130 protein-coding genes and 3 pseudogenes (1 of these 133 cut by a window edge) are annotated in these 163,027 nt (G+C 66.3%); 60 read left to right on the forward strand and 73 right to left on the reverse strand.

Annotated elements, in window-relative coordinates; all coding sequences use genetic code 11:
* Positions 1 to 143, reverse strand: partial view of a thioredoxin family protein gene (locus RQP53_RS20255; protein ID WP_315652507.1) — the beginning only. 1,450 nt of this gene lie to the left of the window's left edge; only the first 143 of its 1,593 coding nucleotides appear in the window; its start codon is at positions 141 to 143; its stop codon lies off the left edge, out of view.
* A gap of 170 nt (positions 144 to 313) precedes the next feature.
* On the opposite strand from RQP53_RS20255, the gene RQP53_RS20260 reads away from it, so the two are divergent.
* On the forward strand, positions 314 to 1,009 hold the full coding sequence (locus RQP53_RS20260) for a DNA alkylation repair protein (protein ID WP_315652508.1): 696 nt from the start codon (positions 314 to 316) through the stop codon (positions 1,007 to 1,009).
* On the opposite strand, the gene RQP53_RS20265 is transcribed toward RQP53_RS20260, so the two are convergent.
* Complete coding sequence (locus RQP53_RS20265; protein ID WP_315652509.1) at positions 1,006 to 1,923, reverse strand: DMT family transporter; 918 nt, start codon at positions 1,921 to 1,923, stop codon at positions 1,006 to 1,008. The genes RQP53_RS20260 and RQP53_RS20265 overlap by 4 nt on opposite strands.
* A gap of 101 nt (positions 1,924 to 2,024) precedes the next feature.
* Positions 2,025 to 3,326, reverse strand: coding sequence for a DUF4397 domain-containing protein (locus RQP53_RS20270; RefSeq protein ID WP_315652510.1), 1,302 nt, complete (start codon positions 3,324 to 3,326; stop codon positions 2,025 to 2,027).
* A gap of 226 nt (positions 3,327 to 3,552) precedes the next feature.
* On the opposite strand from RQP53_RS20270, the gene RQP53_RS20275 reads away from it, so the two are divergent.
* The 3 genes from RQP53_RS20275 to RQP53_RS20285 all read left to right on the forward strand — a co-directional run bounded on the left by RQP53_RS20275 (position 3,553) and on the right by RQP53_RS20285 (position 8,800).
* Entirely contained in the window at positions 3,553 to 5,604 is a 2,052-nt protein-coding gene (locus RQP53_RS20275; protein WP_315652511.1) for an NADPH-dependent 2,4-dienoyl-CoA reductase, read from the forward strand.
* Between the two features lie 151 nt (positions 5,605 to 5,755).
* On the forward strand, positions 5,756 to 8,053 hold the full coding sequence (locus RQP53_RS20280) for an EAL domain-containing protein (RefSeq protein WP_315652512.1): 2,298 nt from the start codon (positions 5,756 to 5,758) through the stop codon (positions 8,051 to 8,053).
* An 87-nt stretch (positions 8,054 to 8,140) separates the two neighbouring features.
* Entirely contained in the window at positions 8,141 to 8,800 is a 660-nt protein-coding gene (locus RQP53_RS20285; protein ID WP_315652513.1) for a phosphatase PAP2 family protein, read from the forward strand.
* Here RQP53_RS20285 and RQP53_RS20290 read toward each other — a convergent pair.
* Positions 8,772 to 8,948 (reverse strand): hypothetical protein, encoded by a 177-nt coding sequence (locus tag RQP53_RS20290; RefSeq protein WP_315652514.1) that lies wholly within the window; start codon positions 8,946 to 8,948, stop codon positions 8,772 to 8,774. The genes RQP53_RS20285 and RQP53_RS20290 overlap by 29 nt on opposite strands.
* A gap of 143 nt (positions 8,949 to 9,091) precedes the next feature.
* On the reverse strand, positions 9,092 to 9,565 hold the full coding sequence (locus tag RQP53_RS20295) for an Lrp/AsnC ligand binding domain-containing protein (protein WP_315652515.1): 474 nt from the start codon (positions 9,563 to 9,565) through the stop codon (positions 9,092 to 9,094).
* Between the two features lie 103 nt (positions 9,566 to 9,668).
* Here RQP53_RS20295 and RQP53_RS20300 point away from each other — a divergent pair.
* Together RQP53_RS20300 and RQP53_RS20305 are read left to right on the forward strand one after the other, a co-directional pair.
* Positions 9,669 to 12,599, forward strand: a pseudogene (locus RQP53_RS20300) (L-glutamate gamma-semialdehyde dehydrogenase); the annotation flags it as partial.
* 147 nt (positions 12,600 to 12,746) lie between these two features.
* A pseudogene (locus RQP53_RS20305) lies at positions 12,747 to 13,271 on the forward strand (aldehyde dehydrogenase family protein); the annotation flags it as partial.
* An 86-nt stretch (positions 13,272 to 13,357) separates the two neighbouring features.
* Here RQP53_RS20305 and RQP53_RS20310 read toward each other — a convergent pair.
* From RQP53_RS20310 to RQP53_RS20320, 3 genes are all read right to left on the reverse strand, one after another.
* Positions 13,358 to 14,041 (reverse strand): nitroreductase family protein, encoded by a 684-nt coding sequence (locus RQP53_RS20310; RefSeq protein WP_315652516.1) that lies wholly within the window; start codon positions 14,039 to 14,041, stop codon positions 13,358 to 13,360.
* A 146-nt stretch (positions 14,042 to 14,187) separates the two neighbouring features.
* Positions 14,188 to 14,760, reverse strand: a complete 573-nt coding sequence (locus RQP53_RS20315) for a YbhB/YbcL family Raf kinase inhibitor-like protein (RefSeq protein ID WP_315652517.1) — start codon at positions 14,758 to 14,760, stop codon at positions 14,188 to 14,190.
* Positions 14,761 to 14,855: 95 nt separating this feature from the next.
* Positions 14,856 to 15,635, reverse strand: a complete 780-nt coding sequence (locus RQP53_RS20320; protein ID WP_315652518.1) for a helix-turn-helix transcriptional regulator — start codon at positions 15,633 to 15,635, stop codon at positions 14,856 to 14,858.
* Positions 15,636 to 15,742: 107 nt separating this feature from the next.
* Between RQP53_RS20320 and proC the strand changes: the two genes are divergently transcribed.
* The 3 genes from proC to RQP53_RS20335 all read left to right on the forward strand — a co-directional run bounded on the left by proC (position 15,743) and on the right by RQP53_RS20335 (position 18,222).
* A complete protein-coding gene (gene proC / locus RQP53_RS20325; protein WP_315652519.1) occupies positions 15,743 to 16,570 on the forward strand; it encodes a pyrroline-5-carboxylate reductase in 828 nt (275 codons plus the stop codon).
* A 171-nt stretch (positions 16,571 to 16,741) separates the two neighbouring features.
* Entirely contained in the window at positions 16,742 to 17,572 is an 831-nt protein-coding gene (locus tag RQP53_RS20330; RefSeq protein WP_315652520.1) for an alpha/beta hydrolase, read from the forward strand.
* A 113-nt stretch (positions 17,573 to 17,685) separates the two neighbouring features.
* The gene (locus RQP53_RS20335) at positions 17,686 to 18,222 is read left to right on the forward strand and encodes a chorismate--pyruvate lyase family protein (RefSeq protein WP_315652521.1); all 537 of its coding nucleotides are present in this window, start codon (positions 17,686 to 17,688) and stop codon (positions 18,220 to 18,222) included.
* Between the two features lie 10 nt (positions 18,223 to 18,232).
* Here RQP53_RS20335 and RQP53_RS20340 read toward each other — a convergent pair whose 3' ends face one another.
* The 3 genes from RQP53_RS20340 to ubiA all read right to left on the reverse strand — a co-directional run bounded on the left by RQP53_RS20340 (position 18,233) and on the right by ubiA (position 20,963).
* On the reverse strand, positions 18,233 to 19,072 hold the full coding sequence (locus tag RQP53_RS20340) for a substrate-binding periplasmic protein (protein ID WP_315652522.1): 840 nt from the start codon (positions 19,070 to 19,072) through the stop codon (positions 18,233 to 18,235).
* Between the two features lie 54 nt (positions 19,073 to 19,126).
* Complete coding sequence (locus RQP53_RS20345) at positions 19,127 to 19,915, reverse strand: substrate-binding periplasmic protein (RefSeq protein WP_315652523.1); 789 nt, start codon at positions 19,913 to 19,915, stop codon at positions 19,127 to 19,129.
* A gap of 139 nt (positions 19,916 to 20,054) precedes the next feature.
* A complete protein-coding gene (ubiA, locus tag RQP53_RS20350; protein WP_315652636.1) occupies positions 20,055 to 20,963 on the reverse strand; it encodes a 4-hydroxybenzoate octaprenyltransferase in 909 nt (302 codons plus the stop codon).
* Positions 20,964 to 21,158: 195 nt separating this feature from the next.
* On the opposite strand from ubiA, the gene RQP53_RS20355 reads away from it, so the two are divergent.
* A complete protein-coding gene (locus RQP53_RS20355) occupies positions 21,159 to 21,770 on the forward strand; it encodes a LysE family translocator (RefSeq protein ID WP_315652524.1) in 612 nt (203 codons plus the stop codon).
* A gap of 111 nt (positions 21,771 to 21,881) precedes the next feature.
* Positions 21,882 to 22,604 carry a YebC/PmpR family DNA-binding transcriptional regulator gene (locus RQP53_RS20360; protein ID WP_315652525.1) on the forward strand — a complete coding sequence of 241 codons (723 nt, stop codon included), beginning with the start codon at positions 21,882 to 21,884 and terminating at the stop codon, positions 22,602 to 22,604.
* Between the two features lie 13 nt (positions 22,605 to 22,617).
* Here the strand turns inward: RQP53_RS20360 and RQP53_RS20365 are convergent, their stop codons facing one another.
* Positions 22,618 to 23,544 carry a helix-turn-helix domain-containing protein gene (locus RQP53_RS20365; RefSeq protein WP_315652526.1) on the reverse strand — a complete coding sequence of 309 codons (927 nt, stop codon included), beginning with the start codon at positions 23,542 to 23,544 and terminating at the stop codon, positions 22,618 to 22,620.
* Between the two features lie 112 nt (positions 23,545 to 23,656).
* Between RQP53_RS20365 and RQP53_RS20370 the strand changes: the two genes are divergently transcribed.
* Positions 23,657 to 24,580, forward strand: coding sequence for a DMT family transporter (locus tag RQP53_RS20370; RefSeq protein ID WP_315652527.1), 924 nt, complete (start codon positions 23,657 to 23,659; stop codon positions 24,578 to 24,580).
* Here RQP53_RS20370 and mnmH read toward each other — a convergent pair.
* Complete coding sequence (gene mnmH, locus RQP53_RS20375) at positions 24,508 to 25,560, reverse strand: tRNA 2-selenouridine(34) synthase MnmH (protein ID WP_315652528.1); 1,053 nt, start codon at positions 25,558 to 25,560, stop codon at positions 24,508 to 24,510. The two genes, RQP53_RS20370 and mnmH, sit on opposite strands and share 73 nt — an antisense overlap.
* 65 nt (positions 25,561 to 25,625) lie before the next feature.
* Here mnmH and selD point away from each other — a divergent pair, with 65 nt between their 5' ends.
* Positions 25,626 to 26,675: a selenide, water dikinase SelD gene (gene selD, locus RQP53_RS20380; RefSeq protein ID WP_315652529.1), complete on the forward strand. Its 1,050-nt coding sequence runs from the start codon at positions 25,626 to 25,628 to the stop codon at positions 26,673 to 26,675.
* A gap of 10 nt (positions 26,676 to 26,685) precedes the next feature.
* Here selD and RQP53_RS20385 read toward each other — a convergent pair whose 3' ends face one another.
* The 3 genes from RQP53_RS20385 to RQP53_RS20395 form a co-directional block, all read right to left on the reverse strand.
* Positions 26,686 to 28,392 carry a hypothetical protein gene (locus RQP53_RS20385; RefSeq protein ID WP_315652530.1) on the reverse strand — a complete coding sequence of 569 codons (1,707 nt, stop codon included), beginning with the start codon at positions 28,390 to 28,392 and terminating at the stop codon, positions 26,686 to 26,688.
* Positions 28,393 to 28,490: 98 nt separating this feature from the next.
* Positions 28,491 to 29,342 carry a caspase family protein gene (locus RQP53_RS20390; RefSeq protein ID WP_315652531.1) on the reverse strand — a complete coding sequence of 284 codons (852 nt, stop codon included), beginning with the start codon at positions 29,340 to 29,342 and terminating at the stop codon, positions 28,491 to 28,493.
* Between the two features lie 79 nt (positions 29,343 to 29,421).
* Positions 29,422 to 32,220 (reverse strand): CHAT domain-containing protein, encoded by a 2,799-nt coding sequence (locus RQP53_RS20395; RefSeq protein WP_315652532.1) that lies wholly within the window; start codon positions 32,218 to 32,220, stop codon positions 29,422 to 29,424.
* 177 nt (positions 32,221 to 32,397) lie between these two features.
* Here RQP53_RS20395 and RQP53_RS20400 point away from each other — a divergent pair, with 177 nt between their 5' ends.
* From RQP53_RS20400 to RQP53_RS20410, 3 genes are all read left to right on the forward strand, one after another.
* Positions 32,398 to 32,961, forward strand: a complete 564-nt coding sequence (locus RQP53_RS20400; RefSeq protein WP_315652533.1) for an RNA polymerase sigma factor — start codon at positions 32,398 to 32,400, stop codon at positions 32,959 to 32,961.
* The gene (locus RQP53_RS20405) at positions 32,951 to 33,577 is read left to right on the forward strand and encodes a hypothetical protein (RefSeq protein ID WP_315652534.1); all 627 of its coding nucleotides are present in this window, start codon (positions 32,951 to 32,953) and stop codon (positions 33,575 to 33,577) included. Before RQP53_RS20400 ends, RQP53_RS20405 begins: the two co-directional genes overlap by 11 nt.
* Before the next feature lie 180 nt (positions 33,578 to 33,757).
* Entirely contained in the window at positions 33,758 to 34,768 is a 1,011-nt protein-coding gene (locus RQP53_RS20410) for an OmpA family protein (protein WP_315652535.1), read from the forward strand.
* Between the two features lie 142 nt (positions 34,769 to 34,910).
* On the opposite strand, the gene RQP53_RS20415 is transcribed toward RQP53_RS20410, so the two are convergent.
* A complete protein-coding gene (locus RQP53_RS20415; RefSeq protein WP_315652637.1) occupies positions 34,911 to 35,843 on the reverse strand; it encodes a LysR substrate-binding domain-containing protein in 933 nt (310 codons plus the stop codon).
* Between the two features lie 498 nt (positions 35,844 to 36,341).
* Here RQP53_RS20415 and RQP53_RS20420 point away from each other — a divergent pair, with 498 nt between their 5' ends.
* The 9 genes from RQP53_RS20420 to RQP53_RS20460 all read left to right on the forward strand — a co-directional run bounded on the left by RQP53_RS20420 (position 36,342) and on the right by RQP53_RS20460 (position 46,471).
* On the forward strand, positions 36,342 to 37,739 hold the full coding sequence (locus RQP53_RS20420; protein ID WP_315652536.1) for a KamA family radical SAM protein: 1,398 nt from the start codon (positions 36,342 to 36,344) through the stop codon (positions 37,737 to 37,739).
* Positions 37,740 to 37,756: 17 nt separating this feature from the next.
* Positions 37,757 to 38,578: an N-acyl homoserine lactonase family protein gene (locus RQP53_RS20425; protein ID WP_315652537.1), complete on the forward strand. Its 822-nt coding sequence runs from the start codon at positions 37,757 to 37,759 to the stop codon at positions 38,576 to 38,578.
* Between the two features lie 19 nt (positions 38,579 to 38,597).
* Complete coding sequence (locus RQP53_RS20430; RefSeq protein ID WP_315652538.1) at positions 38,598 to 40,514, forward strand: FAD/NAD(P)-binding protein; 1,917 nt, start codon at positions 38,598 to 38,600, stop codon at positions 40,512 to 40,514.
* On the forward strand, positions 40,511 to 41,758 hold the full coding sequence (locus RQP53_RS20435) for a YbfB/YjiJ family MFS transporter (protein WP_315652539.1): 1,248 nt from the start codon (positions 40,511 to 40,513) through the stop codon (positions 41,756 to 41,758). The genes RQP53_RS20430 and RQP53_RS20435 overlap by 4 nt, the downstream gene beginning before the upstream one ends.
* A 270-nt stretch (positions 41,759 to 42,028) precedes the next feature.
* The gene (locus RQP53_RS20440) at positions 42,029 to 42,433 is read left to right on the forward strand and encodes a GFA family protein (protein WP_315652540.1); all 405 of its coding nucleotides are present in this window, start codon (positions 42,029 to 42,031) and stop codon (positions 42,431 to 42,433) included.
* A gap of 270 nt (positions 42,434 to 42,703) precedes the next feature.
* Complete coding sequence (locus RQP53_RS20445; protein ID WP_315652541.1) at positions 42,704 to 43,117, forward strand: cupin domain-containing protein; 414 nt, start codon at positions 42,704 to 42,706, stop codon at positions 43,115 to 43,117.
* A 152-nt stretch (positions 43,118 to 43,269) separates the two neighbouring features.
* On the forward strand, positions 43,270 to 43,929 hold the full coding sequence (locus tag RQP53_RS20450; protein ID WP_315652542.1) for a response regulator: 660 nt from the start codon (positions 43,270 to 43,272) through the stop codon (positions 43,927 to 43,929).
* Positions 43,926 to 45,302: a PAS domain-containing sensor histidine kinase gene (locus RQP53_RS20455; RefSeq protein ID WP_315652543.1), complete on the forward strand. Its 1,377-nt coding sequence runs from the start codon at positions 43,926 to 43,928 to the stop codon at positions 45,300 to 45,302. Before RQP53_RS20450 ends, RQP53_RS20455 begins: the two co-directional genes overlap by 4 nt.
* Positions 45,303 to 45,499: 197 nt before the next feature.
* Complete coding sequence (locus RQP53_RS20460; protein ID WP_315652544.1) at positions 45,500 to 46,471, forward strand: MBL fold metallo-hydrolase; 972 nt, start codon at positions 45,500 to 45,502, stop codon at positions 46,469 to 46,471.
* A gap of 51 nt (positions 46,472 to 46,522) precedes the next feature.
* Here RQP53_RS20460 and RQP53_RS20465 read toward each other — a convergent pair whose 3' ends face one another.
* On the reverse strand, positions 46,523 to 50,755 hold the full coding sequence (locus tag RQP53_RS20465) for a hypothetical protein (RefSeq protein ID WP_315652545.1): 4,233 nt from the start codon (positions 50,753 to 50,755) through the stop codon (positions 46,523 to 46,525).
* 207 nt (positions 50,756 to 50,962) lie between these two features.
* Between RQP53_RS20465 and RQP53_RS20470 the strand changes: the two genes are divergently transcribed.
* The gene (locus tag RQP53_RS20470) at positions 50,963 to 51,505 is read left to right on the forward strand and encodes a porin family protein (protein WP_315652546.1); all 543 of its coding nucleotides are present in this window, start codon (positions 50,963 to 50,965) and stop codon (positions 51,503 to 51,505) included.
* A gap of 181 nt (positions 51,506 to 51,686) precedes the next feature.
* Here RQP53_RS20470 and RQP53_RS20475 read toward each other — a convergent pair whose 3' ends face one another.
* The gene (locus RQP53_RS20475; RefSeq protein WP_315652547.1) at positions 51,687 to 53,327 is read right to left on the reverse strand and encodes a peptide chain release factor 3; all 1,641 of its coding nucleotides are present in this window, start codon (positions 53,325 to 53,327) and stop codon (positions 51,687 to 51,689) included.
* Between the two features lie 202 nt (positions 53,328 to 53,529).
* Here RQP53_RS20475 and RQP53_RS20480 point away from each other — a divergent pair, with 202 nt between their 5' ends.
* The 4 genes from RQP53_RS20480 to RQP53_RS20495 all read left to right on the forward strand — a co-directional run bounded on the left by RQP53_RS20480 (position 53,530) and on the right by RQP53_RS20495 (position 58,344).
* Positions 53,530 to 53,982: a hypothetical protein gene (locus RQP53_RS20480; protein WP_315652548.1), complete on the forward strand. Its 453-nt coding sequence runs from the start codon at positions 53,530 to 53,532 to the stop codon at positions 53,980 to 53,982.
* A 205-nt stretch (positions 53,983 to 54,187) separates the two neighbouring features.
* A complete protein-coding gene (locus RQP53_RS20485; RefSeq protein WP_315652549.1) occupies positions 54,188 to 54,748 on the forward strand; it encodes a PEP-CTERM sorting domain-containing protein in 561 nt (186 codons plus the stop codon).
* Positions 54,749 to 54,825: 77 nt separating this feature from the next.
* A complete protein-coding gene (locus RQP53_RS20490; RefSeq protein ID WP_315652550.1) occupies positions 54,826 to 57,645 on the forward strand; it encodes a M4 family metallopeptidase in 2,820 nt (939 codons plus the stop codon).
* 207 nt (positions 57,646 to 57,852) lie between these two features.
* A complete protein-coding gene (locus RQP53_RS20495; protein WP_315652551.1) occupies positions 57,853 to 58,344 on the forward strand; it encodes a DUF1203 domain-containing protein in 492 nt (163 codons plus the stop codon).
* Between the two features lie 30 nt (positions 58,345 to 58,374).
* Here the strand turns inward: RQP53_RS20495 and RQP53_RS20500 are convergent, their stop codons facing one another.
* From RQP53_RS20500 to RQP53_RS20510, 3 genes are all read right to left on the reverse strand, one after another.
* Positions 58,375 to 58,794, reverse strand: coding sequence for a hypothetical protein (locus RQP53_RS20500; RefSeq protein WP_315652552.1), 420 nt, complete (start codon positions 58,792 to 58,794; stop codon positions 58,375 to 58,377).
* A 9-nt stretch (positions 58,795 to 58,803) separates the two neighbouring features.
* Positions 58,804 to 59,925 carry a hypothetical protein gene (locus RQP53_RS20505; protein ID WP_315652553.1) on the reverse strand — a complete coding sequence of 374 codons (1,122 nt, stop codon included), beginning with the start codon at positions 59,923 to 59,925 and terminating at the stop codon, positions 58,804 to 58,806.
* 150 nt (positions 59,926 to 60,075) lie between these two features.
* On the reverse strand, positions 60,076 to 60,714 hold the full coding sequence (locus tag RQP53_RS20510; RefSeq protein ID WP_315652554.1) for a DJ-1/PfpI family protein: 639 nt from the start codon (positions 60,712 to 60,714) through the stop codon (positions 60,076 to 60,078).
* 56 nt (positions 60,715 to 60,770) lie between these two features.
* Between RQP53_RS20510 and RQP53_RS20515 the strand changes: the two genes are divergently transcribed.
* Positions 60,771 to 62,591, forward strand: coding sequence for an OPT/YSL family transporter (locus RQP53_RS20515; protein WP_315652555.1), 1,821 nt, complete (start codon positions 60,771 to 60,773; stop codon positions 62,589 to 62,591).
* A 425-nt stretch (positions 62,592 to 63,016) separates the two neighbouring features.
* Here RQP53_RS20515 and RQP53_RS20520 read toward each other — a convergent pair whose 3' ends face one another.
* The 4 genes from RQP53_RS20520 to RQP53_RS20535 all read right to left on the reverse strand — a co-directional run bounded on the left by RQP53_RS20520 (position 63,017) and on the right by RQP53_RS20535 (position 67,067).
* Positions 63,017 to 63,514 carry a Dps family protein gene (locus tag RQP53_RS20520; RefSeq protein WP_315652556.1) on the reverse strand — a complete coding sequence of 166 codons (498 nt, stop codon included), beginning with the start codon at positions 63,512 to 63,514 and terminating at the stop codon, positions 63,017 to 63,019.
* 159 nt (positions 63,515 to 63,673) lie between these two features.
* Positions 63,674 to 65,167 carry a catalase gene (locus RQP53_RS20525; protein WP_434064132.1) on the reverse strand — a complete coding sequence of 498 codons (1,494 nt, stop codon included), beginning with the start codon at positions 65,165 to 65,167 and terminating at the stop codon, positions 63,674 to 63,676.
* 136 nt (positions 65,168 to 65,303) lie between these two features.
* Entirely contained in the window at positions 65,304 to 65,594 is a 291-nt protein-coding gene (locus RQP53_RS20530) for a hypothetical protein (protein ID WP_315652557.1), read from the reverse strand.
* 177 nt (positions 65,595 to 65,771) lie between these two features.
* Complete coding sequence (locus RQP53_RS20535; RefSeq protein WP_315652558.1) at positions 65,772 to 67,067, reverse strand: NF038122 family metalloprotease; 1,296 nt, start codon at positions 67,065 to 67,067, stop codon at positions 65,772 to 65,774.
* A gap of 261 nt (positions 67,068 to 67,328) precedes the next feature.
* Between RQP53_RS20535 and RQP53_RS20540 the strand changes: the two genes are divergently transcribed.
* Entirely contained in the window at positions 67,329 to 68,078 is a 750-nt protein-coding gene (locus RQP53_RS20540) for a PepSY domain-containing protein (protein WP_315652559.1), read from the forward strand.
* Between the two features lie 21 nt (positions 68,079 to 68,099).
* Here the strand turns inward: RQP53_RS20540 and RQP53_RS20545 are convergent, their stop codons facing one another.
* Together RQP53_RS20545 and RQP53_RS20550 are read right to left on the reverse strand one after the other, a co-directional pair.
* Complete coding sequence (locus RQP53_RS20545) at positions 68,100 to 68,972, reverse strand: methylated-DNA--[protein]-cysteine S-methyltransferase (protein WP_315652560.1); 873 nt, start codon at positions 68,970 to 68,972, stop codon at positions 68,100 to 68,102.
* A 67-nt stretch (positions 68,973 to 69,039) separates the two neighbouring features.
* Positions 69,040 to 69,969, reverse strand: a complete 930-nt coding sequence (locus tag RQP53_RS20550; protein ID WP_315652561.1) for a hydrogen peroxide-inducible genes activator — start codon at positions 69,967 to 69,969, stop codon at positions 69,040 to 69,042.
* A 153-nt stretch (positions 69,970 to 70,122) separates the two neighbouring features.
* On the opposite strand from RQP53_RS20550, the gene panB reads away from it, so the two are divergent.
* Both panB and panC read left to right on the forward strand, forming a co-directional pair.
* Positions 70,123 to 70,911, forward strand: a complete 789-nt coding sequence (gene panB, locus RQP53_RS20555) for a 3-methyl-2-oxobutanoate hydroxymethyltransferase (protein ID WP_434064133.1) — start codon at positions 70,123 to 70,125, stop codon at positions 70,909 to 70,911.
* Positions 70,912 to 71,039: 128 nt separating this feature from the next.
* Complete coding sequence (panC, locus tag RQP53_RS20560; RefSeq protein ID WP_315652563.1) at positions 71,040 to 71,873, forward strand: pantoate--beta-alanine ligase; 834 nt, start codon at positions 71,040 to 71,042, stop codon at positions 71,871 to 71,873.
* A 13-nt stretch (positions 71,874 to 71,886) separates the two neighbouring features.
* Here the strand turns inward: panC and RQP53_RS20565 are convergent, their stop codons facing one another.
* Entirely contained in the window at positions 71,887 to 72,306 is a 420-nt protein-coding gene (locus RQP53_RS20565) for an FKBP-type peptidyl-prolyl cis-trans isomerase (RefSeq protein ID WP_315652564.1), read from the reverse strand.
* Between the two features lie 219 nt (positions 72,307 to 72,525).
* Here RQP53_RS20565 and RQP53_RS20570 point away from each other — a divergent pair, with 219 nt between their 5' ends.
* Together RQP53_RS20570 and RQP53_RS20575 are read left to right on the forward strand one after the other, a co-directional pair.
* Positions 72,526 to 73,215 (forward strand): peptidylprolyl isomerase, encoded by a 690-nt coding sequence (locus RQP53_RS20570; protein ID WP_315652565.1) that lies wholly within the window; start codon positions 72,526 to 72,528, stop codon positions 73,213 to 73,215.
* Between the two features lie 250 nt (positions 73,216 to 73,465).
* A complete protein-coding gene (locus RQP53_RS20575) occupies positions 73,466 to 75,454 on the forward strand; it encodes a sulfatase-like hydrolase/transferase (RefSeq protein WP_315652566.1) in 1,989 nt (662 codons plus the stop codon).
* 21 nt (positions 75,455 to 75,475) lie between these two features.
* Here RQP53_RS20575 and RQP53_RS20580 read toward each other — a convergent pair whose 3' ends face one another.
* On the reverse strand, positions 75,476 to 77,077 hold the full coding sequence (locus RQP53_RS20580; RefSeq protein ID WP_315652567.1) for a hypothetical protein: 1,602 nt from the start codon (positions 77,075 to 77,077) through the stop codon (positions 75,476 to 75,478).
* 151 nt (positions 77,078 to 77,228) lie between these two features.
* Between RQP53_RS20580 and RQP53_RS20585 the strand changes: the two genes are divergently transcribed.
* A complete protein-coding gene (locus RQP53_RS20585) occupies positions 77,229 to 78,461 on the forward strand; it encodes a cytochrome-c peroxidase (RefSeq protein WP_315652568.1) in 1,233 nt (410 codons plus the stop codon).
* Between the two features lie 124 nt (positions 78,462 to 78,585).
* Positions 78,586 to 80,925 carry a YCF48-related protein gene (locus RQP53_RS20590; RefSeq protein ID WP_315652569.1) on the forward strand — a complete coding sequence of 780 codons (2,340 nt, stop codon included), beginning with the start codon at positions 78,586 to 78,588 and terminating at the stop codon, positions 80,923 to 80,925.
* A 9-nt stretch (positions 80,926 to 80,934) separates the two neighbouring features.
* Here RQP53_RS20590 and recG read toward each other — a convergent pair whose 3' ends face one another.
* Positions 80,935 to 83,043 (reverse strand): ATP-dependent DNA helicase RecG, encoded by a 2,109-nt coding sequence (gene recG, locus RQP53_RS20595; protein ID WP_315652570.1) that lies wholly within the window; start codon positions 83,041 to 83,043, stop codon positions 80,935 to 80,937.
* 118 nt (positions 83,044 to 83,161) lie between these two features.
* Between recG and RQP53_RS20600 the strand changes: the two genes are divergently transcribed.
* Positions 83,162 to 83,680, forward strand: coding sequence for a DUF2799 domain-containing protein (locus RQP53_RS20600; RefSeq protein ID WP_315652571.1), 519 nt, complete (start codon positions 83,162 to 83,164; stop codon positions 83,678 to 83,680).
* Positions 83,681 to 83,698: 18 nt separating this feature from the next.
* On the opposite strand, the gene RQP53_RS20605 is transcribed toward RQP53_RS20600, so the two are convergent.
* Positions 83,699 to 84,469 (reverse strand): substrate-binding periplasmic protein, encoded by a 771-nt coding sequence (locus RQP53_RS20605; RefSeq protein WP_315652572.1) that lies wholly within the window; start codon positions 84,467 to 84,469, stop codon positions 83,699 to 83,701.
* A 97-nt stretch (positions 84,470 to 84,566) separates the two neighbouring features.
* On the opposite strand from RQP53_RS20605, the gene RQP53_RS20610 reads away from it, so the two are divergent.
* Positions 84,567 to 85,238 carry an oxygenase MpaB family protein gene (locus RQP53_RS20610; protein WP_315652573.1) on the forward strand — a complete coding sequence of 224 codons (672 nt, stop codon included), beginning with the start codon at positions 84,567 to 84,569 and terminating at the stop codon, positions 85,236 to 85,238.
* Here RQP53_RS20610 and RQP53_RS20615 read toward each other — a convergent pair.
* The 4 genes from RQP53_RS20615 to RQP53_RS20630 form a co-directional block, all read right to left on the reverse strand.
* The gene (locus RQP53_RS20615; protein WP_315652574.1) at positions 85,235 to 86,365 is read right to left on the reverse strand and encodes an alpha/beta hydrolase family protein; all 1,131 of its coding nucleotides are present in this window, start codon (positions 86,363 to 86,365) and stop codon (positions 85,235 to 85,237) included. The genes RQP53_RS20610 and RQP53_RS20615 overlap by 4 nt on opposite strands.
* Positions 86,362 to 87,291, reverse strand: coding sequence for an AraC family transcriptional regulator (locus tag RQP53_RS20620; protein ID WP_315652575.1), 930 nt, complete (start codon positions 87,289 to 87,291; stop codon positions 86,362 to 86,364). Before RQP53_RS20620 ends, RQP53_RS20615 begins: the two co-directional genes overlap by 4 nt.
* 64 nt (positions 87,292 to 87,355) lie before the next feature.
* Entirely contained in the window at positions 87,356 to 87,736 is a 381-nt protein-coding gene (locus tag RQP53_RS20625; protein ID WP_315652576.1) for a hypothetical protein, read from the reverse strand.
* Positions 87,737 to 87,802: 66 nt separating this feature from the next.
* Positions 87,803 to 88,204, reverse strand: a complete 402-nt coding sequence (locus tag RQP53_RS20630) for a TraR/DksA family transcriptional regulator (protein WP_315652577.1) — start codon at positions 88,202 to 88,204, stop codon at positions 87,803 to 87,805.
* A gap of 336 nt (positions 88,205 to 88,540) precedes the next feature.
* Between RQP53_RS20630 and RQP53_RS20635 the strand changes: the two genes are divergently transcribed.
* From RQP53_RS20635 to RQP53_RS20650, 4 genes are all read left to right on the forward strand, one after another.
* Entirely contained in the window at positions 88,541 to 90,781 is a 2,241-nt protein-coding gene (locus RQP53_RS20635; RefSeq protein ID WP_315652578.1) for a hypothetical protein, read from the forward strand.
* A gap of 335 nt (positions 90,782 to 91,116) precedes the next feature.
* Complete coding sequence (locus tag RQP53_RS20640) at positions 91,117 to 93,156, forward strand: M13 family metallopeptidase (RefSeq protein WP_315652579.1); 2,040 nt, start codon at positions 91,117 to 91,119, stop codon at positions 93,154 to 93,156.
* Positions 93,157 to 93,249: 93 nt separating this feature from the next.
* A complete protein-coding gene (gene queA, locus RQP53_RS20645) occupies positions 93,250 to 94,311 on the forward strand; it encodes a tRNA preQ1(34) S-adenosylmethionine ribosyltransferase-isomerase QueA (protein WP_315652580.1) in 1,062 nt (353 codons plus the stop codon).
* Between the two features lie 96 nt (positions 94,312 to 94,407).
* Positions 94,408 to 94,866: a GyrI-like domain-containing protein gene (locus tag RQP53_RS20650; RefSeq protein ID WP_315652581.1), complete on the forward strand. Its 459-nt coding sequence runs from the start codon at positions 94,408 to 94,410 to the stop codon at positions 94,864 to 94,866.
* A gap of 18 nt (positions 94,867 to 94,884) precedes the next feature.
* Here RQP53_RS20650 and RQP53_RS20655 read toward each other — a convergent pair whose 3' ends face one another.
* Both RQP53_RS20655 and RQP53_RS20660 read right to left on the reverse strand, forming a co-directional pair.
* Positions 94,885 to 96,153: an alpha/beta fold hydrolase gene (locus RQP53_RS20655; protein ID WP_315652582.1), complete on the reverse strand. Its 1,269-nt coding sequence runs from the start codon at positions 96,151 to 96,153 to the stop codon at positions 94,885 to 94,887.
* A 490-nt stretch (positions 96,154 to 96,643) separates the two neighbouring features.
* Positions 96,644 to 97,942, reverse strand: coding sequence for a hypothetical protein (locus RQP53_RS20660; protein WP_315652583.1), 1,299 nt, complete (start codon positions 97,940 to 97,942; stop codon positions 96,644 to 96,646).
* A gap of 150 nt (positions 97,943 to 98,092) precedes the next feature.
* Here RQP53_RS20660 and RQP53_RS20665 point away from each other — a divergent pair, with 150 nt between their 5' ends.
* Entirely contained in the window at positions 98,093 to 98,773 is a 681-nt protein-coding gene (locus RQP53_RS20665) for a response regulator transcription factor (RefSeq protein WP_315652584.1), read from the forward strand.
* Here RQP53_RS20665 and RQP53_RS20670 read toward each other — a convergent pair.
* The 3 genes from RQP53_RS20670 to RQP53_RS20680 are packed head-to-tail and all read right to left on the reverse strand — an operon-like array spanning position 98,730 to position 102,532.
* The gene (locus tag RQP53_RS20670; protein WP_315652585.1) at positions 98,730 to 101,021 is read right to left on the reverse strand and encodes an ATP-binding response regulator; all 2,292 of its coding nucleotides are present in this window, start codon (positions 101,019 to 101,021) and stop codon (positions 98,730 to 98,732) included. The genes RQP53_RS20665 and RQP53_RS20670 overlap by 44 nt on opposite strands.
* 39 nt (positions 101,022 to 101,060) lie before the next feature.
* Complete coding sequence (locus RQP53_RS20675) at positions 101,061 to 101,657, reverse strand: IMPACT family protein (RefSeq protein ID WP_315652586.1); 597 nt, start codon at positions 101,655 to 101,657, stop codon at positions 101,061 to 101,063.
* A 38-nt stretch (positions 101,658 to 101,695) separates the two neighbouring features.
* Positions 101,696 to 102,532, reverse strand: a complete 837-nt coding sequence (locus RQP53_RS20680) for a substrate-binding periplasmic protein (RefSeq protein ID WP_315652587.1) — start codon at positions 102,530 to 102,532, stop codon at positions 101,696 to 101,698.
* 93 nt (positions 102,533 to 102,625) lie between these two features.
* Between RQP53_RS20680 and tgt the strand changes: the two genes are divergently transcribed.
* Positions 102,626 to 103,753 (forward strand): tRNA guanosine(34) transglycosylase Tgt, encoded by a 1,128-nt coding sequence (gene tgt / locus RQP53_RS20685; RefSeq protein WP_315652588.1) that lies wholly within the window; start codon positions 102,626 to 102,628, stop codon positions 103,751 to 103,753.
* A gap of 53 nt (positions 103,754 to 103,806) precedes the next feature.
* Positions 103,807 to 104,331 carry a hypothetical protein gene (locus RQP53_RS20690; RefSeq protein ID WP_315652589.1) on the forward strand — a complete coding sequence of 175 codons (525 nt, stop codon included), beginning with the start codon at positions 103,807 to 103,809 and terminating at the stop codon, positions 104,329 to 104,331.
* Positions 104,332 to 104,340: 9 nt separating this feature from the next.
* Here RQP53_RS20690 and RQP53_RS20695 read toward each other — a convergent pair whose 3' ends face one another.
* From RQP53_RS20695 to RQP53_RS20710, 4 genes are read right to left on the reverse strand one after another with little or no spacing between them, the layout of a single operon-like run.
* Positions 104,341 to 107,442 (reverse strand): CHASE domain-containing protein, encoded by a 3,102-nt coding sequence (locus RQP53_RS20695; RefSeq protein ID WP_315652590.1) that lies wholly within the window; start codon positions 107,440 to 107,442, stop codon positions 104,341 to 104,343.
* 1 nt (position 107,443) lies between these two features.
* Positions 107,444 to 109,717, reverse strand: coding sequence for a PAS domain-containing sensor histidine kinase (locus RQP53_RS20700; protein WP_315652591.1), 2,274 nt, complete (start codon positions 109,715 to 109,717; stop codon positions 107,444 to 107,446).
* 18 nt (positions 109,718 to 109,735) lie between these two features.
* The gene (locus RQP53_RS20705) at positions 109,736 to 110,599 is read right to left on the reverse strand and encodes a phosphate/phosphite/phosphonate ABC transporter substrate-binding protein (protein ID WP_315652592.1); all 864 of its coding nucleotides are present in this window, start codon (positions 110,597 to 110,599) and stop codon (positions 109,736 to 109,738) included.
* 53 nt (positions 110,600 to 110,652) lie between these two features.
* Positions 110,653 to 112,185: a methyl-accepting chemotaxis protein gene (locus RQP53_RS20710; RefSeq protein ID WP_315652593.1), complete on the reverse strand. Its 1,533-nt coding sequence runs from the start codon at positions 112,183 to 112,185 to the stop codon at positions 110,653 to 110,655.
* A gap of 211 nt (positions 112,186 to 112,396) precedes the next feature.
* Between RQP53_RS20710 and RQP53_RS20715 the strand changes: the two genes are divergently transcribed.
* Complete coding sequence (locus tag RQP53_RS20715; protein WP_315652594.1) at positions 112,397 to 112,762, forward strand: response regulator transcription factor; 366 nt, start codon at positions 112,397 to 112,399, stop codon at positions 112,760 to 112,762.
* Between the two features lie 47 nt (positions 112,763 to 112,809).
* On the opposite strand, the gene RQP53_RS20720 is transcribed toward RQP53_RS20715, so the two are convergent.
* The 15 genes from RQP53_RS20720 to RQP53_RS20790 form a co-directional block, all read right to left on the reverse strand.
* Positions 112,810 to 113,919, reverse strand: coding sequence for a protein-glutamate methylesterase/protein-glutamine glutaminase (locus RQP53_RS20720; RefSeq protein WP_315652595.1), 1,110 nt, complete (start codon positions 113,917 to 113,919; stop codon positions 112,810 to 112,812).
* A gap of 11 nt (positions 113,920 to 113,930) precedes the next feature.
* Entirely contained in the window at positions 113,931 to 114,467 is a 537-nt protein-coding gene (locus RQP53_RS20725; RefSeq protein ID WP_315652596.1) for a chemotaxis protein CheD, read from the reverse strand.
* On the reverse strand, positions 114,460 to 115,260 hold the full coding sequence (locus RQP53_RS20730; protein ID WP_315652597.1) for a CheR family methyltransferase: 801 nt from the start codon (positions 115,258 to 115,260) through the stop codon (positions 114,460 to 114,462). The genes RQP53_RS20725 and RQP53_RS20730 overlap by 8 nt, the downstream gene beginning before the upstream one ends.
* Positions 115,261 to 115,280: 20 nt before the next feature.
* Complete coding sequence (locus RQP53_RS20735) at positions 115,281 to 115,784, reverse strand: chemotaxis protein CheW (protein ID WP_315652598.1); 504 nt, start codon at positions 115,782 to 115,784, stop codon at positions 115,281 to 115,283.
* 12 nt (positions 115,785 to 115,796) lie between these two features.
* On the reverse strand, positions 115,797 to 118,481 hold the full coding sequence (locus tag RQP53_RS20740) for a methyl-accepting chemotaxis protein (protein WP_315652599.1): 2,685 nt from the start codon (positions 118,479 to 118,481) through the stop codon (positions 115,797 to 115,799).
* A gap of 31 nt (positions 118,482 to 118,512) precedes the next feature.
* Entirely contained in the window at positions 118,513 to 120,981 is a 2,469-nt protein-coding gene (locus RQP53_RS20745) for a methyl-accepting chemotaxis protein (protein WP_315652600.1), read from the reverse strand.
* Between the two features lie 37 nt (positions 120,982 to 121,018).
* Positions 121,019 to 123,865: a methyl-accepting chemotaxis protein gene (locus tag RQP53_RS20750; RefSeq protein WP_315652601.1), complete on the reverse strand. Its 2,847-nt coding sequence runs from the start codon at positions 123,863 to 123,865 to the stop codon at positions 121,019 to 121,021.
* A 48-nt stretch (positions 123,866 to 123,913) separates the two neighbouring features.
* Positions 123,914 to 126,106 carry a chemotaxis protein CheA gene (locus RQP53_RS20755; protein ID WP_315652602.1) on the reverse strand — a complete coding sequence of 731 codons (2,193 nt, stop codon included), beginning with the start codon at positions 126,104 to 126,106 and terminating at the stop codon, positions 123,914 to 123,916.
* Positions 126,107 to 126,116: 10 nt separating this feature from the next.
* Complete coding sequence (locus RQP53_RS20760; RefSeq protein WP_315652603.1) at positions 126,117 to 126,428, reverse strand: STAS domain-containing protein; 312 nt, start codon at positions 126,426 to 126,428, stop codon at positions 126,117 to 126,119.
* Positions 126,429 to 126,440: 12 nt separating this feature from the next.
* Positions 126,441 to 126,806: a response regulator gene (locus RQP53_RS20765; protein WP_315652604.1), complete on the reverse strand. Its 366-nt coding sequence runs from the start codon at positions 126,804 to 126,806 to the stop codon at positions 126,441 to 126,443.
* A gap of 34 nt (positions 126,807 to 126,840) precedes the next feature.
* A complete protein-coding gene (locus RQP53_RS20770; RefSeq protein ID WP_315652605.1) occupies positions 126,841 to 127,509 on the reverse strand; it encodes a hypothetical protein in 669 nt (222 codons plus the stop codon).
* A 219-nt stretch (positions 127,510 to 127,728) separates the two neighbouring features.
* Positions 127,729 to 129,627: an MFS transporter gene (locus tag RQP53_RS20775; RefSeq protein ID WP_315652606.1), complete on the reverse strand. Its 1,899-nt coding sequence runs from the start codon at positions 129,625 to 129,627 to the stop codon at positions 127,729 to 127,731.
* Positions 129,628 to 129,636: 9 nt separating this feature from the next.
* The gene (locus tag RQP53_RS20780; protein WP_315652607.1) at positions 129,637 to 130,422 is read right to left on the reverse strand and encodes a DUF2145 domain-containing protein; all 786 of its coding nucleotides are present in this window, start codon (positions 130,420 to 130,422) and stop codon (positions 129,637 to 129,639) included.
* Positions 130,419 to 130,838, reverse strand: coding sequence for a hypothetical protein (locus tag RQP53_RS20785; RefSeq protein WP_315652639.1), 420 nt, complete (start codon positions 130,836 to 130,838; stop codon positions 130,419 to 130,421). The genes RQP53_RS20780 and RQP53_RS20785 overlap by 4 nt, the downstream gene beginning before the upstream one ends.
* Before the next feature lie 97 nt (positions 130,839 to 130,935).
* Positions 130,936 to 132,183, reverse strand: coding sequence for an amidohydrolase family protein (locus tag RQP53_RS20790; RefSeq protein ID WP_315652608.1), 1,248 nt, complete (start codon positions 132,181 to 132,183; stop codon positions 130,936 to 130,938).
* A 104-nt stretch (positions 132,184 to 132,287) separates the two neighbouring features.
* On the opposite strand from RQP53_RS20790, the gene RQP53_RS20795 reads away from it, so the two are divergent.
* The gene (locus tag RQP53_RS20795; RefSeq protein ID WP_315652609.1) at positions 132,288 to 133,034 is read left to right on the forward strand and encodes a helix-turn-helix domain-containing protein; all 747 of its coding nucleotides are present in this window, start codon (positions 132,288 to 132,290) and stop codon (positions 133,032 to 133,034) included.
* A gap of 17 nt (positions 133,035 to 133,051) precedes the next feature.
* On the opposite strand, the gene RQP53_RS20800 is transcribed toward RQP53_RS20795, so the two are convergent.
* The 5 genes from RQP53_RS20800 to RQP53_RS20820 all read right to left on the reverse strand — a co-directional run bounded on the left by RQP53_RS20800 (position 133,052) and on the right by RQP53_RS20820 (position 136,894).
* Positions 133,052 to 133,732, reverse strand: a complete 681-nt coding sequence (locus RQP53_RS20800) for a CAAX prenyl protease-related protein (RefSeq protein WP_315652610.1) — start codon at positions 133,730 to 133,732, stop codon at positions 133,052 to 133,054.
* A gap of 75 nt (positions 133,733 to 133,807) precedes the next feature.
* A complete protein-coding gene (locus RQP53_RS20805) occupies positions 133,808 to 134,389 on the reverse strand; it encodes an NAD(P)H-dependent oxidoreductase (RefSeq protein WP_315652611.1) in 582 nt (193 codons plus the stop codon).
* Positions 134,390 to 134,443: 54 nt separating this feature from the next.
* Positions 134,444 to 134,824: a MerR family transcriptional regulator gene (locus RQP53_RS20810; protein WP_315652612.1), complete on the reverse strand. Its 381-nt coding sequence runs from the start codon at positions 134,822 to 134,824 to the stop codon at positions 134,444 to 134,446.
* On the reverse strand, positions 134,821 to 135,990 hold the full coding sequence (locus tag RQP53_RS20815; protein WP_315652613.1) for a CaiB/BaiF CoA transferase family protein: 1,170 nt from the start codon (positions 135,988 to 135,990) through the stop codon (positions 134,821 to 134,823). Before RQP53_RS20815 ends, RQP53_RS20810 begins: the two co-directional genes overlap by 4 nt.
* Positions 135,991 to 135,997: 7 nt before the next feature.
* Positions 135,998 to 136,894, reverse strand: a complete 897-nt coding sequence (locus tag RQP53_RS20820) for a LysR family transcriptional regulator (RefSeq protein ID WP_315652614.1) — start codon at positions 136,892 to 136,894, stop codon at positions 135,998 to 136,000.
* A 121-nt stretch (positions 136,895 to 137,015) separates the two neighbouring features.
* Here RQP53_RS20820 and RQP53_RS20825 point away from each other — a divergent pair, with 121 nt between their 5' ends.
* Positions 137,016 to 137,651: an NAD(P)-dependent oxidoreductase gene (locus tag RQP53_RS20825; protein WP_315652615.1), complete on the forward strand. Its 636-nt coding sequence runs from the start codon at positions 137,016 to 137,018 to the stop codon at positions 137,649 to 137,651.
* 147 nt (positions 137,652 to 137,798) lie between these two features.
* On the opposite strand, the gene RQP53_RS20830 is transcribed toward RQP53_RS20825, so the two are convergent.
* The gene (locus RQP53_RS20830) at positions 137,799 to 138,653 is read right to left on the reverse strand and encodes a 23S rRNA (adenine(2030)-N(6))-methyltransferase RlmJ (protein WP_315652616.1); all 855 of its coding nucleotides are present in this window, start codon (positions 138,651 to 138,653) and stop codon (positions 137,799 to 137,801) included.
* Between the two features lie 39 nt (positions 138,654 to 138,692).
* Positions 138,693 to 139,886 carry a right-handed parallel beta-helix repeat-containing protein gene (locus RQP53_RS20835; RefSeq protein ID WP_315652617.1) on the reverse strand — a complete coding sequence of 398 codons (1,194 nt, stop codon included), beginning with the start codon at positions 139,884 to 139,886 and terminating at the stop codon, positions 138,693 to 138,695.
* Positions 139,887 to 140,123: 237 nt separating this feature from the next.
* Here RQP53_RS20835 and RQP53_RS20840 point away from each other — a divergent pair, with 237 nt between their 5' ends.
* Entirely contained in the window at positions 140,124 to 141,200 is a 1,077-nt protein-coding gene (locus tag RQP53_RS20840) for an alkene reductase (RefSeq protein ID WP_315652618.1), read from the forward strand.
* A 46-nt stretch (positions 141,201 to 141,246) separates the two neighbouring features.
* Positions 141,247 to 142,581, forward strand: coding sequence for an aminopeptidase P N-terminal domain-containing protein (locus tag RQP53_RS20845; RefSeq protein ID WP_315652619.1), 1,335 nt, complete (start codon positions 141,247 to 141,249; stop codon positions 142,579 to 142,581).
* Here the strand turns inward: RQP53_RS20845 and RQP53_RS20850 are convergent.
* Entirely contained in the window at positions 142,578 to 143,150 is a 573-nt protein-coding gene (locus tag RQP53_RS20850) for an MOSC domain-containing protein (RefSeq protein ID WP_315652620.1), read from the reverse strand. The genes RQP53_RS20845 and RQP53_RS20850 overlap by 4 nt on opposite strands.
* A 4-nt stretch (positions 143,151 to 143,154) precedes the next feature.
* A complete protein-coding gene (locus tag RQP53_RS20855; RefSeq protein WP_315652621.1) occupies positions 143,155 to 144,375 on the reverse strand; it encodes an MCP four helix bundle domain-containing protein in 1,221 nt (406 codons plus the stop codon).
* Positions 144,376 to 144,577: 202 nt separating this feature from the next.
* Here RQP53_RS20855 and RQP53_RS20860 point away from each other — a divergent pair, with 202 nt between their 5' ends.
* The gene (locus tag RQP53_RS20860; RefSeq protein ID WP_315652622.1) at positions 144,578 to 145,216 is read left to right on the forward strand and encodes an NAD(P)H-dependent oxidoreductase; all 639 of its coding nucleotides are present in this window, start codon (positions 144,578 to 144,580) and stop codon (positions 145,214 to 145,216) included.
* Here the strand turns inward: RQP53_RS20860 and RQP53_RS20865 are convergent.
* Positions 145,200 to 145,949, reverse strand: a complete 750-nt coding sequence (locus RQP53_RS20865; RefSeq protein WP_315652623.1) for a copper homeostasis protein CutC — start codon at positions 145,947 to 145,949, stop codon at positions 145,200 to 145,202. The two genes, RQP53_RS20860 and RQP53_RS20865, sit on opposite strands and share 17 nt — an antisense overlap.
* A complete protein-coding gene (locus RQP53_RS20870; protein ID WP_315652624.1) occupies positions 145,946 to 146,935 on the reverse strand; it encodes an ROK family protein in 990 nt (329 codons plus the stop codon). Before RQP53_RS20870 ends, RQP53_RS20865 begins: the two co-directional genes overlap by 4 nt.
* A 535-nt stretch (positions 146,936 to 147,470) precedes the next feature.
* Between RQP53_RS20870 and RQP53_RS20875 the strand changes: the two genes are divergently transcribed.
* The 6 genes from RQP53_RS20875 (at position 147,471) to RQP53_RS20900 (ending at position 158,732) form a co-directional block, all read left to right on the forward strand.
* Complete coding sequence (locus RQP53_RS20875; protein WP_315652625.1) at positions 147,471 to 150,593, forward strand: TonB-dependent receptor; 3,123 nt, start codon at positions 147,471 to 147,473, stop codon at positions 150,591 to 150,593.
* 127 nt (positions 150,594 to 150,720) lie between these two features.
* On the forward strand, positions 150,721 to 152,253 hold the full coding sequence (locus tag RQP53_RS20880) for a tryptophan halogenase family protein (protein ID WP_315652626.1): 1,533 nt from the start codon (positions 150,721 to 150,723) through the stop codon (positions 152,251 to 152,253).
* A 50-nt stretch (positions 152,254 to 152,303) separates the two neighbouring features.
* Positions 152,304 to 154,883 (forward strand): beta-mannosidase, encoded by a 2,580-nt coding sequence (locus tag RQP53_RS20885; protein ID WP_315652627.1) that lies wholly within the window; start codon positions 152,304 to 152,306, stop codon positions 154,881 to 154,883.
* A gap of 62 nt (positions 154,884 to 154,945) precedes the next feature.
* A complete protein-coding gene (locus tag RQP53_RS20890) occupies positions 154,946 to 156,709 on the forward strand; it encodes a PNGase F N-terminal domain-containing protein (protein WP_315652628.1) in 1,764 nt (587 codons plus the stop codon).
* Positions 156,710 to 156,923: 214 nt separating this feature from the next.
* Positions 156,924 to 157,967, forward strand: a complete 1,044-nt coding sequence (locus tag RQP53_RS20895; RefSeq protein WP_315652629.1) for a hypothetical protein — start codon at positions 156,924 to 156,926, stop codon at positions 157,965 to 157,967.
* A 3-nt stretch (positions 157,968 to 157,970) separates the two neighbouring features.
* Positions 157,971 to 158,732 (forward strand): D-alanyl-D-alanine carboxypeptidase family protein, encoded by a 762-nt coding sequence (locus RQP53_RS20900; protein WP_315652630.1) that lies wholly within the window; start codon positions 157,971 to 157,973, stop codon positions 158,730 to 158,732.
* Positions 158,733 to 159,244: 512 nt separating this feature from the next.
* Here the strand turns inward: RQP53_RS20900 and RQP53_RS20905 are convergent.
* A complete protein-coding gene (locus RQP53_RS20905; RefSeq protein WP_315652631.1) occupies positions 159,245 to 159,559 on the reverse strand; it encodes a hypothetical protein in 315 nt (104 codons plus the stop codon).
* A gap of 325 nt (positions 159,560 to 159,884) precedes the next feature.
* On the opposite strand from RQP53_RS20905, the gene RQP53_RS20910 reads away from it, so the two are divergent.
* Entirely contained in the window at positions 159,885 to 162,647 is a 2,763-nt protein-coding gene (locus tag RQP53_RS20910; RefSeq protein WP_315652632.1) for a hypothetical protein, read from the forward strand.
* Between the two features lie 30 nt (positions 162,648 to 162,677).
* On the opposite strand, the pseudogene RQP53_RS20915 reads toward RQP53_RS20910, so the two are convergent.
* Positions 162,678 to 162,905 (reverse strand): annotated as a pseudogene (locus RQP53_RS20915) (integrase core domain-containing protein); the annotation flags it as partial.
* Positions 162,906 to 163,027 lie beyond the last annotated feature (122 nt).

The following is a 163,027-nucleotide window of genomic DNA, read 5'->3' on the forward strand; positions in this document are numbered from 1 at the left end:
CCGGCCGCTTCCTGCCAGCTGACGCTGGCCACCGGCGCGGTGGCATGGGCTTGCTGCAGCGGTGCCAGCAGGGCCAGCGAAATCAGGCTGGCGCTGGCCAGCGAAGACAGGCGCAGACCGCGCAGGGTGGAGCTAGGCGTCATGATGGTGTGGCGCCGGACACCCTTGTGAGGCCGTGGCGCGGTGCAGTTGCGAAAACGTGCATTTTGCGCCCAAGCGCCGGCGCCGGCCTATGCGGGACTTGCCCCAGCATATGCAGTTCGCGCAGAAGCGGCGCATCGCCCCTGTCGAAGGTCATAGACTGCGCGGCAGCATGAAGCGCTCCCTTTACCCCGAGCTATCCAGCCGTCTGCACATGGCACAGGCGGCGCTGCAAGCCCATGCCCGGCCCGAGCAGCTGGCGGCAATGCGTGGCTTTGCGATGAGCGGCGACAACCGCCTTGGCGTCGCGGTGCCGGTCTTGCGCCAGCTCGGCAGGCAATTCGGGCCCGACCACGAACTGGCCCTGGCGCTGTGGGACAGCGACGTGCCCGATGCCCGCATCCTGGCCAGCCTGCTGGCCGAGCCGGCGCGCCTCAGCCGGGCCGAGATGGATCACTGGGTGGCCGGCATGCAGGCCTGGGATGTCTGCGATCAGGCCTGCTTGAACGCCTTCCGACGTAGCCCGCTGGCCTGGGAGCTGGTGCCGGCCTGGGCCGCGCAGCAGCCGGAATTTGTGCGCCGCGCCGGCTTTGCCTTGCTGGCGGTGCTGGCCGTGCACGACAAGCAGCGCGGCGATGCCGACTTTCTGGACCGCCTGCCGCTGATTGCCGCGGCCGCTGACGATGAGCGCAATTTCGTCAAGAAGGCGGTCAACTGGGCCTTGCGTCAGATCGGCAAACGCAATGCGGTCTTGCGCGAGGCGGCCATCGACACGGCCGGCGCTCTGTGTGAGCGGCCCGAGGCCAGCTCACGCTGGATAGGACGCGATGCGCTTCGAGAGCTGCGTGGCAAGGCCCGGCAGGGTTAAGGCTTGATCGGATGGTGCGCACTGAACTGCGCCCAGGCCACGCCCGCCAGCGTCAGCGCCGCGCCGCCGAGCTTGATGGCGGTAAACGATTCACCACCGGCCAGCCAGGCGGCTGCCCCGGCGATCGGCGGCATCAGATAGATCAGCGGTGCGGTACGGGCCACGCCGCGATGCGCATTGACCCAGCCCCAAGCGAGCCAGCTTAGAAAGCCGATGCCGACGATGGCCCACAGCGCCCCCAGCCAGAGCAGCGGGCTGACGGCGGTCCAATCGACCGCCCAGGCCGCTGGGGCGGTGAACAGCAGCACCGGCACACTGGCCATCAGGCTGGCATAGCCCATCACCAGCGCCGCGCCATGGCGCTCGATCAGCGGCTTGGCGGCCACCGTGTAGTAAGAGAACAGCGCGGCGGCCAGCAGCAGCACCAGATCGCCACCGCTGGCGCGCCAGTCGGCGGCCAGCAGCTTGTCCGACATGAAGAGCAGGGCACCGCCTGCGGCCAGCGCGATGCCGCCCAGCTGGCTGCGGCCCAGCCGCTCCAGCCCATAGGCGCGCAGGATCAGCAGCGTGAACACCGGCCCGCAAGCCAGCAGCACCGAGCTGGAAAACGGCGTGGACCAGTGCACGCCGTAGCTGGACAGGGCCAGGTGCAGACCTTGGCCCAAGAGGCCCAGCCGAGCCAAGGCCCAGAGTTCGCTGCGCGGCAGCCGGGGCCAGCGCCAGCCATGACGGTGAACCAACATCGCCGCCACCAGCACAGGCATCAGCGCAAAGCGCAGAAACAGAAAGCCAGCCGGCTGCATGGCCTTCAACAAGGCCTTCTGCAGCGGGAAGTTCAGGCCCCAGGCCAGCACGATCAGCAGCCCCAGCTGCAGGGCCTGCTTTGATCGATGCTGGGCAGTTGTTGTGGACATGGCTTGCATCTTGTTGGCGTTGTCGGGCGCTAGGGACGAAAAAAAGCCCCGCAGTGCGGGGCTTTCGTCTTGATTCGGTGACGCGTCAAGCGCCAGGCCGATCAGCGTTCCTTCTTCAGCTGGACGACCGGCTTTTCGGCGCTGCCCATCGCGTACAGCACATAGACGCCACCTTGCGGAATGTTGGTCAGGCTGGCGGTCCAGATCGGCACGGCCGACAGCGGCGAGCTCAGCGAGAAGTTCGACGCCGTGGTGGTGCTGACCAGATTGGCCAGGCCCGATTGCGTGCCGGGGTCGACGTTGTCCAGCACCGAGCTGAAATCAGCGGTCAGGCTGATGCCGGCATTCAGGTTGGCCATGGCGTTGATCACGCGCACGGTCGAAGTGCCGGCGATCGTTGGCAGGCGGTTGTTGTCAGTCAGCAGGCTGACCTTGGGCGCATTGGCTTCGCCCCAAACCAGCACGCTGTAGTCGCCGCCCTTGGCCAGCGTCGGCGTCGTGACCGGCAGGTCGATGCCATTGACGGTCAGCTTGACGGTGGCGCCGGTCGGGTCGACGGCGGTCTTGTAGCCGCCGATGATGGGCGTGGCGATGGCGTTCAGCAGGTCGTACTTGACGCCGCCGGCCGTCACATTACCGACCACGGTGGCACTGGCCGGCAGAGCGGCGATCACGCGCACGCGGGCACTACCGTTGTCGTACTTGGCAACAGCACCTTGCTGCTTGGCCAGCATGGCATTGACCAGATTGCCGCCGGGCGTGGCGGTCACGATCAGCGACTGCACGGTGGCCGAGTCCAGCGTGATGGACGGGATGTCCAGGCGCAGATCAGCCTTGTTGCCGTAGCCGGTCAGGCGCACGCGGTAGGTGCCGGAATTGATCGTGTTGTAGCCGCTGCTGCTGCCACCGGCCAGGCCGGAAGTCAGCGGCGTGGCGTTGTCCAGCGAGTCATTGGCGCTGGTCAGATAGACGTCCAGCGCGCCGGCATCGGCGGCCAGATTCAAGACCAGCAGCTTGCTCTTGCCGCTGTCCGGGTTGGCTTCGGTTTCTTGCAGCAACTGGGTGCGCACGGCGCCTTGCCAGCCATAGGCAATGACGGCGTAGTTGCTGTCACCGGCCAGTGTCGGCGTGCTGGAGGTCAGCGTCGTGCCGGCGCCGGTGGCCAGCACTTGTGTGGCGGTGGCGCTGGTGCTGATGGACGCGTAGCTGCCGACCGAGCCATAGGCCACCGCGCTGTTGACGGACTTGCTGTCAACCGTCATGTCCAGCGAGGCATAGCCGACGCTGGCATTGAGCAGGCGCACATTGGTGTTCGCACTGCTGCTGCCGCCGCCGCTACCGCAGGCGCTCAGCAAGGCGCCGCTCGCAATGGCGAGCACCGTCGCCCAAGTCGTGAATCTCATCAAAACCTCTCCAGTTTCATTACGCAGTGACCTTGCACTTCGGCCGAGAGTGGATCAGATAGAAGTTGCGCTGACTCGTCTCGACGTTGCTGCATTGTAAATAGATGTTACCGCTCGCTCGGTTTATAGGCGGACACCTCCAAACGCAGTATCGGGCAAGGCGGCTGCGATTCGCGGCGCTAGCATCAAGCCCGCCTCGAAAAACCATCAACAAGAGAGACATCCGATGGCCTACCCTCATCTGCTGGCGCCGCTGGACCTGGGCTTCACGACGCTGAAAAACCGCGTGCTGATGGGCAGCATGCACACCGGCTTGGAAGACTCGCGCAAGCACTTCGAACGGATGGCGGCCTACTTCGCCGAGCGTGCGAAGGGCGACGTCGGCCTGATCGTCACCGGCGGTTTCGCACCGAATATCGAGGGCTGGGCCAAGCCCTTTGCCGGCACGCTGGCCACCAGCGGCGCGGCCAGGCGGCACCAGACCATCACCGGCGCGGTGCATGCCGAGGGCGGCAAGATCGCGCTGCAGATCCTGCACACCGGCCGCTATGGCTACCACCCGCTGTGCGTGGCGCCGTCGAAGATCCAGTCGCCGATCTCGCCGTTCACGCCGCGCGAGCTGTCGGCCCGCGGCATTGAGCGGCAGATCCGCGCCTTTGTGCGCTGCGCCAAACTGGCTCGCGAGGCCGGCTATGACGGCGTCGAGGTGATGGGCTCGGAAGGCTATTTCATCAACCAGTTCCTGGTCAGCCACACCAATCAGCGCAGCGACGCCTGGGGCGGCAGCTACGAGAACCGGATGCGCCTGCCGCTGGAGATCCTCACGCGGATGCGCGAGGCCGTCGGGCCCGACTTCATCATCATCTACCGGCTCTCGATGCTGGACCTGATCCCCAATGGCAGCAGCTGGGACGAGGTGCTGCAGTTGGCCCGCGGCGTCGTCAAGGCCGGCGCCACGCTGATCAATACCGGCATCGGCTGGCATGAGGCGCGCATCCCGACCATTGCCACCTCGGTGCCACGTGCCGGATTTGCCTGGGTGACGCAGAAGCTGCGCGCGCAACTGCGTGCCGAGGGCATCACCACGCCGCTGATCACCAGCAACCGGATCAACACGCCCGAGGTGGGCGAGCAGGTGCTGGCCGATGGCAGCGCCGACATGATCAGCATGGCCCGGCCCTTCCTGGCCGATGCCGACTTCGTCAAGAAGGCCGCCCAAGGCCGGGCCGACGAGATCAACACCTGCATCGCCTGCAACCAGGCCTGCCTGGATCACACCTTTGCGCAAAAGATCTCCAGCTGCCTGGTCAACCCGCGGGCGGCGCACGAGACCGAGCTGCGCATCGTGCCGATCAAGGCCGCGGCCAAGCGTGTTGCCGTCGTCGGCGCCGGCCCGGCTGGTTTGGCTGCGGCAACGACGCTGGCCGAGCGCGGCCATCGCGTCGAGCTCTTCGATGCGGCGGCCGAGATTGGCGGCCAGTTCAATCTGGCCAAGCGCATTCCCGGCAAGGAAGAGTTCCAGGAGACGCTGCGCTACTTCGGCCGCCGCATCGACACCACCGGCGTGCAGCTGCGGCTGAACCAGCGCGTTGGCGTCGATCAGCTCAAGGGCTTCGATGAGGTTCTGCTGGCCACCGGCGTGACGCCGCGCAATCCACGCATCAAGGGCCAGGACGAGGGCGAGGCCCGGGGTCAGGTCTTGAGCTATATCGAGGTGCTGCGCCGTACCAAGCCGGTGGGCCAGCGCGTCGCCATCGTTGGCGCCGGCGGCATTGGCTTCGACATCGCCGAATTCCTGCTGGAGGATGGCCATTCGCTGACGCTGGACCCGGCGGCCTGGCGGCGCCACTGGGGCGTTGGCGATCCCGAGGCGGTGCTGGGCGGCCTGCTGGCCCCGGCCCCGGAGGCGCCGAACCGACAGATCACGCTCTTGCAGCGCAAGGCCGGCAAGCTCGGCGCCGGCCTGGGCAAGACGACCGGCTGGATCCACCGCGCGGCGCTGAAGATGAAGCAGGTCGAGATGCTGGGCGGCGTCAATTACGAGGCGATCACACCGGAGGGTCTCTGGGTGAGCTATGGCGAGAAGCATGCCGACACCCAGCTGATTGCCGCCGACACCATCGTGCTGTGCGCCGGTCAGGAGCCGCTGCGCGAATTGCAGGCACCGCTGCAGGCTGCCGGCGTCAGCGTCCATTTGATCGGCGGGGCCCTGGAAGCGGGCGAATTGGACGCAAAACGTGCAATCTTGCAGGGAACCCGGCTCGCCGCGTCCCTGTAAACCCTAGTCAGTATCAAGCCGGGTCGCGACACTCCCGATAGGTCGAGAACGAGGGAACGCCCGCAGCCGTTCGAGGCGCTCGACAGATCAATGACATGGCAGCCGTGCCTACCAGGCGGGTGCTTGCCGTGACGCACAAGGTTGGGGATCCATGAGCTTGATGCTGCATCGACTGGGCCGGTCCGGAGGGACGCTGAGCCTGGCACTGTACGGACTGTTCTTGCTATCGCGGCCCGCCGTGGCCGCCACGCCGCCAGATCTCGCCAGCCGCTGGAATGCCGATCCGGCGCTGATGGGCCTGGCTTTGCTGTGCGTGGTGGGCGGCATTGCCATGGGCCTGGTGCTGAGCCTGGCCTACAGCCAGCGCATGCGCCTGCGCCGCCGCCGCGAGGAGCTGCAGCGCTTGCGCCGCGATCGCGCCAAGCTGCGTGCGCTGCTCAACGCCATCCCCGACCCGATGTTCTTCAAGGATGCGCAGGGCGCCTATGAAGGCTGCAACCCGGCGTTTGAAATCTGTGTCGGCCGGTCCGAGACCCAGCTGCTGGGCCACAAGGATGAAGAGCTGGGCCAGCCGCTGGAATGGACCCGCGCCAGCAGCGATGCGCGCCGGCTCAGCTGGGTGCAGGGCAGCGATGGCCAGCGCCAATGCCTGGACGTGGTGCAGACCGAGGTCTTCGATGAGGACTGCTACCTGGGCCGCGTGGCCATTGCCCGCGATGTGACGCAGCTGCAGCAGGCCACCGAGCAGGCCCGCCGCGCCGCCACTGTGTTCGAGCATTGCGGCGAGGGCATTTTGGTCACCGATGCCGGCTTGCTGATCCAGGACGTCAACCCGGCGCTGTGCGCCATCACCGGCTTCGCCCGCGAGGAGCTGCTGGGTCAGACCGCGCGGCTGTTCCGCGATGGCGAGCAGGACCCCGAGCAGCTCAAGCAGCTGTGGGCGGCGCTGGACCGCGAAGGCAAATGGAGCGGCGAGCTGTCCTGCCGCAACAAGGCCGGCGACGCCGTGCCGCTGTGGGCCACCGTCGTCAAGGTCGAGGCCGAACAGGCGCAGGGCGGCCTGCACTACCTCAGCGTGCTGACCGATATCTCGCGCATCAAGGCCACCGAGGCCGAGCTCTTGCACCAGTCGCTGCACGACAAGCTGACCGGCCTGCCCAATCTGGCCCTGCTGCGCGATCGCATCGCCCACCAGATCGGCCTGGCCCAGCGCGACCAGACCTGCGTGGCCGTGCTCTATATCGATCTGGACGGCTTCCGCGACGTCAACGACATTGCCGGCCATGCGGCGGGCGATGAAGTGCTGCGCACCGCCTCGCAGCGCTTCAACAATGTGGTGCGGGCCAGCGATTCGGTCGCGCGCGTCGGCGCTGACGAGTTCGTCGTCGTGCTCTCGGGCCTGGTCGACGAAGAGACGGCGATGCGCCTGGGCGATCGGCTGATCCAGGCGATGGACGAGCCGGTGCTGGTCGGCCAGCAGCGCTTCAATGTGGGTGCCAGCATCGGCCTGGCGCTGTTCCCGGCCGATGGTGTCGATGTTGACGAGCTGCTGCGCAATGCCGAGGCGGCGATGTGTCGCGCCAAGGTCAGCGCCCGCAATACCGTGCAGGCCTACCGGCCGGAGCTGACGCTGGCCGTGCAGCAGCGCTTCGAGCTGACCCATGCGCTGCGCCATGCCAACGAGGCGGCCCAGTTCCGTTTGGAATACCAGCCCCAGGTGCGGCTGTCCGATGGCGCACTGGTTGGCGCTGAGGCCCTGCTGCGCTGGCGCCACCCAACCCGCGGGCCGATCTCGCCGGCCGAGTTCATCCCGCTGGCCGAAGACACCGGCCTGATCATCCCGATCGGCCGCTGGGTGCTGGAGCAGGCCTGCGCCCAGGCGGCGCGTTGGCAGGGCCAGCCGGGCAAGCCGCAGCAGATCGCCGTCAATGTCTCGGCGCGCCAGATGCGCCAGCCGGACTTCATCGAGACGGTCGACTACATCTTGGCGCTGACCGGCTGCCCGCCGCGCGCGCTGGAGCTGGAGGTGACCGAAAGCCTGCTGCTGGAAGACGCCGAACAGGCCATCAACCTGCTCAGCCAGCTGGCCCAGCGCGGCGTGCGGGTGGCGATCGACGATTTCGGCACCGGCTATTCCTCGCTGTCCTATCTGAAGCGGATGCCGGTGCAGACGCTGAAGATCGACCGCAGCTTTGTCCAGGAACTGGGCAGCGATGCCAACGTCGCCGCCATCGCCCGCACGGTGATCGTGCTGGCGCGCAGCCTCAACCTGGACGTGCTGGCCGAAGGCGTGGAAACCGCCGAGCAGGCCGCCTGGCTGAAGCGCGAGGGCTGCGACTGGGCCCAGGGCTGGCTCTATGGCCGGCCGATGCCGGCCGAGGACTTTGTGCTGCCAGCGCTTGAACTGCCGGCGCGTAAGGCGCAAATCAAGCACCTGCAGCTGGCCTGAGGCGCCGGCGTGCGTGGCACCGGCCAGATACAAAAAGCACACACAGGCTTCACGGTGGCCCCGGACGCGTGAACTAAGCTGCGCGCCATGTTTGAAACCCTGCATTCCCCGTCCGCCCTGTTCTGGCCTTTGCTGACCCGCCTCGGTGAGGCGCAAATCCTGCTGCCGCTGAGCCTGGTGGCGGCGCTATGGCTGGGCCTGCGTGCCGGTCAGGCGGCGCTGGCGCGGCGCTGGATGTTGGCGCTGGCGGCGGCCGTGGCGCTGACCACGCTGTCCAAGCTCGCCTTCATGGGCTGGGGACTGGGCATTGCCGCGCTGGACTTCACCGGCTTCTCCGGCCATTCGATGTTTGCTGCAGCCACACTGCCGATGCTGGCCTCTGTGGCTTCGCTGGGCCGGCGCGGCCATGGTCAGGCGGCCTGGCTGGGCCTTGGGCTGGCGGCGCTGGTGGCTGTTTCGCGTGTTCAGGTGAGTGCACACTCGCCGTCTGAAGCGCTGGCTGGCTTTGCTTTGGGCGCCTTGGCCAGCTTATATGCCTTGCGATTGGCTGGTCCTTCCAGCCTGCGCGTGCCGCTCTGGTTGCCGCTGGGCGTGCTGGCGATGCTGATCAGCCTGCCTTTTGCCGCGCCGCGGTCACGGACCCACGACTGGGTGACTGCACTGAGCCTGCAGCTCTCCGGCCGCAGCCAGGCGTTCACCCGGGCCGATCTGCACCGGCTCAATGCAGCGCCGGTACAACCGGTCTGAACGAGTCGAAGCTCAGCTGCAGCGGCCAGGGCAGTTCGGCGACCAGCAAGCCTTGGCGCAAATCCAGGCTGGACTGGAACCAGCTGCTGTCGGCGATGGCATCCAAGGGCTGCGGGGCAGGCTCGGTGTGGCAGGCGGCTTCTGACATGAACGGCACTCCTGATGAAGAATCCGATGCCAGCAGTTTTGGCGCTGTGCCGCCAGGTCGCCATCACCTGCAAAGTGGAATCACTGGGGGCCGGGCCGACCCTCTCCCCCCGCGCATCCCCCTTCGCGGCGCCGGGCTCCCCCTCAAATGGGGAGCGCCGTGGTGTTCTTCACCTCTTCCATCACCGCATAGGTGCGGGTCTCGCGCACGCCGGGCAGGGTCCAGATCACGCTGCCAATGAATTCACGGTAGGCGCTCATATCGGAGACGCGGGTCTTCAGCAGGTAGTCAAAGCCACCGGCGACCAGATGGCACTCCAGGATCTCGGGCCGGGCCTGGACGGCGGCCTTGAAGTTGTCCATCACGTCCTGCACGGTGCGGTCGAGCAGGATCTCGATGAAGACCAGCATGGCCGCACCCAGCTTGGCCGGGTTCAGTCGGGCCTCGTAGCCGAGGATGTAGCCCTCGCGGGTCAGCCGCTTGACGCGTTCCAGCACCGCGGTGGCCGAGAGATGCACCGCCTCGGCCAGTTTCAGATTGGAAATGCGCCCATCCTGCTGCAGCACGCGCAGAATGCGCTGGTCGATCTTGTCCAGTCCGGTGTCTTCATCGCTCATGGTGAATCTTTCGCTACTGCTTGGCCGATGATCTGAATTTAATTCATCGGGCAAGCGAATAAAGTGCCGGGCTTCACTACTGTGTCTCTTTTTGGGGATGCCCATGACCGCCTTTGCCCTGAGCCCTGAATACGCCCGCCTGCCGGACCCCTATCGCGACGAACTGCCGGTGGTGCAGGCCCTGGCGGCCGAACTCAGTGCGGGCCTGGACTGGCCGGCCGTGATCGACACGGCCACACCCTGGGTCGAGCAGGTGCGCAACAACCCGGCGCCGTTCTGGGCGATGGAGTCGCTGCTGCGCGAGTACCCGATCAGCAGCGCCGAGGGCCTGGCCCTGATGCGCCTGGCCGAAGCCCTGCTGCGTGTGCCCGATGCGCCGACCGCCATCGCGCTGACCGCCGACCAGCTCGGCCGCGCCTCCTTTGACGGCGCCTCCGAAGGCCCGCACAAGATGTTCGCCAGCCTGTCGGCCACGGCGATCTCGCTGTCCAAGAAATTCCTGCCCGATGCCGAAGGCAGCGGCGGCCTGCTGACCCGCCTGGGCGCACAGACGGTGGTCGGCGCCACGGTGCGCGCGATCCAGCTGCTCGGCCGCCAGTTCGTGCTGGGCCGCAATATCCGCGAGGCCATGCAGGAGGCCGACAGCGCCCGCAAGGCGCAGCCGCAGCTGAGCTTCTCCTACGACATGCTGGGCGAGGGCGCCCGCACCGAGCACGATGCGCGCCGCTACCACGCCGCCTACGTCGGTGCGATCGAGGCCATCGCCGGCGGCGCCAAGGCCAGCTCGCCGCAGACGGCTGATGGCATCTCGATCAAGCTGTCCGCGCTGTTTACCCGTTATGAGGTGCTGCAGCGCGAGCGCGTGTTTGCCGAGCTGCTGCCGCGCGTCTGGGTGCTGATCGAGAAGGCCGCGCAGGCCAATATCAATCTGACCATCGATGCCGAGGAAGTCGACCGTCTGGAGATCTCGCTGGACCTGCTCGATGCGCTGGCACAGCGCATCGCCACGCATTTCCCGCAGTGGACCGGCTTTGGCCTGGCCGTGCAGGCCTATCAGACCCGCGCGCTGCAGGTGGTGCACGAGGTGGCCGCCATCGCCCGCAAGCATGGCCTGAAGTTCATGGTGCGCCTGGTCAAGGGCGCGTACTGGGACGGCGAAATCAAGCGCGCCCAGGAAAACGGCCTGGCCGCCTACCCGGTGTTCACGCACAAGCAGCACACCGATGTCTCCTACCTGGCCTGCGCCCGGGCGCTGATCTCGCACGCCGATGTGATCTACCCGCAGTTCGCCAGCCACAACGCCGGCACCATTGCCGCCATCGTCCAGATGGCGCGCAAGGCCGGTGCCAAGTTCGAGATGCAGCGCCTGCATGGCATGGGCGAGGGCGTCTATCGCGAGGTGCTGAAGGACGGCAGCATTCCCTGCCGCGTCTATGCACCGGTCGGTGAACACCGCGACCTGCTCGCCTATCTGGTGCGCCGCCTGCTCGAGAACGGCGCCAATTCCTCGTTTGTGCACCAGCTGGCCGATGTCAACGTGGCGCCGACCGAGCTGCTGGCCTCGCCGCTGGCGCAGATCCAGTCTCATGTCGCGTTGCCGCTGCCGCTGGCACTGTTCCAGGATGAGCAGGGCCGCGGCCGGGCCAACTCGGCCGGTGTTGATCTGACCGTGCTGGCGCAGCGTCAACCGCTGTTGCAGGCGCTGCAGCAGCATGAGCCGCAGCCGGTGGCCGAGGCCACGGCAGACGAGATCGATGCCGCCATGGCCCGCCTGCAGGCTGGCTTTGCAGGCTGGAACGCCACAGCAGTGAGCGAGCGCGCCGCCGTGCTGCGCCGCGCCGGCGATCTGCTGCAGGCCCGCCTGCCCGAGTTCTGCGCGCTGCTGGTCAAGGAAGCCTACAAGACCCAGGCCGACTGCGTGGCCGAAGTCCGCGAAGCCATCGATTTCCTGCGTTATTACGCCGACCAGGCCGAGAGCGAGGCCCCGCGTATGCAGGGCCGTGGCGTGTTCGTCTGCATCTCGCCGTGGAACTTCCCGCTGGCCATCTTTGCCGGCCAGGTCGTCGCCGCGCTGGTGACCGGCAACACCGTCGCCGCCAAGCCGGCCGAGCAGACGCCTTTTGTGGCGCTGAAGATGGTTGAGCTGCTGCACGAAGCCGGCGTGCCGGCCGATGCGCTGGTGCTGCTGCACGGCGCTGGCGAAACCGTCGGTGCCCGGCTGGTGGCCGCGGCGCAGACGGCGGGTGTCTGCTTCACCGGCTCGACCGTGGTGGCGCAAATCATCAACCGCACGCTGGCTGCCAAGGACGGCAGCGAGATCGTGCCGCTGATCGCCGAAACCGGCGGCATCAATGCGATGGTGGTCGATTCGACGGCGCTGCCCGAGCAGGTCGTCGACGCCGTGGTGCAAAGCGCCTTCCGTTCGGCCGGCCAGCGCTGCTCGGCGCTGCGCCTGCTGTGCGTGCACGAAGGCATTGCCGAGGGCGTGATCGAGATGATCAAGGGCGCGGTGCAGGAGCTGTGGGTTGGCCGTCCGGCCGATCTGGCCACCGATGTCGGCCCGGTGATCGACGACGAGGCTTATCAAGGCATCGCCGCCAATGTCGAGCGTCTGAAGCGCGAGGCCACGCTGATCGCCGAAGGCCCGGTGCACGATGCCGTGCCGCGTCTGATCCGCCCGATCGCCTTCGAGATCAAGAGCGTTGCCGATCTGAAGCAGGAAATCTTCGGCCCGGTGCTGCATGTGCTGCGCTGGAGCGGCGAGGTCGATGCGGTGATCGAGCAGATCAATGGCCTGGGTTATGGCCTGACGCTGGGCATCCAGACCCGCATCGACAGCCGCGCGCTGCGTCTGGCCGAGCAGGCCCGCATCGGCAATGTCTACGTCAACCGCAACATCATCGGCGCCGTCGTCGGCGTGCAGCCCTTTGGCGGTGAAGGCCTGTCGGGCACCGGCCCCAAGGCGGGTGGCCCGAACTATCTGTGGCGCTTCTGCGCCGAGCCGCAACGCGGTGCCGTGCATGCGGCCGCCGCTGCCGTCGAAGTCAGCGCTTCGGCCCAGCGCCCCGATCTGGCCGCCGCCGTGGCCGCCCAGCACGCCTGGAACGACCAGGCCCTGGCCGACCGCGTGGCCTTGCTGCGCCGGGTGGCCGAGAGCCTGGACAACGGTGCCGTCGCCTCGTTGCGCGCTCATGCCCAGCAGGCCGAGCATGGCCTGCAAACCCAGGCGCTGCCCGGCCCCACCGGTGAGAGCAATGAGCTACGCCTGCATGGCCGCGGCGTGATCGCCGTGCTGGCCCAGGGCGCCACACCGGCCGAGATCCATGCCGCCATCGCCGCCGCCGTGGTGGCCGGAAATGCCGTCGTGCTGCTGGGCGCCGACAACAGCGAGCGCCTGCGCGAAGTCTGGCTGCGCGCCGGCCTGCCGGCCGCGCTCTTGAGCCTGCAGCCCGGCGACAACGGCACCCAGAACGCGCTGCTGGCCGATGCGCGGCTGGCCGGCGTCTGCCTGGCCGGCGCCGCCAACAGCAGCGGCCGTGCCGTGCTGCGTCAGCTGGTGGCCCGCCCCGGCGCCATCCTGCCGCTGATCAGTGCTGCCGAGGTCGCCAATCCGCGTCAGCAGTACCGCTTTGCTGCCGAGCAGACGCTGACCATCAACACCGCGGCCGCTGGTGGCAATGCGGCTTTGCTGGCCGGCCTGCACTGATCTCATCACCACGCGTCTCCTGCGTGTGAACTTGGGCCCGGCACTGCCGGGCCTTCTTTTTGCTCATCCGCGTTGCGCTGCAGGCGCTACAACCAGCTGCTGATCACCTCCAGCGGCTTCTTGATGCCACCGTGCACCGGCACCTGGCAGCCGGGCTTGGGGTAGCCGACGACCAGCAGGATGACCGGCTTTTCGTTGTCCGGGCGGCCGCAGAGCTTGTTCAGAAAGCCCATCGGGCTGGGCGTGTGGGTCAGCGTGGCGAGGCCGGCGTCGTGCAGGGCGCTGATCAGGAAGCCGGTGGCGATGCCGACGGACTCGGGCACGTAGTAATGGCTGAAGCGCTCGCCCTGGGCGTCGATGCCGTACTTCTGCGCAAAGATGCAGATCAGCAGCGGCGCTTCCTCGAGGAAGGGCTTGCTGGCGTCGGTGCCCAGCGGGGCCAGCGCGCGCAGCCATTCCTCGGGCGCGCGGCCGCTGTAGAAGGCGCGTTCCTCTTCCTCGGCCTCGGCGCGGATGCGCGACTTGATCGCCGGGTCGCTGATGACGGCGAAATGCCAGGGCTGCTGGTTGGCGCCCGAGGGCGCCGTGCCGGCGGCGAGCAGGCAGTGCTCGATCACCTCGCGGGGCACCGGACGGCTGTCGTAGTCGCGCACGGTGCGGCGGCGGCGCAGTTGTTCGTAATGGGCCAGCGCGCGGTCGCGCATCTGGTCCTGCGGCATTTCCTGGTAGCCGTTCAGCGGCTCCATGGCCGGTTGCTGTGTGGTGCTCATGAGCTCCTCCGTAAGTGATGGCCCTCCGCCAGCCTGCCGGCTCTCTAACCTGTTTGTGACAGGCCGGGCGGCGATGGCGGGCGCAAGGATAGCGCTACCGCGGCACTTCGGCCATTGGCAGCAACACGGGGAGCGGGGCCGCAGCCTTAGCGCCCGGCCGGGCGGCCGTAGTGGGCGCTGAAGCTGGCGCTGCCCAGGCTGTTGGCGCGGATCATGTAGCCGGCCAGCGCGGCGGTGGCGTCAGCCGGGACCTCCAGCCGGGCCAGCTTCAGCGCATGGATGGTGAAGATGTAACGGTGTGGCTTGTCGCCCTGCGGCGGGCAGGTGCCGCCCCAGCCGGCGAAGCCGTAGTCGATGCGCACCTGGCGGGCGCCCTGGGGCAGCCGGGCATCGCCGATGGCACCAGCGCCGGCGGGCAGGGCCTGGGTCTCGGCCGGCAGGTTGATCACCGACCAGTGCCACCAGCCGGAGCCGGTCGGCGCATCGGGGTCGTAGACGGTGATCGCATAGCTTTGCGTGCCGGCCGGGGCGTCGCGCCATTGCAGCGCCGGCGAGCGGTTTTCGCCCGTGCAGCCGAAGCCGTTGAACTCGAAGCGGGCCGGCATGCTGCTGTCGGCAGCAATCTCGGGGCTGCTCAGCTGAAAGCCGGCTGCCTGGCTCAGCGGGCTGATCGCCAGCAGCAGGGCAGGGAGAAGGGCGAAATGGTGAAGGCGTGTCATCGTGCTCAGGGCTATGCAGTGAAACAAGGCCTGCATCTTGGCCGCTGAGGCGTTCGCGCATCAGCCCGGATGTGTCAATCGCTGTGCGCGAGCGGTCAGCTGGGCTCAGGCCGCAGCGTCGACGGCGCAAAGCCGAAATGGGCGCGAAAAGCGGCCGAGAATCGGCTGTGCGAGTCGTAGCCGCAGCGCGCGGCGATCTCGGAGACGCGCAGCTGCCCGGCCTGCAGCAGGGCCAGGCCGGCCTCCAGCCGCAGCTCGCGCACGCAGCGGCTGACGCTGCTGCCTTCCTCGGCCAGGCGGCGTTGCAGCGTGCTGGCGCTGCAGTGGAAGGCGGCGGCAATGGTTTGCACGTCCCAAGGGGCGTGCGGACGCTGGCTGACGAGGCGATGGATGCGGTCCTGCCAGCGCAGCGGCGTGTGGCTGGAGAACACCAGGCCACGCTCGGCCAACAGCAGCAGGACCTCCTGCACGCGGTGCTCGCGCAGGGCCGCCGAAGCCCGCTCGTCCTGCAGCGCGCTCATCGCATGGTTGAAGCTGGCCGCGAAGGCGGCATCGGCGCTGCTGCACGCGCTGCGCTGCACGGGTGCCAGCGCGGCAAACTGGCCGAAGCGTTGATGAAAGCGTTCAATGAGCTCCTGCGGGCAACTGATCATCCGGGCCTCATAGACACCGCCGGCGAGTGCCTCGTTGAACATGTCCCACTGCGTCCCGCGGGGCAGCAAGAAGACTGCGCCACTGTCGAATCGCTGTTCGCCCTGCGGCGTGAGCAGACGCTTGTGGCCGGACAGCACCCAGCCGATCAGGTCATCGCGGACCTGGGCGGTGCGGACGCGGTGCGAGACGCGGGTGTAGACGAACTGGGCGGCGGCGTTCATCGGGGCATGGCGGACACAGGGCAGGCCATTGTCGGCGCTGGCAGACGTTTCGTGCCGGCGAGCCCGGCCTACACTGGCGCCGAACACCAAGCAGCAACTGGCAGCCCATGACTCAGTCCTCCTACCCCCTCATCGCGTTTATCGGCGGCGGCAATATGGCCAGCGCCATCATCGGTGGCCTGCTGCGTGCCGGCCGGCCGGCCGAGTCGCTGCTCGTTGTCGAGCCCTATGCGCCGCAGCGCGACAGGCTGGCGGTCGAGTTTGCGCAGCTGCCCGTGCTGGCGGCGGCGGACGCATCATTGGCGCGGGCGGCGCTGGTCGTCTGGGCGGTGAAGCCGCAGCTCTTTGCCGAAGCGGCGGCAGCCTGCGCCAGCCATGTCGATCAGGCCTTGCAGCTCTCGGTGATGGCCGGTGTGCGGGTCGGCGCGATCGCTCGCGCCAGCGGCGCCGAGCGTGTCGTGCGCAGCATGCCCAATACGCCGGCGCTGATCGGCCAGGGCATCGCCGGGCTGTATGCCAACACGGCGGTCAGTGCCGACGATCGCGTCCTGGTCGAGCAGGTGCTGGCGCCCACCGGCCGCACGCTGTGGGTGGAACAGGAAAGCGATCTGGACGCGGTGACGGCGCTGTCCGGCTCCGGGCCGGCCTACTTTTTCTATGTGGTCGAGGCGATGAGCGCGGCCGGGCAGCAGATGGGCCTGAGCGAGGCGCAAAGCCGTGAACTGGCGCTGGCCACCTGTGCCGGCGCAGCCGCGCTGGCGCTGCAATCCGGCGAATCGCCGACGCTGCTGCGCGAGCGCGTCACCTCCAAGGGCGGCACCACCCATGCAGCGATCAGCAGCCTGCAGGCCGATGGCGTCGGCGCGGCGGTGCAGCGCGCCGTACTGGCGGCCCAGCAGCGCGCCCGCGAGCTGGGCGACGAGTTCGGCAGCTGACATGGAGCCCCTCGTCCAAGGTTCACCTTGGCCGGTCCCCCGAGGGGACGGCGATGCTTGCCGGCGCGACCGGCAAGCACATCGCCAGAGCGTGCCGGCTTGGGAGCGGCCCTGCGCTCGGCCCGCAGAGTCTTTGACGCGCTTGCAGCGCCTGGGGAGCGTGGGGAAGAGATGAAGTCGTTGAGGTATTGCCAGCTGGGCCTGGCGCTGTTGTTGCTGCTGGCTGGCGGCGCTCATGCGGCCGGCTGTGGTGAGCGCGTGCTGATGGCCAGTCATGGCGGCACGCAGATGGCTTATGCGCTGGCGGCGCCCGAGGCGGGCCCTGCGCGGGCCGTCGTCGTGCTGCTGCCGGGCGGTGGCGGTCACGCCAAGCTGGGCGCCGACGGCTGCGCGCGGGCGCTGACGGGCAATGTGCTGGTGCGCATTCAGCCGCAGCTGCGTGCGCAGGGGCTGGTGACGGTGCTGGTCGATGCGCCGAGCGACTATCAGGGCGAGGACGGTCTGGCCGGCTTTCGCGAGGCCAGTGCCCACGCCGAGGACATCGGCCTCTTGATCCGGCAGCTGCGTGAGCGCCTGCCGGGTCTGCCCGTCTGGTTGCTTGGTACCAGCCGCGGCACCATCTCGGCTGCCAACGCGGCGGCGCGGCTCAGCGGCCCGGCGGCGGCCGATGGGCTGATTCTCAGCTCGGTGCTCAGCCAGGGGCAGGCACAGGCGCGCAAGGCCTGGGTGGCGCAGAGCGTGTTCGATCTGCCGCTGGAGGCGATACGCCAGCCGGTGCTGCTGCTCGGCCACCGCAGCGATGGCTGTCAGCGCTCGCCGCCGGCCCTGCTGCCCAAGGTGGCGGCCCGGCTGAGCGCGGCCGCGCGGCTGCAGCAGCAGCTGATCGAAGGCGGCCCGCTGGGCGAGGGCAGCGAGGCCTGCGAAGGCCGCTCGCCGCACGGCTATATCGGCCAGGAAGACGAGCTGATCGCGGCGATGCGCGATTTCATGGCCTTGCCCTGATTGCCCAGCCGCGCTGCATACACTGGCGGCCTGGCCAGAAAAAATCCAATGAATGACGAGACGATGGCTGCCGGCAAGGCAAGGTTGATGTGGGCATAGCAACACGAAGCAGCTTGCGCGACTGGCTGCGCGCGCCCGGCAGCCTGAGCCGGCGGCTGGCGCGGCTGGGCCAGCGCTTCGAGGTCCAGGTCTTGCGGCAAGAGGTGACCCCGCTGCGCGCGCAGGAGCGCCGTGCGCTGGGCATGCCGCGGCGCGGCTGCACGGTGGTGCGCGAGGTGCTGTTGCGCGTCGATGGCCAGCCGCTGGTCTGGGCCCGTTCGGCCCTGCATCAATCGGCGCTGGCCGGGCCCTGGAAGGCCTTGAAGGGGCTGGGCTCGCGGCCGCTGGCCCATCTGCTCTACGACGATCCGCGCATCAGCCGCAGCGTGCTGCAGCCGCGCCGCCTGGCTCGCCATGGCCACACACGGCGGCAGATGCAGCGCCAGTGGCTCGTAGCCACCGGCGTGCCGGCCTCGGCGCAGATGCTGTGGTCGCGCAACTCGGTGTTCAGCCGTGGCGGCGCCCAGTTGCGTGTGATGGAGCTATTCGTGCCGGAACTGGCGCGCTACCCGGTTGGGGTGGTGAAGAAGCAGCGGCGGCTGGCGCGCTGAATACCGGTGCTCAGCGAGTCGCGGCCGGCAGGTGGCGAGCCAGCAGCTTTTGCAGTTCGCCGCTGTGCTGCATCTGCCGCAGCTCGTCGTTGACCAGCGCCTGCAGCGCCGTGCCGGCCGGCTGCTGCGCGGTGAACAGCATGTAAAACGGTTCCGGCGTGGCGCCGGGCAAGGGCGCCCAGGCCAGATCGGGGTCGTCCTGCAGCTGCAGCACGCCGGTCTTGGCCAGGCCCAACATGGGCTCCAGCCCTTCGACGAGCAGATCGACCCGGCCCAGTCGCAACATGCCGAACAGCGCTGGATAGCTGCCGGTGCGCTGCATCCGTTCGCGCAGCTCGGCCGGCACGCGCGGGTAGGCATAGCCGCGTATGCCGCCCAGCACATAGCGGCCCAGCTCGGCGCTGCTGCTCAGCTGCAGGCCTTGCGGGAAGCGGCTCTTCAGGTAGAAGTAGTGCGCCAGCGTCGTGTAGTAGGGCTCGGAGAGCAGGTAGTCGCGGCGGCGCTCGGCGTTGACGGTGGCGCTCATCAGCATCTGGAAGCGTTGGCCCTCGCGCACCTCCTGCAAGCAGCGCTTCCAGGGCAGCAGCTCGATCGTGTGGCGGATCTGATGGCGCTGAAAGATGGTTTGCAGCAACTCCACCGAAAAGCCCTGCAGGCGCTTGCCGGGCTGGCCGCCGATGCGCTCGTAGTAGCTGAAGGGCGGCCATTCGTTGGCGTCGTCGCAAACCCGCACGTCCTCGGGCAGCGGTGGCGCGGCGCAGGCGGGCGGCAGGTTCAGCAGCAGGCCAGTGAACAAGCCGGCTGCAGCGAGACGCCGCCCCATCACGCTGCCGAGGGATCGAATACGCATTGCCGCCACGATATCGCCGCTGCGGCATGGCGTCCACCGCGACGCGAGGCCGTCTCAGGGCGCCAGATAACGGGCCAGCCGCCGGTCCAGCTCACCGCTGGCCTGCATCTGCTGCAGCTCGGTGTTGAACAGCGCCTGCAGTGCCGCGCCGGTGGGGCGCTGGCGGGTGAACATCAGGTGGTAGACCGAGGGCGCCACGCCGGGCAGCGGCGCATAGGCAATCGCCGGCTCGCCGGGCAGCTCGATGGCGCCGGTGCGGGCCAGCCCCTGCATGGCTTCGAAGTCTTCGACCAGCAGGTCCACCCGGCCCAGCTGCAGCATGCGGAACAAGGAGCTGTAGTTGCCGGTGCGCAGCATCTGCTCGCGAGCCGTGGCCGGCAAGGCCGGATAGGCGTAGCCGCGCACGCCGCCCATGGTGTAGCCCTGCAGCTCGCTGCTGCTCTTGAGCTTGAGCCCCTTGGGATAGCGCCGCTTCAGATAGAAGTAGTAGCTGTGCGTCTGGTGATAGGGCAGCGAGAGCAGGTACTCGGCCTCGCGCTCGGGGGTGGCGGCTGCGTTCAGCAGCATCTGGTACTGCCTGCCCTCGCTGACTTCGCGCAGGCAGCGCTTCCAGGGCAGCAGGTCGATCTGGACGCTGATGCCGTGCTTGGCGAAGATGGACTTGACCAGATCGACCGAGAAGCCGCGCAGCTCCTGGCGGCCGGCCTCGCGTTGCAGATAGCTGTAGGGCGGCCACTCGTTGGCGTCGTCACAGACGCGTATGGTCTGGCCCGCCAGCGGCGCCGCGGCAGATGCTGGCTGGGCCATCAGCAGGGCCAGAGCGGTGATCAGCAGTGTCTTCATCCAGCTCGTTGGCTGCGTGCCTGGCGCTAGTGCCGGCCCCCAACAGGCCGACAGGAAGACACGATGCTACTTGCTGAAGCTGGCAGTTGATTGACAGGCCTTGCGCCTGCGTTCGCCAGCCCGAGCTGCCGCAAGCGCATCAGCGCAGCGACAGATCGGCCACGGTGCCGATAAACACGGCGAAGCCCAGCCAATGGTTCTCGCGGAAGGCGCGGAAGCAGCCGTCGCGGCTGCGGTCCTTGATCAGCTGGTAATGCCAGAGCACCTGCAGCGCGGCCGCGCCAATGCCGGCCAGGTACAGGCGACCCAGGCCCAGGCGCAGGCCCAGGGCCGTCCAGCCGGCCAGATAGAGGGCGTAGAAGGCCATCACGGCGCGTACATCCCAGCGGCCCAGCGTCAACGCCGAGGTCTTGATGCCGATCCTGATGTCGTCATCGCGGTCGACCATCGCGTACTCGGTGTCGTAGGCCAGCACCCAGAACAGATTGGCCAGCAGCAGCGCCCAGGCGCTCTTGGGCACGGCGGCGCCGATGGCGGCCAGGCTCCACTCGCTGCCGCCCAGCGCGGCCGAGAAGGCCATCGGGATGCCGAAGCTGAAGGCCACGCCCAGAACAGCCTGCGGCATATTGACCACGCGCTTGGCATAGGGGTAGAGGCAGGCCACGGCCAGCGCGGCGAATGACAGCAGGATGGTTGGCGCGTTGCACGTGAGCACCAGGCCGAAGGCGGCGAGGGCAAGACCTGCCCCCAGCAACAGCGCCTCCTTCACCGACACCGCACCGCTGGTGACCGGGCGCTGCGCGGTGCGCTTGACGTGCTTGTCGAAGTCGCGGTCGGCCACGTCGTTGACGCAGCAGCCGGCCGAGCGCATCAGAAAGGTGCCCAGCGTGAACACCAGCAGCAGGTGCCAGCCCGGCCAGCCATCGGCCGCGATCCACAGCGCCGACAGCGTGGGCCACAGCAGCAGCCAGGTGCCAGCCGGGCGGTCCCAGCGGATCAGGTTGAGGTAGAGCTGGAGGCGGCTGGGCTGAGGCGCGACGGCATTCATGCCGGCATTGTCGCCGGGCTGCAGCCGGCCGGCGGGCATGACGTAAACGTCATCACTGTGTCGAAAACCGGCGCCGCCTGTGTTGCTCGTTTAGCGGTACAGATAGGTGAACTGTGCTGCCATCTGTATTGGTGCTGTATTGGTATTTGGCCTCACACTGGGCCCTCGTCTGGAACCTGCACAAGGAGTTGCCCCATGGATGCCTCGACCCTCTTCGCCGTGATCGCCTTTGCGACGGTCACCTCCATCACGCCGGGGCCGAACAATATGATGCTGCTGGCCTCGGGCGTCAATCACGGTTTCAGGGCCAGCTGGCCGCATATGCTGGGCATCAGCATCGGCTTTGCCGTCTTGCTGCTGGCCACGGCGCTGGGCCTGGGCGCGCTGATGCAGCAATGGCCGACGCTGAGCCTGCTGCTCAAGACCGGCGGCGGCGCCTATCTGGTCTGGATGGCGTGGCGGCTCTGGCAGGCCGAAGCGCCGCGGGGTACCGAGACCGCCGCCGCGGGGCATACACGGCCGCGGATGGGCTTCTGGGCCGCGGCCGCGTTCCAGTGGGTCAATCCCAAGGCCTGGATGATGGCGCTGGCCGCGGTGGCCGGCTTTTTGGTGCCGGGCGCGCCCTGGTGGTCTGGACTGCTGCTGGCCCTGGTCTGCGGCCTGGTCAACCTGCCCTGCATCGCGCTGTGGGCCTATGCCGGCGCGCGGCTGGCCCGCCAGCTGGCCGATCCGGCGCGGCGGCGTGTCTTCAATGCGGTGATGGCCGTGCTGCTGCTGGCCAGCCTGTGGCCGATGCTGCGTGCCTGAATCGCCGGGCTTGCGCCGCATCACCGGCTTGGGCGCCGAACAGGTGTATAAGCCCGCACCGGCGCGAGTAATCAGGCTCAGGAGCTGCCGGCAGCAACAAGGAAGACAACGATGGGCGCACAGTGGAAGGCCAAGCACAAGGACATCGCGGCCAATGCCAAGGGACGGATGTTCACCAAGCTGTCCAAGGAAATCATGCAGGCCGCGCGCAACGGCGCCGACCCCGACATGAACGCCCGGCTGCGCATGGTGGTCGAACAGGCCAAGAAGGCCTCGATGCCGCGTGAGACGCTGGAACGCGCGATCAAGAAGGGCGCCGGCCTGCTCGGCGAGGCGGTCAACTTCGAACGCGTCACCTACGAGGGCTTTGCGCCGCACCGGGTGGCGGTGATCGTCGAGTGCCTGACCGACAACGTCAACCGCACCGCGCCGGAGATGCGCGTGCTGTTCCGCAAGGGCCAGCTGGGCGTCAGCGGCTCGGTCAGCTGGGATTTCGACCATGTCGGCATCATCGAGGCCAGCCCGCTGCAGGCTGATGCCGACGCCGAACTGGCCGCCATCGAGGCCGGCGCGCAGGATTTCGAGCTGACCGAGGCGGACGAAGACAGCGGCGCGAGTGCCGGGGCGCAGTTCTACACCGATGCGGCCGACCTCGATCTGGTCTGCCGCGCGCTGCCGGCCCAGGGCTTCAATGTCGTCTCGGCCAAGCTCGGCTACCGGCCCAAGAACCCGGTCACGCTGGGCGCGGCCGAGCTGGAAGAGGTGGAAGCCTTCCTGGCCGCCATCGACGCCAATGACGATGTGCAAGAGGTCTATGTGGCCTTGAGCGCTTGAACGGCGCCTGAGCTTAGCGCTGCGCCGCGGCGCGCAGCTGGCCCGGCGTCAGCGCAAAGGCGCGGCGCACCTGCCGGTTCAGATGGCTGGCGCTGGCATAGCCGCAGCGCCGTGCCACCTCGCCCAGCGGCGGGCCATCGGCCTGCAGCAGCAGCTCGCGGGCGCGCTGCAGGCGCAGCTGGCTGATCCAGCCCTGCACGCTGCAGCCCATCGATACGCGGAACATCCGCGCGAAATGGAATTCCGACAGATGGGCCCGCGCGGCCAGCGTGGCCAGGCTGAGCGCCTCGGTCGGCGCGTCCAGATGGGCATCGATATAGGCCAGCAGCTCGCGCCGCACGGCGCTGCCCAGGCCGCCCTTGGGCCGCAGCGCCGCGCTGCGCTGTGCCGGGGTGGCGGCTTGCAAGAGCAGGCGGTCCAACGCCTGATGGCTGATGGCCTGAGCCTGCATGCGCTGCAGCGGGTCCTGCCAGTCCAGCGCCGCGATCTGCTGGGCCCAGCCGGCCAGGGCTTCGTCCTGCGCAAAGATGCGCGTCTGCAGGCTGAAGCTGCGCGGCTCGGCGTCGAGCAGGCGCACCACGCGATCGGCCCAGGCGCTGCCGCTCCAGTACAGATGGACAAAGCGCTGCGGCGCGCCGATGTCCCAATGCGATTCATGCTCGGCCGGCAGCAGGCAGTGGCAGCCCGGTGAGCCATGGCTGCCTTGCAGGCCGCGCGCCTGGGTCTGCCAGCCGCCTTCGAGATAGACCGACAGCGTGTGATGGCCGGGCTGCAGATAGCTGGTGTGGTCGTGCGCGTTGTGCCATTGCACCAGCTCCAGGCCGTCGCCCAGGCTGCTGCGCCGCTCGGCGCGGGCGCGCGAACGGGCCAGCACCTGGTCGACCCGTTGCGGGGTCGCGGCGGCGGCAGTGGGGGCGTGGGCGGGCCGGCGTGCGGACATGGCGCCATGGTAGCGAGGCCGGGCCGTCTGGCGCGCGGCCCTGAGCCTGGCCTGTGCAGCAAAGCGCAGGATCGTGCAATGAATGGGCGCCGGCAGCGGCGATGCTGGCGCCATGAATGCTTTGCTCTATGTGTTGGTGGTGCTGATCTGGGGCACGACCTGGATCGCGCTGAAGTGGCAGCTCGGGGTGGTGGCCATCCCGCTGTCGATCGCCTATCGCTTTGGCCTGGCGGCGCTGATCCTCTTCGCCTGGCTGGCCTGGCAGCGGCGCTTGACGCCGCCGCGTGGCCGCGCCGCGCTGTGGGTGCTGGGCCAGGGCCTGTGCCTGTTCTGCTGCAACTTCGTCTGCTTTTTGCAGGCCAGCCAGACCCTGGCCAGCGGCCTGGTGGCGGTGGTGTTCTCCAGTGCCACGCTGTGGAACGCGCTGCTGGCCCGGGCGATTCATGGCCGGCGCCTGGCCCCACGGGTGCTGGCTGGCGGGGCCTTGGGCCTGACGGGCCTGCTGGCGCTGTTCTGGCCCGAGATCGGCCGCGCCGGTGCGGGCAGCCTGCAGGGCCTGGCCTGGGCGCTGGGCGGCACGCTGTGCTTCTCCTGCGGCAATCTGCTGTCGGCCGCGCTGCAGCGCCAGGGCCTGGCACCGGCGCAGACCAATGCCTGGGGCATGTTGGTCGGCACCAGCGTGCTGCTCGGCTACTGCCTGCTGGCCGGCGTGCCTCTCGCCTACGAGCCCGGCTGGCGCTACAGCGCCGCGCTGCTCTACCTGGCCGTGCCCGGCTCGGTGATCGGCTTCACCGCCTATCTGACCCTGGTCGGCCGACTGGGCCCCGAGCGCGCCGCCTATGCCACGGTGCTGTTCCCGGTGGTGGCGCTGAACGTCTCGGCCTGGGCCGAGGGCTACCAGTGGAGCGCCCCGGCGCTGCTGGGCCTAGGGCTGGTGATGGCCGGCAATGTGCTGGTGTTCGCTCAGCCGCGCGCAAGCAAGGCCGCGGCCAGCGCGCTGATGCCGGCCTCGTCCAGCGCCTCGGCGCGCAGCTGAGCGCGCGTGGCCCACTGGCGCAGGCGGCCGCCCTGGGAGCGGGCGTAGTGCGGGTCGTAGTGCAGCCGGGTCAGCTCGGCGAACAGGGGAGCGAGCTGGCGGCTGCGCGCCCAGTCCTGCCAGCGATTGACGACTTCATGCCCGTGGACGACGCGCAGCCTGTCAAGAATGGCGGCCAGCGCGGCCGCGTCATCACCGAGGTAGGCGTAGTCGCGCAGCAGGAAGGCTAGCCGTGCCGCCTCGCTGGCGACGATCTCGATGCAGGGGGCTTGATGCATGCGCTCCAGCAGCGGGTCGGGCAGGGTGATGCGGCCGATCTTGCGGCTCTCGGCTTCGATGAAGACCGGCTGGCTGAGGTTCAGCCGCATCAGCTGCTCGGCCAGCTGAGTCTCGAAGGCCTTTTGCGAGGGCTGGGCCTGGCCCGGCCAGGCGCCCAGCATCGAGCCCTTGTGGCGGGCCAGTGCTTCCAGGTCGAGCACCTGCGCGCCCTGCGCGGCGAGCGCCTGCAGCACGCGGGTCTTGGCGCTGCCGGTGGCGCCGCACAGCAGGCGCAGCTGAAGCCGCGGCGCCAGCGTGGCGATCTGCTCGATCACATGGCCGCGGTAGCGCTTGTAGCCGCCAGCCAGCTGCTGCGCATCCCAGCCGACCAGGCGCAGCCAGGCCACCATGGACCCGCTGCGCAGGCCGCCGCGCCAGCAGTACACCAGCGGCTTCCAGCCCGGCGGCTTGTCGTGAAAGACCTGCTGCAGATGACGCGCCAGATTGGCCGCCACCATGGCGCCGCCGACGCGCCGCGCCTCGAAAGCGCCTTGCTGCTTGTACAAGGTGCCGACGATGACGCGCTCCTCGTCACTGAGCACCGGGCAGTTGATCGCGCCGGGCAGATGATCGAGCGCGAACTCGGCCGGCGAGCGTGCATCGATCACGGTGTCGAACAGGGGCAGGTCGGCGATCTGGACCGGGCCGCGGGGAGGGCTCATGCGGCCCGATTCTGGCACGCTGTCGACGGTGACAATGCGGGCATTCCTCACCACACGGCAGCATGATGGACCCCATTGCCCTGACCCAGTTTTCCCACGGCGGCGGCTGCGGCTGCAAGATTGCACCGGGCCTGCTTGGCGAGATCCTCGCGCGGGCGCCGCAGGGCCTGCTGCCGCCCGAGCTGATGGTCGGCCTGGAGACCAGCGACGATGCCGCGGTCTACCGCTTGAACGACAGCCAGGCCCTGGTGGCGACGACCGATTTCTTCACGCCCATCGTCGACGACGCGCGCGATTTCGGCCGCATCGCCGCGACCAATGCGCTCAGCGATATCTATGCGATGGGCGGCACGCCCATCATGGCGCTGGCCCTGGTCGGCATGCCCATCGCCAAGCTGTCGCCCGAGGTGATTGGCCAGGTGCTGGCCGGCGGCGCCGAGGTCTGCCGCGAGGCCGGCATTCCGATAGCGGGCGGCCATTCGATCGATCTGCTCGAGCCCATCTACGGCCTGGTGGCGCTGGGCCTGGTGCACCCCGATCGGGTGCGCCGCAATGCCGACGGCCGTGCCGGCGATGTGCTGATCCTCGGTAAGCCGCTGGGTGTGGGCGTGCTGTCGGCCGGTTTGAAGAAAGGCCGGCTCGATGCGGCCGGCTATGCCGAGATGATCCGCCACACCACGCAGCTGAACCGCGTCGGCAGCGCGCTGGCCGGGCTGGATGGCGTCCATGCGATGACCGATGTGACCGGCTTCGGCCTGGCCGGCCATCTGCTGGAGATCTGCCGTGGCTCGGGCCTGGACGCGACGCTGCGTCTGGCTGACCTGCCCTTGATTCCGGCCGCGGTGGCGCTGGCCCGCGAGGGCATCGTCACCGGCGCCTCGGCGCGCAACTGGGCGGCCTATGGTGCGGCCGTCGATTGGCCCGCCGCGGCCGAGGACTGGCAGCGCGCGCTGCTCAGCGATCCACAGACCAGCGGCGGCCTGCTGGTCAGCTGCGCGCCCGAGGCGGCTGATGCCGTGCTGCAGGCCTTTGCCGCGGCGGGCTTCGCGTCAGCGCGGGTGATCGGCCGGCTGCAGGCGCCCAGCGCTGCTGCTGTGCGCCTGCGCTGCGGCTGAGCGGGCGGTCTCAGGGCCGTTCCACCTGCATGCCTAGTTCGACCTTGCCGGCGCTGTTGCTGCCCCAGATGCTGAGCAGGCCCGGCAGCGACAAACCGTAGGTATCGGCATAGGCCTGGGTGGCGGCAAAGTGATAGAAGCCCGGCAGCGGCTTGTTGATCGTGAACACCGCGCCGGCCTGTGTCGTGACCTGGGCCGTGGCGCTGTCGACTGTGATGAACTTGACCGTCGCGTCACTGAGCGCAGTGGCGCGGAAGGCGTCGTCGCCCTGCGTCGTGAGGCCTTGCAGGTGCCAGACTTGCAGGTCGCTGCCCGCGCTGGGCAGACTGAGTGTCTGCGTGCGGGCCAGCAGCGTGAAGCCGTCGCCATTGGGCTTGCCCCAGGCGATCAGCTGGGTGCCGTCACTGGCGCGGAAGGCGTGGCCGATACGACCGCCGGGCAGGCTCAGCTGCCCATTGGCATCGACGCTGAATTGCCCGGTTGTGCGACGGCTCGGGTCGCTGCAGTCGGCCGCCGCGCCCTGCACGGCGCAAGCTTGCAGAACGGCGCTGCCGTCTGCAGCCACGCTGACGCTGCCGATGCCGATGCGTGGCAAGGCGCTGCTGCCCTGTCTGTCCCACTCGACCAGATTCCATTGGCCGACCAGCGCGGCCATGGTGACGCGCTGCTTCGGCCAGATCAGGCTGGTGGCGCTGTCGCCATCGGCGTCGGCCGTCGTGCGCGCCAGACCAAGGTTCTCCTTGCCGAAGGCGATCTCGGCCTGCTGATGCCCCTGGCTGTCCAGTACCTCGAAGCGGCAGGCGGATGTGCTCGCTTGCAGCGTCATGGTGCCGAGCTTGTCGATGGCGGTCTTGGCAACGAAGTCCAAGTTCAATTCGATCGCATCGCCGCGCCGGCTGATCATCATGTAGCTGCCGCTGCGCAGCGTCGGGCAGTTGGCCACGGGTGGCGTGCCGAGCAGCTGGCTGACGGTCTGGCTGGCGGCGGCTGGATCGCTGGTCAGCAAGCGGTTGTTCAAGGCGGCCAGGCTGACCTTGGCGCTGCCGAGGCTGGCCATCAGCGTGTCCAGCTTCTGATCGGTACTGTCGCCGGGCGCGCTGCTGGAACTGCTGGCCTTGAAGGGCGTGGTGAGCGGGTCAATGCCGCTCAGATCGACGACTGGCTTGAGGGCGCTTTGGAGGGCACTCTTGGCGTCACTCAGGCGTGTGCCTGTCAGCAAGGCTGCCAAGGCCGCAGGCGTGTGATTGCTGAAGCCGGCCTGTGGCGTGCTGGCAGCACCGATCAATCGGCCCAGCAGGAGTTCGCTCAGCGGCGTGAGATTGGCGACCGCAGTGCCAGCGCCGCTGCCATCGGCCAGCGAGTGCAGTACCAGCTTGGCGTCGCTGCTGCTGACACGCAGCAAGCAGGGCAGCGTCGCGCCAGCGATCTTCAGCTCATAGCTTCCGTCAGTGCCGGTGCTGCCATTGGCGCTGCCGGTGGCGCATTTGGCCTCGACCTTGGCACCGCCAATGGCCAGTCCGGTTGCTGCCGTACCGTTCAGCTGAACACCGGCAAACGGTGTGGGGGTCGGAGTCGGCGTTGGAGTTGGAGTCGGCGTTGGCGTTGGCGTTGGCGTTGGAGCCGGGGTGGGGCTTGGGCTATCACCACCGCCACAGCCGGCGAGCAAGGCAGCGCTGAGGATGAGGCTGACGGGAATGGTTTTCTGGGCAAGGCGCATGGCGCAGATCTCCTTTGAGGACACAGGTATCGGCGCCAAAAGAGCGCCTGGCATCTGTGTTTGGAGTCGGTGGCGCCGGCTTTATCAGTGCTGAATCATCAGTGTTTACCCGTGTTGGCCAGCGCTCCAGAGAGCATGGGCAGCGGCTGGCTGCGCTGCTCCTGTTCATAACGCTGTCGTACAGCAGCCAGCAGGGCCTCGGGGTCCTTCATGCCAAGCTCAGGCAGCAGACTGGCCACATGCCAGGTGAACACACCGTGCATGCGAGCCTGGGCCAGATTGGCGCCCCTGGGCATCCATTCCTCCCGAACGCGCTCGTGGCTTCGCCCGGCAAACAACAGCACGCGGCCGTCCTGGCGGCCCCGGCTCTGCCTTGGCGCTGTCTTGGCGGAAGCGCCGGAGAGCTTCAGGCCCAGCTCGTGCGGGTGAATGGCGCGCTCATAGCCTGTGCTCGTGCTGCGTGTCATGCCCGCAGCGTGGCAGGTGTCGAACAGCGCCCAGACCACGGCGCCGCGGTCGACCAGGGCGTCGATCCAGGCGCCGATCTCATCGTCGACGATGGCATGAGCAATGCTGGCCTGGCTCCCGTGGCCATCCCAAGCGGCGACGTCGGCGGGCAGCAGCACTTCATCGAGGCCGTCCGGCTCGACGGGCAGTCGACCGGCCGGCTGCGGTTGCTGGCTGCCATGACCGGCAAAGTAGAACAGCAGACGGTCGCCGGGCGTGGTGTGCGCCAGCATGGCTTGCATGGCCGCCAGGATCTGCGCTCTGCTTGGCGCATCGACCAGCGTTTGAATGTGGGCCTCGGCAAAGCCCTGCTGCAACAGGGCGCTGCGCATCAAGGTGACATCATTGGAAGGACCGCGCAGCCATAGCCGTTGCGGCAGTTGCGGATAGCGATCCACACCGATCAGCAAGGCCTTGTCGGCCGCCTGGCTGGGTGCGGCCATGATCAGCACGACAAGGGTGAGCAGGTGCCACGAGAGCTGCAGCTTTGACAAGCACAGCAGGCGCCATATCTGATTCATTTCATTGGTACCAACTGTACGCAGCCCAAAAGTGCGGGTGCACGCCGGAATCATGGCGGTGCAATTGCAGCCAGGCCCGTTGCGCCTGCGCCAATAGCTCCGGGTCGAACAGGGCCTTGTCGATGGCCGCGGGCGGCAGTGTCGCGTAAAACTGGCTGATCCATTCGGCAGCGGCGCTATCGCTGACACGCCATTGGGTGGCCAGCACCTGACGGACACCGGCGTCCTGCAGTGTGGCGGCCAGGCCGTTCAGCCCCTGCCCCTGCTCGCGCGATGCGTCGTCGTTCAAGGCTGTATCGCAGGCGGACAGCACCGCCAATTCAACGCCCGTCCAGTGCAGCAGGCTCAGCTCAGAGAGACTGAGGGTGCTGCCGTCGCCGAGCAGCAGCGCGGATCGCTGTGGCCCAGCGGGATCAAGCGTGAAGTGACTGGCCAGGTGCACCAGGCGTGGTTCTTGCCGCAGCGCGCGGGTCAAGCTTTGCTGATTGAACGCTGCATCCTGCAACACAGTGGCGCCGGTGTGGGCCCGTAGCGCCGCCAGTTCCTTGGCGACACCAGGAAGTGACGCGTGCCTGCCGTGCGCCTGAGTGGTGCCGACGCCCAGCGCCGCGCCGCGCCCAGCGGGCGTGCTTCGGCTGGCAGCGCTGGCCTGGGAGCTGGCTCCGCGCTGGGCCAGCACATAGTCCTCGACGAGAAAGCGCTCGCCATCATGCAGCGCCGCCCAAGGCAGGTATCGCAACAGGTCGTCGCTTTGGATGCTCAGGCGCTCGACACCCACGGCTGCGTTCGCGAATTGCTTGCGCAAGGGCTCCAAGAGCTGTTGATGCAGCTGCTGCAACAAGGGGAGGGCGGCTGGATCGGCGCGTTCAAGGTTCTGGCGCAGCTGCATGATCTGGCGAGCCAGCTGCGCGCGGGTGGCGTGCAGCGCGAGGTGCGTTGGCGGCTGACCCGGAAGCTGCATCAACACCTCGACCGATTGAGGACGCACGAAATAGCGCAAGACGGCTTCGTCGGCTCGGAGCTGAGCGGGTAGCTGTTCTGACGCGGTCTCCGAGGATGCCAGCAGATCTTGGGACAGCAACACACGGCTGCGTTGCGCCGCTTGGCTGAGCGCAGCGGCGGCGTAAGGCGCTTGGACCGCCGCCAGATCGGGCAATGGAAGTTGCGCAGCGATTTGCTGCTCCATCGGTTCGGCTGCGGCCAGCAGATCGGCGCCGATCTCGTCGAGACGGCGGTTCCATTCCTGCTCGTTCGGACGCATGGTCGGCAGCCAGGCGCTGGGCCCTTGAACTTGGCGCCGACGACGCGAAAAGCTGCCAATCTCCTCGTCCTGCAGATAGTCCAGCGCCTGCTCGGCCTCTTTCAAGCGACCCTGGTCCAACAAGCTGACGACATAGGCGCGCAGATAAGGCTCGAAGCGCGCCAGACTGGCCCGTTGCAGTTCGGCGGGCCGCTGTCCCTGCCTGGATCGTTGCTGGGCCTGGATGCCGCGCTTGTAGAGCGCCACGGCCAGTGCGCCATCCTTGGCTGGCAGGCGGTGAGCGGTGTCGAACAACACCAGCGCCTCCTGCGCCGGGGCGCGTCCGGTGGCGGCAAGTGCCAGGGCACGCGACGTCGCCTCCATCGCTTGCTCGGGATGCAGCCGCGATTCGATCTGGTACCAAAGGGCGCGCTCGCCCTGCAAGGGGCCGGTCAGCAGCCTGAGATGGTCCTGCAGGGCGTGAAGTGCCCAGCTGACCGTGCCCTTGTCCTGCAGGCGCTCGGCCCCCAGCAGCAGCTCTTCCAGCGCAAAGTTCAGTTCGAAGTAGCTGGGGCCCATGGGTTCAAGCACGAGCCGAAGCCGCTGCAGTGCCGTGGCGTCGCCGCGATGCAGCAGTGCGATCTCGCGTGCGGCCAGTGCGGGCACGGCCTCGCGGCGCAAGGGATCCGAGCTTGGTGCGTCCGACCAGGTCTCAGCATCAGCCAAATCGGCGTGACGCAGGACGGCATCGAGGTCGCCCCGTGCCAGGGCCAGCAGGCTCAGATTGGTCGCGGCACGGGCGACACGTACCGGGCTTTGGCCTTGGCTTTGCCAGAACGCCAATACGGCTTGTTGCGCGGCATAGGCCTCGTCGATCTGCCCCAGCTCCTTCAGAGCCATGCTGCGCTCGCTGGCCAGCCAGGCGATGACCACCTCGTCGGCGCGCAGGCTGCTTTTCGCCAGCTGGTAGGCCGCGTCTATCAGCAGCCAGGCCTCCTGGGCACGACCGAGTCGGCGCAGTGCGACGCTGCGTCCACGCTGAAGCAACAGCATCGGTGAGGCGTCTGGTGGCAGGCTCAGCGCGAGGCGTTGCTCAAGTCGGTCAAACAGCGCTGGCGAGGGTTGGCCATAACAGCGCTCGACAAAGCTGCTCAGCAGCTTGAGCGCCCGATCGCGATGGACGACATCGCGCGGTGTGCTGCTGCTGGCCTGTGCCAACTGGGCATTCAAGTAGGCACCGGCCAGTGCTTCTGCCAGGGCTGGCTCGCCGATAGACATGGCGGAATGCCAGGCATCCGCGTACAGGATGGCCAATTGCTCGGGAACGGCCTGGAGCCGTGGCAACCAGCGCCTGAAGCTGCTCTCGACGTCCGCAGGGCCTGGTGCTGCGCCCGCCAGCGTTGCCCTGATCTCGCAAGCGCGCAAACTGCTGAGCACCAGTTCGGCCCGATCATCGGGCAGCAGTCGCAGCGCGACGGGCAGCAGCGGGGTCAGCATGTCTTGGCAAAGCTGGCCGTCGCTGTTGTGCGCGTGCCGGTAGGCCGTCATCAGCAGGCGCATCTCAGGGGAATCGCTTGCGGACAGACAGCTGCCGGGCGCTACAGTCGCCATCGCGCCGATCAGGGCGGACAAGAACAGGCCAGGGCCGACCGTGCGCAAACCCTTGATTCGCAGTGTTCGAGGCCGAAGGCTGGGCATGGGTGGCATCGATTGGATCTGGGAAGGAGTCAAGGGGCGATGGGAGATTCTGAAGCGGCGGACGGGTCGATCGATGCGGGCCAGACGACGCCAATGGCGAGCGAGTCGGATCTTGCCGCGCTGTACCCGGAGTGGTATCCGCGTTTGTACCGGTACTTTCGGGCCAATGGTTGTCTTCAGTCGGTTGCCCACGAACTGGTGCAGGACAGCTTTGCAGCGGCCTTGCGCGGGCTGGCTGGCTACCGCGGCGACGCGCTGCTGTCGACCTGGCTATGGGCGATCGGCAAGCGCGTGCTGCTGGCACACTGGCGGCACCAGCAACTGCCTGAGGTCAGCGACGAAGCTGCTCAAAGCAGGGCCGAGCTGATAAGTTTCGAAGCGTCGCATCTCAGTGTGCAAGACGACTGCGTTCGCCGTGGCTTTGCGCGATTTGCACAGCAGCATCCTGAGCAAGCCGAAGCGCTGTATCTGGCCTATGTGGAAGGCTGGTCGCATGCCGACCTGGGTCAGAAGCTGGGCCGTAGCGAGCATGCCGCGACGGTTTACCTGGCGGACTGCCGTGCCAAGTTGCAACCCTTTCTGCGAGACTGCAATGACTGCTGAAGACAAGCGCCGTGATGAGGCCGAACTGGACAGGCAGGATGCCGAGGTTCGGGCGTTTCTGGGCGGTCTGCGCGGCGCTGAGCGGCCTTCGGAGCTGCGGCCAGAGCAGGCCGGTGCCTACGACGAAGGCCAGCGCCTGCACCGGGCCTTCGGTGAAATGCCGGCGGACGGCCTGCGGCCGGATTGGTCAGATGTGCGGCGTCGTGCGGGCCTGGCGGCTGTATCACCCGAGCCGCCAGCGAGACATGGCGACGCTGCGAATGGCCCGTTCTGGCGCTGGTTGGCGGCAGCTGCCGTCGTGGCCGGCGTCGGCTTGGTCGTGTGGCCACAGTGGGGGCCGCTGTCCTCAGGCGAGGCCGAGCCGGGCTGGCGTGGCGGTGCGAGAGGCCAGGCCCAGTGGCTGGCTCCAAACCCAGATCGTGATGCGGCAGAGCTCGAGGCTCAGCTGCGTGGCTGGGGTGCGGAGGTGTTGGTCGAGCGTAGCCCCGAGGGCTGGCGCCTGCAATTGCGCTGCAGCGGGACTTGTCAGCGCAGCCAGGTCGACGCGCGGCTCGCCGAGCTGGAAACGGCGCTCGACGGCGATGGGCGCCTGACTCTGTTGCTGCGACAGCGCTAAGGAAAGTCAGCATAAGTCGGCGGACCACGCCGACCTATGCTGGCACCCTGCAGGCGCCTTGCAAGACCCTCGGTCGCACACACCCGGTTGCATCTGTACGCATTGTCATCGTCCCGGAAGTTGTCTGGCGCCGGTATAAGCGCCCCTGCCCGATGAGTGGCAGCAAGGGAAATAACAGCGATGAAGGTGTGGCGTGCAATGGTGGATGTGAAGCGCTGGGTGGCCGTGGCGGCCATGATGATGCTGGGTGCGACTCTGCCGGCCCAGGCGGCCGAGCCGCTGGCGGACAAGGCCGGTGGCAGTGACCATCCGCTGATCAGCCGCTACCAGGGCTCCATCCTGTTCAACTACGGCAGCAATCACTTCGAACAGGTGCGCGTGCCGCTAGGCCCCAAGCAGAGCGAGACGGTCGAGGGGCGCACCTTCAACTACTTCTATCTGGCGCCCAAGGACAGTTCGCCGCTGGAGGTGCTGCGCAACTACAAGCAGGCGCTGGAGCAGAGCCGCTTCAAGATTCTGCTGGCCTGCGAGGACGCGCCGCAGTGCCGCAAGGCCAACTATCACGAGCATGCCCGCTTCTGGACCGACAAGACCAGCACCTTTGTCGGCGGTTACAGCCCGAGCAGCCGGATCGACGACAACGGCAACTACCCGCCGCGTGTGCTGGTGGCCCGGCTGGCCCGCCCCGAGGGCGATGTGACGGTGGTGCTGACGGTGATTGCGCCGTCCAGCAGCGAGGAGCGGCGGGGCACGGGCGGCCCCTACTTCCTGCAGGTGATCGAGAGCCAGGCGATGGCCGGCGGGCAGGTGCAGGTCAAGGCCGATGCCTTGGCCAAGGGCTTGGCCGCCGAGGGGCGCATCGCACTCTACGGCATCCTGTTCGATAGCGCCCGGGCGGAGCTGAAAGAGGGCTCCAAGCCACAGCTCGACGAGATGGCGGCGCTGCTGGCCAAGCAGCCGGCGCTGAAGGTGTTCATCGTCGGCCATACCGACAACCAGGGTGGTCTGGAGGGCAATCTGGCGCTGTCACAGCGCCGCGCGGAAGCGGTGACGGCCGCGCTGGTGAAGGACTACAAGATCGATGCCAAGCGCCTGAGCGCGCGCGGCCTGGCCAATCTGGCGCCCGTGGCCAGCAATGCGGCCGAGGCGGGGCGGGCGCTGAACCGGCGGGTGGAGCTGGTCGAGCAGTGAGAGGTGTCTGAGACTTTGGCGGCGGGCCCGGTTGACTGCATTGGCTGTTTGTAGGCCTGCCATCTGGTCTCGTCGCGCGCGCAAATGCAAGCAACGGGTTCGTCTCTGGCCGATCGCAGCTGGCGGTGAGTGAGAACGCGCCTCAGCACGGGTGTGCTGCAGCCGAACGCTGACCTTCGCGCGCCTCGGCCTCGATCCAGTTGGCCACGAGACGCACATGCTCGCGTGGATGCTCGTCGGCTCTTACCAGCCAGTAGGCATGGTCAGACGGCTCGCTCCGCAGCGACGGGCCCACCTGTTCCAGCAGCCCGGTATCGAGCTGCTCTTGCAGCAGCTCCAGGCGCCCCAAGGCAATGCCTTGGCCACCGACTGCTGCCTGGATGACCTGGTCGTACTGGTTGAAATGCTGCACGCTCTTGGGCCGGGCCGCCTCCCAACCATTCGAAGCCAGCCAATGTGACCAGCGCAGCCAGGGGTAGGTGGAGTCGTCGTATTCCAGCAGCGAGTAGCCGGCAAGCCTCTCGACGCCGCTCAGACTGCGTACGCCCAGCGAGGGATGGGCAATGGGCGCGATCCTGTGGCCGAACAGATGGGTGCTGCCGGGAGCCACCGCAACGCGTGAGGTGTAGCGGATCGCCAGGTCGATACCCTCCTGCCGCAGGTCAAGCACGCGGTTGTGGGCCGAGACGCGCAGGTCAATCCCCGGGCGCAATTGCTGGAACTTCTTCAGCCGCGGCAGCAGCCACAGGCCGGTCACGCCGATGCTGGCGGTCAGCCGCACCGGCCGCGCCGCGCTGGCGGTATCAAGCTCGGCCAGCACGTCTTGAAGCTGTTGGATCGCCGTATTGGCAACGCCAAACAGTTGCTCGCCGGCCGGCGTCAGTGAGATCGAGCGATAACCCCGGACCAGCAGCTTGGCGCCAAGTCGATCCTCCAGCGCGAGGACTTGCCGGCTCACTGCAGATTGGGTGAGGTGCAGGTCCTGCGCCGCCTGCGTGATGCTCATGCGGCGGCCTACCGCGACAAAGCCGCGGAGCAAATCCAGGAAGGACAGCTGGGCAAGTGGGATCGACACGAGGTGATGGCCTGCTGCAGATGGAATGAAGGTTTTTAGCACAAGGCGCCATGCCGTCAGGCCAAGTCGACGCCTGACATTCGCCGCGCTCATGCATGCATTCGAATTGCTCGCTTGACCCGCCCGCAGGGCGAACGGTCGAATCAGTCCATGCGAGCCTATCCGCCTGTATTCACGCGCGCGCTGCAGAGTTGCCCGAGCTCTGGCAGGCCAGTTCGATCGTCCATGCGTGTGACAGCAGTATGTCCGTTAGCACAGAAGATTCCCTTATGTGTTCAGGCGCAGACTGATTCTGTGTTTGCGACGATGCGGCGCCAGCGCGCCACTTCAATAATTGGCATACACAAGGCGGCGTCCTCACCAGCAAGGACGTTAGATGATTCGGGACTCGCAACTCCAGAACCACGCGCCAACTTCGATGAGGGTGAAGTTCCAAAGACGGCCGCAAGCCGGGTTCGTTCCTGCAAATTGCCAATTCGGCATACGAGGGGGAGTTCTGTGAGTACCGACAGCGCGATCAAATTCAAGCCCTATACGCACCACACGATCAAGGCTGCGCCGCAATGGGGAAAGATTCCGCAAGACCTGCAGGAGACGGTCTCTGTTGTGTCAAGGGTCTTGCCCTTTCGGGTCAATCCTTATGTGATGGATGAGCTGATCAATTGGGACAACATCCCTGACGATCCGATCTATCGCCTGACATTTCCTCACCGTGAAATGCTTCACGCCGCCGAGTACGAGGCCCTGCGTGAGCTCGTGCTGGTTCAGCAAGACGAATCCAAGATTGAGACGATGGTGCGCGACATCCGGATGCGGATGAATCCGCACCCGGCCGGGCAGATGACGCATAACGTGCCCTATCTTGACGGCCGTCCCTTGAGTGGCCTGCAGCACAAGTACAGGGAGACCGTGCTGTTCTTCCCCAAGGCTGGACAGTCCTGCCATGCCTACTGCACCTTTTGCTTCCGCTGGCCACAGTTTGTCGGCATGGATGAGCTCAAGTTTGATGCGCAGGATGCGTCCGATCTCGTCGAGTACCTGAAGCGCCATCCGGACGTCACCGATGTGCTCATCACTGGCGGCGACCCCTTGGTCATGAACACGCGCGCCCTGGCCGGCTATATCGAGCCCCTGCTGGCACCGGAGTTGGCCCATGTGCAGAACATTCGCATCGGTACCAAGTCCGTCGCCTACTGGCCGCAGCGCTTTGTGAGCGACAAGGATGCGGACGATCTGCTGCGCTTGTTCGAACGTGTCATCGACTCCGGTCGGAACCTCGCATTGATGGGGCACTACAACCATCCTGCGGAGTTGCGCACGGCGATCGCCCAGAAGGCCGTGAGGCGCATCGTCGGGACGGGGGCAACGCTGCGCATGCAGGCGCCGGTCATTCGCCACATCAGCGAGGATCCCAAGGGCTGGGCGGAATTGTGGACAACAGGTGTCAAGCTGGGCGCCATTCCGTATTACATGTTCGTTGAACGCGACACCGGCCCCAGTCACTACTTCGAACTGCCGCTGGCCAGGGCCTACGAGATCTTCCAGGCGGCATATCAGCAGGTCTCCGGTCTCGCGCGCACCGTGCGCGGCCCATCGATGAGCGCCCATCCGGGCAAGGTGGTCGTGGACGGGATCGTGACGCTGGGCGGTGAGAAGGTCTTCGCGCTGCAGTTCCTTCAGGCGCGCAATGCCGATTGGGTCCGCAGGCCCTTCTACGCGAAGTTCGACAGCCAGGCGACCTGGTTCGATCAGTTGGTGCCCGCCTTCGGCCAGGAGAAGTTCTTTTTCCAGGAGAAGAGCAGCTGGTCCGAGCGTTCCTCCCTGGAGCGCCACCTGCCGCTGCTTGCCCTCAAGCGCAGTCTGGAGCCCCAGGCAACGCCCGCCGACATCTGCTGAGTCGAGAAGGAAGGTTCGTGAATCCAACGCCTTTTGAAGTCTATGCCCTGCGTTATGCGACGCACGAAGGCCGCCGTGGGCGGGAGAACTTCATCTTCCCCGACTTCCACGACGATGAGCAAATGCCCTTGGATTTCTTCGTCTGGGTCATCCGGAGCGAGCAACGCACCATCGTTGTCGACACCGGCTTTGACAGCGATACCGCGAGAAAAAGGCAGCGCACCTTTCTGCACGATCCCGTCGAGCTGCTGGCGCGTTTGGGCATCGCGGCGGCTGCGGTCACGGACCTGGTCGTCACGCATATGCACTATGACCATTGCGGCAATCTGCTGGCCTTCCCGAACGCCCGCATCCACATCCAGGATGAGGAAATGGCTTACTGCACCGGCCGCTGCATGGGTCACGCCACCTTGCGACAACCCTTTGAGGCCAAGGATGTGATGAATGCCATTCGTTGTCTGTTCGAAGGCCGGCTGGTGTTTCACAAAGGCAGCGCCACGCTTGCGGACGGCATTGGCTTGCACCACGTCGGTGGTCACACCAAAGGGCTGCAGGTGGTCAGCGTGCCAACCGCGCGCGGGCGCATCGTCCTGGCCAGCGACGCGGCGCATTACTGGACCAATCTGCGCGAGCGAAGGCCCTTCCCCATCGTCGTCGACCTCGAAGGCATGCTGGAAGCCTACGGGACCATAGAGACGCTCGCGGACGGGCCGTACCACATCATCCCTGGTCACGATCCCCGGGTTCTGTCGGTCTTCCCGCACCTGCCGAACCAGCCCGATATCGCCATCCTTCATGCCGAGCCGATCGGGCACGCGGCAGCCTTCACGCCCCTTTGACGCTTCGCACCACAGCACCATGAAAACTGCACGCATCACCATCGTCGGCATGGGGCCACGCGGCCTGAGCCTCTTGGAGCAATTGGTGGAGCAACTGCACGCCGCGCCACTTGCCTGGGAGCTGAAGATCGACATTGTCGAGCCCGGCGACTGCGGACCGGGCTCACATCCAGTTCAGCAGCCCGATCACCTGCTCACCAACACGGTCGCGTCCCAGGTCGGCATCTTCGGTGAGGACAGCAAGATCATGGGCAAGCAAGGCTTGTCGCTCACTCAGTGGGCGCGGTATCAGGGCTACCGCCGCTTTGGCACCCGCTTTCTGCAGGTCCAAGGCGAAGGCGGTGCGGAGATCAGCGACCAGGACCACCTGCCACGCAATATGCTCGGCGAGTACCTGAGATGGGCCTTCGAACGCGTGGCCGCGCAGCTGCCGGCCACGGTGAGCGTCGAGCACCACCGTCGCCGCGTCGTCGACCTTGTCCCGCTGCCTGAGCGCGGCTTTCAGGTTGTCTTGGACTGCGGCTTTGAGTACCGGGCCGACTACGTTTTCCTGGCCACTGGCCACGGCATGCGACGGCCCACGGACAGCGACCTGGCCTACGAGGCTTTCGCGGCAGCGGCGGCGCGGCGCAATCCCAAGGCCCTCTTCCTGGCCAGCCCCTACCCAAGCTCACGCCTGGACGCAATCTCGGACGCGGCCACCGTGGCCGTACAGGGCCTGGGCCTAACGGCTTATGACGTGATCTCAACGCTCACCGTAGGGCGCGGTGGACAGTTCACGGCGCAAGCAGGCGGGCTGCGCTATACGCCTTCGGGACGGGAGCCGAGGATCAGACTCTTCTCGCGCCAGTGTTTGCCCTTTGCGGCTCGTGGTGTCAATCAGAAAGGCATTGCCGGCCGTCACCAGGCAAGGTTTCTGACGGTCGATGCGATCAGACTGCTGCAGGCGCAGGCCGTGGCGCGCACAGGGTCGCAGCAGCTCGACTTCGGCAGCGAGGTGCTGCCGCTGCTTGAGCGTGAGATGGCCTATGCCTATCGCGCCGCCAGCGCTGGATTGGCTCCGAATGCCGAGACCTTCGAGCCGACCGCCGCGGAGCAGGAGGCCATTCGTCAATTGCTGTATCCGCTGAAGGGGCGGACCTTCCCTTCCTTTGACAGTTTCCGCCGCTTCTTCCGCCTGCTCGTCGAGCGCGATTTCGAGGAAGCGGAAAAGGGCAACCTGAGCAGCCCGGTGAAGGCCGCGACCGACGTGCTGCGTGACTGCCGCGAAGGTTTGCGCGCGGCGGTCGAGTTCGCCGGGCTGACGCCATCGTCCAATCCGAGCTACTCCGAGGACTTCGTCGCCACCAGCAATCGAATTTCCTTCGGTCCGCCCAGGCGACGCAATGCGGAGCTGCTGGCATTGATGGACGCCGGGCTGTTGGACATCGCGGGAGGCCCGGGCAACTGCGTCGAGATGGACGAAGTGAAGGGCGAGTTTTGCATCAGCAACCAGTTCATCGAGGAGCGCGTTCGGCATTACGCCGATGTGTTGGTGATCGCGCGGCTGGACCCCTACTCGCCGTCAACCGACGCTTCTTCGCTGTCGCGGCAGATGCTCAGCCGCGGGCTGGTGCGCCCGTTTGCCAACGGCAGCTATCAGCCGGGCGGGCTGGACATCACGCCAGACTTGAGGGTTGTCGCTGCCGACGGCAGCGTCCATGACAACCTATGGGCACTGGGCTTCCCCGTGGAAGGTGCGCACTTCTATACGCATGCGCTACCGCGTCCCTTGATGAACTCGCGCTTCACCCAAGACGCCAAGCGCTGCATCGCCGACTTGCTCCAGATGCTGCAAAGACAGCCGACCGTCCGGCGTGATACGGGCCCTGCGCCGGTGGTGGCGGGCGAAGACAGGCTGCCCGCGGAACTTGCTTGCCTGGAGAAAATCGCATGAGTTCGAGCTCCCGCGTCTCCGCCGATGCAAGGCCTGCCGAGGCAGGCTATCCGCGCCACCCGGTGCTCACGGCGCTGGCGCTGTCGCTGGCGGCGGCCATTGCGCTGGGGCTTTCGCGCTTTTCCTATGGCCTGCTGCTGCCCTCGATGCGCGAGGATCTTGGCTGGTCCTATCTGCTGGCCGGCAGCATGAACACCTGCAACGCCGTGGGCTACCTGCTGGGCGCGCTGTCCACACCAGCGCTGATGCGCCGCTTTGGCGTCTGGCCGGTGCTCATCGCCGGGGCCCTGCTGGCTGGCGTGTTCATGCTGGTGTCCGGGCTGGTCACCGACTCGACGGCGCTGTTTGTGCAGCGTCTCTGCGCCGGTGTGGCCAGCGCCTTCGTCTTCATCGCGGGCGGCGTGTTATCGGCCAAGCTGGGTTCCATGCAGCGCGAGCGGGCCGGGCTGCTGATTGGCCTGTACTACGGTGGCACGGGCATCGGCATCGCGCTGTCGGCCTTGCTGGTGCCGGCCACGCTGTTGGCAGCGCACGAGCACCAGGCTGCCCATGCCTGGCAGTGGCCGTGGCTGGCGCTGGGCTTGGCGTGTCTGCTCTCGGCCGCCATCATGGCCGCGCCAGCCAGGGGGATAGGCGCCGCAGCCGTGCCTCAGCAGACCAGCCGTCAGCGTTTCTCCGTAAGGGACTTTCGCTTTGGGCTTGGCGGCTACTTCATGTTCGGCATGGGCTATATCGGTTACATGACCTTTGTCGTCGCCCTGCTCAAGCAGCAAGGCATGCGGGGCGAGTTGGTGAACTTCTTCTACCTGTTGCTCGGTCTGGCTGTGGTGGCGTCCTCGCGGATTTGGGCGCGTATGCTGGATCGCTTCAAGGGCGGTGAATCGCTGGCCATTCTCAACGGACTGTTGTGCGTCGCCGCGATCTTGCCGGCGCTGACCAAACTGGTGCCCGTGGTTTTTCTCTCCGGCATCGTTTTCGGCGGCGTCTTCCTGTCCGTCGTCGCGTCGACGACCGCCTTGGTACGGCACAACCTGCCCCAGGAGGCGTGGACCGCCGGTATCGCCGCCTTCACGACGGTGTTTGCCTTGGGCCAAATCGTCGGCCCGGCGATGGTCGGCTGGATCGCCGACAGCGCTGGGGGCCTGGAGCGCGGGCTGGTCGCGTCCGCCGTCTCGCTGCTGGTCGGCGCCTTGCTGGCGTCCCGTCAGCGCCCGCTTGCCGCTGTTGGCCCTCTCGTTGGCTGATGCGCTGCGACCCCGTCCGCCATGCAGATGGCCATCATCGAGGCCCTCGTCGCTCTGGCGGCGAGGCGATGCGCCAACGCAGGGCGAGTGTCGTGGTCAACGCTGCCGAGAGAGGCTCGACAGGCCTCGATCCTTGTTGCGCGCCTTGCTCTGGTGGCCAAGCCGGGGCACCACGCCAGTTGGGCCGCGCATTGTGCATACCGCTTGCGCAGACGGCAGTCGTGCGCGCAGACCTTGGCCCTTGATCCACCCAACGCAGGGAGAACATCCATGTCCCACCGAAAAGGCGCTTGCTTGTGCGGAGCCGTGAGCTACACACTCAGCGGCGAACCCCGCGCCATCGCGCTATGCCATTGCTCGCATTGCAAGAAGCAAAGCGGTAGTGCCTTCTCATTCAATCTCGTCGTGAGGGAGTCTGACTACCAACAGTCGGGGGACACCACGGTCTATCTGGACACGGGCGACAGCGGCGAACCCGTGCACCGGCATTTCTGCGCCAAGTGCGGCTCACCGCTGTTCGCCAGAATTGCCGCAGCGCCCGGCAAGGTCATCCTCAAGGCCGGCACGCTGGACTCGCTGGAAGGCCTGCGCCCGTTGGCCGAGATTTACACCGCTCAGGCCGTGCCCTGGCTTGACGCGGTCGAAGGCGCGCAACGATTCCCACAGAACCAGTGAGCCTGGCTTGGGAGGCGCCCACGGCAGCAGGCGATCTGCCCCCTGTGGCGCGCCATCTGCTGTCGTGTCACGCAGATGCATGAACATCAAAGTGCGCCGGCCGCGCCAGTGCTGCGCTGCGAATGATCGCCATCTCAACGGTTACCGCGGCGCTCCACACCGCGCTCCGATGCGGCATTCACCACGCTCACGGTGTTCAAGCATTTGCAGGATTTCCCACTAGCAGTATCTGTATCAAGTACCCATCAACCTAGCAACGGAGATGAAGACATGCAAGACGTCAAGATGATCGAGGAAACAGCAGCTTCTTTGGCAGCCATTGTTGGCTCGTCCTATGTCCAGGGTGGCATCAAACGCACGGTGCTACAGAAGACCAACTTTCCCGAGGGATACACCGTCAACTTCAACATCATCGAAGTGCCCAACGGCACCAGCGCCTCGCCCCACGTCCATCCCGGGCTCGAAGTCACCTATGTGCTGGAGGGGGAGTTCGACCTGGTGACCAAAGGCAAGCCCGATCAACGTTTCACGCCAGGCATGTCCTATATGGTGGCCGATCAGGACGTGCACTTCGCCCGTGTGCTCGGCGATAAGCCGATCAAGCTGCTGTGCGTGTTCATCCAGGAGGCGAGCAAGCCCGTGGCGGTGGTCATGGGGCAAGCCGAGCAGCGCACTGCCGTCTGAGGCATTGCAGGGCAACACTGGCCCCGCCCGGCCTGATCCGTCACTGCAGCGGCGCTGCGGGTCATGGCTTGGGTCGCCTCTGCTCTCGCAATGGTGCGTTGCGGGGGCGGCCCTGGCCGCGGCGGCTCCCCCTGTCCCCACTCCCTGACTTCATGAGCCATACCGTCGCCGCACCCATCAAGATCCCGGCGGACAAGGTGATCCGCCTTTTGCTGATCGATGACCATCCCGCCGTGCGCGACGGCGTGCGCATGAAGCTTGAGGCCGACCATCGATTTCGGGTGGTGGCCGAAGCCGCCAACACCGAGGATGCGCTGGAGTTGGCGGCGCAAACGGCCGTCGATGTGGTGTTGACCGATATCAGCATGCGTGGCGCCAGCGGCATCGAGCTGATCCGGCAGCTGCGTTGCGAGCAGCCACAGCTTCGCTATGTGGTCTTCACCATGCATGACAGTGACGATTGCATTCACGCCGCCACGCAGGCTGGCGCCAACGCCTATGTGCTCAAAGGCGCGCCGTCCCGCGAGATCCTGGCTGCCGTCGAGGCGGTCTCGGCTGGCGGGAGTTACTTCTCGGCCGAGATTGGCTTGCGCCTGCTGCGTTCCGCCAAGGGCTCCAAATTGACGCCCCGCGAGCAGCAAGTTCTGGCGCTGATCGCGCTGGGCAAGAGCAGCAAGGCGATTGCACGAGAACTCCGCGTTGATGCCCGCACCATCGACACCCACCGCTCCAGCATCAAGCGAAAGTTTGAGCTCGACTCCTCGGCGGCGCTTGTGCGCTTCGCGGTGGAAGGCCATTGGAAGTCAGCATGATCGAAGTCAGCATGGAGGGCCTGGACCAGCAGGCCATCTTCGACATGATCCCCGCCGCCGTCTGCGTGCTCACGGTGGACGGTGGGGCAAATACCGTCAACGAGGCATTCAGCCGGATGCTGGGCCGCCCACGCCTTGATCTGCTACGTCAGGGCTGGGTGAACCCGTTTGATCAGGCCTCACGCGACACCCTGCTGGAAGCGCTGACGCGGCCCCAGGATTTCAGCTGCACACTCCAGGTGAGGCCCGAGGGCGGGGCACGCGCGGCAGATCTGCGCTATGAGCTGAAGGGACGTTGGTCGCTGATCCTGCGCATGCACGTCTGTGTACTGAGCCACAAGGTTAGAAGCGTGCCGCCACGGCCGCTCAAGGAGGCTGAACGCTTTCGCCTTGTCGCCAACACGATTCCCGCGCTGATTGCCTATTACAGTGTCGACGGCTACTGCTGCTTCGCCAATCGACAGTACGCGCGCACCTATGGCAAGAGTGAAGCGTCGGTTGTTGGACTTCACTACGTCGAGATCATTGGTGAGCAGGCCGCCAACGAGATTCGCCCCATCCTTGACGAAGGCGTCAGGTACAACCGGGCGATGTCCTATGCCCGGCAGCGCATAGAGCCCGACGGCGGCAAGCGATGGATCGAGGTGAACGTGCTGCCCCAGTTGGGCTCCGACGGCAAGGCCTGCGGCTCATTTGTTGTCGTCACCGAGATCAGCAAACACCGCCTGGCTCCCGAGCGCGAGCGCGCTCGCATTGCGCGCGAACTGCATGATGGCATCGCCCAATGGTTGGTCTCGCTGCAATTTGTCGTGGAGTCGGCTGTCGTGCAGGTCGAGACTGGCAGCAACGAGGCGCTTCAGACCCTGGAAGCGGCGCAGAATCAGCTGCGCAATGTGCTGCGCGAGGTGCGGCGCATCTCGCATGATCTGCTGCCGTCCGCGCTGGACAGTTCGGGGCTGGCAGCGGCCTTGGACCAGCTTGCACGAGAGTTCCAACGGCGCAGCCAACTGCAGCTTGATCTGCGAATTGACGATCTGCCGCGCCTGTCAAGGGAGGTGTCCACCGCCGTGTACCGCGTTGGCCAGGAAGCGCTGGGCAATATCGAGCGGCACGCTCGCGCAAGCCGCGTATCCATCGTGCTTCGGCATGGTCGACAGGGCCTCACACTGCGGGTCAGCGACGATGGCTGCGGTTTCGACGCAGCGCGTGCCTTGCGTGGCGGCCAGGTCGGGCTGGGCCTGGCCAGCATGCGCGAACGCATTGAATCGCTCGCCGGACGGTTTCACGTCGACTCTGTCAGGGGGCGTACCACGGTGATCGCCATATTGCCCGCCTTTTCGCTGCAAGACAGCGATGGCGAGACAGGACACTGAAGAAAGGTTGCATCAGTTGGCCTGCGGCGCGGCAATGGCCAGCCCACACCGGCCTCGCAATACCGGCAGGGCCTGGCTGGTCCTTGCCCTGCGGGTTGAGAGAAGCGGGCCCACGCCAATTCATGCAGACCATTCTTTGCGACAAGCGCCTGTTGCTATGCTGCTCGCTCCCTGCCTTTTCATCACGAGGTTTGCCCATGTCACGATTTCTTGCTCCGCTGGCGCTGAGTGCTGCGCTGGCCATTGCCGGCCTGCTTGCAACGCCTGTCCAGGCGGCCGCTCCCCAGGTCAAGACCCAGGCACCCGGCTACTACCGGCTGATGCTGGGCGATTTCGAAGTCACCGCGCTGAACGACGGCACCGTGGCCCTGCCGATGGACAAGCTGCTGACCGGCGCCAAGCCCGGCCAGGTGATGAAGGCGCTCGAGCATGCGCATCTGAGCACGCCGGTGGAAACCTCGGTCAACGGCTATCTGATCAATACGGGCGAGAAGCTGGTGCTGATCGACACCGGCGCGGCCAATCTCTTCGGCCCGACGCTGGGCCGCCTGCAGGCCAATCTGAAGGCCGCCGGCTACCAGCCCGAGCAGCTTGACGAGATCTACATCACCCATCTGCATGGCGACCACATGGGCGGCCTGCTGGCCGAGGGCAAGCTGGCCTTCCCGAACGCCACGGTGCGCATCGATCAGCGCGAGGCCGATTTCTGGCTCAGCAGCGCGCAGATGGAGAAGGCCCCCGAGGCCGACCGTGGCGCTTTCAAGGGCGCGATGATGTCGCTGAAGCCCTACCAGGAGGCCGGCCGCTTCAAACCCTTTGAAGGCAAGGAAACAGGCGTCGACCTGGTCGCCGGCATCCGTGCACTGCCCAGCTATGGCCACACGCCCGGCCATACCGTCTATGTGGTCGAGAGCAAGGGCCAGAAGCTGGTCGTCTGGGGCGATCTGATGCACGTCGCCGCGGTGCAGTTCCCCGACCCGTCGGTGACCATCGCCTTCGACAACGATTCCAGCAAGGCCCGCCCGCAACGCGAAAAGGCCTATGCGGACGCGGCCAAAGACGGTTATTACGTGGCCGTGGCCCACATCAGCTTTCCCGGCATCGGCAAGCTGCGACCCGATGGCAAGGGCTACACCTGGTTTCCCGCCAACTACAGCAGCAAGCCCTAAGCAGCCCAGCTCGGGCACCGGATCGGCGGCCGGTGCCCAGATGACGCCCCCTCAGTCTGTCGGCTTTCCCGAGCGCTTGGCCGGTATCGCCAGCTTCTCCGGCCACAGCCCGCCGCTGCTGAAGCAGGCCCAGGCCCAGCGCAGCCAGTTCAGCACCGAGGCGGCCAGCCACAGGGCCCACAGCAGCATGGCGATGCGGTAGGCCAGCAGCGGCACGCTGATCACCCAGGCCTGCGCCGTCTGGCTGCCAAAGCGATCGGCATACCAGCGCAGCAGATGGCTGGAGGACTCGTTGCCGCGGATCATCAGGTCGGGGTAGCCGAGCAGACCGGTGCGCAGCACGTCCAGCAGCACCGTCGTCGCGGCGAGGGTCAGCAGCAAGAGGCCCAGCTGTGCGGCCATCCATGCCCAGCGACTCATCTGTCCGGCCCAGCGCTGGCGCTGCTGCAGCAGCACAAACCAGGCCAGCAGCACAGCCAGGCCGCCAAGGCTGACCGGCGCCAGCCCCAGGCCGAGCAGCAGCCAGCCCGGCGCGCGCAGCGGCAAGCTGTGCAGGCCTGCACCCGTGCCCCAGCGCCCGAGGGCCCAGCTGGCCAGCAGCAGCGCGGCGATCACGCCCCAGATCAGCACCGCCGGCCCCATCAGCGGGCCGCCCAGGGCCAGCACCAGCCGGTCCTCGGGCAGCTGGATCTGCAGCGTGTCGTTAACGCCGGCACTGCCCAGCTGCAGCGGCGAATTGCGGAACAGCAGGCCCATGCCCTGCGGCTCGCGCCAGCGCAGCGTCAGCAGATGCTCGCCCGGCGTCAGCGGCACATTGAGCACGCGGTCCTGCGCCTGCAGCGGCAAGGTGTTGCCGTCCACGCTGATGGCGAGCAGCTCGGCGCCTTCGGGCAGGGTGATCTTCTGCTGACCGCCGAGGCTGGTGCGCAGACGGGCTTGCAGCTCGTAGTCGCTGGCACGAAGACCTGGCTTGACGGTGGTCTGCGCGCTGTCCAGCGTCAGCGTCTGGCCGTCGACACCGGCCGGCTTGACGATGTTCAACTCGACGCTCTCGCCCGGCCAGGGCTGCCAGGCCGGCGCCCACTGCCCAGCCTCGCCATGCTGGATGGGCGGGATGCCGGCCAGGCTCAGATGCCATTGCGGGGCAGCGTTCAAGACCCAGCGTTCGATCTGCTGCGGCGCGCTGGAGCTCTTCAGGCGCAGCTGCGGGGCGATGGCCAGGCTGCTCTGCACCTGCCGCTCTTCTTCGCCGCCCAATTGCAGCACGGCCTCGCCGTTCTCGACGCGCACGCTGGCGTCGTTGATGGCCTCGCCGGCCAGCAGCGCATAGCGCACTTGCAGCGGCGCACGGCTGGGGGCCAGGCGACGGATGCGGGTCTCGACACTCCATTGCAGGCCCAGCTGCAGCCGGCGCTCGATCTGCACCAGCGGCGGCAGGCTGTCGCGCAGGCTGGCGCCGTCGCCCTTGCTGCTGGCGCTGATGTCCTGCTCGCGCAGCAGGCTGATCGCGCTGGCGTACTGGCCGCGCGCGTCGGCGCCAGCCAGGCTCCAGCCCTGCAGCTGGCTCTTGAGCTCGCGCAGCGGCAGCGGCAGGCTGATGTCGACGCTGCTGGCGTTGCCGGCATCGGCCTCAAGCAGCAGCTGGCTGACGCCGCGTGGCGCCAGCAGCCACAGCTGGCCCTGGGCGTCGCGCCGGGTTGTGGCGGTCTTGCCATCGAGCAGGATCTGGCTCGGTTGCCAGTGATTGCCCTGGCCCGGCAGCGGCACGGCAACCTCGGCCAGCGCATGCAATTCCAGGCGCAGCTGCAGCTTGCTGCCGGTGGCGCTGAGCAAGCCACGGGCCAGCTCGGCACACTGCGGCAGGCAGGGCGGCGGCGGGTCAAGGCGGGCGCGCAACTCGTCGAGCAATTCCTTGGAAGGAGGCGGCAAGCTGCTGCTTGAGCTCGCAGCGGGGTCAGGTTTTGCCTGTGCCGCCGGCGCGGCCTCGGCCGAGGGCGGTGTCAGCAGCAGGCCGCCCAGGCTGAGCGCCAACAGCAGCGCTGCGGTGCTTTCAAATCGGGCCGGGCGGGTCTGCGGCCAGAGGCTGTGGCCCTCACCATCGGCGCCATGCTGGCCTCGTTTCACGCCGGCCAACCGCGCCAGCGCGGCCAGCAGCAGGCCCAGGCTGAGCAGGCGCCAAATCACCGTGGCCCAGGGCGGCAGCAGCCAGAGGCTGAGCGCCTGGTCTTGCCGCACCGGGCCCTGCCAGTTCAGGCTGTAGCTGTGCCAGTTCCAGCGGGGCAGGCCGGGGCCGGTCTGGACGCGGGCGCTGGGGTCGATTTGTTCCGGTCGGCTGGGCGGCGCATCGCCTGGTGGGCGAGGCTTAGAGACCGCCATCACGCTCGCCTTCACTTCACGGACGTTGCTGAGCACGGGCAGGGGCGCATGAGGCGGGGGCGCCGCAGCCTGATCGGGCGCCGCCTCCACTTGCACGTCAGGTGGAAGGGTGACGGCCGGTGCGGCCGCCGGCACCGCCTCTCTTTGGAAGCGAGAGGCAGGCGTTTCCAAGACCGGATACAGGCACAGCCTGAGCTGCGTCACCGCGTGCGGCAGCAGCAGCAGGGCCAGTGCGAAGGCGGCCAGCGCATGGCCACGCGCGGCGATGCGCGAGGCCTTGCTGGCCACGGGCAGCACCTGCTTCAGTCCCAGCAGGGCCAGCAGCAGCAACCAGATTGGCAGTCCGGGTGCGGTGGCCTGGTGCCAGCTCAGGCCCAAGGCGGCGGCCAACAGGAGGCCGCTGCGCCAGCCCAGCAGCCGTGCCGCGGCCAGGCTGGCCAGCAGCAGAAAGAACATGTCCCACAGCGTCCATTGCGCGACCCAGGAGCCGCTGACGCTGTCGACACCCCCGGCATGCAGCAGCTGCCAGCCGGGCGGTAGCGCCAGCGCCACGGTCAGCGCGCTGAAGTCGCTCTGCCAGCCGGCGGCGCTGAAGTCACGCGTGCCGCCCTCGATGCGACTATCGGCGTGCAGCGTGGCGCTCAGGTCACGCAGCTCGACCCCGGCCGGGCCATCGCCGCGCTGGCGGGTGATGGTCTGTTCCTGGCCATTGACGCTGGCGCTGCCCAGCTGCAAGGGCGCGGCCGCTTCCAGACGGGTCGAGCGTGACAGCTTGCCCTGGATCTCGTCATGCACGGTGTAGCCGCCGCCGTCAAAGTCCAGCCAGAGCTGGCGCCGCAGCTTCAACTCATCCGGCTCGGGCTGGGCATTGCCGCGCCGGCTTTGCAGCAGCCGGATCTGATCGCCGGGGCGCATTCGGTAGGCCGGGTATTGGCGCCAGTCATTGGGCATCTCGACCTGCTTGGGGTCGACGCTGGCCGGGCCGTCGACGCGGATCAGTCGCAGCTCGTTGTGCGCGGCTACGGCCCAGACCTCTTCGGCGCTGGCACCTTCGGCCTTGGGCAGGGTCAGGTCTTGCGCGGGCTGCATCAGCCGGCCGCTGACGGTGATCTGCCAGCGCCCCGGACGGGCCTGGATGATCAGCCGGCCGTCGTCCTGCAGGCGCACCGGCAGCAGGCTGTCGATCTGCTCGGCGGTCCAACCGGGCAGCAGGGCCAGTGGCAGCGTGATTTCGCGGGCCTTGCCGGCCACGCTCAGCTCGTAGTGGCTGTGCAGCCGCAGCGGGATCTGGTCATCGAGCAGGCGCACCGTGTTCAGCGTCAGCCCGTCGCTTTGCTGAGCGGCTTGCTGCGTCTGGCGCAGCCAGACGCGACCTTCGGCATTGGCGCTGCGATTGAGCGTGACGCCGTCGACCTGCAACTGCAGCGCGGCAAGGTTGCTGGGCAGCAGCAGATCTTGCGGCATCTGGCGCCAGGGAATCTGCCCTTCGATCAGATGGCGGCCTGGCGGCAGCAGCGTCGCCGGCCGGCCACCCTGATTGACCACCGCCAGCGCCCGGCTGCCGCTCTTCACCTCCTGTGGCCAGGCCGTGGCTTCGCCGGGCAGCGGCACCAACAGGGCCTTGCCGAAGACCTCGACTTCATAACGGAAGCTGGCGCCGCTGGCGCCGGCCTGCAGCGCCAGGCGCGCGGGCCAGAGGCACTCGCGCTCCGCATTGCCATCGTGGCGGCGTGGGCAGGTCTCCTCTTCGTGGCCCTGCTGCGCCCAGGGCAGCCAGTCCTGCAGCATCCGGGGCAGCTCAGCCGGGCTTAGCGGTGCGGCATGCAGCTCAACCGACGGACTGAATAGGCCGCTCAGGACAATCGTCAGCAGGGCGGCGCGCAGCGCGCCTTGGAAAACAGGCTTCATCCCTCGTCTCCGCAGGACTGTGTGGTGCGGCGACTGTGCCATAGCGCTTGAGCAGCCGCCTCGGGGGATTCCTGCCCGGAATCTGCCAATTCGTCGCGCCATGCCTCAATTCGTCCCAAGCCTTGGCACTGTTGCCCCGAGAACGTCGATAGTCCGACCGGAGGAATCGATTTGATCCGTTATTTCAATCTAGGAGGAGGATATCCAATGACAGCAATTCGCAAGCTGGCGGTCGCGGCTGCCTGCGCTATGAGCCTGGTCAGCGTTGCGCACGCGCAGGACGCCCAAGCCAAACCTGGCCCCTACGTCGGCCTCAGCCTGGGAAGGGCCAATGGCAGCCATGAAGCCTACGAAGCCGGCAGCGACCCCTCGTTGGGCCTGTTCGCCGGCTATCGGTTCAATGAGCAGTTGTCGCTGGAAGTGTTCGGCCGCGCCCTGAGCTTCCGGCTGTTTCCGAACTGGCTGAACACTCACGACAGCGGCACCCATCCGGACCGCCATATCGGTCTTGCCGTGGTCGGCGACTTGCCCCTCGGCGGCGCCTGGCGCGCCTATGGTCGCGCAGGCCTGGGCCGCACGCGGATGGAGGGCAACAACTCTTTGGCCAAGGCCGGCTCGGTGACTGAAACCACGTTGGGCGCCGGTCTTGCTTACGAATTCAGCAGCGGTTTCGGACTCAGATTCGGCCTAGAGCGCTACAACAAGAGCCGCGTCAATGTGCTGGGTCTAGGCGGCGAAGTACGCTTCTGACGCGGCTCAGACCGGCCCGGGCAGGCGAGACTTGCCCTGTCGTTCGCAAGGCGTCGCTTGATGCGCAGGCATCAGGCTCGGTCCTTGCTCAGTCCGGCCAAGTCACGCAAGACGTGTCATGGCGTTCGCGGGGCGTCGCAAAGCGTCAAAGGGGGCCGCAGGGCCTTTGCTCGGTCCCCACTTACCCATCCAGTCGCTGCTGGAAGACGAGGCCGGCGTGTTCGCGCAGGGCGTGGAACTTGATCTTGGGCCAGTTGCTCTCGATCGCGCGCAGCTCGGGGGCGTACTCGACCAGCACCGTTGGGGCATCGACGGCGTCATAGGCCATGCGGTGGTCGTTGGCGTCGATGAAGCGCTTGAGTTCCTGCGGGTCTTCGCAGGTGACCCAGCGGGCGACCTGGAAGCGGCTGGGCATGATGCGCGCCTTGACGCCGTACTCATGCTCCAGCCGGTGCGCAACGACTTCGAATTGCAGTTGGCCGACGGCACCGAGCAGCAACACGCTGCCCGCGATCGGGCGGAAGACCTGGATTGCGCCTTCCTCGCCCAGCTGCTGCAGGCCGGCCTTGAGCTGCTTGGTCTTCAGCGGATCGGCCACTTCGACCGAGCGGAACATTTCCGGCGCGAAGAAGGGCAGGCCGGTGAACTGCAGCGCCTCGCCTTCGGTGATGGTGTCGCCGAGCTGCAGCACGCCGTGGTTGGGGATGCCGATGATGTCGCCGGCAAAGGCCTCGTCCAGCAGCTCGCGGCGCTGTGACAGGAAGCTCACCACGGTGTTAGGGCGCAACTCCTTGCCCGAGCGCACCACCTTCAAGCGCATGCCGCGCTCGAAATGGCCCGAGGCCACGCGCAGAAAGGCGATGCGGTCGCGGTGGGCCGGGTCCATATTGGCCTGGATCTTGAAGACGACGCCGCTGAACTTGGGCTCTTCGGGCTTGACGACGCGCTGCATCGCCGGCCGCTCGTCCGGTGCCGGCGCCAGCTCGACCAGTGCGTCCAGCACCTCCTGCACGCCGAAGTTGTTGACCGCTGAACCGAAGAACATCGGCGTCTGGCGGCCGGCCAGAAAGTCTTCCAGATTGAACTCCGGCGCGGCCTCGCGCACCAGCTCGATCTCGCCCTGGGCGTTGTCGTATTGCATGCCGAAACGCTCGGCATAGGCCGGGTTGTCCAGGCCATCGAGCACTTCCTCAGTGCCGGCGACTCGGTCCTCGCCGGGCGCGAACACACGCATACGCTGCTGGCGCAGGTCCATCACGCCATGGAACTGCTTGCCCATGCCGACCGGCCAGGTGAAGGGCACGACGGTCATGCCCAGCTCGCGCTCGATCTCGTCCATCAGCGCCAGCGGTTCCTGCACCTCGCGGTCCATCTTGTTGACGAAGGTGAGAATGGGCGTGTTGCGGGCGCGGCAGACCTGCAGCAGGCGGCGGGTCTGCGGCTCCACACCGTTGGCCGCGTCGATCACCATCAGCGCGGCGTCCACGGCGGTCAGCACGCGGTAGGTGTCTTCGGAGAAGTCCTGGTGGCCCGGGGTGTCGAGCAGATTGATCACGCAGTCGCGGTATTCCATCTGCATCACCGAGGAGGCCACCGAGATGCCGCGCTGCTTCTCGATCTCCATCCAGTCCGAGGTCGCATGGCGCGATGCCTTGCGCGCCTTCACCGAACCGGCAATCTGGATCGCGCCGGAGAACAGCAGCAGCTTTTCGGTCAGCGTGGTCTTGCCGGCGTCAGGGTGGGAAATGATGGCGAAGGTACGGCGGCGGCGCACTTCGCTTTCAATGCGCTGGACGACGGGAGAGGGCTGGTCGGCGGACATGGTGTCTTTTTGCTGGCGCGGCCAGGCCAGATGGCAGCGGCTTGCGGCGGCGTTCGAGTCGGGGAAGGGCGGATTATCGCAGCGGGTCGGTGCCCAAGTGCGCTTGGCGGCCCGGCGGCTCTGAATGGCGCGCACAGAGGAGTGCCGTGTGAGAGCGCGGGTTCCGTGTTCGCTTAGCATGCTGGCCACTGTGGAGACCTCGATGATGAAGATCGGCGGCGTGGCAACCCTTGCGTTCTGGTGCTTAGCGGCGTGCAGCTCGGCCGCGCCGGAGGCGCCTTTGGCAGTCGCCGTTGGCACGGCGTTCACGTTGCCCGTCGGCGGCACGGCGCAGGTCGGCCAGACGGGTGTGCGTGTGGGCGTTGAGGCCGTCAGCGCCGATTCCCGCTGCCCCAAAGGGGCCCAATGCGTCTGGGCCGGCCAGGCGTCGGTGCGCGTCTGGTTGCAGCAGGGCCGCGGCGACCGACAGACGCTGGACTTGCATCTGCCCGCCATGGCGGGGCCGCCCGTTCAGGCCTTCGGGCATCAGGTCCAACTGTTGCAGCTCGATCCCCTGCCGGTCAGTGGCAAGCCGATTGCCCGGGCGGATTACCGCGCCACCTTGCTACTCTTGCTCACGCCTCCGGATACGCCGGCTGCTATATCAGAACGTTAGGAGGCCACTGCGGCGGCGCTTTGCGGGGGTACTGCTGGTTTCCCCTTGCTGGTTTCCCCTTCCCGTGGATGAGGGGGGACAAATCGCGAGCGATGAGGATCAGAATTCGGCGGTCAAAAGTCACACTTTGGCCCATTCAAACCGCAGAACGAGGCTCCGTATGCACGCTATCCGCCACCTGGTGTCCGCCGTCGCATTGCTCGCGATGTCCGTGTCATCCTTCGCATCGCCAACGATTTACGTCGCGCGATCCGACTTCCTGACCCATCTGGCGCCGTCCAGCTATACCGAGAGTTTCGACGGGCTGGGCAATGGCCCATCTGGCGCTCAGACCTTCGGCACCGGTCCGTTCGCGTTCACTGCTTTTGCGCCCAGCGATTTGTATCTGGCCGGCGGCTTCCTGGGCACCAGCCAGATCAACGAGGCCTTGACGGTCACCTTCGGCGCTGGCGTCAAGGCCTTTGGCGCGGACTTCTTTACCACCGATCTCAACGACGCCTTTCAGTCCGTGCTGGTCACGCTGAGCTTGAGCGACGGCTCGACGACCAGCTTCACGCCGACCTCGTTGGCGGACAGCTTCCGTGGCTTTGTCTCCACCGTCGACATCTCCTCCTTCACCATCAGCGGCCCGGGCAGCTCGCTGTATGCCTCGCTGGACAACCTGACCGTGGGTACCGCGGGCAACACCGTGCCTGAGCCTGGCAGCCTGGCCTTGGTTGGTCTGGCAGCGGCCGGTTTGTTCGCTACACGCCGCCGCGCTGCCTGAACGGTGCGGCTGGCCGGGGCCCCGGTCGTTCTTTCAAGATCAGCAACAGCGGCGTTCGCGCCCCTATGGGAGTTTCCATGACTCGTACCCATCTGAAGTTGTCCACCCTGGCCATCGCCATGGGTCTGTCTCTGGCCGCACAGGCCCAGTCCGGCGCGGCCTTGGCAGGTCAAAGCGACGCGCTGACCCGCCTGAGCGTCGCGACGGGCCGCGCACCGCAGGTGAGCTACCACGGTGCGACTGGCGCCGCTCGATTCGTTCGTATTGACGCTGGCAGTGGCCGGCAGCTGGGTGCTGCGCTTGGCTCGCGTGCGGGCAACGATGACGAGAAGCTGCGCGGCGCAGCGCAGTTCTTCAACAGCTATGGCGCGCTGTTCGGCATCAGCAATGCCGCTGCCGAACTCAGCGCCGGCCTGCTCGCCCGAGACAAGCAGGGTGGCGCACACATCACTCACAAGCAGCTGTACCGCGGGGTGCCGGTGTTTGGCGCCGAGCTCAAGTCGCACTTTGACAGCGCGGGCAAGCTGACTGCCGTCAACGGCACCTTTGTCCCCGGCATCGAGCTGGACACCCAGCCGAGCCGCAGCGCCGCAGAAGCCGCGGCAGCAGCGAAGAAGTTTGTTACCGCCGGCATGTCCAGCGCCGCGGCAGCCAGGGTCGGCACGAAGCCGGCTGCATTGTTGATCTATCGCGAAGGGCTGGCGCAAGGCGTGCCAGGTAGCAATCGCCTGGTCTGGCAGGTCGAGGTCGGCAATGGCGTCGATGTGCGCGAATTCATCTTTGTCGATGCCAATACCGGCAAGGTTGTTGATCGCATTGCCGGCATTCACGAGGGCAAGAATCGCCGCGCCTTCGATGGCGCCAACGTCAATCAACCTGGCCCGAACTACCCCGGTACGCCGTTCTGGGTCGAAGGTCAGCCCTTCCCAACGGGCACGACCGAAGCCGACAACATGATCGCCGCTTCGGCTGAAATCTACGATCTGTTCAAGACTGCTTTCGGTCGCGACTCCTTCGATGGCAAGGGCGCCACGATGGATTCGATCTTCAACCGTGGCAATGGGTGCCCGAACGCGTCCTGGAACGGGGTCTATATCTCCTTCTGCCCGGGCACGACGACCGACGACGTGACCGCCCATGAATGGGGTCACGCTTACACCGAATACACCCATGGCCTGATTTACCAGTGGCAACCGGGCGCCCTGAACGAGGCCTATTCCGACATCTGGGGAGAGACGGTCGACCGCATCAACGGCCGCGGTGGCGACACGCCTGATGCCGCACGCTCGGTCGGCGCCTGCACGGTGTCCACCAACTCGACCCAGGTCAATATCCTGGCCCCGGCAGCCATTGCCGGCACCAAGACCGCCGGCACGGCCGCCTTCGGGCCGCAGACCTTCTCGCTCAGCAACGTCGGCGTTGTGGTCGTGGACGACGGCTCGACGGCGGGGGGCAGCACGCTGACCGATGGTTGCACGACACCGTTTGTGAATGCAGGCGCGGTTGCCGGCAAGATCGCCTTCGTTGATCGAGGCGTCTGCAGCTTTGCCATCAAGGTGAAGAACGCCCAACTCAACGGCGCGGTGGGTGTCATCGTCGGCAATAACACGGCAGGGGTGATCAATATGGGCGGGGCAGATCCGACCATCACGGTTCCCGCGCTGTCGATCACTCAGGCCGATGGCACGGCGCTGAAGGCGCAGAGCGGCGTGGTGGCTTCGCTGCAGCGCGGCCCGGGGTCGGACAACTCGGTGCGCTGGCTGGTTGGCGAAGACTCCTCGGCCTTCGGCGGCGCCATCCGCGATATGTACAACCCGACCTGCTACGGCCATCCGGGCAAGGTGACCGACACCCAGTACGCTTGCGGCCCGATCAGCTCGGACAACGGCGGCGTACACAGCAACTCGGGCGTGGCCAATCATGGCTATGCCTTGCTGGTCGATGGTGGCAATTACAACGGCCAGTCCATCACGGGTATTGGTCTGACCAAGGCGGCGCACATCTACTTCCGCGCACAGACGGTCTACCAGGGGCCAGCCAGCGGCTTCCCTGAGCATGCTGATGCGATCGAGCAGTCTTGCGCTGATCTGACCGGCGTCAACCTGGCCCATCTGAAGACCGGCCTGCCCTCGGGCGAGGTGATCTCCAGCTTCGACTGCCAGCAGGTGGCCAAGGTGACTGCAGCGGTTGAACTGCGCACGCCGCCGAGCCAGTGCGGCTTCCAGACGCTGCTGCAGCAGACGCCACCCCCGCTGTGCCCGGTAGGCAATCCAAGCGTCATTGCGGCGGACAACTTTGACGGCGGCAAGCGTGGCGGTCTGAAGTGGACGCTGAGCAATGCCGGTGTGGCGAGTTCCTTCACGCCGCGCAACTTTGGTGTGGTGACGAAGCTGCCCAGCGGTCGCGCTGGCTATGCCATCTACGCCGCCGACATCAATGCAGGTGCCTGCGGCGGCCCGGGCAGTGAGGCCGGTTTGCAGCGCCTGGAAAGCCCGGAAATCACCATCCCGGCAGGCGCCTCGACGCTGCGGGCGACCTTTGATCACTGGGTCTCGACCGAGGCTGGCTGGGACGGCGGCAACCTGAAGATCAGTGTCAATGGGGGGGCCTGGCAGCTGATCAACGCCGGGGATTTCATTTACAACCCCTACAACGCCACGCTGAACACGGCAGCACAGGGCAGCGACAACCCGCTGGCCGGCCAAGCGGCCTTCTCTGGCAGTGACGGAGGCCGGGTCAGTGGTTCCTGGGGCCGCTCCATCATCAATCTGGCCCCGTATGCCGTGCCAGGCGACAAGGTCAAGATCCGCTTCGAGGCAGGCAACGACTGCGCTGGCGGCGCCTTGGGCTGGTATGTGGACGACTTCTCGGTCTACAGCTGCGCGGCACAGAACTGAGCAGCGCAGAGTCCTTGACTCCTTAGCAATAAAGGGCGCCCTGCGGGGCGCCCTTTGTGTTTGGCGTGTCGGTCAGCCGCAGGGCGTCTTCGCAGACCTTGCTTCGCGGCACCACAGCCGAACGCCCTAACAGCGCAAGAATCGGGTGGCGGCTGGTGGGGCCGCATAACTAGCATGCGCGCACTTGCCACAACTGAGAAACGCGCCATGCCAAGCCTAGCGGCCTTCATCCCCTATCGCACTGCACCGATTCGTTCAAGCTTTGTCCAGCGAGCTCGTCTTGAGGGCGTGGACGATCAGAACCAGCCGGTCGAACGCCACATCGCCCAGGGCGGCGAGCCCTGCCGTGATGCCTTGCGCCGGGCATTGCCCGGCGAGGCCTTGATCCTGGCCAGCTACTGCCCCTTCGAGCGGGCCGGGCCTTACCGCGAATATGGGCCGGTGTTTCTGCTCGCCGATCCCAGCGCCGCGCCGCAGGCCGCCGAGGCGCTGCCGATGGCAGGCGAGCAGCCCTATCTCGGCCGCAGTTTTGCGCTGCGTGCCTATAGCGCCGAAGAGCGCATTGTCTACGGGCAGGTCGTCAGCGTTGAACACGCCGAGGCGCGGCTGCAGGCGCTGTTGGCGCGACCCGAGGTGGCTTTTGTGCTGGCCCGCTTCGCCGGCTATGGCTGCTATGCCTGCCGGATCGAGCGGGCCTGAGGTCAAGCTGAGGGTGGGCGCTACGCCGGGCTATTTGGTGTCGATGACCTTGACGGTCGCGTCCACCTTGCTGCTGTCCAGGATGCCCACGCCATTGGGCGTGCTGGCCACCCATTTCTTCAGCTCATCTTCGTTGTCGAACTGCTTGGGTGCCTGGGCTCGGCCGGTGAAGATCAGCTGGGTCCAGATGGCCTTGTACTGCTTCTCGTTCTTGCCGACGTAGCCGACGACGAAGTCCTCGCGCAGCTTGCCTTCCTTGGGCAGGCCGACCTGCACCGCGCCGCCGCCGGGCAGGGTGCTGGTCTGGCCGAGGAACAGGGCCTTGACCTCATCGACGCTGGCCTTGCTGTTCATATGCGGGTTGACAACGACCACGGGTTCGGCCTGCACCGCTACGGCCAGCAGGGTGGAGAAGGCGCTCAGGTACAGACGCTTGCTCAGGGTGTTCATAAGGCCTCCTCAGAACAGATAGTCGAGCGAGATGGCCAGGGCCTTGGAGTCACCGACGAAGGTGAAGGCCGAGCGGTCCTTGAATATGTCGTACTGCAGCTTGAGTGCCATATCGGAGCGGAAGTCCCAGCGCAGCGTGGCCGACCAGGTGTTGTGCTTCTCGTTCTGGGTCGGGTCGTCCTTGTAGTCTTCGGTGAAGCGCGAGTAGGTCAGCATGGGTAGCCAGTCGCCGAAACGGCGACCGACGCCGAGGAAGTAGACGTTGTAGATGTCCTTGGGCGAATCGGGCCGCTCAAAGCGGTTGATCTCGCTGCGCAGCACCCAGTCGTCCTTGTCGACATTGAAGGTGATGCCATAGAACTGCTGCTTCACATCGGCCTTGTTGACGGTGCGGGTGGCGCCGCTGCCCAGCCAGCGATCAACCTTGTTGCGCATCGCCACCAGGCGCAGCGAGCCCCAGTCGGTGCCGAATTCGACATAGGCGCCCATGATGCCCTTCCAGGTCTCCTCGGTCTTGTCGCCGTAATAGACCAGGCCCAGCATGCGGTTGTCCTTGTCGGTCTCGGTGCCGACCCAGGCGTTCGCCGACACCGAGACGCTGCCCAGCGTGCCGCGGTATTGCAGGTTCGCGCCGTTGTAGGCCACGATCTGCCAGCCGTAGAGATCGCCGGGCGGGCGTATCCAGGGGTAGGCATAGCCGACCTGGAAGAAATCGGAGTAGCCGAACAGCGGCAGGCGCTTGCGGCCAGCCTGCAGCGTCAGCGTGTCGCTGAGATTCCAGGTCGCATAGGCCCAGTCGACCGTCGGCTTCATGTCATTGGCCGCGTGGCCAGTGACCTGGCCGGTGAGTGAGAATTTGTCGCTCAGGCGGTAGGTCGCCTGCACGCCAGCGCGGCTGTCCGGCTTCAGGCTCCAGGACTTTTCGTAGATGCCAACATCGGGGTAGTTGGCGATGTAGCAGGGGCAGTGGAAGCTGTAGTAGTCGGCCGTCACACCGGACAGCGCCTTGCCGACGCCCAGGGTGGCAAAACCTGACACCGCCAATTCGTCGCCGGCCTGCGCGGCCCCTGCCGCGAGTAGCGAAACACCAAAAGCCAGGGCCTGGAGGCCCGTCGAAACTGCTGGACGCATGGCGTACTCCTGGTACTTGGTGAAAACCATGATGCCATTCCGGCAAATCCGAAGGAAGCCTGCATGGCCCCGCCGGCGTACCGATCGCGCCACAAGGCTTGCAATCGTCGCGCATTCGTGCCAAAGCGCACGCCGGCAGCGACGCTGGCGTCAACCCAGGTCGCCGCAGAAAGGCAGCACGCGATCCAGCAGCCTCTGCACATAGGCGGCCTTCTCCCCGACCGGCGCGGCATAGCTCAAGGCCTCGCGAGTCGCCGTTTCGCCGGCCTTCTTCAGCATCACCCAGCAAGCCAGGTACTGGGCCGACAGGCAACCGCCAGCGGTGGCCAAGGAGCCGCGCGCATGGAAGGGCTCGTCCAGCACCCGGGCGCCGGCCTCGACGACCCAGGCCTTGCTCGTCGTGTCGGTGCAGGCGGGCATGTCGCCCAGCAGCCCGAGTCGCGCCATCAGCAGCGTGCCCGAGCATTGCGCACCAATCAGCTGTCTCAGCGGATCGAGCTGAAGCCGGTCCAGCATGGCCGAGTTTTCGGCAATGGCGCGTGTGTAGATGCCGGAACCGAACAACACCACCTCGGCCTCATTGGCCCATTCCAAGGGGTGCTGCAGCTGCACGCTGACGCCGTTCATCGAGCTGATGGATTGTCCCGGCCCGCACAATGCCGCGCTCACACCGTGAGCCTTCAAACGGTTCAGCAGACCGAGAGCGATGAAGCTGTCGAGTTCATTGAAGCCATCAAAGCTGACGATGGCGACTCGCTGGGCAAGGATTCTCGGGGTGATCTCACTCATGGTGCCTCCTGACCGTGGGGGCTACAGTGCGCGCCATACCATCAATGCAGTCCAACATGACAAATCCATCCTTCGCCGCCGCAGCGGCTCCTGTCGACACCCGACGCTGGGCCTGGTTGCCGCCTGTCGGCAGTTGGGGCTATTACAGCTTGCTGGGAGCCATCGGCATGCTGATTCTCGGCCCCTTGGGCGGCATCACGGCAGCCTTCATGAACTTCTCGATCGGCTTCTTTGTCGGCGGCCAGGTGCTGGCTGGCATTCTCGGCTCGGTCGTCACCTATGGCTATGGCGCCGAGGGCAAGCACGGCGCCAACTACATCCAGACCACGGCGGCCTCGGTGGCCGGCATGATGGCGATGAGCACCTTGATCCAGGCCATGACCTGGATGGGCATGCCCGAGGTGCCAAGCTGGCAGCTGGTGATCTATATGCTGTGCATCAGCATGATGGCGGCCGGCATCGGCATGCTGTACACGCCCATTTTGGTGGAGCGCATGCAGCTGACTTTTCCCTCCGGTCTGGCTGTGGCTAACATTTTGCGTGCGCTGACGGACCCGGTGCTGCTGCGCCAGTCGGTCTCGCGCCTCTTTGGCGGCATAGGCGCTGGCGCGATTGCCGGTATTGCCGCTGCCAAGGTGGCGCTGCTGGGGGCGATCGAGCTATCGTCCTCAACCTTTGGTGCCGGCCTGATCGTCGGTGCACGCGTTGGCATTCCGGCCCTTGTTGGCGGTGGCGTTTTCACGCTGCTGATGCCCTACTTCATCAGCATCGGCTGGCTGAAGGAAGGTGAGCCGTTCCGAAAGATCGCCTTTCTGATTGCGCTGGGCATGATTCTCGGCGCAGCCATCGTCGATCTGACACTGATCTTCTGGCGTGCAGTGAAGCGGCTGCAAACGGTGGCCGAGGGCGAACAGGTTGTCGTGCCCGAAGAACAGCGCACCGGTCCTCGCGCCAGCACGCCGCGCCTGCTGGCCTGGGTGGGGCTGTGGACGGTGGCCACCATCGCCTGTGGCGTGCAGTTCTTCCATGAGCCGCTGCACTTCATGATCATTGCGGTGGCGCTGGTCTATCTGTTTGCCATCGTCAACGGCATTTCGTTGGGTTTGACGGATCAGAATCCGATCTCCTCGGCTTTTGTCGTCACCGTACTGGTGCTGGCCAGTGTCGGCCTGAAGGACCCGGTGCTGGGCCTGATGGCGGCGATGGTGGTCTTCGTGTCCAGCAGCGTCGCCGGCGATATGCAGCAGGACCGCTCGACCGGCTGGCGCCTGGGCTCGAACCGGGCCTTGCAGTTCCGTTTCCAGGTGGCAGGGCTCTTGCTCGGCTCCATCCTGGCCGTGGTGATCGCCAAGCTCTTCATGTCGGCCTATCCGGTGCTGAACCTGGACCAGACCGCCATGAGCGCCGATCAAGCCCCGGCGCAATGGACCTCGGCAATGACTTACAAATTTGTCGGCGCGCTGCGCAGCCTGACCGAGCCCAAACCCTATCAGACCGATGCCATACTGATCGGTATCGCCATCGGCCTGGTGAGCGAACTACTGCGCAAGCTGCTGAAAAGCAATCTGGCCTATCTGCGCTGGGCTGCCAACAGCAAGCTCGGTTTTGCGACCGACTTCATGGTCGATGCCGTTGTGCTGCCTAGTCCCTACGCCTCCTCGTTCGGCGGCTTTGTCAATCTTGGCACCTCGGCCTGGTTTGCTGCAGGCGGCGTGATTTCCAGCGCGATCAATACCTTGGCGTCCAAGCCCGAGGCAGGTGAGGATGAGCTGCCTTCCGATATGAGCTCGACCTCGCTGGTCGGCGGCGGCCTGATTGCCGGCGATGCGCTGGCGGCTCTGGGCCTGGGCATCGTGGGTTTGCTGGCGGTGATCTGATTGCAGGATTCAGCGCCGCAATACAAAGCAAAGGGCCGCCCGAGGGGCGGCCCTTTTTCATTCAAGGCGCCGTGCTTCAACAGCTGGCTGCTATCGCAGCGCGGGGCTGCGCCCAACTTGGATACTCAGTCCTCCAACAGACTCCTGAGCATCCAGGCCGTCTCTTGGCTGCGCCGACAGCCGGCTGCTGCTATCGCAGCGCGGGGCTGCGCCCCACTTGGATACTCAGTCCTCCAACAGACTCCTGAGCATCCAGGCCGTCTCTTGGCTGCGCCGACAGCCGGCTGCTGCTATCGCAGCGCGGGGCTGCGCCCCACTTGGATACTCAGTCCTCCAACAGACTCCTGAGCATCCAAGCCGTCTCTTGGCTGCGCCGACAGCCGGCTGCTGCTATCGCAGCGCGGGGCTCCGCCCCACTTGGATACTCAGTCCTCCAACAGACTCCTGAGCATCCAAGCCGTCTGTTCATGCACCGTCAGGCGTTGGGTGAGGAGGTCGGCGCTGGGTTCGTCGGAGGCCTTGTCGACCAGCGGGAACAGACGGCGCGCGGTGCGAGCCACGCCTTCATGGCCTTCGACCAGGATGCGCACCATCTCCAAGGCCTTGGGCGGTGTGGCTGGTGCGTCCTTCAGGCTGCTGAGTTTGGCGAACTGCGCGTAGGAGCCCGGTGCCACATGGCCGAGCGAGCGGATCCGCTCGGCAATCGGGTCGACCGCGTTCCACAGCTCGGTGTACTGGGCCATGAACATCGTGTGCAGGGTGTTGAACATCGGCCCGGTGACGTTCCAGTGGAAGTTGTGCGTCGTCAGGTAGAGCGTGTAGGTGTCGGCCAGCAGGGTAGACAGGCCGGCCGCGATGGCGGCCCGGTCCTTGTCGCTGATGCCGATATTGATGCCGCTGGCGGCGTTGGGCTTCTTGGCCATGGTGCTACTCCCGGAAGTGGTTCGGTTCATTGACGATAGTGGGGTCAGATATTGCCATGGCGCAGCCATAGCGCCAGGTCGGAGGCCAGCAAGCCTGCGCCCAGCGTGGCGATCGACAGGCCCAGCCACTGACGGGTTTTGAGCTGCATCACGATCTCCTCAGGCCTTGAACTCAATACCTGCCGTGCGCAGCGCCTGTCGGACGAGCTCGCCATAGCTTGTGTCGGCACGATCGAAATGGCCCAGCTGGCGGTCGATGATGAAGGCCGGCACGCCTGCCATCGACGCGGCGATAGTGGCGGCCAGGCGCTGCTGCTGGGCCGCGCCGAGCAGGCGGAACAGGGCGCCGGCCTGGCTGTAGTCGTCATTGCCCTCGCGGTGGTTCCAGCGCGCAGCGTCGCCGTTCAGGCGCAGCGGCGGCTCGGCCACACTCGCATCCTGGCGGGCGCCGCCAAAGCTGTTCGGTTCGTACCAGGCCTCGGCGCTGCCGGTGGGCGTGCTGAAGAACTTCATGCCGCCATCCTTGTGATGGTGGTGCACCGGGCACTTGGGCGCGTTCACCGGCAGGGCTTCGTAGTGGGTGCCGATGCGATAGCGGTGGGCATCGGCATAGGCGAACAAGCGGGCCTGCAAAACGCGATCCGGGCTGAAGCCGATGCCGGGCACGGTATTGCTGGGCGAGAACGCGGCCTGCTCGATCTGCTCGAAGTAGTTCTCGGCATTGCGATTGAGTTCCAGCACGCCGACCTCGATCAGCGGGTAGTCGGCATGGGGCCAGACCTTGGTCAGGTCGAAGGGGTTGTAGGCCGTCTTCTCGGCGTCGAGCTCGGGCATGATCTGCACATACATCGTCCACTTCGGGAACTCGCCGCGCTGCAGCGCGCCATACAGGTCTTCCTGGTAGCTTTCGCGACTCTTGCCGATGACGGCCTCGCTCTGGGCATTGCTGAACGTGCGCTGGCCCTGCTGGGTCTTGAAATGGAACTTGACCCAGAAGCGTTCGCCGTCGTGGTTCCAGAAGCTGAAGGTGTGGCTGCCATAGCCGTTCATGAAGCGCGGGCTGGCCGGAATGCCACGGTCGCTCATCAGGATGGTGATCTGGTGCAGGCTTTCAGGCGACAGGCTCCAGAAGTCCCAGGCCGCCATGGGCGAGCGCAGATTCGTGGCCGGATGGCGCTTCTGGGTGCGGATGAAGTCGGGGAACTTCAATGGGTCGCGGATGAAGAAGACCGGCGTGTTGTTGCCGACCAGGTCCCAGTTGCCTTCCTCGGTGTAGAACTTCAAGGCAAAGCCGCGCACATCGCGCTCGGCGTCGGCAGCGCCTTGCTCACCGGCCACGGTGGAGAAACGGGCCAGCAGCGGCGTTTGCTTGCCGATGGCGCCAAAAAGCTTGGCCCGGGTGTAGCGCGAGATGTCGTGGGTGACTGTCAGCGTCCCGAAGGCGCCCCAGCCCTTGGCGTGAACGACCCGCTCCGGGATGCGCTCGCGGTTCTGGTGCGCGAGCTTCTCGAGCAACTGATAGTCCTGCAGCAGCAGCGGGCCGCGTGGTCCGGCGCTGAGGGAATTCTGGTTGTCGGCAACGGGCGCGCCAGCGCTGGTGGTCATCACCGGGCAGACGGGTGCGGCTGGAGCTGCAGGGCGGGGTTCGTTCATCGCGTTCTCCTCGACGGGCTGGAATGCGATGAACTTTAGATTTTCTCTATCAATTATGAAAATCAAATAGCTAAATCATGTTGATAGACAGAAGCTTTCCCGCTGCCCGTGTCGGGTGCGACAACGAAGCGCGGCTTCAGTGCCAGTGCTCGGCGTCCGGCGGACTCGCTGCCTCTTCAGCTTCTGCATCCAGCGCCAGATCTTCGGCGCTGGCCACCCAGTGGTGCGGAGTTTGCAGCGCCTGACGTGCGGCGGCAGCTCGGCTGGCGAGCTGCGGATCGGCCTCGATCAGTCGCCGCGCCTCACGGATGCTGGTGGCGAACTGTGGCTGCAGTCGCGCCAGGCTGCTCAGCTGCGGGCCGTGGCGCTCGGGGTAGACCTGCCACCAGCTGACGATGCTGGCCGGGTTGTTGAGATCCAGAATCATGGCGCTGCTCCAGAGGGAAGGACTGGAGCGAAGAATACTGTACGAACATACAGTATTCAAGCGGGTCAGCGTTGGACGTAAAAAAACCGCCCAAGGGCGGTTTCTTCATCAGCGCGTGACGCCGGCGATGGTGAGCGGCCGGCGTCACCAGAGCCGCGTGGAGCGGCCCCGGGGCCATCAGGCCTGACGGCTGCGGCGACGGATCAGACCGCCGACCAGGCCGAAGCCCAGCAGCATCTGCGCCCAGGTGGCGGGCTCGGGCACGGTGACCACGGCCAGACCGTCAAGCTGGTAGATGTCCTTGGTGGTCATCGAGTACTTGGTGTTTTGCAGCGCGTCAACGTTGACGTTCCAGCCCATCGCGTCGAAGGCGGCCAGATCGTTCTGCGTCACGCGGCCGACGCCGCAGGGCGTACCGGTCGGGTCCATCACGCCGACATCACGGCCGGGCAGGTAGCAGCCGGGGTTGCGCACATCGGGGTAGAGCTTGGTGTCGGCCCAGTGCGAAGCCTGCTGCTGGTCACGGCCGTTGAAGGAGCCGGTCGAGAAATCGGCGATCTTCTGGTCGGGATTGTCGAAGTTGAACGGGGTCAGGCCGTCGATCGAGAAGAAAGCGTCCTTGTTGGCACCCCATTGCAGCTGCAGGTGGCCGTCCGGCGTGGCCGGGCTCAGGCCATAGCGGAACAGATCCAGCACGGAGCCGATGGCGAAGTCGTCCAGACGGGTGCTGCCAAAGGCACCCGATTCCAGCAGTTCGGCACCGGGACCCTTGCCACGGCCGAAGTAGTCAAAGGTGTCGGCGCCGCTGACGAAGCCCAGCGAATGGCCCAGTTCGTGAATGGCCACGGCGGTGAAATCGTAGGTGCCGTTGTCGATGCCGTTGGTCGGGTTGTAGTCGAAGGCGAACTTGGAACTGAAGGTGATGCTGGCGTCGTAGCCGGTGCCGAATGCCGGTGCCAGACCCAGTGCCTTTTGCACCGAGCTGTTGACGTTCAGCACCTTGTTGATCACGTCGGTACCCGAGGTGTTGCGGCTGCCGACAGTGGTGTCGATGCCGAACTGACGAGCGGGATCGACATAGCCGTTGACGCGCATCTGCACGCCGCCGTCGGCGTTCAGGCTGCGCAGGCCGCCGATGGCGATGAGGTCGAGCGCGCTCTTGTTGGTGTTGGCGTTCAACGCGCCGTAGACGTCTTTCACCAGCATTTCGCCGGAGGTGCTGCCGGCCTGGGCCAGCACGCTGGTGCCCAGATCGGCAAAACCGATCTGGATGTCGATGGTGACATTGTTGGTCAGCGTCTTGCCCCAGAAGTTCGCGGCCTTCTGGAAGGCGAACAGCGCTTCGGCGCCGTTCGGGGCCTTGGCAAAGCTGTTGGTCGGGTCGTGCAGCACGATGGTGGCGGCGCTGGCGGGCAGTGCGCAGGCCAGTGCTGAGGCGGCGGCCAGCAGCTTGAGGGTGGCGTATTTCTTCATCAGGTCTTCCAGACAGTTAAGTTGTGGCGACCCATCCCCAGCCCAGGCTTGGGACACCGTCGCGATGGCTTCGCGCCCCCCTCCAAGGGACCGGCTTTTTCATCGTGCCGATCGCCCACAGGTGACCCGAAGTGACAGCATAGTTACAAAACATCAACAAATCGCAAGCACACCCTTTGCCTTGGGGGGAGGGAAAACACCAGGGGTACGGGCCTGCACAATGCCGGCTGCGGCCTATGCTGCTGCAGGGAGTTGCTTAAGATGCGCTGGAGCCCATATCTGTTCCGTTGGCACCGTTGGTTGGGCTATCTGGTCGCCCTGCAAGTCGTGGCCTGGATCGTCGGCGGCATGGTGTTCGCCTGGCTGCCGTTTCAGGCCTGGGTCAAGGGCGAAGCGGTGCTGAAGCCTGCGCAGCTCATATTGCCGGCGAACTGGTCGCAAGAGCTGGCCGCTTGGCCGGTGGCGGGGCCGGTCTGCGACGCCGCTGGCGACAGCACCGATGCGGCGCAGATACGCGGCATGCAACTGCTGCCAACCGCTCAAGGCCCCGCAGCAAAGCTTGTCTTTCTCAAAGGTGAGTGCTGGCTGACTTTGACTGGCCGCGCATTGCCCGCGCCGGAGTCAGCCGCCATCGCTGCCTATGCCGCCCAACTCTATGCTGGCCGCGCACGGGCGCAGGCGCCTGAGCGGCTCACCGAGGTCCCACGCCGCCTGGGCCTGGTGCGCGAGCTGGGCGACCGACGCGCGGTCTGGCGGGTGCGCTTTGACGATGCGCTGTCCACCCGCATGTACTTCGACGCTCGCAGCGGTGCCTTCCTCGCGGTGCGCAGCGAGGCCTGGGTGCTGTACGACTTCTTCTGGCGCCTGCATGTGATGGACTACACCGACGGTGAGGACTTCAACAATCCCTTGATGCGTGCCGCCTCGCTGGCCGCCTTGTTGCTGGTGCTCAGTGGCTCGGCGCTGAGCCTGCTGGCCATTCGCCGAGCCTGGCGGCGGAGCCGGCGCTAACTTTCGCAGCGATCCCGCACATCACCCGGCACGCGCCAGTTCCAGGCCGAGCAGCGCCCGCTTGGTCGGCGGGCCCCAGCGGTATTCGCCGAAGTCGGCATTGGCGCGTATCACCCGGTGGCAGGGCACCAGATAGGCGATCGGGTTGGCGGCCACGCAGCTGGCCACGGCCCGCACCGCCTGCGGCGCCCCGGCCAGCCGGGCCAGCTGGGTGTAGGACAAGACCTGACCCTCCGGAATGCGCAGCAGCGCCTCCCAGACCTTCAGCCGCAGCGGCGTGCCGCTCATCACCAGGGCAATCGGTTGCTCCGGCTTGAGACCGCTGAGCCGGCGCTGCACCTCGGCGGCGACGCCAGCCAGGGCCTCGTCGTCGCGCTGCCACTGGGCCTGCGGCAGGCCGGCGTCGGCCTGCAGCTGCTCGGGCGTCTGGCCCTGCGCAAACGCCATGCGCAGCACGCCGCGGGCGCTGGCAGCGAGCCAGACCGGGCCGAGCACGGTGTCGAACTGAGTCCAGCCCAGCCGCAGGCCCTGGCCCGCCTGTTTGAACTCGCCCGGCGTCAGCCCGGTCAGGCTGATGAAGAGATCGTGCAGCCGTGACGGGCCTGAGAGCCCGGCAGCCAAGGCCGCCGACAGCACCGACTCGGCCTGCACCAGGCTCCGCTTCGCCCGTTCGAGCGCCAAGGCCTGGCTGAATTCCTTGGGCGTGACGCCGGCCAGGCTGACAAAGCTGCGCTGGAAATGGAAAGGGCTCTGGCCGGCCGCCTCCGCCAGCTTCTGCAAGGCCAGCGGTTCGGACGCCGCCGCCAGCTGCTCGATGGCAGCCCGGATGCGCTGATAGCGGGCACCTTCACTGGCGTTTGGCAAGCAGGGCAGGGGAGCGGGCGTGTTCATCATGCGGCCGATTCTGCGGCGTGAGGGCGGCAGCGGCGACCCGGTTCTTGCGCTGCGCCGTCAGCTCGCTTCAAGACAAGCGCTTGACCCCCGGCAGCTGGCAGGCATAGATCGCGTTGCGCAAGGCAGCGATCGCCTCGTAGCGGGTGAAGCTGCGCCGCCAGGCCAGCACGACGCGCCGGGTGGGTACCGGATCGTCAAAGGGCACAAAGCGCAGGTGCGGATTCTGGCGTTCGGCGTCCGGCGGCACGCTCAGCGAGGGCACGACGGTGACGCCCATGCCCGAGGCCACCATATGTTTGATCGTCTCCAGCGAGCTGCCTTCAAAGCTCTTGCGTATGCCCTCGGCATCGCTGGAGAAACGGGCGAACTCGGGACAGACCTCCAGCACATGGTCGCGGAAGCAGTGGCCGGTGCCGAGCAGCAGCATGGTCTCGTCCTTCAGCTCCTGGGTGCTGACGCTGGCGCGCTGGGCAAAGGGATGGACGGCCGGCACGGCCACGACAAAGGGCTCGTCGTACAGCTCGGCCACCGCCAGCCCGGCATCCGGGAAGGGCTCGGCCATGATGGCGCAATCGAGTTCGCCGGTGCGCAGCATCTCCAGCAGCTTGACGGTGAAGTTCTCCTGCAGCATCAGCGGCATCTGTGGGTACTGCTCGATGGTGTGCTTGACCAGTTCGGGCAGCAGATAGGGGCCGATGGTGTAGATGATGCCCAGGCGCAGCGCGCCGGCCAGCGGGTCCTTGCCGCGCTTGGCGATCTCCTTGATGGCGCTGGCCTGCTCGATCACCGATTGCGCCTGCCGAACGATCTCCTCGCCCAGCGGCGTGACGCTGACCTCGCTGCCGCCGCGCTCGAAGATCTTCACATCGAGCTCTTCCTCCAGCTTCTTGATCGCCACCGACAGCGTCGGCTGCGACACGAAACAGGCTTCGGCGGCGCGACCGAAGTGGCGCTCCCGGGCCACCGCAACGATGTAGCGCAATTCGGTCAAGGTCATGCGGTGGGTCTCCTGAGAGGATAGGGGCAGCCGGCACCACGGTTGGAGTCAGCAGCCTACATTGTCAGCCCCTCGGTGCAAACCCGGGGCACCCCGCTACACTGCGCCCCATTGCCGTCTACCTCGAGCCCGATGAACACCGAGCGCAAACCGATGAGCCTCCAGCGCCTGCTGGACATGCACGCCAATGGCGATCGCATCGCCATGCTGACCTGCTACGACGCCGCCTTCGCCAGCCTGCTCGACGAGGCCGGTGTCGACGTGCTGCTGGTCGGCGACTCGCTGGGCAATGTGCTGCAGGGCCAGAGCAGCACCGTGCCGGTGACGCTGGACGAGATGGTCTATCACACCCGCTGCGTCGCCCGCGGCCGCAAGAGCGCCTGGGTGATCGGCGATCTGCCCTTTGACAGCTACCAGGCCTCCACGGCGGAAGCCTGGAAGAGCGCGGCCGCGCTGGTCAAGGCCGGCGCGCACATGGTCAAGCTCGAAGGCGGCGGCTGGACCGCGCCAGTGGTGCGCTTTCTCGTAGAGCGCGGCATTCCGGTCTGCGCCCATCTGGGCTTTACGCCGCAGACGGTCACCGCGTTGGGTGGCTACAAGGTGCAGGGGCGCGACGAGGCTTCGGCCGCGTTGCTGAAGCAGCAGGCGCAGGAACTGGCCGAGGCCGGCGCACAGATGCTGGTGCTGGAAATGGTGCCAGCGGCGCTGGCTGCCGAGCTGACGCAAAGCCTGAGGATTCCCGTCATCGGCATTGGCGCCGGCGTCGGCTGCTCGGGCCAGGTGCTGGTGCTGCACGATATGTTGGACGTGACCCCGGGCCGCCGCCCGCGCTTCGTCAAGAACTTCATGCAGGGCGCATCGTCGGTGCAAGATGCGGTGCGCCGCTATGTGGCGGAAGTGAAGGCTCAGACCTTCCCGCAGGACGATTTGCACGGGTATTGACCCACCCCCTACACGCTGCGCGTGCCCCCTCAAGGGGGCGAGCTTGGCGGACCGGCAAAGCCGGATCCGCAAGCTCCGCTGGATGGCGCTTTAGCTTGGCGGCGTCAGGATTGCCACGGAGACGGTAATTGAAAGTCATTCACACGATTGCAGAACTGCGGGCGGCAATGGCCGGGCAGCTGCTGCGCGGCTTCGTGCCCACCATGGGCAATCTACACGAGGGCCATCTGTCGCTGGTGCGGCTGGCGCGTGAGGCGGTGGGTGCGCAGGGGCTGGTGGTCGCCAGCATCTTCGTCAACCGGCTGCAGTTCGCGCCGCACGAGGACTTTGACCGTTATCCGCGCACGCTGGCGCGCGACTGCGAGCTCTTGCAGGGCGCTGGCTGCGACATCGTCTTTGCGCCCGACGAGCGCGAGCTCTATCCCGAGCAGCAGGGCTACAAGGTGCAGCCGCCCACCGAGCTGGCCGACATCCTCGAAGGCCACTTCCGGCCCGGTTTCTTCACCGGCGTGTGCACTGTCGTTGCCAAGCTGTTCAACATCGTCCAGCCCAGCGTCGCGGTCTTTGGCAAGAAGGACTACCAGCAGCTGATGGTGCTGCGTCGCATGGTCGCGCAGATGGCGCTGCCGATTACCCTGCTGGCTGGCGAGACCACGCGCAGCGCGCAGGGGCTGGCGCTGTCCTCGCGCAACGGCTATCTCAGCGATGCCGAACGCGAGCAGGCCTTGCTGCTCTCGGCCACGCTGCGCCGGCTGATTGCGCGCTGGCAGGCCGGCGAACGCGATCTCGCCGCAATGGAAGCCGAGGCCATGCAGACGCTGCGCGATGCCGGCTGGCAGCCCGACTATCTGGTGCTGCGCCGCCAGCACGATCTCGGCCCGGCCGTCGATGGCGAACCATTGGTGGCGCTGGGTGCCGCGAAACTGGGCAACACCCGGCTGATCGACAACCTGGAGGCCTGAGGCCTCCAGAGCGTCAATTGACGGCCGTCAGTTCGACGTCGAAGACCAGCGCGGCATTGGCCGGAATCGGGCCACGTGCGCTGCTGCCATAGGCCATGCTGGCGGGAATCACCAGGGTGCGCTTGCCGCCCACCTTCATGCCGACGATGCCCTGATCCCAACCCTGGATCACCACGCCGGTGCCGAGCTTGAAGGTGTAGGTGCTGCTTTCGAACTGGGTACCGCGCAGATCAGCCGTCTTGACGTCGTACAGCCAGCCTGTGTATTTGACGCTGACGTTAGCGCCGGCTGCAGCGACTGCACCCGTGCCAATCGCGGTGTCGGTGACTTTCAACGCCGTGACCGCGGACGAGCCCGAGGTGTCGGAGGGGGTCGGCGTTCCGGACGAACCACCGCCGCCGCCGCAGGCGCTCAAGGCGGCAAGGCTTGCCATTGTCAGTGCCAGAGTGGCGCGGCGGGTGATCGATGTCTTCATGAAATCCTCAGGAATCCTTGGGTCGTGTGATGAGCGGCAGGCCTGGCCAACCGCGGCGCGCGAAGTGTAGGCCAAGGCCATCCAGAGCGTTGTCAAGTGCCGGTAAATCTTGCGGCGCGTCAGCCGACGGCACCTGTCGCGCGTTGAGCTTCCACCAATCAAGGTGGAGGATCTGCGATGTCGAACAAGCTGCTGCGGCGAATAGTGCTGCTGTGCACGGTGCTCGCCCTGAGCGCCTGCGGTGGTGGTGGCCACTATGGCGATCACGACCATGGTGGTGGTACGCCGCTGCCGGTGCCCAATCCCAATCCCTGGCCGAATACCAACAGCTGCAGCAACGAGGGCCTGGCGAAATCTGCCTTGAGCCCCTACCCGACGGTCTGCATGCTGACCAGCAGTGGCGAGATGGTATTCGAGCTCTACCCCAGCTATGCGCCGCAGACGGTCAGCAACTTCCTGCGTTATGTGGCCGATGGCTTCTACAACCGCACGCTGGTCCATCATGTCGACCGCGACTTCGTCTTCCAGGGCGGCGGTTACAGCAGTGGCATGTTCGAGAAGCGGCTGAGCTATGCGCCGATTGCGTCGGAGTCCAACAACGGCCTGTCCAATCTGCGTGGCACGCTGGCCATGGCCTGGTATGGCGATGCCGACCATGCTGCCGCGCAGTTCTTCGTCAATGTGCTGAACAACACCAGCCTCGACTACCAGAGCCGCAGCAAGCCCGGCTACACGGTGTTTGGCCGGGTCATCTCGGGCCTGGCGACGATGGACGCGATCAATGCGGTGCCGATCTATTTCTATAGCAGCACCGACATCGAGCCCCGCCAGGAGGTGCTGATCTACTGGGTGCAGCGGCTGAAGTAAGGCCGGCAGCGTGAGGGGTGGGCCGCCGTGACAAATCACCGCACCGGCCTATTGAACGGGTGAAGGGCCGCCGCGGCGTGAGGAATTGCCGCGGCCAACCAAGGGAAAACCCCTAAAGTGCGCGCCGGTGCTGTAGAGCGGAGACTGAAGTCGTCTGCTCGGGCGCCAGCGGGAGCCACGCTCCTGGCAGTCGCCTTGGATGTCACTTCGGCAGGCTGCAGTTTCCAGCCCAGCCACCGGAGTGAACGCAGTGCAGTATCGCGTCGGCGCCGACAAGCGCGCCCTCATCCTCATCATTCTTGCCCTTTCCCTTGTGCTGTCCGGCGCCGAACTGGCGCTGATCGAACTCAAGTACGGGATCTTCCAGGGCGGCTTCCTGCAAGCCCGACCGCTGAGCCAGCCGGGGCAGCGCATCGCCTATCTGCTCTTCGTGCTGGGTCTGAACACTGCCGTTCTGATCGCCTTGGCCGGCCTCTGGCAAGGGCTGGCGCGGCGCCTGGGCGTGCGGCGGCGATTGGGCCTGTTTGATTTCAGCCTGGCCATGCTGAGCCTGGGGCTGGGTGGCCTGGCGCTGCGCTTTCAGCTGCACGCCTACTTTGGCGATCTGCTCAGCTTCGCCGTGGCCCGCAATCTGGGCGGCGGCAGCCTGGTTCAGGCCTTGCACTACATCGCCGAGGAAGGGCTGATGGCACTGGCCGGCCTTGCGCTCTTGCTGGGCCTGGCCTATCTGCTGCGCCGCCGCGTCGCGCGTGGTGCCGAGCAGCTGTGGTCGCCGGCGCTGCCGATGGGGCGCTTCGCGCTGGCGGGCGGTGTGGTGGCCGTGGTGCTGGTGGCGGCTGTCAATCGCAGCGAAGACCTGGCCGTGCATGCCAAGCGCGTCAACACCCATCTCGTGCTCGACGCCGCGCTGAACACGCTGACCGACTTTGATGGCGACGGCTACGGCATGTTTGCCATGGTGCGTGATCCGGCGCCATTTGACACCACGGTCTATCCGGGGGCGCTGGACATCCCCGATGATGGCAAGGATCAGGATGGCCTGGCTGGCGATTTCCATCGGGAGCCGGCTCCCGAGCTGCGCGTTGTCGACCGTGGCGGCCGTCATCCCCATCTGGTGCTTGTCGTGCTGGAGAGCACCCGAGCCGATGCCCTGCAGGCCCGTGCCAGCACCGGCATTGATGCGATGCCGCAGTTGCAAATGCTGGCGGCAGAAGGCACGCACTCCGAGCACTATTACAGCCACACCGGCTTCACGACCAGCTCATTGCGCGCGATGTTCACCGCCAGCGTTGCCGATCACGGCGAGCCGATGCTGAGTGCGCAGCTGAAGGTCGCGGGCTATCGCCTGAACGTCATCTCGGGCCAGGACGAGAGCTTCGGCGATATGGATCGCAACACCGGCTTGTTGCGCCACGCCAGCCACTATTCCGACGCCGGCCGCCATGCCGACCGGCGCGTCTTCGCCAATGCATCGGCCGGCAGCCTGACGCTGTCCAACGATGACGTTGCCACTCAGTTCGAGCAGCTGGTCGGCGATGCCGACTTCAGCCGGCCGCAGTTCGTCTACCTGAACTTCCAGTCGCCGCACTTCCCCTATCACTACAAGGGCTTGCCGCAGCGTCTGACGACCGATCTGCTGGCCCGCAAGGACATCAAGCCCGAGCATCGCAAGGGCCTGCGTGACACCTATCTGAACGCCTGTTCAGACGCCGATGCCCAGGTCGGTCGTGTCGTGCGGGCGCTGAAGGCGGCCGGGCAGTGGAGCAATACCCTGCTGGTCGTCGTGGGCGATCACGGCGAGGCGCTGTTCGACAGCGGCTATCTGGGCCACGGTTTCCAGATCAGCGAGGAGCAGATGCGCACGGTGTTTGTCAGCAACCGGCGCCTGCAGCTGCCCGATCTGTTCGGGCATGCCGATCTGGCGCGCCTGCTGTTGTCCAACAGCGGCTTCCAGGTCAGCGGTGCTCGTGAGGAGGCCGGCGTGTTCCATTACGTCGGCCTGCTGGATCGGCCCGATCAGATCGGCCTGCATCTGCCCGACGGCCGGCTGCTGACACTGGAGCCCACGCTGCGCGTGGTGCGTCTCAAGCCGGCGGCCGAGGGCCCGGTGCGGGTGATGAGCCTGAATGAGGCGATGCAGCAGGAACCCAGCGCCGTGCAGGCCTTGATAACGCGCTGGGAGAGCGTGCGCTGGCAGAGCCATCTGAACCGGATGGCTCAGAAGACTCAACCTGCCTGAGTCAGGACGGCGGCTGGCGCTTCAGCGGCCAATCGCGTGCAGTTGCGCGCCGTTGATGGCATACACCATGCCGTCGGGTCCGGCCAGCGTCGGCGTATAGGCCTGGCCGAGACCGCCATTGAGCTTGACGCTCTCGCTGAAGCGATTGGTCTTGAAATCCCAGCGGTAGATCGAGCCGTCCTCGTTGTTGACCAGCGCGGACTGCCCGGGCACGTCGATCACGGCACTGTTGACACACCATTCGCGTACGCCACCCGGGGTTTCCGGATCGGCGGTCGGGCCCACGACGCTGAGCACCTCGCGCATCACGGAGACCTGCGGCGCAATCGGGTCGGCCTGGGCAGCCTGCGGGTCAAGCAGGGCCATCTTGTTCTGGCCGTCACCGCTACCGATGCCGTAGTAGTTGTTGTACTTGACCAGCAGCAGATAGCTCGATGCGCCGGCATAGCCGGGCACGGCGCTGGCGGGCACGATGGACGGCGTGTCGTCCCAACCGAATGAGCCTGGCGTCTTGGCTGTCTGCAGCGCGGCATCGAAATGCAAGAGCCAGCCGCGGCCGTTGTGGGAGCCGCGGTCACCATCGAGTACGCCGTAGAACACATCGCCATCGGGGCCGACAGATGGCGAGGCGGTTGAACTGTCGCTGATCCGTGCCGGCTGTCCGCTGAGCGGGTTGATCAGCCGCTGCTTGGCCTTCAGTGCCAGGGTGTTGGCATCCAGCGCCAGCAGATAGCCAGTCTGGGCGATGCCCGTGACGGCTTCGCTATTGACGCTGACGTACAGCGTCTGGCCGTCGTTCGACAAGGCTGGCGCTGCGTTCATGCTGGCCTGGTACATGCCGGCGTCAGCGCTCAAGTCGGCGGCCGAGGCCCAGCGTGCCGTGCCATCGGCGGCAATGCGCGCAATGCCACCCTTCAGACCGCCTGGAGCATCGGCAAGCGCCTGAAAGCCGAAAAAGACAGTGCCCTTTGCGTCCACCGTCAGCGGTGTATTGATGAGCACCGTGGCCTCGTAGGCCGCCGGGTTGGCCGCGTAGGCGGCGTCGCCGTAGAAGGCCAGACGGCGGCTGCTGCCGGCGGCCTGGTCGACCTGATCGCGGATGATCACCCGGCCACCCAGCGCCGGAATGTAGACACGCTGCTGTGGATCCAGTGCGATATTGAAAGCCGGGGTCCAGCTGCTGACCGGCAGCCTGTAATCAGTCGCCTGCGTCCACATCACGCTGCCGTCGCTGGCCTTGCGTGCCTCGACCTGAAAGTCGCCGGCACTGCTGGTCTTCACCGGCACCAGCACGGTGTTGGCAGTACTGATCGCAGGCGTGCCGTAGTGAATCAGCAGCGTGCCGCCGGCGCGATAGGGAGGGACCTTGTCGACGGGCGTGCTCCAGACGATGCGCTTCAGCGCCTGGGTCGATCGAAGGCTTTGCGCGCTGTGTTGCGCGTTGCCACCGTAGCAGGCCCAGGCGACGGCAGGGCTGGGCGCGGGGGTAGGCGTTGGGGATGGCGTTGGCGATGGCGATGGCGATGGCGATGGCGACGGCGATGGACTGCCACCGCCACCACAGGCCTGCAACAGACTGCCCAATCCGCCTGCCAGCACCAGACGTCTCCGATTGCCTTGCATCGCCGTTCTCCTCATCCGCTGTTGTTGAAGGCGCCGTCGTGATGGCGGCTTGTCGGCGGCATTGGAATGCCGGCGACGATGGGCGCTCCTCGGGAATTTCCCTGCCATCGATGCGGCGCGCCGTCGGGGCCTTCGCTCGCACAATGTCGCCATGCCAAGCCCCAGCGCCGCTCCTGCCGCCCGCCTCCGCCGGTTTGCCCGCCTTGGCGGCATGGCGCTGCCCTGCCTGCTGGCCTTGCAGGCTTGCGGCGGCGGCGAGGCATCGCCGGCCACCGCCGCTCCGGCGATGGCATCACCCTCAGCCAAGGCCAGACTGGGTGAGCGCATCTTCAACGACCGCAATCTCAGTGGCTCCGGCCGCATGTCTTGCGCCAGCTGCCACGACCCCGCCTTCAGCCACGGTCCGCCGAATCGTCTGGCGGTACAGATTGGCGGCGAGTTCGAGACCGAGTTCGGCCTGCGGGCCGCGCCTGCGCTGCGCTATCTCGACCGCCTGCCCGCCTTCAGCACTGGCGATGGCGAACCCGGCTCGCTGCGTGGCGGCCTGATGGCCGATGGCCGGGCCGACAGCCTGGCACAGCAGGCCCGGCTGCCCTTCTTCAACCGACGCGAGATGGACAACGGCAGCCCGGCCGTGCTGGCTGCCAAGCTGCGCCGCGCGGCCTATGCGGCGGAGTTCGTCCAGGCCTTTGGCGAGGCCGCCAGTGACGAGGCCAAGGTCGACCAGGCCGCCGAGGCCCTGCAGGCCTTTCAGCGCGAAGACAGCCGCTTCCACCCCTACGACAGCAAGTTCGACCAGGCGCGCGCCGGCCGGCTGCAGCTGTCGGCGGCCGAGCAACGCGGCCTCAAGGTCTTCAGCGACCCGGCCGGCGGCAACTGCGCCAGCTGCCACCCGGCGAGTACGGCCGACGGCAGCGCGCCGGTGTTCACAACCTTCGGCTATTTCGCGCTCGGCGTGCCGCGCAACCGCACACTGGCCAGCACGCAGGATGCGAGCCAGTTTGACTTGGGCGTCTGTGGCCCGCAGCGCCAGGATCTGAGTGCGGCGCGCTACTGCGGCCTGTTCCGCATGCCCAGCCTGCGCAATGTGGCGACGCGGCCGGTGTTCTTTCATAACGGCCAGATGAGCAGCCTGGCTCAGGTACTGAGCTTCTACAACAGCCGTGATCTGGACCCGGCGCGCTGGTATGCGCTGGCCGAGGGTCAGGCCTTGCCCTATGACGATCTGCCGCCGGCGCTGCGCGGCAATGTCACGCGGCAGGCGCCGTTCAATTCATTGAAGGCGCCGATGAGCGAGGCCGATCTGCGCGATCTGCAATGCTTTCTGCAGACGCTCAGCGATGGCCATGTTGCCGGCGCGGCGCCGGCACCCGGCTGTGACTGAAGTTTTGACCAGGGCGAGTCTGCTGTTTGTCTGCGTAAAGACTGGTCGGACAAGCGCTTTGTCGCCAGCGGTAACATGAAAAGCAATCGGCAAATTAGCCGCATGAGGGTAGGGAGGGAGTGAAATGAGGAATTCGGTGATTTCCACCGGGATGTTGGCCGCGCTGTTGTCAACGGCACTGCTGTTGGCATCTTGTGGCGGCGGCAATGATCAAGCGGTGACGGCGATACCGGCGAGTGTGTCGATCGCTGCACCCAGATCAGTCGAATCAGCCACCGCTGTGCAATTCGGTAGCTCGGCAGGTGCGCTGGCGGGCCTCAAATACCAGTGGGATTTTGGCGACGGCAGCAGTAGCAACGAGGCGGCGCCCAGCCACAGCTATACCCGCGGTGGGGATTTCGAGGTGCTGCTCAAGGTCAGCAACGCGGCCGGAGAGAGTCGTGAAACCCGCACCAAGCTGACCATCACCAATCTTGCGAATGTGCGCGGGCTGGAGTGCAGCGGCCCCGAAAACACCGGTTGGTGCTGGCAGAGCCCGCGGCCCACCGGCAACGCCATCGCGACTGTCTACTTTGTGGATGCCAGCACCGGTTGGCGCGGGGGCGAGGCTGGCGATGTGTTTAGCACTGTCGATGGCGGGGTCACCTGGCAACGCCAGCGATCAACGGCGATGGGAAGCATCTTCCGCTTTAAGTTCTTGGACCGCCAAACTGGCTGGGCCTTGAGCAGCCTCGGTGAGGTGTTGAGAACGGGCGACGGAGGCAAGTCATGGGCCGTGTCGGCCTTGCCCGTCGCGCCTGTCGGCCAGGATGCTTCTGACATCGAGGCAACGAACGCCAAAGCCATCTACGCCAAGCTGGACAGCAAGGTGTTTGCGAGCAGCGATGGCGGCGTGACCTGGCGAAGCATTGCGGGACAAGCCGACGTCTCTCCTGCCGGCAGGGTTTGGACTCTGCAAGGTAACAGCCTGCAAGTCACTGACGATGGTGGTCTGACATTCACCAGCGTGCTGGAATTCGCAGGCCAGACGTATGGAGACACTTTGCTGCGTGTGGGCGAAACGCGTGCAGTAGTGGTCCGCAGGGGCAAGTGGGCCGACAGTGATCCGGGCACTTACACGACGATCGATGGTGGCAAGAGTTGGCAAAAGATGGTGGATGGCTATTTCACCCCCTATGGCCTTCAGCCGGCCTGGGTTTCAGCCGATGGCCGGGTATTCGTTGCCTACGCTGCAAGGCAACCCGAAGCGGAGAGCAACTGGTACCGCAGTGAGGATGCCGGCCAGCACTGGACGTATATGGGGAGCGGAACCGATGTCGGCAGGTATTCCGCCACGCCAGCGGGAACGCTGCTGCACCATAACGCCAGAAGTGGCGTCTATGAACTCAGCCAGGATGGCTGGACATGGCAGGCTGTACGCGCATGCACTGACGGCGTGATGCGCTATGCGGAAAAGACGGGCTTGCTCGTATGTCAGCGGTCGATGGATCTGCGTACGCAGTTCTATTTGAGCAAAGACATGGGCAAGAACTGGCAGCTGATCGTGGATGTCGACCGGTCCAACCATCAGGACATCGACGGGCAAAATTGGCCTCGTTCTCTGCTGGACTTCAGCGATGCCAAACACGGCTTTCTGATTGACGCAAGTGGCAACGGCCGCAGCACCGCTGATGGTGGGGCGACCTGGCAACTCAAGGCAGCGGGGCTCGGTAGGGGCAGTTGGCTCCGGCTCGTCGGGAATCGAACCGCCTGGATGATCAATGCCCAAGGGAAGTTGGTCAAATCCATAGATGGCGGTGAGACTTGGATTGAGAACGACGGCGCGACTTACATCGGCGAGAAGAACAGCCCCAAAGTCAGTTACGTCGCCCTTGGCTTCGAGAATGAGGCGCTGGGTTGGTATCGGCGCATCAACCCCAATGGCGACTACATGTTCACGCAGTATGGGGTTACGCGTGACGGCGGCTTGAGCTGGGAGCGAGTCTCCTTCCCCTTGCCCTACTACGTTGCCTCGATGCGCCTCGGCTCAAAAGCCTGGCTGGCATTGAGCGATGGGGCCCAAGAGCTGCTGGTGTCCACGGACAACGGCAAGACCTGGGTCGTCAACCGTAACCCGGAGGAGATCAGGGCCCCTGTCTTCTCAGACGATGCGACGATTTGGGCGGTCTCCAGCGCCGGAAGCCGGCTTCTCAAGTCAGAGGACTTTGGCGCTCACTGGAGCGAGGTCAGCTTGCCCGCGACTTCCAGAATTCTGACTGACGTCAAGTTCGCGAATGCGAAGGTGGGCTGGGTCGTTGGTGATTCTGGCTTGATCTTGAAGACGCAGGACGGCGGCAAGACCTGGCAGCAGCAGGCCAGTGGTACCAAGTTGATGCTTACCAGCATCTGCGTCGTCGACACCCAGACGGCCTGGGTCATGGGGCGAGAAGGCGTTGTGCTGGCCACAGGAACCGGCGGCGACTGAGGACTCCTGTCAGGCCTTCAGAAACTCCGCCTTGCTGCCCAGCCAGCGGCTGATCTGGCGCTGTGCGGCATCGGCGTGTTCATCGAGCAGCCGCGGCGCCAGCGCGCGGGCGGCCTGTAGCAGCGGTGCGTCTTCCTGCAGATCGGCAAAGCGCAGCAGCTCGGCGCCGCTCTGGCGCGAGCCCATGAATTCGCCAGGGCCGCGGATGTCGAGGTCGCGGCGGGCGATTTCGAAGCCGTCGTTGGTCTCGGCCATGGCCTTGAGGCGCGACTTGCCGGTGTCGGACAGCGGGCCGGTGTAGAGCAGCACGCAGACGCTGGCCACCGCACCGCGGCCGACGCGACCGCGCAGCTGGTGCAGCTGCGAGAGGCCAAAGCGCTCGGCATGCTCGATCACCATCAGGCTGGCATTGGGCACGTCAACGCCGACCTCGATCACCGTCGTGGCCACCAGCACGCCCATGCGGCCGCCGGCGAACTCGGCCATCACCGCGGCTTTCTCGGCTGTCGGCATGCGGCCGTGCAGCAAGCCCACCGGCTGGCCGGGCAGCGCGGCGCTGAGTTCGGCATGGGTCTCGGTGGCGTTCTTCAGGTCCAGCGCCTCGCTCTCCTCGATCAGCGGGCAGACCCAGTAGACCTGGCGGCCGCGCTCGACCTCGTCGGCGATCTTGGCGATCACCTCGTCGCGCTTGCCATCGGCAAACACCTTGGTGACGATGGGCGTGCGGCCGGGCGGCAGCTCGTCGATGGTGCTGACGTCGAGATCGGCAAAGTAGGTCATCGCCAGCGTGCGCGGAATCGGCGTGGCGCTCATCATCAGCATGTGCGGCTCCAAGGCAGGCGGCTGTCCGCCATGGGGGCGCGCGGCCCCGGCGTCGCCGTGGCCTTGCAGCTTCATCCGCAGCGCCAGGCGCTGGGCCACGCCGAAGCGGTGCTGCTCGTCGATGATGGCCAGGCCCAGGCGCTTGAACTGCACCTTGTCCTCGATCACCGCGTGGGTGCCGACGATCAGCTGCGCCTCGCCCGAGGCGGCGGCGTCCAGCATCTTCTGCCGCGCCTTGCCCTTGATGCTGCCGGTCAGCCAGGCGACCTGAATGCCCAGCGGGTCCAGCCAGGCGACCAGCTTCTTGAAATGCTGCTCGGCCAGGATTTCGGTCGGCGCCATCAGCGCGCATTGCCAACCCGCCGCCATGCTGACCGCCGCGGCCATGGCCGCCACCACCGTCTTGCCCGAGCCGACATCGCCCTGCAGCAGCCGGTGCATGGGCTGCGGCCGTGCCAGGTCCTGGGCGATTTCTTCGCAGACCCGCTGCTGTGCCGCCGTCAGTGCAAAGGGCAGGGCGCCGAGCAGCTGTTCATGCAGGCCGCCGGCTTGAGCACGCAGCGCCGGCGCGCGCAGCAGCGCGCGCTCGCGTTGGGCCTGCTTCTGGCTCAGCTGCTGAGCCAGCAACTCCTCGAACTTGAGCCGCTGCCAGGCCGGGTGGCTGTGGTCTTCCAGCGTGGCCAGCGACACCCTCGGTGGCGGGTGGTGCAGAAAATTCAGCGCCTCGCGCAGCGACGGCAGCGTCTTGGGCACGGCGAAGGCGGGCAGCACCTCGTCCAGCGGCGCGCGCTGCAGCGCCGAGGCGATGGCCTTGCGCAGATAGGCCTGCGGCAGCCCGGCGCTGGCCGGGTAGACCGGCGTCAGCGCGCTGGCCAGTGGGGTGTCGTCGTTGACGGCCTTAAAGCTCGGGTGAACCATCTCGCGGCCGAAGAAGCCGCCACGCAGCTCGCCGCGCACGCGCAGGCGCTGGCCAACGGCCATGGTCTTCTGATGCGAAGGGTAGAAGTGCAGAAAGCGCAGCAACAGCTCGGCGCCGCTGTCGTCGCGCAGGCGCACCAGCAGCTGGCGCCGGCCGCGCAGCTCGATCCGCGACTCGGTCACCTCGCCCTCGCACTGCACGGTGTCGCCCTCGCGCGCCTGGGCAATTGGCGTCAGCTGGGTTTCGTCCTCATAGCGCAGCGGCAGGTGCAGGGCCAGATCGATATCGCGCTTCAGGCCCAGCTTTTCCATCGCCTTCTGGGGCGCGGACTTGGCGGCGGCTTTGGGGGGGGCTGTGCTGGGATCGGCCTTGGGCATGGCCGGCATTGTGCCCAAGCTCGTCGCCAAGGTCGGCACAATGCGAGCATCGGGCCTTGCAGGGCATGGCCCGCCCTGCGGGTGGGGACGGAAAGGGATGGATATGCGAATGACAGGGATGGCAGTCTGCGCCGTGCTGCTGGCTTTGAGCGGCTGTGCCAGCATGAGCGAGGACCAATGCCGGCGCGCCGACTGGCAGCAGCAGGGCACGCGCGACGGCCGCGATGGCTATGGGCGTGACCGTGTGGGCGACCACGCCGAGGCCTGCGCCAAGGTCGGCGTCGTGCCCGACGAGCCGCGCTGGCTGACGGGCTGGAGCGATGGCGTGCGGCAGTACTGCCGCCCGGCACGTGGCTGGGAGCTGGGCCTGCGTGGCGAGTATTACCGCGGTGTCTGCGCCGATCAGCCGGGCGGCGATGAGTTCGAGCGCTACTACGAGGCGGCCAAGCGCGTGTACACGCTCGGCCAGCAGCTCGATCGCAATTACAGCGAGATGCAGCGGCTGGAACGCAGTCTGGCCGATGCCAAGACCGACGAGGAACGCAAGCAGCTGCGCGCCCAGCTGCGCGAGCTGGACATCGAGCAGCAGCGCCTGCGTGCGCGCCAGCGCGTCGAACTGACGAACGCACCGCGATGAACGGGCGAGTCGCCTGCCTCAGCTGATGTAGCGTTGGCGCAGCCGCTCGTAGCGGCCGTCGCGCTTGATCGCATCGAGCGCCTGCTGCAGGCGCTTGACCAGTGCCGAGTCCGCATCGGCGCGCAGGCCGTACCAGTAGGCGCTGCTGACGTCAAAGTCCAGCACCGGCTGCAGCGTGCTGGCCGGCAGTTGCAGCTGACGCAGGTTCCAGGCCGCGGCCCAGTCCAGCATCAGCAGATAGTCCATGCGACCGGCCAGCAGCTTGCGCAGATTGTTGGCGTCGTCGATGCCCAGCTCGATGTTCACCCCGGGCTTGAAGCCCTCGGCCAGCAGCCGCTGCACGGCGGCCGAGCCACGCCGCACACCGAGCTTCGCCTGCTTCAGTTCGGCCAGGCTGCCGAGCTTGAGATCGCGGCGGCTGGCCAGCTTGTAGATCAGGATGCGCCGCGGGCTGATCGGCCCCACCCATTGGTACTGCGCCTCGCGTTCCGGCGTGCGGGTCAGCGAGAACAGCAGGCCGCGCGGGTTGGCCTCGGCCAGCTGCAGCGCGCGTGCCCAGGGCAGCACCTCAAGCGTCAGCGGCAGGCCGGCCTGAATCGCCATCAGGCGCAGCAGCTCAACGCTGAAGCCCTGCGCGCCGTCCTTGTCGTGATAGTTCAGCGGCGGCAGATCTTCGGTGTAGCCGACCAGCGCCTGCTCGCTCGCCCAGGCGGGACGGGCGGGCGCAGCCGTGGCGGCCAGCGCAAGGAGCAGGGAACGGCGCCGGGAGTCCGGCAGGGCAGGCAACATGGCGGGCAGTCTAGGCCCGAATCATGACGCCCGCATGGGGCAGCGGCGCCATACCGTCAAGAACGCACGGCGGCGAGGCTGCGTATCATCGCCGGCCATGCCGCCCGCGCCACGCTCCGCCATCGAAGCCCTGTACTACGGCCGCCGCCGCCGGTTGATGTTTCGCGCCGGCACCTATCTGGCGCTGCTGCGCAGCATGGCGGTGGGCGATCTGGTCCAGCACTTCTACCGCCACAGCGCGCTGGTGGCGCACACCCAGGCGCGCCTGGCCCGCACCCGCAACACCTTGCGCCAGCTGATCTGCCATGGCTTTGACAGCGACGAGGGCAGGCAGGCCTTGGCGCGGCTGCGTGCCGCCCATGCGGGGGTTGACGCCAGCGCCGACGATTACCGCTACGTGCTGGCGCTGTTCATGCTGGAGCCGCTGCGCTGGAACGAGGCACGGGGCGGCGCGCCCTTGGACGAGGCCGAAGCCACGCTGCTGCTGGACTTCTGGGCCCGCGTGGGCGAGGCCATGGGCCTGCCCGACTGCCGCCTCGATCTGGCCGCCTGGCGGGCCTTTCAGCGCCGCTACGAGCAGCAGCGCTGGTGCTACACGCCCGAGGGCGAGCAGCTGGCTCGCGCCTGCCTGCGCGAGGTGGTGACGCTGTCGCTGCCCTGGGGCACGCGTGGCCTGTTTCGCGCGCTGATGCTGCGGGGCCTGGACCCGGCACTGCGCGAGCTGCTGCGCTTGCCGGCTGCGCCTTGGTGGGCGCGGCTGATCGGCTAGGGCAGCGCGCGGGCGAAGAAGTCGAGCGCCTGGGTCAGCACCTCGCGATGGACGTCGGCGCGGGGCCGCTGAGGCGTATCGCTGCACAGCGCTGGCAGCCTCGCCGCCGCGGCCTTGCTGCAGCGGCTCAGAAAACTGTAATGGCCGGCACCGTCAAGCACGCTGATGCGGGCCTGCGCCAGTCGGCGGCTGGCCGGCAGGGCGGTGAACGCGGCCGGCGCCTGATCGTCGGCGCTGCCGGCAATCAGCAGCACAGGCTGTTTGATCGCCTGCAAACTCGCCCAGTCATACAGCGGGCCCAGCACCGGCGCGAGCACCAGGGCCGCGCGCAGCCGGGCGTCTGCCAAGGGCTGCGCGGCCTGCGTGGCAAAGCTGGCCAGCCGGGGCTGCTCGCGCAGCAGCACTTGCACGTCCTGCTGGTTGTAGCGCCCCGCAATCTCGGGCGGCAGCGCGCATTGTGGGTCGCGCTGCGCGGCCGCAGCCTTGGCGCAGTGGTCGAGGCGCTGCTGCACGGCGGCTTCGTCCAGGCGCAGGCCCAGCCCGGCCAGCGCGGTATAGCCGCCCAGCGAAAAGCCGATCACGCCCATGCGCTGGGTGTCGATGCGTGGGCCCCACTGCGGATCGGCCAGCAGCCGGTCCAGCACGGCACTGAGATCGCGCGGGCGCTCCCACCAGGCCAGGAAGCCGGGCAGCTGATAGGTGGCTTCGGCGCCGGTGTTGCCATGGTGGTTCAGTGCGGCCACCAGATAGCCCTGCCGGGCCAGACCCTCGGCCAGCCAGGCCATGGCGACGGCGCTGCCGCCGGTGCCATGCGAGAGCAGCAGCAGCGGCAGGCGGCCAGCTCGTGGGGCCGCGTCGCGCTGGACCGGCGCCAGTTCAAAAGGCAGCTCGGGCCAGGCGCTGGCGGGCGCCGCTGCGTCGGTCGGGTACCACAGCAGCGTCAGCAGCGGTCGCGCTCCATCGCTGTCCCAGGCCGCTCGTTTGTCGTCCTGCCACTGCTGTTCGCTGAGGCCGAGCGATGCCGGCGCCGTGTTCCGCGCGGCAGCGGGCACAGCGCCCGGTGCCGCAGTGCTCGTGCCACCCAGTGCCAGCAGCGCGATCAGCACGACCAGATGCAGCCGCCTCATAGCGCCGCCACCGGCACGCAGATGTCACAGCCGAAAGCGCCGCTGGTATCGCTGCTGCCGCTGCTGGACTCGGCCGGGTAGTACTCGAAGCAGGGCCTGGCATCGAGCTGCCAGCCACTCAGCGGCATCCAGTCGCGCAGCAGCGCGGTCCAGGCGGCACCGATCTGCGAGGCCGTGCCGTGGAAGGGCAAGCAGGCATACCGACCACCCGGCAGTTCGCTGAGCAACAAGTCGCTTGGCCCCGCAAAGCCCGGTGGCAGGGCGACGCAGGCGTCATAGCGGCAACGCTCAGGGTCGCTGATCTGCGGGTCGTCGTGGCTGAGGCCGAACTGTGGCTGCTGCTGCAGGCCCAGGCGGCGCAGCCAGGGCTGCACCTGTTGCAGCCAGAAACGCTGCAGCGGCGGGCCATAGGGGCCCTCGTAACGCAGATAGGCAATCGGCGTCGGTGGGCGTGTGATCAGCTGGACGGGCATGGCATCAAACTCCGCAAAGGAGTGGCCATTGTTCGCGGCGCTCGCGTGCCGCGCCTGATCGCCGTTGCGATTCACCTGATCAGGATTGCTGTTCTGACGGCCGCCCTGGCGCCGCCACTGGCTGGGGCTGCAGCCCAGATGCCGGCGAAAGGCGCGACTGAAGGCCTCGCCCGAGCCGAAGCCCACGGCCAGTGCCGCCTCCAGCACCGCGAGCCGGGGCTGGGCGGCGAGGCGCACAGCGGCCAGCTCGATGCGGCGGCGCTGTACATAGTCGCCCAGCGTCTCGCCGGTCCAGGCGGCAAACAGCCGGTGAAAGTGAAACGGCGACAAGCAGGCCAGCCCGGCCAGCGGTACCAGGTTCAGCGGCTCGGCCAGGTGCTCGTCAATATGGCGCAGCACCGCATGCAGGCGATGCTGGTGGCTGCTGTGGCGGCGTGGCTGAACGGCGGGCATGGTGCCCGCATTCTGGCTGAGCAGCGCGGTGGTGTTGGAAGTCGGCCGCGCTGCACTGCAGGGCTCAGGTCGGTGTCGGCACGCCGGCCATGCGGTCGTGCTTCAGGAAGTACTGGCGGGCCAGCGCAATCAGCTGCTTCTCGGTCGGATGGTCGACAGTTTCATAACCGACCACCTGCTTGACCTGATGCGGGCGATGCTTTTCCAGGTAGTGGCGGAAGTCCGCCTGGGCGGTGCTGGAGCCGGTGATCAGCACCTCGGTGATGCCATCCAGCGCCGCGCAGACCTCGGCGAAGAACTCATGCTCGCTGCGCACCGCGCTGCCGTGCTGCTTGGTGTGATGGCTGTGCGCCTTGATCTTCTCGGCAACCACATGGTCGGCATCGAACTGCAGCACCTGGGCTTTTTGATGATCAAGCTGGACGACGGCGTGGAACAGACTCATGGAATTCCTCCGGTTTGAGTGATGTGGGTGAGAGGGTGATGCGAACGGCAGCGCAGGGCCAGCGGTTCACAAGGTGGCGTGGCTGGCCAGGCCCTGGCGCTGCTCGGTGGCTGACTGGCAGGCCAGGCAGCGCAGCACCTGCGGGCTGGCCGCCAAACGGGCATAGGCGATGGCTTCGCCGCAGTCGCAGCACAGGCCATAGCCATCGGCATTCAGCCGCGCCAGCGCCTCATTGACCTCGCCGAGCGCCTGCAGCAGATGGTCGCTGCGGGCCAGATCAAGTTCGCGGTCGGCGTTGTGGGCGCGCTCGCCATCGCCATCTTGCTGCAGCTGCTCATGTGCGTGGGCCACGCGGCCCTCGCCGCCGAGCTGGGCATCCAGCTGCGTCTGCAGCGCGGCTTGCTGCTGCTCCAGTGTGGCTTGCAGCGCAGCACGTTGCGCCGGGCTGATCGGGGGGTGGGTGCTCATGGCGATCTCCTTGGGTCCATGCTCACACTGACGAGTGTCGCTTGCCTTGAGATGTGTCAATCAATGCTGCTGTGGCGCTCCGCAAGATCATGAATGCAGAAACTTGGCTGCGCCTTGAGCTCAGGGGCGGCGCTGCGCACTTGCCGCTTCACGCTCAGCTGGCGGAGCTCGCCTGGGAAACGTGGAGACTGTTTGGCCTGACCGTATGCCTGCCTAACGCCGCCTCTGATCGGCTACCATCTCCGCCGTGCAAAGCGCAATAGCGCGGCATTCACAACAGTGAGCATCGAAACCATCAGCAATGGCATGCGGTGACTCCAAAAGAGGGAGACGGAAATGATCAAACGACATTGGGTACCGGGCATCGCCTTCGTCATCCTGCTTTCAGGATGCGGAGGCGGAAGCGGAGGGGGCGGCACAGGCCAACCCGACCTCGTGCAGCCACCGCCCGAGGCAACATTCCGGTTCGGCGCCGGATACGGCATCGAGCAAAGCCAGCGGCTGGCCAATATCGTTGTCAGCCAGACGGGGCATCTCATCAATTACGGGCAATTCGCTGTTGACCTGGCTCATCGGTTTGCTCGTGCGGGTGGCTCGCTGTCGGTGACAGCACGCTGTGCCTTCACCGGCACCATTGCCTTGCAACTGGATGATCGCGACAGCAACGGCTACGCATCGCCAGGAGACGTCATCTCTGCGACCCTTGACCAGTGCGGCGTGCCGATCCTGGAGCGCAAGGTCAGCGGCAAAGTCAGGCTCGAAGTTCTCTCTGCAGACAAGTCCGTTGACCAGGCTGTGAAGGCGCGGCTGACAGTTGCAGACGAGCTTCAGGTGAGCTGGATGGAGGACATGCCCATCGGGGCATTCGACCTGACAGCTACGCTGAAAGGGTCCCTGACGGCAGAGTGGTCAGAAACGGCTGTGGGCTCGCAACTGCGCGTGCTGTCCAGCGAAACGGACAACTGGAGAACGACCGCCGTGCGCGATGCACGCCCGGTGACTGAGGTGCTCAGCAAGATCGACGTGATCAAGCGCGTTCGCTATGACCTCGCCTCATTTGAGACTACGGCGGTCTTCCTGCTGGACACGGGCGCTCTTGGAGGCGTGATCAAGGTGAGCACGCCACACGCCTTCACGGGCAATCTGAATGCCCCGGCGAAACAGTTCGGCATGCAAGCCGGGCTGGCGGATTACCTCTTGGATATTGAGCCGGCGCCCGACTTCTCTGTTGTCTACGCCCGGGCCAAACTGACGAAGCGCACAACTCAAAGCGTGGTAGACACCAGTTTAGTCGCAGTGGAGGAGTTAGCCCTCGTCAGTGACGTCCGCACTGGCCTTTGGAGCCCCCTATTCGGCACCGACGGCGAGAGTGTCAGGGTTCTGCTGCCATGGCAGAGCGTGCTGATTGAAAGCAATGTGGACCGCGCCTCTGCCCAGAGGGGGGGGGGCGCAGGACAGTTCGAATACACGAAAGCAGACGCACTTTTTCAGCGACCTGTTGCAGCCCGCCCAGATCTCTCGCAGGCAGGGGCCAGCTTCCCTCTGCAGTTCGGCCGCGCTGTGGCCGACAACAGCCCCAGCCTGCAATTCCGCTTTGTCGACACCTCGGGGTCGTTGTCACGGCGTCTGCCGAGTTGGAACGTCGCCGCGACTGCCGAACGGCAGGGGGCGGCCTATGCTATCCGCCCCTTGGAAACGTTGCGCCAGGGCCGCGATTACCAGCTCGAGGCTTCCGTTGATGGCATGACGTGGGGGCAGCCTATCCAAGTCAAAGATGCAAAAGGCAACGCGGTTTGGACCAGCGGCACAGGCTTCTTGGCTCAATTCCATACGCCTTCCCTCATGAAGGTGGACGTCAGCATGAGCCCTGCCTTGATCGTGGATGGCCAAAAACCGAGTCGCCTCCAGACCAGTGTCGAAGTCAAGAGCGGCACGACGGTTGCGACCCACCGATGGGAGCAACTCAGCGGGCCGACTGTGCTAATCAATGACGTCAACATCGCGGAACCGCTGGTCTCATATCCGGACGCAGCGTCGCAGGTAGTCAAGCCCGTGGTGTTGCAGCACACGGTGACAGACACTCAAGGGCATCAGGAGAAGACCCGACTGAATCTTCTGGTGGGCGCGGTTAGTGGCCAGGGGGCGCTCTTTGTCTGGGATCAGGGCTACGACGGAGCCTCCCGGGCGGGAGACGCGGTGCTGGGGATCGGCTCGGTCTTGGTGGATGCCGATGGATCTGTGGTGAGCCGAATCGGCGACGCGGACCCGTTGCTCCAATCCCCCGTCTTTAGCGTCGCTGCGCCGTCCGGGACCATGCTGCAGCTAGGCACCTACGACAACGCTGTTCGCTCGCTGAAGCCGGGGCCGCAAGCGAGCCTGTGGACGAGCCTCTTCTGTTACGGGGACGACGAAGCGTCGACGAACGCATTTACTGTGCTTGACATCGGCCGTGACAGCGACGGCCGGGTGACACGATTGGCGATCGACTTTACGCAGCGCTGCGTAGGCGGGCACCGGGACTTCCTTCGTGGCAGCTACCGGTTCAACAGCACGATCCCTGTGACCTCATCGCCGTGATGGCGGTCCTGGCGTTCAATGGCCGCAAGCTTCGGGCTTTGAATTCGCATACCGATGCGAAAGCGCTTGTGCCGGGCAGCGAGGGCGACCGAGGCAGTTGATCAAGGTGCGGCCAGAGCCGCTGCCCTCCGTTGCTGTTGAATGGCGGCTTACGCATTCAGCTAAGCCGGCCTACGCAGCCGTCGCGGTTTCAGGGTTTCTCCGCCCCTCTTTCGCAGGCTCGCCGTGCCTTCGGGCACGTCCGCTGGAGGCGGCTTCTCGCTTAGGCTTCGCCACCTGATCGGCGGCGCTACCGCCCGCCGGCCCCACACCTTCAATGTCCAGGATCGAAGATGATGAACCCGACCCGTAAATCCCTGCGTCTGCTGCCTTTGGTCGCCGTGCTGCTGAGCGCCGGGCTCGGCCATGCGGCCGGCGCGCCCGAAACGATCAAGTCCGGCCTTGATCTGCCGAATTTCGACCGCAGCGTCCGCGTGCAGGATGATTTGTTCCGCGCCGCCAACGGTGGTTGGCTGAAAAACACCGAGATCCCGGCCGACAAGTCCTACTACGGCAGCTTCATCAAGCTGCGCGACCTGTCTGACCAGCGCGTGCGCGCCATCGTCGAGGAACTGACCGCCAAGCCGCAGGCCAAGGGCAGCGTGCAGGACAAGATTGCCGCCTTCTACGGCGCCTATGTCGACACCGCGGCCATCGAGAAGGTCGGCCTGGCGCCGCTGCAGCCGCTGCTGGCCAGCATTGATGCGATCCAGTCGGGCAAGGAACTGGCCGGCTGGCTGGGCCGCATGCAGGGCGTGGTCAACGGCCCGGTGGCGCTCGGCGTCGATCCTGACTTCAAGGAGCCGCTGGTCAACCGCACCGCCACCTGGCAGGGCGGTCTGGGCATGGCCGACCGCGACTACTACCTGAAGGACGACGACAAGCTGGCCAAGGTGCGTGAGGCCTACCGCGTCTACCTGACCGAGCTGGCCCGCCTGGCCGGCGAGAAGGACCCGGCTGCGGTGGCCGCCGGCGTGTTCGCGCTGGAGCGCCAGCTGGCCGAGACGCATTGGAGCAATGTCGACAACCGCAACCCGGTCAAGCTCTACAACCCGATGACGCCGGCCGAGCTGGCGAAGCGCGCGCCGGGCTTTGACTGGAGCGCCTTCTTCACCGGCGCCCAGCTGGCCGGCATCGACCGGCTGTCGGTCTCGCAGCCCAGCATGGTCGAAGGTGCGGCCAAGCTGTTTGAGAGTGTGCCGCTGGCCAGCTGGAAGCAGTACCTGAAGCTGCGCGTCATCGACGAGAACGCCGTCGTGCTGCCGCAGGCCTTCCGTGCCGCGCATTTCGCCTTCCACGGCAAGGCGCAGACGGGCGCCACCGAAGAGCGGCCGCGCTGGCAGCAGGGCATTGGCGAGGTCAATGGCGCGCTCGGCGAGGCGATTGGCCAGGTCTACGTTGAACGCCATTTCCCGGCTGCCTACAAGGCGCGGATGCTGGAGCTGGTCGGCAATCTGATGGCCGCCTACCGCGAGTCGATCAATGGGCTGAGCTGGATGTCGGCCGAGACCAAGGCCGGCGCGCAGGCCAAGCTGGCCAAGTACACCGTGAAAATCGGCTACCCCGAGGTCTGGCGCGACTACAGCAAGCTGGAGGTGAAGGCCGGCGATGCCCTGGGCAACCGCGTTCGCGCCGGCCAGTTCGAATGGCAGCGCCAGGCCCAGCGTGCCGGCAAGCCGGTCAATCGCAAGGAGTGGTTCATCACGCCGCAGACGGTCAACGCCTTCTATGACCCGACGCGCAATGAGATCGTCTTCCCGGCCGCCTTCCTGGAAGCGCCCTACTTCGACATGAAGGCTGACGACGCGGCCAACTATGGCGCCATCGGCGGCGTGATCGGCCACGAGATCAGCCACGGCTTTGACGACCAGGGCAGCCAGTTCGACGGCGACGGCGCGCTGCGCAACTGGTGGACCGAGACCGACCGCAAGGCCTTCGAAGCGATTGGCGACAAGCTGGCCGCCGAGTTCGACAGCTACGAGCCCATTCCCGGCAAGAAGGTCAACGGCCGTCTGACCATGGGCGAGAACATCGCCGATCTGTCCGGCATCCAGGTCGCCTACAAGGCCTATCTGCGCTCGCTGGGCGGCAAGCCGGCGCCGGTGCTGGACGGCTACAGCGGCGAGCAGCGCTTCTTCCTCGGCTGGGCCCAGGCCTGGCGCAGCAAGGCCCGCGAGGAGCGCGTGATGCAGCTGCTGACCACCGACCCGCACTCGCCCGACCAGTTCCGCGCCAACGGCCCGGCCGGCAACACCGATGGCTTCCACCAGGCCTTCGGCACCAAGCCGGGTGACGCGATGTACAAGCCCAGCGAGCAGCGCATCCGCATCTGGTGATGCGGGGAGGGCGCCGAGCCAAGGGCCTGCGAGGCCGTGGGACAATCGGCGCCCCTCCCACTGGCACGGGTCTGTACAGCCCTCAGCACCATCATGACGCGCAGTTTCACCGTCAGCGACTTTGATTTCGAACTTCCCCCCGAACTGATCGCCCAGCATCCGGCGCCCGAGCGCAGCGGCTCACGGCTGCTCGATGGCCGCGGCGCTGCGCCGGTGGATCGGGTGTTTCGCGAGCTGCCCGGGCTCTTGAACCCCGGCGATCTGCTGGTGTTCAACAACACCCGGGTGATCAAGGCGCGGCTCTACGGCGCCAAGGCGACCGGCGGTTCCGTCGAGGCGCTGATCGAGCGGGTGCTGCCAGGAACGCTGGAAGTCTTTGCCCATCTGCGCGCCAGCAAGAGCCCCAAGCCGGGCAGCTGGGTGCGTTTCAATGACGCTTTTGACGCCGAAGTGCTGGGCCGTTGCGGCCCCGACGGCGGCATGTTCCATCTGCGTTTCCCCAGCGATCCCTTCGCGCTGCTGGAGCAGCACGGCCATGTGCCGCTGCCGCCCTATATCGAACATGCCGACGAGGCCGACGATGTGCGCCGCTATCAAACGGTGTTTGCCAAGCAGCCCGGCGCCGTGGCCGCGCCGACGGCGGCACTGCATTTCGATGAGGGCGTGCTGGCCGCGCTGGCCGAGCGCGGCGTCGGCACCGCGCATGTGACGCTACATGTGGGCGCCGGCACCTTCCAGCCGGTGCGCGTCGAGCGCTTGAGCGAACACAAGATGCACAGCGAATGGTTCGAGGTGCCGGCCGAGACGGTGGCGGCGATTGCTGCCACGCGGGCGCGCGGTGGCCGCGTGCTGGCCGTGGGCACGACGACGCTGCGTGCGCTCGAGTCGGCCGCGCTCGGCGGCGAGCTGCAGGCGGGGGCGCGCGAGACCGACATCTTCATCACGCCGGGCTTTCAGTTCCGCGTGGTGGATAGTCTGCTGACCAACTTCCACCTACCCAAGAGCACGCTGATGATGCTGGTCAGCGCCTTTGCCGGTTATGAACAGGTGATGGCGCTGTACCGCCACGCAATCGAGCAGCGCTACCGCTTCTTCAGCTATGGCGATGCGATGTTGCTGGAGCGCACGGGCGATGGAGTTGCTGAGCCGCGCTGACTTTTCCCTGGTGTGTAATGGCCATCGCCTTGGGCAGGCAGCAAGCAGCCGGCCCGCCAAGCAAGCGTTCAGTTTTCACCATACAGGGAGCAGGCCATGAGCTTCACCACCATCGATCAGCCGGCCTTCAAGGTGCAGGGCCTCGGCGTGCGCACGCGCAATGCCGACGAGATGAACCCGCTGACCGGCAAGATTCCCGGCCTCTGGGGCAGCTTCTTTGCCAGCCCGCTGGCGGCCCAGGCGGCCAGCCAGGGCGCTGTTGGCGTCTATCACGGCTACGAGAGCGACTACCGCGGCAGCTTCGATGTGCTGGCCGGTGTGGCGCTGGCCGACGATGCCGCGCCGAGCGCGGGCATGACGGTGGTGGAGATCCCGGCCGGCCGCTATGCAGTGTTCGAGTGCCGCGGGCCCATGCCGCAGGCGGTGATCGCCGGCTGGGGCCAGGTCTGGGCGACTTTCGAGCAGCCGGACGCACCACGGCGCAGCTACCGGGCCGATGTCGAGGAGTACCTGGGCCCTGACCACGCCCGCATCCTGATCGGCCTGGCCGACTGACGCCTCACACCTGCGCGTTCAGCGCTTGAGCGCTGCGCGAGCCGCGTCTAGATGCTGTTGGTAGCCGGCCGTGACCCGTGGGTTGCGTTTGTTGATGGCCGCCAGCTCCAGCGCGCGCTGGAACTGCGCTTCGGCCTGTGCCGGCTGGCCCAGGGTCAGCAGCGCCTCACCCAGGCTGTCGGCAGCGTTGTCTGACTGCGGATAGGCCTGCACATTCCAGCGCAGCAGGCTGGCCGCCAGCGTCGGCTGCTGGGCGCCGAGCAGGCGGTAGGCGATCTCGTTGATATCGGCTTCACCCAGCGCACTGGCTTGCAGGGCGCTCAGCGTGCGGGCCTCGCGCTCCGCCTGGGCGTCAGCGGGCAGCGCTGCGATGGCCTGCAAGCTGCTGTTGAGCGCTTGCAGCGCCTGCTGGCGCGCTTTCACCCGAGCTTGCTCGGCAGCCATCTTGGCGACTTGACGGATCGCATCGGCAAGCAGCGCCGGCTCGTCGTTCTGGATGAAGTGGCCGCTATTGCTGGTGGTGATGTGCAGGCTGTTGCTGAACTGGGCAGCGAACTCACTGTGCAGCCGGCGCCAGGTTTGCATGCCGGCGGGCGTATGCAGCAGCACCTGGGGCTGGGCATAGCGCTTGGTCGAGCTCAGCACCGCGGTGGGCACATCGGGCAGCTGGCGCGGCTCGGGCAGCTGGCCGGCGTCCATCAGCGTATTGATCAGGGCCAGATCGGCGCGGAAGGCCGGTGGTGCGCGGCGCGCCAGGTCCTCGCGTTCGGCCTGCAGCCGAGCGGCGTCGATCTGGCGCAGGCTCAGGTCCAGCTTCTCGTGGGCCGGATCGACAAACACCAGGCCGGCGATCTGCTCGGGGTGGCGCGCCGCGAAATCGCGGATCAGCAGCGCACCGTAGGAGTGGCCCACCAGCAGGTAGGGCGGCTTCAGGCCGGCATCGGCCAGTACCGCCTGCAGATCAGCACCTGCGCGCGCCAGGCTGGGTGGCTGCTGCATGGGGTCGGACTGGCCATGGCCGGCGCGGGAGTAGACCAGCAGCTTGGCTTCGGGCGCCAGCAGCGGCACCAGCTTGCGCCAGCTGCTCAGATCCATGCTGAAGCCGGCCTCGAACACGACGGTGGATTCGCCTTGGCCCATGCTGATCGCATGCAGCCTGCGGCCAACGACATCGACCATCCGCTCACCGAGCTGGGCCTGGGCCGTGCCGGTCAGCATGATCAGGGAGGCCAGCATCAGGCTGGCCTTGCGGCTGAGGCTGCGGCGCAGCGAGGTGTGGACGGTCATCAGGGTGGCTGTGGCGAAAAGGGGGAGAACTTGCGCGGTGGTAAGGCGCAATGCAGGCGCGCATGATCTGTTTGCCGCCCCCCGCTCGTCCAAGCGTTTGCGACCGGCTGCAGCAGCGGCCGATGGTCGGTTGTGAGCGCTGGCGGGCAGGGCGGGTTTGGCGCCGCGTGGCCTGCAGCGGCGATGCGATCGTCCCTCAGGCCAAGACCCGGCTTTGCTCGGCGGTTGCTCGCCGAAGGACCTTGGCGTCACCGGGCCGGCGCTCTTGCACTCCTTGCCGCAACTGGGTGGCTCGGGCTTCTTGACACAACGCCGGCCTGATTCGATCTCAGGAGCATTGACGTGAATGGGTCACGCAGCAATGCGATGACCGAAGACGAGGCGACTCCGAGGCGATGCTGCGCCTGGCTTCACCTCGCCTTTGCGAAGCCAGGCTGCCCGCTGCCAGGGTCGGGAGGCGCCGAGCCACGCCGTGAAGAAGCCTGGCGCCTCAGGGCGAGATACGCAGCAACTCGTCGGTATTTCCTTCTGGCCAGCGCACCACCATCTTGTTCGCGGTCAGGCTGGTGATTGTGAAGCTGGAGTTGCTCCCTAGACCGGCGCAGCCATTGGTGTCGATCTTGCTGCCGGAGATGGTGACCTTGGCGCTGGCTGTGTCAACGCTGTAGCTGGACAGCTCGATACCGGCCGGTGCCTTGCAGCCCGGATCACTCGCACCAACTGGGTCCATCAGCACAAAGCTGCCATCGGCGAGGAAGATCAGTTTGTGGCGCAGCACTTCGGTGCTCGACTCAATGGCCCAGGCGCCGACCAGGGTGCTGGCCTGGCTGGGGATTCGGCGGAACTCCCAGACCGTGCTGCCATCGGCGGCACTTGCCGTCAAGGTATTGCCGGTGACACGCATGGTCAGCGCCAGTGAGGCGGCGTCGCGGTGGGACAGTCCACTGCTTCCGTTTGTGTCCAAGGTGATTGCATCGACCTTGAAGGTATTGGTCAGCGGATCCCAGCTCAACGTGCCGCTCTCGACACCATTGAGTGCATTGCTGGCCGCGTTGGCGTTGCCCATCATGTACTGGCCCTTGCTGTCGAAGTGCCAGAACATCGGAATGGCCTTGCCGTTTGCGTCATAGGCCTGCCAAATGCCGGTGCTGGCGGTCTGGAACGCGGCATTGGCCGCGCTCAGTGCGGCGCTGGGCTGCACCACGGCTGTCTTGACGCCGGCCGTTGTCAGGATTTGGCCGAGCGCCGTCTGTGCAGCGAAGGCGCTCGGCGCCTGCGTCAGGTCCAAGGCGGGCAAGGTGGCTGCTTGCAGGCTGCTTGGCAAGGTGATGACGGCGGCTTCCGGTGTGGTGTTCAGCGACTGCAGCAGCACCATCAGATTGGTCGCGACATTGGCGGCGCTGGTCGCGTCCTTGCGAGCCAGGTCGGCCGGGTAAATGGCAGCGCTGCCGGTAGCGCTACCCAGGGTCAACGATCCCAGCTTGAAGGTGACTGTCTCAGCTGCGTTGTATCGGTAGGCGCCATTCGCGTCGGTGACGCCGGAGTAGCCGCCCGAGGTGCTGTAGCCGAGGCCGACGACCGGGGCATCGACGAAGATGCCGGACAGGGTCGGCGTTGGCGTTGGCGTTGGCGTCGGTGTTGGTGTTGGTGTTGGTGTTGGCGTCGGCGTCGGCGTCGGCGTCGGCGTCGGCGTCGGCGTTGGCGTCGGCGTTGGACTGCTGTCACCGCCGCCACAGGCGGCCAGCAGGAGGGCGAGGCTGAGGGACAGGGTCAGGCGATGGTTTTGCATGGTGGGCGGTGCAGAAGGGCGGATGCTGAGCTGGCTGACGGCGCGTTGCTCGCAGCGCCGGCCAGCTTGATGTGAAGGCATGCTAGGCAGTCGCCCCTCGGGCCGCCATCGACCAAATGGTCGATGGACATCCCTGGCTATAGTTGTTCCATGCGAATCGCCATCGTCGACGATCACCAACTGGTCAGTGCTGGGCTGGCCGCGTTGCTGCGTACATTGAGGCCCGGACTTGACTGCCGCACCTACTGCAGCCTGAGCCAATTGCTTGAGCAGTTGCCAGCGCACGGGTCGCCGGCACTGGTGCTGCTCGATTTGGGTCTGCCCGACGGCCAGGGGGTGCAGACCCTCTCGCGCTTGCGCGAGCAGCTGGATGCAGTGCCGGTGATCGTGGTGACCGCGGATGAACGGCGCGAGACCGTGCTGGCCTGCCTTGAGCTGGGCGCCTTTGGCTTCATCCCCAAGACGGCAGATGCAGAGTTGCTGCTGTCGCGTTTTGCGGCCGCGCTGGAGGGCTGCATCCAGCTGCCAGGCAATTGGACCGACCCCGCGCCTCAGTCAGCGCAGTCGACGTCGGAGATGTTTTCTGAACGGCAGCACGAGGTGCTCCAATTGCTGCTGCGAGGCATGAGCAATAAGTCGATTTGCCGTGTGCTGCAGATGTCGGAATCGACACTGAAGACCCATCTGGGGGTGATCTTTCGCAAGCTCGGCGTGGGCCGCCGTGCCGAGGCCATGGTCATGGCCATGAAGCTGGGCATACGCTTGGAACTGGTCGATCAGCCGGCGCTCAGTCCGTCGACGCCAGCAGCGCTCGCAACGCCTGAGGGCTGAACGGCTTTTCCAGCCGGGGCCAATCGTCGGGCCAGTCTTGCGGTGCCTGCATGTCGGCGCTCATCAGCAGGACGCGCACGGCGGGGAAGCGCCGTTTCAGCTCGGTGAGCAGTTGGGCGCCGCCCAGGCCGGGCAGCCGATGATCTGACAGCCAGCATTGCAGCGCCGGGCCGCCGCTGTCCAGGTAGGACAGGGCCGCTTCTGCGTCGGCAAAGCCATGGACCACCAGGCCCCAGTACTGCAGTTGTTGGGTGAGCGCCTCACGCAGCACCGCATCGTCTTCAACCAAACCAAGCTGCAGACCATGCAGCGAGCCTGCCGGCGTCGATGGTGTTTCAAGGACTTGAGCAGGGGCAAGGCCGGTCAACGCTTCCAGAGGCAGCAAAACGCGGAAGCAACTGCCACAACCTGGCGCTGAGTGCAGCTCGATGCGATGCCCGAGTCGGCGCAAGGCTTGGGCCACGATGGCAAGGCCCAGACCTGTGCCCAGCGCGCGCGCGCGCGCCGGATTGTTCAGTTGCACAAAGGGCTCAAAGATGCGCTGCTGGTCCGCGGCCGCAATACCGGGGCCGCTGTCTCGGACTTCCAGGCAGGCCTGCTCGCCGCGACGCCGCAGCGCCAGCAGCACCGTGCCGTGCTCGGTGTGCTGGATCGCGTTGCTGAGCAGATTGCGCAGTACCTGTTCCAGCAGCAAGGGCTCCGAGCGCACCCAGGCTTTGCTGGGCCGGACACGTAGGCGCAAGCCGCGCGCGCGGGCCAGAGCTTCGGCATGCAAGGCGATCGTGTCGAACAGCGGCTGAATGGGCATTGGCTGCACTGTCAATTCCTGCTCGTCGCGTTCCAGCCTTGAATAGTCGAGCAGGCCCTTCAGCAGGTCCTCCAGACTGCGCAGTCCTTGCGAAGCCTGCTCCAGCACCTCGCGCTGCTCGGCGTCACGGGCTTGCAGCCGTGCCAGCCCGACCAACAATCCGACTGCCGTCACCGGTTGGCGAAGATCGTGGCTGGCCGCGTCGATCAGGCGGCTCTTGGCCAGATTGGCCGCTTGCAACTCATTGGTGCGCAGGGCGACAACGCGTTCCAGATCGGACTGATAGCGCTCACTCTGGCTGAGGGCCTGCACAAGGCGCTCGACCAGCAGCGAACCAAAGGCCATCATGGCCAGCGGTTGCAGCCAGGGCATCATGAAGCTGCTGGTGATGCTCAGGTGCCCCTGTCCACTCAAATAGTCATGCAGCGCCGCCGCGAGCATCAGCAACAGCGCCGCCGCCAAGGTCTGGCGGCGCCAGCCACCGAGCCGTCTTGCCTGCTGCGTGATCATCCAGATCGCGGGCAAGGCCAGCAGCAACAGGCTCGGATAGGTCCAGGTGCGCCAGAACTCCAGTCGACCGAGCGAGGTGGCGATGAAGCTGCCGGGCAGCAGCAGCAGGGCCAGCCAGCGTGTTGCGACGCGCAGGCGCGGCCAAGAGGCCTCGCTCCAGGCCAGTGCAAACCCAAGCAGTAGCAACGCACTTGACACTTGAGCCAGGTAGTAAAACAGGTCGAGCGCAGCGATCAGCTCGGGCGGTACAGTCACGCCGTAGACGCTGTTGCGCACCGAGGTCAGCAGGCTGAGCGTGGCAAAAAGGCCCAGCGCGCGTTCCTGCCGCCGCTCGGACCAGACCAGCAGAAGCAACAGCGAAAAGCCAGCTGCCAGCATGTTCAGCCATTGCGGCAAGACGGACTGGCGAAACTGCAGCCAGTTGTAGCCCGGGCGCAATTCGGCCGCCGGTCCCAGCCAAAGTTCAGACAGGCCACCGCGGCGGTGGTAGTAGAGCTCCAGTTCCAGCTCATTGCTGCCGACGCGCAGCAGCCGACTGGGCACTTCGAGCCAGCTGATCACCGGCGAGGCATGAAGCCGGGACTCGGGCGTGTCCGCCGAGGCATGGACCAACTCGCCGTTGAGCCAGACGCGATGCCAACGACTCATGCGCTCGGCACGCAGGACCCACGCCTCACTGTCGACAGGATCCTGAAGCAGCGAGAAGCTGATGCGGTAACGGCCACTTCCCGCCGGCGACAGGGCGCGCTGCTTCCAAGTGTCTGGCAGTGCCACGGACTGCTCCTGCACGGCGCCGGGCGCAGCGAAGTGGGCCTCGCGGAGCTGCACCGATTGCTGAGCGTGGGCGATGCCCGCCCCCAGCCAAAGGCTCAGCGCCAGCAAGGCCAACATCAGCAGGCAAGGGCGCGGGGAGTCCGATCGCAGGCGCATGAAGGAAGCGTAAGGGCGCGGAGGACGTGCGAGCCTAACTCAGTCCCCAACCGGGCGCAGCCAGCCCAGACGGCCCTGGCACATCTCGTTGAGGCGCGCTACAAATCCGGCGGCCGCCGGCTCCGGCAGGGCAAGCTGGAATTCGACTTGCGCGCCATGCTGAACCTCGATCAGTTGAGCCTGAGCCAGCTCGATCTCGCGGCGCAGCAAACCCTCAAGAGCGTAGGGCAGCGTGCAGCGCAGCGGCGCCAGGCGCACCAGCGGCACCTTCTCGGCCTTCAGCAGCGCCTGGGCGACGGCGTCGGTATAGGCGCGCACCAGGCCGCCCGCGCCCAGCTTGCTGCCGCCCCAGTAGCGCACCACGGTGGCCAGCACGCCTTCGAGGTCCTGGTGGCGCAGCACCTCCAGCATCGGGCGGCCGGCGGTGCCGCTGGGTTCGCCGTCGTCGACCGCGGCCGATTGGCCGCCGGCCAGCAGTGCCCAGCACACATGCACTGCGTTGACGTGCTGCTCGCGCAGCGCCTGGACCCGAGCCTGGGCCGTGGCGCGGTCGGCACAGGCCTCGACGCAGCCGATGAAGCGGCTCTTCTTGATGATCAGTTCGCTGTGAACGGGGGCGGCAAGGCTGCTGGGCATGGCGCGATTGTCGCCGGCTGTGGCGAACGGCCACGAGTTCAGTGCCCGCTTGCTGGCTCTAGCCGCACGCTGCGCGCCAGCGCTTCACCCAAATGGCGGCGCAGAATGGTATCGACGCTGCCGTCGGCCAGCATCGATAGCATCGCTTGGCGCAGGCGCTGCTTGTCGGCGTCGCTGACGTTCGAGCGTGACACGATCAGGCCATGAGGAATCCGATCTTGTGCCGCCCAGTCGAGCAGGGTCCCCTGTTCAAGCGTGGGATCGCGGCGCAGCATCGCCGCCCAGCTGGTCGGCAGCACCAGAATGAGATCGGCGCGGCCGGCCCGCCAGACCTTCACGACGCCCTCGAAGTCAGCCATCTCGACAACCCGCTTCTCGGCCCGTAGCTGGGCCAGGAAGCTGTCATAGCTCGGGCCGTGCTTGAAGCTTTTGACCACGGCGACCAGGCGCCGACCATCGGCCAGGAAGGCCTCCATGCTAGGCAGCTCTGCGGCCAGCTCGCGACGCATCAATGCAAAGTTGCGCGTCTGGAAATAGGGCATGAATTCGGCGAACCGTTCGCGCTCTGGGGTCGCGATGCCGGACACGCTGATGTCCAGCGTCTGCTTGGCCAACCGACTCCAGATTCGCGCCCGCGACTCGATCACGGTATCGAACTTGCAGGTGCTGCGGCGGGCCAGCTCATCGACGACGTCTTTGTCGATGCCGCTGTAGTGACCGTCCGGCTCACGCTGGAACAGCACGCCCAATTCGTAAAAGGCCAAGCTGTAGGGGCCGCATGCCGGCGGCGTGTCGCCGGCGCGGCAGACCGAGGCGCCCATCAGCAGGCCCTGCAGGAGCAGGACGATGACCCGGAAGTGTTGGACCGCTCGCATGGCGAAGCCCTGGACAGCCCGTTGTAACGGGTCTTTGAGCGCCCTGAGCTGACAAGTCTAGTTCGCCCTGCCAGCTGCGACAATCGAGGCATCATGCTGAAGTTCGACCTGCTCAAGACCGAAGGCCGCGCCCGTCGCGGCACGCTCACCCTCAACCATGGCGTCGTGCAGACGCCCATCTTCATGCCGGTGGGAACCTACGGCACGGTGAAGGGGGTGATGCCGCGCTCGCTGGAAGAGATGGGCGCCCAGATCATCCTGGGCAACACCTTCCACCTGTGGATGCGCCCGGGGCTGGACATCATGAAGCAGTTCGGCGGCCTGCATCGCTTTGAAAGCTGGGACAAGCCCATCCTCACCGACAGCGGCGGCTTCCAGGTCTGGAGCCTGGGCGAGATGCGCAAGATCTCGGAAGAGGGCGTCAAGTTCGCTTCGCCGGTCAATGGCGACAAGCTGTTCCTGACCCCAGAGATCTCGATGCAGATCCAGACGGTGTTGAACTCCGACATCGTGATGCAGTTCGACGAATGCACGCCCTACGAGACCAAGGGCCACATCACCACCGAGAAGGAAGCCCGCGCCTCGATGGAGATGAGCCTGCGCTGGGCCAAGCGCTGCCAGGACGAGTTCGCGCGGCTGCAGAATCCCAACGCGCTGTTCGGCATCGTGCAGGGCGGCATGTTTGAGGGTCTGCGTGACCATTCGCTGGCCGGCCTGGCCGCGCTTGATCTGCCCGGCTACGCGATCGGCGGCCTGTCGGTCGGCGAGCCCAAGGCAGACATGCTGCGCGTGCTCGACCATATCGGCCACCAGCTGCCCGCGCACAAGCCGCGTTATCTGATGGGCGTGGGCACGCCGGAGGATCTGGTCGAGGGCGTGCGTCAGGGCATCGATATGTTCGACTGCGTGATGCCCACCCGCAATGCCCGCAACGGCCATCTGTTCACACGCTTCGGCGATCTGCGCCTGCGCAACGCCCGCTTCAAGACCGATGAGCGTCCGGTTGACGAGACCTGCACCTGCTACTGCTGCAGCACGTTCAGCCGCGCCTATCTGCACCACCTGGACCGCTGCGGCGAAATGCTCGGCCCGATGCTCACCAGCATCCACAACCTGCACTACTACCTGAACCTGATGACGGAAGTGCGCGAGGCGCTCGACCAGGGCCGCTTCGAGGCCTTCCGCGCTCAGTTCGCTGCCGACCGAGCGCGCGGACTCTGAAGCCGGCCACCATGCGTTTCGGCACCGGCCAGCGCTGAAGGCATGATGGGCCGATGCTGAGGTCTTTGCTTCGCTTGCTGCTGCAGCCCTTGCGCTGGCTGGCGCGGCTGCTGCTGGCGCTGCTCCTGGTCTTCGAAGAATGGGGCTGGGAGCCGCTACAGCGCGCCATGGCCTGGCTGGGCCGCCTGCCGGTGTTGCGCCAGGTCGAGGCAGCGATACGGCGCCTGCCGCCCTACGGCGCGCTGGCCCTGCTGCTCTTGCCCACCTTGCTGATACTGCCGGTCAAGATCATTGCGCTATGGATGATTGGCAAGGGCCGGGCGCTGCTGGGTGTCAGCGTCATTTTGCTTGCCAAGGTAGCGGGCACGGCGCTGCTGGCGCGGCTGTTCGTGCTGATCCAGCCGGCGCTGATGCAGCTGGGCTGGTTTGCTCGCCTCTACACGCGGTGGTCGGCCTGGAAGCTGGCACTGCTGGCGTGGCTGCATGCCAGCCTGCTGTGGCGGCAGGCCGCCGCCCTCAAGCGGCTGTTGCGCTGCCGGCTCAAGCGATTGAAGCGGCGCTTCATGCGCATGGCCTGAGGTAGGCCCTCAATCGTTGTCCAGCGGCAGCAACACCGTCACCGTGGTGCCAACGCCGGCCTCGCTCTGCAGTTGCAGCCGTCCTTGGTGCAGTTCGACGATTTCCTTGACGATGCTCATGCCCAGCCCGGAGCCCAGCACATGCCCGGATGGATCGGCGCGGTAGAAACGCTCGGTGACCCGAGCCAGCTGTTCCGGCGTCATGCCCATGCCGGCGTCGCTGACGCTCAGGCTGAGCGTCTCCATGCCGTCGTGCAAATGGCTGCGCAGACGGATGCTCACCGGGCCACCGCCGGGCGAATACTTGTAGGCGTTGGAGAGCAGATTGCCGAGCACCTGGCGCAGCTTGCTGCGGTCGGCCTTGACCGGCCAGCGGGCCGCGCCGTCCCAGTCCAGCGCCGGCGCCTCGCGGCCCTCGGGCACCTGGAAGTCCTGCACCGTTTCATCGATCAGCGCGGGCAGCTCCACGCGCTCATAGACGAAGTCCTCGCCGCGGCGCGCTTCCAGCCGGGCCAGGTCGAGCAGTTCGGTGGTGACGTTCATCATCGCCTTGCACTGGCGATGGATCTTGCCCAGGTAGTTCTTTTGCCGATCGGGCGGCATCTCGCGGTGCAGCAGCAGCTCGGCGAAGCCATAAATGCTCACCATCGGCGTACGCAGCTCATGAGCCGCGGTGGCCAGGAACTCGCTCTTCATGCGGTCGAGCTCGAACTGCTGGGTGATGTCGCGCAGCTGCAGCATGCCGGCGAGACCTTCGCCGCTGCGGTGCAGGGCCAGGCGCAGCACACGCGGATGGGGCTGTTGCAAATTCAGCTGCAAGGCCTCCTGGTCCAAGCGCTCCAGCGTGGGCAGCGGCTGGGCATCACCCTGCTCGGCCAGCGTCTGCAGCAGCGTCTGGATGCTGATGCCCTGTAGCCGTTCGGCGGGCAGGCCGCAGAGCTCGACAAAAGTGGCGCTGGCGTAGCTGATGCGCTGCTCGGCGTCGATGGCGGCAAAGCCGTCCGGGCTGAGCGCGAAGATGCCGGCCATGCGCTCGCCCTGGTCACGCAGCGCGGCCTGGTTGAGCTTGAGATCGTGGATGTCCTGCAGGGAGCCGGCCATGCGCTGGTGCTCGTTCTTGTCATCACGAAACACCTGGGCGCGCGAGCGGAACCAGCGGTAGCTGCCATCCTTGATGCGCAGGCGGAATTCCTCGTCGTAGGGGCGCAGGCCGCGCAGCGCCAGCTCCAGCGCCCTCATCGCCAGCGGCTGGTCGTCAGGGTGCAGCTGGCGGTCAAAAGCGGCCACGGTGGCCGGCAGCTCCTCGGCCGTGTAGCCCAGCATCCGGTAGAGCTGGGGCGACCACCACATGCGGTCTTCGTGGGTGTCCAGCCAGTCCCACAGCCCGCTATTGCCGCCTTGCAGCGCGAGTTCCAGGCGTTCGTTCAGCTGCTGCAGCTGCTGCTCGTTCTCGTGTTGCTGCGTGATGTCCGTGTGCAGCGCGACATAGCGGTCGACCTCGCCATGGCTGTCCAAGGCCGGAGTGATGGTCGTCTTGGCCCAGTACAGCACACCGCTCTTGCTGCGGTTGCAGATTTCGCCTGTCCAGCTCTTGCCGGTGCTGATCGTGCTCCAGACTTCCTTCCAGAACTCGGGGCTGTGCACACCGGAGCTGGTGACGCGATGACTCTGGCCCAGCAGCTCGGCACGGCCATAGCCGCTGACGCTGCAAAAGCCATCGTTGACGTAGGTGAAGCGGCCGTAGCGATCGGTCATGGACACCAGGCAATGCAGGTTCAGGCTCAGCATCAGCAGCTTGTTCTCGCTGACGGCGGCTTCGGCGCGCTGGGTGCTGATCTGCAGATCGCGGGTGATGTTGGCGGCCAGCTGGCGGGCACGCAAGCGGCCGATCAGCATCAGCCAGACCACGGCGCCGAGCAAGGCGCTGAGCGCAATGCCGCCGAGCCCGGTACGCAGGGCCTGGCCGTCGTCGATCTCGCGCATGAAGGCTGGGGTGGCCTCGACATGCAGCGTCAGCGCGCGGTCCAACAACGGCAGCTCGATATGCTTCAGATAGGCCTTCGGACGTTGATGGTCGTGACCACCGCTGGCGATGGTCGAGTGGCTGTCATAGTCGTGGACCAAGAGCTCCTTGCCCTCGCGGTCGCGGTCATAGACCTCGAAGTCCAGCATACCGGCCAGCACCGGCTCGATCTCGTCCAGCAACTCGGCCAGGACCAGCGGGGCGTGGACCAGACCCTGCAGCGCCGCCCTGCGCTCGGGTTCGCCATCGGGCAGCTGTCCGCCGCGGTAGATCGGCAGCAGCAGCAGATAGCCATGGCGCGACTGCCCGTCCTGTACCAGCGTCAGCGCGCCGCTGAGCACCGGCCGGCCCTCGCGCACCGCCTTCTCGACGGCGCTGCGTCGCACCGGTTCGGCGCTCAGATCTAGTCCCAGTGCCGCCTCATTGCGATCCTGTGGCTCGATATAGCGGATGATGAAGTGCTCATTGCCCTTGCCCAGGCCGCGCAGCTGGAAGCGCGTGCCATCGGCGCGTTGGCGGCGTGTGAAATCTTCGAGGGCGGCTGTCTCGACCCGCTCGACAAAACCAAAGCCGCGCACACCCGGAAACTCGACCGGCAGATTGCGGGCATCGATGTAGCGATGGAACTCTTCGCGGCTCAGGCTGCCGCGGCTGGCGTGCAAGGCGCGAATGCCGCGCAGACCCTGCAGCAGGCTGCCAAAGCGCTGTTGCAGCTCGTCGCGCAAGAGCCGCACCTGGTTGTCAAAGCGCGACTGGGCAAGCCGATGGGACTCGACCATTTGTGTCCGCACCAGATAGCCGCTGAGCAGCAGGCCGATGGCCAGCGTCAGCAGCACGCTGACGCGGGCGCGCCGGGTGTCAACAGGGTTGAGCCCCCAGGCTCGGCGGGTCAGCACGCGGCCGCGGAACAGGCCCATCAGCATCAGAGGCACGCACAGCGCGGCCAGTTGCCACCACACCCGCTGCTGCCAGTCCAGCAAGGCCAGCTGTTCGTCGCCGAGCCGCAGCGCGGCCCAAGCCAGCATGGCCACGCCGGCCAGATCCAGCAGGGCGCGCGGCAAGGGGTTGGCGGTACGCGGCTTGGCCATCTCAGGCATCGATATCGCTAGACGCCAGCGCCTGGGCCTCGCGCGCCAGCGGCAGCTGCAGTGTCACCGTCGTGCCCTGGCCAAGTGCGCTGCGCAGTTGCAGGCTGCCGCCCAGCAGCTCGATGATTTCCTTGACGATGCTCATGCCCAGGCCGGTGCCGGGAATGTGGCCGGACTTGTCGGCGCGATAGAAACGCTCGGTGACATGGGACAGCTGCTCGGCGTCCATGCCCATGCCCCGGTCTTCCACCTCGATCTGTAGCAGCGCGGCCGGTTCACCGCTGCTGCGCATGCGCACCCAGACCGGGCCGCCGTCGGGCGAATACTTGTAGGCATTGGAGAGCAGATTGCGCAGCACCTGCAGCAGCTTGCCGCGGTCAACATGGATCAGCTCGCCGGCCGGGCGGAGTTCCAGAATCGGCGCCTCGCGGCCTTCAGGTGGCTTGAAATCGCTGACGGCCTCCTCGATCAGCGGGCGCGGATCCAGCCGTTCGAAGACGAAGTCCTTGCCGCGCCGGGCCTCCAGCCGCGAGATGTCGAGCAGTTCGTTGAGGATGGACATCATCGCCTCGCTCTGCCTGTGCACCTTGGACAGGCCTTCGCGCATCCGCTCGGCGCTCATCGGGCGCAGCAGCATCAGTTCGGTGAAGCCGTAGATGCTGGTCATCGGCGTGCGCAGCTCGTGGGCCGCCGTGGTCAGGAACTCGCTCTTCATGCGGTCGACCTCGATCTGGTGCGTCATGTCACGCACATGCAGCACCTGGCTGACCTGCTGACCGCTGCCTCGATGCAGCGCGAATTCCAACACCCGTGGCAGCGGCTGCTGCAGGCTCAGATTGCGCTTGCCCTCGGACAGCGCCGCGATGGAGAAGCTGGCACCATCCTCGGCGCAACGCTGGCGCAGCGCCCTGCCCAGTTCGGCCTCCTGCCAGCCCAGGGCCTGCTCGGCATGGATGCCCGTCAAGCGCTCGAACGCCGGGCTGATGTAGTCGATCTGGCCGCGGGCGTCGAAGGAGACAAAGCCATCGGGGCTGAGTGCAAAGATGGCGCTGAGCTGGGCCGACTGCGCACCGAGCTGGTGAACCAGGTTGGCAATCATGCTGGACAGCGCCTCGATATCGGACAGCCGGCCCGCTTCCTGGGCCAGATGAACGCCCTCAACGGCGCTGGCATCGCGGCGCTGGAATTCCTCCAGCAGATCGCGCATTGAACGCATGGCCACCGAGCGTGCGCTGAGCTCCTGGCGCAGCTGCGCTTCCAGCCGGTGCTGCTCGCTGACGTCGCGCAGCGCCAGCACCCAGCCGGCCGGTGCGCCGTCCTCACCCTCGATGGCCGAGCGGCTCAGCTCCAGCACTCGCGGGCCTTCGGGGCCATCCAGGCGCAGCCGAGGCACCTCGGCGTGCAACGCGGGCTCGACCATATTCGGCAATAACTGTTGGATGGGCTGGCCAAGCAGCTCGCTGGCCGGCTTGCCCAGCCAGCGAGCCAGCACCGGGTTGGCCAGCACGACCACGCCTTCGCTATTGGTGGTGGCCACGCCGTCGGCGATGGCTGCCAAGGTCACGGCCGCCTGGGCCCGTTCAACCTGCAGCGAGGCGGCGGCACGGTTGAGGATCTCGAAGGTCTGGCGGAACTCCAGCGGTGCGTTGACGTCCTCGACGTGGGAGAGCCGCCCGCCGGCCATCTGGATCTGCTCGCCGAAGGCCTGGATGCGGCCCAGATTGCCGAGCCAGCGCTTCAGCGGGAACCAGACCAGCACCACACCGCTGAGCAGGCTCAAGAGCGCCAGCGACAGTGCGATCAAGGCCTGGCGCCAGATGTCGGCAGCGATGCGTTCGGTCCACAACGTGAAGCGCAGCACGCCATAGTCCTTGCCGCCGACGGCGATGGTGGTGTTGACATCGTCCAAGCGGTTCAGCACCAGCTGGTGCAGCCAGGCCGGCGCGGCCAGCCCCGGCGGCTGTTGACGCTCGGCGCTGATGCGGCCACCCTTCAGATCGATAAAGGCGCCCCCGCGCAAGGCCGGATGTTCAATGGCGCGTTCGATCAGCCGCTTGATGGTGTCGTAGTCGCCAATCACGGCCGACTCGGCAACCGCCGGGCTGACCATGCTGCTCATCGTGTTGATCTCGTCGCCCGCCTCTTCGATGCTGCTGGTCGCCGTGTAGTAGACAAAGGCGCCGAAGCCCAGGCCGAAGAACAGCAGCATGGCTGCCGAATAGAGCAGGAAAACCCGCGCGACCAGGCTTTGTGGGAGCAGGGCGCGCAGTCGCATCGTGGGTTTTCGCCTGCTTCAGCGCAGCTGCGCCGGGGCGCTTTGGTAGAAGCGCCGGTAGGGCGCGTACTCACTGCCGTCCGAGGCGATGAAGTGGGCCTCGGCCGTCAGGCCTACCAGCTGTGAGGCCTGGGTCAGGATCTCCAGCCCTCTGGGGTCCTTGTGCATGGTGACAAAGGCCTGGGCGACGGCCTTGGCATCCTTGTCCGGCACGCGGGCGGAGACCATCAGCGCCAGGTCGTGGAAGGGCTCGGAGCTCCACAGCACGCGGTACTTCTTGCTCTCGCGCCGTGCATAGCCCTCTGCGAGCTGCGAGTTGGCGCCGACGGCGGCGACCTTGCCGCTGAACAGCTGGGCCAGCGCACCGTCCATATTGCCGCCAAAGACGACGCGCACGTCGATCTTCTTGTTCAGCAGCTGCGCATAGCTGACCTTGTAGGCGACAAAGGCCTCAGGCCCGGGAAAGGCGACATCCTTGCCGGCCAGCTGTGACAGCTCGGTAATCGGGGAGTCGGCCGGCACGATGATCTGGCTGTGCAGGGCCGGTGTCAGCCGGCGGCCAAAAACCTTCCAACCGAGCTGCTCGCGCTCGGGGCTGAACAGGTGGTTGGAGAAGACGAAGTCAACTTCCTGGGCGAGCACAAAGGCGGTGGTGTCGGCCGAGGTGCGGCCCAGCTTCAGGCTCAGCTTGACGCCGCTCTTCTCGGACACATAGCTGATGATGGGATTCCAGTACGAGGCCGCCAGCTGGATATTGGCCTGGTTGACCGGTGAGAAACGGTAGCCGGCCTCATCGGCCAGGGCCGGCACCGCCGCCAGCAGGCCGCCAGCGACGAGCAGGCCGGCCAGCCATCGCCTTGGGGTGCTCAGGATCTTCATCATCGTTGGCTCCTGCTTCATCGTGTGACGCGGGCTTGCGCACCGGCGCCACGGGCTCAGAAAAACTCGATGCCTGTGCTGGCGCCGCCCTCATTGGCAGTCGCGCTTGATTTGGCCGCGCCGGCACCTCGTTGCTGCGCCAAGGCCTGGCGTGATTGCTCCAGCAGGCTCAGCAAGGCGGCGTCGTCGCCCAGTCTGAAGGCGCTGAGCACCTCGGCCAGCTCTGCCGCCTGCAGCTCCAGCTCATTGGCGATTTCGCGCGAGCGCTCGGCCACATGCAGGTTCTGCCGCGTGACCTGATCCAGCTCCTTGACCGACATGGTCACGACATCGATGCCCTGGGCATGCTCGCTGGAGTCGGCGGTGATCGATTCGTAGACCTTGCCGACCCGTTGCACCGAACCGACCAGCTCACCCATGGCCGCACCGGCTTCCGAGGCCTGGCGGGTGCCGCGCTCGACCGTCTCCATCGACGCCGAGATCAGCTGCTTGATTTCCTTGGCGGCCTCGGACGAGCGCCCGGCCAGCATGCGCACCTCGGCCGCCACGACGGCGAAGCCACGCCCCTGCTCGCCGGCGCGCGCGGCTTCCACCGCGGCGTTCAGCGCCAGGATATTGGTCTGGAAGGCGATCGAGTCGATCACCGAGATGATGTCGGTGATGCGCCGCGAGGATTGTTCGATCTCCTGCATCGTGTTGACCATATGGGCCACCACCTCGCCACCACGCGTGGCCGATTTGATCGCCTCCGAGGACAGCTCGCGGGCCTCGCGCGAGGCGCGGGCACTGTCCTGCACGATCACATTGATCTGCTCCAGGCTCATCGCCGCATCGCGCAGGCCATTGGCGGTCTGGTCGGTGCGCGACATCAGCTCCTCGCTGCTGCTGCCCACCTCCTGTGCCGCGCCGTGCAGGCTGAACACCGCGTCGCGAACGCGGCGCATCGCCTTGGCCATCCGTTCCTGAACCATCTTCAAGCGGCTGCCCACCGGCGAATCGGTGCGCACGACTTCCAGGTTCAGCCGGATCGCGCCTTCGCGACCCATCGCATTGACGAGGAATTCCAGTTCGAAGCGTTCCTTGGCTTCGCGCTCCAAGCGCGCGGCGAACATCACCAGCGTGGCACCCAGCATGCTCAGCAGCAGGTAGTAGACCCAGATGCGATTCGGCCCTGAGCTGGGCGCGGTGAACAAGGGCTTGTCGCTGAAAACCTGGAAGACCAGATGGTGCAGCGCGTAGAGGCCCAGGCTCAGCGCCAGCGGCCGCCAGTCCCGGTAGGGCAGCAGCAGGCACAGCGAGACGAAGACATTGGCGGCCACGGCCGGTGCGCCTTGCGACACCTTGAGCTGCAGCGCCACCATCGCCACGTTCAGCGCCGCCAACAGCAGGCGGGAGGCCGGCCGCCCGCCGGCGCTGGCCAGGATGGCGCCGGCCAGCAGGGCCCCGAGCAGGCCGCCACCGGCCCCCAGCGACAACTGCCCGCTGGCCTGCGACAGCAGAGCGGCGATCAGCGCATTGGCGGCGATGATCGCCGTCATTACCCGGTCATGGGTGCGGGCGACATGAGCAAGCGCCGGATGTGCATTCATGGTCCGAGTTCACCTTTTGTGGGAGCAAGCAATACTAATTCGGCCGGTTGACGGGGAACTGAAGTTGGCCAGGCAGCAGCCGTGAACTTATGCTGTGCTGGCATCTAAACGATGACAAAGGCATCCGCAGTGGCCCCGGTTTGCGGCATGATGCAAAGCTCAGGGAGCAGTCACACCGCCCATTGCCGGGCCGTTCATTGCGGAGCGACGCGTGAAAAAGATTTTGATCGTTGAAGACCAGGACGAAATCCGCGAGCTGATACGCGTGACGCTGGAATTCGAGTCCTATGAAATCCATGAAGCCGGCGATGGTGATACCGGCCTGGCGCTGGCGCAAAAACTCAAGCCCGACCTCGTGCTGCTTGACGTGATGATGCCCGGCGGGCTCGATGGCCTGAAGGTCTGCCAGCGCATCAAGAGCGACGCTGCGCTCAAGCGCACCAAGGTCGTGATGCTCAGCGCCAAGGGCACCGCAGCAGACCGGCAGGCCGGCAGTCAGGCCGGCGCCGATCAATACCTGATCAAGCCCTTCAGTCCGCTGGAGCTGATCTCGGTGATCAACAAGGTGATTCGCTGAGCCGGTTCGACAGCCGGCTTTCAAGACAGGGCGCCGCGCCGCGCCCCTCATAGCGGCTTGCGCCCATGCAGGGCCAGGTCTATCAAGGCCTGGGCCATCCGTGACAGCGGCAATTCGACGTCGACGGCACCCTGCTGCTGCGCCGCCCGCGGCATGCCGTAGACGACACAGCTGGCTTCATCCTGGCCCAGCGTGAACGCGCCGGCACGGCGCATCTCCAGCAGGCCGCGCGCACCGTCGTCGCCCATGCCGGTGAAGATGGCGCCAAAGGCATTGCGGCCTGCGCTCTGAGCGACCGACTTGAACAGCACATCGACCGAGGGCTTGTGGTGATTCACCAGCGGTCCGTCGCGCACCTCCACCACATACTGCGCGCCGCTGCGGCGCAGCTGCATATGCTTGCCGCCCGGCGCGATCAGCACGCGGCCACTGATGACGCGGTCGCCGTCCTTGGCCTCCAGGATTTCCAGCTCGCACAAGCCGTTCAAGCGGCTGGCAAAGGCATTGGTAAAGCGCTCCGGCATGTGCTGGACCAGCACCATGCCCGGCATCGTGCGCGGCAGCCGCGGCAGCAGCTGTTCCATTACCTGCACGCCGCCGGTGGAGCTGCCCAGTGCGATGACTCGCTCGGTGGTCACCGCCATCGCGGTGGCGGTGGTCGGTGCGGCTGCAGCGGCCGAGCTGGCGCCGCCGGCACCGCCGGCCAAGGGCGCTGTGGGCGCCGCCGGCACCAGGGCGCGCACATTGGCGCGTGCCGCCGCACGCACGGCCGCCACCAGGCCATTGCTGCTGTCTTCCAGAAAATCGCGCAGGCCCAGCTTGGGCTTGGTGACGAAGCTGACCGCGCCCGCCGCCAGCGCCTGCAGCGTGGTTTCACAGCCGGCTTCGGTCAGGGTCGAGCACATCACCACCGGCAGCGGGTGCTCGCTCATCAGCCGACGCAGGAAGCTGATGCCATCCATCCGCGGCATCTCGACATCGAGCACGATCACATCGGGCCAGTCGGCCTGCAGCTTGGGCCAGGCGAACAGCGGATCGCTGGCGGTGATGGGGACTTCGATGCCGGCCTTGGTCAGGAGATCGGCCAGATGCTTGCGCACGACAGCGGAATCGTCGATCAGCGCGACGCGTATGGGCTGGCTCGTGGGCCGGCTCATGGGAGGCCCGCTCATGGTTTCTTCACTCCTGCCGGCGGCGTGCCGCCGCGCTTGATCTGTACCAGGCCGCTGGGCAGCTCCAGGCTCACCGAGCGCGGCACATAGTCGCCGACATCGACGCCATCGAGCTGGAAGCCATGCTTGTCGATCAGCTGCCAGGCCTGCTCGATATTGCGCTCGCCGACGTTGAACTTGAGGTTCATGCCATCGGGCATGGTGTCGGCGCCACCATAGAGATGAACGATGTAGTCCTTCGATTGGGTGCCGGCGCGTTCCAGCGCGTTGACCAGGGTCTCGACCGCCTCGTCGCCGAAGCGACCGTCCAGCGGCTCGCCGGGGCGGCGCGTGCGGCAGGGCAGCAGGTAGTGGCACATGCCGCCAATGTGCTTGTGCGGGTGCCACAGCGTCAGCGCCACGCAGGAGCCCAGCAGCGTCTTCAGGATGATGTTCTTGCCAAAGTGCAGCTGGCCGGGCATCAGCGTCAGCATGGGCCCGGCGGCTGCCTTCCAGCCTATCGTGGCCGAGGGCAGGGTCGCCGACTTATGCATGTTGGTAGACGGCCGGTGCGCGCGAGACCAGGGGCAGGTTCAGGCCGGCCAGCGATTCGGCATGGCCGGTGTAGAGCACGCCTTCGGGCTTGAGCCTGCCGATCACGCGGCGCACGATATCGGCCTTGGGCCCATTCTCGAAATAGATCAGCACATTGCGTAGAAAGATCACGTCGAACATCGGCAAGGCCGGCAGCTCCTTCATCAGATTGGCGCACTGGAACTCGACCCGCTCGCGCAGGCTGCGGTCAATCAGCAACTGGCCTTCGTAAGGGCCTTCGCCGCGCAGGCAGAAGCGCTTCAGATAGCTCTCCGGCACATTGCGCGCCCGCTCCAGCGAGTACAGGCCCTGACGCGCCGACTCGACAACCGCGGTGGACAGATCGGTGCCGTGGATGCGCCAGGCCGCGCTGCCAAGCTTGTCGGCCAGCACCATGGCGATGCTGTAAGCCTCTTCGCCGGACGAGGAGGCAGCGCTCCAGATGCGGAATTCCTCACTGCCCTGGCGCTCGGCGATGCGGCGGCGCAGGTCCTCGAAATGGGCCGGCTCGCGGAAGAAGTAGGTCTCGTTGGTGGTCAGCTTGTCGACCACGCTGACCTGCAGCCCGGCGGGCAGCTGGCCCTTGACCAGCAGGCGAACGAATTCGTCAAGGTCGCCGATGCCCTGGTCCAGCGCCAGCCGCTGCAGCCGGCTGAGTACTAGGGCGCGCTTGGACGCGGTCAGCCGGATGCCGGAGACGCGATGAAAGTACTCGCTGATCGCGGCGAAGGAGGAATCACTGAGACTGGCCATGGTCTGCCTTGCTGGCGGTTTCAGGGCTGGTGATCGCCAATCAGCTGTGCCAGGCGGTCGGGCGCCAGCAGCAGATTGAGATTGAGCAGGGGCGCGTACTTGCCGCCGAGATTGACCATGCCGGACAGGAAGTCGGTCGGTATCGCCACACCGAGGCTGGGCACCGGCTCGACGGCCTCACTGCCCACATTGACGACCTCGTAGACGGCGTCGACCAGCAGTCCGGCAATCAGGCGCTCATGCTGCTCGTTGTTGCTGGTCTCGACGACCACGATGGCGCTGCGCCGGCCCAGCACGGTGCGGCCGCTGCCGAAGCGGGCGCTGAGATCGATCACCGGCACGACCGAGCCGCGCAGATTCATCACACCGTGAACGAAGTCCGGCGTTTGCGGCATGGCCGTCATGCGGCCGACCTCAAGGATCTCGCGCACGCCTTCGATGCCGACCGTCAGCTGCTCGCCGGCGCTGGACAGGCGCAGCAGCTGCAGAGGCGGGCCGGCGGAAGCATTGCTTGTTGCTGCCATGGTCTGAGCTTCTTAAAAGCGTTTGAACTTGGTTTCATCGATGCCACCGGCCGCAGTGCCGTCACCGGACTTCCAGCCGGGCGCCGAGGTCTTGCCAACGCGGCTGCGCGGGCGTCCGCTGGCATCCAACGCAGCCTTGGCCGCCGGTGCCTTGGCCTGTGGCGGCGTGCCTGCCGCCGCCGGACTGGCGCGGCCGCTGCCTGGCGTTGCCCGGACCCGCTGGGTCGGTTCAGCGCTCGGCGCCTGCCTGCCGCTGGACTGCGCCGCACTGAGCCGGAAAAAGGCCATCAGCTCCTGCAGCTGCGCGGCCTGGGCCGAGAGCTGCTCGGCAGTGGCCGACAACTGCTCCGAGGCCGAGGCCGTCTGCTGGGTCGAACCGGCGAGGTGGTTCATCGCCCCGGTGATCTGGCTGACGCCCTGCGACTGCTCGCCCGAGGCCGCGGCGATCTCCTGCACCAGCTCGCTGGTTTTCTGGATGCTGGGCACCATGCTGGTCAGCAGATGGCCGGCGCGCTCGGCCAGATTGACGCTATTGCCGGCCAGCTGGCCAATCTCCTGCGCCGCCACCTGGCTGCGCTCGGCCAGCTTGCGCACTTCGGCGGCAACGACGGCAAAGCCCTTGCCATGCTCACCCGCCCGCGCCGCCTCGATGGCCGCGTTCAGCGCCAGCAGATTGGTCTGGTAGGCGATGTCGTCGATGATGGAGATCTTGGTGGCGATCTGCGACATCGCGTCCACCGTCATGCTGACGGCCTGGCCGCCTTCCATCGCCTCCTGGGCGGCCTTGTTGGCCATCGCATCGGTGATGCCGGCGTTGTCGGCGTTCTGTTTCACGCTGGCAGCCATTTCGTGCAGCGAGGCGGTGGTTTGCTCGACGCTGGCCGCCTGCTCGGAGGCCGAGTGCGACAGCGATTGCGAGGTCTGCGAGACCTGGTCGGCCGCCGAGCCCAGCTGGTCCGCGGCGGCGCGAACCTCCAGAATGGTGCCGCTGACGGTGTCGACCAGGCTGTTGAACTTTTCGCCCAGCATGCGGAAGAAGGGCTCCTTGCCATCGAGCTCAATGCGCTTGGAGAAGTCGCCCTGGGTGGCGCCATCGACCATGTTGCCGATCTCGCTTTCAACGGCCACCTCGGTCGTTCTGTCCTTCCATTCGATCACCGTGCCAAGGCGCTGACCCTCGCCGTCATTGATGGGGCTGGCGCTGAGCGCGAAGCTGAGGTCGGCCACCTTGATCTCGGTCCGGTAGTCACCTTTCAGCTCGGCCAGCAACTGGCGCTGGTGAGCCGGATGGCGATGGAACTGATCGAAGCTGCTGCCGACGATGCGGCGCGCGTCGAACTGCGGCAGGGCCTTGCGCAGCTCGGCCTCGTTGCGCATCATCATCTGCGCCGCCGAGTGGTTGTTGTAGATGATCTGACCCTCGGCGTCGGCGATCATCACATTGGTTGAGCAGCTGTCCAAGGCCTGGCGCACCCGGGCGTTCTCGGCGGCCAGCAGCTGTTCGCGCTCGCGTGCGGCCAGTTCGGCCGTCATGTCGCGCCATTCGACCACCGTGCCCAGGCGCTTGCCATGGGCCAGCACCGGGTTGACGATCAGATCGAAGCGCCGGCCGCCCAGATTCAGCCTTGTGGTGTGCGTGCCCTTGAGGCGGTCCAGCATCTCGCGCTGATGCGCCGGCTGCTTGTGGAAGGCATCGATATTGCTGCCAATCACCGTCGCCGCGCTGAAGCGCGGCAGGTCCTTGCGGATGTCGGCCTCGGCCGTCGCGAGCATGGCTGTCAGCGAGGCATTGCCATAGATGATGTTGTAGCCGGCGTCGGCCACCATCATATTGGTGGCGGCCACGTCCAGCGCCTGGCGGATGCGCTCGGCATCTTCGGCACGGCGCTTGGCATCGGCAAACTCGAAACCCAGACGGGTCTGCACACGGCGCAGCGCCATCAGCATCTCGGCCAATTGGTCGCGCCCCTGCAGCGGCACGATGCCATCGAAGCGGCCCTGGCCAAAGCGTTCCAGGAGCTCAGCCGCCGAGCCCAGTGTGCTCGTCATGCGCCGTGTCAGCTGCCAGAGGCTGAAGCTGCCGAGCACGGCCAGCAAGGCTGCGGCGAGGGCCGGTTGCCATTGGCCTTTCGCGGCGCACCAGCCCAGGCCCAGGCCGCCAATCAGCAAGGCGATGGCGACGCCCAGCTGCTTGCTGCCCAGGTTCAGGCCGCCGGCCAGGCGGCGCCAACGCAGTGCCAGGCCCAGCCGCACGGGCTGACCGTCCTGCACCGCCCAGCCCTTGGCATTGCCGCTCTTGAGCTTGCGATAGAAGGCGTCGGCCGCATCGATCTGCTCACGCGTCGGTCGCGTGCGCACCGACATATAGCCAACCACCTGCTCGCCCTCGCGTATCGGCGTGGCATTGGCCAGCACCCAGTAATGGTCGCCGTTCTTGCGCCGGTTCTTGACCAGGCCGGACCAGGGCCGCCCCTGCGACAACGACAGCCACAAATCGGCAAAGGCCTCCTCCGGCATGTCGGGGTGGCGCACCAGGTTGTGCGGCTGCCCGATCAGCTCCGCCTCGCTGAAGCCGCTGGCCTCGAGGAAGTCATCGTTGACGTAGCTGATGCGACCCTTGAGATCGGTCTTGGAGACGATGGTCGCGCCCTCACGCAGCAGGTACTCCTGCTGGGTGATGGGGAGGTTGTTTCTCATCTTTTTCGTCCCTGTGCGTTTTGGCCTGAGTTCAGGCGTGTCGATTCGTCCGACCGGCTGCCGCGCTTTGCTGACGCAGCTGGAAGTACGCCATCAGTTCTTGCAGCTGCGAAGCCTGGGCCGACAGTTCCTCGGCGGTAGCCGACAGCTGCTCGGAGGCCGAGGCGGTCTGCTGGGTGGTGCCGGCCAGATGGTTCATCGCGCCGGTCACCTGATTGACGCCATCGGCCTGTTGGCCGGAGGCGGCCGCGATCTCCTGCACCAGCTCGCTGGTCTTCTGGATGCTGGGCACCATGCTGGTCAGCAGATGGCCGGCGCGCTCGGCCAGGTTGACGCTGTTGCCGGCCAGCTGGCCGATCTCCTGCGCGGCGACCTGGCTGCGCTCGGCCAGCTTGCGCACCTCGGCGGCAACAACGGCAAAGCCCTTGCCATGCTCGCCCGCCCGCGCCGCCTCGATGGCGGCGTTCAGTGCCAGCAGATTGGTCTGGTAGGCGATGTCGTCGATGATGGAGATCTTGGTGGCAATCTGCTTCATCGCGTCGACCGTCATGCTGACGGCCTGTCCGCCTTCCATCGCTTCCTGCGCGGCCTTGTTGGCCATGGCGTCGGTGACGCCGGCGTTGTCGGCGTTTTGCTTGACGCTGGCCGCCATCTCCTGCAACGAGGCGGTGGTCTGCTCGACACCGGCGGCCTGCTGTGAGGCCGAATGCGACAGCGACTGCGAGGTCTGCGAGACCTGGTCGGCGGCTGATCCGAGCTGGTCGGCGGCGGCACGTACCTCGAGAATCGTGCCGCTGACCGTCTCGACCAGCGCATTGAACTTCTCCCCCAGCATGCGGAAGAAGGGCTCCTTGCCCTCCAGCGCGATGCGCTGCGAGAAGTCACCTTGCGTCGCCCCATCGACCATGCCGCCGATTTCGGCCTCGACGGCGACCTCACGTGTGCGGTCGCTCCACTCGACCACGGTGCCCAGGCGTTGCCCGTCGGCACTATTGATTGGATTGGCGATCAAAGCAAAACTCAGGCTGCCCACCTTGATGTCGGTCTTGTACTGCGTCTTCAGCCCGGCCAGCAGATTGCGCTGATGGGCAGGGTGGCGATGGAACTGGTCGAAGTTGGCGCCGACGATGCGACCTGCATCGAACTGCGGCAGCACTTTGCGCAACTCGCTCTCGTTGCGCTTCATCATCTCAGCGACCGACAGGTTGTTGTAGATGATGCAGCCGTCGGCGTCGGCAATCATGACGTTGGTTGAGCAGCGGTCGAGTGCTTGGCGTACGCGTGCGTTCTCTGTTGCGATGCGCAATTCCTGCTCGCGCGCGGCCAGCTGCTCGGTCATGTCCAGCCACTCAACGACGGTTCCCAAGCGCCCGCCTTTTTCGTCGCGAATCGGATTGGCCGTGAGGGAAAAGCTCAGTCCTGCAACCTTGATCTGCGTGCGGTACTCGCCGTCGAGCTTGGCCAGCAGCTGCTGCTGATGTGCGGGGTTGCGATGGAAGACGTCGAAGTTCTTCCCTAGCACCTCGCGGGCAACAAAATTCGGCAGGCTGCTGCGCAGGCTGGCCTCGCGCTGCTCCAGCATCTTGGACACTGATTTGTTCAGGTAGACGATGCCGCCATCGACGTCAGCGATCATCACATTGGTTGAGCAGCTGTCCAGCGCTTGTCGAACGCGCGCGTTTTCGGCGGCAATGCGGCCATCGCGTTCGTTGCGTTCGCGCAGCTGGGTCTGCATCTGGTCGAGGCCGCGCAGCAGCACCGCGGTTTCGTCGCCGCCACGAGCCTGGATGTCGTTATCGAGCTTGCCGCTGCCGATGGCGTCGGCGTAGCGGCCGGCAGCGGCCAGCGGCCGGGTGACGCTGCGCGTGACCCACCAGCCCATGCCGGCCCCGATCAACAAGGCGGCGCCGGTCAGACTGAGCAACAGATTGCGCGCCCGGGCGTAGTTCTGGGCCGATTCCTCGACATCGCCCTTTGCGTCTTCGAGCTGCAGGGCGATCGCCTTGTCCAGCTCAGCTTGCAGCGCCTTGCCGGCCGGGCTGACCTGTTCCAGTACCGTGCTGGTAGCCTCTGCCGTCTTGCCGGCCAAGGCCTGCTGTATGGCCATGTCGATCTGATCACGCACGCTGCCTTCGTGCACCATGGCCTGGGCCAGGACCTTTTTGTCTTCGTCGCGGAGAGTGATCTTGTCCAGTTCGCCGCTGGCCTTGTCATAGGCCTGACGCGCTTCATTGAGCTTGCTGCGCTCGGCCTCGATCTTCTCCGGCGTTCGCACCAGGATGGAGGAGCGAACCAGGCGCTGAGAGATGTGAGCTTGCGCAGACATCGTGTTGAGCAGATTCAGCCGCGTGAAGTTCTCAGCGACTACATGCTCCAGCGCATGGTTCACCTCGCTGAGATCTCTGATGGCAATGGCCACGATGGCCGCCAGCAGTGCCAGCACCAGTGTGAAGCCCAGCCCTATACGTTGACCGACTTTGAGATTGGCGACCCAGTTCATGGTGGCTCCCTGACGAAGAACGAGAGACAAAACGGTTTCAACGCGAGCCGCGAGCGGCCTGCTGTTCACGGACCCGGAAATAGGCCATCAGCTCCTGCAGCTGCGCCGCCTGGGCCGACAGTTCCTCGGCGGTGGCCGACAGCTGTTCGGAGGCAGACGCCGTCTGCTGAGTGACGCCGGAGAGGTGGTGCATCGCACCGCTGATCTGGTTGACGCCATCGGACTGCTCGCCCGAGGCACTGGCGATTTCCTGCACCAGCTCGCTGGTCTTCTGGATATTCGGCACCATGCTGCTGAGCAGGGTGCCGGCGCGCTCGGAGAGCTTGACGCTGTTGCCGGCCAGCTGGCCGATCTCCTGCGCCGCCACCTGGCTGCGTTCGGCCAGCTTGCGCACCTCGGCGGCGACAACGGCAAAGCCCTTGCCATGCTCGCCAGCCCGCGCCGCCTCAATGGCCGCGTTCAGCGCCAGCAGATTGGTCTGGTAGGCGATGTCGTCGATGATGGAGATCTTGGTGGCGATCTGCTTCATCGCATCGGCCGTCATGCTGACCGCCTGGCCACCTTCCATGGCCTCCTGGGCCGCGGTATTGGCCATCGCGTCGGTGACGCCGGCGTTGTCGGCGTTCTGTTTGACGCTGGCGGCAATCTCCTGCAGCGAGGCGGTGGTTTCCTCGACATTGGCGGCCTGCTGCGAGGCTGCGTGCGATAGCGACTGCGAGGTCTGCGAGACCTGGTCGGAGGCCGAGCCGAGCTGGTCGGCGGCGGCGCGCACCTCGCGAATGGTGTTGCTGAAGGTGTCGATCAGGCCGTTGAACTTTTCGCCCATCAGCAGGAAGAAGCCCTGCTTGCCTTCGAGCGGAATGCGCTGGCTCAGATCGCCCTCGGTGGCGGCGCTGGCCAGGGCATCGAACTCGCGTTCGGCGGCCAACTGCTCGGTGCGGTCCAGCCATTGCCCGACGGTGCCGACGTTATTGCCCTGGGCATCGAAAATCGGCGTCGTCGTCACATCGTAGTCGCGGCCACCCAGGCGCAGCGCCGTGCTGGTGGTCTGACGCAGCTGGCGCAGCCGCTCGATGGCCGCCTGCGGATCCTTGTAGAACTGGCCGATCGAGTTGCCGACCACACGATTGGCGTCAAAGCCCGGCAGCTCGGTGCGGAAGGCCGCGGCATCGCGCTGCAGGATCTTGCGCAAGGCCTCGTTGATATAGACCACGGTGCCATCGACGGTGGCGATGCGCACCGGCATCGCCGCCGCATCCAGCGCCTGCTTGATGCGCGCGTTCTCGGTGGCAACGCGCTGTTCGGTTTCCTGTGCTGCCAGCTCGGCGGTGATGTCGCGCCATTCGACCACGCTGCCCAGGCGCTCGCCCTGCTCACCCAGCACCGGATTGGCGATCAGCGAGAAGCTCAGCCCGGCCAGGCTGATCTGCGTCCTGTACTCGCCCTTGAGCTCGGCCAGCAGGCGCTGCTGATGGGCCGGGTTCTTGTGGAAGATATCGATGCTCTGGCCGAGCATGCGCGACACGTCGAGCTGCGGCAGCAGCTTGCGCAGCTGGGCCTCGTTGCCCGCCATCATCTCGCGCACCGATTGGTTCATGTAGACGATGGTGCCTGCGGCATCGGCCACCATCACATTGGTCGAGCAGCGCTCCAGCGCCTGGCGCACACGGCCGTTCTCGGCGGCGATGCGGGCGTCGCGCTCACCACGCTCGCGCAGATTGGTTTGCATCTGCGCCATGCTGGCCAGCAGCTGGCCGGCTTCATCGCTGGCGCTGGTGTCGATGGCGTAGGCGAGATCGCCGCCGGCCACGGCCTGCGCGGCGGCCACCGCCTGGCGCACCGGCTGGGTGACCGAACGAACAATGATCACGCCCAGTGCCATCGCCAGTGCGAGGCCCAGGCCCAGGCCCAACAACAGCCCGTCGCGCTGGCGCTCAAACTGCTGGGCGCGCTGTGTCAGCATCTCGTTCAGCACGTCCATGCCGGCGTGGATCAGGGCGAACTGGGCATCAACAGCCTTGGTGCCGGCGGTGAAGGTCTCCAGCGCCGTGCTGCTGGTCTTGCTGGCCGCGGCCTCGGCGCGCATCTGCTTGGCAAAGGCCTCGGCGGCGCTGTTGGCGGCCTGCTGCTTGTCGCCTATGGTCTTCTTGAAGGCCTCGTCGAGGCCCAGGGCCTTGCCGAGCTGGCGCTCGGCGCGCTGGCGCCAGAAGTCGCTGTCGCGCGTCGCCTGCACCAGGCTCTGGCGCTCCTGGGCGCTGGGGTCCTTGCCGGCGGCCAGCTGGGCCACCAGGGTCCAACCTCGGCCGCGTGACTGGGCGATCGATTCGGTCAGCTGCGGCAGCGCATCAGTCACGGCAACGATGGTGAAGTAGCTGACCGCCTCGGGGTCCAGCGACAGGCCGCTGGCGTCGGCCACGGCTTCGATCAGCTGCTGGGTCTGCGCGACCAACTGGCCGTGCGCGCTGCGGTTGGTCGGCACGTCCAGGGTATGGGCGCTGAACTTGCTCATCAGGGCAGCCCAGTCTTGCTGCAATTGCTTGAAGCGATCCAGGACTGGCTTTGCGGTGTTCGAACCGCCCAGCTGCTTTTGCAAGGCGCCGAAGGCGTTGTTGACCTCTCGCTCCTGAGTTCGCTGCTCGTCTTGCGCCTTGGCGTCGCCATCTATCGCCAGTCCACTCAGCCCACGATGGGTTTGCAGCTCACGCAGCAGCTTGACCGTCGCGCGGGCCGGCGCCAGGCCCTCGGCCTCCTCGCGTGCGGTCTGCAATTGCGCGCTTCTTTCCTGCACCAGCAGGACGGTGGGCACGGCGCAGGCAATGAGCGCAATCAGGCCCAGCAGCACGAAGCGCTGCCAGAGCAGCAACTTACGAAAGAAGGCAATCATCTGCATACTCCAAGGGGCAAGTCAGCTTCCCTGCTGAGCTCCGTTGCGTCATCGCGCACTCTGTTCTGTTGAGGCACTTCGCCGCGCCGCGGTCAGCAGGCCGGCAATGTCCAGCACCAGGGCGACGTCGCCCGAGCCCAGAATCGTTGAGCCGGCCAAGGCCCTCATGTGCTGGAAGATGCCGGCCAGCGGCTTGATCACGGTCTGGTGTTCGCCCAGCAGCCGGTCGACGATCAGACCGACACGGCTGCCGCCATCACGCACCACCAGCACGCTGCGGCGCCGGCTGGTGTCGGGCTCCACGCCATAGAAGCGGGCCAGGTCCAGCCAGGGCATGACTTCGCCGCGCAGATCAAAAGTGCCGCTGATGCGCTGGCTGTCGGGGTTGAACTCACGGGGCAGGTCGATGCATTCGGCCACCGTGGCCAGCGGCACCACATAGTGCACACCGCCGACCATGGTCAGGAAGCCATCGATCATCGCCAGCGTCAGCGGCAGGCGGATCTGCGTCAGCGTGCCGCGGCCGGTCTCGCTGGTCAGCGCGATGCTGCCGCGCAGCGTCTCGATGCTGCGCTTGACCACGTCCATGCCGACACCGCGGCCGGAGATGTCGGTGATCTGCTCGGCGGTCGAGAAGCCGGGCAGGAAGATCAGCTGCCAGACCTCGTGGTCGGACAGCACCTGATCCGGTTCAATCAGCTCCCGCTCGATGGCCTTGGCCAGGATGCGCTCGCGGGCCAGGCCGCGGCCATCGTCGCTGACCTCGATGACCACCGCACCGGCCTCGTGAAAGGCGTTCAAGGCCAGCCGGCCGGTCGGCGACTTGCCGGCGGCGATGCGATCGGCGGCCGCTTCGATGCCATGGTCCAGGCTGTTGCGCACCAGGTGCATCAGCGGGTCGGCGATGGCATCGACCATCGATTTATCCAACTCGGTGTCGCCGCCGGTGACAACCAGCTCGATCTCCTTGCCAAGCTGCTTGGTGATGTCGCGCACCACGCGCTGGAAGCGGCCGAAGGTTTCGCCGATGGGCACCATGCGCAGCGCCAAGGCGCCATCGCGGGTGTCCTGCACCAGGTCCATCACCCGCTGCGTGGCCTCCAGCAGCACATCGTTCTTTTCCAGATGGGCAATCATCTGCGCACCCGAGCCGGCGATGACCAGCTCGCCGATCAGATCGATCAGCGTGTCCAGCTTGTCGGCGCGCACGCGCACAAAGCGGGTCTCGTCGCCGGCACGCCGGTCACGCCCGCCTTGCCGACGGTCGCCCTCGCCGCTGCGCCGGCTGGGGCTGCGTGCGGCCTGTGGGTCGCGCCGCTCGATATGGGGCACGACGACCGGTTCCTCGGCGCTAGGTACTTCCAGCTCGACGCGGCGCAGCTGGAAGTCCAGCCCGAGCGATTGCCAGCAGGCAAACAGCGTCGCGCGAGCCTGCGCATCGGTGCCGCAATGGCGCTCGGCCAGCGCCTCGAAGGCGGCCGGTGGTGCGCCGGGATCGAGGATCTGCACATCGGCATCATCGGCGGCGAACTCGAACACACGCTCGATGTCCTGACGCGAGGCCTCGCTGCGCAGGCGCAGCTCAAAGCCCAGATAGCAGGCCTCGGCATCGAGCTGCTCCAGCACGGGCACTTTGTCGGTGAGGGTCTGCAGGCCTTCGATGCTGCCCAGCGTGACCAGATAGCGCAGGAAGGACAGCGGGTCCAGACCGCTGCGCAGCGCGTCGGGCCCGAAGCGCAGCGACAGATGCCAGATCGGTTCGATCAGCTCAGCCGGCGGCGTCGGCGCCTCGGGCACGGCTTCAGCGGCGACAGGCGCTTCTGCCTCGGCCTTGCCGAGCAGCGCACGCAGGCGAGCGGCCAGCGCATGGCCCTGGGCCAATACCTCGGCGTCGGGCTCGTCCTGGCCGAGCTGATCAAGCAGGCGGCTGATCTGATCGCCTGACTCAAGCAAGGCGGCCATCACCGCATCGTCCAGCGCGCGCTGGCCGGAGCGCAAGGCTTCGAGCAGGGTCTCGGCCTCGTGGGTGAAACCGACCACATGGACATAGCCGAACAGGCCGGCCGTGCCCTTGATCGTGTGGGCGGCACGGAAGGCGGCGTTGAGGCTTTCGGCGTCTTGCGGGTCATCCTCCAGCACCAGCAGCGCGGCTTCGTACTGGCGCAGCATCTCCTGCGCTTCCTCAATGAAACCGGCGCGCGCTACTTCAAGAATCTCGGCATCGTCGTCACTGAGGGACATGCAAGGTCTCCTAGGATTTCGCGTCGGACGCAGCGGGCATCAGGCGGCTGCTGAGCTGATAACAGTCCAAAGCCGCGCGCACAACGGCGCTGGGGGACTGCAAGGTCAGCGCATGGCCGCGTGCAGCCAGCGTGGCGTGCAAGGCCAGCAGCACCTGCACACCGGCACTGTCGAACTCGCTGACGCCGCTGAGGTCCAGGCTCAGTGGAGCGTCCAGATCGGCCAGATGGTCCAGCAGCTGCTGGCGCACCTCGGCCGCCTGGGCAATCGTCAGCTCCGGCCCCAGCACCAGGGCCGGGGTCCCGTCATCGTCGCTCGCCACGATGCGGCGCGCTCAGACGCAGAGGCGCTGGACGGCGTCGACCAGCTGCGAGGGCTGGAAGGGCTTGGTGATCCAGGCCTTGGCGCCGGCGGCCTTGCCCTCGGCCTTCTTCGATTCTTGCGACTCGGTGGTCAGCATGATCACCGGCGTGAACTTGTAGGCGGCCATGGTCTTGACCTCCTTCAGAAAGGTCAGCCCGTCCATATTGGGCATGTTGACGTCGCAGACGATCAGATTGATCTTGGCGCCACCCAGCTTGGTCAGCGCCTCGCGGCCATCGCCGGCTTCGACCACCGTGTAGCCGGCCTTTTGCAGCGCCAGTTTGACGACGGTGCGGAAGCTGCTGGAATCATCAACGACCAGAATGGTTTTGCTCATGGGGCATCTCTCGAAGTGTGGGCTCGGGAAGGGTTCAGAAGAAGCGGACCTTGTCCTGCCGCGGTTCCATCGGCTCGCCGGCATGGAAGCGGCGTTGCTCGTCGGTGGTGTAGCGGGCCTGCAACTCATCGAGCCAGCGCCGGGCGTCGTCGCCGCTGGCTAGGCCCAGGGTCTGCAGCTGTGATTCGAAGCGCAGCAGCTCATCTTTCAGCACGCTGATCATCTGCGTCAGCCGGTCGCCGAACTGCAGGCCTTGCATGGCGCGCTCGCATTGCTCACCCAGCGCCTGCGTCTGCAGCAGCAGCGCGGCGGTGTCCGCCGTCGGGCCCTTGCCCAGCTCGGCCATCATCCGCTCCTGCAGCTCCATCATCGAGGAGAAGCTGTGCAGCAAGTCCTCGGAGCCGCTTTGCAGCGCGACATTGAGGGCGTCGTGCAAGCGTGCCCAGACGGGTAGCAGTTGCTCCAGCATCACGCCCAGGCCGGCCTGCGCGGGCGGGCCGGCTTGCGCCGGCGCCTCACGCCGACCCAGCTGGGCGCCCAGCCAGGCCACCAGGGGCAAGGTGCACAGGGCCAGCCATTCACCACGCCAGACCAGGGCCAGCGCCAGCGCGACCAGCACGATCACGGCCAGCAGACGCAGATCCAGGCCGCCACGCTGAATAGCGGGGGCCGGCGCGGCTGCGCTCTTGGGGAAACTCTTCATGCGACGCCTTTCCAGCCCTCGCCGACATCCGGTCCGTGGGGCTTGCAATCGGTTCCAAACCAAGCCTAGTTTTCCTTTTTACAAGGGTCGTAAACCCCGGAAAACGGCTTGATTAGCGGCCAATCAGCGGCGTCAGTCAACCAAATATCTGACAGATGAGCGGGCTTCCCAGGCGGCTCTTGACGAAAATCAACTTGAAAGCGATCTCAGCGCCACGGATCAGCCGGGCATGTGCAAGAGGGTGGCGACCTGCTCGCGCAGCAGCTCGGGGCTCAATCCCTCGGCCTTGGCCGGTGTGCCCACCTGCAGGCCAACCCGGCTGAACAGGCCGCGCCGCAGTGGCTTGACCATGGCCTGGCCCTGCTCGATGCGCGAGAAGTAGGAGCCCCAGAGGTTTTGCAGCGCCATCGGGATGACCGGAATGCCTTCGCCCAGCAGCTTCATCACGCCGCCCTTGAAGGGCTGCAGCTGGCCGTCGCGGGTGATGCCGCCCTCGGGGAAGATGCAGACCAGCTCGCCCTCGGCCAGCACGGCGCGAGCCTCGGCAAAGGCGGCTTCGTAGACGGCCGGGTTTTCCTTCTGCGGCGCGATCGGGATCGCCTTGGCCAAGCGGAACAGCCAGCCCAGCACCGGCATGCGGAAGATGCGATGGTCCATCAGGAAGCGGATCGGCCGCGGGCTGGCCGCCATCAGCAGGATGGCGTCAACAAAGCTGACGTGATTGCAGACCAGGATGGCCGGGCCCTGCAGCGGGATCTGCTCATCGTTGACGATGCGAAAGCGATAGACCAGGCGCGACAGCACGAAGGCCAGGAAACGCAGCAGGTACTCGGGCACCAGCAGGAAGATGTAGGCCGCCACCACCGCATTGGCCAGCGCCACGGCCAGGAAGAGCTGCGGAATCGTCAGCCCGGCACCAAAGAGCATGCCGGCCAGCAGCGAGCTGGCGATCATGAACAGCGCGTTCAGGATGTTGTTGGCGGCCATGATGCGAGCGCGGTGGCTGGGTGGCGTGCGCAGCTGGATCAGCGCATACATCGGCACGCTGTAGAGGCCGGCAAACAGCGCCAGCAGGCACAGATCGGCCAGCACCCGCCAATGCGCGGCCACGGCCAGGAAGCTGCCCAGGCTCAAGAGCGCGGCCTGTGCCGGCAGATGGGCCGAGGCCAGGTAGAGATCGATGGCAAACAGGCTCATGCCGATCGCGCCCAGCGGCACCAGGCCGATTTCGACATGGCGGCGCGACAGCACCTCGCAGAGCAGCGAGCCGGTGCCGATGCCGATCGAGAACACGACGAGCAGCAGCGAGGCCACCTGTTCATTGCCCTGCAGCACCTGGCGTGCAAAGGCCGGGAAATTGGCCAGGAAGACGGCGCCAAAGAACCACATCCACGAGATGCCCAGCAGCGAGCGGAACACCGCCAGCTGCTGATGCGCGAGGCGCAGATTGCGCCAGGTCTCGCTGAAGGGGTTCCAGTTGATGCGCAGGCCGGGATCGATGGCCGGCGTCAGCGGAATGGCCTGCGCCGTCAGCCGGCCCAGCACGGCCACGCCGAGCGCGGCCAGGGCCACCAGGCGGGCGCCGTTCTCGCTGGCGATCAGCAGGCCGCCGGCCACATTGCCGAGCAGGATGGCAACAAACGTGCCCATCTCGACCATGCCGTTGCCGCCGGTCAGCTCCTGCTCGTTCAGCTGCTGCGGCAGGTAGGCGAACTTGACCGGGCCGAACAGCGTTGAATGCAAGCCCATCAGGAACACGCAGGCCAAGAGCACCGGCACCTGGGTGGTGATGAAGCCCCAGCCGGCCAGCGCCATGATGCCGATCTCGAGGTTCTTGACCTGACGCATCAGCCAGTGCTTGTCCAGCTTGTCGGCCAGCTGGCCGCTGGTGGCGGAGAACAGCACAAAGGGCAGGATGAACAGCGCGCCAATCACCAGCCCGGCCTGCTCACGCGGCAGCCAGGGCAGCTGCAGCTGGTAGGTCACCATCACGGTGAAGGCGAACTTGAACAGATTGTCATTGCCGGCGCCGAGGAACTGGGTCCAGAAAAAGGGCGCGAAGCGGCGTTGCCCGAGCAGGGCGAACTGGTTGCTGTGGGCGTGTCGGGCTTCGGACATGGCGTCTTCTCAGGGCTTGATGAATACGGCGGGCTCGCTCAGGCCGGCGCGGCTCAGCCAGGCGAACATCGAGTCGACGGTGATGGTTTCGATGTGACCACTGAAGCGGCGTGCGCTCGGGTGGTCGTCGAAGGCGATGTTGGCCATGCTGACGCGCGCGCCCAGCCGGGTGACGGTGGACAGTTTCAGATCAGAGGGACGGTAGTCGTGCGCCTTCAGCCAGGCCTGCGCCTGGGCGCGGTCCTGCAGCCTCGTGTCTGCGGCCAGGGCCAGCGCCTCCAGCACCCATTGGTTGCTCTGCTGGTAGCGCGTCGACCAGGGGTAGGCCAGCATCGAGTAGCGCGGTTCATGCAGCACCATCAACCGTTGCGGCTGGTTCAGCCAGGGCAGTAGCTGGGCTTGCATGGCCGGCGAGAGCACGACGTAGGCGGCCTCGTAGCGATGCGGGCGGTCCAGGAAGAACTCGCCTAGGCCCTGCCGGTAGATGCCGGCGTCGGCCGTGCCGCAATGGTTGAGCTTGTGCAGCACGCGCCAGACGGGCCGGCCCTCGTACTCGGTCTTGTAGGCCAGACCGAGGTGCGACCATATCAGGCCATATTTGGATAGGTCCTGCCCGGCGCGCGCCAACAGCACGACCTGCGCACCGCTGGCGTTCAGACGCTGCGCCGTCAGCTGCGCGAGGTTCAGCCCCTGGGTCAGCTCCTGCATGCTCAGCGGCTTTTCTTCGCAGGGGCGGCCCGCCAGTGCCGTGCTGACACTTAGTGCCAGCAGGGCCGTCGTCAGCCAGCGCCTCATTTCTTCACACGCTCGTTGTAGAGCAGCGCGGCACCGATCTCGTTGGGAATGAAGCAGACCGCCTCGCCGGCGATCGACAGCACCGTGCCAGCACCGATCACCGAGACGGTCACTGCCGCGCCAGCAGCCAGCGCTGCACCCTTGAGAATCTGACCGGCCAGGTGAACGCTGACGCGCGCGCCATCGGAGGCTCGCTCCAGAATCCAGACCGTGCCCTGGGCGCTGGCCTCAACGGCGACGACGCTCAGCACCAGCCCGGAGGCAATCAGCGCCACCGGCGCGGCGACCGACACGGCAACGGGAATCGTCGATGCGGCGCTCAATGCCGTTGAGGCATCAGCCTGAGCCAGGCCACTCACCGACAGCGCTAGGCTGAATAGCGAGGTCTGGGCCCAATGGCGCGTCGTGGTCTTCATGGCGTACAAGCGTGTCTCTCCCTCGTGAATCGATGGCGACGCGGTGATGGCTTCCGGTCGACCGTGCCGGTGATGGCGCGGCCGGCGCAGTATCGCCTTACGACAGCGGCCTTGCGAAGTGCCGGGCGCTGGCGAAAACCCGGGGGCTGAAGCGCTGCCCTCCGGAGCGCACACAGCGCTTGAGCGCCAGGTCGAAGAGCAGCGGATTGAAGTCGCGCAGGCGCTGCAGCGCGGCGCTGTCGCGCTCATCGAGCAGGCCAGCGCGGCGCAGCTGCCCCAGCTGGTGCAGCGGGCGCACGGCGGGCAAGGGGTAGTCCGAGCCATGCAACAGGCGCTCGTGCCAATCCTCGCGCCGCAGCAGCTGGTGCCAGACCTCAGCAGCGCGATTGAACTGGAACACCGCCGAGATGTCGCCAAGCAGGCGCGTACGGCCGTCCGCCTCGTCCATCAGCCGGCCGAACAACTCAAAAGCCGGGCGTGGCCGGGGGCGGGCATGGTCCAGGTCGAGTGCCTGACCCAGCGAGGCGCAGTGTGCGGCGATCACCCGCACGCCATGGGCCAGGGGCTCACGCAGCAGCAGCGGATTGCCGAGGTCCTGGCGTTGCGCGCCTGGCACCGCGTGTTCTTCGCCGCAGTGGACGATCAGCGGCCATTGCAGCGTAGCCAGCCGATCATAGAAGGGGCGCAGCCGGTGGTCGCGCAGGTAGATGTTCATGCTGCTGGGCAACCATTTGATCGCGACGGCGCCGCGTCGCTCTGCCTCACTCAGCCGTTCCAGCGCATCAGGGCGGTAGGGGTGGATGGAGGCCACCCAACCCAGGCGCTCGGGCTGGCTCTGTGCCGTCACAGCGGCGTAGCTGTCAGGCGTCTGGAAGGTGGTCCAGTCCGGTCGAGCTTGGCCGTGTTCGTCCAGCGCCTCATCGAAGGCATAGAGCAGCCAGCGCGCGCCAGCGGGGAAGTCGGCCGCCAGCTGCAGCAGGCGCTGCACATAGGCCTGGTCCATGCCGCCCTGGCTGCCCGGCTGTGCACAGGCGGCCGATGTGATGACCCGCTTGCGCAACATCTCCAGCGGGTGCCACCACTGGTCCATGCTGGCGCTCAACCGGCAACCGCTGCCACTGTCGCCGTTGCCGAGCAAATGGGTGTGCACGTCCCACAGCTGGTCCAGCGCCAGGCCCTGCCAGCAGCGCGCCAGCAGGGCTTGCAGCTCGCTGTCCAGCGGCGCGCGCTTTGTCGATGGCGGGTTGTCAGCGCTACGCAGCGGTGCGGCTTGCAGCTCGCTGCTGAGGCTGGTGAAGAAGCCGAGTGCTGCACCGCCGCAGCAAAGAAGGTGGCGTCGATTCATCATGGCCGCGATGCTCGGCACCCGTTGCGCCTTTGTGTGCGACGGCATGCCTGGGTGTCGCTGTTCGCGCCGGGCGGCATCAAACTGCGCTACCGTTGCGGCCCATGAGCACACAGTCCCTGATCGAAGTCATCAAGGCCGAGCTGAAGCTGGCCGGCATCAGCTACGCGGAGCTGGCCGTGGCGCTGGGCTTGTCGGAATCCAGCGTCAAGCGCATGTTTGCCGCCGGCGGCGAGATGCCGCTGTCACGGGTGGACGAGATCTGCCGGGTGTTGAAGACTGATTTCGCGACGCTGTCGCGCCAGGTCGCCGAGCGCCAGCCGCTGCGCCGCGAGCTGACGCTGGCCCAGGAGCGTGCGGTGATTGCCGATGCCAAGCTGCTGCTGATGGCGATCTGCTGTCTGAGCCAGTGGACGATGGAGCAGGTGCTGGCCACCTACCGGATCAGCGAGGCCGAGGCGACCCGCTACCTGGTCGAGCTGGACCGGCTGGGCATCATCGAGCTGAAGCCGCTGAACCGCTACAAGCTGCAGGTGGCCAAGACCTTCCGCTGGCGGCCCAACGGCCCGGTGATGCATTTCTTCCGCGAGCATGTGATGGCCGACTACTTCTCAGGCGGCTTCGACGGTGATGGCGAGCTGCTGACCCTGGTGCATGGCCAGCTGGGCCATGGCGCGGCACGCGAGCTAAAGGAGCGCTTGCAGCGGGCGGCCGAGGACTTTGCCCGTCAGCACCTGCTGGACCAGAAGCTGCCCGAATCCGAGAAGCGCCAGTACACGCTGATCATCGGCATGCGTTCCTGGCTGTTCGAGCATTTCCGCCATCTGCAGCGCGGCGGCGCGCGGGCCTGAGGGCCTGGGGGTGGGCCTCACCAGAACTGCCAGTTGCCGCTCCATACTACCCACAGGCCCAGCACGCCATTGGTGACGCCATGGGCGATCACGGCGGTCCAGAGCTTGCCGGTGCGCATGTACAGCAGCGCATAGGCGAGGCCGGCCACAATGGCGGCCAGCCACAGCGTGTGCACCAGCATGAAGACGAAGGTCGAGAGTGCCAGCGCGCGCAGCCCGACCTGCTGCGGCACGACCCTCTCAAACTGTGGCTGCTGCAGCCAGCGCATCAGGAAGCTGCGCCAGAACAGCTCTTCCATCACCGGCACCAGCAGAGCGGCGCCCAGCCAGCGCGGCACGATCAGGTTCCACAGCGGCTGGCCCTGGGCATCCAGCGGCCGAAACGGCGCCGTCGCCTCGCCGATCTGCATCCAGGGCGCGTCCAGGTGAATCCACAGCCCGAACACGGCCAGGCCCACCGCGATGCTCAGCGCGGTCTCGCGCAGCGTCGGCCAGTTCTGCCGCGCCAGCTCGCCATAGCCGCGCCAGTACCAGGCCAAGAGGCTGCCCACCACCAGCAGGTTCAGTCCGTAGAGCGCGCGCCCGTCTATGCCCCAGGCATTGCCCTCGGGAAAGGCACCGCGCAGGGCCAGCAGGACCATGAAGGCGACAAAGGGCAGGCAGCGGGCGAGGGCAGCGGGGCTGGGGGCGGCAATCATGCAGCGAGGAGGCTAGAGGTTCGGGAAGCCGCGAGTGTCGCGCGAATTTTCCGTGGCCGCCGCTCAAACCGTCGCTCAGGCGCCCAGGCGGCCCAGATCAGCCGCCTGCGCCAGCCAGCGTTCGCGTTGTGCCGCGCTGCTCTTGATGACGGGTGTGAACTCGCTGATGCGTACCGGCGAGATGCCGCAGAACTCGAGCACTGCAGTCTTCATCATGCGATGTGCTGGAGCGCCCTGCAGCCAGCGAAAGTACCAGCCCGGCGTGTCGAGGCAGACCAGCAGCCGCGCACTGCGACCCTTCAGCAGGCGCTCTGGCCAGGTCTGGCCGCGCTGATAGCGAAAGGCATAGCCTGGCTGCAGGATGCGATCCAGCAGGCCCTTGAGCCGCGCAGGAACCGAACCCCACCAGACCGGATAGGCCCAGACGAGGTGCTGGGCCTGCCGAATCTGCTCCTGCAGGCGAACAAGGTCAGGCTCCAGCGGTGCCGGCTCGTTGTAGCCGTGGGGGAGGTCGAACTCATAGCGAAGCGTCCGGAGTTCGACCAGTTCAACCTGGTGGCCGGCAGCACGTGCGGCGTCGGCATAGCGTTGTGCCAGAGCCTGGCTCAGGCTGCCTGCCTTGGGGTGGGCGTCGATGACGAGGATGCGTTTACTCATGTGCGCCAGTTTCAAGCCTGCCCCTAGGGGCAGAGTCAAGCCACCGGGGCCGGTTCAGCGCTCGTCGCAGTCGGTTTCCAGGCGTCCGCTGAGCAGCAATTGCTCGCAGCGAGCCAGCAAGCGGTCTTGCTGGGCGAGCCGGCGCCGCTCGGCCGCCAGCGCCGCACGCTTTTCCCTGACGCCCTGCAGCAGACGTTCAACGCTGGGGTGGCCCGCGCTGTCGAAGAGCATCTGGCGCATTTCCTGCAGCTTGAAGCCAACGGCCTGCGCCTGGCGGATCAGCAGCACCGCCTCTTCATGTCGGTGGTCGTAACAACGGTAGCTGCCCACACGACGCGGCAAGGGGATCAGGCCCAGGCTTTCATACAGACGCAGCGCCTTCGCGCTGGCACCGGTGCGGCGCGACAGTTCGCCGATGCGCCACTCCTGGCTCATGCTTCACCCACGGGCGGGCGACCCAGTAGCGTCGCATTGTGCTCGCCAAGCTGCGGCGCAAGGCTGCGTATCGCCCCGGGGGTGTCGCTGAGCTTGGGGCAGATGCCGGGAACGTCCAGCTGCAGGCCATCGGCCAGCGTCAGCGTTTCTATCATCTGGCGGGCGCGGTAGTGCGGGTCCTCAGCGATGTCGCGAGCGGTGTAGATGCGGCCGACCGGCACGCGCGCGGCCAGCAGCGTGGCGAGCACCTCGTCGACGCGGCGCTGCACGGTCCAGCAGGTGATCGCGGCGTCGAGCTCGTCGGCGCGGGCGGCACGGCCGGCGTTGCCGGCGAGCTGCGGATCCTGGCCAAGATCGTCGCGGCCGATCGCTGTCATCAGCCGCTTGAAGATCGAATCGCCATTGCCGCCGATGACGACCTGGCCATCGGCACAGCGGTAGACATTGCTGGGCGCGATGCCCGGTAGGGCCGAGCCGGCCGGCTGGCGCACCGCGCCAAAGGCGCTGTACTCGGGCAGCAGCGATTCCATGCAGTTGAACACCGCCTCGTACAGCGCCACGTCGACGACCTGGCCGCGGCCGCTGCTTGCACGGGCTTGCAGCGCCAGCAGCACGCCGATCACGCCATGCAGCGCGGCCAACGTGTCGCCGAGGCTGACGCCGGCGCGCACCGGCGGCCGGCCCGGCTCGCCCATCAGGTGGCGCAGCCCGCCCATGGCCTCGGCAACGACGGCAAAGCCGGGCTGGTCGCGATAGGGGCCGGTCTGCCCGAAGCCGCTGATGCGCAGCATGATCAGCCCCGGGTTGCGCGCGCTCAAGGCCTCGTAGCCCAGGCCCCATTCCTCCATCAGCCCGGGGCGGAAGTTCTCGATCAGCACATCGGCCTCGGCGGCCAGCTGGCGCACCACGGCGCGGTCGTCCTCGGTGCGCAGGTCCAGCGTGACGCTCTGCTTGTTGCGGCTCTGCACCTGCCACCAGACGCTGGTGCCTTGGTGCAGCAGGCGCCACTGGCGCAGCGGGTCGCCCTCGGGCGGCTCGACCTTGATCACCTCGGCGCCAAAGTCGGCCAGGGTCTTGCCGGCAAAGGGGCCGGCAATCAGCTGGCCGAGTTCCAGTACCTTGAGGCCTGAGAGGGGAGCGGCGTTTGCAGGGTTTGTTGTCGTCATCATTGCCTCATTGGGGCAGGTGGGCGAAATACTGGCGCAGCGCGGCGATCGCGTGGCGCACCTTGGCCGGCTGCGCGTCGCGCTGCGGGGTCAGCACATGGATGGGCAGGGCGGGCAGCTGCAGCCCTGGCAGCAGCGCCAGCAGGCGGCCGGCCTGCTGGGCATCGCGGACATCATCGGGGCTGAGCATGGCCAGGCCCAGGCCAGCCTCGCAGAGCTGCTGCAGGCTCAGCTGGTTGTTGCTGCTGGCCCGCGGCGAGACGCGCAGCAGATGCTGCTCGCCGGCCAGCTGCAGCGGCAGCAGATGGACATGATCGGTGCCGGGCCGCAGCGCCAGCCAGTCGTGCTGGTGCAGATCGGCCAGCTCGGCAGGCACGCCGCGGCGGGCCAGGTAGGCCGGCGCAGCGAATAGGGCCATGGCCTTCTCGGCAATGCGCTGGGCCACCCAGCTGCTGTCCGGCAGGCGGCCGAAGCGCACCGCCAGGTCGATGCGCTTGTCGACCAGATCGGTGAAGCCGTCCTCGACCTCCAGATGCAGCGACAGTGCCGGGTGCGCCTGCATCAGCGCCGCCAGTGCCGGGCCCAGATGGCGGGCGAAGCCGACCGGCGCGGCAATGCGCAGCTCGCCCTCGGGCGCGTCGCGCAGCTGCAGCAGCTGCTGCTGCGCCTGCTGGGCGGCGGCCAGCATGGCGGCGCAGCCCTCGTGGAAGCGTCGGCCGGCCGGCGTCAGGCTGAGCTTGCGCGTCGAGCGGTGCAAGAGCGTCACGCCCATATCGCGCTCCAGCGCTCGCACCTGCTGGCTGACGGCCGAGGTGGTCGTCTTCAGCTGGCGCGCCGCGGCGACGAAGCTGCCGCAGTCCACCACCGTGGCCAGCACCGCCATCCGTTTGAGCTGATCGAGCATTGTGAAGATGAACTAAAGATTTAATGGCAATTCTGAGGACTTATCGACCAATTGTGAAGTAAATACAGTTCAGTCCATCGCAACAAACAAGTCCGGCACCGCCGGGCAGACAAGGACTTTTATGAAGATCGCATTGATTGGCGCCACCGGTTTTGTCGGCCAAGCCCTCAGTCAGGAACTGCTGGCCCGTGGCCATGAGGTGCTCGGTGTGGTGCGCGACACCAGCAAGCTGGCCGCCGGCATCACGCCGCGCGCCGCCGATGTCCATGACGCCGCCGCCGTGGCCGCCGCGGTGCAGGGCGCCGATGCGGTGGTCAGCGCCTACAACGCCGGCTGGGGCAATGCCAATCTGTACGAGGACTTTCTGCGCGGCTCGGCGGCCATCACCGCCGGCGTCAAGCAGGCGGGCGTCAAACGCCTGCTGGTCGTTGGCGGCGCCGGCAGCCTCTATGTGGCGCCGGGCCTGCAGCTGGTCGATACGCCGCAATTCCCTGAAGCCTGGAAGGCCGGCGCGCTGGCGGCCCGCGAGGCGCTGAATCGCATTCGCCAGGAGGCCGAGCTGGATTGGAGCTTTGTCTCGCCGCCGGCTCACTTGGAGCCGGGCGAGCGCCGCGGCAGCTACCGCCTGGGGGGCGAGGAGCTGCTGGTCGACGCCCACGGCCATTCGGGCATCTCGGTCGCCGATTTGGCCGTGGCCATCGTCGACGAGCTCGAATCGCCCCGTCACAGCCGCCAGCGCTTCACAGTCGCATATTGAGCGTCGTCAGACGTAGCGCTAACAGGCCCTGGCTGAACTAACCACAGAGCCACAGAGACACAGAGGAATTCACAGCAATCCAGGCGCTGACTTTCTCCGTGTCTCTGTGGCTCTGTGGTTGGTTCCTTGGAGCCTTGGCGCGGACGCTCAGCTGGCCTTCTGTTCCAGCACGAAGTTGGCGCCGTCGTACTGGCCCAGCTTGTCCACCAGCAGCGGCAGGCAGGCGGCCAGATCGTCGTGCAGGGTGAAGGGCGGATTGGCGATGAACATGCCGCTGCCCAGCATGCCGAAGCCGCGCTCATCGGGCTGATCGACGGTCAGCCGCACATGCAGCCAGCCTTTCTTGGCGCTGGCATCGGCGGTGGCCTTCAGGCGCTGGGCCAGCTGGGTGGATTCGAGCAGCGCCAGCTGCGGGTACCAGATCATGAACACGCAGTCCGGAAAGCGCTGCAGGCCTTCGCGCAGTGCGGCCAGCACCTTGGCGTAATCGGTCTTGATTTCGTACGGCGGGTCCATCAGCACCGCGCCGCGGCGCGACGGTGGCGGCAGCTCGCCCTTCAGCGAGGCAAAGCCGTCCTTGTCGCTGACCTGGGTGTTGGGCCGGGTCGAGAGATAGGTCTCGAGGATGCGGAAATCGGTCGGGTGCAGCTCGTAGACGCGCAGCCGGTCCTGCTCGCGCATCAGCAGATTGGCGATGGCCGGCGAGCCGGGGTACTGGCGCAGCTGGCCATCGGTATTGAACTCGCGCACCAGCTCCACATAGTTGGCCAGCGGTTCGGGCAGGTCGCGGGCGTCGTACAACCGGGCGATGCCGGTGCTGTACTCGCCCTTCTTCTGGGCGTAGCGGCCCTCGATCGAGTAACCGCCGGCCCCGGCGTGAGTGTCTACCAGGGTGTAAGGCTTTTCCTTTTCGCCCATATAGCGCAGCACCTGGGTCAGCACCAGGTGTTTGAGGACATCGGCGTGGTTGCCGGCGTGGAAGGCGTGTCGGTAAGCAAGCATGTGCGCACTGTAGCGTGCGCCGCTGCTCAACACACGTTTTCAGGGGCGCTGGACCGCGCCCGGGTCGCTGGCCGGGCCGAGCAGCAGATCGGCCTGGCGCGGATGGCGGTACTGGAAACGTGGCCGCAGCTCCTCGGGCAGCGGCGCCGCGCTGCCGTGCAGGCGGCTGTCCGGGGGCATCGCGAAATCGGCCGTCAGCGCGCTGGGGTCGAGGCTGAAACGGGTGTTGCCGCCCGACTCCCAGCCCGGCAGGATGTCCAGGCTGCCCATGCCGGCGATCAGGTTGTTGTACAGCCGCACCCGTTGGGCGCCGGGGCTGACGCGCAGCAGCCCGCCGGGCCAGCGCTGCGCATTGATCCAGCTGTTGTGCGCCAGGTCCAGCGTGTTGGTGGGCCAGACATAGCCCTCGACGCCATAGGACAGCATCAGGTGGTTGTCGGTATCGGCGCTCTGGCCGATCAGATTGCCGATCACCCGGCACTGGCCGCCGTTGGGGAATTCCAGCTCGTAGCTGGCCGAGCCGCCTTCCTCGTCGGTCAGGCGGTTGTATTCGATGTTGTTGCGGGCCGCGCGGCTCTTCAGCAGGTGGCCCTTGTGGCCGCCATGGAAGTAGCAGGCGTGCACGCTCAGCTCGGCGATGCGGCCGACATAGAGCAGGTGGGCAAAGCGCGGCCCTTCATGGGCTTGCATGAATTCACAGCCGATGATCTGCAGCCGCGCCTTCTGATCGTTATTGGTCAGCAGGCCAATCTCGCAATGGCGGAAGCTGCAATCGATCACGCGCAGCGAGCCGCTCTCGAAACGGATGCCGGCGCCATTGCTGTCGGGCACGCGGGCCTCGCTGAAGTCAAAGCCCTGGATTTCCACGTCTTCGCCGCTGATGACGAAGATGGCCTTGTCCTGCGCCAGCCGGCCGGCGGCCCGCAGCCGCACCCGGCCGCCGACGGCGACCAGGCGTAAGCCCTTGCGCGACCAGCTGGCCGAGTCGCCGACGTAGTCACCGGCCTGCACCTCGATGCGATCACCATCCTTGCACTGGCGCGCCGCCTCGGCCAGCGTCTTGATCGCCTCGCCGGGGCCGACGCGCAGCAGCCGCTGCGCCGGGCTCTTGGCATTCTTTGCAGCAGGCTTGCTCGGCTTTGGCGCTGCCCAGACCGGCAGGCTGCCCACCGCCAGGCCGGCCAGCAGCAGGCGGCGTGACGGGGCAAGGGCAGTGGGACGGTGGCGCGGCATGACGGTATCTTGGAACAGCAATGGGAGGGTAGACCAGACGGTGAAGGCGCCGGCGAAGTGCGCGGATGATAGCGAGCCCCGAACACAGCACTGGGTCAGTGATCAACAGCGCCGCTGCGCTGCAGCCGGCCCGGTCGATCGGCCCGTACCGCACTGGGGTATTGATGCCGCGCAGACCGCCGGCCCGAAGTGCCGCTAGGCTTGCGCCCCATCCAATCCCTCAACAAGTGCTTTTCCATGCCCAGTCTTTTCGACCCCTTCCAGCTCGGCGCCCTGCAACTGGCCAATCGCATCGTCATGGCGCCGCTGACGCGCAGCCGTTCTCAGGGCCTGCTGCCCGGCGAGATGGCGATCGAGTACTACCGCCAGCGGGCCTCGGCGGGGCTGATCATCAGCGAGGGCACCCAGGTCTCGGCCGATGGCCAGGGCTATCTGGACACACCGGGCATCCACACCCCCGAGCAGATCGCCGCCTGGCGCCGCGTCACCGACGCGGTTCACGCCGAGGGCGGCAAGATCGCGGTGCAGCTCTGGCATGTCGGCCGTATCTCGCATGTGCAGTTCCAGCCAAACGGCGCCGCGCCGATCTCGTCCACCACCCGTGCCGCTCAGGGCAAGACCTTCACCGCCGAAGGCTTTGTGCCGGTGTCGGCGCCACGGGCGCTGGCCAGCAGCGAGATCCCCGGCGTGGTGCAGCGCTTTGTCCATGCCGCCGAATGCGCGATGGAGGCCGGCTTTGATGCCGTCGAGGTGCATGGCGCCAACGGCTATCTGATTGACCAGTTCCTGCGCGACAGCATCAATGACCGCAGCGACGACTACGGTGGCAGCATCGCCAACCGGGCGCGGCTGGCCGTCGAGGTGATGGCGGCCATTGCCAAGGCCATTGGCGCTGATCGTTCGGGCCTGCGCCTGAGCCCGGTCACGCCGGTCAACGACGCCGGCCAGGACAGCCAGGCCCAGGCGCTGTTCAACCATCTGGCCGCGCAGCTGGCGCCGCTGAAGCTGGCCTTTCTGCACATCATCGAGGGGCAGACCGGCGGTGCCCGCGATATTGCACCGTTTGACTACCCGCAGATGCGCCAGCACTTTGGTGGCGCCTGGATGGTCAACAACGGCTACAGCCGCGAGATGGCGCTCAAGGCGGTGGCCGAGGGGCAGGCCGATCTGGTCGCCTTCGGTCGCGATTTCATCTCCAACCCGGACCTGGTGCGCCGCCTGCGCCTGAACGCGCCGCTGCAGCCGCTGGACCGCGCCACCCTCTACGGCGGCGATGCCAAAGGCTATATCGACTATCCCGCGCTGGCAGGATGATCAGGATCGGGTATTCTGCAGATATATTAAATCGGAATACCCGCCCATGAACCTGCTCCAAGCCTGCGCCGCCCGGCGTGATCGGGTGTTCGCCGCCATCGGCGATGCGGCGCTGCTGCTGCCCAACCACCATTTACCGCAGCGGGAGGACGATGCCAGCCGCTATCACGGCTGGCGCTACGGCTTTGAGCATTGGCGGCCGGCCAGTGATTTCTACTACCTCTGCGGTTTTGAGGAAGCCGAGTCGCTGCTGCTGCTGATCGGTGGCAGCAAGCCGCGCAGCATCCTGTTCTGCCGTGCGCGCGACCCGGCGCAGGAGCAGTGGAACGGTCGCCGGCTGGGGCCGGCCGCTGCGGCCGACATGCTGGGCTTGGACGAGGCCTACCCGATCACGGAGCTGGAGCAGCGCCTGCCTCAGCTGCTGCAGGGGCAGCGCAGCCTGCACTACCCCTTCGGCGTTGACGCCGGGCACGATCAGCGCATCTTCGCGGCGCTCAACACACTGCGGGGCGCCCGCGCCATCCGTCAGGGCAGTGTCTATCCGATCGCCCTGCACGATCCGCGCGCTCTGCTGCATGAGATGCGCGTCATCAAGGATGAGGCCGAGGTCGCGCTGATCCGCCAGGCCGCAGACATTTCCGGCGCTGCAATGGTGCGGGCGATGCGTTTTGCGCGCCCGGGGCAGTTCGAATACGAAGTCGAGGCCGAACTGCTGCATGAATTCCGCCGTCGCGGCGCACGTGGGCCGGCCTACAACCCCATCGTTGCAGGCGGGGCCAACGCCTGCATTCTTCACTACATCGAGAACAAGATGCGGCTGAACGAGGGCGAGCTGCTGTTGATCGACGCTGGCTGCGACTTCCAGGGCTATAGCGCCGACATCACGCGCACGCTGCCCATCGGCCGCCGCTTCAGCGGACTGCAGCGCGAGCTCTACGAGATCGTGCTGGATGCGCTGGACAAGGGTATCGCCACGCTGCAGCCGGGCCAGTCGCTGCAGCGCCTGCACCAGACGCATCTGCAAGTCGTCAGCCAGGGCCTGCTGGACCTGGGCTTGCTGCAGGGTAGTCTCGATGGCGTGCTGGAGCGCCAGGCCTATCTGCGCTTCCTGATGTGCGGCACCGGGCACTACCTGGGCCTGGACACGCACGATGCCGGTCGCTATCACCGGCCCGATGGCTCGTGGCGTCCGGCCCAATCCGGCATGGTGCTGACCGCCGAACCCGGGATCTACATCAGCCCGGCCGACGACATCCCGGAACGCTACTGGAACATCGGTGTGCGCATCGAGGACGATGTGCTGGTGACGGCCGCAGGCCCCGAGCTGCTGACCGGGCAGGTGCCGAGGTGCATAGGAGACATCGAGGCGCTGCGGGATTAGGCTCTGATCTTGGCCCGGAACAGCTCGGCAATGCCAACTTCACGCGGCCCCGGCAGCAGTTCGAAGCGATCGCCGGCGGCCAGCGTGCCTTCACGCTGCACGGCCAGATAAAAGCCGCACCAGCCGCTTTCGCTCATCAGCTTGACGGCCTTGTTGAAGCCCATCACCGCATTGAACTTGAAGCAGGGGAAGCGCGGCTCGCTGACGACCAGCTCGCAGTCCGCAAAGCGCAGCACATCGCCGACCCAGACCTGCTGCTCGCTCAGACCCTGCAGCGTCAGGTTCTCGCCCAGGCTGCCCGGCGGCAAGACCTGGCCCCAGTCGCCCGCCTTGGCCTGGGCGCGCACCGTCTGCCAGAAGCCGTAGTGCTCGCTCGGGTAGGCATAGACGGCCTTGCTGAGGCCGCCATGCACACTGAGGTCGGCCTGCTCATCGCCCTCCAGGCCGAGCGCGGCGACGCGGACCCGACCCTCGCGCGCTTGCTTGCGAATGCCGCTTTGATGGATCTCTCCGTTGCAGAGCAGTGGCGCGGCGCGCCCGGTGTTGAGGCTGATGATGGACGAATTCATGGGTTCAGGGCTGAGGCGGAAGGGGCAGGGGATTCTCGCCGCCGATGGCGTCGCGGGTCAGGTGGTCGAGCGCGAAGGAGACATCGCCGACCATCTCGTCCAGCAGGCGTAGCAGCTCGGCGTCAAAGAAGTCCGGCTCCGGCGCCAGCAGGCTCAGCGCGCCGACGGCCTGGCCGCCGCGTCGCAGCACAAAGGCGGCCATGGCCTCGACGCCCGGCGGTAGCAGCGGCGCGGGCGGCTTCTGCAGTTCCGGGTCCTGCATTGCGTGGTTCTTGATGATGTGGGCATTGCCGCGTATCACCTGGCTGCTCATCGAGCTGCGCGCAAAGGGTGCGTCGACGGACCAGCTGGCGGGCACGCCCGGCATCAGCCGGTCGATCGGCCCTTCGACGGCGACGCGGCGAAAGCTCGTGCCCTCCAGCAGCACGACACTGGCCAGCGTCGCATGACCGGTGCTGACGCAGATCCGGCACAGGCCCTCGAACAGCGACTGCGAAGACTCGTGGCGGCGCACGATCATCTGGTTGGTTTCTGATAAGGCCTTGTAGAAGCGCTGCAGCCGCTCGCGCCGTGATTCGGCCTCGTCCTGCTCGCGCCGGTAGCGCGACCAGACCGCACCGGCCAGCGCTGCGCCGAGCAGCGCCGCGGTGGCCACCATGGCCAAGGCCAGCCAGATCGCCTCGCGCACGGCGGCCTGCGCGGTCTCAGAGGTCTGGCGGGCGACCTGCAGCTGCAGGTCAACCAGTTCGTCGAGCAGCCGGTCCAGCGCCAGCGTGCGCACACGCAGGTCGCGCTGCACATTGCTCAAGTCGGCACTCGGCTCGGCATCACGCAGCTGCACCAGCAGGGCCTGCGTCTGCGCCAGCAAGGGGCTACAGCGGTCGATCAGCGCCTGTTCGCGCTCGACCATCTCGGTGCCCAGATAGTCGGCCCAGTCCTGGGTGACGCGGCCGAGCACGCCATCCAGATCCTGGCGCAGCCGGCGCGGCTCAACGCCGGCCTGCAGCCGGGCGATCAAGGCCGGCAGCTCACCGATCAAGGCCTGCTGCATGCGCCGCAGCTGCTGCATCGGTACGACGCGGTCACGATAGACCGAATCGATGCGGTCGCTCATATGGCGCAGCTGCATCACCCCGCCGACGGCCAGCAGCGCCATCAGCACGAGGATCAGACCAATCAAACTCGTCAATCGCTGCTTCAGCGACCAGCCATCAACTCCGGCCATGGCGCCGTTCTCCCTGAGCGTTTGGGCGATTGTGGCGCAAGCAGGCGTGCTGGCTGATCGTCATTCGCGGCGCCTTCAGCCCCGGCCTTTGTCGTTCCGCGGCATTCAACCGGCTATCAAAAAACAGATGATCTTGCACAAGCGGGCTTCCTGCGGCGCGGTTCTACTGTCGGTCACACGTAGTTCAACCAAGGCCTTTGCAATGTCTGACCTGATTCAGTTGCTCAACTGGCGCTATGCCACCAAGAAGTTCGACCCGTCCAAGTCCGTGCCGCAAGACAAGGTCAGCCAGATCCTGGAGGCGATCCGGCTGAGCGCCAGCTCCAGCGGCCTGCAGCCCTACCACGTGCTGGTGGTGACGAACCCGGCCGTGCGTGAGCAGATCAAGGTCGTGGCCTGGGGCCAGGGCCAGATCACCGACAGCTCGCATCTGCTGGTCTTTGCGGCCTGGGACAACTACACCGCCGAGCGCATCAACGCGGCCTTCGACCTCGTCAACCAGGAGCGCGGCTTCAAGAACGAAGGCTGGGAAGCCTACCGGCAGCAGCTGCTGGCGGGCTATCCCCCGCGTGATGCCGAGGTCAACTACCAGCATGCGGCGCGCCAGGCCTATATCGCCGTCGGCACCGCCTTGCTGGCCGCGGCCGATGCGGGCGTCGATGCCACGCCGATGGAAGGCTTTGATCCCGCCAAGGTCGACGAGATCCTGGGCTTGCGCGCCCAGGGCCTGCGCTCGGTGGTGCTCTTGCCGCTGGGCTACCGCCAGCCCGAGGGCGACTGGCTGGTCAAGCTCAAGAAGGTGCGCCAGCCGCTGGAGCAGTTCGTCAGTCGCATCGACTGATCTGAAGGTGTGCTGAGCGGGCCTGGATGGCCTCTTTGAGCGCCCGCACCGCCGCTGCCGAGCTGCGGCGGCTGGGAGCGCTGGCAAAGCCAAAGGCCAGCAGTTCGGCGGCCACGTCGTCATCGGCAATGCGGCACGAGGCATGCAACTCCGTCACGCCTGTGGCGGCCATCAGCGCGCCGACGTTGTCGGCCCGGATGCCGCTGCCGGCCAGGATCTGGACGCGGCCTCGACTTTGCCGCACCAGTGTGGCCAGTTGCGCGGCGCCGGCCGGCGCGGTCGGCGCGCCGCCCGAGCTGAGGACGCGCTGAAAACCCAGCGCAATCGCCGCCTCCAAGGCGACGCCGGGCTCGGGCACGAGGTCAAAGGCGCGGTGCAGCGTCAGGGCCAGGTGGCCGGCATGCCGCGCCAAGCGCTCCAGCATCGGCAGGTCCAGCCCGCCATCAGCGCCAAGCGCACCAATGGCCACGCCGGCCAGGCCAGCTTCAGCGGCCAGTTCGATATCGCGCCGCATCACCCTTTCTTCGGCGGCCGTGTAGACGAAGTCACCGCTGCGGGGGCGTATCAGCGCAATCACCGGGAGGGCCAGGCGGGCCGCTTCGGCCATCAGGCCGGCGGAGGGCGTCAGGCCACCAAGATCCAGGCAGCTGCACAGCTCGATGCGGTCGGCACCGCCCTCGACGGCGGCCTGCAAGCCCGCCACATCGTCCACACAGACTTCCAGCAAGCTCATTCGCGCACCCGTTCCATACGCAGTTGTTCATAGGCGCAGGCCGCGCCGATCAGGCCGGCCTGATCGTTCAGCGTGCTGGGGCGCAGCAGCGGCTGATCGTCGCGGCGCAGGATGCGCTGGCGCACCGCCTGATCCAGCGCCGCCACCAGCTCGGGGCAGCGGCTCAAGCCGCCGCAGACCGGCACCACGCTGGCACCGCTGAAGTTGACCACCATCGCCAGCGGCCCGGCGATCAGCTCGAGATAGGCCGCCACCGTGGCGGCAGCCCCCGCATCGCCGCTCAGCCAGGCCTGCAGGATCTGCCGGCTGTCGAACTGCGCCTGTGTCTGTTTCGCCTGCAGCCAGCCATGCAGGCGCTCCAGCCCGCGTGCGCCGCCGATGGTGTCGACGCAGCCGCTCTGGCCGCAGCTGCAGGCAAAGCGCGGCAAGCGCAGGCGCTGGCCGTCGGCCCGCTCCAGCAGGGCCTCGTTGACGACGGGCCCGTGGCCCCATTCGCCGCCGAGGCCGCCGCCGCCGCGCACCCACTGCCCGTTGACGACCAGGCCGCCGCCCACGCCGGTGCCCAGTACCGCGCAGAACACCACGGCGTGGCCGCGGCCAACGCCTAATCGCGCCTCGGCCAGCGCGGCGCACTGCGCGTCGTTGCTGACGACGACCGGCATGCCCAGCAGGGCGCTCAGCTCGCTGGCCAGCGGCCGCCCGTTCAGGCAGGGCAGATTGGCCGCATCCACCTTGCCACTCTCTGGCGAGACCAGGCCGGTGATCGAGATCGACAGTGCCGCGCCTGGCGCACCTGGCGCGGCATGGGGCTGCAGCGCCTGCTTCAGTGCCGCACAGAACTGCGGCCAGTTCTGGGTTGGCGTGGGCAGGTCCGCGAGCAGTTCGCAGCCGTGGTCGGGCCTCAGGCGAGCGATGCGCAGGTGCGAGCCGCCAATGTCGGCGAGCAGCAGATTGCGAGGGGCCTGAGAGGGCGAGGGCAGGGTCATGGGCAGGGTTCAGCAAGGTCTGCAGGGCGGCAGCGTTGGCCGCCAGCCAAGAGGCGCGCCAAGCCGCGACGGCGCGCAGTTTAGGACGGCACCTCCGGCCGCGGACGCTAGAAACGCAACTGTCGCAAGCCCGCCTCATGTCGTTTACTAAACAAAACTAAACTGCATTCGAAAAATGAAAGTTTGTTGAAGCTCTGTTCCTTCCTTTGTATAAATTTTCCTGGGTGGAATGCGATGCAAAGCACGTTGAAACCGGCGGTTTTAGTCGTTTAGTAAATCCTCAGGGTTCTCCCCAAATTGCGCTTGCCGCAGTTTGGGAAAACGAGCAAACGCCGGCCTGCCGAACCCCGCGGGGGATTGGGTGCTGGGTATCACATCGAACTTCGAGTGGGATGAACCTCTGGGCTCGGTGCATCGGGCGCTGGGACATCCGGACTGAATGACCGTGCGAAGCGGGGAGCGCGCCATCAGGCGGCGATACGCACCCTGCTCACGCCCTACAAAGCCCCTCGCCGGGCACGACCAGGAGACACAGATGAGCTTCAGAATCCTCCCCGCCACGCGGCAGCGCCGCTGGTCCGTCAGCCCCATCGCCATGGCCGTCAGCCTCGGCCTCCTGGCCCTGAGCCAGGCCCAGGCGCAGACCGCGCCGGCCGATGCCAAGGCCGACAAGAAAGCCGCCGCCGATCAGCTGGAGACGGTGGTCGTGACCGGCTACCGCTCCTCGATCGAAAAGAGCCTCGACCAGAAGCGCAACGCCAATTCCATCATCGACGTGGTGACGGCCGAAGACGTGGGCAAGTTCCCCGACAAGAACGTCGCCGACGCGCTGCAGCGCGTGCCCGGCGTGATCATCGACCGCAGCGGTGGTGAGGGCAAGAACGTCAGCGTGCGCGGCCTGTCCTCGGAGCTGACGCTGACCCAGCTGAACGGCAACTACATCGCCACCGCCGAGTCGAACGGCGACCCGACGCGTTCGTTCAACTACATGCTGATGCCCTCGAACATGCTCTCCAGCGCCGAGCTGTTCAAGACGCCCGAGGCGCGCATCGACGAAGGCGGCATCGGGGGCACGGTGATCCTGCACACCCGCCGGCCGCTGGACGTGAAGGCGAACAGCGGCTTCGTCAGTGTCGAGGGCACCTGGGCCGACACCACGGGCAAGACCGACGGCCAGTATTCCGGCCAGTACAGCTGGCATGACGAGGCCAAGCGCTTTGGGGTGCTGGTCGGCGTCACGCAGCAGAAGCGCACCACGCGCACCATGGGCGCCAGCACCGAGAACTGGCAGTGGTATGCCGACGACTACAAGGCCCACCCGGCCACCGATGTGAACGGCCAGCCCTCGGGCATGAGCTCGCGCTGGTGGGGTCAGTCCGGCTTCTACGACCAGAACGGCAAGTACTACACGAACTTCATGATGCCGACCTCGGTGAACCTGAACGTTCGTGAGGAGGCGCGTGAACGCAAGGGCGGCCAGCTGACGATGCAGTTCAAGCCCAGCAACGAGCTGACGCTGACCGGCAACTACTTCCGCTTCGACCTCTCGCAGAACTCGCAGACCCATATCCTCAAGGTGCCGGAATGGAACCTGGCCCGTTACGACGGTGACGGCAACTGGCCCACCGGCCGCCTGCTGGACCAGCTGAGCTTCGACCGCAGCGGCAGCATCGTCACCGGCGCCAAGTACAGCGCCCACCCCGGCAAGACCTACTACTGCAGCGAAGACCAGGCCAAGGCCGGCGGCCAGAAGCCGGGCGGCTGGGGCCCGGATGACTGCAGCGTGCCAACGCCGCAGATCACCGGCAGCTTCAATCGCGAGAAGGCGCAATCGCAAACGCTGGACCTGGAAGCGGCCTGGAAGAGCGGCCCGCTGGAAGCCACGCTCAAGGGCGGCAGCACCTGGGCCAAGGGCGGCCCCGACATGCAGTTCACGATGCCGATCAAGCCGCGCATGCAAAACGCCAGCGGCGGCTACACCCTGGGCAACACGGCCAGCGCCTGGAGCCTGGTCGGCACGCCGACGATGACCTTCGCCCCCGAGCTGATGGCCAATCTGCAAAAGGGCATCGGCGAGATCGACCTGGGCTCGACCTCGTCCTCCTGGACGCGCAACAGCACCGATCAGAAGTACGCGCAGGCCGATGTCACCTGGCAGCTGGAGCACGACTGGCTGGAGTCCATGCAGTTCGGCATGAAGTTCCGCGATGGCGGCACGCACCGCAGCACCGGCAACAATTACTGGGCCTGCAAGGGCACGGATGTCAGCAACTACGACAACCGATTCCAGAACGGCTGCGATCCGAACGCCTCGAAGTTCCAGGCCGCCTTCCTGTATCCCGATTCGCTCGGCCGGCTGCCGGGCGGCATCAGCGCCAGCGCCTTCCCTGCCATCAACTACCCGGCCTATGTCTCGTACCTGAACCAGACCTATGGGTCGATGCAGACCCGCAACGAGAACAACTTCGTCTACAACGTCGGCGAGAAGATCACCGCGGCCTATGTGCAGGCGAACATCCGCACCGAGCGGCTGCGCGGCAACGTCGGCCTGCGTTTCGTGCGCACCAGGCAGCATGCCGATTCAACCGATCAGGTCGACTACTACAACGACTACTTCTTCAACGGTGCCGATGGCAAGCCGGCCCCCTGCCAGGTCGGTGGCAAGCCGGCGGCCGGCGCGCCGGCCGGCTCGGGCTGCGTCAGCGGCTTCACGACGCTGCCGGACAGCAACAGCAATCCGGCCAGCGGCCATACCTCGAGCTTTGTCGTCAGCTCGCTGGATCGCACCTACAACGATGTGCTGCCCAGCCTGAACCTGGCCTATGAGCTGAACAAGGACTGGCTGCTGCGCGCCGCTGCGTCCAAGGTCATCTCGCGGCCCGGCTATGGCGACATTGCCTCGCCGGGCGGCCTGAAGTACTACAGCCAGGAGTATGTGAACGACCGCCGCCTGATCGGTGGCGCCGACAAGCAGGGCTGGTTCGGCGAAGGCAGCAACAAGACGCTGGAGCCCTACAAGGCCACGCAGTTCGACCTGGGCGCCGAGTGGTACTTCCACCGCGGCTCGGTGCTGGGCCTGGATCTGTTCCGCAAGAACGTCAGCAACTTCTCGGTGCCGGTGGTGCGCGACATCGTCATGAATGTCGGCGGCAAGGACGTCACCGTGCAGAACTACTCGACCACCGCCGGTGGCCGCGATGGGGTCTCGCAAGGCATCGAGTTCTATGCCCAGCACACGCTGGACATGGGCCTGGGCTTCCAGTTCAACTACACCTACAACAAGACCAACCAGGCGGCGATCACGCTGGCCGATGGCAAGCAGATCGGCACCTCACCGCTGGTCGGCAGCGCCAAGAACCAGACCAATCTGACGGTGTTCTACAACAATGACAAGTACATGCTGCGGGGCTCCTACAACCGTCGTGGCGAGGTGGTCGGTGGCCTGATCAATGGCCTGAATGTGTACGAGGAACCCTACAGCCAGATCGATCTGAATGCCTCCTACAACCTCAGCAAGGAACTGACGCTTTCGGGTTCGGTGCTGAACCTGACCAAGCAGGAAACGCGTTCGCATCTGGGCAACGACACCCGTGACCGCTTCTTCGCCAATGGCTATGCCGGCCGCATTGCCTATGTGGGGCTGACCTACAAGTATTGATCCCTACTCGTCCCTCCTCACCCCCTTTGCGTCGCAGCACGCGAGGGGGCCTTCACATCGGCAGGCCTCCACCAATGCAAGCGACGCGACTGCCGATCTTTTTATTCATGCGAACGACCACCAGGCGATGAGCGAGACAGACAAACAGCGAATCCGGCGCGTGGTCGTCGTGGGCGGTGGCAGTGCCGGCTGGATGGCGGCGGCGGCGCTGGCCACCTATCTGGGCCGGCAGGCCACGGTGCGGGTCGTCGAGTCCGAGGAGATCGGCATCGTCGGCGTCGGCGAAGCCAGCGTGCCGCACATCCGCCAGTTCAATGGCCAAATGCTGGGCATTGACGAGGCCGAATTCGTCAAACGCACCCAGGGCACCGTCAAGCTCGGCATCCAGTTCAATGACTGGAGCCGCATCGGCGACGCCTATATCCACGGCTTTGGCGTCATCGGCCGCTCGCTGGGGCCGCTGCCCTTTCATCAGTTCTGGCTCAAGCTGCAGCAAAGTGGGCGGGCGGCGCCGCTGGGCGAGTATTCGCTGCAGACGCTGATGGCGCCGCAGGGCAGGTTCATGCCGGGCGACAGCGATGCGCCGCCGGGATCGCCGCTGGCCGATATTGCCTACGCCTACCACTTTGACGCCGCGCTCTATGCCCGTTTCCTGCGCGAGCTGTCCGAGCGCCGCGGTGTGCAGCGCATCGAGGGCAAGGTGGTGAGCGTGAGCCAGCGCGCGGCCGATGGCTTTGTTGAGTCGCTGACCCTGGTCAGCGGCGAGGTCATCGAAGCTGAACTCTTCATCGACTGCTCGGGCTTTCGCGGCCTGCTGATCGAGGAAACGCTGAAGACCGGCTATCTGGATTGGAGCCACTGGCTGCCCTGCGACCGCGCGGTGGCCCTGCCCTGCGAGGGTGTGCAGCCGATCACGCCCTACACCCGCTCCACTGCGCGCAGCGCCGGCTGGCAATGGCGCATCCCGCTGCAGCATCGCACCGGCAATGGCTATGTGTACGCCAGCCGCTACCTGAGCGACGATGAGGCCGCGGCCACGCTGCTGGCCAATCTGGACGGCCAGCCGCTGGCCGAGCCGCGGCTGTTGCGCTTCACCACCGGCATGCGCAAGCAGGGCTGGAACAGGAATGTGGTCGCCCTGGGCCTGGCCAGCGGCTTTCTGGAGCCGCTGGAATCGACCAGCATCTACCTGGTGCAGTCCGGCATCAGCCGCCTGCTGAGCCTGTTCCCCGGCCGCGACTTCAACCCGCTGCTGGCCGAGCGCTTCAACCGCGACACCGCCTTCGAGTACGAGCGCGTGCGCGACTTCCTGATCCTGCACTACCACGCCACCGAACGCGACGACTCGCCGTTCTGGAACTACTGCCGCACCATGAGCATTCCCGAGGGCCTGCGCGAGGCGATGGAACTGTTCCGCGCCGATGGCCGCTACTTCCGCCAGGGCGAAGACTTTTTCGCCCTGCCCAGCTGGGTGCAGGTGATGCTGGGCCAACGCATCCTGCCGCGCGGCTACCACCCCATCGTTGACGATATGCCGGAAGACCGGCTGATCGAATTCGTCGAAGGCACACGCAAGACGCTGGCTAATGCGGTTAGCGCCATGCCCTTGCACCAGCAATGGTTGCAGCAGCATTGGCAGGCCCAGGGGCCGAGCGCATGAGCTGGCGGCACCTGTTGGCGCTCGCTTTCGTCGCCCTGGCTTCAACGGCAATGGCCGCCACGCAAACCGAGAAGCTGATCAGCCAGGGCTGGCAATTCCGCCTGCTGCCCGGCAGCCCGCAGGCCGCCGCACACCCCGAAGCCACGCGCTGGCATGCGGCCACCGTGCCCGGCACCGTGCACACCGATCTGCACGCTGCCAAGCTGATCCCCGACCCCTATGCGGGCGCGCCCGAGGCGGCGTTGCAATGGATAGGCCTGGCCGATTGGGAGTACCGCACGCAGTTCGACGCGCCGTCGCAGGCCCTGGGCCAGCCGCGCAGCGAGCTGCTGTTCGAGGGCCTGGACACCTTTGCCGAAGTCAGCCTCAATGGCCAGCCCCTGCTGAGCGCCGACAACGCCTTTCGCAGCTGGCGGGTGCCGGTGCAAGGCCGCTTGCGCGCCCGCGGCAACGAGCTGCGCATCGTGTTCCGCTCGCCCATCGCCAAACTGCTGCCCCGGGTGCAGGCCATGCCGCTGAAGCTGGCCGGCAACTACCCCTCGCCCTATGGCGACGAGCCGCCGGACGCGATGACCGCCAACTTCGTGCGCAAGCCCGGCTACCACTACGGCTGGGACTGGGGCCCGCGCTATGTGACGGCCGGCATCAGCAAGCCGGTGCGGCTGCAAAGCTGGAGCACGCTGCGCCTGACCGACTTGCAGCTGCGCCAGGACCATGTCGACGCCGATGCGGCCGAGCTGCTGGCCCTGGCCACGGCCGACGTGCTGCGGCCGGGCTCCTACCAGCTGCGTCTGTGGCAAACCGCGCCGGACGGCAGGCGCAGCCTGGCCGCGCAACAGGCGGCCAGCCTGCAAGCCGGCGAGCAGCGCCTGACGCTGCCGCTGCATATCGACCAGCCGGCGCGCTGGTTCCCTAACGGCTACGGCGCGCAGCCGCTGTACCGCTTTGAGCTGGAGGTGATGGACGGCGCCCGCTCGATCTCCCACCTCAGCCAACGCACCGGCCTGCGCCGCATCGAGCTGCGCCGCGAGCCCGATGCGCAGGGCCGGAGCTTCCACTTCCTCGTCAACGGCATCCCGGTCTTTGCCAAGGGCGCCAACACGATTCCCTTCGACATGTTCCAGCCGCGCGTGAGCCCGGCACAGCTGCGCCGCGTGCTGCAATCGGCGCGCGACGCGAACATGAACATGCTGCGCATCTGGGGCGGCGGCTACTACGAGAGCGAGGCCTTCTTCGATCTGGCCGATGAGCTGGGCCTGCTCGTCTGGCAGGACTTCATGTTCGGCGGCGGCATGCAGCCGGCCTACGACCCCGCCTTCCGTGCCAATGTGATCGCCGAGGCGCGCGAGCAGGTACGCCGCCTGCGCCACCACCCCAGCCTGGCGCTCTGGTGCGGCAATAACGAGGAGGAAGTGGCCTGGAAGTACTGGGGCCAGGGCCAGGCCTTGAAGGATGCCGACCCCGCCTTTGCCGAGCAGGTCTGGCAGGGCTATCGGCAGCTGTTCGGCAGCGAACTGCGCCAGCTGGTGGCCGAAGAAGGCGGCGGCATCGCCTACTGGGCCAGCTCGCCCGGCGATGATCTGGCCGAGCTGGCCAACACGCCCGCCAGCGGCGATATGCATTACTGGGAGGTCTGGGGCAACCCGGCCCACCCGGTGGGCAAATACCTGTCCATCACGCCGCGCTTCATGTCCGAGTACGGCCTGCAGGCCTGGCCGGTGCAGCGCACGGTGGATGCCTTTGCCACGCGCGGTGAGCAGGGCCTGGCCACGCCGGTGATCGAAGCGCACCAGAAGTTCATGGCCGGCCGTGGCAATGAGCGGCTGCTGAAATACGTGAACGACGAGTTCGGCGAGCCGCGCGACTTTGCCGATTTCGTCTACAAGAGCCAGGCCATGCAGGCCGAGGGCATTCAGCTGGCCGCACTGCACCACCGCGCCAGCCGGCCCTTCACCATGGGTTCGCTGTACTGGCAGCTCAACGATGTGTGGCCGGGCGCGTCCTGGTCCAGCATCGACTGGCTGGGCCGCTGGAAGGCCTTGCACTTCCATGCGCGGCGCTTCTTCGCGCCGGTGGCGGTGGCTGCGCTTCGAGACGGAGAGGGCGAAGGCAATACCCGCCTCAGCCTGCTCAACGACCGCCCGCAGCTGCGCCATGGCGAGCTGCGTCTGCGCGTGATGGCGCTCGACGGGCGCGTGCTGCGCGATGAGCGGCGGCCGGTCGAGCTGCCGCCACTGTCTGCCACGCTGCTGGCGCGCTATGCGGACGCTGATTTGCTCGGCCAGGCCGATCCGGCCCGCACCGTCGCGGTGTTTGATCTGCAGGTCGACGGCGAGCCGGCCTCGCGCAGCATCGTCTACTTCCTGCCCGCCAAGGCGCTGGCCTGGTCCGAGCCAGGCTTGCAGGCCACGTTGCGGCCCGAAGGCAGCGGCTACGCGCTGGCGCTGACATCGACCGCGCTGGCCCGTGCCGTCTGGGTCGACTTCGGCGACCTCGACGTCGAGCTGTCCGACAACGCCATCACCTTGTTGCCCGGCGAGCCGCTGCGGCTGACGCTCACCTCCCGCGCCAGCCTGAAGGCCTTGCGCCAGGCGCTGCGGCTGCGCTCGTTCAGCGGGGCAGCACGGTGAGCACGGCCCCGCATGCTTGAGGCGTGACCATTCCCTTTGAACGCGAGCGAACGATGCCGAACTTGACACTCCGCCTCAGCGCCATCGTGCTGATCGGCCTGTGCATCTGGGCGTTCGCCGCCCCAGCCGCCGCCGCGCCGACCGAGGGTTTGAAATTGCACTACCAGCGCACGTACAACGGCAAGCCGGTCGAGGGCGAGGATGCCATCGTGCTGCTGGCCGCCCGCAGCGAAGCGCTGATCAGCGCCGAGGCCGTGCTGGCCGGCAAGGCGGCGTTTCCCCATGAGCAGACCCTGGTGAAGCCCGCCGCAGGCGAGCTGCTGCAGCTGGCGCGGCTGAACTCCAGCGAGACGATCGCCACGCTGGACCGCGAGGCGCTGGGCAAGCAGCGCTTCGAGCTGATCGAAAGCGAGGGCAAGACCATCCTCGGCCATCGCTGCCGCATCGCCAGGACCGTGGTCAACTCCAACACCATCGAGCTTTGCTACACCAATGAACTTCCAGTTGCCGGCGCGCCCACCGTGCTGGGCCATCAGCTCGGCCTGGTGCTGGAGCTGGTGCGCAATGGCAACTTCGTCATCCGCGCGACCCAGATTGAAGCCTTCCTGGGGCTGGACTTGGGCGCGATGGCGCAGGGTGGATCAACAGATGAGCCCTTCGTAGCGCCTGCTCTGCTCGACGGCCCCAGCTACAAGGACCGGCTGTGGAAGAGCCGCTTCACCACCATCCCGGTGTTCCAGGATCAGATCGTCAACTTCTCCGAGCAGGACCGCGAGCCGCGCGAAGGCGTCACCCGCTATGCGAACGGCACCGTGGTGCTGAAAACGCTGCAGCTGCCCGAGATCCAGCCCGGCAGCCAGGTGTTTGTGGACCTGCTGGCCCGCTCCAATGGCGACGCCTACGACCGCACCGGCTCGGTCTTCGTGATCCCGCTGAAGTCGCAAGGCCATGCGGGCAAGCGCAGCTTCATGGACGGCCTGCAGTACGGCGTGGCGGCGCTGCCGCTGTACCAGAACGGCAATGGCCGCAGCTACCGCGGCGTGGTCGCCACCGAGGGCTACGCGCCGCTGATCGAGCTGATGCGCTTCTTCACGCCCTTTGGCGTCAAGCACTTCAACCATCTGCAGCTCAAGGGCAAGACCTGGCACGAGGCCGTGCCCTACCGGATGGACATCACCGACATTGCCACCCGCCTCTCCGGCCAGACGGTGGCCGTGGGCGTGTTCATCGGCAACTACGACCAGGGCGGCCACAAGATCGACCTGAATCTCACCATCCACGCGAGCGACGCGGCCACCGCCATGTACTCCAAGCCGCAGGAGCACAAGCCGGCCGCCAGCCCGGTGCTCATCCCGCTGTTCAACACCACCAATGTGATGGAGATGGCCAAGCAGGACTACGCGACCATGTTCGATGTGCCCAAGGGCCTGGAAGTGAAGTTCACGCTAGCCCGCCCGCTCAAGAACGCCCGCCTGCGCTACATCGCCACCGGCCACGGCGGCTGGACCAACGGCGACGAATTCCAGCCGAAGAAGAACACCCTCCTGCTCGATGGCAAGCCCCTCTTCGCCTTCGTCCCCTGGCGCCAGGACTGCGGCGCCTACCGCCTCTTCAACCCCGCCTCCGGCAACTTCAACGACGGCCTCTCATCCTCCGACCTCAGCCGCTCCAACTGGTGCCCGGGCACCGCGACCAACCCGGTCTATATCGATCTAGGCGATCTGAAGGCCGGGCGGCATGTGGTGTCCGTGCGCATCCCGCAGGGGGCAAGGGAAGGGGAGAGCTTCAGTGCGTGGAATGTGTCGGGGGTGGTGGTGGGGGAGTGAGGGGCAGCAATTTATCCACGGTCTGGTTTGGGCGCGTCTTCCGACGCTGGAGTGGCTTGCCTCCAGGCTAAGCCGCGTCACAAACTAATGGATATCCGCCGAAGAAGCGCAAGTCGCGTCATGCCGCCTCATATGGGCTTCCGCAACTTTGTTGATGATGCAGGGAAACGGATGCGGTACGGTCGCCCGCTGGAATCTCAATATCGGAACTGCCATGCCAGACAAAATTCCGCCGGGTGTGAAATGGGGTGCAATCGGGTTGCTCGCAGCGACGATATTGCTGCTCCCGACGATGCTGATCGCAAACAAGGGCGACTCTGCACTGTGGTTTGTGGCTCTGCTGGTGCTAATGACGGCAGCGCTGACACTTACGGCGATTGTCTTCGGTGGTCTGAATCTGAACGACCCTGGCGAGGCTTTCGGCTTGCCGTCAGGGTCGGTGCGCACCCTGTTGGCCGTTGGCGTGATGGTTCTTTTCGCGGTCTTCGGGCTGAAGTTCTTTGCTGATGCTTCGGCACAAGGCCAACAGCCGATGATCTCGGATAAGCCTGTTGCTCAGATTAAGGTCGCTGCAGATCGACTGAGCGACGAGGTGGCGCGCTACGAAAAGGAGCAGGCACTGAAGGTGATCGTCACCGCGAATGGCCGGCTCGCCACGGCGACCGACGCCGGCGTGCCGGCAGAGGCTAGCGTCTACTTGATTGAGCGTCGGCGCAGCGCCGATGCAGTCGACGTTCAAAAGCAATTGCTGACAGCGATCATCACCCTCCTGACCACAGTGATTGGCTTCTACTTCGGCAGCAAGAGCGCAAGCGAGGGCTTGAAGCGCGGAGGCGGGGTGAATCCACCGGCAGACCCCACGGGACTTGGTCCACAGCGTGATGCTCTCAAGACGGATGGGGATGCGGTGGATAGCAGCATTGCGACTCAACGGAAGAAGCTTGCAGACTTTCGCGCTGCGCCGGCGGTGGCCGACGCGGTCCACGCCAAGGCGATCGCTGAAGCCTTGTCGAAGGCGACGAGCGTGGAGGCTGGTTTCGATGCGCTCAGGAAGGCTTTTGGAGAGGCTTACGCAGTTGCACAAGACAAGTTTGCAGCCGTTGCCACTGCAGCTGAAGGCACCGATCGCAGCGCTCGCGAAGCAGAGGCGCAGATAGCTATGAAGAAGGCGCGCGACGCGCTTGATGCGCTGAAGCAAGCTTCGCAGCTACTTGCGGAACAGCTTGAGATGTTGCGTAAGCAAACGGCGGAGGGTTGAACCATGACTGCAGCCACCTATGAGGTGCTAGCGACAGGGCTGAACTTGCGTGACCAACCCGGATTGCAAGGTCGCGTTCTGACGGTTCTTGATCGCGGCCAGATTGTCATCGCATCAGCGCCCGAGCAGGACGGATGGATGCCCGTGAGTTCGGGCGGCATCAGCGGCTTCGCAGCGGCAAAATTTCTTCGCTCGGTGGCCGAAGCAAGTCCTCAGGCTGGTGCGGCCACAACTGTTGATGTCAACCTGAAGGATCGCGACTTGTCACGGCTTCACCCTGAATTTCGTACCAAAGTTGAGCAGGTTTTGCAACGTTGCCAAGATGAAGGCATCCCTTTCAGGGTCTTCGAAGCTTACCGTTCACCTGAGCGTCAAGCTTGGCTGTACGAGCAGGGCCGCACCCGAATGACCGGCGGGATTGTGACGAATGCTCGTGCTTGGGCGTCGTTCCATCAATACGGCCTCGCCGTTGACTTTGTGTTGTTTGAGGCCGGCCAGTGGAGCTGGGACGATACCGGGGCGCGCGCATTGCATTGGAGGCGGTTGAAGGATCTGGTGCAGGACGCAGGGCTGCGCAGCCTGAGTTTCGAAACGCCGCATGCCGAATGGCCTGTCAGTCTTGCGAGTTTGCAGAGTGGAAATTTGCCTGCAGATGGCGATGCCACTTGGTTCGACACTCTGGAGGCGGCAGTTGCACGCTGGCAAGACAGGCAACCCAGCGCTCCGCAAGTCGGGCGCTTTGAGCGGCCTGCGCTGGCAACTTGAGCAAGAAGCTTGGAACTCGTGTTACCTGGTCGGGACGAGCAGGAGCGAACGTGTTGCGATCTGCAGAGTGCGCCAAACCATGGTTCCTTGCGAGACAGCAGCCGGAATCGGGCTTGATGAGCGTTGATCGATGCGCTCACGATGAACGCCTGCAGCGGTTGATGCAAGTTCATCTGAAACTCATCTCTTCTCAGCCCCGCTTCTGGCAGCTTCAACGCCGGGCTGCCGTCCTCCTATCTCAGCCGCAATGGCTGGTGCTAGGGCCCCGCGTCCAACCCGGTCTATATCGACCTCGGCGATCTGAAGGCCTGCCGGCATGTGCTCGCCGTGCGCATCCCGCAGGGGGGCCAGGGAAGGGGAGCGCATGAGTGCGTGGAATGTGTCGGGAGTAGGGGTGTGAGGGGTGGCTTTGCAGCGGCTGCCAGCTCTCGTATGTCCAAAATCGGAACTCGGAAGCCGACGTTAAACGGATGAGCTACTCGGACGCCATACCGATTCATATTCATCAGCGCTTAAGCGTCACGACTCGCGCCTGAGTCTTGACGATTTCCATGAATCGATTGCGTCGCCAACACGACAAGTGCGCCAAGGCCGATCTTTGCCAAATCAATGGCGGCTGCTGCGGCTGCGTGGATCCGCTCTGCACGTTGCGTCTGAAACTTGATCGCCTCATTGAGCAAGTCTTGATTGGCAGATAGTTCCTTGACGATCTTTCTAATACCGTGGTCAGAGCTATCGAACTCCAGCCACACACCGCCAGCAAAGAAGCCTACGGTTAGCAGAGTGACAAAGAGCATGGGCCACATGGTATTTCGCTCAATGTTCATGGTTCCTCCTTCGGATTCCAACCAGCGCAGAGGGCTGATCATGGTGAGCCGTAGAGCTTTTTTCATCATCAGGAGCGTGGATAGCCGACATCGGTGCATTCAAAGGAGGGCCTTCATTCAGTCGCAGAGCAAGCCGTTGCCGGTTGCCGTGGTGTTGCATTAGCTGACGCACCCTTGCCTCTTCAAATCTGAGAACGCACCCACTGAATAGGCGACACAGACAGCCTCGCCAGCTGCCAAGTGCGCGTGTGTTCTCCACCAACTTGATGATGGCTCGGTAAGTTCCTCTGGTTACCCTTCGACGCTCAAAACATAGGTGAGTTCCATGTCCACACTTCAGCTCGACAAAGACTTGGTGAAGAAGATCAAGAACTGGACCGCAGCGACGGACTTGCCTGCGGCATTGAAAGCCCTGGGCGACAAGCAGCAGTGGCAACTGCTGTTGACGCCGCTGGGCCAACTGCCGCAGGAGCCAGAGCCTGAGGTCTCTTTGCCGCTCCTGGACAAAACGGCTACGGCCAAAACCTCACAGTTCGGCTGGGACTGGAGCGCTACGGCAGGAGGAACAGGCGCCGTCACAGTTGACGTCATCGACAAGGCACTCTTGGAAAAGCTGAAGATTGAGCCGGGCAAGGAACGTATCGCACTCTCCGTCGGCGCCGACCTGGCGTTGAGCGCGGGCGTGAAAGGAAACCAGGTCATCGGAACCTGGGGGCAGACCTCCGCTGCTTTTTCCGCTGAAGCAGATGCGAAGTTGCATTGGTACTTTGGCGACGCCACGACAAAGCTGCTCATCGACGCTTTGGCCGAGTCGCGGCGGTACTGGTTGCTGCCCAATGACTACATAGGACTGATGTCGCTCGCGTCTGACCCGGACTTCTGGGGGCTGCGGCTGAACCTAAATGGAAAACTCCAGGCCCAGCTGAGCGCCGGTGCGAAGCAGGGATGGAGTGGCTGGACCTACGGTCTCAACGGCGAGCGAGCAGAGATAGGCTTGAGCATTGGCGTCGACGCCAGCGTTAAGTTCGCAAAATCGGCCGAGGTCAGCTTCCACGTGCGCCCGGAGTTCCGACATGAGACCTGGGGCCTTAAGGTTGAAGTAGAAGTTCTGGATGCGCGGTCCGACGCTTTCACGCTGACGCTGGCGGCTTCGTTGGACCTGAGTGCGTTGGTCGGCAGTGCGGAACATGCACTGCGCGCGGCCTGGCCGGAGATCAATCCGGCGGCGCTTGATGCGCTGACGAAGCCGGGTACCGCGCTTAGCAAGAGAATCACGGACATCGTCAATGCGAAGCTGTCCGACGTTGACGTTAGGAAGCTGGCACTCATTGCACTGGGTCAAACTGATGCTGAGGCCGCAAAGGCCGACTGGATTGAGAAGCTCACCAAGCCGCTGACCGAAGCACTCGACGGGTCGCTCGATGCCATCGCTGAAAACGCTGCGGACGCGGATGCGTTGGTCAGCAGTTGGCTGGATCGCTTGTTTGGTGACACGCAGCTCACGGCCGGCCTGAAGACGGCTTTTGAAGATGCTGCGAAATCTGCGCTGACTGAAGCGACAGAGCAGTGGAAGACTGAAGTCGGCAAAGTGACGGCAGCAATCACCGGGAAGACTGGCGACGCTTTAGAACTCATCCTCATGCCGCTTGGCGCGCTGGGCGACAAGATTGACAAGGAGCTGAAGCGGCTCAATGGGGCGGTACCAATGTCCGTCGTCAGCGCGCTGGCTGCCTATGGCAAAGCCAGAAAGCGCCTGCTGGCTGCGCTATCTGCTGCGAAGAAGGCCAAGCTCGGGCTCACGTTGGCCGAGCAGATCCAACGCAGCAAGTCCCGCGGCGTTGCAGTTGCTGGGTGGTTTAGCGGCATGGGAGACCAAGTCGCCGCGCAGCGCCTGTATCACTCGCTGTGCAGCGGACGCATTGCGCTGCTCGGAGATCTCGTCGATGCTGCGCAGGCAGGACATTCGTTCGAACTCGATACGGGCTGGCTGATCAGCACGGCCAAGGAGGTCGAGAACCAGTCGGCTGTGCTCTCGGTGTTCGGATCCGACTTCACCGACACGCGGGTGAGCCTGGTGGACATGGAGTTCAAGGCCGATCTGTGGGGGCGGCTGATCGCAGCCAAGGCGATCGCCAGCGTCGACTCGCGCACATTGAACCCTTGGCTTGAACGCACGGCAGCGCTGGCCGTGAGCGCCAACCTCAACGCGGCGGATGGCATCAAGCGCCTGGAGGTGACGCTGGACGGCGCCTTTACGGCGCGCGGCAAAAAAATTGACCAGGATCGCGTGCAAGACATCGTCGACAGCTATGCGGCGCTTGTGGGCATTCGCCCGCCGCGTGACATCGGCATGCTGCTGGGGGCGCCAACCGCACAGGAGAAGAAAGACGTGTTCTGGCGCGACCTCACCATCGCGGTGCCAGTCAGGCTAGACCCCGCCGACTGGAAGAAGTTCGAGGACCGGCCGCGCGATCTTGTCCTGCGAGCCTTCCTGCGTCGAGGTCTTCAGTGCCTGGACCAGGTTTACGCGGGAAAGAAGGGGTTTAACCAAACGTCGCCGTCCGAGGCGCTACGGGAGAAGGCTGACGAGGTATTTAAGGGCGACACAGACGTCGGTCGCATGGTCGCCTACCTCGGTGATTTCGAGTCACGGCATGTGGATCCCAGAGAACCTGACATCACGTACGCAACTCGCATGCACTACCCCGGGGTCAAGAACACTGCCGGCATCACGAATACAAACCTGCAGTTCACTGTGTTCCATCGCTTCGCTGGCGTGCTTCGTGCAGCAGCCACCCTTCATGGAGCCGCTGCCGGACTCCGGCAGGCCATCCTCGACGGGCCGCCAGCGGAGTTGCCAACGGCCGTGCGGGGCCGCGTCGAACGACCGTTGCGAGATATGCGTGACGCATTGGAAGCGGTCGCGGTGGCCAGCCAGACTTTGACTGGATTTGGCGAAGACTTGAGTTGGCCCTTCGGTACTTTCGTCCTGGCAATGGCGGAGCTGACGGACATCTTGCCGCCAGGATTCCTGATGGTGGCCGAGAAGTCAGGTGCTGAAGCGGCCATCCCGCTGCTGGTCGTATGACCTGAACGACGCAGGCCGTAAGCTCCCCCGTCAAGTAGACAGTCGAATACTGGAACCTGCGGCGGTGGTTAACCTGGGCAGGAACTGCTTGGGAGGCAGCCCGCCCAGGGCGTCGTGAGGACGCTGCTCGTTGTAGATGCGCAGTCAGTCCTCGGTGATGTACTCGACCTGCTCGATGCTCTTGAACACGTAGGCATCCAAGACCTCGTGCCGGCAGGTTCGGTTGAACCGCTCGATGTAGGCGTTCTGGCTCGGCTTGAAACGCCCCGGGTTCCGCGGAGGCCAGTTGGTTTAAGTCAGACGGTCGCGGCCTGACCAGCGCGTTGACGATGGTAATTGGCTTCGAACTCGGCAGGCGGGACGTGATCGAGCGGCCCCAT

This window comes from Roseateles aquae, assembly GCF_032337115.1.
Lineage (GTDB): Bacteria > Pseudomonadota > Gammaproteobacteria > Burkholderiales > Burkholderiaceae_C > Roseateles_C > Roseateles_C aquae.

What these genes read in the sequence shown, in the direction of transcription:
- RQP53_RS20260 (WP_315652508.1), top strand. Translation starts at nt 314, where the DNA reads ATGAAGCGCTCCCTTTACCCCGAGCTATCCAGCCGTCTGCACATGGCA.
- RQP53_RS20265 (WP_315652509.1), bottom strand. Translation starts at nt 1,923, where the DNA reads ATGTCCACAACAACTGCCCAGCATCGATCAAAGCAGGCCCTGCAGCTG.
- RQP53_RS20270 (WP_315652510.1), bottom strand. Translation starts at nt 3,326, where the DNA reads ATGAGATTCACGACTTGGGCGACGGTGCTCGCCATTGCGAGCGGCGCC.
- RQP53_RS20275 (WP_315652511.1), top strand. Translation starts at nt 3,553, where the DNA reads ATGGCCTACCCTCATCTGCTGGCGCCGCTGGACCTGGGCTTCACGACG.
- RQP53_RS20280 (WP_315652512.1), top strand. Translation starts at nt 5,756, where the DNA reads ATGAGCTTGATGCTGCATCGACTGGGCCGGTCCGGAGGGACGCTGAGC.
- RQP53_RS20285 (WP_315652513.1), top strand. Translation starts at nt 8,141, where the DNA reads ATGTTTGAAACCCTGCATTCCCCGTCCGCCCTGTTCTGGCCTTTGCTG.
- RQP53_RS20290 (WP_315652514.1), bottom strand. Translation starts at nt 8,948, where the DNA reads ATGTCAGAAGCCGCCTGCCACACCGAGCCTGCCCCGCAGCCCTTGGAT.
- RQP53_RS20295 (WP_315652515.1), bottom strand. Translation starts at nt 9,565, where the DNA reads ATGAGCGATGAAGACACCGGACTGGACAAGATCGACCAGCGCATTCTG.
- RQP53_RS20310 (WP_315652516.1), bottom strand. Translation starts at nt 14,041, where the DNA reads ATGAGCACCACACAGCAACCGGCCATGGAGCCGCTGAACGGCTACCAG.
- RQP53_RS20315 (WP_315652517.1), bottom strand. Translation starts at nt 14,760, where the DNA reads ATGACACGCCTTCACCATTTCGCCCTTCTCCCTGCCCTGCTGCTGGCG.
- RQP53_RS20320 (WP_315652518.1), bottom strand. Translation starts at nt 15,635, where the DNA reads ATGAACGCCGCCGCCCAGTTCGTCTACACCCGCGTCTCGCACCGCGTC.
- proC (WP_315652519.1), top strand. Translation starts at nt 15,743, where the DNA reads ATGACTCAGTCCTCCTACCCCCTCATCGCGTTTATCGGCGGCGGCAAT.
- RQP53_RS20330 (WP_315652520.1), top strand. Translation starts at nt 16,742, where the DNA reads ATGAAGTCGTTGAGGTATTGCCAGCTGGGCCTGGCGCTGTTGTTGCTG.
- RQP53_RS20340 (WP_315652522.1), bottom strand. Translation starts at nt 19,072, where the DNA reads ATGCGTATTCGATCCCTCGGCAGCGTGATGGGGCGGCGTCTCGCTGCA.
- RQP53_RS20345 (WP_315652523.1), bottom strand. Translation starts at nt 19,915, where the DNA reads ATGAAGACACTGCTGATCACCGCTCTGGCCCTGCTGATGGCCCAGCCA.
- ubiA (WP_315652636.1), bottom strand. Translation starts at nt 20,963, where the DNA reads ATGAATGCCGTCGCGCCTCAGCCCAGCCGCCTCCAGCTCTACCTCAAC.
- RQP53_RS20355 (WP_315652524.1), top strand. Translation starts at nt 21,159, where the DNA reads ATGGATGCCTCGACCCTCTTCGCCGTGATCGCCTTTGCGACGGTCACC.
- RQP53_RS20360 (WP_315652525.1), top strand. Translation starts at nt 21,882, where the DNA reads ATGGGCGCACAGTGGAAGGCCAAGCACAAGGACATCGCGGCCAATGCC.
- RQP53_RS20365 (WP_315652526.1), bottom strand. Translation starts at nt 23,544, where the DNA reads ATGTCCGCACGCCGGCCCGCCCACGCCCCCACTGCCGCCGCCGCGACC.
- RQP53_RS20370 (WP_315652527.1), top strand. Translation starts at nt 23,657, where the DNA reads ATGAATGCTTTGCTCTATGTGTTGGTGGTGCTGATCTGGGGCACGACC.
- mnmH (WP_315652528.1), bottom strand. Translation starts at nt 25,560, where the DNA reads ATGAGCCCTCCCCGCGGCCCGGTCCAGATCGCCGACCTGCCCCTGTTC.
- selD (WP_315652529.1), top strand. Translation starts at nt 25,626, where the DNA reads ATGGACCCCATTGCCCTGACCCAGTTTTCCCACGGCGGCGGCTGCGGC.
- RQP53_RS20385 (WP_315652530.1), bottom strand. Translation starts at nt 28,392, where the DNA reads ATGCGCCTTGCCCAGAAAACCATTCCCGTCAGCCTCATCCTCAGCGCT.
- RQP53_RS20390 (WP_315652531.1), bottom strand. Translation starts at nt 29,342, where the DNA reads ATGGCCGCACCCAGCCAGGCGGCCGACAAGGCCTTGCTGATCGGTGTG.
- RQP53_RS20395 (WP_315652532.1), bottom strand. Translation starts at nt 32,220, where the DNA reads ATGCGCCTGCTGATGACGGCCTACCGGCACGCGCACAACAGCGACGGC.
- RQP53_RS20400 (WP_315652533.1), top strand. Translation starts at nt 32,398, where the DNA reads ATGGGAGATTCTGAAGCGGCGGACGGGTCGATCGATGCGGGCCAGACG.
- RQP53_RS20405 (WP_315652534.1), top strand. Translation starts at nt 32,951, where the DNA reads ATGACTGCTGAAGACAAGCGCCGTGATGAGGCCGAACTGGACAGGCAG.
- RQP53_RS20410 (WP_315652535.1), top strand. Translation starts at nt 33,758, where the DNA reads ATGAAGGTGTGGCGTGCAATGGTGGATGTGAAGCGCTGGGTGGCCGTG.
- RQP53_RS20430 (WP_315652538.1), top strand. Translation starts at nt 38,598, where the DNA reads ATGAAAACTGCACGCATCACCATCGTCGGCATGGGGCCACGCGGCCTG.
- RQP53_RS20435 (WP_315652539.1), top strand. Translation starts at nt 40,511, where the DNA reads ATGAGTTCGAGCTCCCGCGTCTCCGCCGATGCAAGGCCTGCCGAGGCA.
- RQP53_RS20440 (WP_315652540.1), top strand. Translation starts at nt 42,029, where the DNA reads ATGTCCCACCGAAAAGGCGCTTGCTTGTGCGGAGCCGTGAGCTACACA.
- RQP53_RS20445 (WP_315652541.1), top strand. Translation starts at nt 42,704, where the DNA reads ATGCAAGACGTCAAGATGATCGAGGAAACAGCAGCTTCTTTGGCAGCC.
- RQP53_RS20450 (WP_315652542.1), top strand. Translation starts at nt 43,270, where the DNA reads ATGAGCCATACCGTCGCCGCACCCATCAAGATCCCGGCGGACAAGGTG.
- RQP53_RS20455 (WP_315652543.1), top strand. Translation starts at nt 43,926, where the DNA reads ATGATCGAAGTCAGCATGGAGGGCCTGGACCAGCAGGCCATCTTCGAC.
- RQP53_RS20460 (WP_315652544.1), top strand. Translation starts at nt 45,500, where the DNA reads ATGTCACGATTTCTTGCTCCGCTGGCGCTGAGTGCTGCGCTGGCCATT.
- RQP53_RS20465 (WP_315652545.1), bottom strand. Translation starts at nt 50,755, where the DNA reads ATGAAGCCTGTTTTCCAAGGCGCGCTGCGCGCCGCCCTGCTGACGATT.
- RQP53_RS20470 (WP_315652546.1), top strand. Translation starts at nt 50,963, where the DNA reads ATGACAGCAATTCGCAAGCTGGCGGTCGCGGCTGCCTGCGCTATGAGC.
- RQP53_RS20475 (WP_315652547.1), bottom strand. Translation starts at nt 53,327, where the DNA reads ATGTCCGCCGACCAGCCCTCTCCCGTCGTCCAGCGCATTGAAAGCGAA.
- RQP53_RS20480 (WP_315652548.1), top strand. Translation starts at nt 53,530, where the DNA reads ATGATGAAGATCGGCGGCGTGGCAACCCTTGCGTTCTGGTGCTTAGCG.
- RQP53_RS20485 (WP_315652549.1), top strand. Translation starts at nt 54,188, where the DNA reads ATGTCCGTGTCATCCTTCGCATCGCCAACGATTTACGTCGCGCGATCC.
- RQP53_RS20490 (WP_315652550.1), top strand. Translation starts at nt 54,826, where the DNA reads ATGACTCGTACCCATCTGAAGTTGTCCACCCTGGCCATCGCCATGGGT.
- RQP53_RS20495 (WP_315652551.1), top strand. Translation starts at nt 57,853, where the DNA reads ATGCCAAGCCTAGCGGCCTTCATCCCCTATCGCACTGCACCGATTCGT.
- RQP53_RS20500 (WP_315652552.1), bottom strand. Translation starts at nt 58,794, where the DNA reads ATGAACACCCTGAGCAAGCGTCTGTACCTGAGCGCCTTCTCCACCCTG.
- RQP53_RS20505 (WP_315652553.1), bottom strand. Translation starts at nt 59,925, where the DNA reads ATGCGTCCAGCAGTTTCGACGGGCCTCCAGGCCCTGGCTTTTGGTGTT.
- RQP53_RS20510 (WP_315652554.1), bottom strand. Translation starts at nt 60,714, where the DNA reads ATGAGTGAGATCACCCCGAGAATCCTTGCCCAGCGAGTCGCCATCGTC.
- RQP53_RS20515 (WP_315652555.1), top strand. Translation starts at nt 60,771, where the DNA reads ATGACAAATCCATCCTTCGCCGCCGCAGCGGCTCCTGTCGACACCCGA.
- RQP53_RS20520 (WP_315652556.1), bottom strand. Translation starts at nt 63,514, where the DNA reads ATGGCCAAGAAGCCCAACGCCGCCAGCGGCATCAATATCGGCATCAGC.
- RQP53_RS20525 (WP_434064132.1), bottom strand. Translation starts at nt 65,167, where the DNA reads ATGAACGAACCCCGCCCTGCAGCTCCAGCCGCACCCGTCTGCCCGGTG.
- RQP53_RS20530 (WP_315652557.1), bottom strand. Translation starts at nt 65,594, where the DNA reads ATGATTCTGGATCTCAACAACCCGGCCAGCATCGTCAGCTGGTGGCAG.
- RQP53_RS20535 (WP_315652558.1), bottom strand. Translation starts at nt 67,067, where the DNA reads ATGAAGAAATACGCCACCCTCAAGCTGCTGGCCGCCGCCTCAGCACTG.
- RQP53_RS20540 (WP_315652559.1), top strand. Translation starts at nt 67,329, where the DNA reads ATGCGCTGGAGCCCATATCTGTTCCGTTGGCACCGTTGGTTGGGCTAT.
- RQP53_RS20545 (WP_315652560.1), bottom strand. Translation starts at nt 68,972, where the DNA reads ATGATGAACACGCCCGCTCCCCTGCCCTGCTTGCCAAACGCCAGTGAA.
- RQP53_RS20550 (WP_315652561.1), bottom strand. Translation starts at nt 69,969, where the DNA reads ATGACCTTGACCGAATTGCGCTACATCGTTGCGGTGGCCCGGGAGCGC.
- panB (WP_434064133.1), top strand. Translation starts at nt 70,123, where the DNA reads ATGAGCCTCCAGCGCCTGCTGGACATGCACGCCAATGGCGATCGCATC.
- RQP53_RS20565 (WP_315652564.1), bottom strand. Translation starts at nt 72,306, where the DNA reads ATGGCAAGCCTTGCCGCCTTGAGCGCCTGCGGCGGCGGCGGTGGTTCG.
- RQP53_RS20570 (WP_315652565.1), top strand. Translation starts at nt 72,526, where the DNA reads ATGTCGAACAAGCTGCTGCGGCGAATAGTGCTGCTGTGCACGGTGCTC.
- RQP53_RS20580 (WP_315652567.1), bottom strand. Translation starts at nt 77,077, where the DNA reads ATGCAAGGCAATCGGAGACGTCTGGTGCTGGCAGGCGGATTGGGCAGT.
- RQP53_RS20585 (WP_315652568.1), top strand. Translation starts at nt 77,229, where the DNA reads ATGCCAAGCCCCAGCGCCGCTCCTGCCGCCCGCCTCCGCCGGTTTGCC.
- RQP53_RS20590 (WP_315652569.1), top strand. Translation starts at nt 78,586, where the DNA reads ATGAGGAATTCGGTGATTTCCACCGGGATGTTGGCCGCGCTGTTGTCA.
- recG (WP_315652570.1), bottom strand. Translation starts at nt 83,043, where the DNA reads ATGCCCAAGGCCGATCCCAGCACAGCCCCCCCCAAAGCCGCCGCCAAG.
- RQP53_RS20600 (WP_315652571.1), top strand. Translation starts at nt 83,162, where the DNA reads ATGGCAGTCTGCGCCGTGCTGCTGGCTTTGAGCGGCTGTGCCAGCATG.
- RQP53_RS20605 (WP_315652572.1), bottom strand. Translation starts at nt 84,469, where the DNA reads ATGTTGCCTGCCCTGCCGGACTCCCGGCGCCGTTCCCTGCTCCTTGCG.
- RQP53_RS20610 (WP_315652573.1), top strand. Translation starts at nt 84,567, where the DNA reads ATGCCGCCCGCGCCACGCTCCGCCATCGAAGCCCTGTACTACGGCCGC.
- RQP53_RS20615 (WP_315652574.1), bottom strand. Translation starts at nt 86,365, where the DNA reads ATGAGGCGGCTGCATCTGGTCGTGCTGATCGCGCTGCTGGCACTGGGT.
- RQP53_RS20620 (WP_315652575.1), bottom strand. Translation starts at nt 87,291, where the DNA reads ATGCCCGCCGTTCAGCCACGCCGCCACAGCAGCCACCAGCATCGCCTG.
- RQP53_RS20625 (WP_315652576.1), bottom strand. Translation starts at nt 87,736, where the DNA reads ATGAGTCTGTTCCACGCCGTCGTCCAGCTTGATCATCAAAAAGCCCAG.
- RQP53_RS20630 (WP_315652577.1), bottom strand. Translation starts at nt 88,204, where the DNA reads ATGAGCACCCACCCCCCGATCAGCCCGGCGCAACGTGCTGCGCTGCAA.
- RQP53_RS20635 (WP_315652578.1), top strand. Translation starts at nt 88,541, where the DNA reads ATGATCAAACGACATTGGGTACCGGGCATCGCCTTCGTCATCCTGCTT.
- RQP53_RS20640 (WP_315652579.1), top strand. Translation starts at nt 91,117, where the DNA reads ATGAACCCGACCCGTAAATCCCTGCGTCTGCTGCCTTTGGTCGCCGTG.
- queA (WP_315652580.1), top strand. Translation starts at nt 93,250, where the DNA reads ATGACGCGCAGTTTCACCGTCAGCGACTTTGATTTCGAACTTCCCCCC.
- RQP53_RS20650 (WP_315652581.1), top strand. Translation starts at nt 94,408, where the DNA reads ATGAGCTTCACCACCATCGATCAGCCGGCCTTCAAGGTGCAGGGCCTC.
- RQP53_RS20655 (WP_315652582.1), bottom strand. Translation starts at nt 96,153, where the DNA reads ATGACCGTCCACACCTCGCTGCGCCGCAGCCTCAGCCGCAAGGCCAGC.
- RQP53_RS20660 (WP_315652583.1), bottom strand. Translation starts at nt 97,942, where the DNA reads ATGCAAAACCATCGCCTGACCCTGTCCCTCAGCCTCGCCCTCCTGCTG.
- RQP53_RS20665 (WP_315652584.1), top strand. Translation starts at nt 98,093, where the DNA reads ATGCGAATCGCCATCGTCGACGATCACCAACTGGTCAGTGCTGGGCTG.
- RQP53_RS20670 (WP_315652585.1), bottom strand. Translation starts at nt 101,021, where the DNA reads ATGCGCCTGCGATCGGACTCCCCGCGCCCTTGCCTGCTGATGTTGGCC.
- RQP53_RS20675 (WP_315652586.1), bottom strand. Translation starts at nt 101,657, where the DNA reads ATGCCCAGCAGCCTTGCCGCCCCCGTTCACAGCGAACTGATCATCAAG.
- RQP53_RS20680 (WP_315652587.1), bottom strand. Translation starts at nt 102,532, where the DNA reads ATGCGAGCGGTCCAACACTTCCGGGTCATCGTCCTGCTCCTGCAGGGC.
- tgt (WP_315652588.1), top strand. Translation starts at nt 102,626, where the DNA reads ATGCTGAAGTTCGACCTGCTCAAGACCGAAGGCCGCGCCCGTCGCGGC.
- RQP53_RS20690 (WP_315652589.1), top strand. Translation starts at nt 103,807, where the DNA reads ATGCTGAGGTCTTTGCTTCGCTTGCTGCTGCAGCCCTTGCGCTGGCTG.
- RQP53_RS20695 (WP_315652590.1), bottom strand. Translation starts at nt 107,442, where the DNA reads ATGGCCAAGCCGCGTACCGCCAACCCCTTGCCGCGCGCCCTGCTGGAT.
- RQP53_RS20700 (WP_315652591.1), bottom strand. Translation starts at nt 109,717, where the DNA reads ATGCGACTGCGCGCCCTGCTCCCACAAAGCCTGGTCGCGCGGGTTTTC.
- RQP53_RS20705 (WP_315652592.1), bottom strand. Translation starts at nt 110,599, where the DNA reads ATGATGAAGATCCTGAGCACCCCAAGGCGATGGCTGGCCGGCCTGCTC.
- RQP53_RS20710 (WP_315652593.1), bottom strand. Translation starts at nt 112,185, where the DNA reads ATGAATGCACATCCGGCGCTTGCTCATGTCGCCCGCACCCATGACCGG.
- RQP53_RS20720 (WP_315652595.1), bottom strand. Translation starts at nt 113,919, where the DNA reads ATGAGCCGGCCCACGAGCCAGCCCATACGCGTCGCGCTGATCGACGAT.
- RQP53_RS20725 (WP_315652596.1), bottom strand. Translation starts at nt 114,467, where the DNA reads ATGCATAAGTCGGCGACCCTGCCCTCGGCCACGATAGGCTGGAAGGCA.
- RQP53_RS20730 (WP_315652597.1), bottom strand. Translation starts at nt 115,260, where the DNA reads ATGGCCAGTCTCAGTGATTCCTCCTTCGCCGCGATCAGCGAGTACTTT.
- RQP53_RS20735 (WP_315652598.1), bottom strand. Translation starts at nt 115,784, where the DNA reads ATGGCAGCAACAAGCAATGCTTCCGCCGGCCCGCCTCTGCAGCTGCTG.
- RQP53_RS20740 (WP_315652599.1), bottom strand. Translation starts at nt 118,481, where the DNA reads ATGAGAAACAACCTCCCCATCACCCAGCAGGAGTACCTGCTGCGTGAG.
- RQP53_RS20745 (WP_315652600.1), bottom strand. Translation starts at nt 120,981, where the DNA reads ATGAACTGGGTCGCCAATCTCAAAGTCGGTCAACGTATAGGGCTGGGC.
- RQP53_RS20750 (WP_315652601.1), bottom strand. Translation starts at nt 123,865, where the DNA reads ATGATTGCCTTCTTTCGTAAGTTGCTGCTCTGGCAGCGCTTCGTGCTG.
- RQP53_RS20755 (WP_315652602.1), bottom strand. Translation starts at nt 126,106, where the DNA reads ATGTCCCTCAGTGACGACGATGCCGAGATTCTTGAAGTAGCGCGCGCC.
- RQP53_RS20765 (WP_315652604.1), bottom strand. Translation starts at nt 126,806, where the DNA reads ATGAGCAAAACCATTCTGGTCGTTGATGATTCCAGCAGCTTCCGCACC.
- RQP53_RS20770 (WP_315652605.1), bottom strand. Translation starts at nt 127,509, where the DNA reads ATGAAGAGTTTCCCCAAGAGCGCAGCCGCGCCGGCCCCCGCTATTCAG.
- RQP53_RS20775 (WP_315652606.1), bottom strand. Translation starts at nt 129,627, where the DNA reads ATGTCCGAAGCCCGACACGCCCACAGCAACCAGTTCGCCCTGCTCGGG.
- RQP53_RS20780 (WP_315652607.1), bottom strand. Translation starts at nt 130,422, where the DNA reads ATGAGGCGCTGGCTGACGACGGCCCTGCTGGCACTAAGTGTCAGCACG.
- RQP53_RS20785 (WP_315652639.1), bottom strand. Translation starts at nt 130,838, where the DNA reads ATGAAGACCACGACGCGCCATTGGGCCCAGACCTCGCTATTCAGCCTA.
- RQP53_RS20790 (WP_315652608.1), bottom strand. Translation starts at nt 132,183, where the DNA reads ATGAATCGACGCCACCTTCTTTGCTGCGGCGGTGCAGCACTCGGCTTC.
- RQP53_RS20795 (WP_315652609.1), top strand. Translation starts at nt 132,288, where the DNA reads ATGAGCACACAGTCCCTGATCGAAGTCATCAAGGCCGAGCTGAAGCTG.
- RQP53_RS20800 (WP_315652610.1), bottom strand. Translation starts at nt 133,732, where the DNA reads ATGATTGCCGCCCCCAGCCCCGCTGCCCTCGCCCGCTGCCTGCCCTTT.
- RQP53_RS20805 (WP_315652611.1), bottom strand. Translation starts at nt 134,389, where the DNA reads ATGAGTAAACGCATCCTCGTCATCGACGCCCACCCCAAGGCAGGCAGC.
- RQP53_RS20810 (WP_315652612.1), bottom strand. Translation starts at nt 134,824, where the DNA reads ATGAGCCAGGAGTGGCGCATCGGCGAACTGTCGCGCCGCACCGGTGCC.
- RQP53_RS20815 (WP_315652613.1), bottom strand. Translation starts at nt 135,990, where the DNA reads ATGACGACAACAAACCCTGCAAACGCCGCTCCCCTCTCAGGCCTCAAG.
- RQP53_RS20820 (WP_315652614.1), bottom strand. Translation starts at nt 136,894, where the DNA reads ATGCTCGATCAGCTCAAACGGATGGCGGTGCTGGCCACGGTGGTGGAC.
- RQP53_RS20825 (WP_315652615.1), top strand. Translation starts at nt 137,016, where the DNA reads ATGAAGATCGCATTGATTGGCGCCACCGGTTTTGTCGGCCAAGCCCTC.
- RQP53_RS20830 (WP_315652616.1), bottom strand. Translation starts at nt 138,653, where the DNA reads ATGCTTGCTTACCGACACGCCTTCCACGCCGGCAACCACGCCGATGTC.
- RQP53_RS20835 (WP_315652617.1), bottom strand. Translation starts at nt 139,886, where the DNA reads ATGCCGCGCCACCGTCCCACTGCCCTTGCCCCGTCACGCCGCCTGCTG.
- RQP53_RS20840 (WP_315652618.1), top strand. Translation starts at nt 140,124, where the DNA reads ATGCCCAGTCTTTTCGACCCCTTCCAGCTCGGCGCCCTGCAACTGGCC.
- RQP53_RS20845 (WP_315652619.1), top strand. Translation starts at nt 141,247, where the DNA reads ATGAACCTGCTCCAAGCCTGCGCCGCCCGGCGTGATCGGGTGTTCGCC.
- RQP53_RS20850 (WP_315652620.1), bottom strand. Translation starts at nt 143,150, where the DNA reads ATGAATTCGTCCATCATCAGCCTCAACACCGGGCGCGCCGCGCCACTG.
- RQP53_RS20855 (WP_315652621.1), bottom strand. Translation starts at nt 144,375, where the DNA reads ATGGCCGGAGTTGATGGCTGGTCGCTGAAGCAGCGATTGACGAGTTTG.
- RQP53_RS20860 (WP_315652622.1), top strand. Translation starts at nt 144,578, where the DNA reads ATGTCTGACCTGATTCAGTTGCTCAACTGGCGCTATGCCACCAAGAAG.
- RQP53_RS20865 (WP_315652623.1), bottom strand. Translation starts at nt 145,949, where the DNA reads ATGAGCTTGCTGGAAGTCTGTGTGGACGATGTGGCGGGCTTGCAGGCC.
- RQP53_RS20870 (WP_315652624.1), bottom strand. Translation starts at nt 146,935, where the DNA reads ATGACCCTGCCCTCGCCCTCTCAGGCCCCTCGCAATCTGCTGCTCGCC.
- RQP53_RS20875 (WP_315652625.1), top strand. Translation starts at nt 147,471, where the DNA reads ATGAGCTTCAGAATCCTCCCCGCCACGCGGCAGCGCCGCTGGTCCGTC.
- RQP53_RS20880 (WP_315652626.1), top strand. Translation starts at nt 150,721, where the DNA reads ATGAGCGAGACAGACAAACAGCGAATCCGGCGCGTGGTCGTCGTGGGC.
- RQP53_RS20885 (WP_315652627.1), top strand. Translation starts at nt 152,304, where the DNA reads ATGGCCGCCACGCAAACCGAGAAGCTGATCAGCCAGGGCTGGCAATTC.
- RQP53_RS20895 (WP_315652629.1), top strand. Translation starts at nt 156,924, where the DNA reads ATGCCAGACAAAATTCCGCCGGGTGTGAAATGGGGTGCAATCGGGTTG.
- RQP53_RS20900 (WP_315652630.1), top strand. Translation starts at nt 157,971, where the DNA reads ATGACTGCAGCCACCTATGAGGTGCTAGCGACAGGGCTGAACTTGCGT.
- RQP53_RS20905 (WP_315652631.1), bottom strand. Translation starts at nt 159,559, where the DNA reads ATGAACATTGAGCGAAATACCATGTGGCCCATGCTCTTTGTCACTCTG.
- RQP53_RS20910 (WP_315652632.1), top strand. Translation starts at nt 159,885, where the DNA reads ATGTCCACACTTCAGCTCGACAAAGACTTGGTGAAGAAGATCAAGAAC.